This window comes from Romboutsia lituseburensis DSM 797, from assembly GCF_900103615.1.
Classification (GTDB): domain Bacteria; phylum Bacillota; class Clostridia; order Peptostreptococcales; family Peptostreptococcaceae; genus Romboutsia_F; species Romboutsia_F lituseburensis.
Genome location: NZ_FNGW01000003.1, coordinates 115,344 through 346,029, shown reverse-complemented (window position 1 = coordinate 346,029; position 230,686 = coordinate 115,344). Strand labels below are relative to the sequence as shown.

The following is a 230,686-nucleotide window of genomic DNA, read 5'->3' as shown; positions in this document are numbered from 1 at the left end:
TCTAAAAATTTATTATGTTCCCATTTATTTTCTGTATTAAGTGTAGAGTTACCATCTCCAACTATCCACTCATATCCTCCTTGCTCATCTGCTATGTATCCATCTAAGCTCATTGCTAAGTTTAATATTATTTTTCCATTCATATAGTAATCCTCCGTCTGCTATTTTTATATAGTATATGTATTTATTAATTTTAATTCATGATTTATTAAATACATACCCTTGATACATTACAATTAAAACTAAAATAACCCTGAGTCTGTTTTTCAGACGTAGGGTTATTTAAATTTATTCTTAATTTATACTGCTATATAATTCCTAATCTACTTTTTATCATAGGTAAGTCTTTAAAGAATACAGAGTAGAAGTTTTCTCCTTCTCCTACTTTTAGACGATAAAAACTATCTAATAGAACTTCATTAATTTCTTCAAGTTCTTTTTCATCTCTAACAAACTTTAAACGGAAACCTAGTGCCTTAATAAATTTATGCCACTCTAAAATAAATACTTTGTTTTCATCATAGTTTTCAATTCCTACCCACTCTTTTACCTTAACATCTTTTAAGTCTTCTTTAGGACAGTTTCCTACCTGTAAAAAATACTTAAAAGTATCGTCTTGGTATGCTCTTCCTAGAGGGAATAAACGGCAAATATTAGGACGTTTAGAGTGAATCATACATCTACCTTCTTCGTTTAAAAAACTACAGTTTTTATTATCATCCTGCATCTTTAAGTATGGTAATGATATTTTATTATTTTTACGTAATTCAATCTTATTTCCTATTAGTTCATCAAATTTAACACCTAAATAGGTTACCATTTCATATATATCAAAAGGTGTAAGCACCACTAATTCTCCAACATCACAGCAACAATCATTACATCCATTACAACCACATGTATCTGCTTTTACTATATCTTCTATATCATATAATTTTCCATCTGAAATTTCATCTAGTATATTTGTAGATCTCATCTATGTTTATCCTCGCTTCTTATTTATATTTTAGTATAATACTTAATCATATCTTATTATACTAAAAATCATCTCATAGTTTAACATATTTAGAGTTATCATTAAAGTAAAAATTAATTTTACTTAACTCACTTATTAAGTGTTACTATTTATGTAGTTATGCAATATATTTGTTTCTTAAAATATAAAAATACCCCTACGTATGTTTTCAGACACAGGGGTATTTTTGTATAATATTTTTAATTACATATTTTTATAATCAGCTAAAAACTTTTCTATTCCTATATCAGTTAAAGGATGTTTAGCCATTTGCTTTAATACATTAAATGGTATAGTAGCAATATCTGAACCTGCTAATGCACATTCAGATGCATGTATTGGATTTCTAACACTTGCTGATATTATTTCTGTTTTTATATTATGGGCTTTAAATATAGCTGAAACTTCAGTTATTAAATCAATTCCAACCATACCTATATCATCTAATCTTCCTACAAATGGACTTACATAAGTAGCTCCTGATTTTGCTGCAAGTAAAGCTTGTTGAGATGAGAATATTAAAGTTACATTAGTTTTAATTCCCTTTTGAGTTAATATATTAACTGCTTTTAGTCCTTCTATGCACATTGGTATTTTAATTACTATATTTTTGTGTAGCTTTACTAATTCTAAAGCTTCCTCTACCATTTTATCACACTCTAAGCTTATTACTTCTGCACTTATTGGTCCATCTACTATCCCACATATTTCATTTATTACTTCTTTTATATCTCTTCCTTCTTTAGCTATTAATGATGGGTTTGTTGTTACACCATCTAATATCCCCCATGTTGCTGCTTCCTTTATTTCATCTACGTTTGCTGTATCTATAAATATTTTCATAATCTCTCTCCTATGTTATTAATTAATTATTTATTTATTTCTTCCATCACTACATTTTTTATATTTTCTTTAGTTAATCCATAGTGTTGTAATAGTTCTTTAGGTGTACCTGATTGTCCAAAAGTATCTTCTATACCAACTTTTCTTACCTTAACTGGTGATTTTAAACTTGTTACAGAACATACTCTATCACCTAATCCGCCTATTATTGAATGTTCTTCAAACGTAATTATACACTTAGTTTCTTTAGCTGCTTTTATTAATATTTCTTCATCAATAGGTTTTATAGTAGGCATATGTATTACTCTTACATTAACATTATCATTCTCTAATTCTTTTGCTGCTTCTAATGCTATATTTGTAGTAAGGCCTGTTGTAACTATTGTTATATCATTACCTTCTTTTACAGCTATCCCTTTTCCAACTTCAAACTTATAATTTTCATCAAATATGTCCTCTGCTGCAAGTCTTCCTAATCTTATATATACAGGACCATTTATTCTTGCTGCTTCTTTTATTACTTGAACAGTTTCAGCCTCATCTGCTGGAACTATTACTGTCATATTTGGAAGTGATGACATTAAAGCTATATCTTCTATTGATTGATGAGATCCTCCATCTTCTCCAACAGTTATACCTGCATGAGTTGCAGCTATTTTTACATTTAAGTTAGGATAACATATTGAATTTCTTATTATTTCAAATGCCCTACCTGTAGCAAATACTGCAAATGTACTTGCAAAAGGTATTTTTCCATAAGAGGCAAGACCTGCACTTAATCCCATTAGATTTTGTTCTGCTATACCTACATTTATAAATCTCTCTTTATATTCCTTTGCAAAATCTGCTGTTTTAGTAGACTTTGATAAATCCGCATCTAATACTACTATATTTTCATTTTCTTTCCCTAATTGCACTAATGCTTTTCCGTATGCTTCTCTAGTAGCTAATCCCATTACTATACCCCCTTAGACTCTAATTCTTGTATTGCTATGTTTCTTTGTTCTAAACTAGGAGCATTTCCATGCCATCCTGCTTCATTTTCCATAAATGAAACACCTTTACCTTTTACTGTTTTAGCTATTATAACTGTTGGCATTCCTTTTGTGTCTTTTGCAATATCAAATGCTTTTTCTATTTCTTCAAAAGAATGCCCATCTATTTCTAATACATTTAAATTAAATGCTTTTAATTTATCTTTTAAAGAGTATATATTCATTACATCTTCATTTTTACCATCTATTTGTAATCCATTGTTATCTATTATTGCTACTAAGTTATCTAATTTATAGTGTGCAGCTGCCATAAGTGCTTCCCAAACTAATCCTTCTTGTACTTCCCCATCACCAAGTAATGAGTACACTCTAACATTGCTTTTATCTATTTTAGCACCTAAAGCTATACCTACTGCATTTGATATACCTTGACCTAAAGAACCTGTAGATACATCAACACCAACTAATTTCTTGCTATCCGGATGCCCTTGTAGTGGTGAATGTAATTTTCTTAATGTATTTAACATCTCTTTATCAAAATAACCTCTTTGAGCAAGTGTTGCATATAAAACAGGTGCTGCATGACCCTTACTTAGTACAAATCTATCTCTATCTTGCTTTTTAGGATTTTGTGGATCTATATTCATTTCTTTAAAGTATAAATATGTAAGTATCTCAACTGCTGATAAAGATCCACCTGGATGCCCTGATTTTGACGAATAAATCATATCAACGATATTTTTTCTAATGTCGTTTGCATTACGTTCTAAACTTTTCATAATTTTACCTCCCGATTTTATTTCAACTAAATTAAAAAATAATACTTCCGATTTTAATATGTATTATTTTTTAATTTAGATATTATAATTTTTATTAATTGTACTAGAATTTGTAGTTTTCAAGGTCATATAAGTTAGGTATTGAAGTTTGTGCTCCTACCTTAGTAACACATAAAGCCCCTACTTTTGATGCAAAATCCATAGCTTCATCTATGCTCTTGTTTTGAGAAAGTGCTACTGATAATGCTCCTGTGTAACTATCCCCTGCAGCTGTAGTGTCTACTGCATCTACTTTATATGATTTTTTAAATTCCATAGTATCTTTATCTAAGTAAAGACTTCCCTTCGATCCTAATGTAACTATAAGTTGTTTTACACCTTTTTCTATCATTATATTAGCTGCTTTTTTTATATCATCTTCACAGTTTATGCTTACTCCACTTAATATTTCTAATTCAGTTTCATTTGGTGTTAATAAATCTACATTTTTTATAATGTCATCGCTTAACTTAACTGCTGGTGCTGGGTTTAATATTGTAAACTTACCTAGTTCTTTTGATTTTTCTAAAGCATATTTTATTGTATCTACTGGTGTTTCAAGTTGTATTACTACTGTAGCGCTTTCCTTTATTGCATCTATACATTTATCTATATCAGTTTCTGTTAACTTAAAGTTTGCTCCTGGTGAAACTACTATTGCGTTTTCAGCATTTTCATCTACTGTTATAAGAGCTACACCACTTGGTCCTTCTTCAACTTGTACATATTTAGTGTTTACATTATCTGCTTTTAATTGTTTTAATAAGCTTTCTCCAAAGCCATCATTTCCAACTTTACCTATCATACATACATCTCCACCAAGTCTTGATGCTGCAACAGCTTGATTTCCACCTTTTCCACCTGGTATTTCTCTAAATTTACTTCCTATTAAAGTTTGACCTTTCTTTGGCATTTCACACACATTTACAACTAGGTCCATATTAAGACTTCCTATTACACATATCTTTTCCATATTAAATTCCCCTCTCTACTGTCATGTAAATTTAATTTTTTATATATTTTCATATATCAAACATTTTAAACCTTATAAATATCGTTTTCATTAAATATATAATATAATATTTTTTTATTAATTGCAATCACTTTTTCACATTTATTTCATATTTTTTACATATTTTTTACATACACTTCAACTTTCTTTATATAAAAATTGCATTAGTATACTATACTAATGCAATCATTTTCCTAAACTATGCAACTTCACTTATTAATTCATTTGATACTTTTTCATTTTTACTTAATAGCTTAATAGCAATAAATGTAACTAATGTTAATCCTAACATCATGTAAAGTCTATAATCTACTATTCCTTCATATAAAGCATTATGTACTAATCCTGAAGTAGTTGCTCCCATTATAGGTGCTACTACAGGTATCCATGCATATTTAAAATCAGAATTTCCTTTACCTGGTATTGGAAGTAGGAAATGTGCTAAACGCGGACCTAAATCTCTAGCTGGGTTTAATGCAGCCCCTGTTACTCCTCCAAATGATGTCCCTACTAAAAAGATTAAACATCCAACCGCTAAAGGCTTTAATCCTCCTGGGAATGTATTTGTATCAATTCCTAATATACAAAATACTAATCCAAATGTTACTATATATTCACTAAAAAAGTTTGCTACGTTATTTCTTATAGTTGGAGCTGTTGCAAATATTGTTAACTTAACATTTACATCATCTGTTTTTTCCCAATGATCAATGAACTGAAGATAAACTAAAAGTGAACCAAACATTCCACCTGCTATTTGTGCTAATATGTATCCTGGTACTAAACTCCATTCAAAACTTCCCTTTACAGCTTGCATAATAGTTATTGCCGGATTAATATGCGCTCCACTTATATCTCCTAAACAAAATATAACCATAGCAACTGTGCATCCCCAAGCAATATTTATCGCTACATTTCCTGCTTGATATGATCCTGAAGTTTTTAATGCATTTCCTGCTAAAACCCCACATCCAAAGAATATTAACATTGCTACTCCTATAAATTCCGCTAAATATACATTCATTTTGATCTCTCCCTTTTAAATTATTTTTTGTTTTTTATTAATGCTTCCTATAAATTTCCCTTTTACTTTCACATTTGTTCCATGTCTATAATATCGTTTTCCTGTTCTATATTCATATAATATATTATTTTTTTTATTTTTTCAATACTTTTTTTATATATTTTTTCATATTTTTTTCATATTATTTTTCATTTATTACATTTTTGTTTCACATCTTTTATTTGTCACTATTTTAGAATAAAATTTCACTTAGCTTAATTCCTCTATATGAACTAATTATGCACAGATTTTGAGGTATCATAATTACATTAAATAAAAAAATAGAGGTCATTTGACCTCTATTTTTTATTATTTCCTTTTAATTTTTCTGAGCCTCTAATTACAATACTTGGCTTTAATACTATATTTTGAGTAGCACAAGGTTCTTCGTCTATTAGTTTCTTTGATAATACTTCAAAAGCCATTTTCCCCATTTCAGAAGTTGGCCTAGATACAACACTTATATTTAATCCTAAGTATGTAAAAAATTCTAAATCATCAAATCCTAATAAGGATATATCTTGTCCTATTTTTATATTCATCTCATTTAATGCATTTATAGCACCTAGTGTCATCATATTATTACAGATAAATATTGCTGTTACATCTTTATTATTTTTTATTATCTCTTTTGTGAATTTATATCCTGAGTCTACATGAAAATCACCTTCATATATATACTCTTCATTAATTTCTAGTCCATTTATTTTGTGTGCTTGTTTATATCCTTCTAGTCTATGCTGTGCTGTTTCATACTCCAGGGGACCTGTTATTACAGCTATTTCCTTATGTCCTGAAGTTATTAAAGTATCTACTCCATCAAAAGCACCTTTTTGATTGTCAATAAAAACTCCGTCAAAATCACAGAATATCAAATCTCTATCTAATAGTATTACAGGTACACCTAAAGAGTTTAATTTTTGAATATGTTGCTTGGTTGTTTCTCTATTTTTTATAGTTGTAGTAATTATTAACCCACAAATATTAAAATCATTTAAAGCATCTATTATTTTCATTTCTTTTTCTATACTTTCGCCACTATCGAATGAAAATACATTATAATTTAATTTTTCTGCTTCCTCAGTTAATCCTTTAAGTACATCTGTAAAAAACATATTTGATAAGTCTGGAAATACTACTGCAATGTTTTTTTCTCTTACATATGTTTTATCTTGTTCTTTTATTTCTTGTATTGCATTTTTTATAAGTTCTCTTGTTTCTTGTTTTACATATCCTGATTTATTTAAATATCTAGAAACCGTAGCTATAGATACTCCTGATTTAGCCGCTATATCTTTTACTTTTATGTTCATCTAAAAACTATCCCCCTAGGTTATACGTTTATATTATAATTATACTCTATAAAATATTATTTTACAAAATTTCTGTATTTATTCACTTCCAAAATATTGTAATTTATTAGTTACCATTTTATTTTTTGAAGTGCTATAATAATTTTAAAATTACATATTTAATAGGGGGATTTTATGAACTGCTTAAGATGCGATACTGAATTAAAATTTTTAAAGGAATATAGATTTGACAGTCAAGACAACAATAGAGGATTTTTTAGTTTTGTATTTGATATAGAAGATCACTTAGTTTTTGATGTTTATGTATGCCCAAACTGTAGAAAAACTGAATTTATATATAAATCAAATCTAGGTGGATTTGAATCTATGATTGATAGATAATTACATAGACATAATTTAAAACCACTATCTAAATTTTACTTAGATAGTGGTTTATTTTATTTATATAAAAAATGGAATTGTCAGTGAACCAATTGTCATAACTAATAAAAGTGCTATAATTACTTTTCCTTTAACACTTGCTAAGTTAAAAGTCCATCCTGCTCCAAATCTTTTCTCTACAATAAATGATGAGTCATCTTTATTATAATATATAAATCCATAAATCCATTTTTCATCATCTGAATCTAGTGAATTTATATCTTTATTTTTACTTTTTAATGATGAAAGTCTAATAAAGTAATACATAGATGCTATCCCGAAAAACATTGGTAAAATCATACTTGGTATAAATAATATCATAGGTACATTCATTTGATTAACCATGAAAATTGGCATCGTTGTCGTAATTGATTGTATACTTAAAGTTAGTAGTAAAAAACAATATCCTAATCTATTTAGGTATGTTATAGCTTTTTTTCTGTTTTCTTCTAAATTAACAATGTCTATGTATACTCTAGCCCCAATAGTTTCTACGGTCGTAAATGCCATTAATACTACTAATGTTAAATCTATAAAGCTAATAAAGAATACGCTTTGTAAGCTTTTTTGTGAAAATCCATCCGGCTTTCCATCTGGCCCCCAGTGAGTAATTATTGTATCTGGCAAACTATTATAATTAATAGCTAAGTATAGTGCTGAAATTATAGATAATGCTATACATATTCCAAATAATACAGTAAACTTTTTCTTTAATTTAGCCTTTGCATTTAATAATTCTGTATCTATAATTATTTTTTTGCTTTCATTCACATTTTTTAAATCATGATTTTCCTGTAAGTTTAATAGGCTACTTTTTAATGATTTCACTTCTACATAATATGTTTTTAGAAACACAAAGGATACGATTGTATATCCAAGCATTAAGATTACCATAATCATTTCACTACTATATTTTTTTAAGACTATATTAATAATAAATATTAATAGCATTATTAATAATGTTAAATTCATTTTTCTTTTATAGCCTTTATCAATTCGCATTTTGTCTTCTTCATTTAATGTAATATTTTTTACATATACACCATAAAAATAATTTTTTCCACTTAAAAACTGTATGTTATATATAAACAAGTGAAACATTAAAAATATAGGTATAAGTACTGCTAAAAAAACCATATTGTTATTCATATTTCTTCCCCCATACTCCCTATAATAATCACTTCATATGTAATTATATTTTACAACGTAAACTCCATTGGTACATATCTTATTCCATTTTTAATTTGTTCTACATCAATAGCTATAAAGCCTATTTTCTCATAAAATGGTATTGCATACGGCGATGAATTCAGCTTAATTTTATCTACATTTTTCAATTTCAACTTACTAACAATTTCATTGATCAACTTTGTTGCAATACCCCTTCTATGGTACTTCTTATCTACAAAAACAAGCGATATATGATTCCTTATACTAATAGCTAATACTCCAATAATTTTATTGTTATGAAAAGCCCCTATCATTAATTGTTCACCAGTTTTAAATTTATTAATAAACTCTTTATTTTCAATTATTTGATTTATAAATTCATTTACTCCCTCTTGGCTGTAATCTGGAGCATCAAATTCCATAAATACATCTTTTACTAATTTAAACGCTTCTTCTATATCATTGAAATCAACGTTTTTAATACAGTAATTTTCCACCATATCCCCCCCTTATATTTTTCCCTTTTTTATACTTAATTAAGTCATCTAAATAATTCATTCACATAGCCTCACACTAAAAATAAAATCAGATGTACTTAATAAGTTTATAGTAAGTTTTAATTTAATTATAACAGAAATTACATATTTTAACTTATTTATTAAGTATCCACTTAGTTAAAACACCTTTATATAAAAGTATATTTGTGAACACAAAAAAAGAGAGTTAAATTATTACTCTCTCAACTCAAAATACAATAAATTACTTAAACTCATTTAAAATAGTCAATTATATTAGTATTTTTAATATAATTGACTATTTATAATTGATATATTTCAAACTATTTTTGTAATCCTGCTAGTTTTAATGCTATTTCTTGTTTTTTAGCTTCAAATTGCTTTTGTAATTCAGCTTGCTTTAATGCTATTTCTTGCTTTTTGGCATCAAGTTGCTTTTGTAACTCTGCTTGCTTTAGGGCTATTTCTTGTTTTTTAGCTTCAAATTGCTTTTGTAGCTCTGCTTTTCTCTGTTCTTTATTTGCACCTTTTAATTGTGCTATTTTTACTGCTATCTCTTGTTTTTTAGCATCAAGTTGTTTTTGTAGCTCTGCTTGCTTTAATGCTACTTCTTGCTTTTTAGCATTAAGTTGCTTTTGTAACTCTGCTTGTTTTAGTGCTACTTCTTGCTTTTTAGCATCAAGTTGTTTTTGTAGCTCTGCCTTTTTTAATGCTACTTGTTGTTTAACTGCAGTTACTTTTGAAGATATTTCTGTTTTAGATATAGTTCTTGCTTGTGCATTAGATATTATTGGAGTAGTTAAATTTAATGCTATTACTGCTCCCCCTACTAATGCTATTACCCTTGCTCTTGACTTTTTCATATGTGTTTCCTCCCAATAATAGTAGTATTAATCACCATTAAGGTTAATTAATACTACTATTATCGTTGGTAAGAGTTAAATCTTTAGGTAAATATCAAATGTTTAACATCAATTTAATATTAGTTTAAAAGTTTTAACTTAATCACTTTGTATATTAACCAAGTATCTGTTGTAAATAACTTATTTATTTTTTTGCATTACATAATTTATTAATTGAACACCATCTCTATCTACAAATTGTTTTTTTACTACTATATATCCTCGCTTTTCAAAAAATAATTTTGCTGTTATAGAAGCATGCGTTATAATGTGGTCTACATCATATTTATTCTCTAATACATCGCAAATTGATGTTGCTATTCCACGATTTTGATAATTTTTATGTACATATAATCTATCTAAATAACCTACATTATTAACATCACCAAAACCAACTATAGTTCCATTGTCCTCCATAACTACTGTATAGTTATTTAAAAAAGATTTATTCCACTTATCTATATCTATATTTCCTGTAGCCCATACATCTAACTGTTCTTGTGTATAGTCTTTTGAATTAATGTAATGAACTGTATTATAAAATAAATCAGTGATTGCTTTACAATCACTTGTTTTGTATTCTCTTATTTCCATGTCAATTCTCCTATTAAATTATTTCAATAAATTCACTAGCAACTACTCATTGTTTTTTTCTGCTAATATTAGATATACAACTCCTATAACTAGTGAAATTATGCTTAATGTTGTAAGGGTGCCTCCTACATAACTTAACATATTCGAAAACAACTCTTCATCCCATGAAGAAACATTTGATCCAAAAATTGCAGCACTTATATATCTTGTTGAATATAATATTGCCGATATCAAACAAAATATTGCTCCAGTTCCTCTTCTATTCATAGTTTCCTCCCTCTACTTTTTATTTAATTGTATCAGAATTATTACACACAGGACATAGCATTGTTATTCTTACTGTAGATAAATTAATATCTCAGTAATATACACAATAAAAACCCTCTTAATAAAGAGGTTTTTTTATTAACTAAGTCTCATTATTGCTATAATTTAGTTAGCTTCCATATTGACAGTTTTGCAATAAAGTTGTAATATCAATAGGATTATAGCTTTTTATAGTACATAAAAAATTATGTCCATTTTAAAACTGTTAATAAATATAATTTTTTATATTTGGATAATCATAAAATTAAAATAAAGGATGATAAAAAATGACAGAACAAAATTTAAACTTGATTGATGAAGTTAAAAGAAGAAGAACTTTTGCAATCATTTCCCATCCCGATGCAGGAAAAACTACATTAACTGAAAAGTTCCTATTATATGGTGGAGCTATTCGTGAAGCAGGATCTGTTAAATCAAGAAGATCTCAAAAACATGCAGTCTCTGACTGGATGGAAATTGAAAAACAAAGAGGTATATCTGTTGCATCAAGTGTTCTTCAATTTGAATATAATAACTTTTGTATAAACATTCTTGATACTCCTGGGCATCAAGATTTCAGTGAAGATACTTATAGAACTCTTATGGCTGCAGACTGTGCAGTAATGGTTATTGACTCTGCTAAAGGGGTTGAGGAACAAACAAAGAAATTATTCCACGTTTGTAAAATGAGAGGAATTCCAATTTTCACGTTCATAAATAAAATGGACCGTCAAGGAAAAGACCCATTTGAATTACTTGAAGATATTGAAAATGTGTTAGGAATTCGTTCTTGCCCAGTAAACTGGCCAATTGGTTCTGGTAAAGAATTTAGAGGTGTATTTAACCGTCATAAAAATCAAATAGAATTATTTGATGATGGTAACCACGGACAATCTATCGCTAACTCTATAACTGGAGAAGTAACTGATGAAAAATTCAATACTTTATTAGGTGATGCTCTTCATTCAAAATTACTAGAAGATATTGAACTTTTAGATATAGCTGGTGATAATTTTGATTTAGATAAAATATTAAATGGTGAATTATCACCTGTATTCTTCGGAAGTGCCCTTACTAACTTTGGTGTTGAACCATTTTTAGAGTCATTTTTAGAGATAACACCACCACCTATGCCTCGTAGCAGTAACTTAGGTGATATAGACCCTAATTCTGATAACTTCTCAGGATTTATATTTAAAATCCAAGCTAATATGGATAAAGCTCATAGAGATAGAATTGCATTCCTTAGAATTTGCTCTGGTAAATTCGAAAAAGGTATGGCAGTAAATCATGTTCAAAGAAATAAGAAGATAAAACTTTCTCAACCACAACAGTTTGTGGCACAAGACCGTGTTATAATAGATACAGCTTATCCAGGGGATATTATAGGTATACATGACCCAGGTATATTTAATATTGGTGATACTTTAAGTGAAAAACAATCAAAGCTTGAGTACACTGGTATACCACAATTTGCTCCTGAACATTTTGCAAGAGTTTCTACAAAGAATGCTCTTAAGAGAAAGCAATTTGTAAAAGGTATTACACAATTAGCAGAAGAAGGTGCTATACAAGTATTCAAACAACCTAACTTTGGTATGGAAGAACTTATAGTAGGAGTTGTTGGAGTTTTACAATTTGAAGTTTTAGAATATCGTCTAAAGCAAGAGTATGGTGTTGACATGTTAATGAACTCACTACCTTACCGCTATGTACGTTGGATTGAAAATGATATTTCTAAATCTGACAAGATTTCAATGCCAATGGATACACTACTAGTTGAAGATAAAAATAGAAATCCAGTTGTATTATTCCAAAATGAATGGTCTATTAGACACTTTATTGAAAGAAATGAAAATTTAAGTTTAAGAGAAACTTCTTTATAATATATTCAAAAAAGGATGTAGTGATAAAATAAAATATTACTACATCCTTTTACATTCAGTTATAATTTTGTTGCTTTAGTTGCAATAAATGTATCTATATGCTTATCTAAAAGTCCATCCCCTAACTTATCTTCATAAAAGCCACTAATTACAAAACCAGCATCTATTTGACCCCCTATTTGACTTTGTAGAGAGTGACCAAATTCTAATGTATCTTTCGTTTGTATTCTTTCTTCTAACTGATCTTTTGGAAGTTGTTCTATATCCGAATACGGTATGCTATTTCTCACAATTAATTTATTATTTTTTTCCCATTCATATAAATCAAATATGTAGGAAATAGGATTTGAGAACCCTGCTATCAATACCCCACCTGGTCTTAGTACTCTATAACATTGTGACCATACAGTCTCAATATTATCAATAAAACAGTTAGATACTGGGTGAAATATAAAATCAAAAGTTTCATTATCAAACCTTGATAAATCTCTCATATCACCTTGTTGAAGCTTTATATTTAAGTTATCTCTATTAGCTACCATTTCATCTTTTGATAATTGCTCCTTACTATTATCAAAAACTGTTACATTGGCTCCAAGTGCCGAAAATATAGGCCCTTGTTGCCCTCCTCCAGATGCAAGACATAATAAGTCTTTTCCTGCTACGTCTCCTATCCAATTGTTAGGTACAGGCTTTGTTGGAGTTAATAGTATTGTGTAATTTCCCTTCTTAGCCATATCTACATCTACAGAGCTTACTGGTATCGTCCATTTGTTTCCTATCTTAACTTCATTGTCCCAAGCAATTTCATTGTGTTTTCTTATATCCATTATCTTAATACCCCCTATTTATTATCTCTACAACATTCTACTGTATCTTTTTAGTAGTTCAAATTCACTTATTTTGCATCTATTTTTTCAGCTTCATAATTTATAAACTTTTTAACCTCTGGATTTACAACAATACTACATACAATAATAAGTCCAACTATGGTACTTCCCATTATAACAGCCCTAGGATTCATAAATTCACCTAATACCCCACCAACAAAATTTCCAATAGGTGAAATAGCCATTGCTAAAGTACCTATTGTAGCAAATACCTTTCCTCTTTTATCAGCTGGTGTCAGTTCCATTATTGTTGAGTTTGCAACTGTGTTAAATACAAACATAAATCCAAATGCACTAGTAAAGCATATGATGATGATTACAAAATTATTTATAAATGCCCCTAACCCTATAAGCGATACAAACGTTACTATTGAAAAGATATAAACATTATATTTCTGATTTGACTTAATAGTTATAAATGATAATACAAATGTACCTATTAAAAATCCAAAGCTTTGAAATCCATTTAAAACTCCATACTTTGCCATCCCAAGAGAAGGATCAGATACAAACCAAGGTATTATTAGAACTCTTATCATTCCAAATAAAAAATTCACAAAGAAAGCCATAATTAAACTTCTAATTAATCCTTTAAATCGTAGTATAAATTTTATACCTTCCATAAAATCTTCTCTAAAAGTTATATTTATATTTTTTCTTTCTATTTTAGGAATTTTAATAAATCCTTCGGTAAAAGCTGAAAATAGGTATGATACTGAATTGACTAAAAACATTAAAGGTGCTCCTATGACTGTATATAAAAGACCTCCTATAGATTGACCAACTATGTCTGCTCCTGTAGTTGCCATTTGGTATGATGAGTTTGCCTTAATTAATTTATCACTTGGGACTATTTCTGGAAGTACAGACTGTATTGACGGATTGAAAAAAGATGAACATATTCCAAGCACTATTCCCATTAGCATTACCATCCATATTTTCAATGAACCATTTAGTGCTAATATAGCAATAATTAACATTCCTATTCCTCTTATTAAATCCCCAAGTATAATTAACTTTTTCCTATCACATCTATCTACTATAACACCTGCAAAAGGACCTAGTATTATTCTGGGTATTGTAACTAAAGCCATAATACTACCCATAATTGTAGTTGATCCAGTTTCTTGCAATACCCAAAATCCTAAAGCTATTGAGTATAACGCATCTCCAAAAACAGATACTAATTGACCTTGCCATAGTAGAAAAAAGTTTCTATTCCATAACTTCATAGGCATTCCCCCTAAATGTAGTAATTTAAAATACCATCTATAATAGTATATTAATTCCAGTGCTCTAGCTATATAACTTTATTAAATTTAGTCACATCACCAAGTAATTCTATGTGATTATTATTTATAACAATAGCTCCAGTATCCTTAATGGCATAAACTATTCGTTTCTTTTCATCCAACACTCGATTTATAGAAGACTTTTGTATATCTGTTTCATTATAATGAACTTCGATATTAAAACTTTTTATAATGTCTAACCCTATATTGTATGAAAAAGTATCATAATCTTTATCGGGAGAAATATGATATTCTTTAGTTTGTATCATTGCACCAGCACTAGCACCTATTATTATACCTTTAAATGTTTCTATGTATTTTATTAAACCTAATTCCTTTAATCTATCCATTGTTTTATCTGGAAGTCCTCCAGTAAAAAATAAAATATCACTCTTTCCTATCATTTCTATGATATTTTCTTTTTCATCTGTGAAATAATTTATCCAGCTAATATTATCTTCTCTAATCCCATAACTAGCAAATGGAGATACTACTTCCTTATAATATTTTCCATAGTTAGGATTATATGATTTTTGCCAATCTTCATCACTGCTTATTTTCCTATTATCAAATGATAAAGGGACTATTAATACTCTATGATTACTATTAATAATACCTTTTAATCTTTCATAACACCAAGTCTCATCAAAATTATATCTACTAATTAAGATATTTATCATGGTCTCCCCTACCTTATTCTAATGATTTATTTTGTATAAAGTATAACTATTACTACCATATTAACTTTATTCATTTCTTTTTAAATATAAGATTAGTTATAGTACCTAAAATTAAAGCTGGAATTGCAGCTACTGTTAATGTACCTATTACAACGGTTACAGATAATTCAAACAATTGAGCTATAAATAGCCCTGCAATAATTGCATAAAATAATATATAATCTAATTTTCTAAATGATGAAAAGTTCATATTATTACCACCTCTTTAACTCATAATTTATAATGATTGTTAATTTAATTATATCAAAAGTTAGAGTTTAATTGTCTATTATATCCATATACAACGGTATATCTATTTTTAACTGACTGTAGGAGCAATAATATTAATATTATTGCTCCTTTCTTATCACTAGCCCTAACATATTTTTATTCATAATTTTACTGCATAAAATTTTACATATTCGTTAGATCTCCTTTAACAAGTTGTATTAGAAATGATTTCCATAGTCTCCTCCTAACGTTTATAACTTCTCTTCTAAAATCATACTTTTTTTGTAGAAATTATATTTTCTATAAAATTCTAATACCTCTTCATTACCTTCTGCAACTACTATTCTCTTTGTTTTTAAATGCTTACTATTTAGCCACTCTAATGCTCTATTCATTAATTCTTCACCAAAGCCATACTTACGATACTCTGCCTCTATAAAAATCGAATCAATTTCCCCTACTAATTCTTTATTTATGGTGCTAATACAATATCCAATGTATAAGTTTTTATCTATATCTTTAATTAAATCTACTTTGATATCTACATTATTATCATTTATAAACTTGTTTTTTCTGTCTTCAAATTTAAGATTTGAAAATCTATACTCAAAATAGTTTGAACTAGCTTTATGATGTTCATTTAAATTTTCCCATAATGGCTTTACGCAATCTACTAATTCTACGCTTCCAGTTATAAATTGGTACTTCTTCATATAAAACCTCCTTCATTTTTAGTATAATCAACCTTTAATTATAGCTAAAATTAAGATTGCTATTTTTTATATACTTAATTAAATCATCTAAAGAGTTCATATATAAATCTAATGATGTTCCATTTTCCAAATTACTACTACCATCTTTGTTCAAGCCTTTCTCTGCTGTACTTCTAACAGCTAACCCGCTATTCGGTAATTTAAATACTATAGGATCAATACCCACACCATCTCCTCCAGTATTTTCATTCCCTACAACCTTTGCCCAGCCACTATCTTTGCAAAATATAGCAAATCCCTCAGATGATGAAAATACACCTCTATCTACTAATAAATATATATTTCCACTATAACCTTTTTCATCCTGCTTAATTTTATACATATTACCATTATAAATATTTAATTTATATTCAGTATAATATTTATAATCCTCTATATTTTTTACTTTCTCTAGTATATCTTTATCAGGAAATTTATTTATTTCTTTTAAATCTATGCCTCTTTTTGCATAATAATCTTTTGTTATTTTTCCATCCTTATGAAGTGCATATGTGGTGCTCTCATATGTCTTATTTATTATGGGGCTTACAATATGATTAATCCACAGTTGATTATTCCCACCACCATTGCCTCTTATATCTATAATATAATCGTTATACTTATTAATCTCTTTATATAACTTATTTATTTTACTAATATCCTCATCACTAAATTCTGTAAAGTTATTAACTTTAAGATATGCTATCTCATTATCAATTATATTTGTTTGTATATTGTCTTTGTTATTTTCATAAATTTTTTCATTAACTTTTTTATCTAAACTTTGTAAATTATTGTTTTGCGCTAAATAATTTTCCCATTTTTTATTTTTGTCTACTAAATCTTTATCATTTAAAACGTTAAGTTGATAATCGCTTTTATATGTACTTCTACACCAATCTATTTTATCTGGGGGTATTAAATTAGTGTGGCCATCTTGAAGTAAACTTATTGAAGCATTCATTATGTCATAAAATTCCTGATTGTTGTTACTATTTTCTATTTCTTTTTTTAAAACTTCATAAAGATCTAAGTATTCTGTTTTGTATTTATTATAAAAAACATCAAAATTACAGTAATTTTCTTTCATTGTATTTATATAATAGTTAAAATCCTCTACTTTTTCTTCTTTACTTAATTCTTTTAATTTCTCGTCTCTGCTACATCCAATTGATAGGCTTAATAAGAAAATTAATAAAATTAAACTTATTATTCTTCTCAAATAATTACCTCCTAAAAATAAAATTATATTCATTCTCTTAACGTTAATCTTTTATTATTCAATACATGCATAATTTTTCACTCTCAAATAATAAAATTTATGAACAATTAACTTTGTCCTATAACTTATTTTTCATATATCTATTTGCCAAAAGTTATTTAGTTTGCTAATTTATAAATATCATTGTATAGCTACATATAAATAACAATGAATTAAAATATCTGAAAAACTTAGCATACCAAAATACCCTACGTCTATTTTCTAGACGTAGGGTATTTTGCATCAACATATCTTGTATTCACTTTTTATTTAAATATATCTTTTATCTGTATTAATGATATTACAATTTTACTAATCCATTCCGATTATCTTAAAATCTTTACTTCTTAATATATCAACTAATTCATTATCCGAAGTAATTTTTTTATCTGTATATATACCCGTTGCACATAGGTCTTCTTGCTTATGTACATCACTTCCACCTGTAGCTATTAAAGTTGGATTCGCTTTATAAATAGCTTCCGTCAAATCATTATGATTGTTGTGTCTTGGGTTTAGGTTGAATATTTCTAATCCATGTAAATAGTTTATATCTTCTAGTTTACTACCTCTTTCTCTATGAGGATGAGCTTGTATAATAACAGCTTTGTCCTTGAACTTATTATAAAATTCCTTCAATTCCATTTCTATCATCCACTCATTTTCTAAAAAATCATTCTTTTCAAATCCATATACTAAAAAGTCATTAGTATCACTTTTAAAACTAATTTCCATACCTAGACCTATATAAAAATCCTTATCTTTGCAATATTCTTTAGCTCTATCATAGCTATAGAAATATTCATTTGTCTTTTCCTTCCAATCCTCTTTATTACATTTTCTGTAATAGCCCCTTCTCATGTGGTCTGTAATTACTAGCCCAGAATAGCCGTCTTCTATATATTGGTCTATTATTTCTTCTATACTAAGGCGTCCACAAGGACTAACCTCTTTTGTATGTACATGTAAGTCATATTTAAATTTCATATTTTTCTCCTTGATGTAATTTCCCTTTTTATTTTATATTAATTTAAATCTTCTACCCTTTAATATATCATAATAATTACTAATAATAAACTTGATACTAAAAATTTAGCTTTGATTAATATATACCTGATTAAAGTTGAAATAAATTATTTATAAATTAAAAATTTAATTTAATAAAATTCTTAAGATTTAATAAAAGACCCATCATATAATCATTTTAATTATATGATGGGTCTTTACTTATCTAACTACAGGTTTACATTCTGAATTTACACTACTTAACTTATTTTTCTTTAATAATCTATAACATATAAATATAGTCACTACCTCTGCGAAAACTATAGTTCCCCATATTCCATTTATTCCAAATAAATAAGGTAGTACAAGTATACCAACAAATATAAAAATTAGCCCTCTACTTGCAGCTACTATTATTGAAGATTTTGCATCATCAATAGCTGTAAAATAAGAAGATATTAATATATTTAAACCATTAAATAAGAATGCTAATCCATAAATTCTCGCTCCAGTACTTGCCATTTCTAATACATTTTTTCCATCTTTCAAGAAAATATTTATCAATGGCTTAGAGAATACAGACATTATTATAAATATTATAACTCCGATTACTATATTAACGATTACTGATGCTTTTAATAGCTTTTGTACTCTTTCATTATTCTCAGCACCAAAGTTATAGCTTACTATAGGTCTAATACCATCAGCTATACCAAATAGTATCATATATCCAACTTGAGCTATATAATTGATTATAGAGAATGCGGCTATACCACTTTCACCAGCTATTTTCATAAGTGCAGTGTTAAATAAAAACATAGACAATGCATTTGATATTGAAGAAACTCCTTCTGATGAACCATTGTACATCATTGGGAATATTTCAACTTTAGCAAATTTTCCTTTATATATGTTAATAGAAGATTTTTTGCTTAAAAAAGGTATTATATTTATAAAAAATGCAGTAGAATATGAGATTCCAGTTGCTAATGCAGCTCCACTTATTCCCATATTGAATTTTTTAATTAATAAATAATCTAACACTACATTTATTAATACCGCTACTATCATACTTATTAATGATATTGTTGGTTTCCCAATTGATCTTACTACCATTTCAAATAAGAACATTGCAGATACAAATATTACAAATAACGATATAGTCTTTATATAAGTAGAAGCACCTTCTACTAATGCATCATTAGCACCTAACATTAATGCTATATTATCACTAAAAAATAATCCTAATATAGTTACAGCAACTGATGCTAGAACTAATAAAATTAATGCTGTTCTAAATACATTTTGTGCTTTTTCAGTTTCTCCTTTGCCTAGGCTTATACCTATTATACTTTGAGCACCAACACTTATAACTAAAGCATAAGCCATTATAAGTTGCATATAAGGCTGAACTAAATTGACACTAGCTAGAGCATTTTCTCCTATTATATTTCCAACAAATAACCCATCTATTATTCCTTGTATTCCTATAAATATCATTCCTATGATACTTGGTATCGTAAATTTAATAAATAGCTTAGATAGTCTTTCTGTTCCTAAAATTGTTTGATCCATACTTATCACCTCGAAACAAGTATAAACCTTTTTGTAACACAAATGTCAATAGCAATTAATCTAAAGGTATAGTTATTTCTACAAAATTAATTGTTCCTTTTTCATTGTATACTACCCATATCCAATTAATACTAATATCTAAATTTAGATTTTCTTTATTATCGTAAAAGTTACTTAAAATCAATTTTATATATTCTTCTACTTCATCCATCGTTCCTACAAACTTTGTTTTAATAAAATTTCCTTTATATTTTTTCTTATATATCTTTTTATCTTCTTCAATTATTAAATTACTTGTATTGTATTCATATATAGCCATATATTTTTTATCATCTATTAGAGTATTTTTATCTTTAGCTTCATACATTATCATCCATGGCTCTAAGTACAAAGACCTTAAAGAACTATCTTTTTGTTTAATTTTACTATTTATTAGATATTCTATAGGAATAAATACTATTGTATTATCTTCATTCTTGATTTCTAGTTTCTCAAAATCGTAGTTATTTTCAAAATTAAGCATTTCATTTAAAATTGCTTTCTTTTGTTTTGCTTGTTCTTTTATTTTTAGTAAATGTTCAATCTTTTCATCTATAGTTTTTTCTTGTAAATCTATTAAATCTATGTAATTATCAATACTTTCATTTTTTAGTGCTTCTTTAATGTTAGATAAAGGTATTTCTAAGTACTTTGCATCTAATATTAAATCTAGCATTTCTATTTCTTTTAATGAGTAATATCTATACCCATTATCTTCATTAATTATAGGGTTTAATAGACCTATCCTATCATAGTGTCTAAGTGTTTCAGATGTAATATTAAATAACTTACTAATTTGACCTACTGTCATTAACCATTCCATAATCTCTGCTCCTAAGTTTAATCTATATTTAAGTTTTTGTTTATCTATATTATACCAATTTTAATTATATATCATAATCTGTTGATTAAAGTAAACATTTTATAGAGCAATAAAAATAGAGAGTATTAAGTTTATATATACTCTCTAGGTAATTTAAAATATAAGTTTTTAATAGTCTATACTTAACTATGCTAAGTTCTAGTCTTTACTAGTTTTTCTGCATCAATTTATCTAACAGTTTTAAAATTTGAGGATAGAAATCTTCAAATGTTTTATACTTATCTCTATTTGGCTCATACTCTTTTTTTAGTAAATCTATTATATCCTCTACATAAATAAAACTACATTCTTTTTCCATTTTTAGATACTTGTCAACTTCTTCTTTAGTTCCATAAATATCAGTAATCCTTATAACAGCAGCTCTTACAATATGCTCATTTAAGCAAGTCTCCCACGTAGAATATGCTTGCTTTTCCATATCAGCTTTTATTGGTTCATAAAGTTTAGAATATTTATTAACTTCTTTAATATTTTGTGTAGCTAAGTAGTTTACAAAAGAATGACCAAATTCGTGTCTAACAATATATTTAAAATATACATCATCAGAAAATACTGGTACGTCATTTTTTATTCCACTTGATCCTAATATAGAGTATAAATCATAGCTTCCATCTTTATTTTTTATTTTAGGACCATAATTATTTGCATAAAGCATGCCATTTAGTACGATATTATATCCTCTTTGTTCTTTACCATAGTATTTTTCTACTTGAGAAACATAATCTATATCTTCTAAATTATTTACTGTATTGTCTATTATCTTATTATAATAATCTAAATGTTCATTATAAAATTCATAAAAATTTGTTTCAGCACAAAAATCATTTAGTGCTTCAACGAATTTTAGAAACTTCTTTTCTCCTCCAGCTCTTTCCATACACTGAGTATAAACATAATCTTGTTTATCTATATCTTCTCTTAAGGTTAAATTTGGTGTATTGCTTAAAAATAACATAGCTGTAGGTGGTGCATCATAACTAAATCCATTATTATTAAACATTGATCTAAATATATTTACTGCTTTATGGTTTTTAAATTTGTTAAAGCGTTCTTCTACATCTTTCTTATATGATAAATTTTCTGGTGTAATGCTCTTAGTACTTTCGTTATAATCTGGACATAAATAAATAATTACAGATAGCAACTCAATTCTAGGATCTACTATCATATTAATGTTGTTAAACTCTTTTACTATTTGTTTATTTTCTTTTCCATTAGTATCATGTTTATTCTCAACTCTCGTAGAAGTACAACCTGTAACAAACACTAATATTATGCAAAGTACTAATGAAATAGCTTTATTCTTTTTCATTTTATTCATTACTTCCCCCTCATACAATTTTAGTTACAGTAACTATTCTACTAAATCCACTGTTATTCCTCTATTGTAGGATTTTCGTAATTATTCTTTTAAACTAGACTATATTTATTAATTTGTAAACCTTAGTAAGTAACCATCTGGATCTTGTATAAGAAATTCCTTTTGAACTTCTTCATTTCCATCACATAAATATATAGTTTCTTTTAGCTCTCTGTAAATATTTATCTTACTATTTTTAACAATATCATATAGGCGTTCAATGTCATTGCAAGCTATTGAAAAATTTATCCCTCTACCTAATGGATATTCTAAAACATCTGTATTCCATCCATATGAATGAATTTCTTCAAACATAAATTGACTATCTCCATAAGATAAAAACATAAATTTCTCATTCAGTCTTTGATATTCTAGTTTAAAACCTAAAATGGATATGTAAAAATACTTTGTATCTTCAATATTATTTACAGATAGTTCTGGTATTAATGAGTTAAATTTCATGAACCCTCCCCCTAAATGTTTATATCTATCTTATTAATATTATTTACTCACTTATCCCCAAATACCTGCTAAGTTTTTTACACATCCTATAATTTAACTTTTTTCTTACTAATATTAGCTACCTTGACCTCTATTGAAATATTGGTAATTTTATCCTATAATTAAACAATCTATTACTACGTATAAAAATGAAGGTTATGTAAACTTTACTTTAGTTTTTACTGCCATACTACTTGTGTATTTACTTATCGTATTAGTTTTTAAAACTTATTGATATATTTTCTATTCATTTATACTAAATTTAAATTTTACTTATCATGAAAGGATGTGACACACTTGAGTATAAATAAATTTAAACCATTTTCGATATTAATTATTTTATGTCCTCTAGTGACTATTATAGATTACTTACTATTTAACCGAAATAACACCTTTTATATCGTCACATATACTCTTTTGTGTGTTATTTTTGCTTTATATGGACAATACTCGTTATTCTTAGTTTTAAAACCATATAAAAATATGGATTTTAAAACCTATATGATAGCCTTGTTGCTTGGTAGTGTTTCATTATGGGCTATATATTTGTTTGTTGTCTTTAAAGTTATATTATAATATTTTAAATTCTAAACACTCTTGAAGTAGTAGTTTCTATAATTTGTTATTTTATGGTAAATATTATATAATTGTTTTATAAAATTTAAAGAGGTGATTGTTTGAAGTTAACAGAAAAACAACTATCTACAATAACAATTGTATCTACCTTTTGCTTACTTATATTTGATTCACTATTTTTACCTAATGCATCTTTCAATTTATTTAAATTAGTTGCAAATATTTTTATTATAATTTTTTTAATTAGACTTATAAATAGTGCGATATCAGAGATAAAATCTAAGAGCAAAGTAAATGTTGTTGGTTTTATCGTTACTTTTATTCTTGTAGCATTTATGTTTAAAGTGGTTAATTTTTAACCACTTTTTGTGATGTCATAAAAATAGCCCCCTAAAATTAACAGATTTTTAATTTAATCTGCAAACTCTAAGAGGCTTATAACTTACTTATTTAAAAAGATACTATTTAAAGTAACTTAATCAGTCCTTCTAACTCTTCAGATAAAGTTCTTGCAAGTTCAAAGTCAGTGTCTACTAAAGCAAGTGCTATTTTCATTTCAACTTCTTTTTTCTTTTGCTCTATTTGTAAATAGTCTTTATCAAAATGAGTATCATAAATCATCTTTCTAAATTTACGCATATTAACTTTTCTAATTTTCTTATCTTCTATCATTAAAACATAATCCATAGAATTAATTATAAAATGATAATCATGAGAAATCATTAAAACTGCACCATTATAATTTTTTACAGCTTTCTCAAGAGCTATTTGTGAATAAGTATCTAAATGACTTGTAGGTTCATCAAGAAGCAACATATTTGCTTTACTAGCTGATACTTTAGCTAATTGAAGAATATTTTTTTCTCCACCAGATAAAGATTCTATCTTTTGTTCAATAAATTTTTCTCCAAAACCATAATTTGAAAGATATCTTCTAATCTCTCTGTAAGTTTCAAATCCTGCATCGTAAAACTCTTCAAGTATTGTATTAGACTCATTTAGTATCTCACCTTGCATCTGAGATAAATAAGCCACTTCAATGTTGTCATTTATTTCAATAGAATCACTATTATTTTTAAATATTGATCTAAGTAAAGTAGTTTTTCCAACTCCGTTTGTACCAATAATAGCTACTTTATCATTAGATTTAATCTCAAAGTTAACATCTTCTAAAAGTACTTCATCAAAAGCTACACTAAAATCATTAACTTTTAAAGCAACAGTCTCTTCTATTTCATTATCAGTAACTAAATTTATATCAGGTTGTTTAATATCTACAAATGGAGCTTTAATTCTACGTGCTTCTAATCTTTCTTGAATTTTAACTCTAGCTTTTAAAGCTCTTCCGTTAGATGCTTCAGCATTATAAGTTGCTCTTTCTCTTAGCTTTTCTATTAAAGCTTCATTTCTTTCAATTTCTTCATCATCAGCAATAGCTAATTCTTGCATCTCAATCTTAGTTTGAAGTAATGAGAAATTATAATCAATATATCTTCCATCAAATTCTTGAAGTTCCGTATTTTCAAGATGTATAATTTTATTAAAACAATGATTTAATAGATATCTATTATGTGTAATAATTAGCATTGTTTTTTTGTGAGAGTTAATTAGATTTTTAAGAGAATTAAGATTCTCAAAATCTAAAAATACATCTGGTTCATCCATAATCATTAGGTCTGGCTTATTAAGCATTTCCTTAATTACTTGAATAAGTTTAAACTCCCCACCACTAAGTTCAGATATCATTCTATCTTTATGCTTATTTAAGTTTGCAAGATTTAGTTTTTTATTAATATTACTTTCGTAATCATCACCATCAATTGCATCAAATGCATCTAAAGCTTCTTGATACTGCTCTAATAAAGTCTCTATATCTGAAGATGTTTCCATTTCAGTACAAATAGATGCGATTTTTTCTTGCAGTTTAATAAATTCTTCTGCTATATATTCAAAAACAGTAGTTTCTTTTGTTTTTTCTAGTTGTGAGAACTGGCTTACATATCCAATTCTACAGTTTTGATCCATTTCTAATTTACCATCAAACATATATCTTTCTGGATCCATAATTATATCTATCAGTGTACTTTTTCCGCTACCACTGGCTCCTATAAAAGCACAATGTTGACCTTCTTCTAATGTAAATGAAATCTTATTGTATAGATCTTTGTTCGGAAATGAGTAAGACAAGTTGTCAATTTTTATCATATTATTACCTCTCTTTATCATTTAAAAAGAGCTTATAAAAATAAGCTCTTCTATGTATAATAACGACATTCTTTTTTTTAATTTACTTTTGTAAGCATAACATTTTTTGCGACTAATTTCAATCATTTTAATTAAATCTTATTATAACTAAGTGTTATTTTTAAAAAAATATTTACACAAAAATATGTTGCTATGTCTTAATCTTATTGAATAAATTTGAGTCTTTTTTTCTTTACTATAATTACCTCTGCAATAATAAATATAATGAATAGACTTGCTAACAGTACCGCTATCCCTACTGGTACTTCAATAATATATTTATCTAGTGTCATGATTACTCCTAATATAGCTGAAATTGTACCAGTTAAAAAATATGCTTTAGAAAATAAATTTATATATCCATCCGTGTCTTTTATTTTTTTAGAAGTGTCCATTCCATATTTTTTTATATTTTTAGTTTTCTTTAGTTGATATGCTCTGTATATAAACCAAAGGCCTATTAATATATTTAGCATTTATCTCTCCCCTTTTCATAAATGTATCAACATTATTATATCATATTGTTTGAATAAGCATTTTAAGGATACCTAGATTTTACTTTAAAGACTAAGTTATGTATTTAAAATATAATTAATTATTATCAACCTTTTTTAACTTTAGCTTCCCCAAAAGGTACATAGTGCCTCCAAAAAAAGCTCCTCCACAAGCCCATATAACAAATGAAATTAAACCTACTTCAATTTTTTCGCCCTCAAGTGCTGGGAATATATACTCCATCATTATAAGCATCCAAAGACCCCATTGTATCCCAGCCATCATTGATTGTTTTTTTAATCTTTTTAACTGTAATATGTATGTAGCATTATCATAAAATTCTGTTGTATCAACACCGCTTTTTCTTATTTTTATAAAAATATAATATGCATTAAATTGCTGAATAAAAAATAATGCAAATGTCCCAAATGTAAACTGATGATTAATAGAATCAAAGATAAGACTTCCCATCATTAAAATCGAAATTAAATAAAATGAATACATATTTACTTTTGCAAGAGTATTATATATTATACTTTTTTGATACTCATCTCTTTCATCTAAGTAACCTATGTAATGTTTAAAAAGTTTTTCTTCTAGTGTTTTCATGATTTTTAATCCCCCCATGTTAATCTAAAATAATGTATTTAAGTCAGTTCTATGATTTTTATTATATATATTGAAAAAATGCAGAAGGTAAATTATTAATAATTGTATAAATAAATTAACATCTATATTAATTTTATACCTAATCTTGAGATAAATAATTGAAATCATCCTCAGATAAATCATCTATGTTTATCTTCTTTTCAAGAGTATTTAAAAGATATTGTAACGCAGACTTATAATACCTTTGATTGTACCAATCCTTATCCTTAATCTCTAGAAGTTCATCTGAAACAAAGAAATCTACTCTATGGTTTACATTTGGTTTAAACTCTATTAATGTAGAAGCTAATTCTAATAAAGATTCTTTTTCTTCTTGATTAATCTCATCATAAGTATATATACTTACAACAATTAGATTACCATCATCTTCCCATTCAAATGTTCCATCTTCATACACTGGTTTTAAGTATTCAAAATCCTCTAATGTTCCTGGACGTCTATAATCTTCTAAAACTAAAAAACCAATTTCGCAACATCTATCTTGTGAATTTTTTATTATTTTAAATATCATATGATTTGATAAATTTAATTCTAACTGTAATAAAAAATAATATTTTATCAACTCTATCTTACCTCCGTATATTTTATATTAAAATATCGTAAAATTTCTTACCTATGAATTTAAATAAAATATTATTATACTGAGTTTAATTTGTAAATAAGATGTGCACGATAGGTCTTTTTTTATACCTGAATGGTAGGTTTTATAGCTAAATATATCTATAACCCTAAAATCCAAAAACAATCTGATTTATTTAAGTCAGACTTTAACCAATATTCTATGTTTAAGAAAAATTTTTTGATGTCATTATCTTTGACATTTAAACTATTAAATCTAGACCTTACATTATTCCATTGCTCAATATGGATTTTATTAGGTCCATAATAATTGAAGTTTTCTATAGCTGCATCTATAAATTCAGATAAAATCGTAAATTCTTCATCTGAAATATAGATAGATTCACTACTCCAATGCCCATCAGAAGAATCTTCATTATAATTGTTTAAATATGAAAATTCATATACATCATGTCCTTTTAATTCTGCTAATTTCATTAATTTCATAAAATAATCTCCTTAAATTTGATTTTTATATTTTTAAATGGTATGCGTACATATGTAACCCCAGATATTCATTTTTCGCTCTCTTTTACCTAAGTGTTCTATTCAATACAAATCGGAGTATAGACGGATTTAGTTTTGCATAAATCCATCTATACTCCGATTTATAATATAAAAAGTTATTCGTGCTTTTATCATTGATTTATTAAAAGAATCTTTTATAATCACTATAACAATCTAAACAAACTTTTTTCCCCTCTTGAAGTCTTGTAAATTGTTCAGATGATTTTTCTCCACATATTTCACAAACTTCTGATAAGAATATTCTAGCTTTTTCTGGAAGCTCTACATTTGACTCTGAAAAATCAAATAATTCCATTGGATTAGAATTTATTAAGTAATTTTTGTATTCTTCCCTAGATAAATCATTGTTCTTTGGTTTTAAACACATTCTAACTGACTTATTGTTCTTTCTGTTATAAAAATGATATACGCTCTTCCCTCTAAGTCTTATTAATAAGTTACCTTTTCCTACAGTGCATCCAAGCATTACTTGTATTGCATCTAATCCACATGCATCATTTTCTGATACACAAACGATTTCTTCATCTTGTGAAAAATCTAGCTCTAAGTATTCTTTAGCTGCTTTTGATACAGCATATCCTATTGCTAAGCCTGGACATTCATGTCCGTGAAATTTAATTACTTCTTCCCAAGTTTTCATAACTTATACCATTCTACTAAAGCGCTCTAAATAATATTTATCAAACCTAAAGTAGCCTTTCTTTAATATTTAACTTAATAAACTATTAACGCCCCCAAGAATAAATTTTCCACTTTGAGCTTTGATCCTTTGCTAATATATAGTCTATTTCATCCTCTCCATTACCTATAGATGACTTTGATTCATCGTTAAATTTAATATCATATTTAACCTTATATATTTCAATATCTTCTTCATCTATATTATTACTATCTATAAATGATTTATATAAATTTGCATCGTTTACTTTATCTATATTTATGATATTTACTGATTCTATATTATCTATACTGTCTTCTTGTATAGATTCTGGATATTTATAACATTTTTTATATGCCTCAGAATCATGTTTATTTTTAAATTTAAAAGATTTTTGTATAACTTTAATAGGGTTATACTGCCACTCTATTTTATTTTTATAATATGCAATTCCTGATATAACTAAAATTATACTTAAGAAAAATATAGCTATTAGTTTTTTATTTTTCATGTTAAACATAATGTTCCCTTCTCTGTATCTATATTTATAGATAATAATATTCAAATTATTTAAATAAATTTTGAACAAATGATGTGCTAGTAGCCATTTCTCACTATATAGTCTTGATTATTCTCAAATTTTATCAATCCAATTTTGCACTGAACTCTTATCGTAATATATATTTCCATTTATATTTATATGTTTTATGTTTGGATATTCCTTTATTAAATAATCAATTTCATGTTTAGAAACTCCCAGTTTCTTAGCTATATATTTTTTATTAACTAATTTAGGATTAGATATATCTTCATTTTCTTGAAATAGAATATCTCCAAATTTATCTGAAGAGTAATTAGAGTTATTGCTTTTAAAAAATATTAAACCCTTACTTATTCCATTGCCTATGTAATATCCTGATATAGCTATTGATGCCCCTATAATAAGAGCTGATAAATTATCCATATGTATTCTCTCCTTTAACATCTTGCTACACAACCTTAATAGCCGTGCCGTTATACTTATTATATTCAATTTAACCCCCTGTAAATAGTTCGCACTATACGATTTTTGTACTACCATATAGCTTTTATAAAAATTATGATTCTACTTACAATAATTACTTTTTATTTAACATATAAATTGCTAAAAAAATAAAATCTGAAAATAATTGCATTAAAAATTGCTAGATAAGAAAGCCCAGATTTATTTATTATCTTTAAATGCATCATTTATATCACTAAATCCAATATCAATTAGCATTTTGCTAAAACCTGTTTTATCTATTAATCTTACATTATACTCTTTTGCCTTTCTTATTGCTATATCTGAAAAAATGTCAGCAGATGTTATTACCCAAGGTATGTATGTATACTCATCATATAAATTTTCTTTTTGATTTTTATATTCATTAATTTGATCTATTGCCCATTCCGTCGTACATCCTTGATGGTGTTTAACTTGTACATATATAATAACTTTTATAGCTTCAAATGTTGCTATAACATCTGCATCTGCTCCATTTTCTTTTCCTGATTCATTTTTAGATGGTATGTATACATCACTAGCTCCAATTTTATAAAAATACCACTTTACTAGTTGTTCTAATTTATCAGGATCTAACCTTTCAACAATATTCTTCTCTACATTACTTAATATACTTTCTAATAAACTTGAATGAAAAGTAGATAATTTATTATTTTTCCATTCATCTACTATCTTTTCTATGCTAACTTTTAAATCTGTTATATTTGCATTTGTATTTCTTATCTTCATTCTAGATATAAGGGATCTTTCAAATACCTCTTTTCTAGGTATATTTTTTGCTATAGGTCTTACCTTCCATACAAAACCAATATCTCTAAGATTATTATTTTCGTATAGCTTACCGTCTTCTTTAATTTCAAATCCACTTTCTTTTAATTTACTTGGAAGTACATCTTTATTTATCAATTTTACTTCCTCTTCTAATTCATATATAGAGAATTCACCCCAAGATGGAACTAAAACCCAGTCTCCTCTTTTAAATTCATTAATAAATCTCCATAGGTTGTGCCTAGTCTTTTTTAGATCGCTCCACTTTTCTACAAATCGATTATTAAAAAATTTCCAATCACCATCTATAGTCTTTTCTAAAAATTCCTTGTTACAAAAATCAGAAAATCCTATTGATAGATAATTTTCATCTATCAATGGATATGAAATATCCATACAATGAGATATTCTATGTAACCATATATTCATTTTTATCTCTCCCTTTGACTTTAAGTACTCTATTCATTTCTATTTTATATTATACTCTTGGTACCTTCTACACAACCTTAAACAACTCTTTATAGTACTTTCAGATAAATTAGTCTTTTCAAGCTTTGCTTTTACATACTCTTCTCCCTTTGTATAATCAATGTTTCTACTTTTCATTATGTTTATCCTAGACATATCATCCTTAATAGATTTTTCACTTAGTGTACCTAACGATCTTAAATATTCTTCAAATTCATTCATATTATATCTCTCCCATATCTTTTTATTTTAACATGCTCTATAGCTTTATAGCTCCTGCTCCCGTCAAAGCATATCCTCACCCTAGCAAATAATTTGAATTTTCAACTCTAGTGCCTAACATACAAGCTCAGTTGCAACCTTGTCCATTTTGCTACATTGGAGGCTATCACTTTAATCATAATTAAATTATATTACATATTTAATCATTTCTAAACCTATTGTATAATTATATATAAATAACAACGAGGTGAATCTTATGAAAAAAAATTTAAAAGTAGTTGCTGCTATTATAGAAAATGAATATAATGAAGTTTTGTGTGCCCTAAGATCTCCTCAAATGACGCTTCCAAATATGTGGGAGTTCCCTGGTGGTAAGGTTGAAAGTGGAGAATCGCTTAATGATGCTATTGAGCGTGAAATAATGGAAGAACTAGATTGTAAAATTAAAGCTTTAGATGTTTTCCATGATAATACTCATGAATACGAAAATGTTATAGTTAATCTTATCTGTATCAGATGTAAGATTGTTGAAGGACTTCCAACTTCTAATGAGCATTCTGAGCTTATATGGTTTAGACGTGAGAACCTTGAGTCTTTAAGATGGGCTCCTGCTGATATTCCTGCGGTAAATAAGTTAATATCTGAGTAATAAAAAAGTCGCTTCGCTCCTGTCGCCAACGACCTAAAACCAGGTCCGTTGCTCAAGCCTAGGAGTTGGCATTATATAAAAAAGATAGTTGATTTTATATAACATCAACTATCTTTTTATCATTTACTTATTATCTACTTTATGTAAAATTACATTTAAATATTAATACCTATACCTTCTGCTAACTCACGGTTTTAAATATTATTTTCAACTATATCCTTAAGAGTCTCTAATGTCTTTACTTCATCATAAAGACTTACTGCATATACCCTTATCTTTTTATTCTTATTATGCTCTAGATACCAAGACTCTAAATACTCACTACTACTATCACTGCTACTAGGATATAACAAAATAGCACTTTTCACATCTTCATATCTAGTTAAATAAGCATACATCTGATAAAAATCATCTCTCTTTACACCATGCCTATTTAAACTTCCATCAATCTTTTTCCATTTAGTGTCTATAATTAACTTTTCCTTACCTTCAACCTCTATAACGATATCTGGCTGAAGTAAAAATATATCTCTATCAGTTTTTTCATTCTTAAGTAGTTTATACTTATTATGCTGAGAATGAACTTCGTATTTATCTAAATTTAGCCTAAGCAAATTAGTTATATATCTTTCATAAACATCATTCATTTCAAATAATATAGCAAAAGACTTATCATCACCTTTATTTCCAATAGATGAATATCCATTTAAAAGCATCTTAGCTAATAATAAACTTGGCTCAAATCTAGAATTTAGCCTACTAAACTTATAAGCTAATAATTTCTTATTATTTATATCAATATATGATACTTCAGAAAATATAACATTTATATGACTTAGAATCTTTAAAGTTTCCGAGTTTTTTACATTTTTTATAGTCTTTCTTATACAAGTGTTAAATATCTGATTTAATGTATTATCTATAGAAAATTCTTCAAACTTGCAAAATACATCACTACTACATCTAGATATATTTTTAATATGTTCTTTAACTAATAAACTTCCCTTTAGAGCCTTGCTATTTTCTTCTACATTAATATATTCTAAGTACGGTCCTCTTATTAATTGACTTTGAAGAGTTTTAGCAAATATTAGTGCTAGTATTTCATTTAAATCCATTTTATACACACTTAACATTCCTAAATTTGAATAATTAAAATTTATTATCCCACTTTTGCTTAACATATTAAGTAATGATTTTCTACTACCTTCATGATCACTGCTATTTATATTTACTTTAGGTAATATTTCTATGGATACCGTAGATAACTTTATAAATCCAACATAATTTATAAATATTACATCATCTCTTGACCATATAATATTTCTATTATCTAGCTTTTGTCTTTCTATGTATCGATTTAACTCATCAGCTTCTTTAACACTTATGGATCTATTAGATCCTCCATTTGTAATTTTAAGCTTATCATAACACTCATAAATAGTTATATGCCTCATAAAACTATTCTCCATCTAATGTAGTTGTATTATCTAAAGCTTCATCTTTTATATCATCATATATTCTTATGAAAGCTTCTCTACTAGGATTTTCTACCACACTATATTTAACTTGGTCTGGATACATAAAAGTTTGATTGGTTTTAAATAAACTACTTGCCTTGATAGTTGTTTTATTTAGTAAGTAATTATTATTAAAAGCCTTACCGCTACCACCTAAAACCATTTCTATTTTTTCAAAATCATCATAGAAATACTCTTGAAGTAGAGGAATAATCTTATTTTTCATAATAGATACAAGGTCTTCAAAAGTTAAATTATCTTTTATAAAATATGTATGTCCTATTGTATGATCTCTATCAAGTAAAAACTCAATTCTATCATTTATAGTTTTTAATAACTTAGACACATTTACTCCTTCTACATCTTTTGAAAGTAATTCTTCATTAGGCATATACTCTTCAAAATCAAATCTTCTTCTAAGTGCAGTATCAAGTAGTGCTATTGATCTATCCGCTGTATTCATCGTTCCTATTATGTATAAATTATTTGGCACACCAAAAGATTCATTTGAATATGGAAGACTTACTTTTAATTCATTTCTCTCACCGATTCTTTTGTCTTCTTCTATAAGCGTTATAAGCTCTCCAAATATTTTAGATATATTACCTCTATTTATTTCATCTATTATAAGCACGTAATTTTTAGCTTTATTTTCTATGGGCTTTTCTGATATAAGCTCTTTTATATTATCAAACTTTAAATCTTCATTGTAGAATGTATATATTGATTGTTGAGAAAATACTTTATCCTTTAGTATTCTTTTTACATCTATTGCTTCTCCGTTATAAAGCCATTCTACTTTTCTAAAATGATTATATCTAATTTCTGTATTAGAATCGTAGTAATAATCCCCTGTAATTTTACCTATAGCTCTTGCTTTGTGGTTTCCTTGTGATATTATTACTAAATCACCTTCTTGGATTATATGTTTAAATCTATTTATAGCATTTATATCAAAACTATTGTCACTAGATTCTGGAAAGTTTTCTTTAAATATTTGCTTTATAGATTCTCTATCATTACAATTTGAGTAATCTATATTTTCTCCCCATCCTAGAGATATACAATTGTTTTTTATACAGTATTCATATATGTTATCTTCTTTGCTGCTAGTATCCCCTAAAGACATTTTGTGTACTGATATTTGATTTTGGTCAAATTCATATTTTGGTAGTTCTGTTTGAGCTTTTACTGATGTACTTTCACATATTTGTTTAAATATACCATCCTTAGGCTCAAATCCTCCGCTACCATTACTTCTTAGACCTTCTACAAAGTCTTCGTATGAATATGATTGATGGAATGTGCAAAATCCAATAAGTCCATCTTCTTTTAGCTTGTTAAATTCTTTCACTACTTCATCTCTCTTTGAAGGATTATTTATGATATCTTTGTATTTTTCATGGTCTATTATCTCTAAAGCTTTGTTGCAAACATTATAAGTCTTTCCTGTACCTGGAGGACCATATAATATTGTATTTTTTGATATCTGATTATTTCTACTACTCACTTTTGCATCATCCCCCTCTTTTGTATCTACAATATAATCTTCTGGTAGATTATTTGATTTATTAGACCAAGAACAATGAGACATCTCAATAAAATTCTTAAACTTATAATTACCACTCTCAACAAGCCTTTTACACTCATTTGATATATCTATATACTGCTTACCATTTGGAACATGTCCCTTTTCAATATTTGGAAATATTGATTTTACTGTATTTAAATTATTTTTCTCATTACAAATAAATGTTCTGTTTTGTTCATCAAGATTAATATATCTATAAGGCCTTATCCAAAATAATCCCATACTTAATTTCCATTTTACACCCTTTTGTGCTATTGTTTTATCATAGTAATTAATTAAATTTAATTCATCTTCGTCATTTTGATTTTCATCATATTTGATTGCATATTCAAATACTTTCCATAAGTTATCAATATCATCTTCTTTTCTATATCCCTCAAATTTATAAAAAGTTGAAGACATATTATTAAGTAAAGGTATACCCGAAAAATCAGTTGGCACTTCTAAATTTATATTTAGAAGCTTTGCAAATTCAGTTATAATAATAGTTCTATTTTCATCTTTTATGCCTTTATTAAACAATCCAAAAACAGTAAAAGGATCTATGTCTACAATATTATTCTCTTTTTCAAGTGTTGGTAATTTAATATTAATATTGTCATAAACCTTTCTAATAATTGTAATTAAATCTTTTCTATTATTTTTATATTGTAGTATTTTATTTGCAAACTCTTGATAAAAATCTCCCCATATTTTGTAGTCTATGTCCTCCATTACAATATCTCCTCTATAGTTATTTGTTAATCTTCTTTAAGTATAATTATATCATCAAATATTAAATTTCTATATCTCTGATTTCAAATGCTAATAATGATTATAATATTTTCTTTTTATTGTCATTGTACATAAGTAAATTTATTAAATAAATAACTTCTAGGGCTACATTGTTGTCAAATAAATCAAATATATTGTTGTTATCACTACGCTCTGGAGTAGCTGTCATACCTAGTGTAAACTCAGGTGTAAAATAATTAAGCACACTTAAATATGTATTGCTAGCAGGATGGTGAGCTTCATCTATCATTTGGTGTTATTGTTTTTAGATTTTCAAATATAAGGTTGTTAGTTTTGTTTATACTTTTAAGTTGCTTTATAAAATCTTCTTATTTTATCTAGTGCTTTTGGATCTGTAAAGTTTAGGTAGGTTGATGTTATTATTTTACCTGGTACGCACTTTCCTTGTAGTTCTTTTAGTGTGTCTAGTAGTAGTTGTAATCCGCTAAAGTTTATGAATGCTACGCTGAAATAGAATGATTTACATTCCTTTAAGCTTTTTTGTAGTTCGTTTAGCAGGTTTTGGTTTTGTGTGTTTGTTATTAATTTATTTGAATTTATCATTTACTTTCTCCTTGGGTTTTTAAGTAAAAATATTTTACTCCTATTAAGATTTTATATTATTTTTAGGTATTAGAAAAGCCCCCTAAAACTTTTAGAGAGCTCATTAGATGTAGGTTAGAAAATAATTTAAATAAAAGATCTGCGTCTAAATTTTTAGGTATTTCTGAAAAAAATTATAGCCTCTTGGAAGATAGCTTACTTATGAGTATATAAACTTATTCTATAGTTAAATCTAACTTAATAAAATCTAAATTAATTAGCATAATATTTTTTATACATATCTTATTATTCTACGCTATATCTATTTTAGGTTTCCATTTATAATAATACTTCAAATTTTGAAAGAATTTAATTATATTTAATTTGCTTTTTCTAAATCCAAATCACTATTCCATTCTTTCTTATAATTACATTTAAATTTAGATGTTATTTTTCTACCTATAAAATCACACTTACCATTATTTTCATTATACTCATAAGTTATTAATACATATTCCTTAGCTTTAGAAACATACTCTGGTAGCTTTTGTTTAAGAATTATAGAGGCCTCACTTTTATCTTTTTCATTTACTGACCCCAATATCTGTATTAAATGTAATTTTTTTCTTTTCTTATCTTTTTTAACATCTTTATATCTATTTTCTCTCATAACAAAATATAATCTTTTATCATGGATATTATATATAACTATCTGGTTCCAATACCCCCTTTTAACTAATAATGTTTTATAAATCTCCTCTTTAAAACGTTCTTCTATATTAGTATTTATAAAATCCCACCTCATACCTGGGTCACCATTTCTAGTCGTTAAATTATAATGTTTATGAAATTCTATCATATCTTTATCATATACTTTTTTTACACTTTTTGTTATACGCTGTATGTCAAGTTGCATTTTATCCATATTTTAGCCCCCCCTATTAATTTTAGTATATTTATTATATTAAGATTGAGGTAAATATGTTACTTGTACATCTAACTTTAACCAATGTTGTAAGTATTATCCAAAACGCTTCTAATTCTATTGATTTCTATGCCTTTCTAAAATGATATATCTTTTATATCATTAATATTTATAATAAATTCTTTAATCTCAGAGTTGGTTATCAAAATAGATATGTATATTATGACAAAGTTAAATACATTTCTAGCTCCTTTATATTCTTATTTTGAATCACGCATAACTATACACATTGTACACATAACAGCTATAGATATTATAATTATTCCTAACAATAAACGCCTAGTATATGTGTTTATTATAAAAACATGTATGATACTAAACTTAGCCACATCTCTTAATTGTTCTATTCTTAATATTACAATATTACTCTACATATATTCTAAGTAACTATCTAATTACATTTTCTATTACTAATTTTTTCATCAATAAGTTTTAAATTTATCTCTTCCCAATAATTTATATATACAAGTTTAATTCCATATTTATCACTTAATTGTTTTTTTAATTTATCTCTTTCTACATTTTTTCTATAGCCTTCTTCTCCACCAAAAAATTCTACAGCCTCAAAGTGTTGCTTACCTTGATATTCTATAGCTATATTTAACCCTGATATAAATACATCATAAGACATTTGACCTCCAGTAGGACCTTTTAAAAAGAACGGTCTATGCTGATAAATAACATTATAGTCTTTGTATAGTTTTTTAGTTAAATTATATACCAACTCTTCTGAAATCCACTTATTAATAGGTTTTAGATATGTACTTTTTTCTTTATGTGTATATTCATCTTTGTAGGCATTTTCCAGTATCTTATCAGCATACCTCCATACATTATCTTTTTCTCTAAAATGCTTGCTTAAGTAAAAATACCTAAAATGATTTTCTAATCTATATTTTCTAGTTTTCCCTTTCCATGACTCAAATGCTTTTTTTAATTTCAAATTACCTTGGCGAATATCCCCAATGCTATTATAAGTCCCTTGTTTTAGAATTTTTTTACATCTTGAATTTATATAAGTATGAGGATTTTGAGTAGTGTAAGCAACTCCATATTCTATATTTCCATTCACATCTTCTATTTCTAGTACTATGAAATTATACTTTATACCTTCCCATGATTTATATCTCTCTTTCAATTTAGCTTTTGGAACTAATTCATTTATTTTTTCAACAAGTGTTTTCTCCTCTTGACACCAATATGTTCTAGAATATCCTTTAAATTTTGTATAAGTAACATCTAAATCAAGATAACTTATTCCTGTAAATGATTCCATGTCACGAATAAAACCGCTATGATTATATTTAAATCCTAAAGCATTGTAGGTTAACTCCTCTATAAATAAAATATAATAATCTTTACCTTTTTCTGGCATATCCATAAATTCACAATCTTTAGTCCACCCATATTTTTCTTTTACATTTTCACAAACACAAAAGTCTTCTTTTTGTATTCCTATATATAAAGCTAAACTATCTTCCAATATAACTACTTTTTCAAACTCATTAATATTATAAGTTTCAGTAGAATATTTATATAGATTCTTTTCAAATTCATTACGTATATACTTTACGGCTCTTAATGGTAAATGTAACATAGATCCTCCTTAGTTATTATCTGATTTTATCTCTTCTTTAAATATCTTCTTTATATCTACTAAGTCAATATCTATATTTCTATGTATAATACTATGACAATTCGAACACACCATCATAATATCTTCAATCTTAGTTTCATCTCCATCTTTCATTTTACTGACTGGTTTTATATGATGACCTTCTATAAACCCTCTTCCTAACTCTCCATATACCTCTTCAAAATCAAAACCACAAATTTCACAAAACATACTATTATGATGCTCATAAAACAACTCCTTAGCATCCTTTATAAGTTGTTGGTCCCTTTCTCTTTTTCTATGGTTTTCTACTAATATTTGTCTTCCTTCCTCATATCTCTTGTTTAATTTAGATAAATTCACATTTGAGTAGATATATTTTTTATTTATATAAAGTTCCTCTTGTGAATATCTTTTTTTCCATTCACGATTGTCCCTATTAGGGTTATTAGCTATATCTGTTAATTTTCGTTGATATTGATTTATCTATAAAATCAAAGTAATTTCTACCGTTTTGATTAGCAAACATACCTGTTATAGCATAATTATAGCTATTGCTATTTCTTATATCTACTGATCCATTTTTTCTGCATTCATCAAGTATTTGTCCTATTTCATCAACTGTAAATTTCTTTTGTGGATTTACACCTTTTAATTCTATATATTTAGTAAATTCTTTAAATAACTTATCTGGATTTTTCATATTAAGCTCCCTCCAAATTTTATACTATAAAAATATTTTAGTATTCTTTATAATTTAAAGAGAGTAGAATTTTCTACTCCCTTATTACTTTATAATATTTTCTTATAAATTTTCATTGACTTTTTTGTATAAATAAATTAAATAAATCATTTGAATTTATTTAACTAAGTAATATATTATACTTTTAATTGTATGCTTTATAGAAAGCTGTTCTTCTAATATATCATTTTTACCATTTTCCGCTAATAATATTTCTCCTAATATAAAGTCAAACCTTTGATACTCTAACAAATATTTAGGTATACCACATGGTAAATAAGTGTTAAACTTTATAGCAAGTCCATTTTTCAACAACTCATGTCTTATCAGTAGATCACCTTTTTCGTATATACATTTTTCCTCATTGTATCTATATTCATATACTTTTATCCATCGAATAACTTCTGAAGAAGATAAGTAAACCTCTTCACTATTATTATCTCCTAAATTATACTCTTCTACTACCCTTAGGTTTTGTTCTTTATTATTATATGATACATTAATAGATTCTGAAATTATAACCTTCATTTGTTTTATCATAAAGCTTCTACCTGCTATATAAGCTATAAATAAAACTAAAGATATGATTGATGAAGTAAATCCGATAACTTCTACGACTTCTAATTCCGATAAGCTTGATGTAAGAGCTTTAAAAATCGAACTAAAATCTATTTTACCACATATGTATCCTAATATAAAAATCATTAATGCTGTAAATATTTTTTTGAATGTATGTTTCACTCTTTATCTCCTTATTAATACTACTATATATATTATTTTTCATTACTTAGTTGCAATTTCCTTAATGCATAAATCATCATTTATCTTTACAATAATGATTATTACTAACTTCAAAAATATCAAATAATTAGTTTCATGTAATTTCTCATCATTAGTCTGAGTTCCATGTAAATAACTATTACGAAGATCTAATGAATTACTAAACTTTGATTTGTTTAGATGATAGTTAAAATAATCTTGTTCATCATTAGTAAAGAATTTATTATCAAATTTAAGCACATTTTCATTAATCAATATATCAATTTCACACCTTAATACCTTATTATAATTCCAGTAACTTATTACTCCATTTTTATATAAGTCTAAAAATATAGCAATTTTATTTGTATTTACAAATTGTAAGTATCCGTCTGTATCCTCACATATAAAATTATTTTCTATAAGCCACTCTATATTTCTAATTTGATATTCCTTGAAATCTGAAAGCTTAACTTTTACCATCATAATTAATCTATAAAACTCATTATAATTTTCCTCTAAGTTAGGCAAATAACTAATCATACTTTGATCTGAAAATAATAAATTTGAAGCTATAGTAAATACTTTAGAATTTGGATATACATATTTATTACCAACTATACTCATACAATTTTCAAATACTTTGTTCTGAGCTGAAGACATTTGAAGTAACTCTTGGTCTATTTCTCCATCCTCTACATAAAGCATATATTGTTTTAGTATTCTATCCATTTCAGGTAATATCGCTCTACACTTTTCAAAATAAGATGAGCTACTTGTTGGCATTTTTACAACATAATTATCAATTCCAAATTCCTGTAATAAATAATCTTTAAAGAACCATTCTATAACTTCTTCTAGTCTTATCTTATATCTTTCTAAAACTTGCACATAACTATAAATTTGAGATGTAGACATCATATTTTTTCTATTAAATTCAAAAGATTGTTTATATAAGTAGTTTAAGTCATCAAGTACAAGGTGCCTTTCTAAAGCACTAATTTCACTTATTTTACTTACTAATGTTAACCTCATTTGATTATCAAAAAAGTTAAATATATAAATAAAATTATTTAATAATGTATTATAATCTAAATTTTCTTCAATCCATTTAGTACTTATACTACATTTTGATGAATCTCCACTGTATGTATATATAACAGATTCCTCTTGATTTTTATCATATACTATATTTACCGATATAGTTCTACATACACTGCTTTCAAATATCTTTTTAGATTCTTTTTCATATCTACGCTTAGACTTTAATCTAATTTTATCTACTATTTTAAAATCACTATTATTCGGAAAATCTATTATCCTTTCAATGTATCTAGGATTTACATTTTCAGACTCTATATAATTAAGTAATATTTTTTCTTTAAACTCTTGAGATAAAGATTTTGGTAAATACATTTTATCTCTGTCTTGATATTCTTCGTACATATATTTATTAATTAAAATCTCCGCACATTTACTATCTTCTAGCATGGTTTCACATATAATTTTATCAAATTTATCTACTATTTTTCTATATTTGAGTATTATATAACAATGGACATCAGTGTTTTTTAATAAGTCTTTAAAATCTAAATCATTAATATTGTTATAAATGCTATATTGCTCTATTAATTCAAAGAAATCTTCTTTATATTCAAAGTATACATCTCTGTACAAACTTAAAAAACTCTCTTTATTTTCTCCAATAAATTTTCCAATTCTTTTTCCTATTATTTTTAATACTTTATCAAATTCTTTATTTGTTTCATTTATAATTATCTCTTTAAATTCATCATCTTTGCTAAACTTAATAATATTAAAATATTCTAATATATCATTGATATTATATTCTTCTATTTCACTTCTAAAGTGGTTAATAAATTTAATAATATTGTTTATACTAGTACTACTTGTAAGGTCATACTTAGAATAAAATTTAATTCGCTCCATGTCTCTCCCCTTTATGTATAAATATTACTTTTAATGTATTAGTATTTCCATTAACTATAAAGAGAGTAGAACTTTCTACTCTCATATTATTTTACAATATTTTCTTATAATTTTCCATTAAATGCTTTTTGCATAATTATCTTTATCATCCATAGCTTCATGCATTGCTTTATTACCATGAAGTCTCACTATATTAAACCAATCTGGTATGGATTGATATTTACTGTTCTTAGTTTTTTATTTTATCATCTTGAGTTGAAAATCTATCTATTTCTATTTTTAAAGCTACTAATACTAAATCTATTAATTGTTCCCCTAGTATTCTAATCTTTAGCATGGAAGCATTTTGATCTGTGACTATATATGTTTCTGCTTGCATTCCTAGTTTTTTAGATTCGACCATCTATCTAAAAAATAAAAATTTGACATTTTTTAAATTTTCCCCTTTTTATTTTATAATATTTCAATTTATCATATTTACATAAATATTATTATATCATCTATATATACTCTATAGTTAAAATATATTGATTAAAAGTTCTAGTTTATATTTTAATGAGCTTGATTTTCAGATCAAATTTATTAACTTTACTTCCACAAATAAATTATGGATGTAAAAAAGAAATTAGTTATGAACTTTAAAACTATTTTAGTTATAAATTATTCTATTTTTTGCAACTAAAAAAGTTGAAGCATGAATAACATCTTCACACTTCAACTTTTCTTATAACATATATTAAGCTTTTTTATAATTAATAATATTTCTAACTTGCATTTCAGTTATACCAAACCTTCTCGCCAAGTCTTTGTAATTTCCATCAAAGTTTTCCTTAATCAATTTATTTCTAAACGACTTAATAACACTATTTTCACTAGGTATATAAACATTTCCTCCACCAGCTAACTTTATCAATTCTTTCACATTTTCAATACCAATAGTATCTATAATATCACCTAATGATTCTGGCAGATCTTCTTTAGTTAAATACTCTAACATAAAGTACCTCCATATTTAATTCTAAATATCTATATAATAAATACGTTTATAGTGCTTATTAATCCTTCTTATTTCAACATTTAAATTCATCAAAATATGATATATTTTCTTTTTATAAAAACTATAGTTTATAAACTATTTTAATATATTTCTTTAAATTTTTAACCCTAAAATGTAATCACAAATCATTAAAAACTTAAGGAGGAATAAACAATGAAATGGTACTTAGACTTTGGACATGGTGGGAAAGACACTGGAGCATTAGGCTTTAAAAATACAAAAGAAAGTGATGCAGTATTACAAATAGGAATGATAGTTAAAAATAACCTAGAAAAATCTAATGAAAAAGTAATTACAACACGTGAAAGTGACACATACTACTCACTAGATTATAGAAGTACTAAAGCCAACAACAATAGCTGTGACTACTTTGTAAGCCTACACATGAACTCTTCAACTAATAAATCTGCTAAAGGATGTGAAGTATGGGTCTATAGTGAAAATAGCAAAGCATACACATTATCTAAAAACATATGCTCAAATCTATCAAATAAAATCAATACCCCTAATCGTGGTGTTAAAATATCAAAAGAATTTTCAGTACTTAGAAAAACTAAAATGCCTGCACTTTTAATAGAAATAGACTTTATATCTAATAAAGACGTTGAAACTTCTTTAAGCTCTAATCAATATATAAAAGATATAGCAAATAGCATATCATCAAGCTTACTGTCATTTGTAAATAAATCAGTTGTTGATGAAAATTCAAATAATAACTTTATAGTTGATAAAACAAACAGTACTGATTTTTACAGGGTATGTATAGGCGCATTTAAAGATAAATCTAACGCTATTAAGTGTAAAAATGAAGCTATTTCAAAGGGATTTAAAGATACTTATATTTTATAAAGCTTTTTCAAAAACTTTTATAAAGAATTTTAATATATTCTAAAATTCTAAATCCTTATACTTATCTCAAGAAGCAAACAACTTCTAAAAAACTAAGGAGGTATTTATTATGGCAATATCAACTAAAAATCCATCAGGATTAAAATTAAAATTTCAAACAGGTACAGATCCTATAACTCAAAAAGTTATAGTAAAAACTAAGACTTACTCAAATTTAAAACCATCAGCATCTAATGATGATGTGTATGAAGTAGGAGAAATATTAGCTTCACTTCAAGGACATTCTTTATTAGAAATAGCTAAAATTGACAATACAACTCTATCAGCATAAAACTTTACTATATTTTGAGCAACTTGCAGATAACTTTTAATATTCTCAGTTGCTCAAGCTTAAATTATATATTAAAAATTGGAGGTATTTATTATGGATATAAAAAAGAAATTAGTTATGAACTTTAAAACTGTTTTAGGTAAAAAGGTAGCTTTATCAGTAGATAATCCTAGAGAGGATTTAAATGAATCAGAAATAAAAACTGCTATGGAAAATATATTAGCTAAAAATATATTTACATCAAATGGTGATGATTTGGTTGCTTTTGTTGATGCTAAAGTAGTTGAAACTGGAACTACTGATTATGATTTAAAATTATAATCAAATTTAAAGACTATGTTAAGATTCTAATTTTTTAGACTTCTATCATAGTCTTTTTTTAAACCTATATTAATAGAAAGGATGATATTTATGTATTCAGAAATTCAAACTTTAATAGCTTCTGTAGGTTTCCCAATAGCTATTAGCATGTATTTGCTTGTTAGGATTGAAGGAAAGCTTCAGACTCTATCCGATAGTATTAATGAATTATCTAAAAATATATTAAGCATGAAATAATGATACTTTACGATATTTCAAAGAAAGGATTCCTTTTACTAGTTGCTCAAGTTATGTAGATTCAAGTAACTTGTATCTAAGTAATATGAATACGGTACTCTAAAAAAATAACATACACTATACCAATACATTCAGCTGTTTTTGTACTTACTCTACAGCCTTATATCTTATAACTAGTACTGATGAAACTACATTAATTGTTAATAACGAAATAAAACATAAAAAGAGTCCTATGTCTATTGTAAATATAAATCCAACCGTAACACCTATAATCATAGAATAAAGTTGCATAGATAATTCAGTAGGCTTGTATTTAGTTTTACAACATTCGCATGTGTATCCTTCAGATGTATTCTTTTTCCATAACTTAAACTTCTCTATAAAATTTATCTTAGTATTACACTTATCACAAAATTTAAACATTGTCCCACTCTCCCTGTTGACTTATATTAAAGGTTATTTTTTAAATTTTTTCATATCCTTATTTACATTATTAAATAAAGGTAATTGAAGTATGAGTGTTTTTTACTTATACTTCAATTACCCATTCATTATTTCATGTACATAAAAAATTATAGTTTAGTTATTTTTTAATATTTTTTAAAATATCTACACTTAAAAAAATTACTAATATAATTTCTATAATTACAAAAACACTTAAAATCATATCAGAATTATTGATACTTTTACCCCAAAATAAAACAAATGAACTTGTTAATAATGATACAATTAAAGTTGAAACTACTAAAATTCTTCTATTCATTTTCATATATAGATTATCACCTTACCACTTCTATAGACTATTAAATTAAAACCCCTATAATTACTAATACACTTGCTCAATTGCTATATTATGGTAAGCAAATTTAATTGTAAACATTATTTGCTTGAATAGTCATATTTCATACCCAAATGGTTATATAGTTATAATTCAAACTATATATTTCTTTTCTATATACTAATAAAAAATAGCTGAACATTTGGTAATACAAATGTATTCAGCTATTTTTATATTTATTCTACAGCCTTATATCTTACAACTATTGCCGGTGTAACTAAATTAACTGTTACTAACAAAATAAAACATAAAAAGAATCCTATTTTTAAATTTAACTCACTCATAAATACAAACACAAATGTAAGCCATATTACCATAAAATCAAGTAACATAGATAATTTAGTCGGCTTATATTTAGTTCCACAATTTTCGCATGTATATCCTTCATATGTACTCTTATTCCATAATTTAAACTTCTGTCTAAAGCCTATCTTCGTATTACACTTATCACAAAATTTAAACATTATCCCACTCTCCCTATTAGCATCTATTATAAATTACTTGTTAAATTTTTTCATATCCTTATTTTCATTATTAATTATAAAATTTATATATTCATAAACTCAAACTTTAATAGATTCTGTAGGTTTTCCAATAGCTATTAGCATATATTTACTTGTTATTTTACTTATTTTGATAATATTTTGAAAGCTATATAAATATTATATTTTTTATTAAAAATCTTTATTTTCATTTAATCTTAAGCTTAAAAATACAAATAACACAATTATTAATACTGTTGAGATTACTATAGGAAAACTTAAATTTAACATAGCAGGACATGCAGATAAAAGATTAAATGGAGAGTTACTATATAAATCTAATAACTGTTTATTCCCTAATTTTATAAACAAACCTTGTATTAATGTTGGTAAAATTATTATTATTATCATATTCACTATCATTATTTTTGACTTCGATTGATCTAGTAATGCTAAAATCAAATCTATTACTCCTAGGAATACCACTATTAGCGGATATATAGCTAGAATTTGTATTTGATTTATACTTGTACCACTAACTACAAACTTTGAAAATACAAAATTATAAGCAAATATTATTATTATACTATGTATAAATCCTACTACTAAAAATAATATTACTTTATTTATTAAGTATTGATTTCTTGAATATCCACTTGAATATAAAAATTGAATTATTTTGTTTCTAAAATCATATGTTGCTAAATCACTTATGTAGTATATATAGAAGATACTCATCATAAACCAAATTACAAAGAAATAATCCAAAGTAGCTACATCTAGATTTGATGATTTTATAAAAAATAGACTAATACAACCTAATAAGCTTAATATAACTACAGGTAATAAGCTTTTCCATTTTTTTAAGTAATTTCCAATAATAAATTTTGTTACACTGTTATTCATTTTTATTCTCCTTTAATTTCATATATTAGTTGTTATAGTAATTATTTATAGATATAAGATCAATTTCTTTATATTCGCTATTTATAAGAGAAAGGTTTTTTATAAAATCATTATCGTATTCAACAGTTACCATATCATTATCTGAACTTACAATATTGAAGTATTTAGAAATAACTTTTTTATCAGAGTTTGGTATATTCATAGTTATAAGCTTTTTAAAATTATAGTTAGAGTCTTCAATTGTTCCATTACTAATTTTTATAATTCTATCGCATATTTCATTAACATCATTTAAATTATGGCTACTAATTAAGATTCCTATATTTTGACTTTTAAGAAACTTTAAATAATCAAATAGATGTCTTCTACTATCATCATCCATTCCATTAGTTGGTTCATCGATTACATAAAAAGGTCTATTAAATAATAACGTAATTATTAAACCTAGTTTTTGCTTTGTTCCTAATGAATAATTTTTAGCCTTATTATTTAAATGCTTATCTAACCCCCAAGCACTCATTAAGTCTTTAAGATTTGACGATATCTTTCGATTTGCTAATGTTGAAAAATAATCAATGTTTTCTTTACCAGTTAAATTATCTATAAATTTAGGGTACTCTATAAATGATGAAACTGCTAAGTTTTGCTCAACAGGTTTATTATTATAAGTTATACTACCTTTAAAATTTTTCGTTAAACCTGTTATAGCTTTCATAGTCGAGCTTTTTCCTGCTCCATTTTCTCCTACTAGTCCAATAATTTCACCTTTTGATACTTTAAAATTTATATCTTTTAAAATAACTTTATTTTTAATTTTTCTCTCTTTAATATCAACTTGAATCATAAAAAAAACACTCCTCTTTCTATTATATATATCTTAGACCCCACAAATTATAAAATAAACATTATCAAAATTATGAAAACACTTTGATAACATCATATTTAGAACTAATTTATACTATATAAAATATTTTTTTACAATAAAATTTGCATGAATGGTTGTTATTAGACCCCAATTAGCATTTAGATAATGTGTTGTATGCTTATTTGGTAGGAGGATGATATAAATATAAATGTTATAAAAGACAGGAAATTAAACCTGTCTTTTGTATATTCCAATATTTTATTTTCCATACATTCTATAATTTAACCTTTGCCCTTTTAACTCTAATAAATAGTCCTTGCACATTTCAACTAATCTACTACCTATAGCTTCATCAACATTTAACAGTCCATCAATATCCAGCTCACAACTAACAATTACAGGTAACTTATTAAAATATCTGTAATTAATCAGCTCAAATATAATATTAATATCACTATCAGTGACCTTACCCTTAAACAAGTCATCAATCAAAAGTACCCTTGCAACTTTGTACTTCCCTAGTACCCTATGATAATAAACATCATCCATAATATTTTGCTTAAGCTTTGTTATCACTTCTCTATAACTCATATACACTACACCTACACTATTTTCCATAAGTTCATTGGCAATAGCTAGGCTAAGGTGGGTCTTGCCTGACCCAACTTGCCCCATAAACATAATAGAATTACACCTATCATTTTCAATATCCTTAAAATATTTAGAGTAAGTACAAGCTTCTTTATATGCATCTATAATTTGCCTTTGGCTACCATAAACAAAATTACTAAATCTCTTATTCCTAAACTCCTCACTTATACCACTTCTTTTTAGTATCTCCTCAGCTTGCCTTACCCCTCTACATTCACAAGCTATTGCAACTCCATCTTCTATAATAAAAGTTAAATCCCTACACTTAGCACATCTATACTCACTAATGTTTAGTTCTAAATTCTCCAAATTCCCTTTCGACTGCTGCGATTTCATCATATGTTGGCTTTCTATAAAGTTCTTCATCCTCATCTTCGCACCATGAGGTAAATTCATTTTTTCTATACTTGTTGCTATTTGCTCCATATCTATCTCCCCTATTTTGTTTACTTTTTTCATAAGCCATTAGATCACTATAGCTTCTAATGTTATTATCACTCCATTGATTTAAAATTCCATTTATATATCCCTTATTGCATTTACCTCTATCTGTAGCTATTTCTATAGCTTTTTTAAATAATTCATAATCTATATTCTCAGCAAGTTCTATTAACCACTGAGCTACAATTCCATTTATAAGACCTACATTTTCTTCATATAATTTTTTAAACTTACCTACAGACATAGAATACGCCACGTCTTCATTTTCTTTTTCTTCTTCTTTTTCTTTTTTATTTTCTTTTTCTTTTTGCCCACGTATCGTAAGCCTACTATCCAACGAATCGTTATACGTATCGTCTATATACTTTACAAACTCTATTTTTATATCTTCTTTAGATATATCATCAGCTACATAAGCTAGTAATGTTTTATCCTTTACTTCTCTTATCTCTTTTTTTACACAATCTAAAATTGGCTTACCACCTTTAATTAAGTTGTACTTACCCCATTTTTTAATAGCAACTTCACGTGTTGTTGGATTATACCTTATAACTTTATAATAATTTTCAAATCTATCTACAAAAGTATTTACACTTTCTATTGAATAACCTAATTCAAAGGCCATTTGCTTTTTAGGTATTTTATACACTCCTATTTGAGTCGTATTCCCATTTGTTAAAAGATATAAAAAGAATAACTTATCCTCAGGAGTCATCTCTTCTAACACCTTTTCATCTCTCCAAAACTCTGTCCTAACATGTCTAAATAAAGCCATATATATCCCCCTTCTTTTTTGCCCTTAACTTATATTGCCCTACCAAGCGGCAATTCTTACTCACCTATAGATTCAACTAACAACATGTCACTATCAATGCTAGATTTAACACTTTCATCAAAAGCTACAGCCTTTTGCATTTCAATACTAAGTGGTGCATATTTTAAAAGTTTTTTAATAACAGTTTTCTTAGCCATTGAATCAAAATCTTTTTCCCATATACCACCTTCAAAGTCTTTAGAGTACTTTTTACCATGCTTTGCTACTTCATCATAAGTCATAAATTCAAAACTATATCCACTAGGTTCTAGGTGATAAACTGCATAGTATCCAATAACATCTCCTCTATTTCCTTTAAGTAATGGCTTATGAATAAGCTTTTGTTCTAGTCCATAATCTATTTCAAACTCATCATTTTCTTTAACTTCATGAGCATATAAAGTTTTTAGCTTTCCACTTCTATGTGCTAATTGTAAAAGTCCTTTATATCCAACTTGAAATTGTACTTTATCTACTCCATTTAAATTATGTGGTATTAAATAGACTTGTCCTAGAGGTGTGTTTGGCTCTAATCCTAACTGAGCACTTTGCATCATAGCTGCAATAAATGTCGTAGGCTCACAGTTTTGAAGCTTCTCATTATTATTAAATGCTGACATTGATACCTTTTGAAATCTTTCACTACTTAGATTTTTAGGAAGTGCTAAATCTATATCATTTTTCATTTTTATCATTAATTGTTTCATAGCATAAGTTGGATTTACTGTTATACCTTGTCCTTTGTCTTCTTGATTTTTTAATACATTTTTTAAATTACTCATTTTTTATCCCCTTTTATTGAAATTTTAAAGTTTTATAACTACAATTAAATTATCTTTATTATTGGAGGTTCTTATGTTAAAAAAAATTTTGTCTCTTACTAATGAATTCAATATTTTTTCTTTATTAGGTATTGCTTTCGGACTTATAGGTCTTTTTACTCTAAATTCTAAATTAATACTAGTGGGTGGTTCTTTTATATATCTACCTACCGTTTATAGCTCTTTTATTAATTATAGAAGTACTAAGAAATTTACATTTTCATTTGCTATGAATCTTTTCTTCTTTTTAATCTGTACTTTCTTTACTGTTATATATACCTATAAGTTTTTTATCAAATTCTAAATGCTCTACAAGTAGTAGTTTTCATATATTTTTCTACTACTTCTGGCAATTCTTCTTTTAATCTTTTAGTATCCAAACTCTTTCTCTCTTGTATTTTCCAAGTGATCTTCCTCTCCCCAAGATATGCTATTTCATATTCTTTCATTTGCATCTGTATATATTGCTCTATAGTTTTCTTTTCAATATCTAGTTCTTTTATAAGACCACAAACATCATCATATCTATTTAATACATCTTCTTTTTCAAACAATATTAATTCTTCTTGTTTACTATCTTTATAAAAACTTTGAAGTACTTTTGAATAGTCACTACTTCCATCTGGTAAAGGTAAATCTCCACCTAATACGCACTGATGCCAAAACTTTTTTCCAAATCCATTATTTCATTTATGATTTCTTCATCTCTTTTTAGTTCATGTATAATTAATTTTTCATTTCCAATTAGTGCTGCTACATAGCAATGAGTTGCTCCACTTACTGCCATATAGTGATAGCACTGTATTTGATAATGAATAGGGACTTCTTTTTCCCATAGCTTTTTATTATAGCTACTAGTTACTTTACATTCTAAAAATGCTTTTTCACCAACAACTGATCTATCTATATTTGATATAGCAAATGGATATTTATCATTTCTTAAAATGCCATTTACATTTCTAACTTTTTTCCCAGTTTTTAAAGTAAATTCATTAGCTACAAAGTTTTCTAATTTATTACCAAGTTCCATTTTATAATTTGTTTCTTTATCTACTATATTTGAATCATTTTTAGGTAAGCTACTTTGATTGATAAATTCCTTCCCGAAGTTATTTATAATATTATTATCATTAGTTTTTTCTAAATAAACACTCATTGAACTTCTATATGGATTAAGCCCTAGTACACTAGCTGCATCACTTCCTCCAATTCCACATTTTCTAGCTTCCAGCCATGATTTTTTATCTTTATCTTTTGTTTCAAATATTATATTTGCATCTAAATATTTTCTCATTAGATTACTCCCCCCAACATCTATTATTGTAAAAAAGTCGCTTCGCTTAAGCCACTGCGTGGGCGCTACATTTTCTGTCGCCAACGACTTCGTCCGTTGCTTAAAAAATCATTTCTAATGATTCACTGAAATACTTTTGACCTTTACCAGTTATAAGAGTTGTAGCTGATAGAAATTTCCCCTCACTTGTATTTACTATACTTTCACTTACTTCAAATAAACCTTGCTTTATATAAATTTGCTTTGGTATGTTTTTATCTTTACCAGTCTTTATTAAATAACCATTGTCCCTTAAATATCCATATAGCTGATTTCTTCCTATTTTTATATTGTTATTATTAAGAAGCTTTGCAAATTTACCTATAGTTAAGCAGCCTGTAGAATTTACTATAGACTTTCCAAACTCAGTATATGGCTTATCTATTTTAATAGCTGATTCTAAGTTACTTGCTCTTTTCTCAGCTTTTAATCTTTCTTCTTTTTCTGATTTGAGCTTATTTGCCATTTGTATTATAAAATCTGGATTGTTTAGTGTTTGTTCAATTGCCTCATCATTCATGTACATACCATTTTTTCTAATAGAAGGTATCACCTCATCCATTAACCAACTCTCAAACTTCTTGGCACTTGGTAATTTTGATTTAAGTATTAACCTATATACATTTCCTTCATCTATGAACTTTTTACTAACATATTGAATTGCCTGACTCTTATCACATTTTGTTGCGGTGATTACCCCCACGTCGGAAAATACGACCCCCTCTTTTTTACATAATCTAAGTATTGCATCTCTTGGATTTGAGTATCCTAATGCCTTTGCTATAGGTATAGCTTCAAAGTATTCTTTTTTGTTTATTAGTACAACATTTATTTCCCCGAAATTTTCATTTGTAAATAACCCTAAATGATTCATTCATATTCCCCCTTTAACTTTACGTTTTAGCATATTTTATTTTTTATCCAACTTTTTGGTAATTTACTAAAGAAAAAAATATCGTTAGCTTCATCAAATGTCAAATCTAAACGTTCAATTAACTTCAATATTTCATCTACAGTAAATGGTATTTTCCCATTTTCCTTAAAATTATATGTTTTAGAAGATACCCCTATATCTTGTGCTAATTCATATTGATACAAACCTTTAAGTACACGTTTTGATTTAAGTAATCTAAAATTCAAATTTATCCCCCCATAACTTTTCTGTGTTTCTGTAATTTAATATTAACTGGAATTAATATCCAGAGTCAAGACATTTTCTGACCATTTGTATAAATTTACATTTAAATTTACCATTTAGTAACTTTTTTATCCTTTTTGGTAATATTGTATTTTATTTTTTCTATTTTGAAAATTATATTTCTGTTTTATAAATTATTTCTATTTTTTTACCATTTGTTAATTTTTATTTCCTTTTTGGTAAATTCATACTATAATGTTTATAGAGGTGATAATTATGGAGAGTATCGGAGAAAGAATAACAAAAGCTAGACGTTATTTAGGTATGAATCAAAAAGAATTATGTGAAAAAGCCAAAATAAATGAAGCAACTTTATCTAGGTATGAAAATGGACTTAGAGAACCTAAAGCTGCTACACTATCAAAATTAGCTGAGATTTTAGAAGTATCTACTGATTACTTACTTGGTATAACAGATATTAGAAACTATAAAACTTTGCAAAATGATATGAATAAAGATATTGAAAGTATATATGAAAATACTAAAGAAATGCTAAAACAAGATGGTTTGATGCTTTATGGTAAGCCTGCTGATAAAAATGATATAGACAACATACTAAAAGCAATGAAAGTTGGTATGATGATGGCACTACAAAAAGATAATGATTGATTCAAGTAGATATATAAATTCCTGCTTACTCACTTAATTTTTACGATTTTTAGGGGGAGGGACTTATTAATGAAAATAAATTATATAAGGGAAACACTTAGAAGAGTTACATATTGTTATGATTCATCTGATCCAGAAGAACTTATAAATGCAATGGGGATTAAATTAAATTATTTACCTAATTATACTGATATAAATAAACTAAAGGGATGTTATGGCATGATTAAAGGGGAAAAAGTCATACTTATTCATCCTGATTTAGATGATATAGGGCGTCGTGAGGTATGTGCTCATGAGTTAGGTCATGCTGTACTTCACCCTACTACTAACGCTTTATTTTTAGCTACTTATACATATTTTAGATTAGGAACTTTAGAAACAGAAGCTGATACTGGAGCTAGTGAGCTTTTATTATCGGATGAAATTTGTTATAAATACATAGGCAAGGAATATAATGAAATAGCATATTTAGAAAAAGTTCCTGTAAGGTATGTTGAGTTAAAAATGAATAATTTTAAAAAAAGAACGAGTAAAGTTATGAAATGTTAGGAATAATAATATTATATTAAACTTTTTTTCGCCTCAATAAAGAACATACTTTCTTTTTTGAGATATATTTGTTCTTCTAAAAAATATCTCAAACAATTATAAAAAGGTAGGGTGGTATATTTATTTACATACTCCTACCCTTTTGTTTACATTTGTAATACATTTAATATTACTTTAGCACTGTCAAATGCGCCCTGTTCTAAAGCTATTTTTTCCGATAAAGTCTTTGAATTATCAACTATATCTTTATTTAGTGCATAAGCTATTCCATCTGCAAGTTTATCAGCAGTAAGATCTTTTTTATAAATAGGCTTACACCCAACACCTAAATCAAAGGCTCTGTGCGCCCATGCAAACTGATCATTTGAAAATGGTATAATAACACTTGGTACTCCTGCCCTAAACCCTGCCGCTGTAGTTCCTGAACCACCATGATGACAAACTACTGATACTTTTTCAAATAACCATGTATGAGGTATACTTCCTACTGAAATAAGATTATCTGGTAAATTATCTATTTTACCCATACCTGAAATAATTCCACGTTTACCGCATTTTGTAATAGCATCTATGATAATTTTAACTATCTCATCTTTCTCATCACTATCAAACATACTACCAAAACCTATATATACAGGTTTATCACCCTTGTTTATAAAGTCTTCTAATTCCTTAGAAGGTTTGTATTCATTGTTTTCTTCTACAAACCAATATCCACTTTGATGAATATTTTCATTCCAATCCTTTGGTCTAGGAAATACATAATTACTGCATGAAACTATTGCAGGTTGTAATTTTGATACTTTCTCATAAGGATTCTTAAAGTTTATAGGCATTCTTCCAAAACGCTCTTTCCAATGCTCTTTGACAGTATTACTTGAAGCTAACCAAAGCATACTCTGTATCATCTTATAGCTTATCTTCTTATTTATATTTGTAGGTTTAGATTTGCCATACATCACTACAGATAAATACTCATTAGTCTTGTGCATAGGAAATGGTGTAGCAAGTACTGATGGTATGTTCATCTCCTGTGCTGCAAAATATCCTATAGTACATCCTGGATGATAAACAATTAAATCACTTCCTTCAAATGCATCATAGGTTTGTTTTGCTATCTGAGCACCATATTTTTTCATCTTGTTAAAAGTTAAAAGCATTTTAATCGGGTTATCTGCTGAACCTGCTTGTTTTAACATTTTAGGGTCTACGCCTAATGCTTTATAATCCACTTCTATTGGAATATAGTCAATTCCATAACTTTTTACAAAATCTTCAAATTGTGAAAATCCTGTTATCCTTACATCTTTACCTAATTTTTTTATTTGTTGAGCCAGCGCTATATAAGGTTGAAAGTCCCCTCTTGAACCAGAACATATTATTGTAATCATATTAAATCACTCCTCTTGTATAATCAAACAACCTGTTGTATATTTAGATTATAAAAAATTTTATATTTATCATCAACCGACAATGTTTATATTAATGTCGGATTTATAGAGGTGTAAAGTGAAAAATAATACAGAGATTGTATCTAAAACTAAACAAAATTTAATAGATGCCTTTTGGCACTTATACTGTGAAAAAAGAATAGAAAAAATAACTATAAAAGAAATTACAGTTAAGGCTGGTTACAACCGTAGTACGTTTTATGAGTATTTTACTGATATTTATGATGTACTTGAACAAATAGAAAATTCACTCATTCCCAGTTTAGATGAGTTGCCACCTATATCTATACTAAATAAAAACAATGAAATTCCGCTAAATATGTTTTTAAAACTATATGAGCAAAATGAAAAATATTATTCAGTTTTACTTGGAGACAATGGTGATCCTGCTTTTGCAAGTAAATTAAAAAACTCTATTAAACCTCTGCTTAAGGAAGCTTTAGTTAAAGATACAAAACTTAATGATTTAGAATTTGATTTTGTTTTGGAGTATATACTATCATCTATGATTAGTATTATGAGCTATTGGTTTAAAAATGATAAGATATTACCTTCCGATAAGTTGATCTTTATTATGAAAAATATTATGGAAAATGGTATACAGGGTATTTTCAATAAATAAAGTGTATAAATTATATTCGATTCTTAAGAACTTTACATTTTACTTGGGTTATATAATTTAAGGAGAACTGGAAGTTCTAAAAGACATCAATTTTTCCTTAAGCGAAGGACAAATACTTACACTACTTGGACTATCAGGTGGTATGATACAACGTGTGGCTCTTATCAGAACATTAGCTGTTAATCCTGAGTATTACTTCTTTATGAGTTTTTGGACAAGCTTAGTTTTTAGTACATATAATAAAATTAAAGATAATTTACAAAAATATAATTTGTCATAATACAAAATAGAGCTAAACAATTAGCTCTATTTTATATATTTATCTTGCACATGCAAGGGAAATAGGAAATACTGAAGTATATTTTTTATCTAAATGATAGAAATCTTCTATTTTTACATCTACGCCAAAAGCTTTACCTAGACTGTCTTCTACAATAATACTATCAGCATATCCAAACATACTACTACCATCACGATTAAGTATAAGTGACTTATCAGATATAGATATTGCATGATCAGGATAATGAGTATTGACTATACAAGATATACCCTCTTCATCACGAAGACTCTTTATAGTATCTAGTACAATAAGCTGATTTTTAAAATCTAAGTTAGACTCTGGCTCATCTAAAATTAAAAGTTTAGGTTGTGCTGCTAATGCTCTAGCAATCAATACCATCTGAAGCTCTCCACCACTTATTTTACTACAAAGCTTTCCTTTTAAATAATCAATTCCTATACGCTCTATACACTTCTGTGCTATTTCTCTATCTTTCTTACCTGGCTGTTCTAACATTTTTAAATGACTATTTCTCCCAAGTAATACCATTTCATCTACAGTATAAGCAAATGCAGAAAGTTTCGCCTGTGGAACATATCCTATACTACTCCAAAGTTCACGATGACTCATATTTTTTATGTTTTTGCCATCAATTAATGTTTCTCCACTTTTCCAATTTAATAGTCCTAGTGTACACTTTAATAAAGTAGTTTTTCCCACTCCATTTGAACCTAAAATTGAAAGAATTTCTTTTTCATCAACACTAAAATTTATATTATTTAATATTTGCTTACCATTAGAGTATCCAAAACATCCATCTTTAACTGAAAAATTCATTAGTGAATCCCTCCTGTCTTTCTAAGTAAAATAATAAAGAAAGGCGCACCAACAACTGCCGTTAAAATAGAAATTGGTATTTCTGCAGCAGTAGCACTTCTAGCAATTGTATCAATAATTATCATAAAAATTGCTCCAAGTCCAATACTAGCTGGAATTACACTTTTATTATTATTACCAAATATCATTCTAGAAATATGAGGTATTAAAAGTCCTACCCATCCTACATTTCCACAAATAGATACAACAGATGCTGTAATAAGTGCTGCTGACATAATTGTAAATAAACGTACAACTTTTACATTTACCCCAAGAGATTTAGATTCATCTTCATGTAAAGATAACATATTCATTTTCCATCTTAAGAGGAAAATTATTACTATACCTATAATTATAAATGGGCTACCTAGAATTAACTCCTCAAATCCTACACCTGATAAACTTCCCATAAGCCAGAATGTAATCTGCGGTAGTGTATCCTGTGGATCTGCTACATATTTTAGTAAAGATACCATTGCTTGAAACAATGAACTTATAACCATTCCTGCTAGAATAATCATAATCATAGGTCTTTCACCTTTTACTTTACTTATAGCATATACAAGTCCTATACAAGCAATACCTGCTATAAAAGCACAACTTTGTACTCCAATAGAATCAAAACCAAGTATAATACCTAAAGCTGCTCCAAAAGATGCTCCAGTAGCAACCCCTAATGTATCAGGTGTTGCTAATGGATTTGAAAATAAACTTTGGAATGCTGCTCCAGATATAGCTAGTCCACTACCGGCAAGAGCTGCTATAAGAACTCTAGGCAATCTTATATTATAAATAACTTTTTTTACATTTGGGTCTATATTCCCCGATGATAAACTATCTGGAAGTAATACATTAATAATATCACCTATACTGATGCTATATCTACCGATCCCCATAGCAACTAACATAGTAATAATTAATAATGTACTGATACTAATTCCCAAAATACTACTCTTTATATAACTTTTATTCATTTGATTTTCTCCAAATTCTATAGACCCTCTGCACTATCTCTTGAAGGATTATACATACTTTTAATTTGTTCATCTTTCATATCAATATTTTGATAATCTTTATAGTAAGTTTTTGTTACTTCTTCTAAATTTACATCTTCAAAAAGTTCAGGATAAACTGTTTTTGCAAACCATTGTAATGTTACTGGCGTATCTGCACCAGGTGTAAATGTACGATATAAACCTAAAGGCATTTTATATACTTGTCCATTTTTCACTGCATTTACTGTACTCCAGTCATCTCCACTTATAGCATCATTGTATAAGTCTTCTGGCTGATAACTTGTAAAGTTAGTCATGATTATAACATCTGGATTCCATTCATATACTTGTTCCATATTTATATTTATAGCCCCAGTTTCTGTAGAATCTTGTGCCACATTTACTGCATTTACTGCATCACACCAATATTGTCCGAAGAAATTCCCCCCTGAAGTAGCTATAGCTTCATCATCATATTTATATAAGAATAATACTTTCTTCTTATCTTTTTCATCTATAGTAGATACTCTTTCTTCGATAAGCTTAGATACTTCCTTACTATATTCTGATACTTTTTCACTTACTTCACTTTTTCCAAAAATTTGATCAAATAGTGCAATCCACTCATCATAAGTTTCTAATACATCATAATCCCAGTTTGAAACAGATAATGTTACAGCTGGTATTCCTGCTTGTCTTAAAGTTTGTGCTTGCTCTTTAGGTACACCTATTACTATATCTGGATCTAGCTTTAAAAGTTCTTCGATATTAATTTCAGAACCATTTATAAAATCTGTTTCAGCTTGTAATATTTCAGGATATACTTCACTTAAAAGCCCACTCTCTGCTGCTGTCATTGATGCTGGATGAAGACCTACAATTTTCTCCGCTCCACCTAAATAAACACTAAGTATTGATGCTAAAGGCAATGTATTTCCAACTACAACTCTATCAATCTTTGTAGGAACTTCTACCTCTACACCTTCATGGTCAACTACAATTTTAGTAGATGCTTGTTCTACTTGTGCTTCTCCTTTACTACTTTCATTAGCTGTATTATTAGTACTTTGGCAACCTGCTAAACTTAGTACAAGCGACCCACTTAAAATAAGCGATAATATTTTTTTATTTTTTAGTTTCATTTTAATACTCTCTTTCCTTATCTTAAATTTATATTTTTTATTTTATATTCCATCCACTTCCTATATAAACCCATCTTTTTTGATCTGTTAGTTTACTAGAAATCGCATATTTAGGTAAATCTACTAATTTTACTCCATCCTTTTTCTCTCTATATTGAATTAAAAATGGGTCTGCTGCTAAAAGTGTACTTTCTTCTGTATTTATAGCATCCATAATTTCATATTCATTATCTGTATACTTAGCTTCTATATCAGACATACCTAAATCTTTACCAAATATTGATACTACATCTACTTTTTCATAACCTTGTAATAATAATTCCATTCTTATAGAAGAAGCTATTATACCATCTTCTATAACTACTGCATGTCCTTTTTTATCTCCCTTTATTTGAATAGGCTTTTGAGATATTTCCATACTTTTTCCACATTCAAATACTTCTTTAAGGCAATCAAAATAATGATTCGTTCCTAATTCACCAATAGGTAGTCCTGATAAATATGGCATATCATATTTTTTCTCTAAGTCTTTTGATATAAGTGCTCCAGCTTGTGTAATAGCAAGGTTTACATCTGCTTTATAGAAAGATACAAATTCATCTAAATCATTAGACATTGAAAGAACACTCACTACTTCATATCCTCTTGATTTTAATAATTCTCTAAATGTTTCTAAATTTTCTTCACTAATATCTAATGGTGTTGCACCTACAATATTTACTTTTTTACCACTTCTATCTTCATTACGTATAAGTTCTGCTTTCTTTGGTAACACATAGTAATCAAGTAACTTAGTAACCCCCATTACTACACCTTCTTTATGACTACCTGTCATACCAGCTGTATCAAAACCAAATGCAGGTATACCAAGACGTTGCTGTAATATTTTTGCTACTCCATTAAAGTCAAAACCAGTGATTAATGGTACTGGACTTCCCAAAATTGCTATAAACTTAGGATTCATATCTTTAGCTGCACGTACAATTTTATCTATATATACTTCGTCATTACCTAATATTGCATCGTCTCTACGAAGTCCCGTACAATATACTAATTGTTTTGAATCATAAGACCTTGGCTCATCAAAACCTACATAATTTCCTGTACAACCTGAAGCATCATGAATACATAACATTCCTCCTAGCTCATAAAGAGCTGATGCTACTCCTGAATAATCTCCCGCAAAAGGTGGAAGATATCTATATAATCTTTTCATTATACTACCGCTCCATATTCATCTATCATTTTTTTAAGGTCTGCTTTTTCTTCTATAGATTTTTCCAGCATACCCATAAGTTTTCTAACTCCATAATATCCATACATTCCTTCATCACCAGATAAGTCAACTACATAATCACTTTGACGTAAGTATGCACCTTCAAATCCAATTGCAACAATATTAGTATCTTCATTGTCACGTACTGCATTTTTATGATGCTGTGGCTGTATTACTTTAATTTCTGGATGATTTTTACATATATATTCATAAGCCTCTTCATCTATAGTAAGAACTCTTTGAGAAATTACTTCAGTTACATTAAAACCATAGCTAATTAAAGCTTTAGCTAAAGTAAAAGGACGAAGTACCGCAGTGTTGGATATACTTATAGGAATATTTTTTAACTTATTTACTGCTCTATCAATTGCAATCTTAGTTTCATTCTCTTGAGCATCTATATCAAACTTTTGATTATCTATTATGCTATGACTCTCTGAAAGTACTCTTTTCCATTCTTCATAATTCTTACGAATTTCCTCTATATCATAAGTAATCATATATTGCACAGAACTTGTTCCATAATGTTTATCCATATATCCTGCTGCTGATCTTCCTTCTGGACGAAGTATAAGATTATATTTACTTCTTCCCATTTCACAGAATTTTTCATACTCTTCATAATCAGCAAGCTGTCTTACAGATATTCCAAAATCACCAAGGAAATCAAATAAATCACATTCTTCTTCTATCTTCGCAAAGCTACCGCAAAGATTAACTGCATCTTCTGTAGCTTTATTTTCAGTATTTATGGTAGAATACATAGCTTCCATAGTAGTTACTAAATGTGGTTTATTAGTTTCTACTGCAATAGGGTTCATATGACATGCACGAACTACTACATTTGGATATTTCATTTCTACTTCTTTTGCAATAGATTCAATATCTGTACCAATAAAATCATCCATACAAGGTACGAATAAAAATAGTACCTTTATACTTTTATCTCTATCTAGAAGTTCTTGTGCACCTTCTAAAATTAAATCATCATAACCAATTACAACATCTGCAGGTGTAATACATAAATATGATGTCCTATTTTTATATCCATGCTGTACTGCACCTAATGCACCATGTCTGAAACATGCTGAAGGGCAAATAAATAATAGATGACTTTCTGGAATAATTGACGCTATACGTATAAGACCCCATCCACCATGTCCTGGTGAGCAATAATTTAAAGTCTTTTCAAAACAATTGTTTACACACATGCTTCTTCTTTCTCCTTTTCACATATTTCAATAATTTTCTTTGCAAGTTCTCTATAATCATCAGCAATATCTGTATCAGGTGATGATTCAATAACTGTTTGACCAAGTTCCTCTGATTTTTGAACTACTTCACTTCTACGAATTTTTTGAATAACATTATGTCCTTCTTCTCTAGCAAATTGTTCTACTAATTCATCTTCATTCTTTACTTTTCTTTCATTTAGAATAATTCCAGATACTTTTGCATATCCTCTATTTTTAAAGTTACTAACAGCTTTAGAAATATTTGAAGCTGCAAATAAAGCCATCATTTCACCACTAGTTACAATAAATACATTCTCTGCATACCCATCCCTAATAGGCATAGCAAATCCTCCGCATACTACATCTCCAAGAACATCATATAATACAATATCTGGCTTATATACTTCAAAAGCATTTAATTCTTCTAACTTTTGAAAAGCTGCTATAATACCAAGTCCTGCACATCCTATACCTGGTGTAGGTCCGCCTGCTTCTACGCATAGTACTCCATTATAGCCTTCATGAACTATATCTTCTAATGTTACTTCATTTTTCTTTTCTTTAAGCATATCTAAAACCGTATTGATTTCTTTATTATTTAATAAATTTTTAGTAGAATCTGCTTTTGGGTCACATCCTATCTGCATTACTTTATACTTTTCAGAAAGTGCTGCAGCTAAATTAGATGTTGTTGTTGATTTTCCTATTCCACCTTTACCATAAATAGCTATTTTTATCATTATGTTTATTCCTTTCTTATTTTTTTTACAAATTATTGTCAAAATTTTATTTTTGCTTATAATGTAATTATATAAGCTTCTTAAAACCATCATGGTATATAAATAATTTATCATGTTAGTTCATATTATGTCTGTTGCATATGCAACATCATTAAAAATAATTTTCAATAACCGTTGAAAATAATTATCATTATATTTTTAATAGTTTTTTAAATTAATTTTAGTGGGAGGTTCTTAATGACAAAAAATTATATTTTTAATTTAATAAGTAATCATACATTCTTCCAACATATATCAAAAGAAGAAATACATTCTGTTATAAACTCTTCGTCTTGCTGTATAAAAACTTTTGATTCCAAAATAAATATTTATAAAGCTGGGGAAAAAATTCAATCTGTTGGAATTATACTTGATGGAATTGTAGATATAATACATACATCTATAAATGGAGATGAAACTATAGTTAATCGTCTTACTAAAGGTCATACTTTTGGAAATTGTTTTTCATGTGTCTCCAATATTAATAATTTAAATGATATTCGTAGCATTACTTTTTCTACAATCTTATTTATAGACATATATAATCTATTAAAAGATTCTAATTTTAGCTATGAATTTCGTATAAACTTATTCGAAAATATTATGAGTTCACTTGCTCAAACTAATATTGCTCTTAATACTAAGATACAAATTTTATCACAAAAAACATTACGTGATAAACTTATTACATATTTTGAGTTACTATCTATACAAAATGGTTCAAATAAAATAACTATTCCATTTAATAGAGAACAGCTAGCATGCTATCTTGGATCAGAGCGTAGTTCTGTATGTCGTGAACTAAGTAAACTAAAATATGACAATATTATTAATATAAATAAAAATAATATTGTACTTCTTAATCAAAATATCTCATAATAAAAAAATCTTGACAAATTGCCGATATCTATCGATAATAATTATTAATATTATTTGATATTAATTACTATTTTGGTTTTTTAATATTTCTTATAATATAATTAACAAAGTAAATAAGAAAGGAGATAGTTACTGTAAAACCAATAAGGTTTAATATATTTTTCAGTAACGAATTTATAATGGAATTAAAAATTTTAGAACTCAGTGCATCTCACGCTTTTGGAGTAAGAGAAGTTAATAAAACAGATTATATATCATTAATTGATCAATATGAACTTGAATCAACAGATTTATCTAAATACAATGTATTATTAATTACATATTTTGCTGACCAAGAGCATTTATACAAAAACAAAAACATAATTGAAGACTTCTTAAATGAAGGAAAGGTTGTTGTATTCTGTGGTCATTTATTCCGCCAATGGTTACCAGGTTGTTCATTATTTATGCCTAAAAAAATAAACGGATATAAAGACTATTTTGTAAGAACACTTCCTAATTCACCTTTATTTAATGATGTTAAAGTTGAAGATATTGTTTGTAATAAAGGTGTTGTAGGATTTTTTGCGCGTGGATATTATTATGCACCAGAAAAAGCTGAAGTTTGTTTAACTTTTACTGATGGTAAAGTTATATCTTATATAGATAGGCATACAACAAATGGAACAATAATTGTTCATGCTGGTAGAAATCTTTTAGGATATAAAAACGAAAATAAAACAACAGATAAAATTAGTGTTCAGGCATTTAATTTATTAAAAAAAGAAGTATGTGGAGGTAAAAACAATGAGAAAAATAGCAGTAATTTATAGTGGACATGCATCCCATTATCGTACTTTCCATGAGCCTAAATTTGCACAGTATATAGAAAAACTTATATACTTACCAGAACTTGAAAATACAGACCTTGATCCATTTGATGTATTAATTGTTCCATCTCAACTTAATTCAAACTTATTATTAAAATCAGCTAAAAAGATTCATAAATTTGCTGATAATGGAAAAACTGTTGTTGCGCTAGGTCCACAACCTTGGGAGTGGATACCTAATCAAAAGTGGGAACATCGCCCAACAAACTTCTGGTGGTGGCTTGAAGAAAATGCAGATAGTGGCTTAAGAGTTAAAAACGAAAATCATCCATTCTTTGACTATTTCACATTAGAAGATTCTTCATGGCATCAACATGGTGTATTTTGGCCACCAAGTAATGCAACAACATTAATTTCAACAATAGATAATGGATCTGTATTATATATTGATGAAGTATCAACAAATGGGACTTGGATTATTACAACACTAGATCCAGATTATCACTTTGGTTCTTATTTCATGCCATCAGCAGAGCGTTTCCTTGAAGCGTTGTTCCCATGGTTAAGTGTTGGAAATTTTAATTAATAATTACATTATTATATATAAAAGCTGCTTAAATAATTAACTTTATTATTAAGCAGCCTTCTTATTTTATATACATATTAATGGTAAATAACTAATAAATTAGGTATATCTCCTACTATCCATTTATATCTAATTAATACACTTTTTTAATTATATTAAATCTTAACATTTATAAAAAATGGTACAAATCATTCAGCAAATTAATACAATAATATATAGGAACAAACTTCATGGGGGTGGCATATATGAATGAAATTGTAAAAGTTACAGATTTATCTCAGACCTTTTACACTAAGGAAGGAGAACTGGAAGTCCTAAAAGACATCAATTTTTCCTTAAACGAAGGACAAATACTTACACTACTTGGACCATCGGGTTCTGGTAAATCAACTATTCTTAATATATTAACTAAACTTTTAAAACCAACTAGCGGTGACGTTGTTATAAACGGTAATATCGGATATATGTTTCAAAAGGATCATCTGCTAGAATGGCGAAATATCATGGATAATATAACTATCGGTCTAGAAATTCAAAATAATAAAACTAAAGAATCTATTGAACAAGTCGAAAAACTGTTAAAAACTTACGGCCTATGGGAATACCGCTATATGTATCCTAAAGAGCTATCAGGTGGTATGAGACAACGTGTGGCTCTTATCAGAACATTAGCTGTTAATCCTGATATATTACTTCTTGATGAGCCATTCTCTGCTCTTGATTATCAAACAAGGTTACTTGTTAGTGATGATGTTTTTAAGATAATTAAAAATGAAAACAAGTCTGCTATATTGGTTACTCACGATATAAGTGAAGCTATATCAATGTCTGATGTAGTTGTGGCTTTATCTAAGCGTCCTGCTACAGTTAAAAATATTTACAACATAGACCTAAGACAAAATGAAGATCTTACACCACTTCAAACTCGTAAAGTTCCTGAGTTCCAAAATTATTTTGACATACTATGGAAGGAGCTGGATTCAAATGAGACTAAGTAAAGACTCTGAAGGATATCTAAACTATATAAAAACAGTTAAAAAGAATAAAATAAAGATACTAATTTCTCAAATCTTACTTCTTGTAGGATTTATAGCTCTTTGGGAAGTTCTAGCTAATTTCAAAATTATAAATACTTTTTTATTTAGTAAACCTAGTGATATCTATCATTTATTCATGACATATGTACAAAATGGGGAATTAATGACACACATATGGATTTCTGTATATGAAACTGTACTAGGACTTGTAATTGGTACAGTACTTGGTATATTAATAGCTATAGCCCTTTGGTGGTCTGAAAGACTTTCTAAAATTTTAGATCCATTCTTAGTAGTTTTAAATGCTTTGCCTAAAACTGCTCTAGCTCCTATTATAATAGTTTGGGCTGGTGCTGGCATAACAGGTATAGTTGTTACTGCTGTTACTATATCAGTAGTTGTTACTATTTTATCTGCATATAACTATTTCATAAATGTTGACGAAGAAAAAGTCAAAATGTTAAGAAGTTTTGGCGCATCTAAGAGTCAAATTTTATTCAAGCTTATAATTCCATCTAATATAGGTAATTTAATAAACCTTACTAAAATTAATATAGGTATGGCTTGGGTTGGAGTCATAGTTGGCGAGTTCTTAGTATCTCGTGCTGGTATTGGTTATTTGATTGTTTATGGTAGCCAGGTATTTAAACTAGACTTAGTAATGATGGGTGTATTTGTATTAGCATTTTGCGCATGGATCATGTATGAAATTTTAAATATTATAGAAAAAATTTATAACTCTAGAAGATAAAACAAAGGGGGCTATCTCTTAATAGAGATATGCCCCCTTTTAAATTATATAAAAATATTAACATTCTTCTTTTAAAGTATAATTTTCTAATTTATTATCCTTTTGAATAACATTAAATAATAGTATTGATGAGAACACTAGCATAACCATATCTGTTATTGGTTGTGCATAAATAAACCCATTAAATCCAAGTACTTTATTTAATATAACTAAAAGAGGCATATAAAGTATTCCTTGTCTTGATATAGATAAGATAAATGCAACAACAACTTTACCCATTGATTGTGCTGATGTTGTAGCTATCATTTGACCACCTACAAAAGGAAGTGAAATTATTAGTGCTCTAAGTATAATTGCACCTTTATTTATAACTTCAGCATCACTTGTAAATAATCCAATTAATGAATTAGCAAATACTCCAAAGACTAAAGCTAAAGTTATTCCTATTATAGAAGTTATTATTATTCCTTTTTTTATAATCTCTTTTACCCTAGCTGTGTTATTACTTCCATAATTATATCCAACTAAAGGTTGACATCCTGCTGAAAATCCCATAAATACAAAAGTACCTATAGTCATTATCTTCATAGCAACACCCATACCAGCAACTGTCAATGTTCCATATCCTATAGCTATATTATTTGCAACAACTGTAGCTACTCCCATTAACATTTGATTTAAAGATGCAGGAACTCCTATTGTAAATATTTCTTTAAATATATTTTTATCATATTTGAAATTTTTTAAATTTATTTTTAAAGTTGTTTTTGAACTTAAAAATGCATACATAAAGTATAATAGTGTTGATGTTTGACCTATTACAGTAGCTATAGCAGCTCCTGATATTTGAAGGTTAAATCCAAATATCAAAACAGGGTCTAATATTATATTAACAACTGTACCTAATGTAAGACCTATTACTGATTGCATTATGTTTCCTTCTGAACGAAGAAGTTGACCAAGTGCATAACTACACATAACAGGTATTGCACCTATAAACATTATAACTATATATTTGTAAGTATAGTCAAGTGTAGCATCATTTGCACCCAATCCTTTTGCTATCATAGGAGACATAAATATACCGCCTATCATAACTACTATACTCATAATAATTAAAATTCCAACTGCTGTTGATATAGTTTTATTAGCTTCATCATAATCTTTTTGACCAATACATCTTGATATATATGATGATGAACCAGAACCAACTATCCCTGCTATTGCCATTAACATCATAAATACAGGAAGTGATATATTTGCTGCTGCTAATTGATTTGAATCATTTAACATTCCTATAAAATACGTATCTACTAAATTATATAAAACTTGAATCATCATACCCATAACCATAGGTATAGATAGTTTTAGTATAGCTTTTGAAACTTTTTCATCTCTTAAAAGTACTATTTTTTTATCTTCCATTTTCCTACTCCTATTTCTATTTAATATTTTTTTTATTTTTCATACAAAATTTAGCTATTAACTTTAATGCTTCATTTATTTCTTCTCTTTCACTTTCTTCAATATTGTTAAACATATTATTTATACCACTGTATAAATTTTCTTCTAACTTAATTGCCATTTCTGTTCCTTTTTGTGTTAATTCTAGATTTGTTGATCTTTTGTCATTTTCATCTTTAATTTTTAATATATATCCATTCTTAATTAAAGTATCAACAGATGTTGTAAAAGCACCCTTTTGAATCCCTATATAAGAATTAATTTTACTCATTTGCCTATGTTCATGTTTATATACAAATAGTAAAATTTTTGAATGTGTTTCATTAAGATTAGAGTCTATTTCTTTTATTGATGAATACTTAAATATATTTTTTGTAAAGTGATGTATTATCATAAAGTTTTCTATAAAATCTAAATTTTTCATATGATATCCCTTCTAATTGGTTTTATTTAAAACTAATATTTATTTATAATTTACCCCAGAAAAATAGTTTTAAACAAAAGTTTTATTTAAAACTATTTTTTATTACCTTAAATTATAAATTTTTATTTATAAAAAATAAATATAAAACTGAAATCTCTCCTTTAACTGTTTATATGATAAGTCCATAGGGTTTGCTTACTACTCATGAGCTTGGATGAAATGTTGAAAATGGTGAGTTTGACAAGTTTTAGTTCCATTGAAAAAAGGACACCCAAAACGGTGTCCTTTTCTTGGCATTAACTACTATCTACCTTGTTTAACTAAATCCATTAAAAGATATAATTTATCTTCATCAACAGTTCTCTCAATAAAAGAAAGAGGATATCTATGATACATTGTACTTTCATGACAAACAAATATTAAGAAATCATCATCTTTTCTAATAAATTCAGTTGTATTTTTAAGCTTTTCAGCACAAAATAGTGCTGTCTCTTCCAGAAAAGTAAATGTATCATCAGGCAACTCTATTCTATCTAATATTCCATTTTGCACTGGTATTCCAAAGTCATCATAGTAACCCTTTGGTATAGGAATGCTATCGTCATACATATAATAAAGTATTGATCCCCAAAAATCTATTGTGTGATTATTTGTGAAGAAAAATATATTTTCAACTTCATTTAAATATTCAAATTCTTGCACATCATATTTGTGAACTTCCAACCCTTTTTTAAGTTGAACATTAAAACCATCCTTAGTCTGATATCGGACTTTTATCCCATATTCTTCTCCATAAAATATTTCTAATGCTATTGCATATATACTTTTATCACAATTAGAAAGCTGATTTTTTAATAAATTTAGCATCTCTAAGTATACATTTTCTTTAAAAGATTCAAATTTTTTCAAAACACCACTCCTTGTATTAAAGTGCTCCAACAGGGCTAATAAAGAGAATCAATCAATTTCAAGTTGTTTGCAATAAATGTCTTTTCAGGATGTTTAGAAAGGTGTTCCCACGCATAGTCATAAGGACTTAGTTTTGTTTTTTCAATAATAAGAGTAGTAATTGATCTAGCAGGTACGCCCTTAAAGTCAACTCCAGCACCAACAAGAATTTTTATTGTTTCTCTTCTATCACCACGATTATCAATCACTAATGTATCATGATAAATTGATTTCTCAACGCCCTTACAACTTTCGTACATCTTATTTAAATCAGCTCCACACTCTATTAGGCAACGTATTGCATCAAAAGCATTATAAATAATTGCCCAACAAAGTGATTTACTCATATGTATTGGATCTACACCATTTTCTAATAAAAACGATATTGCGTCACAGTTATTAGTCTCTGCTGCATCCTGCAATGTTGATACTTTATCTACTGAAGTTGCACTAACTAAGCATCCATGCCCCACTAAAAATTCTGCAAAATTTTTGTCCCAAGCATGTAATATCAACTGGCTTAGTGCATTCCTATTTTGACATCCCTTTTTATTAACATTAGCACCTTTTTCAATCAAATATTTTGCAACATCTAATTTTTTTTCTTCTATACAAGCAAGTAATGCACTATTTTTCATAAAATTTCCTTGTTCTATATTCGCACCAGCTGATAGTAAAAGATCGATTGCCTCTATATTTCCGTTTTTAGCAGCGGCATGCAAAGGTGTACCTGTTTCTATAGTACTCTTTTTTAATTGAGCTGGTTTTACACCAATTATTCGCTCTTTAATCAAATCCATATCATTTATGTAGCATGCATACAACAAAGAGTTATCCTTTTCCATAATTAAACTCCTTTCTTACTATATAAACTATTTTCTCTTAAACAAGACATCAAGATTTTCGTCTATTTCTTCTCGCGTCATTAAAGCTACATATATGCCATTTTCGTCAAGAGTAAAAAAGCCCTTACACTCATCAGGCATGTCATTATATTGTTTTTCTAATTGATCCAATGCTTCTTTAAAGCAGTCATATCTGTACTGTTCAACTAAATATGGCAATCCAAATTTCGAGCGAAGCATTTCATATTCTTGATAATTATAGGGTGTACGGCTTGGTATTTTAACTAAAATATCTATAAATTTTTTCATAAGGGGAGAAATTTCTTTTTCTGATGCATAGATAGCATATCCACGGATGGCAGTTAAACGCATATCAAGATAGCGCTCTTTTTTAAAAGCACTTAAAAAGAATTCTTTTAAATCATATTTTTGACATTGCAAAACAAACGCTTGTAATATTTGATTTCGACTGAAAATATCCTTTACAGTCTTATAATAATCAATAAAGAAATTTGTATCTTCTATTGTGAAGCTTTCAAACCTCATATTTATCATGGCCTCTCTATAAATAGAGCTGTTTAGATAACCTCTTTTTCCAATCTGACTTTTTACAACTTCAATATTTGTCATAAAGCCCCCTCCTGTCTTTAACTTTATAAGTGCATATTATATAAAAATTTCTTTCATGTTTATAATTTAATGTTAGACTATCATAAATCAATCCAATGTCATCAGAAACATAATTCGAAAGTTCACTCCCAGTATTTTTCAAATTATTTTTATATGCACATATTAGTTTTTAATCTTAATATTAAATCTGAATATTTAATACTAATTAAATTAAATATTTTTTCATCAATAATCTTTAAATGTGATATATCTCCATCTGTTAGTAATTCTATTATTTCTATTGCTGTTATTTCTTTGCAGTTGTCATTATTTAAAACTGTTATTATAGGTAACCACTCATCATCATAATTAAAATCTAATATAAATGCATGTAATATCTCTGGTGAATCTAAATTTTCTATTTTTGAACATATATCATCTATATCCTCATTATATAAAAGCTCTTCTAATATATTTTCTTCATCTGAACTTAATGTTAATCTTATAGATCCTTTTGTCTCTAATAACATATCTGCTATTTTTTTATTTTTTCGAGCAAAAAACCATGGAGAATTTTCTATATTTTCGCTTTGGATATTAACTCCATGTTTAATTAGTAATTCTACTACATCTATCATTTTAAACTTTATAGCTTTTTTAAGTGCAGTATCTCCTAATTTATCTTTTAACTCTAAATTAGCTCCCTCCATTATTATAGACTCTATAATATCTATTGGCTTTCTTTGAACTATTGAATTTATAAGTGTAGTTCTTCCTCTACTATCTTTTTTATCTATATCTTCTGGTAAACCTAATAATTGCCTAAAAGCAATCGCATTATCACACATCATATCAATTCCTATTTTAGGATCTGTTATGAAGGGAGCTGTTCCCCAGGATTCTAAACCACTACAAGCAATTCCAACATAATTTGTGATATAACTTTCAAAATTTAGACCCAATATCCATCCGTGTTCTTCTGCATCATCATGACTTAGATAAACAACATTTGGCTCATCTTTATCACTTAATAAATCAAGGGCTATTACATCACCATTACCAATACACATCAACCCTAATTTATTATGCCAAACCTTATCGTAATCATCTTCTGGATTGAAAAAACATTCATTAACCCAGTTTTCTATACTATCCTGTGCATCAATGATACCAGATAAACTTATGTTTAATTCAAACAATCCAATGTCAAAGAATTTCTTGTTTTTTTGGATTTCTTTAAGTAATGTTTCATCAAGATCTATAAAAAAATTTATATCCTTGGATACAGTAGAGAAAAATTTCTTTAGACTATTTGGAAGTTGCTTTCTTAACTTACGCTCTGTTTCTTCGATTTCCTCTTTTGTTGCGGCAACATCTACATTAAGTATAACTTTACTATTTGATGAATTAAGCGTTTCTTTAAGTAATTCCAATGATTTTATTAGTTTGCTGTAGCTCATTTTGACCTCCCAATATAAATAATGACTTATTCTTTTATATTTACAATTCTATAGCCTCATATTTAAATCCAATAGATTCTATAAATTTAAGCATATCGTCTGTAGATATAAAAATTGTCTTGGTATTATCATTAGGATGAAAACTCATTCTATCTTCCAAAAGAATTTCTTTATCAAAGTAAACTTGGACATCTTTTTCTACATTATTTAGCAACCCAAATATAGATACAGCTCCTGGAAACAGCCCTATTTTGTCCATTAAACGGTTAGCTGAACAAAACTTAATATGGTTTGTTCCTGTTATAGTTCCAAATTTCTTCATATCTAATCGTTTCTGTCCATCCATAATAAGTAAATAATATACGGTTTTCTTTTTATTTGTTAAGAATAATGACTTTGTTCTAGCTCCATCTATCCCCTCAATGTATGAATCAGCTTCTTCTGTAGTTAATACTGGAGGATGTTTTACAATTTCAAAATCAATATTTAATTCTTCTAGTTTATCTTTAACCTTTTCATAAGCTTCCATATGAAATACCCCTTTCATCATTTACATATTTTGTAATTTATTATATCATTTATAACACAAACTGGCTATTTTAAAAGGTATCCACTAAATTCCCATCCACGTTATAATTAGCTTTTTATATTTAGAACTCCTAAGCTAATTTGTAATTTATTCCTATTTAGTTTATAATGAAATCATTCTATATACTATAATTATAATATATAGCAAAATTTAAAATAGCATCGGAGGAAACATATATGTATTCAGCAGAATATTTCATAAAAAATTTAAACTTAGAAAAGCATGTAGAAGGTGGATATTTTAAACAAACTTTTGCTTCAAGTGAAAATATTACATCAAATGATTTAAGAACAAAATTTGAAGGCGAAAGAATACTTTGGACTAGTATTTATTTTTTACTTATGGATGGCGAAGTATCTAACTTCCATAGACTAAAATCTGATGAAATGTGGTATTATCATGCAGGTTCTCCTTTAACAGTTTATATGATAAGTCCAGAGGGAGAGCTTACTACTCATGAGCTTGGATTAAACGTTGAAAATGGTGAGGTTCCACAAGTTTTAGTTCCTAAGAACTATATATTTGGTTCTGCTATGAATCATGAAGGCTTCTCATTAGTTGGATGTATGGTTTCTCCAGGATTTGAATTTAGAGATTTTGAATTATTCAAAAGAGATTATTTACTAGATTTATATCCTCAACACGAAGAAGTTATAGTTAAATTAACTAGAGATTAATATATACATAAAAAAAGGAGCTATTCTCTATTTTGAGATAGCTCTTTTTTATATCATATATTTTTATTATCTATTTAGACAAACACCATTTCCATCAAAAGAATAGTACATACCATCTATATACATACTTGTTCCTGCTATCATGTTTCCACCATACATGTATATTTCATCTCCGTATACATAGTCTAAGTAATACCACTTACCATACTCTTTTATCCATTGACCTGTTTTTATAGTACCATCACCATTTCCATAGTACCATTCATCACCAACTTTTATCCAACCTTTTTTTTCTATCATTGCTCCATTTTGGTCAAATATATAGCATTTTTCATTTACATCAAATACACCATTAGTTACTATATTCCCACCTTGTGATAATCCATCAAAATAAGTTGCAAAATACCATTTATTCCCCTCTTTTATCCATTGATTATACTTCATAGTACCATCGCCATTTCCATAATACCAACTATCCCAAAGTTTAATCCAACCTTTTTTCTCTACCATTGCTCCATTTTGATCAAATATGTATGTCTTATTCCCTATATCTGCTGGTCCTATAGTAAGCTCACCTGCATAATCTTGATACCCATTTCCACCTAAGTAGTACCATTTACCTGCATCTTTTACCCATTCTTGGTCCTTTATAGTTCCATCTCCTTTGCCATAGAACCACATGCCTTGCTGCCCAAGGTTTAATTTAATCCAACCTTTTTTATTAACCATAGCTCCATTACTTCCAAATATATAATCTTTTCCATCTATATATTTCACAGTATTGCTTATCATATTTCCATATTCATCAAAATAATACCAGCTACCTTTATCTTTTACCCATTCATTTTCTACAAATCTTCCATCTTTTATATAATACCATTCTCCAAAATCATTATTAAACCAACCTGTATATGATGGACTTTGGTCATCATACCTGAATATAGTATCATTATTTCTTATTTCTTTTCCATTTGCATGAGTGATAGCAGTTTGCCCCCCTATAAATATAAGCCCTGCCACTACTAAGCTTAAAATACGTTTGTTCATTTTATTCCTCCTATAAACTTTATCCCTCTGTTAATTTATGTCTGATTTTACCCTTAACTTCATATATTTTTCTTAATGAAGATTTTTATATTTACTCATATTTAATTAACGAAGTAATTTTTTTAATTCAATACAAATTATACCTAAATATGGAAATTTTTACAATATAAGCAACAAAAATCCAATTTTATGTTTAAAAAGTTATCTTGACTAGCTATTGTTTTAAGATACTAGTAAAAAAGGAGCTATTCTCTATTTTGAGATAGCTCCTTTTTATTTAAATTATTTCTTTAATATTGATTTTATCTTAGCAAATATTCCTTCATTTCCATTTCCACCAACTTGAGTTAACATTTTAGTTTTCTTAGTTGATAAAACTTGTACTTGCTTTTCATTTAAGTTATCTGAACCTATAACAACTGGTGCATCTACCTTAGCTGCAACTGCTCCTACTGCTAATGCATCTACTAAATCAGTATTGTTTTTGATTCCATTTTTAGCTACATATATATTGTTAAGTTCTTCGTTAGTGTAGAACTTCTCAATTACCATAGCATTAGTTTCATTTCTATCTTTTCCACCAATTCTTTCTGCATTAGGTAATTTAGCTGCTACTTCTTTTGATATTGAAGCTTCTTGACCTATTACATATGATTTAGTTACTTTTTCATCTTTTATATAGCTATCAGATACTTTTGTACCTTCAGTTGGTGAAGAGAATAGTATTGGCATATTTTTACTAGCTGCTACTGGAGCTACACTTACAGCATCTGCTAATCCTTTTTGTCCATTAACTACAGCTACTTCTGATACATCGCCTAATTTCTTAGCTACTTGTAGAGCTGTTTCGTATCTATCTTTACCACTTATTCTTTCAACGTTTAAGTTCATTGATTTAAGTTCTTTAGATACTGATTCTTCTACTCTAGTATCTCCACCTATTATATAAGCATTTTTTGCACCTAATCTAGTTATCTCTGCTTTTGTATTAGCATCTAAAGTTTTGCTACCTGTTAAAAGTATTGGAGCATCTTTAAGTTTTGCAAATGGTGTTGCTGCTAATGCATCTGCATCACCTTGAGAGTTAACTATTATTACATTATCAGCTTTTTTAAATGCGCTTTCACTTATTTTAACTGCTGTTTCGTATCTTGAGCTTCCAACAAGTTTGTTTGTATTTACTGCATATGTATTTATTATATTAGGATTTTTGTTTATATCTATTTTATTTAATCCTAAAGTTCCATTTCCATTTCTATCTTCTTTTGAGAATTTTTCTGTATACTTTTCAAATGCTTCTAAATCACCCATAACAACTTCGTATTTAGATTCTTTGAATGTATCAAATCCATCTCCACCTTGTGCTAAGAATATGTTTACAACAGCATTTATCTTAGTATCAGCTTTTACTTCTGTTTTCTTTTCATCTTTTAAGTTTATGCTATCTACTTTTACTACCCATTTTCCATCTTTCTTTTCAGGATGCCATTTATATGTAAATCCATCTATTTGTAACATTCTTGGTCTATTGTATTTACCTTCTTCTTGTCCTACTATCCAGTCATGTATTTCTTGTTTTTCTAATATCTCTTTTAATTGAGCTCCTGTTAATGTAAGCTTAGTTAAATCATTACTAAATGGTTGTATAGTATAAACATCTTCATAAGTTACATCTCCAGCTTTTAATTCAGATCTAACTCCACCTATGTTCATTAAAGAGATATCTATATTTTCTCCTTTATCTCTTACTGCCCAAAGTTGAGCTTCAGCTATCATTCTTCCAAGTTCAGCTTCTCCATGATCATTATCTATTGTTCTTGGTATTTCTTCTTCTGCATATCCTACTTTTCTTTCAAGCATTGGTTTTACATCTTCAGCTGCTTTTTGAACTATATTTGTAACTTTAGCATCTGCAGTTATTTTCTTAGGATCAACAGATATTATATTAGCTTTACTATTAACTACATCACCTGTTGTTTTATCTATAGTTAAGTCTATTTCACCTATGTTTTGCCCTTTTGAATAAGCTTCTGTTACAACTATATCATCTTTTCCTTCTCTTTTAACAACTGAGTTTGCATAGTCATGATTGTCAGCTGCTATTATAACGTCTACTTCACCATTAACTTTTTGAGATATATCATATATATCACTTTCTTCAGATAAATCTATTAATTTACCTGTGTCTTTGTCTGTTTTTGCTGGAACATGTGATAATACAACTATAGTTTTAACACCTTGAGACTTTAATTCTTCTGTGTATTTATCTATAGCTTGAACTTCATCTATAAAGTCTACATCTTTTATTCCATTTGGAACTACTTTTTTAGCCGTATCTGTTGTTACAACCCCTATAACTCCTACTTTTACTCCATCAAATTCTTTTACTGTATATGGATTTAAAATTGGATCACCTTTTTTTATAGTTTTATTTCCAAATTGTAAATCTTTATTAGCTACAACATTTGAAGTTATCCATCCTAAACCTTCTGACCCTGCCCAGTCAAGTCCTGATGCATGTTTTCCACCTTGTACTAATCTTGCTAACTCAGTTATACCTTCATCATATTCATGGTTTCCAGTTGTAACTATATCTACATTCATTTCTTTTAATATTTCAAGTGTTGGTTGATCTTGTTTTAGAGCGGCTACTGCAGGACTTCCCCCAACTGCATCTCCTGCTGACATTGTAAGCGTATTTTTATTTTCTGATTGTAATTTTTTTAGATATGCTGATAAGTTATCTATTCCTCCACCATATTTAGCATCTGCATCATATTGTCCATGTAAATCATTGAATGATAATAATTTTACATCTACTGTACTCCCTTGTGCATTTGCTATTGCTGGTTGCATTATAGGCACTATTAATCCTGCCGAAAGAGCTATTGTTGCTAATCTTTTAGTTCCTCTTTTGTAACTCATATTTAATTCTCCCCCACGTTTATAATAATTTTTAAAATATAAGGAAGTCTCTCAAATAAAACTTAAGTTTATGAGATTCTTCCTTATACTGGTTTTAATAAAATGTTATAAATTAATTAATTTATTTTTTTAATACATTCTTTAATTTGTTAAATATTCCTTCATTTCCGTTTCCACCAACTTTAGTTAACATTTTTGTTTTCTTAGCTGATAAAACTTCTTCTTGTTTCTTATCTACGTTTTTGCTACCTATTACAACTGGAGCATTTTCTTTAGCTGCAACAGCACCAACTGCTAATGCATCTATTAATTCACTTTCATTTTTCATTCCATCTTTAGCTACATAAACATTGTTTAATTCTTCACCTTTGTAGAATTCATCTATTATCATAGCATTAGTTTCATTTCTATTAGCTCCACCTAATCTTGTTGCATTAGGTAATTCTTTTGCAGTTTCTTCACTTACAGATGATTTTCCACCTATTACGTAAGCTTTATTTACTTTTTCATCTTTTATAAATTGTTCATATTGTTTTACACCGTTATTTGCTGAAGAAAGAAGTATAGCCATGTTTTTGCTACCAGCAACTGGTGCTACACTTACTGCATCTGCTAATCCTTTTTGTCCGCTAACTACTGCTACTTCTGATACATCCCCTAGTTTTTTAGCTATTTGTAAAGAAGTTTGATATCTATCATTTCCAGCTATTCTTTCTACATTTACATTCATAGATTTTAATTCTTTTACTACAGATTCATCTACTGCATTAGTTCCACCTACTATATAAACATTTTTAGCACCTAATCTAGATATTTCTGCTTTAGTTTTAGCATCTAAAGTTTTGCTACCTGTTAAAAGTATTGGAGCATTTTTAAGTTTTGCAAATGGTGTTGCACAAAGACCATCTGTTATAGCTGAAGAGTTTACTATTACTACGTTTTCAGCTTTATCAAATGCACTTTGACTTATCTTAGTAGCTGTTTCATATCTTGTAGTACCTGTTAGTTTTTGCTCTGGTATTGAACTACTTATGTAGTTTAAGTCGTATGAATACTTACTCATTCCGTCTACATCTGCTCTGTCTGCATCTATAGCTTGATTTTCTGATAAGTAATTCTTACCATTTTCATGTGAAGTGAATACTACTTTAGCATCACTATCTACTGATTTTATTTTCCAGTTGTTATCAACACTTGGAGTTATTGCTCCTTGTTCTTTTATATAATCAACTATTGTTTCTCTATTTTCATAAGCACTTTCGTATACTCTTTGTCCATCTCTAACACCTGGGAATGTTCCACTTCCTCTATAGTTATTAGTTGCAACTAAGAATTCTTGTTTTGGATCTAAATCCTTACCTTTGAACTTTAAGTTAGTTATTCTTGAAGTATTTGCATTTACTGTTTTACCATCTTTATCGTATTTAGCTGGTTTTGTTACATCTATTTCATAAGTTAATCCTTCTATACTATCAAAGTTGTATGATCTATAGTTGTGGTTGAATAGTTCTTGCTCTGTTTTAGAGTTTGGATCTATTGTGTTGAACATTCCAGCACACATTTCTAACCATTCTTTGATTTGCTCTCCATTTAATTTTACAACAGTTAAAGTATTGTCATATATATATAAGTTAGATAAATCTTTTATTTTTAAATCTCCAGCTTTGATGTCAACAAAGTTTGTTGGATCATTAAATTCTCTTCCACCTGCTTTAAATGGTGCTGCAGCTGATAATACTTCAAGGTCTTTGTATGGTTGTAATTCTGTTTGACCTTGCTTCATTATTTTTTCTACATATGATTTTTGAGAATTTGCTACTAATTCAACTGAAGCATTATCTGCAACTAATGAGAAGAAACTATTTAAATCTTTAGTAGTTTTTCCAACTCCTGAGTTAACATATTTTACTGTTGCTTCGTGTGCTGCTTTTAATGAAGCACTTTCTGTTATTCTTGTATCGTTTACTGCTGCTTTTCCAACTCTAATTGGATCTTTTGCTGTTCCATAAACTTTACCATCAACATTTCTTCTTTCTACAGAACTTTCTTCGTCTACTACGCCCCACTTACCATCTTTTTGAGTTAATTTTAAGTCAACTACACCTAATTCTTTACCCCAGTTAGATGGTTGTACTAATTGTACTCCATTTTTTTGAGCAATTGCAGTTGAATGAGAATGTCCTGCTACTACTACATCTATTCCATCTACTTTAGTTAATTGATAAGCTGCATTTTCTGAATTTTCAACGTGCTTATCATCATCCCCAGTACCACTATGTGCTAGAGCTACTACTATATCTACGCCTTCTTTTTCTTTTAATGTTTTAGTAACTTTATCTGCTGCAGTTTTTATATCTTCAACTTTAACTTTTCCTTCTAGGTTTTGCTTGTCCCAGTTTAATATTTGAGGTGGAACAAATCCTGTTATACCTACTTTTATAGTTTGTTTATTTCCATTTGAATCTACAACTTCTTCAGTTACTACCTTATATGGGTTAAATGCATTAGTTCCATCTGTGTTTAAAACATTTGCATTTATGATGTCTGTTTTCATAACAGATTTATCTGTTATTTGCTTTAAGAAATCAAGTCCATAGTTAAATTCATGATTTCCTAATGTACCTGCATCATATTCTAAAATATCTAATGCTTCATATGCAGGATATTTTTCACCTGGCTTAGTTTTTGTTTCTGAGTTCATAGCATATACTGTTGCTAGTGGATTTCCTTGTATTGTATCTCCATTGTCAACTAATAATGCGTTATCTATTTTATCGTTCCCATTTCCATTTTTATCTATTTCAGCTTTTGCATCTTTTATAAGAGTTGCAATTTTTGATATACCTAAATTTTGATTTGGTGTGTCTGTATAATAATCATGATCCATTATATTTGCATGTAAATCTGTAGTTGCCATTATTCTAAAGTCAACTGTTGGACTTTGATTTGCTTTTACTTCTGTGTTTTGATTTGTATTTGTTTTCTCAATTGCTAATACAGGCATTGCTGCTTGTCCTGTCATTGCTGCTGCCATAGCTATTGTAGCTATCTTTCTCCCCTTGTTTTTCATAAACATCCTCCAATATTATATTGCTAAATAGTGTACATCATTTATAAATAGTACGCTCATTTATAATATAGTATAATTTTCGAATATTGTAAACATTTTTTTATGTTAGATTCGACTTATTTTTACAGGAATACGTATTCTAAAGTTAATTTTTATTCTTTTATACATATATGCATGAACATTTTCTAATATAATTAGATTTTATATTCAATTTTAATTTTTAATCAAAATTAATTTTTTATTTCATTTTAATCTTCCATTTTTATATATGATACACTATTTATCAACATTATTTTCATATATAAAATATAAAATTCACTTATTTAATATAATTTTATATTTTAAAAAGCCATACAATGATATTTTTTCATTGTACGGCTTTTATTTAATCTAATATATTAATTTTATAGAACTCCCTCTTTTATTTCCTGTTCTACAATTTTCATTTCTTCTGGAGGCAATTTTTCCATTGTTATACCTGTTGCTGCATAGAATAGAGAAACTAATGGATTTATTAAATTTAAAAATGCAAATGGTAAATATGCAAAAGGATGTACTCCAAGAGTTACCCACATATAAGCACCACATGTATTCCATGGAATAAGTGGAGATAAAAGCGTTCCACTATCTTCTAGTGCTCTAGATAAGTTTTTAGGATGTAGACCTCTTTTTCTATATTCATTTTTATACATTCTTCCTGGTAAAACAAGTGATAAGTATTGTTCTCCTGTTGCTAAGTTTACTCCTATACAAGAAACTATTGTTGCAAGTACTAAACCAAAAGTACCTTTTGAGAATTTAAGTAGTGCATTTGCAAGAGCTTCTAACATTCCAGTCTTCTCAAGGATTCCACCTAAAGTAAGTGCACATAATATAAGTGATACAGTCCACATCATACTATCAAGACCTCCACGACTCAATAGCTCATCAACTGCTTTTACTCCAGTTTCAGATACATATCCATAATGAGCTGCACCTATTATTGATCCTAAGTCAGCACCTTGGAATACTGCTGCAAATATAGCACCTAACAATGAACCTATTAAAAGTCCTGGTATTGCTGGCATTTTACATACAACCATTAATATAACCACTACTGGCGGTATTAATAAAATTGGTGATAAAGTATTAAATCCACCTTCTAAAGCACTTCTCATAACTTCTATCTGGCTTATATCTAATTCTTTACCTGCATATCTCATTCCTATTATTCCATATAATACAAGTGCTATTATAAGTGATGGTCCTGTTGTATATATCATATGTTTTATATGATCAAATAAAGTTGCTCCTGCCATTGCTGGTGCTAGATTTGTAGTATCTGAAAGTGGAGACATTTTATCTCCAAAGTATGCTCCTGATATTATAGCCCCTGCTACTAGAGGTAGTGGCATTCCAAGTCCTTGACCTATACCAATAAGAGCTATACCTACAGTTCCTGCTGTAGTCCAAGATGAACCTGTCGCAAGTGAAACTATACAACATATTAATGTTGTTGCTGGTAAAAATATTGCTGGTGATATTATTTTTAGTCCCCAATAAATCATAGATGGTACTGTACCACTTAATATCCAAGTTCCTATTAATGTTCCAACTACCATAAGTATAAGTACTGCTTGCATAGCCATTCTTATAGTGTCTAAAACTCCCTCTTCTAACTCTTTCCATGTAAATCCTAATCTAAATATTCCTATAAGTCCTGCTGCAAAAGCTCCTAGTATAAGTGGTATATGTGGATCGGCGTCTAACTTAACTAGTGAATATGCTAGTACTCCAATTAAAAATAATAGCGGTATTAAGGCTTCCCCTACGGTCGCCTTTCTCTTGGGTTTTGGCTCTGTTTTCAAAATAAATCCTCCTCTTATTCTTTTAATATGTGTTATTTTTTTTTTACACGCATTAAAAATTTTTAATATATTAGATTATATTAAATTTTCTGAAAATTATACCAAGTTTTTTTAACAAAAAAGGAAATTTGCAGCATACTATGCAAATTCCCTTAGCCAAATCCTATATCATATCCTATCTATACATATAAGTTTTTAAATATCTTTCTCAAATTTTCACTTTCTTTAAGTGCATTTAAAGTAACTTCAGCATGGCCTTTAGTGTATCCATTACCAATTATCATAGTTACATCTTTTCCTACACCCTCAGCTCCAAGTGCTGCTTTTGTAAATGCAGTTGCCATTGAGAAGAAATATACACACCCATTATCTTTAACAGGAAGTATTGATGACATTTCTGTATTAGTAACATTTACGCAGTTTATGCATAAATCTACTTCTTTACCTTTATTAACTCTTAAAACTTTTTGTAACACATCATTAGGATTTTTAGCATCTCCAATTATTGCTACATCAACAAGCTTATTTTCTATTAAACATTGTGCTTGATTATCATCTATAACCAGTCCAATTACTCTACCTTTTCTACCAGCTTTTTTTCTAGCTTCATAACAACATAGCATTCCTGATTTTCCTGCAGCTCCTAATACAAGTACACTATCTCCTTCTTTAACAAGCTTTTGAGTTTGAGCTGGTGCTCCAGCAACATCTAGGGCTGCTAAAGCTAAATTTTCTTCCATATCTTTTGGTAATTTTGCATATATTCCACTTTCAAATAATATTGCTTTTCCTTTTATCTCTACTCTATCTATATCAGGTTTTATATCTATTATTTCATCTATTCTTAGAGGTGTTAATGATAGTGATACTAATGTAGCTACTTTATCCCCAACTTTTAAGTCTATTTTATCTACTAATTCACTTCCGATTTCTTCTATAGTTCCTATTAACATTCCACCTGATCCTGTCACAGGATTTTGCATCTTGCCTTTTTCATTTACTATTTCTAATATTTTTGATTTTATTTTTTCTATATCGTGATTACACTCTTCTTCTATTTGAGTAAAACTAGCAGAATCTATATTTAAAGCACTTACATTTATTAATACTTCATTATCATAAATGTTCATGTCATTGTTAACTTTTATAGCGGGTTGTGGTAATACATTTTCATTTATAACTCTGTGAGTTCCATACTTGCATCCTTTCATAAAACATCCCCCTTATTAATATAAATTATACTTGTATTAATTATATTTGAAAGCTTTAAAAAAAATGCACTAAACCTTTTGGCTTTATACTGCCATATAAGCTAAATTATTCGGTATTATAAGTTCAGCCTCTGTCATTGACTTTAACTCTTCAACAGTTATATCTTTACTTATTTCTCTTACTACCAATCCTTCTTTTGTTACTTCCATTACTGCAAGTTCAGTTACTATCATATCTACAACTCCCTTTGCAGTTAGTGGAAGTGTACAATTTTTCAGTATTTTTGATTTTCCTTTTACTGTATGAAGCATAGCTACTATTACCTTTTTAGCTCCAACAACTAAATCCATAGCTCCACCCATTCCTGGTACCATTTTTCCAGGAACTATCCAGTTTGCTAAGTTACCATACTGGTCCACTTCTAATGCTCCAAGAACTGTAACATCAACATGACCTCCCCTTATAAGGCCAAATGACATTGAACTATCAAAGAAAGCTCCATCTTCATTTATAGTTACAAATTGACCTCCAGCATTAGTAATATTTAAATCTATTTCTTCTTCATTTGCAACTTTCCCCATTCCAACCATACCATTTTCAGATTGAAAAGTTACTTTTATATCTGAATCTATATAATTAGAAGTCATTGTTGGTAAACCTATCCCTAGATTTACCAACTGATTATCTTTAAGTTCCATTGCAACTCTTCTCGCTATAATTTCTTTTGGTTTCATTTATCTCTCCTCCATCACTATGTAATCTACTAATACACCAGGAGTCATTATCATGTCTTTATTTAAACTTCCTGCTTCTACTAATGTCTCTGCTTCTACTATTACTAAATCACTAGCCATAGCTATCATAGGGTTAAAGTTTTTAGTAGTTCCTTTATATCTTGTATTTCCAAACGCATCTACAACACTTCCTTTCACAAGCGCTATATCTGCTCTAATTGGCAGTTCTAATAAATATTCAACACCATTAACTATTATTTTTTCTTTTCCTTTTTCTACTAAAGTTCCTACCCCTGTTTCAGTAAGTATTCCTCCTAATCCAAAGCCCCCAGCTCTAACTCTTTCTATTAATGTTCCTTGTGGAGATAATTCTACATCTAGCTTACCTTCACTCATAAGCCTTCCTGTTTCTGGATTTGTTCCTATATGAGATGCTATAACCTTTTTTACTTGATTATTAACTATTAATTTTCCTATACCTTTATCTACAAATGAAGTGTCATTCCCTATTATGGTTAGATTTTTAGCCCCGCTTTCTACAAGAGCATCAATTAATGTTTCTGATGTTCCACAAGCCAAAAATCCACCTATCATAATGGTCATGTTATCTTTGAAAAGTTCCTTTATTTTTTCAACTGATACAACTTTACTCATTCATTTTCCCCCACATCTAAATTTAATTATCTTCTTTGTTTATCCTTAGGTACTACACAAGTTCCACTAGCTTTACAAACAACTATAGGTTCAGCTAAAAATTCTGCTGCTGAATCATTTATATCTGGAAGAGGTATTATTACTTTTCTAGCTTCAAATACCATTTTTCTAGAAGTATTTCCAAATCCTACTATCTCACCAACAGCCTCTATATAATCGCCTGCATATACTGGAGCTAAAAATTCTATATTATCATAAGCCTTAAATAAGCCTTCATCTCCATCATGTTTTATTAAAAGCTCTGTTGCTACATCTCCAAACAATTGAAGCATCTTTGCTCCATCAACTAAATTCCCACCATAGTGAGCATCATTACTTCCCATTCTAACTCTTATCATAGCTTTCATAATAAAATCCCCCTAAACTTAATTTTTAGTTTATTTAACTTTTGAATATCTATTTAATTTAATTTGTTTTATGTTTGTTTGGTTTACTTAAGCAGTGCTAAGCTTAAATGTTAGCTAACTGCTTAAGTAAAATTTATCTTTATTTATTTTTAAATTCATCTATTAAGTTTCTAACTACTTTATTTACATCTCCAACTATTCCAACATCAGCTACTTCAAATATTGGAGCTTCATTGTTTTTATTTATAGCAATTATAAACTCTGATTCTTCCATACCTGCTAAATGTTGTATAGCCCCTGATATACCACAAGCTATATAAAGGTCTGGTCTTACTGTTTTTCCTGTTTGACCTACTTGACGAGCTTTATCTACCCATCCACTATCAACAACAGCACGAGAAGCACTTACCTCTGCGCCTAATAAGTCTGCAAGTTCATACAATTTGTTCATATTTTCTTTAGAACCTATACCACGGCCTGCTGATATTAGTATGTTTGCATCTTCTATATTAACTTTCTTTACATTTTCTTTTACGTATTTTAATACTTCAACACTCTTATCATCTTCAAACTTAACATTGAAATGTTCTATTGTTCCTGCTTTTGAGTTGTCTTTTGGTAATTTTTGCATTACCCCTGGTCTTACTGTACTCATTTGTGGTCTATGATCTGGGCATACAATTGTTGCCATTATATTTCCACCAAATGCAGGTCTAGTCATAAGAAGACCTTTAGTTTCATCATCTATTTCAAGTGACGTACAGTCTGCTGTAAGTCCTGTTTTTAAAGTAGCACTAACTCGTGGAGCTAAGTCTCTACCTATTGTTGTTGCACCTATTAAAACTATTTCAGGTTTTTTCTTTTCTATTACATCACAAAGAGCTTTAGCATAGTTATTAGTTGTATACATTTTTAAGTTTTTATCATCTACACAAATAACTTCATCCGCCCCATAAGCTACTATTTCTTCACATAAATTCTTAACATTATTTCCTAACAAAACAGCTGTTAATTTATCAGATAATTTGCCAGATAGCTCTCTACCTTTTCCTAACAATTCCAAAGAAACATTTTGAATTTCGCTGTCTCTTTGTTCTATAAAAACCATTACACTCATCGTTACCCCTCCTATACAACTTTTGAAATCTCCGTTTTTTCCAATTTTATTATGAACTACTTAGTTATTATGAATTTTTCATAAAGAGAATCCATTATTATAGATGCCCCTTGCTTTTCATCTACTTCATAAAGTTTTCCAGCAGGTTTAACAGCTTTAGTAAATGATTTTTTTACTTTAGTAGGAGAACCTTTTAATCCTATCTCTTCTAAATTTACGTCTATGTCATTTAAATTCCATGTTTCTATTTTACTTTCGTCAAAACATTCATAGATTCCAGATACTCTCATGTGTCTTGGAATATTCATTTCTTTTAAAGTAGTTATAAGAAGTGGCATTTTAGCTTTTATAACTTGATATCCATCCTCAAATGCTCTATTTACAACAACTGAATCATCTTGTATTTCTAATTTTTCTACATAAGTTATTGAAGGTATATCAAGATGTTTTGCAATTTGAGGCCCAACTTGAGCTGTATCTCCATCTATTGCCTGTCTTCCAGCTATTATTAAATCATAATCTAATTTTTTAATAGCTCCAGCTAAAGTGCTTGATGTTGCTAACGTATCTGCACCTGCAAAAGCTCTATCTGTAAGTAATATTGCTTTATCAGCTCCCATAGCTAATGCTTCTCTTAAAGCATTTTTAGCTTGAGGTGGGCCCATTGTCAACACTGTAACATTTGCATCTGTTCTATCTTTTATATTTAAAGCTTCTTCTAGTCCTGCTTTATCATCTGGATTTATAATACTTGGAACTCCATCTCTTATTAATGTACCTGTTTTTGGATCTAATTTAACTTCTGTTGTATCCGGAACTTGTTTAATACAAACTAAAATATTCATAGTTAATCCCCTTCCTCTTTTATCAAACTTCTATCTTAATAAATCTGCACTTATAACCATTCTTTGAACTTCGCTTGTTCCTTCATAGATTTCAGTTATTTTAGCATCTCTCATCATTCTTTCTACATCATATTCACGAGTGTATCCATATCCACCATGAAGTTGAACTGCTTTTGTAGTAACTTCCATAGCAACTTCTGCTGCATATAATTTAGCCATCGCTGCTTCTACACTAAAAGGCTTACCTTCATCTTTTTTATTAGCTGCTTGGTACACTAAAAGTCTTGCAGCTTCTATCTTAGTTTTCATATTAGCAAGTTCAAATTGCGTATTTTGGAAAGCTGATATACTTCTTCCAAACTGCTTTCTCTCTTTTACGTACTCTACTGTTTTATCTAGTGCTCCTTGAGCTATTCCTAAAGCTTGAGCAGCTATTCCTATACGTCCTCCGTCTAGTGTTTTCATCGCTATTTTAAATCCTTGGCCTACTTTACCTAGTAAGTTTTCCTTAGGAATTTTGCAATTTTCAAATACAAGTTCACATGTTGAAGAACCTCTTATTCCTAATTTCTTCTCTTTTTTACCTATGCTAAATCCAGGAGTATCTTTTTCAACTATAAATGCTGTTATACCACGTGTTCCTTTTGATTTATCTGTCATTGCCATAACTATATATATATCTGCAACACCTGCATTAGTTATAAAGATCTTACTTCCATTTAATATGTAGTAATCTCCATCTTCTACTGCTGTAGTTTGTTGCGCTGAAGCATCAGTACCTGCATTAGGTTCTGTAAGTCCAAAAGCACCTAGTTTTTCACCCTTAGCAAGTGGTACTAAGAATTTTTGTTTTTGTTCTTCTGTTCCAAATTCATATATAGGAGAAGCACCTAATGAAGTATGAGCCGATAATATTACTCCAGTAGTACCGCAAGCTTTAGATAACTCTTCAACTGCTAAAGTATATCCAAAATAATCTCCACCTTCTCCACCATATTTTTTAGGGAAAGGTATACCTAGCATACCGCACTCAGCCATTTTATCTACTGTCTCAAATGGAAATTTTTCTTGTTCATCTATTTCATGTGCAATAGGAGCTACTTCACTTACCGTGAACTCTCTATACATTTGTTTTAATAATTCATATTTATCCATAATAATTAACCCCCATACTTTTTTAATTATTGATAATCATAGAAACCTTTTTTAGTTTTTCTTCCTAATAATCCCCCTCTTACCATTTTTCTAAGTAATGGATGAGCTCTATATTTTGAATCTGAAAATTCACTGTATAATACGTCCATTATATTTAAACATACATCTAATCCTATAAGATCACCTAACGCTAATGGCCCTATTGGATGATTCGCACCTAACTTCATAGCATCATCTATATCCTTAGCACTTGCTACACCTTCAGCTAAAATACCTACTGCTTCATTTATCATAGGTATTAATATTCTATTAACTATAAATCCTGGCGCTTCTTTAACACTTACAGGATTTTTTTTCAAGTTTGTTGATAATTCAAAGATAGTATCGTGAGTTTCTTGAGATGTTAACATACCGTCAATTATTTCTATTAACTTCATAATTGGTGCAGGATTGAAGAAATGCATTCCTATTACTTTATCTGGTCTATTAGTAGATAAAGCAATTTCTGTTATTGATAATGATGATGTATTTGTTGCAAGGATTGTTTGTTTTTTACATATATAATCTAATTCTTTAAATAATTTCTTTTTAACTTCCATATTTTCAACTATAGCTTCGATTACTAAATCACAATCCATAGCTTCCTTAATATCGGTTGTTCCTACAAGTCTTTTTAACATTTCGCTTTTTTTATCTTCTTCTAATCTTCCCTTTGCAACTTGTTTTTCTAAGTTTTTTGTAATTCTTAATACACCTTTTTCCATATTTTCTTGATCTATATCTCTAAGTACTACTTGGTGGTTATTAGCTATTAAAACCTCAGCTATTCCACTTCCCATAGTTCCGCTTCCTATTACCATTATTTTCATATCATTTACCCCCTTATTTATTGGTTGTTTACAATCAATAGTCTTTATAATAATTTATTTATTGTTAGATATATCTTTTTGTATATCAAATTTAGCATCTCTTTTTTCTAAAAATGCGCTCATACCTTCTTTTTGATCATAACTTGCAAAACATAATCCAAATAAGTAGCTTTCTAAGTTAATAGCATTATCAAGGTCTATCTCATATCCTTTATTTACTGCGCATTTTGCATATCTTATTGCTAATTGTCCTTTTGATGATATCTTTTTACCTAAATCTATACACTCTTGTAATAAGTTATCAGGTTCAACAACTTTGTTTACTAGTTTTATATTTAATGCTTCATCTGCTTTTATAATGTCTGCTGTATATATAAGTTCTTTTGCTTTACCTATTCCTACTATTCTAGGTAATCTTTGAGTACCTCCAAATCCTGGAAGTATTCCAAGGTTTGTTTCTACTTGACCAAACTTAGCTTTAGTTGATGCTATTCTTAAATCACAACTCATAGCAAGTTCTAATCCTCCACCTAAGCAAAAACCATTTATTCCTGCGATTATTGGCTTATCACAATTTTCTATTTTTCTAAAAAGCTCTGTTCCTAATTTAGAAAATCTTCTAGCTTGTTCAAAATTCATATCTTTCATAGCATCTATATCTGCCCCTGCTACAAACGCCTTACCTTGTCCAATTATTACACCAACATATACCTCTTCATCATCATTTAAAATATCTACTGCCATTTCTAATTCTTTTAAGACTTCTTCACTTAATGAGTTTAAATACTTCTCCCTACTTATTTTTATTACATATATATTGTCATGCTTTTCACAAATCAAATTTTTAAACACTCTAACCATCTCCCTCAAATCTTATTTAATAGTAAATTATATGAAAATTTTTTTTATATATGATAATAAAATATATAATCAATTTTTTTCGTTGCTTATTTGACATTTATTTTTAAAAACTATTCATAGTTTAAATTTAAAATTTATATATTAATAATTAATTTATATATTTAGAAATCTCTTTTTTACTGTACTAACCTTAGTTTTAAGCCTGTTTACCTTTTAATTGCACATAAAAAGACTATGTCAAAAACAAACCTTTGACATAGCCTTTTTAAAAAATTATTTAATATTATTTTGAGAAATTTGCATTATTTGATATTTTCAATTTCATTATTTGAATAATCTTTATTTAATCTATTTATATATATGTATTTTAATTTGTTAAATACATAGTTATAACGTTAGTAAATTCAACTACTTAAACACTATAGATTTAAAATATTTCATAATTTTTAATTATACATGAGATGTATTTTGATAAAAGATTATATAGAAAAAGTACTTAACTTTTTATGATTTTGATTTAAGTATGTCTAAGATTGAATTACCTTCGTTATATGTTGATACCGCTAAAATAAGGGATTGACTATTATTATTTTCAAAAAAATCTCGTATTTTTATTGTTGAAATTTCATAATAGTTTAAAATTGAAAGTAGTGCTAAATAATCTGATTTTTCATTACCTTTTGTGTTTTTAAGAGCAGTTAGTATTTCTTTCCTTTCTCTAATTACTTGTGTTTCTATAAACTTTATATCCTTTTCAGTCTGTTCATAACTATCACCTTTAATTATTGATAAAAAAAGTGTATTTAAACAATTAGACATTAAGTCTATGTCTTTTATGTTATCTTTTGTATTAGCAAATGATATGCTAGTACATAATATAAAAACTCCTATAAAACATACTATTTTTTTATACATAAATACCTCCTATAAACGTAATAATATTTTTATTATTTGACTTTTTTTTGGTATGTATTCTATACAGTATAAAATTTATATAAGAATCAATATTATTAAATTTCTAAATTTTTTATTTTTTAAATAATTAATCTTATTATATTTTTTCTTTTATATATTAGGCATATAGATTAATGATAAAAAAAGGCTATGCAAGAAATAATTGTCCTGCATAGCCTTTTTATATTTATTTAACGTTTTTTACTGCATTGTTTGCAAAATCTGTATTTACTATATCTTTATAAGGAGCTTCTTTATCTAACTCTTTAGCTTCCTTCATTACTTCCATTAATTTATTCAAACTTTCTTCTTTAAGAACAGGGTCTTTGCTCCATGCATCTACTTCTTTATATCTTTTTACAACAGATACTAAATCATCTAAACTCATATCATTGAAAAATGGTTGCATAGCTTTTGCTACTTCTTCATCAGATGCACTTTGTACCCATAATTGGCCTTTATATACTGCATTTGTAAATCTTTGTATTAAGTCTTTATTTTCATTCATAAAAGACTTAGTTGTAGAATAAGCAGTATATGGTATTTCTCCAGAATCTTGACCGATTGATGCTACTATATGTCCTGTACCATCCTTTTCTAATTGTGTTCCAGTTGGTTCAAATGCTGTTGTAAAATCAGCTTCTCCACCAACAAACGCTCCTGTCATTACTCCAAATTGCACGTCTGTTCTTACGTTAACTTCTCCAGCCGCTGTATTTTCACCAATTTTAAGCCCATGTTGTTTTAATACATACTCAAGTGTCATTAAAGGTACTCCACCTTTTCTTCCACCTAATATTTCTTTACCTTTTAAGTCTTCATATTTAAAATCAGGCATTTTATCTCTAGCTATCAAAAAACTTCCATCTCTTTTAGTAAGTTGAGCAAAGTTTATAGCGTAGTTGTCACTACCTTGATTATAAACATAAATCGATGCCTCAGGTCCCATAAGCCCCACTTGTGCTTCTCCTGAAATAAGCGCAGCCATAGTTTTATCTGCACCTTGAGTATTTAGTATATCGATATCAATTCCTTCTTCTTCAAAAAATCCTTTAGTTACAGCTGCATATTGTGGTGCATAAAATACTGAGTGAGTTACCTCTGCTATAGTAACTTTATCTAATTTTTTATCCTCAGTTTTTTGCTGTTCATTTGTTGTTTGTGCACATCCAGTAAAGCATAGCATACTAAGTGCCAATGAACTAGCCAGTGCCACTACTTTTTTGAACATAGAATCCCCCTCTTATATAGTATTTTTTAAGCTAAAACTCTGATTATACTATATAATATTTAATTCTAATTTGATGTGTTACATTCTTTTATTATTTCTTTATATTCGAATTCAATTATACATACTTACTAAGATTTATTTATTCGTTTTGAGTTAATTCTTCCTTTAATTGGTTAATTATTGATTCAAACACAATGGCTTCAGGTTCTACTTGCCCGATTCTAGCAATTACTACATTAGATAACTTTATACACTCTTCTAATTCTTTTTTATTTAGAAATTTTTTCATCAATATATTTAAAATTTCTATATTTGTTCTTAATGTATAAGGGTTTCTTTTTTCATGCCACTCCATCATACATTCAGTTATTTGTAAATTTACTTTTAAAAACTTGATTACTCTATCTGTCTCTGTTATACACATTTTTTCATATAATTCAAATACTACATCTCTTGTAATTTCCATCAATTTTTCTCCCTTGTTTATATAATTATGTATTTCACTATAATTACTCAAAATAAATGTTACATGTAAATAGGAGGAGAGTTTAGGATACCCTCCTCCTATTTATATATTTTACCATAAGCTATCAAAACCGTCATATACCATGCCGTCTAAGTCTATAACCTATCTACATTGATTAATTGTACGGATAATGAAATAATTTCCTTAGTATTTTTTATGTAATATATAGGGTCTAATGAATAAAATCATTGTATTATTTCAATCATAATGAAGTATTAATATTTTTACTATTTTATATTTTTGTAGTATAATAAGCTTTATATAATTTAATTATTATATATAATAACTTGTTTATATATTACTCAAGGAGGAACAAACAATGAAATTAAACAGATTAGAAAAAGTTTTATCTGGAATGAAGGAAAACAATATCCATCAAATGTTAGTAACAGATAAAATATCAATCTTTTACTTAACAGGTAAAATGATAAGCCCTGGCGAAAGGCTTATTGCCCTTTATCTAAATACTAACGGAGATCATAAATTTTTCTTAAATGAATTATTCCCTGTTACTGAAGATTTAGGTGTAGAAAAGGTTTGGTTTAACGATACTCAAAATGCAATAGAAATAGTTTCAAATTACATAGATAAAAATGCTACAATCGGAATCGATAAAAATTGGCCAGCAAGATTCTTATTATCTTTAATGGATGCTTGCCCTAATTGCAAATATGTAAATTCATCATTTATAATAGACTCTTTAAGAATGTGTAAAGATGATGAGGAAAAAGATTTAATGAGAAAAGCTTCTCAAATAAATGATATGGCTATGGTTAAGCTTCAACAAGCTTTACTTGAAGATTTAACAGAAAAAGAAATGGCTTCAAAATTAGCTACTATATATGAAGAACTTGGTGCAGATGGATTCTCATTCTCTCCAATAATAGGATATGGTCCAAATGGTGCTGATCCTCATGCTCATCCATCAGATGCTAAGGTAAAAGTTGGAGACTGTATTATACTTGATATGGGATGTATAAAAGACAACTACTGCTCTGATATGACTAGAACAGTATTTTATAAAGAAGCTCCTCAAAAAGCTAAAGAAGTGTTTGAAATAGTACTTGAAGCAAATAAAAGAGCTATAGCATTAGTTAAGCCAGGAATGAGATTTTGCGATATAGACAATGCCGCAAGAGATTATATAACTGAAAAAGGTTATGGAAAATACTTCACTCATAGAACTGGTCACTCTATAGGACTTGAAACTCATGATATGGGAGATGTTTCTGCTATAAATACTGATGTATTAAAGCCTGGAATGATATTCTCTGTTGAACCTGGTATCTACTTACCTGGAGAATTCGGAGTTAGAATAGAAGATTTAGTATTAGTAACTGAAGACGGACATGAAATACTAAACAAACATACTAAAGAATTAAATATAATAAAATAATTAACAAACTCCAACATGTATTAAACCTTATTTGTATTAATTTAAATAAAGGTTAATATATTTGTTGGAGTTTTTTCTTATAAGATTAATCATAACCATAAACTAATTAATATCATCTTCATCCATATCTAGTTCTTTTTGAATTTTCTCTTCCTTCTTTTTGCTAAGATAATATATAACAGACAACATCACCACATAAACTATGGCGTATGATATATAAAATCCAATAACATCTTCTAGTTTTTGACCAGTCAATATAGGAACAAGAATCATAGTTCCTATCCCTGAAATTGCAGCATTTTTAAAATAGCTTTTATATGATCCTTCATTATTAACAAAAATATTATTACCTAATTTTAAATTACGTATAAGATTATAAAACCCAGCACCTATTAAACATAAAAGTTCTCCTGAATATTGACTCGGTGGAGCTTGAAAAAAAAACATCTGTACTATAATTACTAAAAACAATCCATATATTAATAATTGAAATCCATCACTTTGAATTTTTCTTCTTTGAGCTAAAACTCTTTCGTCTTGATTTTTAATATTATTCATCTCTATTCCTCCCAAAATAAATCATCTAAGGTTTTCCCTAAAGCTTTACATATTGCAATACAAAGATTTAGAGTTGGATTATAGTTTCCTGCCTCTATCAAACCAATCGTCTGCCTTGTTACCCCTACTGCTTTGGCTAGATCGTCTTGCTTCATATCACATTCAATACGAGCTATTTTCATTCTTTTATTTTTCATAAAAACCTCCCTATATTACATATAGTATGATAAGTATAACAAAATGTAAACTATATATTGCATTTTGTTATATAAAATATTCATTATAAAGATATCAATTAGTATACTTACTTTTCTGATATTTAAATTTCAATTAATAGAAATAGCTATTCCATAAAATTATAATCTAACTTTTAGTTTTTTCATTTTTTGTAAATATATGTATTTTATTATATAATTGTATTATACAAAATAATGTCATTTAGGGGGATACATTATGAAGAGAATAGACGAAAGAGACACTATGTTTGCAAGAGCAAGCTATCAAAAGGGAAGTTCAGCTTATCAAGATTATTATTCAAAACATCCAGATAAACAAGAAATTGATGATAGTTTAAGATCTAGACCTAACTTATGTGAGGAAGGTACTATGACTTATAATGAAATAAATTCAAAAATGCCTAGCTGTGCTTTTGAATTTTTAGAAGATATAAGACATCTATGTGAAAAAGAAGTTAATTCACCAAAGGTTGAAACAAATCCTAAAGCAATTACTAAAAAATTAAAAGGATTTGCTAAACAATATGGAGCTTGTGTTGTGGGAATTACTAAATTAAATGAATCACATATATATACTCATAGAGGTCGTCATGAGGAAAACTATGGTGAAGAAGTTAATCTAAATCATAAGTATGCAATTGTATTTGGATGTGAAATGAACAAAGAAATGATAAATAGGTCTCCTATGATTTGTGAAGTCATAGAAACTAGCAAGTGTTACGTAGATGCATCTATTGTAGGTATGATTCTTAGTTATTTTATAAGAAGTCTTGGATATGAAGCTAGAAATCACATGGATGCTAACTATTTAGTTATGCCAGTACTTTTAGCTCGTGATGCAGGTCTTGGAGATATTGGTAGAAATGCTATTTTAACTAACAAAATATATGGTTCTAGACTAAGACTAGGTGTAGTTACTACTGATTTAGAACTTGAGGAAGATGGCTATGAAGACTTTGGATTAGAGGATTTTTGCAATGAGTGTAAAAAATGTTCATTCAACTGCCCTTCTCATTCATTAAGTAATGATAATAAAATCAGTAACTTAGGAGAATATAATTGGGTAATAGATCATGAATCATGCTACACAAAATGGAGATATTTAGGTACAGATTGCGGTATGTGTATTTCAGCTTGTCCATTTAGCCAAGACTTAGAAACCATAAAAAATGCAACTACATTTAAAAATAATAAAGCTCTTATTGATGAGGCTTTAAAAGAATTTAAAAAGAAATTTGGAAATAGAGTTTTTGTCCCAGGTAATCCACCTTGGCTTAGATAATGATTAGCATAAAAATATACTGAGTTAAAATATATTTTTATTTTAACTCAGTATATTTTTAATTTACCATTTTGCATAGTGGTCTTCAAACCAACAGATAACATCGTTAAATTTAATAGTTTCATCATTTACTTTAACTTCTCCATTTATCCTTCCTATATGCTGTTTTAGACTTGATTTGACTAATAATTTATTATTTTTTTTATCATTTATAGACTCTACTTTAAATATCAAATCTATTTGTTCTTCTTCATTTTGATTATTTTTTATAGACCAAGTATTTTCATCTATTTTTTCAAAGTTAACATCACTATATATCTTATGTAAGATACCATTTATTTTTATACCATTTTCATTTACGCCTGTATTGTCAGTCCATTTCCCACCTAAGTTTAGTCCAACTTTCAAATCTTCATTTTTAAATCCACAAGTTAACCAATACCAAGATTTTTCTCTTTCCCATATTCCCCTTCCGTAATCAATAAAACCTATAGAATCTTCTAAATTAAAAGTTTCATTTTCATCTTGACCTATGCATATATATCCCTTTGATTTTAGAGGTAGTTGTTTTGATGTATAGTGATATTTTTTATCACTCCACGGTACTAATACATTTAATGACTCTTTTTGTAATATAAAATTAGCATCTATATCTATTTCATTCCATTTAATCATAACATGTAGCTTTTCATGTACTCTTATTATGTTAAAATACATATCTTTGTTTTGATAATGAGCATAAGACCCTACTGAGTTGTGTATTATCATCCCATTACATAAAGGTATTGTAATATTTTTATGTATCTCCCTTTTTTCCTCTAAGTCATAAAAGTCTATAAAAATTAATCCTGCATAATCAAGTTTTACTATAGCAAATGCACATATGTATTTGTCGCTCATCCACATATAATGATTCCATATTTTTTTCCTAAAATATCCACTATCTATATCACAATTTGAAAATATCTTTCTACTCCACCCTATAGATTCTTTATTTAGAGTTCCATCTTTTGTACATATAAAGTTTTTGTTTTTTAATTCTTTCATTACATTCCCCCATTTAACAACTCATAATAATTCTTTAATAAATATATTTATATGATTTTAACTTTATTTTTATATCTTAAAAATTATTTTCTGAATTTTTCTTTAATTAATATTATTACTTTTTAATATAAAATGCAATTTTAAACTTAATAATCCTTTTATTATAATTGTATATATGAAAAAAAGCTACTTTAAGTTTTACCTTAAAATAGCTAAAAAATTTATTTAAATATTTAATTTACTTAGCTAAGTACTCGTCTATTGCAATTGCTACTCTTTTTCCAAGAGCAGTTGCATAGCAAGCAGTTTTATCTCCTTTTACTATATCACCTGTTGCAAATATATCATCTATATTAGTTTTAAAGTTATTTGTTATAACAATTCCTCTATCATCAGTTTCAACAGGAGCAATTTTTTCAATTCCATCTGACATCTGCCCTACAGCAAATATAACTGTGTCAGCATCTAATATTAATTTAGATCCATCATCTACGCCTTTAAATTCCATAGCACAAACTTTATTATCTTTATCTCCAATTATTTGAACTGAATCAAAGTTATCAAATACAGGTACTTTAACTTTATGTAAATAATTTAACTCTTTCTTACTTGCAGTCATTTCTTCTAATGGACCCCTAACTACAACTCTTACCTTATCATACCCGATAAGCTTTGCTGTCGTACCACAATCCATACCAACATCTCCGCCACCGATTATTATAGCACTTTTACCTGTAGGTATGTTTCCATCTTTACTCTTAGCTTCTGCTAAAAAACTAACCGCATCGTACACACCATTAAGCTCATGTCCTTTTACTTTTAATATTCTTCCTTTATTAAATCCTGTACACACTAGAAATGCATCAAATCCACCTTTTCTTAAATCATCGAATGTTTTGTCATCTCCTATGCTACAGTTAGTTATAAACTCTACTCCCAAACTCTCTATATATTCTACATCTTCTTTTATTATTTCCTTTGGTAATCTATGAGGAGGTATACCATAACTTAACCACCCTCCCACATCTTCTCTAGCTTCAAATACAACTACTTTATGTCCTTTTTTTGCTAAAGATGCTGCAGCAGAAAGACCAGATGGACCAGATCCTATTATAGCAATTTTTTTGCCACTTGATAGTTCTATCGATTCTTTCTTTATTATAGTATTTGTGTCCTTTTCATGTTCAGTTAAAAACTTTTGAATAAATGGTATCATTATTGGCTCTTTAAGAGATGTTTTTTTGCATCCTCCAACACAATATGTTTCATAGGGACAAACTCTTGAGCATATTCCAGCTAACGGATTATTTTCTCTTAAAAGTTCTATAGCATCCTGAATTTTTTCTTTAGCTACAAGTTCTATAAATTCTCTCGGATTACTTCCAATTGGACAACCTTTGCTACAATGTGCCTCTTCACATAATGTGCACCTCTTCGCTTCTTGGATTGCCTCTTCCTTTGTAAAATATTTTGCAGATTCTGTTAAGTATCCTATACTGCTCATCTTTATCCCCCTAATAAATGATTTAGCATTATAACAAATCTACCTTTAGAAGCTAAAATAAATATGACTTTATTAGTTATAATTCTTTAATTTTTATGTAATGTTTTACTTATAAATGTCTTTATTAATTTCTGTCTATTAAAATTATAATACATATCAACTCCATTTGTCACATTTATCAGATAATTCACATATTTTATTTTCACTTTATGTATTTATTTTTTTATATGTATATAAAATGTTAAATTTTTATATTTTTTTATTTATATATTACTAAAATAAGTTTATTTGAATATAATAAATAGTAATGTAGTTTTATACTACTTATTAAATTTATATTCTCGAGGTGCTTAAAATGAATATTTCTTTTAGATCATCAAAAAAATGCAACGGTAAAAGAAGTAAGATTTTGGACTTAATAAATTTTAATGATTTATTATCTGATAGTGATATTTTGTTATATGATGATGATTATGATTACGACAATACTTATGACGAAGATTATGACTCTGATTATGTAATTTCTGAGGATAACTTAAAGATGGAAGATGATGTTTATAAAGATGATACAATATACTATTTATAAATTTTTAATATAGTTTAGAATATATTTATTTTAAGGTGTCTCAATATTTTAGAGGCACTTTTCTTGTTATACAATACTTAAAACTATTTCCTTTCTTTTTTGTATAATCCCTACTCTAATTTATAAAATTTCAATATTTAATAATTATTTATAATAAAATAACCAATACATTAATATCAAAAACTATCCATTCGTACCTAAAATAGTACCATTTATACATAAAATATTGTAAAAAACTATTTTTAGTTTATTCTTAAGTAAAAGCATAAAGTTTTATACAGTTAAGGGGAGAAGTCATGGATAAAGCAATACTTATAAAAGATTTAAAGATGAACTTTGATGGTAAAGAAGTTTTAAAAGGAATAAACCTTGAAATAGATAAGGGAAATATAATAGGATATATAGGTCCAAACGGCGCTGGAAAAAGTACAACTGTAAAAATAATACTAGGTTTAGTTGAAGGTTATACAGGAGTTGTTAAAATATTTGGAGAAGATATATCTGAAGAAGAAGTATATAAAAAAAGAATAGGATATGTACCTGAAGTAGCAGAAACTTACGAAAGCTTAACAGCTAGAGAATATTTAACATTTATAGGACAACTTTACGGATTAGAATATGATGATGCTGATAAAAAAGCTTATAAATTAATGGATATATTAGAAATAAAAGATGTTTATAACTCAAAAATAGAATCCTTTTCAAAAGGAATGAAACAAAAGGTTATTATAATATCTAGCCTAATACATAACCCAGATATACTATTTTTAGATGAACCACTAAGTGGATTAGATGCAAATAGCGTAATGATAATAAAGGAAATCTTACTAAGTTTAAAAGAAGAAGGTAAAACTATTTTTTACTCTTCACATATAATGGAAATTGTAGAAAAGATAAGTGATAGAATCATACTTTTAAATGATGGAGCTATTGTTGCAGATGGAAGCTTTGATGACTTAAAAGAAAGTGTACATCAAAAATCCCTAGAACAAATCTTTAATCAACTTACAGGATTTAGTGAATATAAAAATCTTGCAAAAAAATTTATATCTGTAATAAAAGAGGTGTAAATTATGAATAATTTTATTTCACTAAATATACTTGATAGATTTAGGTTTTTATATGAAAAACTTGGTATTGATTATGATACTATGAAATTAATATTAAGAGTAAAACTAACATTAGACTCAAGAAAAACTTCTAACTTATTAGGACGTCAACAGTTTGATCAATATTTAGATCAATATAAAACAGTTCAAATAATATATACAATTATCGGATTTTTTATGATGTTTATTGTGATAATGAGTAAAAATACTTTAGTCTCAATGGCTACTTATTTTGCAATGTTTATGTTTTTTATATCTACAAATTTCATGTCCGATTTTTCATCTGTGATATTAGATGTTAAAGATAAATCTATATTAGCTACTAGAGGTATAGATTTAAAAACTTTAAATGCATCTAAAATAACACATGTTATGATATACATGTTAAAAATAAGTATAGCTTTAAGTGGATTTTCATTAATTGCATCACTAAAATATGGATTACTTTTTTCTTTAGTATTCTTAATAGAAATATTTCTTATAAATATTTTTATGCTAATGTTTTCTGGACTAATTTATTTACTTTTGCTAAAGTTATTTACTGGATCAAAACTTAAAGATGCAATCACTATTATACAAATAGGAGTTACAGTATCCTTTAGTTTGGCTTATATAATTGTTATGAATTTATCTACAAGCATAAATTTATTTAAAAGCATTCATTTAGGAAAACTTATTTACTTTTTACCACCTTTTTGGTTTGCATCTTTACTTGAAATAATAGCAACAAAAGATATAAATAAAACATTATTAATACTTTCTTTTTTAGCATTAGTAATACCTTTAATATCAGCTTTGATATATATAAAGCTTACACCAGTATTTGAAAAAAATCTTCAAAAACTCAATAATGAAAGCTCAAATAAAAATATAAAAAAATATAAATTTCCAATAAAATTGACTAAGATTATATGTAAAGATAAAGAAGAAAGAATATTTTTTAATTTTTTCTCTAGAATGATAAGAGTTGATAGAGATTTTAAGGCTACAGTATATACAACTATTGGATCCAATTTAATTTGTTTTTTTGTAGTTCTTGATAGATATGTAGAAGATATGGGTGTATATATTTATTTATTTTTATATAGCTATGTAACTATAATTCCTACGATAATAATAGCATTAAAATTTTCTAGAAATTATAATGCATCATACATATATAAAACTATACCTATAAAAAATAAAATGAATGTACATAAAGCAGCTATTAAAGCTTGCTTAGCCAATATAATAATACCTATTTACATAATTTCAAGTATTATCTTTATAAATATTTATGAAGTAAGTAAAGTACAACATCTAATAATTATATTTTTAGTTACTATATTTATAGCTATAAGTACATTTGTTATATTAAATAAAAATCTGCCATTTTCTCAACCACCTAATATATTTAAGAAAAATTATGCAATATTAGATAATTATTTAATGATAGTTTTAACTCTTATTATGGCAGGTGTTCACTTTGTTATTTCGCTATTTGGAACTTTACCACTTAATATTTATATGATAGCTCTTTTAATTATAAATATAATTTTATATAAACTAGCTTTTAGGGTTAAGTAATTTAATTATAACTTTTAAGAGCTTAAGTATTTCAATCAAAATAAAAAGCTAACCTAAATTTATTTTAATTTAGGTTAGCTTTTTATTATATATATCTATGCATTTTCAAAAGTATAAATAGCTTCAACTCTAGCTAGATACACAGAACAATCTGTGCATCCTATATATTTAGCATATTTTTCAACTTTTTCTTTATCAGACTCTATATCATAGCTATTTTCTTTTATTATTTTCTTTATATATGTATCCATTAATACATTTTTATGCTCGCTTATATCATATCCTAAGTAACTTGTCAGTCTTTCTATTTCTTGGCTAAAATCTCCATCTTCTTTTACTAAAAATTCATATACGTCTTTTTTGTAAGGATTTAAGTCTATTATCTGCTTAACTACTTTCCATTCATCTGGTTTAGTTATAAATCCATCTTTATAATTATTAAACAAAGCTTTTGCTTTTTGTTTTCTAGATTTATCTATATAGCAACTTATTGAATCAATATTATTTTCTATAAGTGCATCAACTACTGCGTAATGTATATTAAAACAATCTTCATAAAGATACTGACTTAATTTTTTTACAATAGGTTTAATATCAAAAATTTTATGATTATGTTTTTTACTTTTATTATTTAGTAAAACTTCTTTATTTAAATTATTAAATTGTCTTTCATAGTTTAGATATTTTTCACAATAAGAATTTTTAAAAATTTCAAGATCAATTGTTATTATGTCAAATCCAACAATTGTTTCTATAGCTTTTTTTAATCCGCTCTCAATATATTCAGCCCCTAATTTTAATCCATTTTCTGATAATAATTTCTTACTTTTAAAATTTTCTAAACAATTTTTTTCAAAATCTTCACTAGCTCTCTTTGCATATATCTTAAACGACTTTCTAACAGTGTTATAATTATCTAATTTTTCATCAAACTCTACAATTGCACCATTTATATCAAATGTAACCATTCTAAAATCCCCCTACTATAATCAAATTTCTGTATTTTATAACTATTTATTTATATATTTGATTATTAAAGCGATTTTCCTTCTAAATAAAGAATTTGTCTAAACTTTCTAAGATTTAGCCTTATTTTATTAAGACTTCTTGAACTTTATAATATGTTTTTGTTGTTTTTTGTTTTATATTATACCTAATATTCCAGCTATAATTGGTAAAAATACTGCAGGTAATAGATTAGCAATCTTTATATTTGTTGCTTTAAGTATGTTTAATCCTAACCCTATTATCAAAAGGCTACCCACACATGTCATAGAATTTATTACTGCGTCACTTAAAATATTCGATAAAAATGATGCTCCTAAAGTAATGATTCCTTGATATATAAAAACTGATATGGAAGAAAATATAACACCAATTCCCAATGTAGCAGTAAATATAATCGACGTTATTCCATCTATAACTGATTTGGCTAGAAGTGTTTCATGATTCCCTGTTAATCCACTTTGAAGGCTTCCAACTATACTCATAGCCCCTATGCAAAATATTAAGCTAGCTGATACAAATCCTTGAGATATTGATATATTTTCTTTTTCTTTATCTTTCCCCTTATTAACTTTTAGCTCTATTTTTTCACCTAAATTATTTAACCATTTGTCTATATCTATTAACTCACCTATCAAAGCTCCTAAAGCTACACATATTATCGTTAGTAAAGTATTCTCACCTTTTAATGCACCTGATATCCCTATGTATACAACACATAATGCCAATCCATTCATTATGGTATCACTAATTTTTTGTGATACTCTACCTTTTACCAATAGTCCTATTACGCACCCTAAAACAATAGCTAAACTATTTACTATAGTTCCCAACATATAACCACTCTCCCCTATATACTTTTATGTGAGTTTAATTATATCAATATATTTTTTAGAATTCATTAAATTTTCTAATTTTTGTAATATAAAAGACTGTTTCTTTTTTATTATTGGAAACAGCCTCTTACATTTATATATCAATTTTATATTTATATACAAATTATAGTTTTTACATTTCTGAAGTTAACTTTTAATTATTATTACCTTCTTTACGTTTTTTAGCAAACTCTGCTACAGCAGTAAATAATACATCAGTTGAAGAGTTTAATGCAGTCTCACAAGAATCCTGTATAACTCCTACTATAAATCCAACTCCTACAACTTGCATTGCAACATCATTTGGAATTCCAAATAAACTACAAGCTAATGGTATTAATAATAAAGAACCTCCTGCAACACCTGATGCACCACATGCACTTACAGCTGATAATAAACTTAATATAAGTGCCATCCCAATATCTACTTCTATTCCTAGTGTGTGTACAGCAGCTAATGTTAATACTGATATAGTTACAGCAGCTCCACCCATATTTATAGTTGCTCCTAATGGGATTGACACAGAGTAAGTATCTTTATCTAATTTTAACTCTTCGCAAAGTCCCATATTTACAGGTATATTTGCAGCTGAACTTCTTGTAAAAAATGCTGTAATTCCACTGTTTTTTAAGCACTTAAATACTAATGGGTATGGATTTTTTCTCATTCCTATAAATGCTATTATAGGATTTACAACAAATGCAACAAATGCCATACATCCAACTAATAATACAATCAACTGACCATATCCAAGTAATGATTCAATACCTTGTGTTGCTATACTATCAAATACAAGCCCCATAATACCAAGTGGTGCAAAATTTATTATCCATCTAACTACTTGTGATAGTGCATCAGCTACATTACTTATCATTAACTTTGTTGACTCTGCAGAATTTTTAAGTGCAATCCCTAAAATTAGCGCCCAAGATAATATCCCTATATAATTAGCATTAAAAAGAGCTTTAACTGGATTGTCAACAACATTCATTAATAAAGTCTTAAGTACTTCTACAACACCACCAGGAGGAACAACATCTTCCACTCCTGCTCCAAGAGTTAATGTTATCTTAAACATAAAGCTAGCTACAACAGCTATAAGTCCTGCTAAAAAAGTACCTAAAAGATAAAGACATATAATTGATTTCATGTTAGTTTGTTGACCTTTTTTATGCTGAGAAATAGCAGACATTACTAAAAAGAAAACTAGAATTGGTGCAACTGCCTTTAGTGCCCCTACAAATAAAGAACCTAAAATTACTATTGGCTTTGCAATATCAGGAATTGTTAATGCTAATATAATACCGATTACTAAACCTACTATAATTCTTTTTACCAAACTAATTTGATTCCACTTACTAAGTATTTTTTTCATTTACTACCCCCTATTACTTTAATATAGTTAAAATAGATAAAAATCAGTCTACTAAAGATATGATTTTATCTATTTTAAATTTTATTAAGCAACTATTAAGGATATGTTTCATTTGTCAGAATTTTTAATATATATAAAAAAAATTATTTTTTAATAATCAATCTTATTATATATAATATTAATTTATTTATTTTTTATATATTTTAAAGGATTTTTAGCAAAGTCTTGAAAAGAGCTTCTAGTGTAAATTACATCACTTCCTAAAAACCTTTTATATCGATCTTCTTCTTTTAATAAAGAGTCCTCTTCTTTTCCTTCATGATTATTAAATACTATTATTTTTAATGGTGGCTTTTTTCTACTACTTTGAACTCGTTTTAACATATATTTTATGTGAATATCTGCATCTGGAAAAGAGTATCCACAAAATACTAAAACATCACATTTTCTTAAAGTTCTCTCTACTTCTCTCCATACTGTAGATATAAATACATTAGACATATTTTTAAAAAAAGTTGGAGGTATTATTATTGGTACTGTAACCTCCTTACACTCCAAGCACTTTGCTTCTTTTATATTATCAAGTAATCTCATTACTCCACCTTCATAAGGAGTAAGGGTTAAGCTATTACATATAGGACAGTAAAGCCAATTTAGTGAACCATGTATTTTGTATAATTTCACGCTAGGTTCTGTAGGCTTTTTCCATCCTCCTTCTACATCAAAATTGTTAAAATCAACGCCATAATCCAACATAATAGGCTGTTTTTTGCGACGATATAGAGCTGCTATAGTATTATCTATATGTATATCATAGTTGGCACTTATAAATGTTGTCTTTTCTAATAAATTGCTATCATATAAATTATCAACTAGCATTTTATGATATTCATTTCTTCTACCTTCACTTTTATGTATAGCACGAGCCATAAGTAAAATAAGATACTGTCTTAAAAATCTTATACTGTCACTTCTTCTATTTAAAGTCTCTAAACCAAAATTTTTAAATGATTCTCTTCTTTGCTCTGCTAAGTCAATTAAACCTAATACTTCTTCAAATGTAGGAAAGTTAGCATTTTTCATATCATCTTTCATAACGTCAATCTTAAACATTTGTTTAAAAAATCTATATAATTCTTTGTTCATATCATTTTCAAAATCTTTGGGCTTTAAACTTGCAAAATATTCACTGAATAATTCATTTTGAATAGGTGAATTTTCAGCAGCTGAAGCTCCAGCCCCAAGAAATATACATACGTTCATTATATTTCCCTCCCATATGAAATTATCTCAAAATTCAAAAAAAATAAGTATAGAAATTATTAATTCCTATACTTATTATATGATTTGTATTTAATTTTATTTATATATTACTTTAATAATTCATATACAGAAAGAGCATATATTTCAACAGCCTTTGTAAGGTCTTCTATACTTATATATTCGTTAGCTTGATGCTCTGTTTTAGGTTTCCCTGGAAATACAGATCCAAATGCTACACAGTTATCTAACGCTCTAGCATATGTAGCTCCTCCTGATGAATGAGGTGCTCCATCTAATCCTGTTTCTTCTTCAAATACTTTTCTTAAAGTTTTTACTAAGAAATTATCTTCCGGAACATATATAGCTTTTAAGAAATCAAACTCTTCATAAGTTAATCCATATTCTTTAGCTTTTTCTACTAATTGTTTTACAAACTCTTCCTTATCATATGTAACAGGTATTCTAACATCTACACCTATACTTTCTTTATCTTTATTTATGCTTAATTTACCAATATTAAATGTTAGTTTTCCTGAAACTTCATCTTGGCAATTTTCTATTATATTATTTGCATTAGCATCTTCACCTATAACTTCAGCTATAAACTTAATAGCATTTGAGTTAACACCAATATTGTTTAATGCTATAGCTAATCTTGAAATAGCATTTATACCACTATCACTTACTGCAGAGTGAACACCTTTACCTAATACACATATTTTATCTTCTTCTCTTGTGTATTCAAACTTTAACTTGCTTAATTCTTTTTCAAGCTCTTCTATATATTTACCTTTATAAACAGCTTTATCTGGTACAGAGTTAAATGCATTTCCAAGTTCTAATTCTATATCACTATTTCCTGGGGCATTTAAAAATACTTGTAAAAGTCCTTTTTCTGCATTTATCATAGGGAACTTTGAATCTGGAGTAAATCCATAGTTAGGTATTTCTTCTTTATTTTCAGAGTATTTATTTATACATCTCCAAAGATTTTCTTCATCTGTTCCAAATATAAATCTTACCCTTTTATTAAATTCAACACCTAAATCCATTAATGCTTTTACAGCATAGATAGCTCCTATTGTAGGTCCTTTATCATCCTGAGTACCTCTTCCACAAAGCTTGTCTCCATCTATTACACCTTCATATGGAGGAAACTCCCAACTTTCTAATTCTCCTTCTGGAACTACATCTAAGTGACCTAGTATACCTATTAGTTCTTCACCTTCACCTATTTCTGCATATCCATAGTATCCATCTTTATATACTGTTTTAAATCCTAAAGATTTACATAGTTCTAATGTGTATCTTAATGCTTTATCTATATTTTCCCCAAATGGGCAATTTTCTGTAGCGTCACTTATAACACTTGGTATTTTTACACAATCTACTATAGATGATATCATCTCAGGTTTTAATTGTTGTATTTTTTCTTTTATTTGTTTTTTCATGATTAACCCCCTAAGTTTGTCATTTATTTTTCTATTCTATTATAATATACTATATTTTACCTATTTCTTCTACATTTTATTTTAACGTTTTCCTGGTATTTGTTTTATATTTTAAAAGTTTACTATCAAACAATTTTACTATTTAAATCTATTTGTTTATAAACCTAAAAAAAGTAAGATATTACCTCAGGTAACTACCTTACTTTCTTAATTTTTTATTATTTTATTATTTAGCTAAAGCTGCTTGAACTGATTCTTTTAATATTTCATATGCCTTATCACAATCTGCTTTAGTTAAAATTAATGGAGGTACCATTCTTATTATACTCGTTCCTATTAATGTAACTAATAATTTTCTATCTATACAGTTATGTTTAATATCAAGACCTATTGGTAAATCAAATTCTACTCCAACTAATAATCCTTTACCTCTAACATCTTTTACATGTGGAAGATCTTTTAATTTATTCATAAAATATTCTCCCATTTTTTTAGCATTATCAGCTAACTTTCTATCTAATAATTCATTAATCTGAGCATATGCAGCTGCACAACAAACAGGATTTCCTCCATAAGTACTTCCATGAGATCCCATTGTAAATGCCTTAGAAACTTCTTTACTTGCACATACTGCAGATATTGGCATTCCACCACCCATAGCTTTAGCCATAGATACTATATCTGGCTTAACATTATAATTCATATAAGCCATAACTTCTCCCGTTCTACACCATCCTGTTTGTATCTCATCAAATAATAATAATAGCCTTTTTTCTTCGCAAAGTTCTTTTATTCCATCTATAAATTCTTGTGTAGCAGGCCTAACACCGCCTTCCCCTTGTACTGGTTCTATCATTATAGCTATAGTATCATCTGTAACTAATTTTCTAAAAGAATCTACGTCATTAAAGTCAGCATAACTAAATCCTGGTAACATAGGCTTAAATCCTAATTGGCATCCGTTATCTGGTTGACCTGTTGCAGACATTGCTCCATATGTTCTTCCGTGAAAGCTGCTTTTAGCTGTTATTATATGATATTTGTTAGGTCCGTAATTATCTGTACCATATTTTCTAGCCATTTTTATCATAGCTTCATTAGCTTCTGCACCTGAATTTTGGTAAAATATTTTATCCATCCCTATAGTTTCACATATTAATTTAGCAAGTAATACTTGGGGCACTGTGTATGGATAATTAAAAGTGTGTATAATATCTTTTACCTGATCACAAACTGCTTCTACTACCTTTTCATTGCAACTTCCTGCGCTATTTACAGCTACTCCACCATAAAAGTCTAAATATCCATTTCCTTCTTCATCATATAAATACATATCTTTTGCTGTCTGTGCTATAAAATCAAATCTTTCATAAGTTTCTATCATATACTTTTTAGTTAAATCTTTAAGTTCTTGTTTAGTTAATTTAGCTTCATTTAATTTCATTTAATTACCCCCACTCAAATCCAAAGATTTTAATAAGATACTAGATAGTCCATACTCCCAGTAGATTATTTATATTAATTTACATTATTACTTTTTCTTTTAGCGCTTATAAAGAATATTGCACCCAATACGGTCCATCCTCCTACAATTATCCATTCTGCTTTAATAAGCCCCGGAATATATAATAAAAGCATTAATGATGCTAATATTATAGCCATAGAACCTATAAACTTATAATTTTTAAGTTTGTATGGTCTTGGCATATCTGGTTCTTTCTTTCTTAATACCATAAAAGATATTGATACCAATACATAAGCTATAACTATACCGAAGCTACCTGCATTAGTAATACAAGTAAGCATTACTTTTCCAAAGAAAGGTGCTACACAAGAACATAGACCTATTAATAATATTGCATTAGTTGGAGTTTTGTATTTAGGATGTAATTTAGCTAAAAACGATGGTAACATTTTAGCTTGTGCTAATGAGTATATTGCACGACTACCACCCATTAAAAATGCATTCCAACTTGAAACTATACCTGCTAATCCAGCTATAATTAAAATTTGAGCTGCTATTTGTCTACCTCCAAATGCAAACTTCATAGCATCAGCTGTTACAAGTATTGATGTCTCCATCTCCCATGGTTTCATAGTCATTGATACAGAAAAAATAACTAATGCATACCAAGACACTGCCATTACTATTGACAATATTAATATTTTACCAATTTTATTAAAAGGCATATTTATTTCTTCTGCAGCTTGAGGGATTACATCAAATCCAACATACATAAATGGTGTAGCTATTGCAACTCCCATAATTCCACCAATTCCATCTATAAATAATGGTTTTGTATTTTCAATATTACCTGAAAATGCAGATCCACATATTAGAGCTATTCCAACAGCGGCTATTGCAACTGTTAGTACTGATTGTAAAACTGCTGCAGGTTTTGCTCCAAAGTAGTTTATTGCAGTTATTATAATTGAACTTACAACCCCAACGGCTACCCAACTAGCATATATATCAAATCCTGCTACGCTATACATGTATCCTTTTAGAAATCCTGGTAGTAAATATTCAACAACATTAGGTAGTGCACAAGCCTCAAAGGCGACTACTCCAACATATCCTAAAATTAGTGCCCATGTACATACAAATGATGCATTTTTGCCTAGTGCCCTTCGACTAAATACATTAGCCCCTCCACATTCTGGCATAGCTGCTGTAAGCTCTGCATAAACTAAACCTACAAATATTACCATTATACCGCCTATAATAAAGGCACTCATTGCTCCTAATGTTCCTGCTTTTAAAATCCATCCACCTACTAATATTACCCATCCCCATCCTATCATTGCACCAAAGGCCAGGGCCAGGACGTCTTTTTTACCTAACACTCTATCAAAATTTTTCTCTTCCATACATAACCCCCATTTAATCAAATTAATAAAAAATTCGCTTCGCTCATGTCGCCAACGACTTCGTCCGTTGCTCAAAAATGTCATTTTTTACTTTCACAAACGTGTTGACATGACTATACTTCATGACTTACCCACAGTTTTTGAAGTATCATAAATTCCTTAAGCGTAAAAAATCTATAAATTTGGATTTATGTTATTGAGATTGATCTAGATTTGATTTGTTTTTATTTGCAAAATACCCTAAAAACATTACTAGAATTGAAACTGATACACCTAAAAATAAAGGGTCTATATGAGATGGTAATATGAATTTTCCAATTAATACAAATGTCGGACCTAATATAATAGCACCTAGAGCAAATTTTTTGTGTATCTTTCCTGGCAAGAACAATGCACAACATAATGGTGCAAATGCTACTGCTCCTCTAAGCCCCATTGACATAAAACTCCAACCCAGTATTAATGATCCTAGATTTCCACTTGCAAGTATTGCGACTATAATTAATATTCCAGCTATTATAATCCTTGCTGCTTTTAATAATGTCTTATCACTTGCATTTTTATTAAAATATACCTTATATATATCATTACATATCATTGAACTCAAACCAAGGGCTACACCTGCTCCTGTTCCAACTAATGCGACTAACAATGTAGCCATTACCATTCCAGCAACTAATGGGGGAAGGTTTTGCATTATAAATGTTGGAAGTGCTTCTCCTGCTACCATGTTTGGAGCTGTCATCTTCATATACATACCTACAAATATTCCAGCGGTACCAACTATTGGTATTAAAACTGCACTTACTATAGCTCCTGATTTTGATATTTTTAGGCTTTTAGCTGATATTATAGCCTGAATATACGCTTGAGTTGTTATAACACCTAAGATTAGAGATATTCCTGCTCCCATATCCACCATAGTTCCTCTTGCAAACAAACTAAAATATTGATCACTTGGCAATGCTTCTCTAAATGCAGATAATCCTCCTCCTAAATTTAAGGCCATAAATCCACAGATTATAACAGTAGCATAAAGTAGTATTGTTTTTACTATTCCAACAAGACCTGCTCCCCAAACTCCTCCAAATATAACATAAGCAAGCATTAATAATACTATACATACTGTTGCTGGAAATGAGCCTAGATGACTAACTGTTGTTACTAATGCTATCCCTGATAAAACTTGTGCTACTATACTTAAAAAACTACCTATTGACATTAAAACAGTTGAAACTGTACTGGCTGTTTGACCATACTCTCTTGCAAATACTTGTGGTAGAGTTGTTATTTCACTGTTGTATAAAGGCTTTGCAAATCCTAAACCTAGTATTAGACAACCAATTCCTCCTCCAAGTGTAAACCACCAAGCTGAAAAACCATAATTGAAAGCTAACTGTGCTGTTCCTATAGTTGATGCTCCCCCAACTAATGTCCCTATTATAGAACCTGCTACAATTCCAACACCTGCTTTTCTACCACCAGATGAAAAATCTTTTGCTGAACTTACTTTTCTACCAGAGTAAATTCCTACTGCTGTGATTAATGATAATATTAACACAGCCCCTAAATAATGTAATGACGTCATTTAAAGTTTCCCTCCTTTAATTCTTGGAGTTACTTATTTGGATACATTTGTAATTTTTCTTTATTGTCAAGAACTCTAAGTACACCACATGCTAAAGCTTTCATTTCATGCTCTCCAGGGAATACCTTAACTGGTGCAATAAATTCAACTCTATCTTTTATCCAATCCATAAGTATTGAATCATATGCAAGACCACCTGTTAACAATATTGCATCAACATCACCTTTAAGCACTGCAGAAGATGCTCCTATTTCTTTTGAAATTTGATATGCCATTGCTTCATATATAAGTTTTGAATATTCATCGCCTTCTTTTATTCTTTTTATAACTTCCCTAGCGTCATTTGTTCCTAAATATCCTACTAAACCTCCACATCCAACTAATTTTTTTCTTAATTCTTTTTTAGTGTATTCACCTGAATAGCATAAATCTATAACTCCACCAAATGGTATTGCTCCACATCTTTCTGGAGACATTGGTCCATCACCATCAAGAGCATTATTAACATCTATCATTCTACCTCTTTTATGAGTTCCAACAGATATTCCACCACCTAAATGCGCTATTATAAAATTAAAATCATCATATTTTCCACCCATTTCTTTAGCAGCTTCCCTAGCTACTGCTCTTTGATTCAATGGATGATCTTTAGACTTTCTTGGTATCAAAGGTGTTCCTGATATTCTGGCTAATGGTTCAAATTCATCAACTACAACAGGATCTACTACATATGCCTTTAACCCTAGCTCACTTGCTATTGAGTATGCTAATCCTCCACCTAGATTAGATGCATGCTGACCCATAACGCCTATTTTTAAATCATTTAGCATTTCTTCATTAACTTCATAAGTTCCACCAACTACAGGCTTCATATTTCCACCACGAGCTATAATAGCTGTAAATGTTGATAAATCTATATTTTTGTTTTTTAATACATCCATTATAAGATCTTTACGAAAATCAAATTGATCATAAATCTCTTTGTATGAATTTATTTTTTCACTTGAATGTCGAATAGTTTCCGTCATAGTCTCTATATCATTTTCAAATATTGAAATCTTAGTAGATGTTGATCCTGGATTTATTATTAGAAAAGTATAATTATTCATATTCCTACTCCTTTCCAAGTTGTTGAACAACTAGTGCACCTAGTGCTATTGAATGAAGTTTTGATATATCAGAACTTGCTCTTGAAGTTAAAATTATTGGAGTTTTAGCCCCCATTATTACTCCCGCTTTTTCTGCCTTTGCAAAATATTCCATTGATTTATTTAAAATATTACCTGCTTCTATATCTGGAGCTATTAATATATCTGCCTTACCTGCAACAGGATGATTTATCCCTTTATGTTTTGCCGCCTCCAAACTTACTGCGTTATCTATTGCCAAAGGTCCTTTAATTAGACAGCCTTTAATTATTCCACTTTCATTCATTTTTGTAAGTTCTTGTGCATCTATTGTTGCTGGCATTTTAGGATTTACTTTTTCAACTGCACAAAGGATTGCCACTTTAGGTTCTTTATTACCTAGTGCATGTGAAATTTTAATACTATTTTTAATAATATCTACCTTCTCATCTAAGGTAGGTGCAATAGTCATAGCACTATCACTTAATACAAATAATCTATCAAATCCATTGACTTCAAGTAAGCCAACATGACTGATTAAATTACCTGTTTTAAGACCTGTTTCTTTATTCAACACAGCTTTTAATATAACTGATGTATCTACAAATCCTTTCATAGGTAAATCTGCTTTACCTTCTCTTACTAATTTAACAGCATATATACAAGCCTCTGTCTTATCTTTTATATCTATAATTTCAAAATTATCTAACTTAATGTCTATTTGATTAGCAATTTTTTCTATATCTTCCTTATCCCCTACTAAAATTGCTTTAGCTATCCCCATTTTATAGGCATTATTTACAGCAGACAGTACGTCTTTATCTTGTGCTACCGCTACTGCTATTGTTTTTGTTTCATTTTTGATAACTAGATCCATTAATTCTTTAAAATTTTTTATCATTTTTTATCTCCTTTATTTGAAGATTTAATTCCATATTTCATCGTCTGTAGGAATTTTCTTACTAGGAACTTCATAAGCTATTTTGCTTACATTTATTAAATGATTAAACCATAAATTTTCACTTATACTATTATTTCCCCAAGAACCACAGCCTAATGTTGCGGTAGGATTAAGACCATTTAAGAAAGATCCTCCAAGCCCACTTGACCCAATTTGATTAACTCCAAATCGAGATACTGGAAGTATATTTGCTGCATATTCTATATTCTCTTTTGTATAAGAGTGTATTATTGCACTATGACCTTTACCTTCATATTCTAAATTTTGATTAGCTATATTTACTGCATCCTCCCATTTTTCATACTTGTATGCTGATAATACTGGGCACATCTTTTCTTTAGCAAAATATTCTTCTGTTCCATATTTTTCAACTTTTACAACTAGTAACTTTGTATCTTTTGGTATAGCTATAGATGCCATCTTAGCTATTTCATAAGGAGATGCTCCAACACAGTCCTTACTTATATTACCGTCTGGAAATAATGCTTTTCTTAAAGATTTAACTTCTTCTTCTTTTTCTATATAATACGCTCCACTTTGTACTAATCTATCTATAAATTCATTGTACATTTCATCAGGACATATAGCACTTTGTTCACATGTGCAAAGTATTCCATTATCATATATTCTACCTTTTATAACTTTAGGAACTACTTCCTCAAGATTTGCATCTTTATCTATTAAACACTGTACATTTCCTGCACCTACTCCAAATGCTGGTTTTCCACTACTATATGCAACCTTTACCATTCCAGGTCCACCAGTTGATACACATACATCTGATAATTGCATTACCAAGTTTGATATTTCAACAGTAGGCTCATTTACTATTTGAATTAAATCTTTAGGTGCTCCTACTTTATCTAACGCTTCTCTCATTAAATCTACTGTTTTTACTCCAGTATTTTTAGCTCTTGGATGAGGACATATAATAATCGCATTACCTCCTTTTAATGCAATCATTGCATTGTGCATAGGTGTCATTGTTGGATTAGTTGTAGGAGTTACAGCACCTACTACTCCTATAGGCTTAGCTACTTCGACTAATCCTTCTTCTGCTATATATTTTATTATTCCCCTACTTTTTACACCTTTTAGTTTGTTCCAAACAGCTTTTGACTTTCCTTTATTTTTTACTATTTTATCTTCATAAACTCCCATTTTAGTTTCATCAACTGCCATACGAGCAAGCATTTCACCGTTATCATATATTGATTTTCCTATAGCACGAACTGCTTCATCTACCTGCTCTTGAGAATACTTTTCAAATTCTTTCTGAGCTATACGAGCTTTATTTATTAACTGTAAAACATAATCTCTTGCTTCCATGTAAATACCCCCTCAGAATCATATATAGTTTTTTTTATACATATTGTGTTAATATTTTGCTTTATATTTAAATTGTAGTATATTGGACAAAATTAAGTAAAGTGAATTTTCTGAAAATTTCAAATTATTCTCATTTATTTATTTTTTAACATTTTAACAATTAAATTTCTAAATTGTGCTTTATACTTAAAGTGTTTTACCTATTTAAATTTCAACGTTCTATAATTTTATATTTATTTTTTTGTCAATCAAATTTAATAAAAATCTATTTTAAATATTAATTTTGTGTTAAATATAACAATCCAACTTATAATACAGCTAATTGTAATCTACCATACATAATTAGAGAATAATTTAATTATACTTTTATTGCACGCAGAAATAAGGCTACAGTTTTAAATCTAACCATACCCTTATTTTCACACATATATTTATATTTTTTAGTTACATTGATCATCTAATGATGACAAAAACTCATCTAATATATTTAATAAGTTTTCAAATTCATCTTCTTTTATATCATGACCTGAATTTTCAAAATGCTTTATTCTTATGCTTTTACTTCCTAGATTTTGTATATATTCACTTATATCTTCTAGTGTTAGTAAAGTTTCTTCTTTTTCACCTTTTAAAATCAATGTATTACATGTTATATTCGGTAACTGATCTTTAAAATAAATCTGTTCTGATTCTCTTTCTATAGCTTCTAGTACATTGTACTTTATTGATATAGATTGACAATGGGAATTATAAAATTCCATACTCTCACTTGCCCATCCTTTTGGCATTTTTTTATGTTGTGCTGGATATTCCCCTAATATCAATCCTTTTAAAGCATTTTGATTTAATAATGAATACCCTAGTGCATAAGAAACTCCTCTAGAGTATCCCATTATACAAAATTTATCTAAATTCAAACATTCAACTATTGAATGTATATCTTGTAAATGATGAGTTAATGTATACCCACGTTCTGGTGAATCACTTTTCCCTCTCCCCCTAAAGGATAAAGCTATACACCTTCTATCATTTAATCTTTCTATTATTTTTATATAGTCTTGTGCTGACTCTGATAATCCTGGACATATTAATAATGGCGTTTTTTTACTATTTATTATATGATTATCGATATAATTTATTTTTATGCCTTTGTTATTTACCCAATCTTGTATAAGCTGCATATCATAATCCCCTTTATAGTTTTTGGCCTAAGATCTAATTTTAAAAAAAGTAAAACTCTGCTATACATGTGTATGAATATATTTTTTTATTATTACTATAAGTTATCAGTGAACTACAAATATTATCTTCTATTATATATAATCCTATATAGCTAAATAAAAACCTTTATTTTTTAGTTTTTTATGTGGAATATATACTTGTTAATAAAAATAGAGTGCAGTTTAATTTAATTAAACTGCACTCTATTTTTTATATTTTTAAATTTTTTATTATTTTTATAATAAACTTTAGTCATTATCTTTTACAATAGCTAATATTCTTAATATATCTAAAAGTAGATTTAAGAAACTTATAAATATTGAATATGATAATTGTACAACTTCTGTTTCAGATAAAACACCATATCTACATCTACTTTGAACAGACTTCATTATTACTATTGCATATAATGAATATACTAAAACACCTATAGTAGATAATATTAAATCAAATGTTCCAAATTTAAATAAGAATATATTTAAAAACTCTAATATTAATAAAGAAAATATTAATGGCCATATCATAGATGATATTTTAAACATGCTTTCTTCTGAAGTTTTACTTGCAACTATATAAGCTAGTCCAAACACTAATATTACACCCAACACAGCTGATAAGAATAAATCTGATCCCAACGTTGCAAAATAGTATACATAAGTAGAACCAGTTAATATCCCTAATATAAACGCATACGCATACATGCTTCCTTTAGATTTTATAAATCCACCTTTTCTTGAAAAAATAGAAAATAGAACTAATACAAAAAATGCTATATTTAACATATATCTAACTGATGGTGGTATTATTAATACCCCTATTATACTTCCAATTGCTAAAAATAATAATGCCATAAAAAATGTCTTCATTATAGCTAAATAATTTTTTCTCTCCATGTGCATCTCCTTGTAATATTTTTTTATAAATAATAATTTATATTAATTATTATCAACTATATTTTGTATTATATTACATAATCATCTATTTGTTTTAATTTAAAACAAATTTTTATATGAATTTTTTTTCACTTTACATTTTTATTTAAAATAATTATAATGTGAATTTTTTTAAAATTATAAAAAGTCTATGTTTTAAGTAAGTGTTGAAAATGGATATTTACAAATATATAGATTATAATATAGATATATCAATGTGTCGGAGGTTATATCATACAGACAATCATAAGTAATATATTAAATTCGCTTCAGACCATAAACGAATAAAAACAAGGAGAAAATATAAAATGAAAAAACTAGCAATATTAACCACACTAGCAATTAGCATAAATCTAACAGGGTGTAGTGCTAAAATGGATAATAATAAACCAAATAATAATAAAAAAGTAAAAAATGAAGTAGTCCAAACTGCACCTAAGGAAAATGAAGTAGATTACAGCGATAGTTTTAATGGAATAAATGGATGTGCTGTATTCTTTAGTCCAGAAGAAAATACATACAATATATATAACAAAGAATTAATAGATGAGCAAATACCTCCATACTCTACTTTTAAGATAATTAACTCTTTGATGGGGTTATCTCAGAACATAACAACTTCAGCAGACTCAAAATTAGGATATGATGGTAAAATATATTGGAAAGAAGAATGGAATAAAGATATTACATTTAAAGAGGCTTTCAAAGAATCATGTGTATGGTACTACGAAAAAATCATGGATTCATTAGATAAAGAATACGTACAAAATACACTTAATGATTTAAATTACGGTAATAGAGATATAAGTGCTTGGAATGAAAATGGGCATAATACTTATTGGATATCTTCATCTTTGAAAATATCGCCAATGGAACAAGTAAAAGTATTAGAAACTATATTTGAAGGAAAATCATCATTTGAACCTAATGACATTAATTTAGTCAAGGACTTTATGTTAGTTGAAAGTAATGAAAATTATTCAGTGTATGGCAAAACAGGTAGTGCAAAAGACACAAATGCTTGGTTTACAGGCTTTATTGAAAAAAATGATAAAAAAACTTATTTTGCTGTACGTATAGATGATGAAAATCAAAAACTTGCAGGTTCAGTAGCAAAAAGTATATCTTTAAATATTATAAAACAGCATTATAATATTTAGTAGACTACGCATTTATTTTACAATTTTAATATACTATGAATAAAAATAGGAGTTATATCGATCGGTATACCCCTCCTTTTTTATTATTAAAATTATTCCTAGTATCAACATTGAATTAAAACATAGCCTATAAAAAATCCAAGTTGTAATAAACAACTTGGATTTTAATATTTTTTAATACCTAAGATTCCATTTTCTAATACTTTTGCATTTATACCTATTAACTTTGCATAGGCCCACATAGTAGGGCTTCTTAGCCTTCCTTTTGAACATCCAATAATTAGTGCTTTTGTTTTATTATGCGATACTCTTATAAGATCTTTAGTTATTTCCTTTATATTTTTTATCATGCCATAAATTACAATTACTTCTGCCCAAAATAAGTGTCTATGTAAAAAATCATGTTCTTCCTTTGTCATTATAGGAATGTTATATTTGAATACATTATTTTCTGAGTACTGCTCTTTTGTTCTTACATCTACTGTTATTTCGTCCTTAATGTCTTCATATTTTATTAAATACTTTTTTAATAAAAGCTTCATAAATTTATCTAATGTAAATATAATATCCTCCCCTTAAAAATCACTTATATATGCTCTTTATGGTATTTTAACACAATTAAAATCATTTTTAAATAAAAAAGTCGCTTCGCTCCTGTCGCCAACGACCTAAAAAACAGGTCCGTTGCTCAAGCCTAACAGTGAGAATTATAACTTATCCACAAACCAGATAATTTATAATTCCTTAGTATGTAAAAAAATACTGTGTAAAGATAAAACTTATACACAGTATTTCTTTATTTTTTATTTAAAATCATTTTCAAATTCATCTATACTATCTTTTAATAAAGTAGCACTATAAGCCATAGATGGACCTCCACCAAATCCAACTGCAACCATAGCTGCTTCCATTATTTCTTCTCTAGTAGCACCTGCCTCTAATGACTTATATACATGGTATACTATGCAATATTCACAACGATTATATACTCCTATCGCCACACTCATAAGTTCTTTAGTCTTAGTACTTAAAGCACCTTCCTTGTACCCCGTATTTAAAAGGCGCATAAATGCATTAACATTAGCTTTATTAGTTTCACTTATAGCAGCTAACCCATCTGTAAAATCTTTTAACATTCCTCTAACATCTTTTTTCATGATTTTTCCCCCTTATGATTATCCTTTTTAAATACTTGCTATAGCAATTATTTATATGACAAGTATATCATCATTATAGTACTTTGTAAATCATTATTACGTATTTTTTAGATTATTTACTATTTGATTTAAAACATTTTTAAACGTCTCTAAATCTTTTTCTGATATATTTTTTACACTATCATTTGAAAATTTTTCTCCTATAGGTATTATTTCTTCTCTTTTTTTATTTCCATAATCAGTTAAATATAGTCGGGTAATTCTTCTATCATTTTCATCTTTTTCTCTCTTGACCATATCATCCTTTTCCATTCTATCTACAAGTCTAACAATTGAAGATTCATTTGAATCTAGTATATATGATAATTGTTTTTGTGTTATCCCTTCATTTTGGCCAATATAATAAATTGCTATCCATTGTACTCTTGTTATTCCATGGCTTAATACTCTATTATTAAAAGCTTCTATAATTTCTTTATTATATTTATTTGTTATAACTCCTATACAATCATTTAAATTAAACATATTTTCTCCCTTCACATAATAAAAATTTTGTTATTTTTTATATAAAACAGTTAAAATTTAAATATTAATTATTTTCTGAAATTTCCCAGGCAATTTATAATATATAATTTTAAAAATTAATATAATTCATTAATAACTCTTACTCTACTAAAAATTTTAGATATATCAAGTAATATAATATCTTTTAATTAAGATTAAAGCAACATAGTTTTATAAAAACTATGTTGCTTTAATCTAGTATTAATTGAGGCTTATATTTAATATTTGCAGTTATAGGATAGTGATCTGATAATTTGGACTCTATTATATTATACGTAGATGAATATATCCCTCCCTTTTTTATAAATATATGATCTATTCTAGAATCTATAGGTATAAATGTTTTTGAGTTAACGTATCCATGATACTTCCCTACATCTACTAATTTACTCAATTCTAAGTTAGTTTGATTAAAATCTCCAACTAAAATAACCTCTCCATCTAATCCATTTATATAGTTCATCATTTCATCTATTTGTACTTTTCGTTCATCTGTATTTATTGCTAAATGTGCATTAATTACATTGACATATTTATTATTTATATAAAAAGTTACATGTAAAAGGCCTCTTTGTTCACCATTGCTAGTTAACAGTATTTGATTACTTTCTACTATAGGGTACTTTGAGTATATAGCTAATCCATGAGAAAATAAATTATCTCTTTGATTAACTATAAACTGTGAATTATTTTCAAGATGTTTTTTTATCTTAGCATCTTGAAAACCTAATACTTCTTGTAAGCAAACTATATCTGCATTATTTTCTTTTATAAGCTTTATCGTCGAATCTAATGTATATTTATTCTTCTCATTTCTGCCTTTATGTATATTAAACGACATAATTTTCATGTCTGCTGATTCTTGTATATTTTTAGAATTTAAGCTCGGTACTAAATCATCTTTATATAAATTATATATTTTCATTTGTTTAGTATCTAAATATTTAAACTTCTGATCTTGTTTTATGCATATAAAAATATTTATTAAAACTATACTAAATAGTATAAATACTATTTTTTTCGTTAGCTTCATATTTTCACCCACTATCATAATGTTTTATTTATTGTTTATTATAGTCACTATTTCCAATAAAAATTACAATTATACATTACGATTTTTACTAAATTATTTTATGCGTATTCTAAATAAAAACATAGTAAAAAAGCTATAAAAACATCTACTAATACTAGCGTTTTTATAGCTTTTTATTATGTTTAATATATATTTTATATAATGTACATCCTATTTATATTTAATAGTTATTAATTATCCATATATAAGACAATCTATTTCCATAGCTAAATTAATAGAATTCGGATTCCAAGTTCTATCTTGTAAACCTCTTATTTCATAATTAAATTTAGATTTATTTAAAAACTCATAAAATTTTTTATCTAACCATGGAGCACTCCATGCACCAGATCTACAAATATGTACTATATCAAAAACATCACTCTCTTTTATATCATCGAGTCGTAAATAATTTACATTAAAGTTATCATTAATTTCTTTAAAATATTCAGGCTTTTCCCCTGTATATTTACTATAAACTATATTTGCTTCCTTTATTATGTTATCATCTAATAGTTTTCCTAACCAATTTGCACAGTTAACTTCAAAATAAAGAGAACGTAAACCTCCATATCCTAAGTCTGAGTGTGCATCAAATGAATACACCTTTTCACAACCACTATTTTTTATTATCTCATAAGCATTTGCGTGAGACTCTGTTACAATAAGCTTAGTTTTCTTAGTTAGTTTAAATTTTTCCTTCAATACTTTCCAGAAAAATTTTTCTTGACCGCTAGTACCCATTTTTTTGCTTAAATCAATTCCCTTTGATTTATTTTCTAAATATATTTTATACCAATGCATGATTATATTATTTTTATTTTCTATTTCTGAATCTTGATAGTCCTTTATATAATTCATGAAATAATCCCAATCAATACTTATAAATGATTTCATATTACCACCCCTAGTTTAATTGTTATTGAATGTACATTATATATAAGGTCTATACTTAAATACTATATAAGTGTGATTAAAATGTCAAATTATACCACAATATAATAAAAATGAGCTACCTAAATTTAGGTAACTCATCTTTATTATGCTGCAATTTTTTTATCTATCTCAATATCTTTTGATCTATTTTTATTTTCATAGTAATTATAAACAGGTAATCCTATTAAAGTTGCTATAATTCCTCCTAAAGACATAATAGTACTATTTATGCCTGCAAAGAATAACTGATTTATAACAACAAACAATCCACTTAATATTGCAACCATTGGTATAAAAGGGTACAGAGGTACTTTATAAGGTCTATGTATATTTGGATGACTTTTTCTTAATTTTATTACACCTATAAATGTTAATACATAAAAACTCCAAATAGCAAACATAGATAAATCACTCAATAAATTAAACTGGCCAGATAATGCATATAATGCTGATAACGAAGCCATTATTAGAGTTGCATTTGCTGGAACATCATGTTTATTTAATTTTCCTATAAATTTTGGAACATGTCCTTGTGTCCCTAAAGTATAAGTTATTCTAGGTCCTGTTAATAAATAACCATTTATACATCCAAATACAGATATTAATATACCTACAGTTATAAATTTCCCACCAACTGGTCCAAATATAGATTCTGCAACAGCAGATGCAGGTGATGCATATTGAGCTAATTCATTAGCTGGTAACACCCAAAGGTATGCTAAGTTTATGACTACATATACTGCCATAACTAAAGATAGTCCACCTATTATAGCTTTTGGTAAATCTTTTCCTGGGTCTTTCATTTCTCCTGCTATAGCTCCTACATTTATCCATCCGTCATAAGCAAATAATATTGCAACTAATAGCTGCCCTATTACTCCCGCTGGCTTAAGCCCTTCACTTACTAAAGGTGTCATTATAGCATTTTCACCACTACCTTTTATAAATCCAAATAATATAAGTAATACAAGAGGTATTAATTTACATATTGTAGATACTGTCTGTATAACACCACTTGTTTTTGAACCAAATGAATTTAAAATTCCTATAAATAATATAACTCCAACCGTCATAGGTATAACTAATGATTCATTTCCTAATAAAATTGCTGATTGCTGCCCAAACATAACTGATATTGCAGCTATAGTTGCTGGGAAAAATAATACCGATTGCATCCATCCAGTTAAAAAACCTAGTCTTTTACCATAGATTTCTTCTATGTAAACCATCATTCCACCTGTTTTAGGTATGGCTGCCGATACTTCTGCAGCTGTAAGACCTGCTGTTATTGTCATTATTCCAGCTAAAATCCAAGCTATAATTCCAAGTCCTGGAGCTCCTCCAGTTAGTTCATATACTGCTTGAGGTTTAAAAAATACCCCTCCTCCTATTACCATACCAACAACTGTCGATAAGGCTGCAGATGCTCCTAATGTTTTTTGTAATTGTTTATTTTCCATCTATGACCTCCTATAGATTTCTTATTTCTTTTCGTCACAAATAGCAATTTTACCAACATTTTTCAATTATTACAATGTTTTTTAAAATATTTTTTTATTTTTCATTTTTATTAAATTTTATTCAATTTTAATCATATAATTCAAGCTAATTCATTTTTATAATTTACTTAAATACAAAAAAGGTATTTGTAATATATGAATATTAAAACTAATCATATATTACAAATACCAGTTAACATAATAATATTATTTATAATTCTTTACTTTTTAGATTTATGGCTTCCATGAACTATATTAAATCCATATTTTTTTAATATATTTTCATGCTTTTTATAATTATCACATTCAATCTTTGTACATAAAGCTAAGTGTATATTTTTTACATTTTTATTTTGTAATTGTTTCATTTTATGTTCCCAATCTTCGCCTTCTACTAAAGTATCTTTGCATCCTATGCAGTAAAAAAAGCTTGCTAGTTCCGGCTTTTCTTTGTATATATCAAAAGCATCGTCTAAATTATTATAAGCTTCAAAACATCCACTGCCAGAACACATTCCCATAAGCTTTCTACATGACATTATTGCTATTTTCATCTTTAGTTTCCTATTTAACTTCCCGCTATAGAAAGTTCTTTAATTATAACTGAAGGCGATCCTACATTGCTCATAGGGAATTTTAAATCATTTCCTATTACTTCAATATTTTTTAATAAATCAAAGTAATTACCTGCTACAGTTATTTGTTCAATAGGAAATTCTTTCTTACCATCCTTGATATAAAATCCTTTAGCTGCTAAAGAAAAGTCTCCTGTTATAGAATTAGCTCCTGAATGAAGTCCTGCTAAATCAGTTATAACAACTCCTTCTCCAACTAAGCCCATAAGTTCATCAAAAGATTTTTCACCTTTTTCTATATATAAGTTACTAGGCTCAACTCCAACTTGAGATGAATAAGATGCTTTAAATCCATTTCCTGTAGTTTTTACATTTGCTTTATTAGCAGTTTTTAGATTGTGTAAAAGAGTAGTTAACTTTCCTTGAGATACTATTTCTTTTTTGAAAGTAGCTACTCCTTCATCATCAAATGGAGTAGATGCTAATCCATCTTCTAGTAAAGGATTATCCACTATTGTAACTATTTCATTTGCAATGATCTCCCCTTCTTTATCTTTCAATAGAGAAAGACCTTTTTGCGCTGAGTCTGCACTAAATATGTCTGCAAAAGTTCCAATAAGAGAAACCATCGCTTCATTATATAGTATAGTTTTGTAGTTTCCTGATGGTATAATTTTTCCATTTAATTTTGAGATAGCTTCTTTAACTCCTTGTTTAGCAATTGTTTTAGGGTCTATTTCATCTAAAGATTTTGCAATAGTGTATCCTATTCCATCTTGCTTCTCTCCATTTTCTTCTACTACTGGAACAACATAAGACATTAATATATTGCTTTTATTAGTTAACTCTAGCCCTTTTGTATTGTATATTCCATAATTAGATGAACTATATGATATTTTACATCCATTAATATTTACTACATTTTCATATAGTTTTGTTTCTTTTTCTACATCTAAAACTAATTCTATCATTTTAGCAGCATCTATATTCTCAAGTTTTTCTGAGTAAGAGCTTACTTTTTCATATTTTTTATCACCTTCATAAATAAACTGCATATCATCATTTTCTATATATAATGCACTTTCCTTCGCATTTTTTATTAACATATTTATTGCATCAAAATCCATTATTTCTGTAAATGAATATCCTATTTTGCCATTTAATTTACCTCTAAATGATAAACCAAATGCTTTATCTAAACTATATTTTTCAACTTCTCCCTCATATACACTTATGCTTATACTTTCGCCTTCACTAAAGTATATTTCACACTCTTCAAATCCAGCTTCTATACCTTTTTTTAATAACATTTTTTTAAAACTTTTAAATTCCATAGCTACTCCTCCGATCTTCCACCAACTGTAATTTCTTTTACTCTAACCATTGGCTGACCTACATTAGTTGGTATACTTCCTGATGATGATCCACACATACCTTGTGCTTGTTTTAGGTTATTTCCAACCATGTCTATATTCATTAAAACTTCGCTACCTTTTCCAATTAAGCTAGCACCTCTAACAGGCTCTACAATTTCACCATTTTTAACTAAATATCCTTCTGATACCGCAAAGTTAAATTCTCCTGTAACAGGATTTACAGATCCTCCACCCATTTTTTTAGCATACAATCCATTGTCTATTGACTTTATTATATCTTCTGGTCTATCATCACCTGCTGCTATATATGTATTAGTCATTCTTGATGTAGGAGCATATTTATAGTTTTGTCTACGAGAACTTCCTGTTGGGTTCATGTTCATTCTTCTTCCATTCAATTTATCTATCATATATGATTTTAGTATTCCATCTTCTATAAGCACATTTCTTTGAGTCTTATTTCCTTCATCATCTATATTACTAGATCCCCAGTGATTTTGAAGTGTTCCATCATCTATAGCCGTTACTTTAGTTGATGCGATTTGTTCTCCTAATTTATTTGCAAATACAGAGTTTCCTTTTGCTACAGCAGTTGCCTCTAGTGAATGGCCGCATGCTTCATGGAATATTACTCCTCCAAAGCCATTATCTATAGCTACCATCATTTTACCTGCTGGACAATTTTTAGCATTAAGCATTGTTGTTGCGACCCTTGATGCTTCTTTTGCATGATACTCTGGATCTATATCTTCAAATATTTCAAACCCTTTACATCCACCAGGTGCTTCGAATCCCGTTTGATTTTCATTTCCTTTAGATGCTACTGAACTTATAGCTAATCTAGTTCTTACTCTTCTATCTTCAGTGTATAAACCTTCAGTATTTGCTATTAATACCTTTTGATCTTTATCTATATAAGTTACACTTACTTGTGATATATCTGTACTGTATGATTTTGCACTTTTATATGCAGTTTTCATCACTCCTATTTTTTTATCATATCCAATATCATTTGGATAAAGCTGTATAGGATTTATATCCGTTATGATTTTAGTATCATGAAGCGTAATACTTATATCTTCTTTTAGGCTTCCTAACGCCAATGCTGCTTTATGTGCTGTATCTAATAGAGAGTTTAAACTATTATCATTAGTGTAAGCATATACACTCTTAAATCCTTTAAAAATTCTTATACCCACACCATAGCTTCTACCACCTAGTGCATTTTCTATTTTTTCATCTATTAGACCTATTGAATTTGTAATAGTGTCCTCTTCAAAGATTTCAGCAAAATCTCCACCTGTAATCAAGCATTTTTCTAAAACTCTAGTTGCTATTTCTTTTGAAATCATACTTGACCTCCTATCTTATTTTTTTAATTTTCTTTATATAATTATTATAAGGTAAATTTAACCAAATTAAATCTTTTTTTATCAAACATAGATAAATTTACTTTTTAGTTTATTTTCATTACTATTATTATTAAAGTAACTTAGCTTTTAGTATAAAATTTTTATATTCTTTATAAGCTAATTTCAAACTACTTATCCCCAATTATAATGTAATCTTACGTTTCTTATATGTAAAAAAGTCGCTTCGCTCCTGTCGCCAACGACTTCGTACGTTGCTCAAAATGTTTTTTATGCCTAAAACCAATTTGTTGATATAACTTACTTTCATGAGTTATCCACACAAAATTAAGTATCATAATATCCTTAAGCATAAAAAATAGCTATACTAAGTTTACTTAGTATAGCTATTAAAAAATCTCTACTTTTTATTATTATATTGGCTAAGCAGTATTTCTTCTCCCATTTCAACTAGCCTTTTACTCATTTGGCCTCCTACTTTACCACCTATAACTCCATTTTGATAGGCACTTTTACTTGCACCATTATGATTACTTTCAACACCTAGCTCATTTGAAATTTCTAATTTCATTTGATTTAAAGCTTCTTTAGCATTTTGATTATTAATAGATTTTTTCATACTTAACCCTCCTAAAATTATGCTTTAATTATTAAATGGTCAAGTATATTTTTCTTAAAAAGTATATATATTATACGAGTTATAGATAAAATATCTCAATCTAAATAATTTTAATCTTACATATCTATATTAAATTTTTAAAATTTGTTATCTATTTAGTATTACTATAATACTCAATATTATCAACTATATTTTCTAAATCTTTATTTATATGTTCGTTCAAATTATTTGCTTCTAAATCGGCCAGTAAATTTTTAACATCTAGGGCACATCTTTTTAGTTCTTTTAGAAATTCTCTACTTTCATCTTCCTTTTCAAGTTCTTTGCTCATATTTAAACTTAGATGTTTACCTTCTATCTTAATCTTATTATATTGACTATCTATATTATTTATATTATCATACATATTTTTGGCTTCTTTAAAGTATCCTTCGCTTTCTAATTGTTTACCTTCTATTACATTACTAGCTTGATTCAATAGAGCTTTTGCCTCTTTATTATCTCGCTTTTCAAATGTTGCTAAATTAAACTTTTCCTTAGCAGTTTCATAATCTCCTCTTTCTACAGCTATTTTACCTTCATTCATAATTTGGTTAAAATGTTTCTCAGTACAACCTACAATTAAAATTAAAATACCTATGATTATGATTAATAAAAGTAATATTTTTTTCATAATAATACCTCCGTATTAATAAAAACTTCAAACCACCCTATTATAATTTTTGTTTTTGATATAAAATATTTATTATATAGGATGGTGAAAAAAATGAAGTTAAATAAGATAAGAATTGTATTTAAAAACGATTTTGTAAAAATCGTAGAAAGAGATAATATAAGAAACTTTAACTCTTTAATTGACTGGATGGAACAATTTAATAGTGGTGAAAATGTAGCTTTACTAACTTTATCTAGTAAAGAATTAGGAAGTTCATTTTCCATTGATAAAAATAATATAAAACTTATAGAAATATTAAATGACTAAAGGCTATTGTTATGAAATTTGTTAAAGAATCATTTTTAGCTAACGGGCCATTGTCTGTAGCAGTGGTAGATAAAAGAATAACGCATAATATGCAAAATACTTTACTTGATTTAGGTATTAAAATTATAGAAACTACAGAATGTCCTAACACATATAATGCAATCAAATGTCATCCAGATATAAGCCTTTGTAAATTATATGATAATAATATAGTTGTTGCACCTAATGTTTATGATTATTATTTAAAAACATTAAAAAATTATGGATTTAATGTAATTAAAGGTAGTTCCTTAATACAAAATAAATATCCATATAATATAAGCTACAATGTTGCTTTATTTGGAAATTATGCAATACATAATTTTAAGTACACTGACCCTAAAATTTTAGAATTTATAAACAAAAATAAAATACAAAAGATAGATGTAAAACAAGGTTATAGTAAATGTTCAATTTGTATTGTTGATGAAAAATCTATAATAACTTCTGATGAAGGAATTGTGAAGGCTTGTTCAGAATTTGATATTGATTGCTTGCTTATTACCCAAGGCTTTATAGATTTATTTGATATGAATTATGGCTTTATAGGAGGTTGTAGTGGGAGCATATCTAATGATACTATTGCATTTTTCGGTGACATAAAAAAACATCCAGACTATGAAAAAATATTTAAATTTATAACAAATAAAAATAAAAAAATAGTATGTCTAAGTGAAGAAAATTTATTAGATTTAGGATCACTTATTCCTCTTTTACTATAAGTTTTTGCTTTTATTTCTTAAATATAAAAAGAGATATTGAAATACAATATCTCTTTTTATATTTACATTTACCAATCATACAGATAATTATTTATTATCACCATAAGTACAACCATCATATGGTATATCAGCTTCGCAGCTATATAATTTTTTAAAACTCTCTATAACATTTCCTGTATTTTCTTCTATATCTTTCATGCTAAAAAATATACTACCCTCTACTTCACAATATTTTCTATTAATCTCTATTTGCTTATCTATCTCTTTAGCTATCTCTACATTACTTATGTTTTGCCCGATATATAAATCTACCCCACTATTTTTTACTCTATCAGACCACCATTTTATAGAAGCTTCATATGAACTACTTTTGTTACCTATTGTCCAATATATCTGAGGTGCTATATAGTCTATTATTTTCTCATCTATCCATTTAACACTATCTACGTAAATATCATAATAACTTTCTAAATTGTTAGTATCTGACCCACTTGGATCAGTGGATTTATTTTTCCATACTCCAAAAGGGCTAACCCCAAATTGCATACATTCTCTAGTTGATTTTATTGCTTTATAAACCAATCTAATCATATCATTAACTGCTTCTCTTCTATTGTTTGCTATCTCACCTTCTTTATCTTCTCCTTTTGGTAAAGGGTAGTTGTATGGATAAAAGTAATCATCAAAGTGTATCCCATCAACATAATAATTTTTTACTATTTCAAAAACTGTTGTAGCTATATATCTTATAACTTCAGGATTTTCTGGGTCATAAAACAATGCATCGTCATATTCTATTAACCATTCAGGGTTTAATTTTGCTGGATGAAGTTTATATAGTTTATCTAAATCCGTTCCTTTATTTGTTACTCTATATGGATTTAACCATGCATGAAAATCCATCCCTCTTTTGTGAGTTTCTCTAATCATAAATTTTAATGGATCATATGAAGGCTTTTTCCCTTGTTCTCCTGTAATATACTTTGACCATGGATTTATATATGAATTATAAAATGCATCAGACTCGGGTCTTATTTGGACAAACACGGTATTAAAATTCAAATCTTGTAATGTATCTAATATTTCTATAAATTCTTTTTGCTGAGCTTTTGGATCATTTGTTGTTTTAGGCCAATCTATTCCATACACTGTTGTTATCCATACCCCTCTAAGTTCTTTATAGTCACATAGGCTCAAATTATCACTACCTTTCTTAATATATTAAATTTCAGTTTCAATACTTATATAATATTTTTATGTAAATAGATTTGTTCCTGATTTAATTTATATCGCTACATTTAAGTTACTTATCTTCAATGATAATATAACCATAATTTCCTTATACGTAAAAAAGATATAAGTAAACAATAGTTACCTATATCTTTTTATTTTATTTTTATTATATTTTATATAGAATCTAACTCGTCACTTTGTATATAGTACAAGCTATAAAAATAGCCTTTTAAATTTATTAACGATTCGAAACTTCCTTTTTCTATAACTTTTCCTTCTTTCATAACAATTATTTCATCATACTTTAATAAAATACTCTTTATAAGCTTATGGGTAACTACTATTAAAGTTAAATCTTCCAAGCTTAACAACGAATTTTCTAAGTTATATGCAGTTTCATTATCTAATGCAGATGTAGATTCATCTAGTATAAGTATTTTTGTATCATTTATAAGAGATCTCGCAATTGCAATTCTTTGCTTTTCTCCTCCAGATAACTTATTTCCATTTTCACCTACTAGTGAATCTATTCCATTAGGCAATCTTTCTATTAAATTTATAATTCCTGCTCTTTTACAAGTATCTAAAACTTTTTCATCTGTGTGATTTGAAAATAATCTTATATTTTCTTTAATTGTATCATCAAACATAAATACATTTTGCTGTATCATAGATATATTTTTATATAAATTAGAGCTATAAATAGACTTTATATCTTTATTATCTATTGTTATTTCTCCATCATAGTCATTATAATATCTCATAAGTAACTTTATTAGAGTACTTTTTCCACAACCACTTTCACCCACTATTGCATATTTTTTATCTTTTTCTAACGTAAGATTTATATTTTCTAATGCTCTTCTTTCTTCTGTATACGAAAAACTTAGATTTTTTATTTTTATAGATTGATCAAAATTTTCTAAACTTGTACTTTCATTATTACAATTAGAATTTTCTAATATATTTTCTATTTTATCTGCAATTAAAGATACTGACTTAATTTGATTAATTAACGATATACTTGTTTTTACTGGCCCAACTATATGAGTACTAAGTTGTATTATTATTATTGCAGTTCCCACAGAAATATTTTGTTTATACATTAGGTATCCACCAACTAATAATACACCTAAATATATAGTTACGCTAAAAGATAATGAAAAGCCTCTAATAATTGACTCTAATATAGAGCATTTTTTCTTTGAATTCTCTACATTAATTGATGACTTTTTAAAAACTGAATTTATTTTACTACTAATATTAAAGCCTTTTATTACTTCAAATCCAGAAAATAAATCTTTAGTTACTGAAGTTATTTCTTCTAAAGTTGTTGAGTATTTATTTTTTTCCAATATTAATTTTTTTGAAAGTGAATTTGGTATTATAAATCCAAGAATACCAAATACAGTTATAAATACCACGATTAATGGACTTATAGAAAATAATACTATTAAGGATATAATAAACGATATAAATGATGATATAACTTGAAAAATATTATTGAAAAAACTTTCTTCTATAATCTTTATATCATTGTATAGAATTGATATATATTTCCCACTATTATCAAGGGAAAAATCTCTTATATCTTTATTAATTATTTTAGAAAATATATCTGTTCTTAAATAATTTACAGTATTTTTAATATAATTAGACATAACTAATCCATCTATGTATTCTGTTAAAAACATTATCACTATGAGCGATATACTCATAATTGTTATAGGTAAAAATTTATCTACCTGACCTTGTGAAAATATATCGACTATAAACCCCATTAAAAAGTCAAAGCAAATACTTGCTAGAGCTACTAATGAAATAGTAACTATTCTTGCTATGAATTGAAGTTTATATTTTAATACGTACCTCCACATCATCTTCATTTTTTATCACCCCCCATATACAATATACTATTCATCTTAAAGTATATAAAATAATAATCGATTTTATAAGTACGCACTTAATAGTTACATAGTGAAATCAAGGTAACTATTGCATTTATAAGTTTGTGTCATTTATTTCAGTGTCTATATTTTTATTTAAACAAGCCTTTAAATAATTTATATCATTGATAATAAATCTATGCTTAACTTCCTCACTTTTAAAGTTTAGTAGCTTAAATACAATTTGTATAAAATAACCTAGACCTACAGCTGTTATAACTGTTCCAATTCCAGCAGTTCCCCCTAATAAATATCCTACAAATAATGCAGCTAACTCCATAATTGCTCTTATAGATTTTACCGACTTTCCAGTTCTTTTTTGAAATGCTATCATCATGCCATCTCTCGGACCACTTCCAAGGCCAGTTCCAATATATAATACCATACCGATACCCATAAGAATCATACCTATTAATAACATTAAGACTCCACCTACAAACGAACTAGCTTTAGGTACTATATTTGCAAAAATTATTAAATCTAAAAATATACCAACCAATAGCATATTAAGTACGGTACCCCAACCTACATTTTCCCCTAAGACTACATCAATAATTACAACAACTAAACCTACCACAATAGTAGCTGTTCCCATCGTTATCCCTAGATTATCTGAAATACCTTGATGAAGTACATCCCATGGAGACAAACCTAAGTTAGCATTTATCATGAATGCTATAGCTAATGCACAAAAAATAAACCCTATCAACAACCTTATTAATTTTAAAAAAATATCTTTCACCTTACTCCTCCTTTAATTTTTTATACTAATTTTAATATTAGTCAAAATTTTCATAATACATTTTTTATCATACTATAAACTTTAAATAAAATATAGTTTTTAATATATTATTTTATATTAAAATTAAAAAAAGGATATCTGATTTAAGATATCCTATAATATATATAATAAGATTAGTTAGCAATACAAACATGTATTTCTTCTATTCTTCTGTTATCAATTTTTATTAGTTTAAGTGTTAAATTTTCTAGATTAATTTCTATATTTTCATTATCATCTGGTATCTGACCAAGTTGATCTATTATATATCCACTTAAAGTATCATAATCACCTTGTTCTATATTAGTTCTAAAATTTTTATTAAAGTCACTTACAGTTAAAAAGCCTTTAACTATAAAGTTTTTATCATCAATTTTAGTTATTTTAGAATTTTTAATTTCCTTATCATATGATATTCCCTTAATTTCATACATTAAATCATCTAATGTAACTATTCCTGAAAATCCACCATATTCATCAACTAATATAAATAATTCATCTTTCTTAGAGTTTATTGAATTATATAATTCTTTTACATGTTTGGTTTCAGGTACACAATTAGGTTGATGTAGTATATTTCTTATATCAATATTGTTACATTCTCTTTCTTTTGCACTAATTAATAAATCTTTTACATATAAAATACCTATAATATTATCAATATTTTTTTCATATACAGGAATTTTAGAATGCTTTGTGTTCGCTAAACTGTCTAAAATACTATCTATATCATCTTCAATATCTATAGTGAAAGTATCCTTCCTTGACGTCATTATTTCTCTAACTATTTTTTTGTGTAATTTATTTTGACCATTGAATTTTGCCTCTTCATCTGCTAATGCTTCTTTATTTTTCTTAAAAGCCAATATCTTACCTTCTCTATTTTTATGGCTTAATTCTGAAATTTTGTCAAACGCATCAGCTAATGCTAATGAAATTTTTTGAAAATGTGATTGTGAAAGGGTCCTTTCGGGTTCCGGTTCTAATATGTTCATACTCTTCTCCTTAAAAATAATTTTTAGATGATTTTATCACAGAAAGCTAAATAAATCAATTAATATACATACTTTTATAAAAATTCGATTTCCTTAAGCCACTGCATTGTTGCTACACTTCATGGCTCCAATAACTTCGCATGTTGTAAAATTGATTATATTTACTACATAATATATGCTACATTTTATTAAATGTTAATGCTTATATTATTATATATTATATAAAAGTAGTTATTACAATATTCCTTATTTAATAACTACAGTTGTTCCATCAGGTATATTGTAATATATCCATTTTGCATTATTTGTATCAAGTCTTATACATCCATGACTTATAGCAACCCCTAATCTATCATCAATTACATAGCTACCAGTTGAATCATATAAAATCGAATGATAATAATATCCATCTTTTATCCTTGTAGCATATTTTACCATATACTTATCTGTTCCAAATGCTGTTCTCCTCCCATTTATATTGAATATCCCTGTAATAGTTGGTGTTGAAGGTTTTCCAACTGTGCATCTCCACTTATACATTAAATCCCACTTAGAATTAAGCCTCTGAAATACATAAGTATATTTATTAGTTAAAGATGTAATTAACAAGTACTTTGTTTTACTTTCTATTTTATTCCTGTTTACAAATTCAACCATATCTATATTAAACATAGAATAATCTAATATTTCATCATTTTCCCTTGATAGCTTATTTTTAATCAAAGTGTATGCCTCCTTATAAAATAATTTATAATATATGCTATGAAATTCTATTTTTAAATTTTACTGTATTTTAATCACTATTATTTTAATAATAGATAAATTTAAAATATAAAAACCCCTTGGAACATAATATTTTCCCAAGGGGTTTATCTTAATTGATTTTGTTATTATTTCTTATTTCTTTTTGTATCTTTTTTAAAGCTTTTTTAGATCCTCGTTGTATATCTTTTTCCAGTTTTCTATCTTCATAGGATATAAACAAACTATCAATGTCATATCCAGCAGGATATAAGTCTTCTGCTTTTAAATACAACTCTATTTTTTTATAGTTAACTTTTATAAATTCATCTTTATATAAAACTTCTACGTTATTAAATTTATCTATACTTTTATATACTACTGCATAATTATTTTCATCTAATAATTTAACTTTATCACCAATTTTATAATCAGTGTAAATATTTTTTATTACACTTTTTTCCTTTTCATCATTGGTAGCTATTTTTTTATTCTTAACAGTATCTAAATTATATTCCTTTTCATTTATATAATTTAGAGCCCTTTTTATTACATTTTCTTTAATACCCATCTTCTTGGATATAAACAATGCATTACTTTCTTCAGACTTACCTATAATAAGCTTATATAATGGTTCTAAAGTATCTTTATCAAACATCATACCTGCATTTTCAAATTCTGGATGAAGATTTGCAAACTTTTTAATTTCTCCATAATGAGTAGATGCAACAGTTATACAACCCATTTTGTAAAATTCTTCTAATATTGATATTGCAAGTCCTGCACCTTCATTAGGCTCAGTTCCACTTCCTATTTCATCAAATAAAACTAATGTTGATTTATTGCTTAAATTCATTATTTGAGCAATATTCTTTATGTGGGACGAAAAAGTACTAAGTGCATTTTCTATACTTTGGTTATCTCCAATATCAACAAATACATTTTCAAATATACTCATTTCAGTTTCTTCTTTAGCACATATATCAAAACCGCACTGAACCATTAAAGTTAACAATCCTACAGTTTTAAGAGCAACTGTCTTTCCTCCAGCATTCGGACCAGTTATAATTAAGCTTTTATAATTTTTTCCTACCTCAAAATCAAGTGCAACTACATTACCTTTTAGTAATGGATGTTTGCCTTTTACTATTTTTATATAACCCTTGTTATTTACCTGTGGAGTTATACATTTATTATTTAAACTATATTTTGATTTTGCAAAAACCATATCATACTCTGATATAATTTCTATATTTAACTTAATTTCATATAATTTTTCAAATATCATTTCAGTTAAATATGATAGAATCTTGTATTCTTCTATACTTTCATCTGACTTTAAGCTTATAAGCTCTATACTTAATTTTGATATAGAGTTTGGTTCAATAAAAACTGTACTTCCCTTTGATGAAGTATCCAGAATAACTCCATCTACTTCATTTTTATAAGATGACTTTATTGGAACTACATATCTGTCATCTCTTTTACTTATTATAAATTCCTGGATATACTTTTTGTTACTACTAGATGTTATAAATTTATTTAGTTTATCTTGTATTCTACTTTCACATATATCTATATTTCTTCGAATTTTTTTTAATTCTTTAGAGGCACTTGAGTCAACTTTATTGTTTTTTATCGCATATTTTATTTCATTTTCAATATAATCGCACTCTGTTATATTTAAAGCGTAAGAACTTAATGTTTTGGCATAAAATTCTTTATCTAACATAAAGTTTTTTATTTTTTTACATCCTCTTAAAAAATCCTCTATCTTTATAAGCTCTAAAGGCTCTAAAATCATCCCTTTTTCTACTTTATCAACTATTTCAGTTATATTGAAAAGACCTTCTAAGGGTATGTGGTTACTATTTAATAAAATATTTTTAGCTTCATGATTTTCAGCTAATCTTCTTTTAACTACAGATATATCCTTACTAGGGCTTAGTTTATCTATAAGGTCTTTACCAAGAGAACTCACACAATGTAGCTTTACTAGTTCCTTTAATTCATCTAATTGCAATTTCTCGAATGTATAATTATTCATTTGTAAGACCTCCTAAGCCTAATTGACTACTTTGTTTTTTTATATTTGAAATTATTTTTCTTATGCTAGATTCTGATAAGTTATATATTTTTACTATTTCATGAATTGAATAGCCTTCTTGATATAACTTAAATATGTTTTCATTTCTATCATATATAGCTTGTTTAGTTCCATTTTTTTCACCCCAAGGCATTTTTTTATCTCCTACAATTGGTATATATATAAAATCACCTTGAGTATACTGTTGTATTTCTTCTAATAATTCTTTAGGCAATATATTTTTTGCATTTTTATATTTCAATTTTCTTTGATCTCCTTTGCTATAAGTTGTACTATGTTCAACTTAATAACTAAGGAATTAATTTTACTGTAACTCCTTAGTTATTAAGAAGCACAACTCCCAGCTCATTATAATTAGTTTTTTTCATAAAACTACACTCCTTTACTTGTTTCATTAATTTATATTATTTCATATAATAATATTTGTTTCAATCTAAAAAATCATTATAGTCAAATTTTCCTATTTAAAAACTTAACATAAAAATCAGAAAATCTATTTCATCTAAATTTATTACTTATTATTATCTTTATAACTTTAATTTTCTTATACACAAAAATAACTATAGCTTAAAGATTTAAGCTATAGCCGTTTTTGTTCATTGTAATTTTAAAATTTAATTTTAATTAGTTATTTTTTCCCCTTCATCTTCTTCTAGCAATCCTAATTTTTTAGCAACTAACTTTGTAGTGCTTCCTTGTATTATTAAAGTTATTAATATTGCCATAAATACTATAGATGAAATAATTTCATATCCAGGAATTTTCATGGCTGCTATTATACCACATAGCGCAGCTGGTATTACTCCTGTTTCTCTTACCCACATCATAAATAAAATTTCTTTTTTAGACCATTTTGCATTTCTATCAACTAAAGTACATGCTAACACACATAGTGGTCTTGCTATAAACATTAAACTTAAAACAACTACAAGTGCTGGAACAAAATATTTTCCTAGCATAACTAAATCTACTTGGCTTCCTAATATTACAAATATAGCCATACGACATATAGTTCCTAGTGTTTCTGCAACATAACAGTCAGCATCATAAGAACGTTGTGATAGCCATATTTTAAAGTTTTTCTTATTTCCTGTTATAATACCTACTATAAAGCAAGCCATATACCCACTGCCACCAAACTTTGTAGCTACCTCATAAGCTATTACTACTGAAAGTATTGATATAATAGGTGCAAAATCTTTAAATACACCATATGGCTGATCATTAACTAATTTAAGAAGTACTATACCAGTTACAATACCTACTACAACTCCAACGATAACCATTATAGCTAGCTCATATATGTTTTCTGATAGTGAGAATTTACCAGATAATATTATAGATAATACTGCTGATGTAAGTATCGCACCAGTAGCATCATTAAATGCTGATTCACTTATAACTGTCTGTTTTACTCTATCTTTTATTTTTACCTGATTAAATATAGGTACTAATGTTGCAGGATCTGTTGATGCGATAATTGATCCTATCAACAATGCTGTCATAGCTGACACTTGAAAACTTAATCCAACTACTTTTGCTACCACTACTGCTGATATGACTACCCCTAACGAAGATAATAAAAATACTGTTATTCTTACATTCTTTAATACTTTTAAACTTATTTCTTTTCCACCTAAATAAAGTATAAACGCTGACCCAAATGTTAAAATCAATTGATTTTCAACTTGATATTGGCTTATATCTATAAAGTTTAAGAAAGAAGGTCCTATTAAAATCCCCGCTAATAAAAATAATACTACATCTGGTACTTTTAACATTTCACTCAACTTGCTACAAACAATCCCCGTCATAGCAACTATTGCAAAAATTATTAAAAGTGCATTACTTGCTATTGTTTGTATAGACGATTCCATATAAACATCCCCCTTATTAACTTGTTTTTAACTTATATCTAACATTATATTATATTTACAAACTCGAAATTTGTTATTTTTTATATTGTTAAATTTTTTTAACTTTAGTGAATTAACTAGCTTTAATATTTAAATGAACTATTAGTTAGACTTTAAACTTTAATTCTAATTACTACTTTATATTAAATTTATGTTACAATTAAGTTTGATAATATTAGTTTGTTAGGAGTGATTTTTATAAGTACTCAATGTAAAAGTAGATTATATGCAAAAGAAATACCAATATTTTATTCATTATCTGAAATTGAATTAGAAGAAATTTTAACAAATATAGAACATTTTTGTTTCAAAAAAGATGAAATAATCTTTAATGAGGGAGATTTGATTTCAAATCTAATTATAATAAGCAATGGGACTATAAAATTATCAAAGACAACTCACGATGGAAAGGAACAAATAATTCGTATTTTATCAATCGGTGATTTTTTTGGAGAGCTTAGCTTATTTAATGATGATTACATATCGAATTTTTCCGCAACTGCAGTTAACAATGTAACTATTTGTACAGTTTCTAAAAAAAATATGGACAAAGTTTTATCTAATAATCCTCATATAACTTTAAAAATTTTAAATGAAGTAAGTAAAAAGTTAATGCAAACTGAAAATTTAGCAACATGCCTTGCTTCAAATGATGTTGACCATAGAATAATATGTATGCTTTTAGAGTTTGCTGATAAATATAGTAAAGAAGTTAACGGTCAAATTCAAGTTAATATACCTTTAAATAGAGAGGGAATGGCTAATTATTGTGGTATTACTAGAGAAACTATGAGTAGAAAACTCTCTAAATATGAACAAGATGGCTTATTTGAATTTAAAGGTCTAAAAAAACTAATTATTAAAGATTTAGATAAAATGAAAGAATTAATTAGTTAATTTTATATTATAATTTTTAATACATAAAATAAAAAGGGAATAGTATTCCCTTTTTAAATTTCTAATACAGTATATTTTTCTACAAACTTGATTGGATGATAAGAAAGTTTAGCTTTTCTAAGCCCTTCTATTCCTAAATCTTCTTCTCTGTTTATAAATTTAGTATTTTTAAATTCATTTAATAAAAATTGTTGATTTATATATGGATATAGCCCTCTTATATCAGGATTAGCTTTTTCAATATGTATTACAGCCATATCATTGTTTAACATTTCACCAATTGTAAAAGCTTCTAGTTTAGAATCTATATATATCCCTCCTATTCTTAAATTTTCTTTTAACAATTCATAATTATCAAAAATTCTTTGTATAGCATTAAACTCATCATCATAATCTTTTTGAACTTCTTTTCCTTCAGACCATAGTTGTACAAGATTTATACATTCCTTAAATTGTTTTTCACTTTCTATTTTCTTATATTCAAATCTATTTTCATATTCTTTTAAGAAGTAGTTTAAATGGTTTCTCTTTTTCTGATTTTTACGACCAGCTAAAGTTCTTAAACTTTCTCCATCATAAACATAATCAAAGTAGTCTCTTTCTTCGATGTATTCGAACATTCCTTCATAATTTACTTTCATGAAATCAACTATTTCTTTAGTTATAGCTCTTAAATGAATTTTTTTTCCTTTACCTTTAAATGTATCGATTATAAATTTAATTGCCTTTCCCATATTTTCTTTAGATGCTAGTGGAAGTACTACAAATTCACTTCCATCATATTCTCCAGAAACTATAGCAAAATCATCTTCTACATAATAAACTGTCTTATATAAATCTTTCCACATATATAATGTCACAAAGCAATATTCACATGCTTCATAATCTACTAAATCAAAATATGGTTGCAATACATCTTTTGCATCTATATCTATAGGTTTAAATAATACAACGTCTTCTACTAATTCAAACAAAACAAATCCTCCAATTTTAATATTTTTAATCTCATTAAAAATAATATCACTTTATTTTTATAAAAAATGTGATACTAATCAAATTTTAACTATTATTATAATATTATTAATATTTATCTTTGTTGATTTATTTCTTTATTTGTATATAAAAAATGATTTGTATAAGTAGTATTTAAATAAAGATATAAATAAAATAGGAATAAACGCTTAGAAATATCTATCAAAATAACAAGTTCTTTTATTACTATTTACTTGAGTTTATATATGGTATTTAGATATAATTTAATTATAGACATTGTATTGGGGTGATTTTATGTTTAATAAAACAACGAGTCCGACATTTAAAAACTTTGGGGATTTAATCTATGAAAATATAAGCTTTGATTATGAAAGTAAATTTTTATTTAAAAATAAAAGTATTAAAACTTTATTTTTAGTTGATAGAAATGATCTATTTATAAAAGTAATTAAAGGAGTTGTAATGATATTAGTTTCTTCTGATGGTAATACTTTAGAATCATTTATAATAAATAGAACGTTGAATTTAAAAAAAGGTATTTATTTTAATCTTATTTGTGTATCTGATGACTGCGAAATTAAAATTTCTTGTGATAGCAAAGATTTAAAATCTATAAACTTAAAAGAAAAATATACTTACAAGAATATTTCACCCTCTTTAAATATAAATGAAATATATACTAAATTTTATCAAGAGAAAGGCCTAAACTATAATTTTCCCGGAGAAACACATCCATATTGGGAGCTTACTTATGTTGATAAAGGTTTCTTATCTACTACTGTAGATGATAAGAAATATGAATTAAAACAAGGAGATTTAATTTTTTATGCTCCACTTCAATTTCATACTCAATCAACTCTAGATTCTAGCAGTTCCTATTTAACGATTAATTTTAATATGGACTTTAATCATCATGAGTTATTGTGTAATAAAGTATTTACACTGCAAAGAGACTCGTATTTTATTGTTAGCAAATTAATAGAAGAACTTTCTAGCAATAGTATATACTCTAACGATTTATCACTTTGTTATTTAAAGCAACTTATTATACAAACCCTCAGATTAGAAAATTCTTATTTTCAATCTAAACCAACCACTCATATGCAACAAACTTATGAAAATAATTTGATAAATGAAATAATAAAATTTATAGACAATAATTTATACGAAAAGCTTTCTGTCGATACTTTATGCCGACATTTTTGTATTAGTTCATCTATGTTGCACTCTTTATTTAAAAATAATATGGATAATACTGTGAAAAATTATATTAATGACCTTAAGCTTAACAAAAGCAAGGAACTTATTAAAAACTCTACATATACGCTTAGTGAAATTTCTGAAATGCTCGGATTTTCATCAATTCATTATTTTTCAAAAAAATTTAAATCTAATTTTGGTATTTCACCTACTGAATATTCAAAATCAATTTATGATTAAACAAAAATAACACCTGTAAAATACAGGTGTTATTTTATTTCTACTTATAACTTTCAGGGTAAATTGCTACTGCCATTTCCTTAAGAGCTTTTATAGCATGATGTGATGGACGAGATGATGCATTTTTATCTATTAAAAATACTTTATTATCTTTAACTGCAGTTATATTGTTCCATCCATTACGAGATTTAATTTCATCTAAAGGATTTTTAATATAGCCTACATTAGTTAAGATTACATCTGGATTTTTATCTATTACTGATTCCTCACTTGGACTTATCCATGCTTTTTCATCTTTAAATACATTTTCAGCTCCAACTAATTCTATCATTTCATTTAAGAATGTAGAATTACCAAAACTATATAAATTCGGTGCTGGTCCTATTTCAAAATAAACTTTCTTCTTATCTTTTATAGTTTCACCTATAGCTTTTATTTCATCTACTTCTTTTTTCATATTGTCTACTATTTGTTGACCTTTTTCTTTTTTATCAGTTATATCTGCTAAAAACATAATATCATCATAAATTCCTTGTATACTTTCACTACTTGGTATGTAAACTACACTTATTCCAGCTTCTTTTATAAGTTTAAATGGATCTTCACTCGAACCTGTTTTATTATGTCCTGATGCTATTATGATGTCTGGATTTAGAGCTATTATTGCTTCTGCATCTGGATTTAAGAAATCAATTTTTTCTATGTCTTTGTTTATTCCTTCTATATCTGTTGAATATTTATCCACTGCTACTAATTTATCGGCAAGACCTAAGTCTACTAGTACCTCTGTGTTTGATGGTGCTGTTGATATTATTCTATCCATTTTTTTAGGAAGTGTAACATCATTTCCTTCCCTGTCTTTTATTGTTTTACTTTTTTGGCTACATCCTACAGTAGCTAGCATAAATACTAATACTAATGCTAATATACTCGTTAGTTTCTTTTTCATTTTCTTTCTCCTTACTTATAATTTTCACTTATAAATTTTGTTTTTACTTCTTTATTTAACTTTAATACTAATTCAAAAAACAAAAAAGCATGCTTTGAGAGCATGCTTTTGATTTTATCATTATTATATAGTTAAATATCCAACCCTCAGAAGATATTAACGTTAAAGATATTGGCAGGTATCCCGGCTCAACTTCATCCTACTTTCAAACCTTCCCGATTGCTCAGTGGTATATTTGATTTCGTCAGTTTTACGGTTACTGGGGTAGCTTAGACTTTTAATCTAATTCCCTATTAAGTTGCATAAACACCAATACTTTTATTATTATTTTTTCTCACTTTTATAGTAGCTTATACTTCGCGTATTTGCAACCTTTTATTTCAATAATATTGTTTATACCCTATTTTTCTTTTCATAATCTTTCATTAATTATTTCTTATTATGCTCTTCAAAGCTCTTATAAAAAGTTCTGCTTCTTCTAAAGTATTGTATAAACCTAGACTTAGCCTAACCATTCCATATTGTTTTAAATCTTCATCCATTGCATGTTTATAAGCTTCTTCATCACTTATACCTAACAATCTATTTACATATGGGTGAGCACAGAATTTAGCATATCTCAAAGCTATTCCGAATTCTTCTGCAAATTTATGTGCGACTGTGTCAAACTCTATCCCTTCTATATTAAATGTAATTACACCTAATCTATCTTCCGTATACTCTGTATCACCATAAAGTATTACTCTATCTAACTTTTTCATCTCTTTTATTAAGTAATTTTTAAGTAACATTTCATGACTAGATATATTTCTAAATCCTATATCTCTTAATTGATTTAATGAACTTACCATAGCCATTACACCTAAAAAATTTGATGTTCCAGCTTCATCTTTATGGGCTGGTTCACTCCATACAACATCATAATCACTTACTAAATCAACACACCCTCCACCTCTTAAAAATGGTTCTGCTTGTGAGAGTTCCTCAGTTAATCCTACTACTGCTCCACTTCCATAAGGAGCATATGCTTTATGTGCCGAAAATGCTAAAAAGTCTATTTGCTCTTCTGCTGTTCTACCCTTCATATCTACTTTTTTATGTGCTATAAGCTGAGCCCCATCAACGATTATTTTCGCATTATATTTATGACATATTTTAGCAATTTCATTAATCGGATTTGTATAGCCCGTAACATTTGATGCACCAGTTATACTTACATATTTAATCTCTCCATTGCTTTCTGTCAACTTCTTTTCTATATCATTTATATTGATCCTTCCTAATTCATCTACATCTATATATTCTACAGTAGCTACTTTTCTCCATGGTAAGTCATTAGCATGGTGTTCCATTCTAGTTGTTAATATCTTCTCATTTTTATCTTTTATTAGTATATTAGCTAATAAATTTATTCCTTCTGTTGTGTTTTTTGTGTATATTACAGTGTGTGAATTGCATCCTAATAAGTTAAAGAATGCTAAAATTTGCCCCCTAGCTTCTTCATATTTTTGAGTACATAAATCACCTTTCTGACCTGCTCCTCTAGCTATTGGCCCATATATTAGTGAATTTTCAATAATTGCGTTTGCCGCCATATTTATAGGAGGTGTTGTTGCTCCATTATCAAAATTTATTGGAGTTACAATCTTTCCGTTTTTTATCATTACAGGTGTGTCTATTCCTATAAATAGATTTCTATAACTATTATAATTTCTCATATTTATCCTCCTTAATTAATTACTTCTTTATTTATATATGACTCTAGACTCAATAAAGTTCAAATTTGACAAATTGTAGTATAAAATTAGACTGAATTTGAAACTATATTAGATAATATAAAAAAACTACTTAAAATTAAGTAGTTTTTTATATTGGATTTATTTTTTTGAAAATTTATATACAGTTTTTTGTTTATATACTTCACCTTTATTTAAAGTAGAATATTTTATAAAACACATTTCTCTTCCTATTGGAGGTGCTTGTGTTTCAAAGCATATTCCAAATCTTTTTTGTGCTTTTTTACCATTGTATAATTCAATATCATCTGGAAAATTCATACTATAAACAACTACTGATTTTTGATCTGTTATAATATCTAATACTCTTTTTGATACCCTGTCTTCTAAATGTATTTTTCCATTCTTATTTAATAAAAATGTGTGGTCATAGCCATTTCCTATTTTTATTTGTTCATTATCACAGTCTATATCTTTTCCTATACTCTTTATATCCTTAAAATCAAAAGGTGTATCTTTTACATTAATACTTTTTCCTGTTACTGCACAAGTTTTATCTAATTCTAGTATATAATCAGAGTCTATTTTTAAATATTGTTTTGTTATAGGTAATTTTATATTTCCACTTAGGTTGAAATAGCTATGATTTGTTAAATTAACTAAAGTAGTTTTATCACACTTACATTCATATGTTTGCTCTATTTTAAAGTCTTCATATACTTTAAAGCTAACAATAATATCTAAATTACCTGGATAATTTTCTTCTTTATCTTGGCTAATTGTATACAATCTCAAAGTTATATTATCCTTTTCTTCTATAATATTAACTTCCCATATCTTTTTATTAAACCCAAAGTTTCCTCCATGACCATGATGAGGATTATAGTTTTTGGATAAGCTATATAATCTTCCATCTATAGTTACATTGCCTTCACAAATTCGACCTGATGTTCTGCCTATAATTGCACCTAAATATGATGGGTTTTCTATATAACTTTCTATTTCTTTATATCCAACTACTACATTTTCAAAATTATTATCTTTATCTGGAGTTATTATTTTAGTGATAATTCCTCCTAAATTAAGTATTTCTACCTCAAATTTATTGTCATACTTTATGTTATAAGCTACTATATCTCTATCACTTATTTTGCCAACTATATTTTTAGTACACTTCATCATATCACCAAATCCTAATTTGTTTTTATATACATTTTATTTGTAAAAGCTACAGATTATATATCTGCTCTTTTACGCCCTTCAACGTACAATTTTAAATCTATAACATACCTATTTATGGCATCTAACCCTTCTTTATCCCACTTAAATACTCCACAATGTTCTAATACTTTTTTGAATATATTTCCAACTTCATCTTCAAGTATTTTATCAATATCACTTTCATTAAAATAGATATATTTTTTCTTTAAACTATTAAACCAATCTAAATGCATTTTTAATTTTTCATCTTCCCTGATTAAATTTACTTTAGTTTCATCTAATAAACAAGTTCTTATTACAGCTAATTCTTCTTTTAATCTAGAAGGTAAAACTGCTAAACCTAATACTTCTATAAGACCTATGTTTTCTTTTTTTATATGATGAAGTTCTTTATGTGGATGGAATATGCCATCCGGATAATTTTCATCACATCTATTATTTCTAAGAACTAAATCAAGTTCAAATTTTCCATCTTTACTTCTAGCTATTGGAGTTATTGTATTATGAGGTATATCATTGGTATGTGAATGTATTCCTACGTTTTCATCTGAATAATTTTTCCAATGAGTTAATATTTTTTCTGCTAATTGGCTTATATTATCTCTATTTTCACCACTTATCCTAACTACAGATAGTGGCCATTTTAGTATCGATACTTTTATATCTTCATACCCATTTATACAAAATCTATAAATATCACCTGCTTTTGCCATAGCAAATTCATATCTCCCACCTTGGTAATGATCATGAGTTAGTATAGACCCACCAACTATTGGTAAATCAGCATTCGATCCTATAAAATAATGTGGAAACTTTTCTACAAATTCTAAATTCCGATCAAAAGTATTTTTATTTATACTCATAGGGGTATGTTCACTTGAAAATACTATACAATGCTCATTATAATAAGAATACGGAGAATATTGAAGATTCCATTCTTCGTCTTTTAACTTAAATGGTATTACCCTTAAGTTTTGTCTCGCTGGATGATTTAATCTACCTGCATAGCCTACATTTTCTTTGCACAATAAACACTTTGGATATACTGATTGTTTCATGTTTTTTGCAGCTGCTATAGCCTTTGGATCTTTTTCTGGCTTTGATAAGTTTATAGTTATATCAATTTCACCATACTCAGTATCAACTTTCCATGTTTTATTTTGGGCTACCCTTTGAGTTCTAACATAATTACATGCCTTGCTTAAATCATATAAATAATTTGTAGCACTTACTTTATCCTCTTGATATTTTTTATTAAACTCCTTTATAACCTCTGATGGTCTAGGCATAAGTAAATTCATGATTTTAGTATCCAACAAATCTCTATATATAGGAGAATTAGATTCTAATATTTTATTTTTAAAAGCATAGCTCAATAAGTTATCTAGAATTTCAGTTGGATTTTCTAAATTTTCATCTTCTATATTTTCTATTATATATTCATCGAGTCTAAATAACTCAATTAATGAGTTTCTTATATATATAATATCTTCTTTTTCAAACAATCTTTTTTTTATTCCATAGTTTATAAGCCTCTCAAATTCCCTGTATATATTCATATATCTATCTCTCCCTTAATATCTACATTTCAAAACCATTCGGATGACTTTTATGCCAGTTCCAAGCAGAGGCTATCATCGCCTCAATATTTTCAAATTTAGGTTGCCATCCTAGTTCACGTCTAGCTTTTTCTGATGATGCAACAAGTTTAGCAGGATCTCCAGTTCTTCTTTCACAAACCTTAGCCGGTATAGAATGTCCTGTCACAAGCCTTGCTGCTTCTATCATCTCTTTTACTGTAAATCCATTCCCACTACCTAAATTATATATATTACTATTAAATCCTTCTCTTAATTTATTAACTGCTAATATGTGTGCCTCTGCTAAATCACTTACATGTATATAATCTCTTACACATGTTCCATCATGAGTATCATAATCATCACCAAATATAGATATAAATTCTCTTTTTCCCAATGGCACCTGAAGTATAAGTGGTATTAAATGAGTCTCAGGATTATGATCTTCTCCTATTATTCCACTTACATGAGCACCTGCTACGTTAAAATATCTAAGTGAAATGTACTTAATACCATGTGCTATATCAGCCCACTTCATCATCTTTTCCATAGCTAGTTTTGTTTCCCCATATGCATTTGTGGGTTTTGTTTCATCATTTTCAAGAATTGGAATATTTTTAGGTTCCCCATAGGTTGCCGCTGTTGATGAAAATACAATTTTTTTCACATCATGTTTTGCCATAACATTTAGAAGTACTTCTGTTCCATGTACATTATTGTTATAATACTTTAATGGATTTGTCATACTTTCTCCCACTAATGAATTTGCTGCAAAATGTATTACTTCATCTATTTTATTTTCTTTAAATACAGTTTCTAATGCTTTTTTATCTCTTATATCCACATTATAGAACTTAGCTTTTGGATGTATCGCTTCTTTGTGACCTGTTTCTAAATTATCAACTATAATTACATCTTCTGAATTATCTATAAGTTGTCTTACTGTATGACTACCTATATATCCAGCTCCCCCACAAACTAATATCATATTTACCTCCTACAATTTCTTGACTTATAAATTTGCTTATCAAATAAAATATAGCATAACTTAATTAGGATATATTTTACTTTTATCTGGGCTATTATTTTTTATAATTCTCTAGTTCCATTTCCTATATTTGCAGTATAAAAATCTGCGTCATACCCTATTAGTTCTTTATATCCTTTTCCTACTTTTTTTATAAAATCTTCACTTAATTCTCTTTTGACTATAGATACTGTACATCCTCCAAATCCAGCACCTGTCATTCTAGATCCTATTGTAGCCTCATGTTTTAAAGCAAGTTCTACTAATGTGTCTAGCTCTATTCCAGTTACTTCATAATCATTTTTTAATGATATATGTGAATCATTCATTAACTTTCCAAATTTATATATATCTTTATTTTGTAAAGCTTTAACAGCCTTTAAGGTTCTTTGGTTCTCATAGACAGCATGTCTTGCTCTCTTAACTCTAGTGTCATCCTTAATTAAATATTTATTATTTTCAAATTCATCTTCACTTAATTCTCCTAATGACGTTATATCAAGTTTTGTTTTAAGCTCTTTTAATGCAGTTTCACATTCATTTCTTCTTTCATTGTATTTAGAATCTGCTAAGCCTCTTCTCTTATTAGTATTAGCAATTATAATCACTTCCTTAGTTAAATCAATAGGAGTATATATATAATTCAAAGTATTACAATCTAATAAAATTGCACTATTTTTTCTTCCCATACCTATTGCAAATTGATCCATTATACCGCAATTAACACCTATAAATTTATTTTCAGCTTCTTGAGCTAATTTTACCAAATCTACTCTATCTATATTAAAATTAAATAATTCATCTATCATAACTCCCATTAAAAGCTCTATAGATGCTGATGATGAAAGGCCAGAACCATTTGGTATATTTCCAAATACAACCATATCAAACCCAAAATTTATGTCATAGCCGTGTTTTCTTAGGATATCTATAACACCCTTTGGATAATTCGCCCAATCGTGTTTTTCTTCATTTTTCAAATTATCTATATTAAAATTTATAACACCTAAATCATCAAAATTTTTAGAGTACATTCTAACTAATTTATCATCTCTTAATTTTATCGCTCCATATGTTCCAAAGCTTAATGCACAAGGAAATACATTCCCACCATTATAATCAGTATGCTCACCTATTAAATTTACTCTTCCCGGTGAAAAGAAAACTCTGATATCATTGTTATTTCCATAAACTTTAGTAAACATTTGAATCATTTTTTCTTTCATTTTACTCCCCCATTTTTAATTTTTATCATTATATTTATATATTAGCAGAGTATAACCCCTGCAACAATAACGTTTTCTTAATTATAAGTAAAGCTATGTATTTTTTACTTTTTTTTACTAAATCCACATATAAAAAACACCTTAAAACGTATTTTAAGGTGTTTATGTTCATATATTATTAAGTTCAAATATTTCAACACTTTTTTCTAATATATTAGAAAAATATGCAATAACTAGACCATAATTAGTTATTGGTATATTTTTTGCTTTACATTTTTCTATTTTTTGAATTACACTTTTTCTATTTACCATACAAGCTCCACAGTGTATCACAAAATCATAAGGATCTAAATCTTGTACAAAATCATATCCGACTTTAAAATCAAACTCTAGCTTTCCTTTCGCAATTTTTTCTAATATATTTGGTATTTTAACTCTACCTATGTCTTCATGACTTACATTATGAGTACAACTTTCACAAATAAGAATTTTTTGACCTGGTTTTAAACTATTTAATTTTCTAGCACCATCTAAAAAATCATTTAATTCTCCTTTTTGTCTTGCAAATAATATAGAAAAGCTTGTAAGTTTTAAATCTTTTGGTATTATTTCTTCTACTTGTTTAAATGCTTGAGAATCAGTTATAACTAGATCAATATCTTTTAATTCATCTAAGGCTTGTGTAAGTTCTGTATCTCTTACTACATATGTTTTTATTCCATGATCTAAGCAATCTCTAATAACCTGTACCTGTGGAAGTATTATCCTTCCCTTTGGAGCCTCTGAGTCTATTGGAACTACCAATATCACTTTTGATCCATATTCTAATAAATCCCCTACTATAGGTTTCTCTTCTTCTTCTTTTTCTAAATTTTTTATCAATCTTTCTTTTAAAGATCCTATATTAGTATTTTTTTTAGCAGATATAAATATAGAATCTTTAAATTTATCTTCTAAGTTTTTTATTTCTTCTTTACCTAATTCATCTAATTTATTTATAACCAATAAATGACTTAAATTATATTTTCCAGCTTCTTTTTTCCATGTTTTGTAAGTATCAAAATCTGGATTTTTCCCATCTAATACGTATATAGAAAAATCTAATCTTTTCATATACTCATAGCTTTTTTTAATTCTTATAGATCCTAATTCACTTTTATCTTCAAGCCCTGCTGTATCAATTAAAAGAACTGGACCAAACGGAATTAATTCCATAGCTTTCTGTACTGGATCAGTTGTTGTTCCTTCAACATTTGATACTAAAGAAACTTCTTGTCCCAATATTTTATTCATTAAAGATGACTTTCCACTATTTGTATTTCCATATATACCTATATGCTTTCTATTTCCATTTGGAGTACTATTCATATACGCCTCCTATATATAAAAATCTCTTTTGCCAGATTGCATTTTTTCTAAACTCTCTTTAGTATAATTTTTAATATCTTCTCTTTGAATATTTTCAACCTCAGAATTTATTATTTGCTGTGCTTTTTCATATAATTCTTTATCACCATAATCTAATGTAAATTCTTGTAATGTCATTATAGCATTTGGCTCACAAACATATTTTATATTTCCAGACTTGGCAAGTTGCATAAATCTATCACCAGTTCTACCTTTCCTATAACAAGCTGTACAATAACTAGGTATATATCCGTCTTCTAGTAACTCTTTCAATATTTCAATTGGACTTCTTTCATCATTTGTTTTAAATTGTTTAATATCTCTACCTTCTTCTCTTTCCTTATATCCTCCAACTCCAGTTGAAGAACCAGCAGATATTTGACTTACTCCATATTTTAATAATTCTTTTCTCATGGCTGGTGTTTCTCTAGTTGATAGTATAAGCCCTGTAAAAGGTAGAGCTATTCTAAGTATTGCTACTATTTTTTTAAACATTCTATCATTTAATAAGTATGGATAGCTTTCTAAATTAACACCACTTGCTTCTTGAAGTCTTGGTACTGATATAGTGTGGAATCCAACTCCATATTTTTCTTCTAAATGATTGTTATGCATCATTAAGCTCAATACTTCAAATCTAGGATCTGAAAGTCCAAATAAAACTCCAGCTCCAACATCATCTATCCCTGCTTCCATAGCTCTATCAAAAGATGTTAAATGATAGTTATAGTCACCTTTTATTGATTTTGGATGCATTTTTTCATAAGTAGGTTGATGATAAGTTTCTTGGAATAATATATATGTTCCTATTCCTTTTTCATTTAATAACTTGTAATTCTCTACAGTTGTAGCTGCTATATTTACATTTACTCTTCTTATTTCTCCATTTGCATTTTGAGTCTTATATATAGTATCTAGGCATTCTAAAACATAATCTATGGTAGCATTAACTGGATCTTCTCCAAGTTCTAGTGCTAATCTTTTATGACCCATTTGTTCAAGTATTTTTACTTCTTGTACAACTTCTTCCATTGTAAGTTTTCTTCTTGAAAATTTATTGTCTCTTTTATATCCGCAGTAAACGCAGTTATTTACACAATAATCACTTACATAAAGAGGTGCGAATACAACTATTCTTTTTCCATAAATATCTTTTTTAATTTCACCAGCTAATGAGTATATTTCATTCAAATCTTTTTCATCTTCTGCTTGAAGTAATACTGCTATATCTTCATAAGATAGTCCATCTCTTTTTTTAGCTTTTTCAAGTACACTTTTTATCTCATCATTTGATGGACATTTTGTTTTTTCTAAAATTTCATATATATAATTGTGGTTTATAAACATATAAAAAACTCCTTTTTATTTTATAAAATCTATATTATCTCCTCTATTAACTTCAACCTCAAATCCAGCTTCTTTAACTTTTTCTTCGATTAATTTTCTATACTCTGCATCTTCATCAAGTATATATGCCTTGTCATTGTATAAAGAGTATTTTTTTCTAACGCTCATAGGAGATAAATTAGGCATTATAACATTTCCTCCCGCTTTTAACCCTGCATTTCTTCCATTTTTATCAATACTAGATAATGCTGTTGTAGCTGGTAGTAGTACTTTAGGTAGTAATAGCCTAACTATTGCTAAACAAATAACTGTTTTTTCTAAACTACCATGCTTATATTCCTTAAGTGGTGTATCTTTATGTGGTATAAAAGGTCCAATCCCACACATTGCAGGTGCAAATTTTTTTACAAAAATCAAATCATTTACTAAATCTTCATTAGTTTGATTCGGTATACCAACCATAAATCCTGCTCCAGCTTGATACCCTATCTCTTTTAAATTCTTTAAACAATTAAATCTTTCTTCAAAAGGTTCGCCTGGATGTATAGATTCGTAAAGTTCTTTTGATGCACTTTCATGTCTTAATAAATATCTATCAGCACCTGCCTCAAATAAATTTCTATAAGATTCATAGCTTCTTTCACCTAGAGATAGTGTTATTGCATTTTCAGGAAACTCTTTTTTTATAGCTTTAATGATATTTATCATAATTTCATCACTATAATAAGCATCTTCTCCACCTTGAAGTACAAATGTTTTATATCCTAACTTATCGCCTTTTCTTACACACTCTAAAACATCATCTATATCTAATCTGTATCTTTGAGCATTCTTATTGCTACGTCTAAGACCACAATACAGACAATCTTTTTTACAAAAACTTGTAAGCTCTATAAGTCCTCTTAAATAGACTTTATTTGAGTAATATTTCATTCTAGTATCATGAGCTTTACTTATTAAATAATCTTTTTCTCCTTCATTTATATTATCTAACAAGTAAAGAAGCTCTTTTTTACTAGCACTATTTACTTCATACAACTTATTAATTATATCTTTTACATTCATACATTTCTCCTACTTTAATTTTGTTGATTAACTCTTCATTAAAACTTATATTAAATAGCATCTTGACTCTTACCATTGACTTTGTCAACTTTATCATTACCTCTTCCAAGCATATAATATTTTGACTCAAACTCTGTATGTAAAAGTTCATGAGATTTATGAGATAATGGATTTTCAAAGAATTCTTCATAAGCCTTTATAACATCTGGATTTTCATGGCTACATTTAATTTTAATACCCGCGTCCTTATTATATAATCCATCTATACGCTTTAACCTCATTTCATCTGTAACTCTTTTTTTAGGCTGTTTAGGTTGTCCAGCTCCACCTATGCACCCACCCTTACAAGTCATAACCTCTATAAAGTGATAATTAACTTCTTTTGATTTTAATTTTTCCATTAAAACTTCTGCATTTTTAGTAGTTTGAACAGCTGCAACTTTTATTACTTTTTCATCTATTTGTAATACAGCTTCTTTAACACCTTCAAGTCCTCTAACCGGTTTAAAGTCTAACAATTCCTTCGTTGGTCTTTCTCCAGTTAATATGTTATATGCCGTTCTAACAGCAGCTTCCATAACACCGCCTGTATTACCAAATATAATACCTGCTCCACTACCTAATCCCATAATATTATCAAATTGACTACCATTTAAAGAGTCAAAGTCTATGTTTTCTTCCTTTATCCATTTAGCTAATTCTTTTGTTGTTATTATGTAATCATTATCTCTTAAACCATCTATATTATTAAACCTACTAGAATCATTCATTTCAGGTCTTTTTATTTCATATTTTTTTGATGTACAAGGTGTTATAGTTACATTAACTATTTTAGATGGGTCTATATTTTCTTTTTTAGCAAAGTAAGTTTTTATAGCCGCACCTTGTATACCTATTGGGCTCTTTGTTGTTGATAAATTAGGTATAAATTCCGGATAAAATGTCTCAACATATTTAACCCAAGATGGACAGCAACTTGTAAACTGAGGTAGATTTTCACTTTTATTTAATATTCTATCTATTAGTTCATTAGCTTCTTCCATTATTGTCATATCTGCTCCAAATGTTATGTCAAATACATAATCTCCACCTAGCTTTCTAAGAGATTCTACCATTTTATCTTCAACATATGAACCTACTTCGTATCCAAATTCTTCCCCTAATGCAACTCTTACAGCTGGTGCTGTATTAAATATAACTATCTTTTCAGGATTTTGTATTTCTTCTTTAACTTTTTGATAATCTTCAACTTGTGTAATAGCTTGAGTTGGACATGCAACTGCACATTGTCCACAATGGATACATATCGCTAAATCATTTGTTTCTTCTAAATTAAATCTATTTGCTACTGCTATTTCATTATCACAAGTCCTTTTACACAACCCACATTTTATACATTTATCATAATCAATTTGAATTGCAGGATTATCTAGTTCAACAGGAACAACCTTTTCTGTAAATAAATGTTTCATAAATTTTGTTACCTTGCCTCTCATGTTGTTTTGCATCTTTATGCTTTTAATGTCATTTAATTAAAACAAATTTATCTTTTTACATTTTATTTCTATACCCATTTTTATTTTTAAATAACAAAACCTCACAATTAAAATTAAATTTTAATTGTGAGGTTTAATAATTATTTTACTGAAATGCTATTCTTATAAGTTTTCTACAACTTTAGCTTCATATGGATTTAATTCTGTATTTTGTAGTCTTTGGATCTTTGAAGTATGGTTCATAATAAAATATCTTTCAATATTATTTATTTCTCTCTTAACTACTTCTACCCCTTTTGGAGATTTTAAAGTTTTAATATTAGCTTCTTTTAATATTTTATTTACTAAAGTATCCATTATATTTTCATCTACACCGCTACCTATGTAGTAAACTTTACCACCTTCATATTTATTTAAAGTTATTGCACTTAATCCTTCAAAAAATTCTTCGTTATATCTAAATAAAGTTTTAGCTGTTGTTGTTTTAATTAAATCTCTAAATACTGTTGCTGTTCCTTTTATATTTTCAAATTCACTTAAACCTATAACCTCTATGTTTTGACCATCTTGGAATGATTCTATTTCCTCAACATATCCTCCTATAAAATCAGTAAAGTTAACTGGATTAAACTTACCTAACTCTAAATTATTATAATAGTCTTTAACTCCATTTCTAAAACTTATTACAACAGTTTTTCCTTGACTAGCAAATATTCTCATACGTTCTTGAACTTCTTTTTTATATACAATCATAGCAGGTACTAATAAAATTTCATATTCACTAAAGTCTGAATATGATGGGATGACATCTATAGATAAATTATTTTCATAGAAAGGTCTATATAATCTATATACTTCATTTTTATAATCCATTAAAAAACTTTGTCTTTGTATTCTAAAGGAAGCCATTGATTCAAAATCATAAATTAAAGCTATCTTAGAGTCTATTTTAGAATTTATAATTTCTTCATTTGATTTCATCTCATAAAAAAAATTTTTTACTTCATAAAACTTTCTTCTTTTTATGTTATCTTGGTCTAATATTCCATAGCAATACTGTTCAGCTCCTTTAGTAGCACCTCTATATCTAAAATACATTAAAGAGTTACATCCACGAGCTATTGCCTGATAAGACCACATCTTTGCTTGACCTGGTCTTGGAAGATATCCTATAACATCATGACCTTGAGCCCCCATTATAGCTTCTGTTATCCAAAAATTTTTCTTTTTTGCACCCCTCATAAAATCTAGCCCACAAGCTATTTCATGTGGTGGTATAGGATTTGCTTGCCCTCCCCATACAGGATAATTATTATATGCTACTACATCTATATGTTTTGCTACTTTTGAAAAATCAAAACTCTTATCAAAATATCCACCAGAAAAATCATGAATTACAACTACATCTACTCCAATTATATCTTTTAATATATCAACTTGAAGCTTTGCATACTTTTCAATACTTAAAGATCTGAATCTTTCCCATTCCATCCTAAGACTAGGATTATGAGTTGTTATAGTTTTTGTTGGTAAAGGTATTTCATCAAATTCATTATAAGTTTGAGACCAAAAAATTGTTCCCCAAGTTTCATTTAAATTTTTTATATCATTGTTGTAAGCTTCTTTTAAATACTCTCTAAATTCTTTTTCACAATTGCTACAATAGCAAACATCACTACCTTCATGTCCAAATTCATTATCAATTTGCCATGCAACAATATTTTTTTCATCTTTATAATGAGTCGCAAGCTTTGCTATTATTTTTTTAGAGTATTCTATATACGTTTTACTATTAAAGCAATATTGCCTTCTTCCTCCAAACACTCTTTTTTTATTGTCTTCAAATTCAGATAGAACATCAGGGTGTTTTTTAGCTAGCCATGCAGGCATTGTAGCAGTAGGTGTGCCAAATATTACTTTTAAACTTTTATCTTTTGCTTTTTTTATAATGTTATCAAAGTATGAAAAATCATAATTTCCCTCTATACTCTCCATCATATTCCAAGCAAATTCCCCTATTCTTATTGCATTAGCACCTAATTCTATTATATTTTCTAAATCATTATCTATCATATGTTCATTCCACTGTTCTGGATAATAATCCACCCCTAAATACATTTTACAATTCCCCTTTATATTTTATTTTTTACAATTAAATGTTAGCACACTAATAAACTTGAGCCAATATTTTTTAGTATAATTTTAGTATATTTTAACTAAATTTACTGTATGATTTTTTATTTCAATACTTCTATATAAACACATAAAAAATAGCAACTAAACAAATTTAGTTGCTATTTTTTATTACATTTATATTATACTTTTTGTGCTCTTTCTAATTACTAATTCACTAGGTATTATAACTTTTTTGCAATACTTTCTGCTTTTATTTATTTTTTCAATGATTAAATCAACTGAAGCACTTGCTAAATGTTCTATATGAACCCTAACAGTTGTAAGCGGTACAATAGTATGTTTAGATGCTATTAAATCATTAAACCCAACTATACTAACATCCTCTGGAACCTTTATATTATTTTCATATAAGGCTTTAAGTACTCCAGTTGCTATAGTATCATTTCCAACAAAGAAAGCAGTAGGCATCTTTTCATTACTATTTATAAACTCTATTGTAGATTCATATCCATCCATAGCAGTCATTTCTTTTGTATCTATTATATTTTCCTTTTTATATACGCCTTTAGACTTCATATAATCAGTATAGTATTTTAGTCTATAATCAAGATTTTTTTCTTTTTTATTATCTAAAGTCTTAGCACTTCCAATATATCCAATATCACTATGGCCTAATTCAAACAAATAGTCTAATGCCTTATAAGTACCTAATTTAAAATTAACTTTAACCGAGTCATAACGTTGCTCATCTGGTGAAGAATCTAAAAATACTATATTATCACTAATAGTATTTATCATATTGACTTCTTCATCATTAAATTTACCTATAGCAATTATCCCATTTAGCTTTTCTTCACCTATAAATTTATATTCTTTTTCCGATTTATAAACATTTACAACTTCTATTTCATTATCAAAACATTCTCTGTCTACTACACTTCTAAGAAGTAAGTAATAAGGATCTTGTAGTTGTTCACTATGATTATACATCTCAACTATCCCGACTCTTAATTTATTTATTTTAACTTTACTGCTACTTTTTCTTTGCTTTAAAGTCTTATATTGCATTTCTTCTGCAGTTTCAAATATCTTTATTTTAGTTTCATCAGAAACACTAATTGTTGTATCATGGTTTAATACTCTAGAAACAGTACCTACAGATACACCAACCTCGTTGGCAATCTCCTTTAATGTAACCACTTTTTTACCTCCTTTTTAAAATAAATCAGCTCACTTTGATAATCCCCTCTTAAGCATATGTCAATTATATATATTCATTCCCCACTTTAAAATAAATGATCTAATAAAAACAATTAAGCTCTAATTTAACTTTAAAACTTTAAGAAGGCTGATTAGCTTATCTTATAGTATAAATAATATCTCCGTATAGTAAAAATAGGGGGTACTATTGTGCCCTGACATTTCTTCTTCTATTTTCTATGTATATTTTACCATAACTTACCTATTGAGTAAACTTTGGTTGTATTCTACTATATTTCTTGTATATGTTATACTATTTTAATTTATATAACTATATAGATTAAATTTTTACAATACAAAAAGAGTGCTAAATTTAACACTCTTTCTGTTTATATTATCATTATATTGATATATCTAGATTACCATAGTCGCCATCAATTACTATTTTATTTACTTTAAAGTCTACTTTTTCTTTAAATATTGGACCATCAACCACAAATGTATGATATTCACCATTTTCACCACATGGATCGCATTTTAAATCCTTAATCTCACCAACAATTTCACGAGTTAGTACCTTTCCTAAAAAATCACTAGGTAATTGTGTTAAATTTACTTTTTTAATTACTGTACTAAATCCATTATCTATAAACTCGTTAACTAATTTTTCTCTATCCTCTTGCCATAAAGGTAATATAGCCTCAATTTCTGCTTCCTTGCATCTATCTTCACACCATTTTCTATGATCAGCTATATCTATGTCTCCAAATACACAAGATTGTGCTCCTAGTTCTTTCGCTTTTAGAAGTGTCTCTGTAAATTTGTGTTCATACTCATTCATCTCACATTCAACTAAAAATAAAGGTATTTCTAAACTTTCACTAACTTTATTTAATAATTCTTTTTGTATACTATGAGTCCACGAACCGGTTTCTCCCTTTTTAACTGTTACCAATAATCCTATAGGGATATATCCTTTATTCATCATTCTGTAAAGAGCTAACGTACTATCTTTACCCCCGCTAAATGACATAATAAATTTTTTGCTCATATTTACTTCTCCTTTTAATTTTAAAATTTCTCTTGATTTTATGTACTATATTCTTCTTATTCCCACTTTTTAAGCACTTCTATCATAAACTTCTTAACATCTATATCATAAACTTGCTTAAGTTTTTCACTTCTTAAAACTTCTTTAGGCTTACCCTTTGCCACTATTTCTCCTTTACTTACCATAATTACATTATCAGAAAAATACTGAACTAAATTTAAATCATGTAACACTCCCACAACAATTTTATTATTATCTTTTGCCCAAATTACTAGATGTTGAAGTAACTCTATCTGATGCTTTAAGTCTAGATGATTTGTAGGTTCATCCAGTAATATAATTTCAGGATTCTGAGCGAATGTCCTTGCTAAAAACACTCTTTGTAATTGGCCTCCAGATAATTCACTTATCATTTTATCTTTTATATCATAAAGTCCTACTTTTTCTATACTATCAATAACTATATCTCTATCTTCACCTTTTAAAGATTGAAAGGGACCTTTCATATATGCATATCTTCCCAGTGATACAGTTTCATAAATTGTGTATGGAAAATATATTTGGGATATCTGACTCATTAAGGCTACTTTTGTAGCTAATTCTTTCCTATTAAATGTGTTAACTTCTTTACCGTCTATCTTTATACTTCCTTTATAATCAATTATATTTGCAATAGATTTTAGTAACGTACTCTTTCCACAACCATTTGGTCCTATTATACAAATATTTTCACCTTTTTCAACTTCAAAATTTACATTTTTTATAATATCATTATTATCATATCCGCAATAAAGCTCTTTAACTTCTAGCATTTTCTTACCTATCCTTTTTTATTATTAAAATAAACATATGCAAAGAATGGAGCTCCTATAAGAGCTGTTATAGCACCTACTGGTAACTCTTGTGGTGATACTATTGTTCTTGATATAAGGTCTGTTATGACCATTAAACATCCTCCAAATATAAAAGACATTGGTATAACATATGTATGTTTTGATCCAAATACTTTTCTAACTATATGAGGAGCTATTAAATCAATAAATCCTATAGTTCCACTTAAAGCTACTGCCGAACCTGTTAAAGTCGCTGATAGTATAAATAAGTGTTTCTTTACCTTAGCAGTATCTACACCAACAGCTTTTGCTTGTTCCTCTCCAAATGTTAAAATATCCATTTCTTTAGTATACTTTAATACACCTATCATTCCTATTAATAAAAATGGTACAAGAACTTTTACATATGACCATCCTTTCATCGAAAAGCTTCCCATTTGCCACATTGTAATACTTTTTATATCTTCACTAAACAAAGCTGTCATAGTTGTTAAAAGAGCATTTACAAATAATGAAAGTACCATTCCTGCAAGTATTATAGTATTATTTGACATTGTTTTATCGACTTTTTGACTAAATACTATAACTAAGTAAACTGTTAAAAGCCCAGATAAAAAACCAATCAATGGAAGTGTTAAAGTTCCTAATAATGGTATTGATATTCCAAGTACTATAACCAATCCTGCACCTAATGATGCACCTGAAGATACTCCTAGTGTATAAGGCGATGCTAACTCATTTTTTAATATAGATTGAACTACTGCACCACTTACAGATAAGCACCCTCCAACCATAAATGCTAATAAAACTCTTGGAAACCTTATAGACCATATTATTGATACATCTTTAGGGTTTATATTATCTATTAAAGGAATGTTAAACATTTTATTTAACAATATATTAGCTGTATCTAACAAATTAATATTAGAACTTCCTATAGATATTCCCATGCAAATTATTAAAAACACTATTGGTATGCATATTAGGGATAAACTTTTTCTCCTACTCATATTTTGAATTACCTTTCTAGTTGATAGTTAGGGTGTTTTTATTAAGTTTTTGACATATTCAAAAAGACATACCTAAAGGGTATGCCTGTTCAAATCAATTACTAAATTACAATTAAAAATTGCACTAATCCCCACCCTCAGAAGGTATTAGTTAGATCTTAGGCAGTTCTCCCGGCTTAACTTCATCCTACTTTCAAACCTTCCCGATTAATCAGTGGTATTTTTAGATTTCGTCAGTTTTACGGTTACTGGGGTAGCTTAGAATTTTAATCTAATTCCCTATTAAGTCATATTGACACCTAATATCTTAATATTTACTTATATTATTTATTATATATAATCATTCTACATATATCAACTCTAATAGATTTTATTACACTTTTATTTAACTTTTAAAAGCTAAAAAGACCACCCATAATAAAAATATCCTGGATGGTCTTTTTTTACTAGATGCTATAATTTTTAATAACTACAAACTATTTAAGTACTTTCGCAAGAGCTAAACCGCATACTGCAATTATTGCTGTCCAAGCTACACCCATAAATATCCATGCTGTTGTAGTCACTTTTAACATCTCCTTTTATATAAATTTTATTATTTCTTGTGTTGTAAAAAATAATTAATTTTGTTGTTCATTCTTTATATAAATATATTCTCTCATCGACTAAAATGTATCGTATTTTACCGATAATTAACCTATTTTACAAAATGTTAACAATTTTACTTCCATCTTTCTTTTAGTTAGTTATATCTTTTCCTTTATATGTTTTGTAACTATGTAAAAGCTCTCTGCTGTTAAATATATATTTTCCTCCTATTTGAGTATAATATGATCCTGTTGAATCATAAATTTCTTTTACCTTTTGAGTTAAATTTTTATGATAATATCTAAGTTCTTTAAACTCTTTCTTAAGTTTATCTGCTGTCATCCATACTTTATTAGAAGTTATATCCGCTAATTTAATGTTATCAAATTTAGAATTATTTTTTTGAGAATACACATAAAGTTCAGCTAATAGTTCTTGTAAATTTTCATTTGTAAGGTCATGTTTTAATTTTTTATATAATATAGCCCCCATTGAATCTATACCTTTTTCTTCTAGTTTTTCTTGCTTTATTAGCGCCTCTAGTGGTTGCCTTTTTATGTATACATAAGCATTTTCTTCTAATATATATGTTCCTCTGTGGTATTTAGCTGGCCTATGAATAACAAGAATAGGGCTATACTCACCATTTGTTTCTTCTTCGTTTTTGTCAACTATTTCAGACTTATTCTTAACTTCATAGTCACTAGATATTGCACCATATCTAGATTTTGAGTTTAAAGAATACATTTCATTACTTTCTATATAGTTTATTATATCTTTAACGTATTCTTTATCTATGGTATTATTCAAGTTTTCATTATTATTTACGTAATTTTGAGATAATTCGTCTTTTAAATTATTTATATCATCTATATTTATATTAAAAGCCAAACATATATTTAATAATCTATTTTCTATCTCATTTATATTAGTGTTTATAAATGGTTCTATCTCGGCAAAATATTCTTCATTTTTTATTTGTAAGATTTGATTTAAGATAATCATATGATTTATTGAGCTGTTTCTATCAAATAAATATTTATTCACACTTTCCTTTAATACTTCAATACTTTTATATATTTTTATATATTCTTTTATTAATTTCATACCTTTATTTAGTACTTCTTTTGGTATATTTATGTAAATGTCATTTTCTTTGACACATAGCTTTAGTTCATTTTCTTCAATAATAGCTTTGATGTCTTCTGTCATACTTTTTATCTCCTTCATATTTTAAGCTTAAACTCAGATTTAATTATAACATAAATTATATTTTCAAGTCTAATATTTTACTCTGTTGCAGCTTTTCTTTATATTTCATTATAAAATAAGACACATGAATTTGTATTTAATTCATGTGTCTTATTTTATAATAAATTTAATATTTCTTTTTTTAATTTAACAGTATTTTCTAAGTTATCATCATTTATACAATTTTTATCAATTGCAAATTCTTTTTTTACAATTGAAGGCTTTTTAGATATAACATATATTTTATCAGATAACATTATAGCTTCATCTATATCATGAGTTATTAATAATATAGTTGAATTCACTTTATTCTTTATATTTAATAACCAGTTTTGCATAGATGACTTTGTTATAGAATCTAGTGCTCCAAACGGTTCATCTAATAACATAATATCGTTTGAAGTTACAAAAGTTCTTAAAAAATTAGCTCGTTGTTTCATACCACCAGACAACTCTTTTGGATATTTATTTTCATATCCTTCTAAACCAAATGTTTTAAAATATTCTATAACTTTTTTATGTGCTTCTTTTTTTCTTATAGCTTTATTGTAAAATTTTTTTTCCTTCATAATAGTTAACGGTAAGCTAACATTATCTATTATAGTTTTATGAGGCAATAGCAAATCTTTTTGATACATATAACTCAATTTGCCATTAATTTCAATACTTCCACTATCATATTCTATTAAATTTGTAATCATATTAAATATAGTACTTTTACCACATCCACTAGAACCAAGTATACTTACAAATTCGCCTTCACATACCTTTATACTTATATTATCTAAAACTTTAACATCTTCATATGACTTAGAAATATTTTTAATATCTATTTTAACCTTTTTATTTTGGTAAGAATTCATTAGTATAAGCCTCACTAGGTTTTAAGTCTTTATTTATCAATTTGTATTCTTTTAAGAACCCGGTATAGTTATTCCATACACTATCTTTCATCTCTCCCCATCTGCTTGCATCATCAATATATTTTTTAGCTAAATATTCTTGACTTTTTATTGCTAAATTTTCATCTATTTCAGGTGCATGTTTTACAAGTATTTTAGCAGCTTCTTTAGGATTTTCTATTGCATACTCGTAACCTTTTTTAGTTGCTTCTAAGAATTTTTTAGCAACGTCTGGCTTTTCTTTTAATAATTTTTCATTAGATATTATAAGAGGCGTATAATAATCAAGCCTTTTATCAACTTTACCTATTGGTATATAGTCTAACTCTATCCCACGTTGATTTGCTTCTATACCAGTCCAACCTTCAAATATCCATGCAAAATCTATATTTTTACTTGTTGCCGTAAAGAAATCATCATCTCCTATATTTACTACTTTTAGATTTTTAAAGTCTTTACCTTCTTTTTTCATAACTGCATCTAATATAGCATCTTCAGCTGGTGAACCCCAGCCTCCATAAACCTTGCCTTCAAAGTCTTTTGGTGATTTTATATTTTTATCTTTTGGGGCTGCAAATCCTGAAGTATTATGTTGTATAACTGTTGCTACAGCTTTTATCGGAAGTGGGTCATCACTTGTTTTAGCAAATGTAACTTCCTCTTGATAACTTATACCAAAGTCTGCCTTTTGGGTAGCAACTAAAGTAGATGCTCCTCCTTCTGGCGGTTGTATTATATCAACATCTAATCCTTGTTCTTTATAATACCCATTCTCAAGAGCTACAAATAATCCAGTATGATTTGTATTAGGTGTCCAATCTAGTACCATTGTAACTTTTTCTTCATTAGATTTTTTATCTTCAGACTTTTTATTGTTTGAGCACCCACTTAAAGTACTAATTGTAAGTGCACTTATTAATCCTAGACTAACTAATTTTTTAAGTTTCATAAAACCCTCCCTAGTTGTTGTGCCTTAACACTATTTTTTTTATCAATTGTACTAACAATACGAATAGTAAACTAAAAATTACTACAAGTATTGTTGAAGCAAATACCTTATCAAGAGCATAAGCACTCTTTGCCCTTACCATATATACTCCAAGCCCATTGGTTCCCCCTAACCACTCTGCTACTGTTGCTGCAACTACTGCATATGTTGCTGAAATTTTAAGCCCTGAAAAAAGCTTCTCCATAGCCATGGGAAACTTTAGATGTATAAATGTTGATAATTTTGAACTATTCATTGTTTTAAATAAGTTTAAATAATCTTTGTCTAAATTTTCTATTCCATCTACAAAACTTATAAGTATTGGGAAAAAACAGGTCATAGTTACCATTATAACTTTAGGTAACATATCAAATCCAAACCATATTATCAAAAGAGGCGCTATCGCAATAGTTGGTATCGTTTGAGATACAACCATTATTGGATAAACACATTTTTTAAATATTGGTATGAAGTCCATAAGTATTCCCATAACTAAAGATAATATAATTGCTATCATAAATCCTAGCAATGCTTCATTTAAAGTTGTTAAAGTATTTGTATATAAGTTTAAATAATCTTTGCTAAATACCTTTATTATGTCACTTGGTGCTGGAAGTATATATTGAGGTATATCATTTATTTGTACTACTAATTCCCATAAAAGTAATATGCTTAAAAATGTAATTATTGGATATAAGCTATCTTTTACTTTATCTATGGTTTTTAAGCTTCTCATCTATTGTTATTCCCCCAGCTTTTTCGTCTATTCTAGCTGTCGTTATGACTCTTTCACAGCCAAGGTCAAAAGGTATTTTATGTATTTTCTTTACAAGCTCAAATACTTCATCAAAATCCCCTTCTATAGTTGTACTCATCGCACCTATTTCATATTTTAAACCACTATTTTTTATTTCTTCTATACATGCATCTACAACCTTATACATTTCTTCTTCACCTTTATAAGGTCTTAAAGGTACTACTGCTACATCTGCTATTACCATATAATCCACCATCCTTTATTTTTTATTCATTCAATATTACTAATTTTATTAAATGTAATCTAATTTAACGTAAAAAAGCCAAAATATAATTAATCCCCTATTTTGAAATCGATATCTTGTAATTACAAAAAGGAGAAATTATATTTTGGCTTTAATTGTTGATTATTACAAAACTTACTTTTTAATATAGCCTTTATATAATCTGATTTTTCTCCCTACGCTGGCATTATCCAAACAGGTTTAAAGGGTCGAGATTTGCATCTCCTCTCAGCTTCTCAGCTCCCCTGAAATATATATTTTCAATTTGATTATACTATAATTATCATTTTTTAACAATTATTTTATATTTGTCCTATAATTCTTACTATTTCATATACTATAATAAGTATATAATACTTGTAAGGAGGACATCATGATTAATACCCTAAAAAATAAACTTTCAAACTATAAACCTTATATAAACGGACACAAAAATATGAAAAAAGCTTCTGTACTAATTCCTATTGTAAAAAAGGACGGTAGTTTTTATATATTATTTCAAGTTAGATCCAAAACATTAAGATCTCAACCTAATGAAATATCTTTCCCTGGAGGAAAAATAGAGTTGAATGAGACACCTTATGATGCTTGTATTCGAGAAACTTGTGAAGAGCTTGGTACATTCCCAGATAATATTCAAATAATATCTGAACTAGACTTACTTATAACTCCAGCTAATTTAATTATTCACCCTTATGTGGGTATATTAGATAATATTGAAACTTTAAATATAAATAAAGATGAAGTCGATCATATATTTTTAGTACCAATTTCTTATTTGTTAAAGTATGAGCCTAACTACTATAACAATGAAGTAAAAATTATACCAGATAACAATTTTCCTTATGATATAATTCCAAACAAAGAAAATTATAAATTTGGAAAAGGAAATTATGAAGTTTTATTTTATAAATACAATAATTATATTATTTGGGGTATAACTGCAAAAATACTTCAAAATTTCTTAGAAGTTTTAAACGACTAGTCTAGAATGCTCTATCTAATATAAAAAAGTAGTTTATAAAATACTATATTTTATAAACTACTTTTTTACTATAATTAATTTTCATATTTAAATTCTTCTATGAAAGCTTTAACTATTTCAGGATCAAATTGAGTTCCTGAGCAGCGTTCAATTTCTTTTAAAGCTTGCTCATTAGTCATTTGTTTCTTATATGACCTTTCACTTGTCATTGCATCGTATGCATCAATAACACATATTACTCTGGCTAAAAACGGTATCTCTTTGCCTTTTAACCCCATAGGGTACCCTGTGCCATTCCATTTTTCATGATGTGATAGTATATTATTTGCTACATACGCTATCTCATAATTAGATTTAGCAACCCTATATCCCTTTTCTACATGTGTTTTTATTATATTAAACTCTTCGTCAGTTAGTTTACCATTTTTAGATGCAATTTCATTTTGTATTCCTATTTTACCAATATCATGAAGCATAGCCGAAAGTATAAGCTCTTTTTGATCATCACTATTAAGCTTTAATCTTTTTCCTAATCTTTTAGCATAATATACTACTCTATCTGTATGATTTTTTGCATCTAAACTCTTTTCTTCTAATATTTCCATTAATCCTTTTAAAATTTTTTTCTTAGAATTTATATTTCTCGGTAATTTTTCTTTATATAACTTTTCTTCAGCATCTTTTATAACATCATCTATATTTTGTCCTACGTTTCTTTTTGTTGAGTACCCTAAAGATATACTTAGAGGTATAGACGTATACGGTTCTTTTTTACAAGCACGTGTAATTTTTTTGCATATTTGCTCTGCTTTTTTAGATTCTGTATTTGGAAGTAGTATTATAAATTCATCTCCACCCCAACGAACTATTAACCCCTCATCACAAACTCGTTTTAATACATTTGATACTTGAACTAAAAGCTCATCTCCTTTTAGATGTCCTAATGTATCATTTACTATTTTTAATCCGTCTACATCCCCCATTATTAAACTTAGTGGCAAATATCTTTCATTATCTAAAGTTTTAATTTTTTCATCAAAATAAGCTCTATTGTAAACTTTTGTTAATTTATCATTGTAACCTATTTTCCTTAATTCTTTTTCTACTAGTTTTCTTTCTGTTATATCCCTTGATATACCAACAATTCCCCACATGTTATTTTCTACATCTACTAAAGGAGTTTTTATACACTCCATATATTTTGTTTCTCCATTAACTTTTATATTAATATTCGTAGTTTGAGTAGTCCTATCTTTTATTATTTTTTCATCAGATTTAATAATTTGATTTTTAAAATTTTCATCTTTTATAATATCTAAATCTTTTTTTCCTATAATTTTTTCCTTATCACTTTCATAATAGTTTTGAGCAAAAGATACATTACAATTTATGTATTCACCTTCTAGGTTTTTATAAAATATAGAATCTGGAATTGTATCCATTATAGCTTTTAATAAATTTTTTTGTTTTACTATTTCATCTTCATATTTTTTGCGTTCAGTTTGGTCTTGGAGTATACCTAAATAATTTTCTATTTTTCCATCTTTTTTAATAGGTGCTATATAACATTCTAAAAATATACCTTCTTGGTATCCAGAAAACATTTTAGCTTCTCCTAGACTTTCTACCTCTTCATAGTTTTTTGTGTACTCTTTTCCTAATCTTTCTCCATATATATCATAAACAGTTTTTCCTAATATCTCTTCTTTGGTTTTATTTAAACTATCACATAGACATTTATTTACAAATATAAAATGTCCTTCTTTGCTTCTTAACCAAATAGAGTACGGAATATTATCTAGTAATATCTCTAACATATTGTCAAACATAATCGATTCTCCTATGTTTTATTAATTATTCTTCTTTTATTTTCATGACTATTAAATTTCTCCCCTATTATACTAATAATATATTGAAAGGGACTGCCCCAAAAACAATCTAAACTAAAGGCAACTAACTCCAATACTAATAGTTTAAATATATATGTTTTGAGACAACCCCTTATATTTTCAAATTATTTACTTTCCTTACCTACTAATGAGAAACTATTAGCTCCAGTTATCTCAACCATAACTAACTTTCCTACTAAATCTTCTCCACAAGCTTCAAAGTTTACTAACTTATTTTGTCTTGTTCTTCCTGTAAATTTATCTTCATCAGTCTTACTTTTACCTTCTACTAAGACTTCAACTGTTTTTCCTACATATTCTTTATTGATTTCCCCAGCAATAGTATTTACTCTCTCTAATACTTTATTAAATCTTTCATGTTTTATATCTTCTGGTATTTGATTTTCCATTTCAGCAGCTGGAGTTCCTTTTCTCTTAGAATATATGAATGTAAAAGCAGAACCATATCTAACCTTTTCTACTACATCTATAGTTTCTAATAAATCTTCATCAGTTTCCCCTGGGAATCCTATCATTAAGTCTGTAGAAAAAGCTATATCTGGAACTTCTTTTCTAGCCTTTTCTACTATTTCTAAATAGTATTCCTTAGTATAATGTCTATTCATTTTTTTAAGTAATGGTGTACTACCGCATTGAACTGGTAAATGTAAAAATTCACAAACTTTATCACAATCTCTTATCGCATATATAACTTCATCTGATATATCCTTTGGATGAGATGTCATAAACCTAACTCTTTCTATGCCATCTATATCATTTACTTTTCTTAAAAGTTCTGCAAATGTTATAGGATTTTCTAAAGTTTTTCCATATGAATCAACATTTTGTCCAAGTAATGTAACTTCTTTAGTACCATTTGCAGCTAATTCTTTTATTTCATTTATTATATCTTCTGGTTTTCTACTTCTTTCTCTACCTCTTGTATATGGTACTATACAATAAGTACAGAAATTATTACATCCATACATTATATTAACAAAAGCTTTTAATTCAAATTTTCTAGTACTTTTAAGTCCTTCTACTACTTCTCCGTCAACATCCCACACATCAACTAACATTTTTTTATTATCCATTGATTTTGTTAATAACTCAGGGAATTTATATAAATTATGTGTTCCAAATACTAAATCAACATGATTATATTTAGATTTTAACTCTTTTACAACATGAGGTTGTTGCATCATACATCCACATACAGCTATTTTTAAGTCTGGATTTTTTCTTTTTTGGAATTTTAATTGACCTAAGTTACCATAAACTTTAAGTTCTGCATTTTCTCTTACTGCACAGGTATTGTATATTATTAAATCGCATTCACCTGCAGTCATTCCTCTTTCATATCCCATTTCGTCAAGCATTGCACATAATTTTTCTGAATCATGTTCATTCATTTGACACCCAAATGTTTGTATTAAGTATCTAGGTTTTGCTTTATGTATAGCGTAATATCTTGAATTTTGCTCTGCTATTGCTTCTATAAATATATCTTGTTCTTGTATTTTTTCTATAGGAACTTGTACTTGCTTTCTTTTACTCATTATAATCCTCCCAATTTATTACTTATTTACTCTATAATTTATATAATTTTTATTTTTAAAATAGATAAAAAATTCTCTTCAATTAAGTCACTGCATAGGTTGATAACTTCATGTTGCAATAGCTTAGTACGTCAACTCAAAATTTAATTTTTTATCTATCTAGCTTGTAATTATAATTTTTAGTCATATAAAAACATTTTTATAATTCAATTTAAAGTTAATTATATCAAATTTGTAAAAATTTTAAAAGGTTTTAACATTAGTTTTATGAATCAAAATTATATAAATGGTAATAATAATTTATCATATGACTTTGAAAGGAAAATGAATATGTTAGTAGTTTTAATAAGAAGTATTTTGTTATATATAGTTGTTTTAATATCTCTAAGAGTTATGGGTAAAGGTGAAATAGCTGAAATGAACTCTTTTGATTTAGTTATAACACTTCTAATAGCAGAAGTTGCAGCTGTTCCTATGGAAAACAATAATATCCCTATAATAAATGGTGTTGCAGCTGTTACAGGGCTCGCTGCTATGCAAATAGTTATTTCTTATCTAGCTTTAAAATCTAGAACTGTAAGAGTTCTTTTATCAGGTAAGCCTTCTCTTTTAATCGAAAGAGGAAAAATTAATTACAAAGAATTGCAAAGAGAAAGAGTTACCATAGATGAATTGCTAGAACAGCTTCGTATACAAGGTTATTTCAGAATTATGGATGTTCAATATGCCATACTTGAAACAGATGGAAATCTTAGTGTTTTACCAACACCATCATATAAAAATCCTCCCAATAGTGCCTTTAACCATCTACCTGTATCATTAATAATAGATGGTAAAATCATAAAACATAACTTAAATATAGTAAATAAAGATATAAATTGGTTGGAGGGTATATTAAAATCTAATCACATTGAGAATCTAAAAGATGTACTTTTATGTGTAATAGATGAAAATGAAAAAATATATATTCAAGAAAAGAAAAATTAATTAACATCGAGGTGATTATCTTTGAAATCTTTAGTTTACTCTTTAATCTGGACTATATTATTTGTTATATTTGGACTTTATATTAATAGTGAAATATCTGACTTTACTGATATTTATAATTCTAGAGCAGATATTATAGAAAATTATATAAAAAATGATAATTGGGATGATGCAAAAAACGAGCTAGATGATTATCACAAAGATTTTCATAAGGATAAGGGATCCTGGTATAAGCTATTAAATCATGATTATTTTGATAATGTATGTTTATGCTTAGATATATTAGATGGATCTATAATTTCTAGAGATAAATCAATGGCACTTGAGCAGGTATATAGAATAAAAAGTACTTTAGATAATATATTAGAAAGTGAAAAGTGTGATTTAAACCACATATTTTAAATCAAATGGTCTTAAGAATATTCTTAAGACCATTTTGTTTTTATATAGCCTTATCTACAGCTACTTCTTTGTCTAACTCTAAATCTTTTTGATTATTATTTATTTTTTCATCCTTCATAGATTGTATCTTCAAAGGTAATGTAAATAAATTTATAAATCCTTGTGCATCCTTATGATCATATAAGTCACTTTCCCCAAATGAAGATATAGACTCATCATAAAGTGCGTTTGTTGTAAATATTCCAGCAGGCTTCATAAATCCTTTATAAAGCTTTATTTTAACACTTCCAGATACATTTTGTTGTGTCTGTTCAATAAATGCATCTATTGATTCTCTTAACTTAGAATACCACAATCCATTATATATTAACTCTCCATACTTTAAAGAAACCATTTGTTTAAAATGTAATGCTTCTTTATCTAAAGTAGCACTTTCTAAAATATTGTGTCCTTCATAAAGAATTGTACCTCCTGGAGTCTCGTATATACCTCTTGATTTCATTCCGACTAATCTATTTTCAACTATATCTATCACACCAATACCATGCTTTGCTCCTATGTTATTTAATTCTTTTATGATTTCAACAGGAGATAGTTCTTTTTGATTTACTTTAGTTGGAACGCCCTTTTCAAAATGAATTTCAACATATTCAGCTTCATCACAGGCTTCTTCTACTGGTAAACATTTTTTATACACATGGTTTTGATGTTCATTTTCTAAATGTTCTATATCTCCACCTTCAGTAGATATATGCCAAAGATTTGCATCTACAGAATAAATTTTTTCTTTAGTTACAGTTATAGGAATATTGTGTTTTTGAGCATATTCTATTGCATCCTCTCTAGATTTTATATCCCATATTCTCCATGGCGCTATTATTTTTATACTTGGATCAAGAGCTGCTATAGATGCCTCAAATCTTACTTGATCATTTCCTTTACCTGTACACCCATGGCATATGTATTTTGCACCCTCTATATGAGCTACATCAACTAGCTTTTTAGCTATTATTGGTCTTGCTAAAGATGTTCCTAGTAAATATTTTCCTTCATACTTAGCTTCAGCCTTTATTGCTTTAAATATTGTCTCTGTTACAAATTCTTCACTTACATCATCAACATATGCTTTACTAGCACCACTTTTTAATGCTTTTTCATAAACTTCTTCCATATTTTCTTCTTGCCCTACATTTGCACAAACTGCAATTACTTCAATATCATAGTTTTCCTTTAACCAAGGTATTATTATTGATGTGTCTAATCCTCCTGAATATGCTAAAACAACTTTTTCTTTCATAACCTTTTCCTCCTTAATTTATTTTGTATACAAAACATTGTATTATGTCGTTTTTCCATTTTTATTAAGCCTTTATTTATTTGGACAAATTAAAAAGCCTCTTAGTATTAAATACTAAGAGGCGAATTTTCCGCGGTACCACTCTTATTGATAAATAAAAATTGTTCATTTAGATACTTAGTAACTATATAAAGGAGCTATTATTACTTTTAGTACAAGCTATCTTTATATTAAAAAACGTCTCTTGATTAAAAAATCAAGAGACGAATATTTTCCGCGTTACCACTCTAATTGACAAGTTTTACTTATCCACTCTTTCTCTTAAGGCGAGACAATCCTATTGCAATACTTTTTATATTTCCTGCAATATCCTCCAAAGCTCTATTCACTCAAACTTCAATATTAGGCTTCCACCAACCCTAACTCTCTGTAAAATTCATTTAAGCTACTCTCTTTTTCATTGAATTTATATTATTAAGTTATTATCTTGTAAGTAATATTAGTTTATATTATTTCTAATGTCAACTATATAATTTTATTTTTATAAATTAATAATTTACTTTGTGTAAAATAAGTCCTTTAGATGGAGCTGTATCTGATGCTTTAGATCTATCTTTAAACTCTAGCATTTCCTTTATATCTTGTGGAGTTTTTCTATGTAAACCTACATCAAGTAGTGCTCCTACTATAATTCTTACCATATTATATAAAAATCCATTCCCATGAACATATATTTCAACTAAATTATGATGTTCCTTTATCTCTATAGAGTGTATTTCTCTAATATTTGATTTTTTCTTAGACTTTGATGAAGCAAAACTTGTAAAATCATGCTCTCCTATTAGATATTTACTTGCTTCTCTCATAAGTTCTAAATCTAATTTTTTTTCTACATGAGTAGTGTATTTTCTTAAAAATGGATCATGATATTTATTATTATCTATTTTATATAAATATATTTTAGACTTTGCATTATATCTACTATGGAATCTATCATCTACTTCTTCCATATTTATTATTACAATATCTTCCGGTAAATATTCATATAAATAATCATGCATTTTTTTTATTGATAGTTCAGAATCTGTCTTAAAGTTTGCAACTTGTCCATTAGCATGAACGCCCATATCTGTTCTTCCTGATCCAATTATCTCTATAGATTCATTCGTCATTTTGCTAAGTACATTTTCGATTTTACCTTGTATCGTCATATCATTATCTTTAAGTCTTTGAAATCCTTTGTATCTTGAACCATCATATTTTATTGTCATTTTAATATTTCTCATATTATGCCTCTTTCTTTTAATATATATCCTGTATAAATTTTATTTTATATATTTTATATTAAGTATAACTTGTATTTTATATTATATTAAGTATATTAGCAAATATTATTAATTTTAATCATATATTTATAATCTTAATTATTAATATGGGTATATCAATATATATTTTTTTAATATAAAGTATGTAATGATTTTAAAATAAAAATAGTGCTATATACCTTTACTATATAGCACTATTTTTATTTATATATTATATTGATTCTATTAATTTATTTTTTATAGTAATTGTTATAGCTGTACCTTTACCTTTTTCACTGTTTATATTCATAGTTCCTCCATGAAGTTTTACAATTTCATGGCTTATGGCAAGGCCTAGCCCACTACCAGCTTTATTATAATCTTCTTGGAAGAATTTATCTAGTACTTTATCTAAATTATGAGATTCAATACCACATCCATTATCTATAACTCTAATAGTTGTATATTCTTCACCTTGAGAAACTACTAATTTAACAAATCCATCTTCGCTTGTAAATTTAATAGCATTTTGTATAAGATTTATTAAAACTTGACGTAATCTATTTTTATCTCCTTGTACACTTTCTATTTCTTCATCTTCAAATTCTACACTTAATGTAATATTTTTTTCGCTTGATTTAACTTTTAATTGATTTACAACACCTGTCGCTAAATGTCTTATATCTACCATGTCGATTTGAAGTTTTATTCTGTCCGATGCCAAACGAGAAAAATCTAATAGTTCATTTACAAGTTTTATTAATCTTTCAGTTTCATCTTGTATTATACCTAATCCTAAATCTAATTCATCTTTAGTAATACCTTCATATCCTAGAGTTTCACTCCATCCTTTTATAGACGTAAGTGGTGTTCTTAACTCATGAGATATTGAAGATATAAATTCTTCTTTTAATTTCTCACTTTTATCAATCTCTGCTGCCATATGTTCAAATGTTTGAGCAAGATCTCCAATTTCATCATCAGATATATTTGTATTTTTAAGTTTAATACTATAATTACCATGTGCTAATTCATTTGCAAATTGTTTTAATTCTCTTAACGGCTGAATTAACGACTCTGCAAATCTAAGACTTAGAGATATAGCTATAAGCAATATACATATACCAGCCAGTATAAGTCCAAATGTTAACTTAAAGATTATGTTATCTATTTTGTCTAATGATACAGTATACCTAACTACCCCCTCTATTATATTATTCGTTTTAAGAGGTACTGAGATACTCATAACATGTTCATTTGTTTCAGGTTGCCTATATGTATATGGCGTCAAATCTTTATCTTTGACTCCCCTTAAAGCTCTAGTTACATCTTCATATGATACTTTTTCTTTTACCCTAAATCCATAAGGATCTATTATAATCTCAGAATTTTTATTTATTATCTCAATAGCATACATAGAATTTTTTTCTGTATTTTGTTTTTCAACTATGTTTTTTACCTTACTTTCAAAACTTATACTACCTGTTGTAGGTAAATCATATACTGAATTAGTATAATCTTTTTGATTCATTAAACTTTGTCTAACATAATCATAATAGTAATTTTGAATATAGAATATAAATAAACCTTCAAATAATGCAACTGTTATAATTATTATTGTAAAATAATTTTTAATTATCTTTTTTCTTAACCCTTCAAAGTGTAACACTACTAGTCTTCCTTTCTAAAGCAATATCCATATCCCCAAATAGTTTGTATGTATTTAGGTTTTGATGGGTCATCTTCTATTTTATTTCTTATTCTTCTTATATTTACGTCAACTATTTTAAAATCATACAAATAGTTTGTACCCCATACTTCATCTAATATTTGATCTCTACTTAATGATTGTTTAGCATTTGTCATTAAATATTTAACTATCGAAAATTCAGTTGGAGTAAGTTCTATTTCTTTTGCATTTTTAAATAATTTCCTTTTATCTAAATCAAGTACAAATGGTTCTGATACTATTTCATTAGTTTTTACTACATTATCCTCTTTTTTTATTCTTCTAAGTAAAGCAGATATTCTAACAAGTAGTTCCTTTATACTAAATGGTTTAACCATATAATCATCTGCACCTGATATAAATCCTTCTATTTTGTCGTCCTCTTGACCTTTTGCAGTAAGCATTATTATACCAACTTGATCAAAATTTTGTCTTATAAATTTACACACATCTGTACCACTCATATCAGGAAGCATTACATCTAGTAAAGCTAATTTTATATCACTTTCTGTTGTCATTTTCTCTATAGCTTCACTTCCAGTTCCAGCTTCTATTACTTCATATCCTTCTCTTTTTAAATTTATACTTACGAAACTTCTAATACCTATTTCGTCTTCTAGTACTAATATTTTTTCCTTCATTTTATTTCCTCCCAATTACTATTTCTTTTAATTTTCATCATATATTAGTGAAAAATATTCTTTAATTGTATTTGCATCTATTTTAAACTTTTTAAGTTGTTCTATATCATTTTGATATAATATGAAACTATATTCATTATTATCTGCTAAAATCACACCACTTGATGCAGTAGAATTTTTCTTATCCTCTCTTAAACTCTTATTTACTACAGCTATTGTAAATAAGTTTTTAGGTTCAGAGTTTTGCTTATCATAATAATAGAATTTAAATAAAGCTTCATCCTTAGAGAACTCATGTTCAATATATGAACTTTGGGCTAAATCATTCGGTATATATAATCTGTAATTATATTGATAATTGTAATATATTTGACTTGTAAATACTAATCCTGAATCTGCTCCTTCTTTGCTATTCCATCTAGACCAGTTTACAGTAGTTGAATTCTTTGTAGTATATACATCTCCACTACCTCTAAGTATGACAGGTATATCTATTACCTTATCATTATTTATATCTTCTAATGGTATATAATACGGCTTTACTGTAGGTATATTGTTATCGTCAAATGCTTTTTTAAGTTTGTTATGCTCATCAATATATAATATCTGAGTTGCATAATTATTATCTTGTACAATTGGAATATCTAAAAATATTCCTTTTTTTTCTATAGTTTTATCATTAATTTTTTCTGTAGATACTGTCCCAATTGTAATATAGAAATTGGATAAAGTCTTTACATTTTCAAGTTCAGTATAACCTATTAATTCTAATGAGTCATCAAACTTCGCCAAACTTGCATAAGCTTTAGTTGTTTTAGAATCATGATGTATCATAAGAATTTCTGGTTTATTATCATTATTCATATCACCTATTTTTATTGTCATATCTAAATACTTTTCTCTATCATCTATCCATGTTGGGTCTAGTATATATGTTTTTTGTATCTCATCATTTGCAAAATTATATATGTACATATTAGTTTTTTTATTATTTTTAATTAGTAATATAATTTCTTTGTTTCCATCCCCATTTAGATCATAGAAATTAGCATACTCTATTGAATCTCCAAGTTCTAATCTATTATCGATCTCAGTATATGTTCCATCATTATTTTTACTTAAGATCATAAATCCAACTTGATTTGTTCTTTCTGTTAAATTTTCTTTTTTTTCAAATACAACTAATTCGTCTTTTTTGTCACCATCTAAATCTACTTCGTTTATTTTGCCTACCTCACTTGCATTTGATGGCAAAATCAAACTAGAATTTAGAGGAAGCTTTAATTCAATTGCTTTATATAAAACTTCCTTATTTTCATCATACACAGGCTTATCTTTTAGCAAAGATTCTGGAGATTTTGATAATAGTGATTCACCAGATTTTGAGTCTATACTACATCCAGTTGCTAATAGTGTCACTAAGCTAGCACATGCTATCAACTTACATAATTTCATTAAAAACCTCCTAACTTTTATGAGTTTTACAATACTCCTTAAAACTTTCAATTCTTTTATTTTCTAATTTAATAGTTTCTTCACTTAAATTTCCTCTTCCTAGTCTATCACAATAAGAAATTAATGCAACTTCTTTATAATCTGCATCTTCCAACATATGTTTTGGTTCGAAAAATGGAAGATTCTTGTCATAAAATAATGGTTGCATATGCCATCTTATTAATTTAGATACTTCTTCATTAAATATTTTATCATCACTAACCAAATTTAAAAAGTCTTGTCCTATTTTTTCTCCCTCAATATCATGATTATACGATGTAATTCTTCCTTTTCTAATTCTCGTAGTAGTTAGCTTTCCTATATCATGAAGTAAACAAGCCCACATAAAAACTTTTTCATTTTTTGATAAATGCTTTACTTCACTTCCTTTATCTACTACCATTAATACATGATTTAAGGCGCTTCCTTCTGGATGATATTTTAAATTTTGTTCAATTTTTGCTAAGTTCTTTATTTTATTAAAGGGCTCTTCGTCAAAGCACCCTCTCTTTATTAGACTGTTTATATGTTCAGAAGGTTTCATTTTTTTCAATAAAATTTCATTAACTTCATTAAATACGTCTTTATAATTCATTTTTTTCACCTCAAAATTAGTTTTTGATATTTTTTCACTTATTTTTACTATTATTTTAATAAAATAATACAAAATAAAAGCCTAGCATTTATTACTAAGCCTTTATTTTATATTTTAACACGTATTTAAATTATTTATTTATATTTTTATTTTTTAGGAAACTTATCTTCTGACCAAACTAAATTTTCAAATTTTTGTTTAGTATTTGAATCATCCTTTCCCTCATGTAATTCCACATCTTCTATATCATCTATATATTCAACTTCTTCAGAGCTTCTAAAGTTTACTGAGTCAAAATTATCTTTAACTTCGTAGTCCTCATTGTTTTCTTGAGTATCTATATCTTCTATTATTCTTTTACTATCTTCCTCTACTTGTTTGTTAGAATGTTTAACTCTTTTCTTCTTAGGGCCAATTTGCTTTTTAGTAGCCTTAGTTTCTTCCGGTAATATATCATTAACAATCGGCTCTTGTTCTTGTATATCCTCTATGTCACTTGTCTTAGCATTTGATGATTTACTCTTTTTCTTAGAATTTTTAGGTCTAGATTCACTGTGCTTTGGATTATTTGTTTTTTTACCATTAGGAGCCGAATTATTCTTTTTACTATTTGTTGATTTTTTGCCTTTTGTTGGCTTAGTATTTTCTTCTGCCTGAGTATCACTATTACTATTGTTATTATTTTTATTATGTTTTGTATTTTTTTGTGCATTACCTTTAGAGTTATTCGTTTCCTTTGAAGTATTTGAATTTTTCCCTTTGGAGCTTGTTTTTGAATTTGATTTTGATTTTGACTTTTTAGATCCTAATGCAAAATTTAATTTTAATCCATTAGATTTATTCTCTTTAGGTTGATCTGTACTATTTAATCCAAATTCTTCTCTTTTTTCTTCAGGTACTAAGTCATTTAATATTATTTCATTAAAATCTTCTTGGTATTTTTGTTTACTATCTACTTTTTTTTCTTTAGATGTCTTTTTACGGTTTTTGCCATTCATTCTAAACATTGAGACACCCCCTTAAAATACTCTATATACTATATATATTATCTTAAGAGGGTAAATATAATTAAATTATTAATTTTTTTTAGGAGGTCTTGGTCCTATATATTGGTACAAGTTAGTTTTTAACATACCATTGTATAATTTTCTTCTCTTATCTGCTTCTTTTCCAAATTCTTGTTCAAACTCTTCATAAGAAGTTATTAAATAATAAGACCAATTTTTAAGTTCTCTAAACGTATATCCTAAGTGTTTATATAAACTTTGAACACTTTCCTTGTCTTCAAGTCTTTCACCATAAGGAGGATTTGTAACTATAAATCCATATTCTTCATCACTCTTAAAATCAAGCGCGTTGCCTACATTAAACTCTATATACTCATCTACTCCTGCAATTTCTGCATTTTCTTTAGCTATCTCTATAGCTTCTTCATCTATATCATATCCATATATTTTAAACTGTACATCTTCATCAATTTTATCATATGCATCTTTTCTTACATCCCACCAAATCTTTTTATCCATAGTTCTCCACTTTTCAGATATAAATTCACGATTAAGACCTGGGGCCATGTTTATTCCCATCATAGCAGCCTCTATTAAAATAGTTCCAGACCCACACATAGGATCAACTAATGTTCTTCCTGGTCTCCAAGGATTTAAGTTCATTATACCAGCAGCTAATGTTTCTCTTATTGGCGCCTTATTAGCTTTTTCTCTATATCCTCTTTTATGAAGTGCATCTCCAGTTGTATCTATAGACAATGTTACTTTATCTTTATGTATAAATACGTATATTGGGTACTTTTCTTTATCTTCTTTTAAAAGTCCATCTTCTAAGTAACTTTTCTTTAAGCTTTCAACTATAGCCTTTTTTACTATTGATTGAATATCTGGAGTACTATATAGCTTTGACTTTATTGAAGATGCCTTTGATACTGGAAATTGCGATCCATATGGTATATATTCTGCCCAGTTTATTCTTTTAGTTCCTTCAAATAAGTCATTAAAAGTTTTAGCTTCAAACTCAGCTATTTTAAGATGAACTCTTTCTGCACATCTTAGCCACATATTTGCTTTTGCTATTCCGTCAGCTCCAGTCTTATATGTAATCCTTCCATCTTCCGTTTTTATTATTTCAAAACCTAAATCCTTTATCTCTCTTGCTAACATTTTTTCCATACCGAAAAAACAAGGTGATATTAATGTATAATTTTTCATGATGCCTCCTATTTTTGTATACCTTTATTCATGCTACCCATCTCATATCCTGCCATATCTAAGGTAACATATTCAAACCCTATATCTTTTAATTTTTTATTTGTTTTATTTAGTAAATCTTCATTAAAAAATTTATGTATTTCATCTTTTCCTACTTCTATTCTTGCAATATTTTCATGAATTCTCACTCTAAATTGATTAAACCCTTGTTCTACTAAATATTCTTCACTTTTTTCTATCTTTCTAAGCACTTCTTTTGTAATTTTTGTTCCATAAGGAATTCTCGTTGCAAGACATGCAAAAGCAGGCTTATTAAAAGTTTTTAAATTCATTTCTTTTGATAAAAATCTTATCTCTTCTTTAGTTAACTCACACTCTTTAAGAGGACTAATTATATCTAATTCCTTTAAAGCTTTAAGACCTGGCCTAAAATCACCTAAATCATCTAAGTTAGTTCCATCTAAAACATTCTTAATGTTATGTTGTTTTGCAATCTCTTTTACTGTACCAAATACAGCTTTTTTACAATGATAACATCTATCCACATTATTATTTATAAATTCATCTACATCGAAATTTTCAATATCTACCACAATATGTTCTACACCAAATTGTTTTGCATACTCTTTTGCTTCTTCAATTTCTCTATCTGAATGCATCATAGCATTAAGTGTTACTGCAATAACACGATCTCCTAGCATTTCTTTTGCTACTTTAAGTAAAAAATTACTATCTACACCGCCGGAATATGCCACTGCTACACTTTCTAATTCTAATAGTTTAGATTTAAGGTTATTTAACTTTTCGCTTACTTGCATATAAAAATTACCTCCTTATAAATTTTATTTATCAAATAATAAATATTTATTGTTTGATTCTAAGAGGTTTAAATATAATATCAATCTATATTTATATAGAGTATAATACACTAATTATATAAAATATACATATATAAATCAAACTTAATTTGATATATTGTAGCTTTAAATTTATTTTAATATGTATTTTATATATTAAAATAACTATATATTCTAAAAAAAATAAGATTAAGAGCTTCAAAGACAGAAACTCTTAACCCTATTTTCATTATAGTAAAAACTTATATATACTATTTTTTTATTTATTATTCACTATAGGTGAATTAAAACTCTTTGAAAGTTCATTAATAGATAATGATACTAATACTGTAGCTACAAACTTATCTATATAGTCTGTAAATACCTGTGTAACAAATACACTTAAAACATCATTAGCACCTAAAGCCTTTAGCACTTGAACTATATACGATGATCCAGATGATGTAACACCACCAAATAAATATGCTGCTATTACTGAACTTATTATTGATGTTGGTATTGAAAATGCCATTACTCCCAATATTCTTTTTTTACCATTTAGTAATCCTTTTTTATACATAATTCCTGCAATAAGTCCTGTAGATATCTGAACTGGTGCAAAGTAAAGTGAGTATATATCAAATGTCATCCCACTTAGTAAACTTCCACAAACCCCTGTCATTACTGCATATTTAGGACCTAAAATACAAGCTATCATTATCGTTCCTATAGAATCTAAGTATATTGGAAGCTTTAGCATAAGCGCTACAAAAGCTCCAATTATATTTATAGCAATTCCTAGGCTCATTAAACTTAATTTTCTTATATCTATACTTTTATTTTCCATATTATATAACTCCTTCTATAGAGTCTATAATATCATCGTATCCATTAAACATTCTCTTTAAGAACATACTCATAAATTTATTTTTATCAACATCAGTCAATACAATAGCATTATTTTCTTTTTTATAAAAATTAAAAGAATCTACTATTGATTGCCCCATAGCAATACCATCTTCAACGACCTCTACAAAAGATTCAAAGCCTTTACAAATGTTTCTATCTATAAAATATGCTACTGCTAATGGGTCGTTTATTACGCACCCAATAATTTTTTCTTGATCCCAATGAAAATCAATATAAAATCTTGTTATTTCAGTTATATACTTAGACATATCTTTATCAAGTCTATTTATAAACTCAATTATATTTGGTGTAAGTACAATTTTTCTAGTTACATCTAATCCTACCATATGAATTTTTTTAGGTAAGTTCTTGTAAACATAGTCTGCTCCATGAGGATCAACCCAATAATTAAATTCTGCTACTGGAGAACAATTTCCATGAATTCTAAAAGCTCCTCCCATAGACACAAATTCATCTAAGTTATTAAAAGCTTTTTTATCTTTCATTAATGCTTTAGCTATATTTGTAAGAGGTCCTAAAGCTATAATAGATACATTGTCATTGTTATTTAGAGTATCTATTATAAAATCTACTCCTCCTTCATAAAACTTAGCTTCATTTACATCTTCGTAGAAATTTTCACCTAATCCATCATCTCCATGAGTGTCTTGAGCTGTTACAAGTTCTCGTTTTAGTGGATATTCTTCACCTACATATACGGGAATATGTAAAGAAGAACATATTTGAAGTGTCTTTAGAGCATTTTTTGCTCCTAATTTTGCAGGTACATTACCGCTGCATACAGTAATTCCTAAAACTTCTAGCTCTGGTGAGTTTAAAGCTAAAAGTAGTGCCAAAGAATCATCAATTCCTGGATCACAATCAATTATTACCTTTCTTTTTTGCATAACAAATTCCTCCTAAAAAGTTATTTAAAGGAGAACCTTACAACCTATAAGGTCATAGCTAAGGGTAAAACTTATATACTGCCACTATATAAATACCTTAGTTTTTTATACTTGGAGGTTCTCGAACAAGTTGTAATATTAATCCTTTAGATTCATACTACTTTTGTAAGTATATCATATATTAAATTGATTATCTAGATAAATAGAATCTAAAATTAATCCAGAAATCGATTATCTACATACTTACAAAATAGATTTTTATAGTTTAAATTTGAATTTTATTGGTATTTATTGTATTATATAAATTATTAGGGGTGATGACAATGAATATCAATTATGACATCTTACAAAATTTTCTTAGATGTAATAAAAATATCAAATTAAACTTTAGGGAAAACAGCAGTATTTTAGATGTAGTATCTTATAGTCAAGTTATTTTAACTTTAGAATTAGATAGTTGTGACTTGATTAGCAACAGTAAACTAATTTATGATAGTATCACTAAGCTTAATGGTGTAACTATGTATATTCCTAAAATCTATATAAAAGAAAATTTATAAGTTCACAAAATAAAAAATTCGCTTCGCTCATGTCGCCAACGACTTTGTCCGTTGCTCAAAATGTTTTTTATGACTGAAAACAATTTATTGATATAACTTACTTTTATGAGTTATCCATAAAAAACGAGGTATCATAATATCCTTAAGCATAAAAAATAGGCTATATATTTGTTATAGCCTATTTATATATATCTTTATTTTATTTCTTTATTTTCATATATTTTTATTGATATAGTAGTTGATATAGCTAAAACCACAAAGTTTAAAACAAATGCTATCAAAGAAATTCCAACATTATTTATCATTTCTATTGTTTTCTCCATAGCTTCTGGAGACTCCGCTAGATATCCTATTACTCCAGATGGTATCATCATTAAAACCATCATTATTAATATAACAACTACTCTTCCTTTGTTTATTCCAAATTTAAGCAAAATAGGTATTACGATACACATTGCAATAACACCAACAGTTCCACCTGCAACTAATAAAACATCTAATGAAATTAAATTTTGATTAAGTTTAAGTGCTACAAAGTATTCAATCGATACTATTATGATACTTATAAACAATGCAATTATGCCCATTAAATATCTAGAAAGTACATACTCTTTTTTCTTTACAGGCATTACAGATATTATATTATCTATTCCGTTCATGTCTTCGTATGCCATTACTTGATATACAGTCAACACTATAATCATTCCAAATAGCATATTTAAAAATGTAGGATTAAAAGCAGAAACTACTATCCATATAGCTGCTATAAGCCATATTTGTTTAAATACTGATTTCAAATTTAAAAAACTCATTTTTGTAAGATTTATTATATTATTCATATAGTTTACCCCCTTGTATAGTACATTAAAATATCCTCTAAGTTAGCTTTGTCATATACAACTTCTTCTCCAAACACTTCATAAGCGGATTTTACATTCGATGTTAAACCTTCAAACCCAAACTGATTTTCTTTAAAGCTAACTAGTTCTTTCTTTGTATCATTATCTATTAAATTTTTATTACCTCTTATGATCCTATGATTGTCTAATATAATATCTCTTTCACCTTTAAATATTATTTTCCCATTATATATAAATACTAAATAGTCAGATACTTTATCTAAATCTGAAGTTATATGAGTAGAATAAAATACTGTCGCTTCCTCTTTTTCTATATGTTCTTGTAATATTTCTAAAAATTCATTTCTTACTAAAGGATCTAAATTAGCTGTTGGTTCATCCATTATTATTATTTTAGGGTGATGCGAAAGAGCCATTACAAGTTCAAACTTTTTTTGTTGACCTTTTGATAAGTCTTTATATCTTTTGTTTTCATTTAACTTAAACTTTTCTACATATTTTTGATATACTTTTTCATCCCAATTTTTATAAAACACTGAAATACCTTTTTTTATATCTTTTAATTTCGATTCTGGAATATATCCGGATACATCTCCAACATATCCTATCATCTGTTTTATATCTATATCATCAGATTTATATTCTTTTCCAAATATTTTTATACTACCACTATCTTTAAAAATCATGTTTAAAATCAGCTTTATAGTAGTAGTTTTTCCACTTCCATTAGGACCTATAAATCCTGTTATAAATCCTTTTTCTATGTTTAAATTTTCTATATTTAGCTCAAATTCATTTAAAGTTTTTGTTACATTACTAATCTCTATAGCACTCATATCTCTCCTCCTAAACTTCCTCATATATACTTTTAAATATTTCTATACCTTCTTCTAAACTTACCCCTACAGATTTAGCTTGTTTTATGATTTCTTCTAGCTTACTTTCAATTTCATACATAGCCATTTCTTTTAATCTTTCTGTATTTTGCTGAGCTACAAAAGTCCCTTTACCTGCTACAGTTTGTAAGAATCCTTCTTTTTCTAATTCTTCATAAGCTCTTTTGGTAGTTATTATACTTACTTTAAGTTCTTTAGCCAAGTTTCTTATTGATGGTAATCCTTCTCCTGGTGTTAAGCATCCACTTAATATTTGCGCCTTTATTTGATTTTGAATTTGTTCATATAAAGGTATTGTTGATGAATTACTAACGTTTATATTCAATTTATCACCTCTATCTAATACACTGTGTATATCTGTATATAAAGTGTATATATTATCTATATACATATAATAACACTTAAGTTACACTTAGTCTATATTTTTTTATAAAAAAACTCCTATTGAGTAATATAACGTTACTCAATAGGAGTTTTTATTTATAATAATTTCTCTTTCCATTCATCTTCTTTAAAACCAATAACAACATTTTTACCGTCAAATGCTATAGGTCTTTTTATAAGCATTCCATCACTAGCTAATATTTCTAAAAGCTTTTCATTAGATTCTGTTTTAACAATATCTTTTAAACCTAATTCTCTATATTTTACTCCACTAGTGTTAAAAAATTTTTTTAATTCATATCCACTTATTTCATACATATTTTTTAATTCATCTTTTGTTGGAGGATTTTTAACTATTTCTATATCCTCAAAGTCTATATTATTATCCTTAAGCCAAGCCTTGGCTTTTCTTACAGTCGATCATTTTGAATATCCATAAAATTTTATCATAAGTATCACCCTTTGCTGTTTATTATATTTTATATATACCCAAATAGTTTCTATTAAATCAAATTTAATTCCAAGGAACCACTTCAACCTCTCCAAACCATCTTTCTTTTAAACGATTCGAATATTCTCCCTTATATCCTATAAACGATAAGACTATTAGCTCTACATATCTTGTCCCAATTTGAATTATATTCCACATGTCTTCAACAGTAAGTGTAGCTCTGTTATCTTTTCTCGTTGGATGTACTATCTTATTTCTAAAATAAATTATCAAATCAATTCCATCATCAAATCTAGCTCTTATCCAATCATCGAACAATTCTAGTTCATCACTACTATATGGTATTTTGCATAAATCTAATACCATTTTTATATTTTTAGCAGCACTGTTCGTATCAAACTCTTGATCATTTAATATTTTTTCCTGCTCTACTAAAATCATATACGATAATGTTTCTAGGGCTATTTGTATAGATATTATATTATTTTCTATAGTAATTTCACCTAAAGACTCTATGTACCAATCAATAACTGTTTTTATAACAGGACCACAATATCCATCTTCTAGTTTTTTAGTCATTAAAGACATATACTTTTCTATATTATGATGATTAGCTAATGTATCTGTCCATGTAGGAACAAACTTATAAGGACTTATTATGTTTTCTCTCCATAATCTATATACATTATTATTATTTTGATATCCTTTAACTAAACAAATGCCTACATATCTACCACACATAAAACTTAATGCAAATGAAAGCCTATCTATGAAATTTAGCATATTATTTGTTCTAAATAATTTTTTATCTTTTCTTTCTATTCTACCAATATGAGTTATTATACTCCCCGATTTTGCTTTTAATTCTTCATACAACTCTTTTCTATAATCATACCTTTTATCTATTGTTATGACAAAGTCATTTAATTCAAATTGTATCCTACCCGCAAACAACTTATCCACGTGTTTTATAAGAGTTCCAGGAAACTTATCTAAATTTACTATATGAAAGTCAATATATTCTACATATGAGTTCTTAGATTTTATGTAATTATCATTAGCATATCCTTCTATATTAAAATCATTTATAGTATTTATTGTTATTGATATTGGTTTATATCCATACATTTCTAGTATTGCATCGTCATAGTCTAAATCTAAATCAATATCTTCATCTTCTACCGATAATATTTGAGCTTTAAAATTCATAGATACTGGAGGTGTCATTTTGTAATATATTATTCCACTACATCTGTATTTTTTATCTAAGTAAATACAAAATCTACCTTGATAAATACTTATATCTTCATCTACTTTATACCTTAAATAATCCGAAGATATAGCATTGTTAACTACCTTCATAGCTAGCCCACCTTTACTATTTCTTTAATTCTATATAATTATAACATAATCATTCATATAATATGTAGAATAACTTATAATTAATTGTTTATTCATTATATTGTGTTTACATTTTAACAAAAAAATCACAATATAATTTAAAATTATTTATTATATCAAAATTATAAAATTCTATAATATATTAAAATATAGGCTATAAACTAAATATAAATAAAAGGTGCTATAAATAATATTTTTAGCACCTTTTATCTTAAACTATATATTCTCAAATGCTGTTGATAGCATTAATTTTATTCTATTTAACTGATTTGTTTCACTAGCTGATGGGTCATAATCAATCGGTATTATATTTGCATTTTTATAAATTCTTTTAAGTTCCTTTATTTGACCTTTCCCAGTTATATGATTTGGAAGGCATCCAAAAGGCTGCATGCATATAATATTATTTACTCCATCCTCTATTAATTCTATCATCTCACCTGTTAATAGCCAACCCTCCCCTGTTTGGTTACAAGTTGAAATCACTTTTTGAGTACTTCTAGCAATATTAGTTATTTTTTGTGGGCAATTAAATCGTTTACTTTTTCTTAACTCTTCCTTATAAGTTTTCTGATAGTTTTCCATAAACCATATAACAGATTTACCTATTTCTTTAGTTATCCATTTTCCCTCTAAATACTGATATTTAAAAACGGTATTTAGTGAACAACTATAAAAGAAGTTTATAAGTTCTGGAACAACAGCTTCTCCACCCTCATTTTCTATAATATCAACTAAATAGTTATTAGCAAGCGGGTGGAACTTGACTAAAATTTCTCCAACTAAACCTACCTTTGGTTTCTTTACATCTACTAACTCTAAGTTATCAAAATCATAAATTATTTCTTTAATATTCTTGTTAAAAGTTTTTACATTTGCCTTATTAAGTGAGTCTTTGCATATTTTTACCCATTTATCATAAAGAAGATTACTACTACCACTCACTTTTTCATAAGGTCTTACTCTATACAAAACTTTCATAAGTAAATCTCCATATATAGCACTCATAAATATTCTATTTATAAGTTTCAAATTAACATTTTTTATTAGTCCATTTTTTTCTATTCCATTAACACTTAAAGATATTACAGGCACCTCTTTAAATCCAGCATCATACATTGCTTTTCTTAAAAATCCTATATAATTTGTAGCTCTGCATCCTCCACCTGTCTGAGTTATTACAACAGATGTATTGTTTAAATCATATTTGCCTGATTTTAATGCATTTATTATCTGACCTATTACAATTATAGCTGGATAGCAAGCATCATTATTTACATATCTTAATCCTTCTTCTACAATATTGCTTTCTGTTGAATTTAATATCTCTAATCTAAACCCACTTAAATTAACAGCTTCTTCAAAAAACTGAAAATGTATAGGAGACATTTGTGGAGCTAATATGGTATGCTTCTTAGTTAAAATACCTTTTGTATATTCAATCTTTTTATTTTCTATATAATCATTCTGACAATTTATTTCTCTTTCTGACATTGCGGCTTTTAATGATCTTAATCTTATCTTAGCCGCTCCTAGATTATTTCCTTCATCTATTTTTATAGTCGTATAAATTTTAGAACCTTCATTCAAGATTTCTTGTACTTGATCTATTGTTACAGCATCTATTCCACATCCAAAGGAATTTAATTGAACTAATTCTAAATTTTTTTCATTTTTGACAAAACTTGCCGCTCTATAAAGTCGTGAATGATAAACCCATTGGTCTACAACTCTTAATGGCCTTTTTACAGCTCCTAAGTGACTTACTGAGTCCTCTGTCAGTACTGCCATACCTAATGAGTTTATTACTTCTGGTATTCCATGGTTTATTTCTGGGTCTAGGTGATATGGTCTACCACATAAAACAATAGCTTTTATATCTCTTTCTTTAATTTCTAAAAGTGCTTTTTCTCCTTCACATTCAATATCCCTTTTAAAATTTTCTTGTTCTTCACTTGCTCTTTCTACTGCTTTTTCTATATTTGTTTTTAATATATTGGTAAAAATTTTAGACAATTCTTCATAAAGTCTATCTTTTAATTTTTCCTTATTATTCAAGCTTAAAAATGGATTTATATAAGTTATATTATTTTCTTTAATTTCTTCAACATTATTTTTTATAACTTCAGAATATGATATAACCACTGGACAATTATAATGATTATTTGCACTTATATCCTCTTTTTTCTCATTTGTTATACACGGATAAAATATATACTTTATTCCTTGCTCTATCAATGATTCTATATGACCATGGGCCAATTTTGCAGGATAGCATACAGTTTCTGATGCAATAGAAGTTATACCCTTTTCATAAATATCTTTTGAAGATCTACTAGATAACACTACCCTGAATCCTAGCTCTGTAAAGAACGTATGCCAAAACGGATAATTTTCATACATGTTCAATACTCTAGGTATTCCTATTTCTCCCATAAAAGCTTCTTCTTTTAATAAAGGCTTATATCTAAATACTCTATTGTACTTATATTTAAATAGATTTATAGCTTTATTTACTTTTTTATTTTTATTATAAATAATTTCTCCTTTTTCACATCTATTTCCAGACACAAACACCTCTTGTTCTGAAAACTTGTTTATAGTCAATAAGCAATTATTTGAACATCCTCCACACCTATTTACACTTACATCTAGATTTATATCTTTCAGTTCCTCTTTTTTTAATAAATTGGTCTTATTTCCATATTTGTATTTTTCTTTGGCTATTAAAGCTGCTCCAAAAGCTCCCATAATTCCAGCAATAGATGGTCTTATAACATCTTTACCTGTAAGTTTTTCAAAACTTCTTAAAACTAAGTCATTGTAAAATGTTCCACCTTGAGCTACTATATGTTTTCCTATTTCATTTACATCTCTTATTTTAATTACTTTAAACAATGCATTTTTTATTACTGAGTATGAAAGGCCTGCTGAAATATCAGCTATAGTTGCACCTTCTTTTTGCGCTTGCTTTACTCTAGAATTCATAAATACTGTGCATCTAGATCCCAAGTCAACAGGAAACCTTGAACATATACCTTTTTTAGCAAACTCTTTTATATCCATTGATAAAGATGTTGCAAAAGTTTCTAAAAATGATCCACAACCTGAAGAACAAGCTTCATTTAATATAATACTATCTATAACTCCATTTTTGATTTTTAGGCATTTCATGTCCTGCCCACCTATATCTAGAATAAAATCAACATCTTTATTAAAAAATTTAGCTGATTTATAGTGAGCTATAGTTTCTATTTCTCCATAGTCTATTTTTAAGGCTTTTTTTATCAGCCCCTCTCCATATCCAGTTACAGTAGATGATACTATATTACATTTACTTGGAAGTATATCATATACTTCGTTCATTACATTTATAACTGTTTCTAATGGTCTTCCTTCATTACTACTATAGTGTGTATATAATAAATTGCCCTTATCATCTATCAACGCTACTTTAGTTGTTGTAGAACCTGCATCTATCCCTAAAAAACAGTCACCTTCGAAATCTTGTATACCTTTGATTTTAATTAAATTTTTTTCATGTCTTTTTATAAATTCTTCATATTCTAAATCATCTTTAAATAAAGGCTCTAATTTATTTACATTATCAAAATCTTCAATGTCTAGATTTTGTATTTTTCTTATTAAATCATTTAAGTTTATACTATCTTCTTTTTTAGATAGCAAACTTGCTCCCATGGCTACATAAAGTTGTGCATCTTCTGGAAAAATTATGTCTTTATCATCTAGTTTTAATACTTTTTTAAAACATTCTCTAAGCTGTGATAAAAAATATAGTGGGCCTCCCAAAAAAGCTATTTTACCTTTAATTTTTCTTCCACAAGCTAATACACTTACGGTCTGCATAACAACTGCATTGAAAATACTCATGGCAATGTCACTTTTCTTAGCTCCATCATTTATAAGAGGCTGTATATCTGTTTTAGCAAATACACCACATCTCGATGCTATAGGATAAATTACTTTATAATCTTTTGCCATTTCATTTAGGCCTATAGCATCAGTTTGTAAAAGAGATGCCATTTGGTCTATAAATGCACCTGTTCCTCCTGCACAAATACCATTCATTCTTTGGTCAATTCCTCCGCTTAAATAAGTTATTTTTGCATCTTCTCCTCCAAGTTCTATTACAACATCTGTTTGAGGATAAAAATATTCAATTGCTTTTGTAGATGATATGACCTCTTGAATAAATTTAATATCTAGTTTTGTAGAGATATCTATACCCCCTGAACCAGTTATAGCAATAGTAACTTTTGAGTTTTCTAACTTCTTATAAATATTAACTAAGACTTCTTTTACAGATTTTTTTACATCTGAGTAATGTCTTTTATATTCTTTATATACTATATTATTGTTAGTACCAAGCACTACTGTTTTAACTGTAGTTGAACCAATATCAATACCTATGCGAAATACTTCCTCCATTTCTATCCCCCCAAATGCATAAATATATTTGACTATATTTTTAATAAAAACCTATTTATCTAATATTAAAATTTATGCATTTTAGATATCTTATATGTTGGATAATTTATTTAATGTATTTTTTTATCATTTTTTCTTGTTCGTTATATTTTTTAATAATTTATTAATTTAATATTTTTATATAAAAAATTGATTTTTCCGTAAAAAAATAGGTCATTTAATATGACCTATTTCTAAATAATTTTAATTATATATTCTTTTAGCTATATTTGAACAATGATCTGATATTCTTTCTAAATTTGTTATTAAATCAAGATATAAAATTCCAGAATCTATATTGCACTCATTATTATTTAATCTATATATATGATTTACTCTTATAGACTTTTCTATTTTATTAACTTCTTCTTCTGTTTTTATTATTTTACGTGCAATATCAGAGTCTTTAGTTTCTATTAGTTTTATAATACTTTCGCAGTTTTCTTTTACTTTTTCATACATTTGGTTTATTTCTCTAGTTCCTTCATCAGACATTTCTACCTTTTTATCGATCGATTCTATTGATATCTCAGCAATATTTTCTGAATGTGCACCTATTCTTTCTATATCATTTATAGTATTAAACAAATTATCTATATCATCTATTGATTCTTTTGTAATAGATGTTTTTGATAGTTTTAGTAAATAGTTAGATATGCTTTTCTGTAATTCTTTTACTTTTGTCTCCATTTCTAAAGCATTTTGAGCCTCTTTAGAATCCTTCTTAAAAAAACTATTTAAAGATGTATTTAAACAGTCTTTTGATAAATCAGCCATTTTTAGAGTTTCTTTAATAGTATTACCAAATGCTATAGAAGGTGTTTCTAGAATCCTTTCATCAAGAAACGTTTCATTTTCTTTTTCATCTGCACCTTCTGGTATTATTCTCATTGCTATTTTTACTATATATTTCGCAAATGGAAGTAAAATTATTACTGAAATTATATTAAATAACGTATGAGTATTAGCTAGTTGTCTTGCTACATCATTTGGATTAATTTTTGTTACAATTGATACTACTGGCTTATTTAAAAATAATAAAAATATCATTGTTCCTATTATATTAAATAATAAATGCATTATCGCAGCTCGTTTAGCATTTCTATTTGCACCTATACTTGAAATTAGAGAAGTAACACAAGTACCTATATTTTGACCATATAGTATAGGTAGTGCTGAGCTTAATGGTATTAACCCTTGAGCAGCTAAAGCTATTAGCATCCCCATTGAAGCACTTGAACTTTGAACAATGGCTGTTATAACTAAACCTAAAAGTAGTCCAAGTATTGGTCTTTGTCCAAAACTAATAAGTGCATCTGTAAATCCTTTGTATTCAGCTAAAGGATTTACAGCATCTTTCATAAATTCCATCCCTGTAAATAATATACCGAATCCCAATAATATTTCTGCAATATTTTTCACTTTAGGTTTTGATGAAAAAAGGTATAATACAATACCTATTCCTAATGTTATTGGTGCTAGCCCTTCTAAATTAAAACTAACTAACTGAGCTGTGACAGTAGTACCTATATTAGCACCCATTATAACTCCTATAGCTTGAGAAAGCCCCATAAGTCCTGCATTTACAAATCCTACTACCATTACAGTTGTTGCACTAGAACTTTGAATAATAGCTGTAACGACCGTTCCGACTAAAACTCCCATTATTATATTACTGGTCAAAAGTTCTATTATTCTTTTTAATTTATCTCCTGCTGATTTTTGTAATCCCTCTCCCATAAGGCTCATGCCATATAAAAAAAGTCCTAAACCTCCAATAAGACTTATTGCTATATTCAAAATAATACCTCCTTTAATGCTTAAACTCTCTAGGTATATGATTATCTATTTTAGAATTTATAATACATTAATATAACTATAAAGAGAGCTTTATTTTTTAATTTCCTTATCTTACATAATATAAAATAATTATTTTGGTTAAATTATTACTGCTGAATAATTTTTCACTTAGGAGGACATCATGGCAAAGAATAAAAACATTAAAGACCCTAAACAGTGCAAAAATGTAGCACAATCAAGCTTAGAGATAGCAGAGGAACTTAATATTGAACCTCGCTTAAGACCTTCTAAAACAGGTTCTGTTAGTCAAAATACTGCTAGACCTATAAAGTCTCACAAAAATACATCTAAGTAATTTAAAGCATCTAAAGTTAGATTTAATTGGCACGTTAAATAAACTCCGTACTTAGTAAAAAGTAAAAAAAGTAGACTTAAGAACTCTTAAGTCTACTTTTTTATGCAAATTTAACCTAAAATAACGAATATAAAATGAGCTGCCATACCTGCACAAAGCCCACCAATAGTATGAGAAAGTATCGCTTTACTAGTTAAACCTCTAGCATCTAACGCGTCCATCATACCTACATGAGTACTTAAGTATCCACTCCAGCACATTCCCATAGCAGTAAATACAGCTATATCGTTAGGAGTTATAACATTATCCGCTATAAATTTTGGTACTAAACTCATTGCGGCTCCAACAGCACCTAATGATGTAATAGGAAATGCTATAGCTTGTGACGATGTGAATCCAAACATAGGCTCTAATATAAATCTTAACTTTTCTCCTATAACAGGAAGTAAAGCTATACCCTCATATGCTACACCTTTATAAACTTCTTTTCCTGTTGCTGGATCTACAGAAGGTCCAAAAGTTAGTAACATGACTAATGTACATACTATCAATACTCCTGGAATAATAGCTAATCCTAACTCTACTCCTGACTTTCCACCTTCCAACATCGCATCTAACACTCTTTGAAATATGCTTCCATCTCTAATCTCTCTATATTCTTGTGAATCTTCTAATTGTATATTTTTTTTACAATCTTCATTTATAAGTGAAACTGCAACTTCTTCTATAGAATTACTTTCTTCATTTTTTAAATAGAATTTTTTAGTAAAGTGCAGCATTATCCTAACACTTACTATACTTCCTATTATTGCAGCTATATTTCCTATTATTGCTGGTAATACATATTCTTCACCTTGAGATATCATAAATGTTGTTACAATAAGACCCATTCCAAAAGATGTTCCTAAGTTGCATAATGCAGGAACTTGATATTCTTTAAAATATTTAGTAAAGGCTTTATCTTTGCTAAATGAAATTATTGCAGGATTGTCAGATAAGTAAGTCGTTATAGCTCCAGCTATACTCGCTCCGGGTAGTCCATATAAGGGTTTCATAAAAATGGCAAATAATTTATTTAAAAGTGAAATAACTCCAAATTCTGATAATAATGCACTAAGTGCACCTGCTAATACAGCCATTGCCATTATTAAAAATACTGTGTTTAAAAGTAAATCGTGTGCTGTGCTCATTATAACTTTAAACATTACACCAGCACCCATTATACTAGCTATATATCCAAATCCAGCTAGTAGTAGCGCTAAAAATACGAAAGTCTCAAGCCCAATGGCCTTGACTCTCCTTCTCTCTACGCTCTTATCCATGTAAATCATCCCCTTATTAAATTTTAAAATCTGACTTTGACTTCACTTAAAGCCTAAGTTTCCATTTATTGCATTTGGTATATTATATAATAAAATTCATGCTTATTCTAGTTTTTTTTCATTTTTTAGTATTTTTTGTCATCTTAAACAAAATACCTATACCTCATAATGCATGAAGTATAGGCATTTTGTTTATTTATAACTAATTTTTTATATTAATTATTTGACTGTTTAAACATATTTCTTGCAATATGATTTACTAAATCCACCGTTCTAGTTGAGTATCCCCATTCATTATCATACCAAGAAACAACTTTAATCATTTTATTATCCATAACCATAGTAGACAAACCATCAACTATAGAAGATCTTTCATCTTGTTTATAATCAACTGACACTAACGGCTTTTCACAATATCCTAATATTCCTTTTAATCTAGTTTGAGACGCTTCTTTTAATGCATTATTTACTTGTTCTTTTGTTACATCTGTTTTCAATTCACATACTAAATCAACTAATGAAACTGTAGGTGTTGGAACTCTTACTGAAAATCCATTTAATTTACCTTCTAACTTAGGTAAAACTTTTGACACAGCTTTTGCTGCTCCTGTTGTAGTTGGTATCATAGATTCACCTGCTGCTCTTGCTCTTCTTAAATCCTTATGATTTTTATCTAATATTTGCTGATCATTAGTGTATGAATGTATAGTTGTCATTAATCCTTTTTCTATACCAAATGCCTCATCTATTGCTTTTGCTAGTGGTGCTAGACAATTCGTAGTACAAGATGCATTAGATATTATATTATGAATTTTATCATTGTACTTTTCTTCATTTACACCCATTACTACAGTTAAATCTTCATCACTTCCTGGAGCTGTTATTATTACCTTTTTAGCTCCTGCATCAATATGTTTTTGAGCTTGTTCTCTTTTTGTAAATATACCTGTAGATTCTACAACAATATCTACTCCTAACTCTTTCCAAGGTATATCCTTAGGATCATTGTTTCTTAAAATTTTTATTTCTCTTGAATTTATTAATAAAGTTTCATCGTCCTTAGCTTCAACTTCACCTTTAAATGTTCCATAACAAGAATCATATGTGAATAGATGTGCTAAAGTCTCAGCTGTTCCTCTTGCATTTATTGCTACTATTTCAATATTTTCATCAAGTCTTTCACCAGCTATTCTTAAAACAGCTCTTCCTATTCTTCCAAATCCATTTAGACCTACTTTTATCTTCATAATTATGTCCCCCTAGCTCGTCATTTATTATATACTAATTCATTTATTTTCCTCTTTATTTTAAATATAGTATACACTATATATTTAAAATTGTATACTATATATTTTATTTTTTACAATAAAAAAGGAATAGTATCATTTAAGATATACTATTCCTTATATATTATTGAAATATATACTACATTATTAACTTACTATATATTTTCAGTAATCTTTTGTGAATTATTATTATGATAATATATTAAATCTATAACTTTACCACTTATTGTAACTGCAATTAACGAGTAGAATATATCAAATAATGATAAATACGTAAGTGATAAAATCAATACTACAACATCACCTAATAGATATACAATACCTATATTTAAAGATGTAGTCTTAGCAATCACTAATGCTAAAGCATCGTCTCCTCCTGCTGCTGCTCCTGCCTTTACTATAAGACCCACTCCTAATCCTACACTTATACCTGCTAGTATTGTTGCTAATAGCATACTGTGTATTTGAGGTATTATTGGACCTATATACTCAAAGCATTCATATAAAAATGAGAAACTTACTGATGCTATCACAGAGTAAATAAAGAATTTTTTTCCGAAGAATTTATACCCTATTAATAGAAGTGCTCCATCGATAATGATATTCGCTATAGAAGGCTCTATATTAAATACATTCTTTAACAGTAGTAAAAGTCCTAACACTCCACCTTCAGTTATGTTGTTTAAATAATAAAAATTGTAAAATCCAAAAGCTAATATAAAAGATCCTAATAAAATCTTTCCTAAGCTTTCTAAAAATCGCCGCCTGGCCATAATATCCCTTCCTTTTTCTTGGTTTACTTCATTATATTACACCAATTAGCCTTTGTATACTGGAATTTTTTAATCTTAAATTATACAATTTTTATTTTTAAATTTCAATAGTTTTTTTATATTTTTTTTATGAAAAACTAAAATTTATTTAAAAGCCAGTATTTTCAATAGTTACACATTTTATTATTTTATTAAAGTTTATATTAGCTACTATTTTAATTTAGTATACATAAATCTTTGTTCATATAACTTTTTTATTTGTTTAGAAATACTATCCTATTGTAAATGTTATTTTTTGAAGTTTTGTAATAGTCTGTAAAATATTTCAAATATAAAAAAAGCATTATTTAAAAATAATGCTTTTTTTATATTTACATCTTGGAGTTTTTAGGGGCACTATTTACTATCTATGATAGTTCTAGTTGTATCTATATCTTTCGCCACACATCTTTGGCTGTTAATTCTCTCATTTACTAATATATAACTTGTTATTTCTTTCATTGTTTTTGCTAATTTGTTTAAAAATATCATCTTCTTTTTCTCTCCCTTTTTCTTTTGATAAATATATTGTATACAATATACTGTATGTAGTCAATGTTTTTTATCAACTTTTTATAAGTTTAATTTTTATCAATAATTAAGCTTTATTTACTATCGTTTTCATTGAAAAATAGCCTTTTCTTGACAGAAAATTTCAAATTTAAATTACTAATTTTAAAAAAAATACATCGTATAAACGATGTATTTTTATCTATATGTATTTTTCCATTCTTATATCACTATGCCATGTACCATTATAGTACACAATTTTTTCATGTTCTCCTATTTTTTCATATCCCATTTTTTTATATAATTCAATTGCTTTTTCATTGTATCCAAATACACCTAATTCAATTCGGTTTTGGTTTAAATTCTTACTAATTTCTTCTATATATCCCATAGCTTTTTTTGCTATCCCTCTGCCTCTATATTCGGATTCCCCTATACATATACCAATCCACACACTATTTTTTTCTTTTTTGTATAACCCAAAAAAATCCATATCTATACTAATGTACCCAATCTTTTTATTATCACAAGATATTATATATATTTTTTTATTGCCATTTGATTTAAATCCATTTATTATACTGTCTACTTTTATATCATCCATTTCACCCTTTGTAAAATTTGGTCTAATAAGGTATTTTATATCACTTTGATTATCCCAATGTGCTATTAATTCAAAATCTTCAAAGTCATTTTCATTTATTTCTATAAATTTAATCTCCATTCAAATGCCCTTTCTTCTAAGAATATACTTAACTATTAATTATTTTAATTTTCTAATTATTATATATTATATACTATTTTGTTCTTGTTTTGAAACTAATTCTGTCTTTTGTATTCAATCATATACCTTAGATTTATTTAAATTTTCTAAGTCTTTTTATTAAAATAATGGGTATAATATAAAATGTTATTCTTTACAAAGCATAACCTAAAAGTTAAAATATAATAAGTATATAAAGCAAGGAGTTGATTAGTATGTCATGCCCAAATTGCAAGTGCAATAAATCTAAAGCATCAAATATTGATCCTGAGGAGTATCAAGAATTAAAGGAATATTTCCAAGATGAAATAATCGATTTTAAAATCATAGATTATATAAACGATAATAACGAGCATAGCTCTTATGTCGAAGTCGAATTTGAAGATTACATAGTTGAGTTAGAAAATATTAATACATCAAATTTAACTTTAGATACTGTTATAGATACTATAATAAAAAATAATCTTAAGTAATAATAAAAAGACTTTAGAAGTTGTTTAACTTCTAAAGTCTTTTTATTATTTTACATCATCTTTTTGAGTTTCTATTTTCATCTTAATTATTTCTAGCTGACTTTTATCTTGTAATATTTTCTGATTCAACGCCATTAATTTAGTCTCTAAAGATGTTTTAGCCTTTTCATTGTCTATACTTTCCATATCATTTTCTAACTTTTCTTTCATAGCTTCTAACACTTGAATTTTATCTTCTAACTTTTCACATAATAATTCAGGGTTTTTATATACTTTTATTTGCTTATTTTCTATTGCCCATATTACTTTGAAATAAGCGTAACTCACTACCATATTTACAACTATATCAAATACTGTTTGATTCATATGATTAGATATCATTGATACTATCATAAAACTAAGTATATTAAATAAGAATAAATTATTTAATATTCTCTTATTTTGAGAATAGTGTTCTAGTCCTTTTTCTTTCATAAATGTATATGGTATAGCTAAAGTTATTATAGGGGCTATAAACAATATGTTAGACTCTAAGGCAGCATATACAACACTTAAAGCTGTTAAAAGAGTTATTGTTTTACTCGCAATGTCTATTCTTTTCATTACCACTTAATCTCCTTAATAAAAATTTCTACTTATTAATATGTATTAATATTACCTATAAAAATGATACTCTTATTAAAAAAAATCATTTTATTCTTAAATAGTATTGTTTTATATTATTATAATAAAAAAATACTTTTTTGTATAGTATTTAAAACTTGTTAATTTACTATTTTATTTTGTACTTATATTATAAAAAATACCCTTATAATGATATTCATGTATATAATACCCAAATATATGTTGTTCAATAATAATTCTATATACTTTGTATACAAGGTGAATTCTAATGTTACTTAAAAAGCACCTACTATATTAAGTAGGTGCTTTTAAGAATTATCTCACTAAAATTACTTTGCATCTTTGTACATTTCTTTTAATTGAGCTTGTATATCCTTATTTTCTAAATACTCATCAAGAGTAGTTTTTCTATCCATTATTCCATTTGGAGTTATTTCTATTATTCTATTTGCAAGAGTTTGTATCATCTCGTGGTCATGAGAGTTAAATATTAATACTCCTGGGAACTTTTCTAAACCTTTGTTTACTGATGTTATACTTTCTAAGTCTAAGTGGTTAGTTGGGTCATCTAAAACTAAAACGTTAGCATTTGATAACATTAACTTAGATAACATACATCTAACTTTTTCTCCCCCAGATAAAACTTGAGATTGCTTTAAAGCTTCTTCCCCAGAGAATAACATTCTACCTAGGAATCCTCTTATAAAACTTTCACTCTTTTCTTCTGAGTATTGTCTTAACCAGTCAACTAATGAATATTCTATTCCATCGAAGTATTGGTTATGATTTTTAGGAAGATATGATTGAGATGTAGTTACTCCCCATTTGAAAGTACCTTCATCTGCTGTATCTTCTCCCATTATTATGTTGAATAAAGTAGTTATAGCTATTTCATCACCCATAAACGCTACTTTATCTTCTTTATCTAATCTGAAAGATACATTATCTAAAACTTTAACACCATCTATAGTTTTAGTTAATCCTTCAACTTCTAAAACTTCATTACCGATTTCTCTTTCAGGGGTAAATCCAACATATGGATATCTTCTTCTTGATGGTTGTATTTCATCTAGTTCTATCTTATCTAATTGTTTCTTTCTAGATGTAGCTTGCTTTGCTTTAGATGCATTTGAACTGAATCTTGCAATGAACTCTTTTAATTGAGCTATTTTTTCTTCAGCTTTTTTGTTTTGATCTTTAGCTAATTGTAAAGCTAATTGACTTGATTCATACCAGAAATCGTAGTTACCTACGTACATTTGTATCTTACCAAAGTCAACGTCAACTATATTTGTACATATTTGATTTAAGAAATGTCTATCATGCGATACAACTATTACGATAGAATCTTCTAGACCCATTATAAACTCATTTAACCAGTTTATAGATTGGAAGTCTAAGTGGTTTGTAGGTTCATCCATTATTAGTATTTCAGGCTTACCAAATAATGCTTGAGCTAATAACACTTTTACCTTTTCTCCACCAACTAATTCTTTCATTTGCTTATAATGTAATTCTTTAGGTATTCCAAGACCCATTAATAATCTTTCTGCATTAGTTTCTGCATCCCATCCGTCAAGTTCAGCAAACTCACCTTCAAGTTCAGCAGCTTTTATACCATCTTCTTCTGAGAAATCCTCTTTCATGTATAATGCATCTTTTTCTTTCATTATAGAGTAAAGTCTTTCGTGACCCATTATAACTACATCTAATACAGTATTTTCTTCGTATTTGAAGTGATCCTGTCTAAGAACTGACATTCTTTCCTTTTCTGTTATTGAAACACTTCCTGTATTTGCTTCTATATCACCAGCTAATATTTTTAGGAAAGTAGATTTCCCTGCACCATTAGCTCCTATTATCCCGTAACAATTACCTTTAGTGAATTTTAAGTTAACATCTTTGAATAACTCTTTATCACCAAATCTAAGTCCAACATTTGTAACTTGTAACATTCGTGTATTTTCCTTTCTTCGTATCTAAATTAATTTTCTATTATACAACATTATTTATAATATAACAAATATTTATTTTAGTCAACTAAGTAAACAGTTATTTCTAAGCCTTTTGTATAACTATTTTTAAAGTTTCGTACATTATAATAATTGTTATTTTTTTGCTAATTCTCATTTATAAATAAGTTCTATTTATTTTTATTATATAAATGTTTTTGTTCTATTTTTATATACTTATAATTTATATTTTTGCAAAATTACAAGACGGATAAGTACATACTTCACAACTCATACAAAGTCCACCATGACCATATTTTACTATATCTAGTTTTGTTAATTTCTCATCTATTAATACTCTCGGTAATATGACATCAAAAACTGTTGTTTTATTGTACATTGCACATCCAGGTATACCCATTATTGGTATATCTTTATTATATGCAAGTAAAAACATAGCACCTGGAAGTATTGGTGCTCCATATGTAACTATTTCTGCTCCACTTTCCTTTATAGCAGTTGGAGTAACATCATCTGGATCAACGCTCATTCCACCTGTACAACATATAAGTTCTGCCCCTTGATTTATAAAATCATTTATAGCATTTTTTATCATTGCTTTATCATCAGAACATATTGCTTGCCCTATAACTTGGCATCCAAACTTTTCAACTTTTTCTTTTATAACTGGTCCAAATTTATCTACTATTCTTTTATGATAGATCTCATTGCCAGTTGTTACTATTGCTACTTTTTTTGGTTTGAATTTAATTACATCTACTATTTTTTTATTTTTTACAACTTCTTTAGCTTCTATTAATTTTTGTTCATCAATAAGTAAAGGTATGACTCTTGTTCCTGCAACTTTTAGTCCTTTCTTAACTACGAAATTATTATGTAAAGTAGATAGCACTATATCATCTATTAAATTTAAATTTAATAATGCATCAACATCTACTTTTAATAGTCCATCTGTATTTGCTATGAAGTCTATCTTACCTTCTTTAATTTCACTAAATTCTAAATTTTCTCCAGCTGTTAAGTCTTTTAAAACAACTGCTGCATCATTTTCATGAACAAGGCCATCAATTTTTTCCCATACATATAAGTTATCTTTTCCCATAGATAATAAAACTTCTATATCTTCTTCTTTTACTACATGCCCTTTTTTAAAAGCTCTTCCTTTAAATTTCCCTGGTGCTATTCTTGTAATGTCATGACATAATATATGTCCGATAGCATCTACTGTCTTTATTTTCTTCATTTTACACCTCTAATTTTTTGTAGTCTTCTTTCGTGTCTATATCAAATAACATACTTTCTGGAACTTCTATATATTTTATATTAGAAGTTTTATTTATTATTTTTTTACCCTTCTCATCATTTTTTAATTTTAATAATTCTTCTTTTTTAGAAAAAGGAAATATTACAGGATTTCCAGTTTTGTTTTTACATTTAGGAATTATTATATAATCTAGATTTTTATAGAAATCAAAAATCATATTCTTTATGTATATTTCGTCTATCAAAGGCTGATCTCCAACAAAAAACATGTATCCGTCACAAGGCTTGCTATTTAAAATTCCTAGTTTTATAGATTCACTCTGACCTATATCAGATTTTTTATTATGCACATATTTGAATTTATAATTTTCGCTAATCTTTTTTATTTCATCATATTGACTTATGACAATTACCTCATGAAATAAGCAATTTTTAACAGCTTCAAATACATATTGTATTATAGGTTCATTCTTGTAATTTAACAATAACTTATTAGCGCCCATTCTAGTAGATAATCCAGATGCCATTATAATGGCTGTTATTTTATTATTTATCAATAGATTCTCCTTTATATATCATGCTATTAATAGTCTTTAAAAATTTTAAATACTTCTAATTTTATACTCCCATAACATATTTTTATATCTTTATTTTGTTTTGTTATCTTTTTTGCCAGTTGAATACTTAAATCTTCATAGTATTTATTTTCAACTTTATTTATAAATAATATTTTATCTCCAATAGCATTTTTAAACAATCCATTTTTATTCAAAATCATTTGATATAACATATCTAAATTGATGTATTTATCATTTATGTTTTTAATATCTATTAAATACTTAAATTTTTTTAATCTATGTATATTTTCATCGCTTATTTCCATATTATATGATGTTATATCTAAGATTCCAATAGTCTTAGTAGTTTTATTATAGACTACTGGCTCATTTTCATTCCAGCCTTTAAGCTTTTTTCTTTTAGATCCATCGCCTTCAATAAGTAGTAAATCAAATGTTTGATCTAAACCTTTCAATTCATTAAAATCAAGTCCGATAATTTTATTTTCATTATTTATATATTTTCCGATTACTGTAACTCCATTTTTATTTTCATAAATATCACTATTATTTACATTTTGTAAAAGACAGATTCTATCATACAAATCTTTATTTGGCATGTAAATTTTAGTTGTTGTTGTTAATAATACAGAACATTCATATCTTAACTCTTTAGATATATAATTTATAAAAGATGTTTTACCCCCTGCTCCTATTACAGTTATAATATCTTTCTTTTTTATATTGAAAATTTTCGCTATATCATTATTCATATTTTTCACTCTTTTTTATTATAATTTATTAACTATGTTCATTTTAATTTGTAGTTTTATTTTAACTAATGATATTAAAATAAAGCTAAATACTCAATCTATTCTAAAAAGGTAATAAAAAAACCTTAAAAAAATTATATCATTTTTTTAAGGTTTTTTATATTAGTTACAAACTAATCCTATTTTTATTTTTTCTTGAGACTTCTCTCTGATGTATAATGAGAATATAGTTTCATAAGATTCTTTATTACTGTCTTGAATTTTCATTAATAAGTCATTTAATATTATTAACATCTTTTCTTCTTCACAATAGTTAGAATCCATTTCTACAAGTATTACTTGTTTTTTACCAACAAACTCTTCACCTGATTCTATAGTATTTTCTAATAGTGAATTAACTATTTCATCATTATTTACACTTTTAGCAAATTCTCCACAAGAATATTTTATACCTTTTTCCGCACATAAAGTTTCTTTAAGATCACTTAAATCTATATTTATCATACAAAAATCTGATATAGAATCTAATAGCATATTCATAACATTTAATAATGTATCTGTGTTTTCATCATTTATTTTGAACTCTCTATTTAAATTCACATCATCTTTATTTTCTTTTTTAGCAGAGTCTAGCCCAACACTTAACACTCTTCTTTCATCTGCCATATAACCTATAGCATTAACTATTTGTAATGACTTTTTATCTTCACTATTATATGTTAAAAATAATACATCTACTCCATCTAATAGTTCTCTGACATAGTCCTTATCAACATCTTGATTAACAGTTATCTTTTCTAAATCCATATTATGTACTATTTTATCTGATATAGAATCTAATATTTTTATACCATCTTCACCTATACCTATCATTTTAGCACTTTCTATTTTTTCGATTTCGTTCATTTTTACTCCTTACTAATTACATAAAATATTAAGATATATTTTTTAGCAATTTTAAATATTTATTATTAAATACTTTGAATAAAGGAACGCCTATTATAGTTATTACTACGAATTGACCAAATCCTACTTGTGATATAGAAAGAATTAATGGTAATCCAAAGAATCCATATAGTACAACTCCTCCTATTATTATAGCATTTACTATTGTTGGCCACAATGATGCTATTAATATATATCCAGGCTTATCTTTCATCGTCTTTCCTGTAAAGTATACTAAATATGCACTTATAAGTGTTGCAAGTGTCCCAAACACTATATCAGGCACTCCTAGGCCTCCAAATAAGTTAGCAAGAAAACAACCTATTGTTAAAGCAATTATATATTCACCACCTATTAAAGGAAGCAAGTTCATTACTTCTGCAATTCTAAATTGTATTGGTCCATAACTTATTGCACCTAATGCTATTGTTAGTGATGCATATAAAGCTGCAACAACAGCTAATCTTACCATTTTTTTAGTTTTTTCTCTCATATTTTTCTCCTAATATTGATTATTTTGTAGCCTTTCTAACTAGGAAAATTTATTTTTTATCTTTTAAAGTTATATATTTAATTATGTCCTTATAGTAAGATACAATTCACTTTAAAAGCTACACCTTTAAACAAAATAAAACCGTAGTTTTTATCTACGGTTTTTTGCACAAAAATTATACATTGTTTAAATGCTTTTTTTACCGTAGTTTTATTTATAGACAGGAGGCTTCCGAACTGTCTTATTAAGTTTACCTAAGTATTATATACCATAATATATTTAAATTCAAACTTTTTTATATAAATATTATCTATTTTAAAATCTTTCTTGCTTCAATCATTCTTTGTAGTGCTGTTATAAGTATAATAAATGCAAATATATTAATAACTATACCTAAGTAAGTTTTGCTTAACATCATTATTGAAAACATTATAAATCCTTCACTTCTTTCAGCAACTCCTGCTTGATAGTAAAATGACTTTATTCCACTTTTCTCGCTTACTGCTCCTACAGTTAAAAATATTACCATAGATAATAAAATACAACTTAACAGAATCATTAAATTAAACCTTACATCTACAAATTTTATTCCTGTTACAACTATTATTCCTATTTCAACTATTCTATCACTAGTTATATCAAGTACTGTCCCAAAGCTAGATGATGAGTTAGTTTTTCTTGCTATTGATCCGTCAACAGCATCTAAATATCCTGATAACCAAAGAATTAATACTGCGATTATATTTTGATCAAAATATAATAATATGGATGCAAATATTCCAAGCAATAAAGCTAATATAGTTACACTATCCGCACTTAATTTTAGTTTAATAAAAAAATTTGCTCCTTTTTCTATAAATGGATTAACATATTTTCTTGCATGTGTATCTAACATAATAAATCCTTTCTTAATCGATTTCTTTTAATTTATTATTTAAAAATTTCTTTTTAAGTAATATTGATATTGCAAAAAGTAATATAAGCATAGCTATTGATATATAAAAACTTGTACCACTTATATCCAAAGCACTCGCCCCTATATTAGTAAATACTGCAATTCCAGGTATTGTTCCAAGTAATGTAGCTAATAAAAATTGTTTATAGTCTACACTAGTAAGTCCTGCTCCATAGCTTATTATATCAAATGGAAAAAGCGGAATTAATCTTAATAAAAATATTATATAAAATCCATTTGCGTTTATTAATTTCTCTATCTTTGACAACTTATCATTAGAAATTTTCTTTAGCAAATCATATCCTATATATCTTGCTAGAAAAAATGCAATACTTCCTCCTAACAAAGCACCTATTGTAGTATATATATATCCTTTATAAAATCCGAAAATAAGACCTGATGATATGGCTAATATAGAATCTGGGAAAAATGTTAAAGGAACGATCGCAAACATTACAATATATACTATTGGCGCAAATATTTTAAAAGAGTTTATATAATCTCTAATTGTATATATATCAATATTGTTTTTTATAATTTTAGATGATATAAATATAAAAAATATAACTGTAATTAGTAATAGTGCTTTCTTCAAATTTTTATTCATAATTTCTCCTATTATTTATTTTATATCTATTTTCCCAAGTTTTAAAACTTGATATTTTTTTTTGAGTGAACATTTTTTTATTTATAACCTCTTCATTAAATAATAAGTCTAGTATATGAATAGAATTTTTCCCACCTTCTAACATAGATTTAGCACATGTTTCACAATAAGATATTATATTATCACAATCAGTTTGTTCACATCTTCTTTTTATCTGCTCTAATCTTTTTTTATCATCTACAAATATAGATCCACAGCAGTTTGATTTTGTTTTGTTTTTTTCAAATTCTATATATTTAATTCCTAATTGATCTAATATAAATCTACAACTTTCATATATAGACTCATTACCTCTTATTGCACAAGAATCTTGTATTGTAAAAATTTGCTCTATATCTATATAGTTATTGAGTAATTCTTTATCAATACCTTTTTCTTTTATAACTTCTAATAAAAAGGTTACCTTTATATTTTTAGAATTTTCTTTTATAGTTTTATAACAATTAGGGCAGGCTGTTATAACTTCTTTTATATTATTATCCTTTAGCATATTATCTAAAGTTTTATAATATTTGTTAAAAGAATCATAATCTTTTATCATAATACTTGGCTTGTAACAGCATGATAAACTAATCCCTAAATCATCTATATGTTTTTTTAAATACTCATATATTTTTATAATAATATCTTGTCTGTATCCACTTAAGCTACATCCTGGCATAAATACAACATGGCTATCGTGAGTTAAAAATGTTTTTTTAAAAATTTTATTATTACTATTTACTTGGTGAAACTTAAACGATAATTTTCCCATAATATTCTCCTTTCTAATCTATAATTATTTTTAAAATTAAATATTTATTTAAAATTAAAAATTCCTAATCTTAATCTTGATATTTTAACATATTTTAAATAAAAAACCTAAAAAACACAGTTTTTTGTATTATAGTTTTTATATATATTTACATTTATACGTATAGTTTTTTTCTATTTTATAAAAAAACTTGAGAATATTATTTAGATCTTAAATTTTCTAAATAGTCAAAATTATATAAATATTACTTATTGTATTGAAATAATAAAAATAGTGTGGTACATTCATTTTGAGAAGAACTTTTAAACTTAATTTAATAAAAGTGCAATAGAGAATAGGAGTCAAGCACATAACTAGAAGTAACTTTATATAGTTATTATTTCTAGTATAGGCTTGACTTTTTTGTGCAAAAAAGGGGGGAAATATTAAATGTTTAATTTTCTAAAGCCAGCACCTTCTGTTGAAAGGTTATCTGAAGAAAAAATACCTGCTGCTTATAAAAGGTATCGTATTCAAATGTTTATCAGTATTTATGTTGGTTATCTTATTTATTACTTTGTTAGAAGCAACTTTGCATTGTCTAAAGTTTACCTTCTAGAACAAGGATTTAGCAAAACTCAAATTGGATTTGTTGCATCTGCATTAGGACTTTCATACGGAATTAGTAAATTCGTAATGGGAAACGTTTCTGATAGATCTAATCCAAGATACTTCTTAGCTATTGGTCTTATATTATCAGGAGTAACAAACTTATTCCTACCAAATGCTACGAATATTACCTTTATGTTTATTTTAATGTTACTTAATGGATGGTTCCAAGGAATGGGATGGCCTCCTTGCGGTAGAATAATGACTCACTGGTTCTCTGATAGTGAACGTGGTGTAAAGATGTCAATTTGGAATACTGCTCATAATATAGGTGGAGGTTTCATTGCTACTGTTGTATTAGTAGGTGTATCTTTATTTGGAACTTGGAAAGGTGCTTTTTACCTACCTGGTATTATAGCTATAATTGGTGGTATTATTTACATAGCATTTGCAAGAGATACTCCACAATCAGTTGGATTACCACCTATTGAAGAGTATAAAAATGACTATCCTGAATATGATGTAGAAGTTGAAGATGCTGAATCTGAACTTACAGCAAAAGAAATATTATTTAAGTATGTCTTAAACAATAAGTTCTTATGGTGTATAGCTCTTGCAAACGTTTTTGTATATTTAGTTAGATATGGAGTTATAAACTGGGTTCCTACTTATTTACAAGAAGTTAAAAACTTCAACCCAAAAGATTCATCTGTTGCATTCGCATTGTTTGAATATGCAGCTATACCAGGTACTATACTAGTTGGATGGATAAGTGATCACATATTCCATGGTAGACGTGCTCCTATAGGTATAATTTGTATGATTGGTGTTACTATAGCTACATTCATATACTGGAAAAGTTCAAGTCCAATTGCTATCAACTGTGCTTTAGCATCAATAGGTGCTTTAATTTATGGACCTGTTATGTTAATAGGTGTAAGTGCACTTGATTTAGTGCCTAAGAAAGCTGCTGGAACTGCTGCTGGATTTACTGGTTTATTTGGATATATGGGTGGTCAAGTTTTAGCTGAAATGTTAATGGGTATTATAGTTGATAGATTCAGTTGGGATGGTGGATTTATATTATTAATCATTTCGTCTGTATTAGCTATATTCTTCTTGTCATTTACATGGAACACTCATAATATAAAAGAAAGAGCAAATGCTTAAATAAAAAATGAATTGGCAAAAGCCAATTCATTTTTTATTTTTAATTTATAGTTTTATTATTTTTTTCATTATATATTTTTTTAATCATAAAGGCCAATATGCTTAAAGCAAATAATATCATAATTCCCATCATAACTATCTTTGCAGATCCTGTAAGCATGCCACCAACATATGAGTAAATAATAGTAGCAGGTAGTTGTCCTATTCCTGTTGCTATGAAAAATGACATGAAACTCATAGAAGTAAGTCCAGCTGCATAACTCACAAGGTCAAATGACATGAACGGTAAAAGCCTTGCTATTAATATAGTATGTTTTCCATATCTTTCAAAGAAATTATCCACATTCTCTAAAGCATACTTACTCGTTAGCTTTTCTACAACATCTCTTCCTAAAAACTTAGCAATATAAAAGCAAAGTGCTGCTCCTGCCATTGCACTAGTCCAAGATAAAATTGCTCCATAAACCCATCCAAATAACGCTGCGTTAGCAAATGTTATTAAAAAAGCTGGAAGTGGAGCTGCAACTGATTGAAGTAACATCAGTAAAAATGATATTATAGGAGCCCATATTCCAAATGATAAAATATATTCTTTTATCGCATCTAAATTAACCATACTTAAATAAAATATCATCTGATTTACATTTTGCTTTACTGTTGGAACAAATAAGTATATACCTAATACAATTAGTATTGCTGATAGCTTTATTAATAATTTTTTCTTATTTTCTATTTTCCTCACTCCAAACTTATTTAACTACTTCATTATTTTTATCTGCCGCCCATTCATAATATGAAGAATCATAGTTTCTAACATTATCATATCCTGCATTTTTCAATGCAAGCGCCATATGAGCTGATCTTATTCCTGATGTACAGTACGTAACTATCTTATCAGTTTTTTCAATTTTATTTTCTTTCATTATTTTATCTATCTCGTCATTTGACTTTATAGTGCCATCTTCATTGTATAATTTGTTAAATGCTATATTTATACTTCCTGGTAAATGGCCTCCTCTTGCCTCTCCAAACTTAGTAGCACCTTTATATTCATCTTCTTCTCTAGTATCTATTATTTTTACATCTTTAATTTCTTTTTTAAGTTCATCTGTAGTTATATTAACATTATTATTTATTTTTATATCTTCTAATTTTATATATTCTTTATTTGAATCATTTTCTGAGTTTTGTATTTTTGAATCTTTACTTATTTCTTTATTTTCTTTTTGCCATAAATCGAATCCACCATTTAACATTCTTGCGTCTATGCCAGCTCTTTGTAGACACCAAACAATTCTTCCATCTTCACCCCAGCCACCTTTATTAGCATATACTACTACTTGACTATTCTTCGGTATATCTAGTGGAGCTAAAACTTTATATAAAATTAACTCTTCATCTATTAAATTACCCCAATCTTTATCTCCAGCTTTTCCAACCATATTAGCCAACGCTTGCCACTGTACATTTACTGCTCCTGGTATATGACCATTATTATAATCCTTATCACTTCTTCCGTCTATTATAACTAAATTTTTATTGTCTTTAATATTTTTTTCTAACCAAGATATACTTGTAAAGTAATCATTATTTTCGTATGTATAATCCTCTTTAGTTGTTAATTGTATATTTTGTTCTACTTTTGTACTTTCTGATTTTTTTTCTTGCTCATTTTTTTGATTTGAACATCCTACAAATACACTTCCTATCATCATAACTGATATTATTATTGCTAAACGTTTATTATACTTCATATGTATTATTCCTCCATAATTTTTTTCGATCTTAACCTGGATATTTTAACATATTTTTATTGTAAAATTTATTAATATTAATTATTATAGTTTTTTTATATATAAATGCAACGAATTATAGATTTAATCTATTGTATTTTTTTAAAGTAACTATGTAACGTTTATTTAGTTAGTTCATATAATAAAATAGTACTACTTTTTTATGGAGGTATTATGCCTAAAACTAATTATACTTATAGAGATTTCGATATTAATAATCACTGTAATAATTTAGCTAATCAATATCTTATACTCGTTACTATATTTGCGGCTATAATTTCTCAAGAAATTGAAAATGATGAAGATTTAGGTATATTAGGTTCCTTTTTAATTTCTTTAGGAGAAGAAATTTCTTTAGCTTCTGAAACTAGAATTGCTTGTAAAGCTAAATTTGAAGATGAAGGATACTTATCAGGGCAAATTGAGGATGTGTTCGATAGAGGATTTAAAGACAATGATAATAAAAATTTACGTAAAGTTAAAAAAAAATACATAAAAAAAATCAAGAAAAATTGTAAAAAATAAAGGCTATAGTTTTTAAATTTAAACTACAGCCTTTATTTTATTTATTCTTTAGCATTCTTTTGATCATTTTTTAAATTTCTATGCTTAGTCATAGTTTTATTACTAAACTTTGGATCTCCTTGAGATGCTATCTCTGCATTGACTTCAGTATTGTTGCATCCATTTATTCCTAATTCTTCAGCAACTTCTAATTTTTCTTTTTTATAATGATCCATCTTTTGATTATTAGGTACTTTTTTATGAGTCATGTTGCCACATCCTTTTGGTTTTATTTCTATATTTATTATTTCACTAATGCAGTTTAAAATTCTTGTAAAAATTTTCATATGAATTTTTTATAAAGTAAATAAAAAAAAGCTATGATTATTCTTTCATAGCCTTTTTTAATCTATCTATTTACTGAGCTTATTTTTGATGTTGGATAAATTAATATACAAGAATCTTTATTATCTACTATCATTATCCCATTGCCTACATATTCTATATTTCCTTTTATATTTTCTTTAGATACACTATCATCATCTTCAAATGCATTTTCAATATCTTTTCTTAAACATGCACTTGGCTTATCTAAACTAGCATCTTCTATTACATTATAAAAATCATTTTCTACACTTAATGAATGTATTGCTGAACCAATACTTATATGATTTATTTGTTTAATTGACTCATTTTTTGTATTTACTATATTACTTATTTCTTCTAAGGTTTCTTTACTTACAACATTTACTATATCCCCTACATTTGTAATATTATTTACTTGTTCATTTTTTATATCTATTATATCCTTTATATTTTTTATATTTTCAGATCTACACTCTACCAAATTATTTGCATATTCTAAATCTAATGTTTTTATAGATGTTTCTTTAGATGTATTTATGTCTTTTACAACTTTACTTATATTATTTTCAACTTGTATATTACCTAATAAATTTTCAACTTCACTATCTAATATTTTTAATGTTTTTTTAGATATTTGCAATGGTTCAAATGTTCCATCATCTAATACAACACCTATATATAGTTCTCCTGTAGGGTCTAATCTTAATGGTTTTGAATTTATATCTTCTTTATCAACATGTTTATTTATAGGCTCTATACAGAATATATCAATACTTTTGGGATTAATTATTTGATCATTATAGTTTACATTTCCTATTACATCATGTGCATATGTTGTATCTACATCCGAAATCACATCACATTCATTTGCCGTAATATTTTTTACTGCCTTTGTACTATATTTATTTATCAAGATCTCTTGATCCTCTATATTTATATTAGTAACCACATTTAACGGTTTTGTTTCAATAGGCCCTGCTACCTCAACCTCTTTCGCTTTATCTGTTAAAACATTTACCTTTTCAAGGCTAATTCCTGTTACTACATCTTGATCATATGTGTCAATTGAGTTAACCACCTTACTATTTTTTGTTGATACTTTTAAATCTTTTAAAACTTCAGTTTTATGTATATTTAAAGATAGGTCACTATTTTCAATCAAAATATTGTTTTTTTCATTATTTTCATGTCGATTTAATCTTATACATTCTATATTTTCTATATTTTCATAAATATAATCTTCAATAGCTTTATCCCTTGATCGTTTTCCACTTCTTCTTTGGTAACTAGGAGTATACAAGTGTTTAGAGTTATATATATCTATGTTTATTAATTCAGACATGATTTTATCTCTTATTGGTTCATCTGCTATTATGTTTATTTTAACTATATCATTTAAAGATATTGCTATATTTTTATACATTATAATATTATTGCTAATATCTATTTCATTTTTTTCATTACTTAACAATTCTATAGTCGTTACAGATCCATCTGCTGTACTAATCTCTATATATACAGAAAAGCAATACCTATTTGATAATTTTGTAATAATATCATCTATTTTTATAAATATATCTACTATAGACTTATTTTCATATTTTTCCAAGTTTTAATACCTCCTTATTAATTAAATAAATATAAACATAATGATAAGTATTTATTTATATTTATGTTCTAAAATATTACCTTATTACATAAATATTTATTTAAATATTTTATTTTTGCTAATATACAGTTTCAATTAAAAATATATAAGACCTATTTTGTTAAACAGGTCTTATATATTTTAATGTTTAATTAAGCTATTAGCATCCGCTTGGTTTTATAGTTTCATCATTACATGGTATTCTTCCTGGAGCTGTATATACAACTAATTCTTCTTTAACTATAGCATAAACTTTTTCTGTTACTAAAAGTGAAGAAAATACGTCTGCTTTAAATTCTCTATTTGGGTTAGTTTCTTTATCTGGGTTAAATTTTTCTTGAGGAGATACACAGTCAACACCTATACATCCATCAAAGTTCAATTTCATATTTACACATTTTTGATTTGATGGTAAGCATACTTTACCTATAAAATCTAATGGTGTTGTTTCTGCATTCGATATGTTTAATATTGGTCCACTATAATGTGTACAGGCTTCAAAGTCTTCGCATCCTATTTTTCCAGTTACAGTTATTACTAAATTACATACATAAAACTCTACTCCTATTTGAGCTATTCTTATTTTTTTACCATCCATGCAACAACTAGGATTAGTTGCTATAAATTTTTTATTTTTATAAGAATTATACAGTGTTTTTCCGTAGCATTCACACTCAGGGGCACACTCATCTGGTACAAAATTTATTTCTTGATTGTCTATATATGATTTTAAATGAGGTTTCTTATCACTATTTATTAAGCCTATAAAATCATATTCAACTAATATATCTTTTACACATATTTCATTTGCCCCATATTTTGCGCAAGGTTTATTTTTAATTTCAAATACTAAATCTTTTATTAATTTCATTGTACCTGATTTTAGGCATACATAATCATATATTCTTTCTGTTAATACAGGTATACATCTAGCATTTGATATATCCACTGGACATCTAAGTTCAATTGGTTCACAGCATTGGCCTGCGCACTTATTTGGCTTTGGTGTTGGTGGTGTTGGCTTACATTCTTCACAACAATTATTTACTTGATTAGTTTTATTTTCTTCCATGTCAAATATCCACTCCTGTTAATAAATTTTAAAAAGAGTATTTCTCTTCTTAATTAAAATATATGGATATTTGTAACTACGTGTTACTATTTATTGGTATTATTTTATTATTTTTATTTAATTAAGGTATAAAGTCTCCTGTTCTAAAATATAAATATTAGTATAAGTACTTTTTGGAGGGATGCTATGTCTTTTTTTAATGATACGTATATATTTATTAGAAAATCAGATAAAACACTAAGTATCTTTGATTTTAATAAACATATTTTTTATAATAGGTTAGATTCCAACCTTAATATTTTACATTCTGATATCATAATTAAGGGAGATTTTTCTTTTGCTGATGCATGGTTTGATGTAGACTTTGATGATAATATATATGGAATAGTTAATGATAAAAAAGGTAAATTAATTAATATAGATATAACTAATGATAACATTATTAATACTCTAATACTTAAATATGACTATTATAATTATTTTATTAAATTTCCATATATAAAAAATTTAATAGACTCAAATCATATTATTTATTATGTAATTTCTAATAATAAATCAACGAGGTTAATTCATATTTATAAACAAAATAATGTATATAAAAAAAATATTATTGATTACATTGACCATAATATACTTACTAACTTTATAACGACTTGGAATTATGATATACCTACTATATTCTACTTTAAGGTTGTAAATAACTCTGAAGAAATATTTACATCTACATTTGATTTAACAAGTCTTAAATGGTCTAATCCTATTCAGATAACAAATTCAAAAAAAAATAAGATTTACTTATCTGTTATTCAATCTAAAGAAGGAGTTTATCATATTTCATATTCGGAAGATAATAGTGGAAAATATATATATAAATATTTTTCTTTAAATCTGAGTAATTGTTCTTTTGAAACTTATAATCATAACTACCTAAGTTCTAACATTATGTGTTTATTTCCCAGTTTGGTTGAATTTGATTCCGTATTATATGCTTACTGGGTAGAATATTATAACTTATACACTTGTAAGTCGCATGATTTTGGTACAACATGGGATAAACCTACGCTAATAAACTACGCATCTTCTAATCCACTTTTAATATATGCCTTCCACTCTAACTTAAAAAATGATAAAAAATATAATCTTTCTTCGTTATTCACTTTTAAAGATTATTTTGATATAGACACAATTTTACCTAAACATGAAGTATATTAATTTAATGAAAAATACTAAAAATTTAAATTAAACTATAAGAAAGCTAAGATTTTATATATAAAACCTTAGCTTTCTTATAGTATTATTTACAAGAGTTTTTACCTCTACCTTTTCCTTGACTATTTCCTTTGTTGAAATTATTTTGCATTTCTTCTCTATGCAGCTTTCTTTGTTCTCTTCTTTCTTTAACTTGTGATTTAAAATCTTCATCCATATACTTATAAACTTTATCAACTATTTGATAATATTTGTTTAATTCCTCTTCACTCAAATCTTTTTTATGATTTTGATGATATTTATCATACATATCTTTTTCTTCTTGAGTTAACTCATTGTATCCCTTTTCTATAAGCTTTTGTTGTTCTTCTGTCAAATTTTTACACATATTATTTTTTTGTTTTTGAGACCCATTACCTCTATTAGAGTTGTCTGTAATTTCTTTTATGCTATTGTTTGACGGCGCATTTTGGTCGCTTGCATTAGCTTGTACAGTAAATGCTCCTAGTCCTAATAATGATACTACACTTAAAGCTATTAATGATTTTTTCATTTTTATTACCTCCAATAATATTTTATTTAACTTTATTATAGGAGGCAAATGTCACACTAATGTCACAAATTAAATTTTTTTAATTTTATCCAAAATACTACTCCATCATCTGTGTTTTTAGCTCCACATTCTCCATCATGTAGCTCCATTATTTCTTTTACTATAGCTAGCCCTAAACCTATTCGATTACTATTATAAGTTCTTGCTTTATCTAATCTTACAAATGAATACCATATTTTCTGTAAATCTTCTTCTTTTATCTTATTGCCACTATTATAAATATATATATATACATCCTCATCTATTAATTCTGTATATACTTTTATTTTATTTTCATTTGTAACATAATTTATTGCATTATCAATTAAATTATTTAAAACTTGCTCTATCCTTATTTTGTCTCCAATAGCATAAGGTGCATTTTTTAATTCTTCATCTATATCAACCATTATCTCTATTTCTTTTTCTTTTAATACAAACTCTTGTTTTTTAACTACTTTTTTTATTAGCTCATTTATATTTAGCTTTTCTTTTTTTAAATTAAAAGTTTTTGACTCTAACTTATATAAATCTAGTAAATCATTTACCATTAATCCCATTTTTTCACTTTCTTCACAAATAACATCAACATAAAAATTTCTATCCTCTTCATTGTCTACTATATTACTTTTTAGACCTTGAGCATATCCACCTATAACTGTTATTGGTGTTTTAAGCTCATGAGATACACTTGATACAAATTCTCTCTTAAGTTTCTCTTGTTTAATTTTATTTTCTATCATAATCTCTAGTTCTTCATTTTTAAATTTTAAATCAGCCATAGTAGTTTTTATTTTATAAGATAGATAATTTATACTGTTTCCAAGTTCCTCGATTTCATCTTTTGTATGTATTTCTGCTTTTTCACTAAAATCTAAATTTGACATATTATTACTTATTTTAGTTAATTTAATTATTGGTTTTGTAAATTTATTTGAAAAATATATTGCCATAAATATACTTAATATAATTATAGGTATAAATATCATCAATAAAAAATTTGATGCGATATCGACACTGTTTTTTATAGCACTTATTGGTGTTTTACATATTATTGAATAAAGACCATCATCACTTGTGACTATTGTAGCTAAAAATTCAATCCCTTGTGACTTATCTTTCATTATATATGATGATAGATTTTTTCCTATTTTATATTCATGAGTTATTGAGCATCGATTCTTCTTTGAAACTATTGGTTTATTTTGAGAATTTGGCCCTCTATGACCATGCATTGAACTATATTTATTTGTAAAAGTCAACGAATCATATTGATCATATATATCAATACTTATGTTTTTACTTTCACCGTATTTATTTATATAGTCATTTAATTGTTCCTCATTGCTTTCGCTTGCCAAAACTTTGATTTCATTTCCAAATTCATTTAATAGTTTGCTTGTATGTTTTATATAAAAATCTTCAAATCCAAATTTAAATATAAAAATTCCTATTAACAATATTGAATTTATTAATAGAATTCCAGCTAGAAGCTTGTTTTTGATAGATTTCAATTTATTCTCCTCCAAATTTGTATCCGAATCCTCTTACTGTTTTTAATAAATAAGATTTTTCACCTAACTTATTTCTTAGTCTGTTTATATGTGTATCTAAAGTTCTAGGGTCTCCCAAATAGTCATAACCCCAAACAATATCTAATAAGTTCTCCCTTTCAAAAAGTCTACCTTTATTTTTTATAAATAAAACTATTAAGTCATATTCTTTAGGCTTTAATTCTATAGTTTCATTATTAATAATCATTAATTTATTATCCACATCTAGTGAGATATCTTCATAATTTAATAAGTTTGTTTTTTGTTTCTCATCTGAGTTTTTTTTAATTTGTTTTTGAACTTCTATTCTTTTTAATAAATTTTTAACTCTAGCTAATAAAAGTACAGGATTAAATGGCTTAGATATGTACTCATCTGCACCAGAATCAAATCCAAATAGTTCATCTGAGTCACTATCTTTTGCTGTTAGTATCAATATAGGTATATCTGACTCTTTTCTTATCTCTTTACATACATGCCATCCATCATATATAGGCATCATTATATCTAAAATCACCAATGAAATTTTTTCTTTTTTAAATATATCTAGAGCTTCCTTCCCATTGGTAGCTTGGTATACATTATAATTATCATTTTTTAAAAAATCAGATATTAATCGTAATATTCTTAAATCATCTTCTGCAACTAATATATTTAACATAATAGTACTCCTTTTAATATAATTTAATTATATTAACAATATTTTTTTATTCAAATTTAAATACATATTGTGTAGTATATATAATTTATTTAATTATACACAAAATACCCCATAAATGTATATTTAATTATAGTTCATTCATGTTTTACTTGACAATGATTTTAGTATATAATAGTATTATGTTTTATTGTGATTGAAGTATTTTTACAATTTTGTTTTATATAAAAAATTGTACATATGGAAGGAGATTTAGTATGGGTATAAAAATTGTTACAGATAGTACATCTTATATACCACAAGAATACATTGACAAATATGATATTTCTATCGTTTCATTAAATGTATTTATGAACAATAAAAGTACTAGAGAGTTAGATATTGATAATCAATGTTTCTATAAAGAAATGGAAAAAATAGATGAAATACCAAAATCATCTCAGCCTATTCCAGATGAAATGTTACGTACTTTTGAATCTATAGTTAAAAATGGAGATTCTATAATAGGTATATTTTTATCATCTAGTATGAGTGGTACTTTTTCTAGCGCTAATTTAATAAAAGAAATGGTTTTAGAAAATCATCCAAATGCAGATATAACTTTAATAGACTCTAAGACGAATTGTATGCAAATGGGGTTTGCAGCTATAAAAGGTGCTCAAGCTGCTTCTGATGGGAAATCTAAAAATGATATAGTTGATACAGTTAACTATGTATTAAATAATAGTAGATTTTTATTTTCACCGGAAACACTAGATTATTTAAAAAAGGGGGGAAGAATAGGTTCTGCATCTGCTCTTTTAGGAACTATACTTCAAATTAAACCTATTCTTACTGTTAAGGATGGTGAGACATCTATTTTTACTAAGGTTAGAACTAGAAAGAAAGCTATAGATACAATAGTTAATGCTGTATTTGAAGATATTGAAAAAAATGGCCTTGGAGATGTAATAGTTCATCATATAAATTGTGAAGAAGAAGGATTAGCTCTTGCTAAAAGACTTGAAGAAAAGCTAAATATACCTGTAAAAATACAATCTATAGGTCCTGTTATTGGACTTCATGTAGGTCCTGGAAGTATAGGTATTGCATATTATACTAAATAAAAGAGCTACCTATCATTAGGTAGCTTTTTTATTATTTATTCATCTCTATAAATATTTTTTCTGGAGTTATAGGCAAAGTGTTTATTCTAACACCAGTTCCATTAAACACAGATTCCTGTATTGCTGGAAGTGGTGTATTTAAAACTACCTCTCCAACTGACTTTGCACCAAATGGGCCTGTTGGCTCATGAGTTTCAACAAAATCTACTATTATATTACCTACATCACATCTAGCCGGCATTTTATATTGCATAAATGTATTTGTGTCCATTTGCCCAGAGTCTGTATATCTTACCTCTTCAAACATAGCCATACCTATTCCCTGAACTATTCCACCTTCAACTTGTATCCTAGCTAAATTTTTATTTATAACAGTGCCACAATCTACTACTGCTACATAATCTATTATTTCTACTTTTCCAGTTTCTTCATCTATTTCAGTTTCAACAAATCCTGCTATAAATGGTGGTGGTGAAACTGGGCTTCCGTGTGAAGCATATCCTATTAATTGGTTTTTCTGAGGCCCTACTGTAAAATCTACTGCAATTTCAAATAAAGATATATCCTCACTGTCTGTAAATACTCTTTCTCCATCGAATTCAACATACTCTTTATCTATATTAAGTCTCTCAGCACCAACCTTAATTATTTTTTCTCTTAGTTCTGTAGCAGCTTTTACTACTGCCATACCTGTAACATATGTTGTTGAAGAAGCATATGATCCTGGGTCATATGGTACTACGTCCGTATCAGCAGCTATTACAGTTATTTTATCCATAGTAGTCTCAAGTATTTCACATGCCATTTGAGCAAGTATAGTATCACTTCCTGTTCCCATGTCAGTTGATCCTACTAATAATGTGTAGTTTCCATCATCATTTAATTTAATTTCTGCACTAGCAGTATCTATGCCTGCTATTCCTGATCCTTGCATTGTAAGTGACATTCCAACACTTCTTACTTTGCCATTTTCTAATTTTTTGCAAGGATATTTTTCATCCCATTTAATTAATTCTTTACCCTTTTGAATACATCTCTCTAAATCTACTGAGTTTAAAGTTTTATCATATGCAAATGAAGTTTCACCTTCTTTTACTATATTTTTAAGTCTTATCTCAGTTGGATCTATATTTAATTTACTAGCTAATACATTTATTGTTGATTCTACAGCAAAACATCCTTGACTTGCTCCATATCCCCTAAATGCTCCTGCTGGCATTTTATTTGTATAGACTACATGACCTTTAAACCTAGATGCTTCTAGTTTATTATACATTGGCATAGTTTTTTCCCCAACTAATCCAAATGTAGTTGAAGCATGTTCACCATATGCACCTGTATCTGATATTGCATCTATATCTATAACTTTTATTATACCTTCTTTAGTAGCTCCTATTTTTACATTTAATTTCATAGCATGTCTACTAGTTGAGCAGTTTAATGTCTCTCTTCTATCATATATTATTTTTGCTGGTTTGCCTGTTTTTAAAGTTACAATAGCCGAGAATATTTCAACACAAGCAGTTTGTTTACCACCAAATCCTCCACCTATTCTTGGTTTTATTACCCTTATTTTACTTGATGGTATATTTAATGCTCTACTTAAATGACGCCTTACATGAAATGGTATTTGAGTTGAACTCACAACAACTAATCTTCCCATATGGTCTAAGTAGTTGTATGATCTATATGTTTCCATCATTCCATGAAGTTGAGGCTGTGTATAATAACTTTCTTCAACTACTATATCACAGTCATTCATAACTTTATCAACATCACCCTTTGTATAGTTATGAGTAGAAACTATATTCTTTTCTCTATTCATTCCTATATCAAAGTTGGTATGTCTATGATTATCATGTACTAAAACGTTAGATTCTGTTGCTTTTTCAAAATCAAGTACAGGTTCTAGAACTTCATATTCAACTTTTATCATTCTCATTGCTTTAACGGCTGTTTTTTCATCTATAGCAGCAATTATTGCTACTTCATCTCCAACATATCTTACTGTATCTTCAAGTATTAATCTATCATATGGTGATGGTTCTGGATAACTTTGTCCTGCAAGTGTAAACCTTGTATCTGGCACATCTTTATAAGTAAGTACACACTCCACACCCTCTATCATTAAAGCTCTTTTTATATCTATATTTTTTATTTTAGCATGTGCATGAGGACTTCTAAGTATTTTTACTATCAAAGCATCCTTTGATGCTAAGTCATCAGTATATACTGGTTTTCCTGTAGCAATTGCCATTCCATCTATTTTTGCTATACTTTTTCCTACTATGTTCATACTATTTTACCCCCAGATAAGTTTTAATAGCTCTTAGCTGTCCCATATATCCTGTACATCTACATAGATTTCCAGTTAAGTAATGTTTTATTTCTTCTTCTGTTGGATTTTCAAGTTCTTCTTTCATTGCAATTACGGTCATTATAAAACCAGGAGAACAGAATCCGCATTGTTCAGCACCTTCACTTACTAATATTCTAGCAAACTCACTAGCTTCTTTTTCTATTCCCTCTATTGTAGTTATTTCTTTATTTAATGCTCTAACTGTTAACATTGCGCATGATAATACTGGTTTTTTATCTATCCATATAGAACATAGTCCACAACATCCAGTATCACATCCTCTTTTAACACTTAGATTTCCTAATTTTCTTAATGTATCCACTAAATATTCTTCACAATCTATCTCAACTTTTCTTTTTTTACCATTTACTTTAAGTTCTACTAGCATTATATGACCTCCATTATAGCTCTTTTTATGAGTACCTTAGTCATAGCATATCGATACTCTTTAGTTGCTCTCATATTAGTTCCAAAAACTAATTCATCAGCTGCTATTTGAGCTGCTTTATCTATGTTTTCTTCATTTATACTATTTTTAGATATAAATTCACTAGACTTTAAAGCAACTGTAGCTCTTTGAGGTCTTGCTCCAACACATATTTTAAATACATCGTCATTCCTTGAAACCGATACGTTTATTAATGGATAGTCACTCTTAGCATTTCTAAGTGATTTATATGATGATTTTTTCTTATTTTTCTTTATATAAATCTTTGTTAAAAAGTCTTTTTCATACTTTCTATTTAAAAACTCATCTAAAGAAATTCTTCCACCTTTACATAGTTGTACCTCAGTGTCTAAACATAATAGTGCTACTATTAAATCTGAGAACCCATATCTAGAAAACACTGTAGCTCCTATTGTTACAATACTTCTAAATTGTACGCCTATTATGTCTTTTACTGAATTTTTTATTATGCTTCCAAAGTTTTCTTCAAGTACTTTACTAATTTCTAAATCTCTAAATGTAGTCATAGCACCTATTTCTACATAATTATCATCTTCTTTTATATAATCTAGGTTTAGGTTAGATAATTCTATTCCAGTTCCTATTCTTTTTTTCCCCATTCTTAAAAAAGCACTACCACCGATTAATTGATTGTTTCTTCTTTTAGTTAAAACTTCGTATGCTTCTTCTACTGTAGTTGGCTGAACAATATCTATTAGCGTAAACATACTTCCTCCTAATATTTATTTATTTTCTTGATTATAACATAATCATATATTTTAATTCAATAAAATACGCAATATATGTAAACATTTTATATTTTTTATCATTTTATGTACGTATTTTTTTATTATTTTTTAATATTAACACATTTTACTCCTATTAAATATTCGTTTTTCTAATCTTTTATTTAATAAAAAATTTTATTTATCTATAAAAATAGCCTTGGAAATAATTAATCAAAATAATTATTTTCAAGGCATTTTAACTTATAATACTCTATTTTATTTATAACCTACTAGCATTAAATGTTCTTCTTTTATTTGGCTTAACAAGTTTTTATCACAATATAATTCCAGCGCAGTTGTTGCCATAGATTTAATTGCCTTATGTAATAATTCATACGATTCATTGGAATTTGCAAATTTTAAAAATTCTTTTTCATGAACATATACCATAGGATTAATATTTAAACTTAACTCAGTATACATGGTAGGACATACTTGACTTACATTTCCAATATCAGTTGATCCAGTAGGAGGATTATTACCTTCATAAAAATCTATTACTCCAATATCTTGTAAATTTGATTTCATAATACTTTGAAAACTACTTATATTTATTATATTATCAAAAGGATTTTCAAAATTTCTATAACTTAATTTAGCTCCTGTCATAAGTTCTGCACCTTTGGCACAATTAATAACCTTCTGAGTAACCTCTTCTAGATAGCTTCTTTCACTTGCTCTTATATAAAATTGACAAATACTTTTTTCTGGTACTATATTTGCAGCTTGGCCTCCATTAGTTATAATTCCATGTATTCTAACATCACTTTTTACATGTTGCCTTAGAGCATTTATTCCTGCAAACATTAAGTTAACTGCATCTAATGCATTTACACCTTTATGCGGATGTGATGCGGCATGTGCTGCTAATCCTTCAAATTCAAATTCTAGAGAATCCATAGCTAGAGATTTACAATTCACATTATTACATGACTCTATATGCATTTGAAATGCAGCATCTATATCATCAAATGCCCCTGATTTTACTAAGTTGTATTTATACCCAATTGTTTCTTCTGCTGGAGTTCCAATTAAAATAATTTTACCTTTAAAGTACTTCTTTAACTTACTAAGAACAACGCATGCACCTAAAGTTGATGCCGCTATCCAATTATGACCGCATGCATGTCCTGGTTCATCATTATTTTCCCCATAACCAGGTAGTGCATCATATTCTGAAATAAATGCTATTGTTGGCCCTTCTTCATCTCCAAGTTCAGCTCTAAAAGCTGTATCTATATTGCAATATGGAAAAGTTGTTTTAAATCCATATTCATTCATTTTATCAACTATATATTTAGAAGACTTATATTCTTGTCCACCAAGTTCTGGATTTTTAAATATATAATCATTTACTTCTTCAAATTCCTTACATAATTTGTTTTCTATCTCATATGCCCTTAACTTTAAATTTTGTAAATTCATACTCTCTCCCCTTGTATTTTAATTTAAATATCTCTAGCTTATATTTTTAATATTATAATATATTTAAATAAAAAAGCATCTTGTAAAGATTTTAATTTCTCTAAAGATGCTTTTTATATCTATTTATCTAAACATGCTAACCCAAATACACTTGGTCCAGAATGACAAGCAACACAAGACCCAATACGGAATGTATGTACATTTTTAGGTGATAATTCTTTTTTAACTATTTCAATAAATTTATCACGTAATTCTAAATCATCTCCATATCCAACATAAACGTCTTTGCCTGAAAAATCTTCACCAATTTGTAATTTCAATTCTTCAATTAACTTTGGAATTATTTTTTTAGTTCCTCTAACTTGACTTACTTGATTTACTAAACCACCTTCAATTTTTAATATTGGTTTTATATTAAGTAATGTTCCTATAGCCGCTTTAGTTCCTGATATTCTTCCACCCTTGTGTAAATAATCTAGTGAATCTACTGAAAAATAAACATTTACTTTATTTTTATACTCTTCTAACTTATTTATTATATATTCTATATCATGTCCTTGTTCTACCATTTTAGCAGCTTCGTATATAAGCATACCTCCACCTACAGATAAACTATATGTATCAAATATATGAACGTCTCCATCTATATCATTTTTTGCTATTGTAGCTGATTGATATATTCCAGATGCAGTTGATGACCCAGCCATATATAGTATTGTCTTACCTTCATTTACATATTTTTCAAATATTTCTTTATATGTAATGTATGTTATTTGTGAAGTAGATGGAATACTTTCTGAATTTCTTAATAATTTGTAAAAATCATCTGTGTCTATATCTACACCAGCTTTATATTCTTTACCTTCAAATATTATTGTTGCTGGCAGTATATCTACATCATATTTGTCCATAATTTTTTCTGGTAAATCATTCATTGTATCGCATATTATCTTAATATTACTCATGTTTATAACTCCCTTTTACTATTGTTATACTAAATCATCTTTTATCATAAGACTGTTTTAATGTAAATTTCAACTATTTATTATTAAATTTATATTTATAATTGCTATTATATTAATTATACCATAAGTTCTATTTTATACTAAAATATTTTTCAGCACATCTTTTATATCTTTTAACCTTTATCAATAATTAAGGAAATTACATACAGTTATCTAATTATTTCATGTCTTCTCTATATACATATACCTGTAGTCAGACTATTTACGGTAGCCTTGTAGAAACATTTAGTCCATATTACTAAATATATACAGGTTATATTAAGCAATGTTTAGCTTTAAATTATAAGAATATAAATTTACATATAAATAAGATACTTAAAACTACAAGAGATATATTGACTTTTTCTCTTTGCCCACATAAAAATTTAAGAATCGTATAAGAAATTATACCAAATACTATACCTTCCGCTATACTATATGCAAGTGGCATCATGACAAATGTTAAAAATGCTGGAATAGCATCTGTTGGATCTTTAAAGTTAATTTCAAGAACCGAACTTGCCATTAAAACTCCAACTAATATCAATACTGGCCCT

The 230,686-nt window shown here is 27.5% G+C and carries 230 protein-coding genes, 1 pseudogene, 4 riboswitches and 1 other annotated feature (2 of these 236 only partly in view); of the genes and pseudogenes, 37 read left to right on the top strand and 194 right to left on the bottom strand.

The features are described from left to right. The 8 genes from BLP75_RS07490 to BLP75_RS07455 form a co-directional block, all read right to left on the bottom strand. Window positions 1–143: the 5' portion of a dihydrofolate reductase family protein gene (locus tag BLP75_RS07490; RefSeq protein WP_092725030.1), read on the bottom strand. It extends 385 nt beyond the left edge of the window; only the first 143 of its 528 coding nucleotides appear in the window; its start codon is at window positions 141–143; its stop codon lies beyond the left edge, outside the window. Window positions 144–307: 164 nt separating this feature from the next. Continuing rightward, on the bottom strand, window positions 308–976 hold the full coding sequence (locus BLP75_RS07485; RefSeq protein ID WP_092725029.1) for a YkgJ family cysteine cluster protein: 669 nt from the start codon (window positions 974–976) through the stop codon (window positions 308–310). Between the two features lie 243 nt (window positions 977–1,219). Beyond that, window positions 1,220–1,858 carry a fructose-6-phosphate aldolase gene (gene fsa, locus BLP75_RS07480; protein ID WP_092725028.1) on the bottom strand — a complete coding sequence of 213 codons (639 nt, stop codon included), beginning with the start codon at window positions 1,856–1,858 and terminating at the stop codon, window positions 1,220–1,222. Window positions 1,859–1,884: 26 nt separating this feature from the next. Continuing rightward, entirely contained in the window at window positions 1,885–2,814 is a 930-nt protein-coding gene (locus BLP75_RS07475) for a transketolase family protein (protein ID WP_092725027.1), read from the bottom strand. Window positions 2,815–2,816: 2 nt separating this feature from the next. After that, entirely contained in the window at window positions 2,817–3,632 is an 816-nt protein-coding gene (locus tag BLP75_RS07470) for a transketolase (protein ID WP_092725026.1), read from the bottom strand. A gap of 103 nt (window positions 3,633–3,735) precedes the next feature. Continuing rightward, window positions 3,736–4,644, bottom strand: a complete 909-nt coding sequence (gene rbsK, locus BLP75_RS07465) for a ribokinase (protein WP_092725025.1) — start codon at window positions 4,642–4,644, stop codon at window positions 3,736–3,738. A gap of 238 nt (window positions 4,645–4,882) precedes the next feature. Continuing rightward, window positions 4,883–5,707 (bottom strand): MIP/aquaporin family protein, encoded by an 825-nt coding sequence (locus tag BLP75_RS07460; RefSeq protein WP_092725024.1) that lies wholly within the window; start codon window positions 5,705–5,707, stop codon window positions 4,883–4,885. Between the two features lie 338 nt (window positions 5,708–6,045). Continuing rightward, a complete protein-coding gene (locus BLP75_RS07455; protein ID WP_092725023.1) occupies window positions 6,046–7,059 on the bottom strand; it encodes a LacI family DNA-binding transcriptional regulator in 1,014 nt (337 codons plus the stop codon). A 174-nt stretch (window positions 7,060–7,233) separates the two neighbouring features. On the opposite strand from BLP75_RS07455, the gene BLP75_RS07450 reads away from it, so the two are divergent. Then, on the top strand, window positions 7,234–7,440 hold the full coding sequence (locus BLP75_RS07450) for a hypothetical protein (protein WP_092725022.1): 207 nt from the start codon (window positions 7,234–7,236) through the stop codon (window positions 7,438–7,440). 60 nt (window positions 7,441–7,500) lie between these two features. Here the strand turns inward: BLP75_RS07450 and BLP75_RS07445 are convergent, their stop codons facing one another. From BLP75_RS07445 to BLP75_RS07425, 5 genes are all read right to left on the bottom strand, one after another. Beyond that, entirely contained in the window at window positions 7,501–8,628 is a 1,128-nt protein-coding gene (locus BLP75_RS07445; protein WP_092725021.1) for a DUF1648 domain-containing protein, read from the bottom strand. 50 nt (window positions 8,629–8,678) lie between these two features. Then, window positions 8,679–9,146 carry a GNAT family N-acetyltransferase gene (locus tag BLP75_RS07440; RefSeq protein ID WP_170139112.1) on the bottom strand — a complete coding sequence of 156 codons (468 nt, stop codon included), beginning with the start codon at window positions 9,144–9,146 and terminating at the stop codon, window positions 8,679–8,681. Window positions 9,147–9,487: 341 nt separating this feature from the next. Next, complete coding sequence (locus BLP75_RS07435) at window positions 9,488–10,027, bottom strand: hypothetical protein (RefSeq protein ID WP_092725019.1); 540 nt, start codon at window positions 10,025–10,027, stop codon at window positions 9,488–9,490. A gap of 180 nt (window positions 10,028–10,207) precedes the next feature. After that, window positions 10,208–10,660 (bottom strand): GNAT family N-acetyltransferase, encoded by a 453-nt coding sequence (locus BLP75_RS07430; RefSeq protein ID WP_092725018.1) that lies wholly within the window; start codon window positions 10,658–10,660, stop codon window positions 10,208–10,210. A gap of 42 nt (window positions 10,661–10,702) precedes the next feature. Then, window positions 10,703–10,927: a hypothetical protein gene (locus tag BLP75_RS07425; RefSeq protein ID WP_092725017.1), complete on the bottom strand. Its 225-nt coding sequence runs from the start codon at window positions 10,925–10,927 to the stop codon at window positions 10,703–10,705. A gap of 326 nt (window positions 10,928–11,253) precedes the next feature. Between BLP75_RS07425 and BLP75_RS07420 the strand changes: the two genes are divergently transcribed. Then, window positions 11,254–12,852 (top strand): peptide chain release factor 3, encoded by a 1,599-nt coding sequence (locus tag BLP75_RS07420; RefSeq protein ID WP_092725016.1) that lies wholly within the window; start codon window positions 11,254–11,256, stop codon window positions 12,850–12,852. Between the two features lie 59 nt (window positions 12,853–12,911). On the opposite strand, the gene BLP75_RS07415 is transcribed toward BLP75_RS07420, so the two are convergent. The 11 genes from BLP75_RS07415 to BLP75_RS07365 all read right to left on the bottom strand — a co-directional run bounded on the left by BLP75_RS07415 (window position 12,912) and on the right by BLP75_RS07365 (window position 23,321). Beyond that, window positions 12,912–13,682 carry a class I SAM-dependent methyltransferase gene (locus tag BLP75_RS07415; RefSeq protein ID WP_092725015.1) on the bottom strand — a complete coding sequence of 257 codons (771 nt, stop codon included), beginning with the start codon at window positions 13,680–13,682 and terminating at the stop codon, window positions 12,912–12,914. 68 nt (window positions 13,683–13,750) lie between these two features. Beyond that, window positions 13,751–14,974, bottom strand: coding sequence for an MFS transporter (locus BLP75_RS07410; RefSeq protein ID WP_170139113.1), 1,224 nt, complete (start codon window positions 14,972–14,974; stop codon window positions 13,751–13,753). 68 nt (window positions 14,975–15,042) lie between these two features. Further along, entirely contained in the window at window positions 15,043–15,714 is a 672-nt protein-coding gene (locus tag BLP75_RS07405; RefSeq protein ID WP_092725013.1) for a Type 1 glutamine amidotransferase-like domain-containing protein, read from the bottom strand. 70 nt (window positions 15,715–15,784) lie between these two features. Continuing rightward, a complete protein-coding gene (locus BLP75_RS07400) occupies window positions 15,785–15,964 on the bottom strand; it encodes a hypothetical protein (protein ID WP_092725012.1) in 180 nt (59 codons plus the stop codon). Window positions 15,965–16,235: 271 nt separating this feature from the next. Further along, window positions 16,236–16,697 (bottom strand): GNAT family N-acetyltransferase, encoded by a 462-nt coding sequence (locus BLP75_RS07395; RefSeq protein WP_092725011.1) that lies wholly within the window; start codon window positions 16,695–16,697, stop codon window positions 16,236–16,238. Between the two features lie 34 nt (window positions 16,698–16,731). Further along, window positions 16,732–17,958: a S41 family peptidase gene (locus BLP75_RS07390; protein WP_170139114.1), complete on the bottom strand. Its 1,227-nt coding sequence runs from the start codon at window positions 17,956–17,958 to the stop codon at window positions 16,732–16,734. Window positions 17,959–18,309: 351 nt separating this feature from the next. Continuing rightward, window positions 18,310–18,984: a PHP domain-containing protein gene (locus BLP75_RS07385; RefSeq protein WP_092725009.1), complete on the bottom strand. Its 675-nt coding sequence runs from the start codon at window positions 18,982–18,984 to the stop codon at window positions 18,310–18,312. A 240-nt stretch (window positions 18,985–19,224) separates the two neighbouring features. Continuing rightward, window positions 19,225–20,577 carry an MATE family efflux transporter gene (locus BLP75_RS07380; RefSeq protein WP_092725008.1) on the bottom strand — a complete coding sequence of 451 codons (1,353 nt, stop codon included), beginning with the start codon at window positions 20,575–20,577 and terminating at the stop codon, window positions 19,225–19,227. 55 nt (window positions 20,578–20,632) lie between these two features. Further along, on the bottom strand, window positions 20,633–21,439 hold the full coding sequence (locus tag BLP75_RS07375; protein ID WP_092725007.1) for a MerR family transcriptional regulator: 807 nt from the start codon (window positions 21,437–21,439) through the stop codon (window positions 20,633–20,635). Window positions 21,440–21,647: 208 nt separating this feature from the next. After that, a complete protein-coding gene (locus BLP75_RS07370; RefSeq protein ID WP_092725006.1) occupies window positions 21,648–22,820 on the bottom strand; it encodes a DUF4932 domain-containing protein in 1,173 nt (390 codons plus the stop codon). A gap of 108 nt (window positions 22,821–22,928) precedes the next feature. Continuing rightward, window positions 22,929–23,321 (bottom strand): bleomycin resistance protein, encoded by a 393-nt coding sequence (locus BLP75_RS07365; RefSeq protein ID WP_092725005.1) that lies wholly within the window; start codon window positions 23,319–23,321, stop codon window positions 22,929–22,931. A gap of 716 nt (window positions 23,322–24,037) precedes the next feature. Here BLP75_RS07365 and BLP75_RS07360 point away from each other — a divergent pair. Beyond that, on the top strand, window positions 24,038–24,295 hold the full coding sequence (locus BLP75_RS07360) for a hypothetical protein (RefSeq protein WP_092725004.1): 258 nt from the start codon (window positions 24,038–24,040) through the stop codon (window positions 24,293–24,295). A gap of 106 nt (window positions 24,296–24,401) precedes the next feature. Here BLP75_RS07360 and BLP75_RS07355 read toward each other — a convergent pair whose 3' ends face one another. The 10 genes from BLP75_RS07355 to BLP75_RS07310 form a co-directional block, all read right to left on the bottom strand. After that, the gene (locus tag BLP75_RS07355; protein WP_092725003.1) at window positions 24,402–26,141 is read right to left on the bottom strand and encodes an ABC-F family ATP-binding cassette domain-containing protein; all 1,740 of its coding nucleotides are present in this window, start codon (window positions 26,139–26,141) and stop codon (window positions 24,402–24,404) included. 203 nt (window positions 26,142–26,344) lie between these two features. Next, window positions 26,345–26,656, bottom strand: coding sequence for a hypothetical protein (locus tag BLP75_RS07350; RefSeq protein ID WP_092725002.1), 312 nt, complete (start codon window positions 26,654–26,656; stop codon window positions 26,345–26,347). A 115-nt stretch (window positions 26,657–26,771) separates the two neighbouring features. Continuing rightward, window positions 26,772–27,284 (bottom strand): hypothetical protein, encoded by a 513-nt coding sequence (locus tag BLP75_RS07345; protein ID WP_092725001.1) that lies wholly within the window; start codon window positions 27,282–27,284, stop codon window positions 26,772–26,774. A gap of 139 nt (window positions 27,285–27,423) precedes the next feature. After that, the gene (locus BLP75_RS07340; protein ID WP_092725000.1) at window positions 27,424–27,906 is read right to left on the bottom strand and encodes a hypothetical protein; all 483 of its coding nucleotides are present in this window, start codon (window positions 27,904–27,906) and stop codon (window positions 27,424–27,426) included. Between the two features lie 158 nt (window positions 27,907–28,064). Further along, complete coding sequence (locus BLP75_RS07335; RefSeq protein ID WP_092724999.1) at window positions 28,065–28,409, bottom strand: hypothetical protein; 345 nt, start codon at window positions 28,407–28,409, stop codon at window positions 28,065–28,067. A gap of 202 nt (window positions 28,410–28,611) precedes the next feature. Then, on the bottom strand, window positions 28,612–29,130 hold the full coding sequence (locus tag BLP75_RS07330) for an FmdE family protein (protein WP_170827938.1): 519 nt from the start codon (window positions 29,128–29,130) through the stop codon (window positions 28,612–28,614). An 85-nt stretch (window positions 29,131–29,215) separates the two neighbouring features. Continuing rightward, complete coding sequence (locus tag BLP75_RS07325) at window positions 29,216–29,668, bottom strand: DUF4829 domain-containing protein (protein ID WP_092724998.1); 453 nt, start codon at window positions 29,666–29,668, stop codon at window positions 29,216–29,218. 114 nt (window positions 29,669–29,782) lie between these two features. Continuing rightward, window positions 29,783–30,112, bottom strand: coding sequence for a DNA-binding protein (locus BLP75_RS07320; protein WP_092724997.1), 330 nt, complete (start codon window positions 30,110–30,112; stop codon window positions 29,783–29,785). A 240-nt stretch (window positions 30,113–30,352) separates the two neighbouring features. Continuing rightward, window positions 30,353–31,390 carry a restriction endonuclease gene (locus BLP75_RS07315; protein ID WP_092724996.1) on the bottom strand — a complete coding sequence of 346 codons (1,038 nt, stop codon included), beginning with the start codon at window positions 31,388–31,390 and terminating at the stop codon, window positions 30,353–30,355. Window positions 31,391–31,429: 39 nt separating this feature from the next. Continuing rightward, on the bottom strand, window positions 31,430–31,651 hold the full coding sequence (locus BLP75_RS07310) for a hypothetical protein (RefSeq protein ID WP_092724995.1): 222 nt from the start codon (window positions 31,649–31,651) through the stop codon (window positions 31,430–31,432). Between the two features lie 256 nt (window positions 31,652–31,907). Between BLP75_RS07310 and BLP75_RS07305 the strand changes: the two genes are divergently transcribed. After that, window positions 31,908–32,300, top strand: coding sequence for a (deoxy)nucleoside triphosphate pyrophosphohydrolase (locus BLP75_RS07305; protein ID WP_092724994.1), 393 nt, complete (start codon window positions 31,908–31,910; stop codon window positions 32,298–32,300). 194 nt (window positions 32,301–32,494) lie between these two features. On the opposite strand, the gene BLP75_RS07300 is transcribed toward BLP75_RS07305, so the two are convergent. From BLP75_RS07300 to BLP75_RS07255, 12 genes are all read right to left on the bottom strand, one after another. Next, the gene (locus tag BLP75_RS07300) at window positions 32,495–33,757 is read right to left on the bottom strand and encodes an McrC family protein (RefSeq protein WP_092724993.1); all 1,263 of its coding nucleotides are present in this window, start codon (window positions 33,755–33,757) and stop codon (window positions 32,495–32,497) included. A 4-nt stretch (window positions 33,758–33,761) separates the two neighbouring features. Further along, the gene (locus BLP75_RS07295; RefSeq protein ID WP_242872402.1) at window positions 33,762–36,125 is read right to left on the bottom strand and encodes an AAA family ATPase; all 2,364 of its coding nucleotides are present in this window, start codon (window positions 36,123–36,125) and stop codon (window positions 33,762–33,764) included. Window positions 36,126–36,225: 100 nt separating this feature from the next. After that, the gene (locus tag BLP75_RS18375; RefSeq protein WP_242872401.1) at window positions 36,226–36,435 is read right to left on the bottom strand and encodes a DEAD/DEAH box helicase family protein; all 210 of its coding nucleotides are present in this window, start codon (window positions 36,433–36,435) and stop codon (window positions 36,226–36,228) included. Window positions 36,436–36,491: 56 nt separating this feature from the next. Continuing rightward, window positions 36,492–36,749 (bottom strand): phospholipase D-like domain-containing protein, encoded by a 258-nt coding sequence (locus tag BLP75_RS18370; RefSeq protein ID WP_242872400.1) that lies wholly within the window; start codon window positions 36,747–36,749, stop codon window positions 36,492–36,494. 358 nt (window positions 36,750–37,107) lie between these two features. Then, entirely contained in the window at window positions 37,108–37,653 is a 546-nt protein-coding gene (locus BLP75_RS07285; protein ID WP_092724992.1) for a DUF5986 family protein, read from the bottom strand. Window positions 37,654–38,104: 451 nt separating this feature from the next. After that, complete coding sequence (locus tag BLP75_RS07280) at window positions 38,105–39,310, bottom strand: hypothetical protein (protein ID WP_092724991.1); 1,206 nt, start codon at window positions 39,308–39,310, stop codon at window positions 38,105–38,107. 9 nt (window positions 39,311–39,319) lie between these two features. Beyond that, the gene (locus tag BLP75_RS07275) at window positions 39,320–39,691 is read right to left on the bottom strand and encodes an HNH endonuclease (RefSeq protein WP_207645425.1); all 372 of its coding nucleotides are present in this window, start codon (window positions 39,689–39,691) and stop codon (window positions 39,320–39,322) included. A gap of 85 nt (window positions 39,692–39,776) precedes the next feature. Further along, window positions 39,777–40,031: a hypothetical protein gene (locus BLP75_RS07270; RefSeq protein ID WP_092724989.1), complete on the bottom strand. Its 255-nt coding sequence runs from the start codon at window positions 40,029–40,031 to the stop codon at window positions 39,777–39,779. A gap of 156 nt (window positions 40,032–40,187) precedes the next feature. Beyond that, entirely contained in the window at window positions 40,188–40,811 is a 624-nt protein-coding gene (locus tag BLP75_RS07265) for a hypothetical protein (protein WP_092724988.1), read from the bottom strand. Window positions 40,812–40,853: 42 nt separating this feature from the next. Continuing rightward, window positions 40,854–42,779: a hypothetical protein gene (locus tag BLP75_RS07260; RefSeq protein WP_092724987.1), complete on the bottom strand. Its 1,926-nt coding sequence runs from the start codon at window positions 42,777–42,779 to the stop codon at window positions 40,854–40,856. Window positions 42,780–43,008: 229 nt separating this feature from the next. Beyond that, on the bottom strand, window positions 43,009–43,182 hold the full coding sequence (locus tag BLP75_RS18125; protein ID WP_170139115.1) for a hypothetical protein: 174 nt from the start codon (window positions 43,180–43,182) through the stop codon (window positions 43,009–43,011). 333 nt (window positions 43,183–43,515) lie between these two features. Further along, entirely contained in the window at window positions 43,516–43,776 is a 261-nt protein-coding gene (locus BLP75_RS07255; protein ID WP_092724986.1) for a Mor transcription activator family protein, read from the bottom strand. Between the two features lie 213 nt (window positions 43,777–43,989). On the opposite strand from BLP75_RS07255, the gene BLP75_RS07250 reads away from it, so the two are divergent. The 4 genes from BLP75_RS07250 (at window position 43,990) to BLP75_RS07235 (ending at window position 45,574) form a co-directional block, all read left to right on the top strand. Continuing rightward, a complete protein-coding gene (locus BLP75_RS07250) occupies window positions 43,990–44,685 on the top strand; it encodes an N-acetylmuramoyl-L-alanine amidase family protein (protein ID WP_092724985.1) in 696 nt (231 codons plus the stop codon). 109 nt (window positions 44,686–44,794) lie between these two features. Continuing rightward, entirely contained in the window at window positions 44,795–45,016 is a 222-nt protein-coding gene (locus BLP75_RS07245) for a DUF1659 domain-containing protein (RefSeq protein ID WP_092724984.1), read from the top strand. 93 nt (window positions 45,017–45,109) lie between these two features. Then, the gene (locus BLP75_RS07240) at window positions 45,110–45,337 is read left to right on the top strand and encodes a DUF2922 domain-containing protein (RefSeq protein ID WP_092724983.1); all 228 of its coding nucleotides are present in this window, start codon (window positions 45,110–45,112) and stop codon (window positions 45,335–45,337) included. A gap of 90 nt (window positions 45,338–45,427) precedes the next feature. After that, entirely contained in the window at window positions 45,428–45,574 is a 147-nt protein-coding gene (locus tag BLP75_RS07235) for a YvrJ family protein (protein ID WP_092724982.1), read from the top strand. A gap of 147 nt (window positions 45,575–45,721) precedes the next feature. Here BLP75_RS07235 and BLP75_RS07230 read toward each other — a convergent pair whose 3' ends face one another. From BLP75_RS07230 to BLP75_RS07175, 12 genes are all read right to left on the bottom strand, one after another. Next, a complete protein-coding gene (locus BLP75_RS07230) occupies window positions 45,722–45,997 on the bottom strand; it encodes a hypothetical protein (protein WP_092724981.1) in 276 nt (91 codons plus the stop codon). Between the two features lie 160 nt (window positions 45,998–46,157). Next, window positions 46,158–46,343, bottom strand: coding sequence for a hypothetical protein (locus BLP75_RS07225; RefSeq protein ID WP_092724980.1), 186 nt, complete (start codon window positions 46,341–46,343; stop codon window positions 46,158–46,160). Window positions 46,344–46,588: 245 nt separating this feature from the next. Next, window positions 46,589–46,876, bottom strand: a complete 288-nt coding sequence (locus BLP75_RS07220) for a hypothetical protein (protein WP_092724979.1) — start codon at window positions 46,874–46,876, stop codon at window positions 46,589–46,591. Window positions 46,877–47,086: 210 nt separating this feature from the next. Beyond that, entirely contained in the window at window positions 47,087–47,800 is a 714-nt protein-coding gene (locus tag BLP75_RS07215; protein ID WP_092724978.1) for a hypothetical protein, read from the bottom strand. A gap of 25 nt (window positions 47,801–47,825) precedes the next feature. Further along, a complete protein-coding gene (locus tag BLP75_RS07210) occupies window positions 47,826–48,644 on the bottom strand; it encodes an ABC transporter ATP-binding protein (RefSeq protein WP_092724977.1) in 819 nt (272 codons plus the stop codon). A 279-nt stretch (window positions 48,645–48,923) separates the two neighbouring features. Next, window positions 48,924–49,625 (bottom strand): DnaA ATPase domain-containing protein, encoded by a 702-nt coding sequence (locus tag BLP75_RS07205; RefSeq protein ID WP_242872399.1) that lies wholly within the window; start codon window positions 49,623–49,625, stop codon window positions 48,924–48,926. After that, a complete protein-coding gene (locus BLP75_RS07200) occupies window positions 49,600–50,532 on the bottom strand; it encodes a DnaD domain protein (RefSeq protein ID WP_092724976.1) in 933 nt (310 codons plus the stop codon). Before BLP75_RS07200 ends, BLP75_RS07205 begins: the two co-directional genes overlap by 26 nt. A 56-nt stretch (window positions 50,533–50,588) precedes the next feature. Then, complete coding sequence (locus BLP75_RS07195) at window positions 50,589–51,353, bottom strand: recombinase RecT (RefSeq protein ID WP_092724975.1); 765 nt, start codon at window positions 51,351–51,353, stop codon at window positions 50,589–50,591. Window positions 51,354–51,685: 332 nt separating this feature from the next. Further along, window positions 51,686–51,946 carry a hypothetical protein gene (locus BLP75_RS18365; protein ID WP_242872398.1) on the bottom strand — a complete coding sequence of 87 codons (261 nt, stop codon included), beginning with the start codon at window positions 51,944–51,946 and terminating at the stop codon, window positions 51,686–51,688. A gap of 89 nt (window positions 51,947–52,035) precedes the next feature. Next, window positions 52,036–52,686, bottom strand: coding sequence for a YqaJ viral recombinase family nuclease (locus BLP75_RS07185; protein ID WP_242872397.1), 651 nt, complete (start codon window positions 52,684–52,686; stop codon window positions 52,036–52,038). 100 nt (window positions 52,687–52,786) lie between these two features. Then, window positions 52,787–53,599: a phage antirepressor KilAC domain-containing protein gene (locus tag BLP75_RS07180; protein WP_092724973.1), complete on the bottom strand. Its 813-nt coding sequence runs from the start codon at window positions 53,597–53,599 to the stop codon at window positions 52,787–52,789. A gap of 26 nt (window positions 53,600–53,625) precedes the next feature. Next, window positions 53,626–53,865 carry a helix-turn-helix transcriptional regulator gene (locus BLP75_RS07175; protein ID WP_092724972.1) on the bottom strand — a complete coding sequence of 80 codons (240 nt, stop codon included), beginning with the start codon at window positions 53,863–53,865 and terminating at the stop codon, window positions 53,626–53,628. Window positions 53,866–54,139: 274 nt separating this feature from the next. Between BLP75_RS07175 and BLP75_RS07170 the strand changes: the two genes are divergently transcribed. Both BLP75_RS07170 and BLP75_RS07165 read left to right on the top strand, forming a co-directional pair. Next, window positions 54,140–54,532: a helix-turn-helix domain-containing protein gene (locus tag BLP75_RS07170; RefSeq protein WP_170139116.1), complete on the top strand. Its 393-nt coding sequence runs from the start codon at window positions 54,140–54,142 to the stop codon at window positions 54,530–54,532. A 69-nt stretch (window positions 54,533–54,601) separates the two neighbouring features. Then, window positions 54,602–55,081 carry an ImmA/IrrE family metallo-endopeptidase gene (locus BLP75_RS07165; RefSeq protein ID WP_092724970.1) on the top strand — a complete coding sequence of 160 codons (480 nt, stop codon included), beginning with the start codon at window positions 54,602–54,604 and terminating at the stop codon, window positions 55,079–55,081. Window positions 55,082–55,227: 146 nt separating this feature from the next. On the opposite strand, the gene BLP75_RS07160 is transcribed toward BLP75_RS07165, so the two are convergent. Then, the gene (locus BLP75_RS07160; RefSeq protein ID WP_092724969.1) at window positions 55,228–56,472 is read right to left on the bottom strand and encodes a glycosyltransferase; all 1,245 of its coding nucleotides are present in this window, start codon (window positions 56,470–56,472) and stop codon (window positions 55,228–55,230) included. Window positions 56,473–56,590: 118 nt separating this feature from the next. Here BLP75_RS07160 and BLP75_RS07155 point away from each other — a divergent pair, with 118 nt between their 5' ends. Beyond that, complete coding sequence (locus BLP75_RS07155; protein ID WP_092724968.1) at window positions 56,591–57,154, top strand: TetR/AcrR family transcriptional regulator; 564 nt, start codon at window positions 56,591–56,593, stop codon at window positions 57,152–57,154. A gap of 319 nt (window positions 57,155–57,473) precedes the next feature. Here the strand turns inward: BLP75_RS07155 and BLP75_RS07150 are convergent, their stop codons facing one another. The 6 genes from BLP75_RS07150 to BLP75_RS07125 are packed head-to-tail and all read right to left on the bottom strand — an operon-like array spanning window position 57,474 to window position 63,698. Further along, window positions 57,474–58,271, bottom strand: coding sequence for an ABC transporter ATP-binding protein (locus tag BLP75_RS07150; protein ID WP_092724967.1), 798 nt, complete (start codon window positions 58,269–58,271; stop codon window positions 57,474–57,476). Then, complete coding sequence (locus BLP75_RS07145) at window positions 58,271–59,284, bottom strand: FecCD family ABC transporter permease (RefSeq protein ID WP_092724966.1); 1,014 nt, start codon at window positions 59,282–59,284, stop codon at window positions 58,271–58,273. The genes BLP75_RS07150 and BLP75_RS07145 overlap by 1 nt, the downstream gene beginning before the upstream one ends. 17 nt (window positions 59,285–59,301) lie before the next feature. Further along, window positions 59,302–60,447 (bottom strand): ABC transporter substrate-binding protein, encoded by a 1,146-nt coding sequence (locus BLP75_RS07140; RefSeq protein WP_092724965.1) that lies wholly within the window; start codon window positions 60,445–60,447, stop codon window positions 59,302–59,304. Window positions 60,448–60,484: 37 nt separating this feature from the next. Then, window positions 60,485–61,663 (bottom strand): nitrogenase component 1, encoded by a 1,179-nt coding sequence (locus BLP75_RS07135; RefSeq protein ID WP_092724964.1) that lies wholly within the window; start codon window positions 61,661–61,663, stop codon window positions 60,485–60,487. Further along, window positions 61,663–62,934, bottom strand: coding sequence for a nitrogenase component 1 (locus tag BLP75_RS07130; protein WP_092724963.1), 1,272 nt, complete (start codon window positions 62,932–62,934; stop codon window positions 61,663–61,665). The genes BLP75_RS07135 and BLP75_RS07130 overlap by 1 nt, the downstream gene beginning before the upstream one ends. Next, window positions 62,925–63,698, bottom strand: coding sequence for a nucleotide-binding protein (locus BLP75_RS07125; protein ID WP_092724962.1), 774 nt, complete (start codon window positions 63,696–63,698; stop codon window positions 62,925–62,927). Before BLP75_RS07125 ends, BLP75_RS07130 begins: the two co-directional genes overlap by 10 nt. A gap of 237 nt (window positions 63,699–63,935) precedes the next feature. Here BLP75_RS07125 and BLP75_RS07120 point away from each other — a divergent pair, with 237 nt between their 5' ends. The 5 genes from BLP75_RS07120 (at window position 63,936) to BLP75_RS07100 (ending at window position 67,799) form a co-directional block, all read left to right on the top strand. Beyond that, window positions 63,936–64,616 carry a Crp/Fnr family transcriptional regulator gene (locus BLP75_RS07120; RefSeq protein ID WP_092724961.1) on the top strand — a complete coding sequence of 227 codons (681 nt, stop codon included), beginning with the start codon at window positions 63,936–63,938 and terminating at the stop codon, window positions 64,614–64,616. Between the two features lie 179 nt (window positions 64,617–64,795). After that, window positions 64,796–65,428, top strand: a complete 633-nt coding sequence (locus BLP75_RS07115; protein WP_092724960.1) for a phosphate starvation-inducible protein PhoH — start codon at window positions 64,796–64,798, stop codon at window positions 65,426–65,428. Continuing rightward, entirely contained in the window at window positions 65,403–66,011 is a 609-nt protein-coding gene (locus BLP75_RS07110) for a hypothetical protein (protein WP_092724959.1), read from the top strand. The genes BLP75_RS07115 and BLP75_RS07110 overlap by 26 nt, the downstream gene beginning before the upstream one ends. A gap of 245 nt (window positions 66,012–66,256) precedes the next feature. After that, on the top strand, window positions 66,257–67,009 hold the full coding sequence (locus tag BLP75_RS07105; RefSeq protein ID WP_092724958.1) for an ABC transporter ATP-binding protein: 753 nt from the start codon (window positions 66,257–66,259) through the stop codon (window positions 67,007–67,009). Then, window positions 66,996–67,799, top strand: a complete 804-nt coding sequence (locus tag BLP75_RS07100; RefSeq protein WP_092724957.1) for an ABC transporter permease — start codon at window positions 66,996–66,998, stop codon at window positions 67,797–67,799. The genes BLP75_RS07105 and BLP75_RS07100 overlap by 14 nt, the downstream gene beginning before the upstream one ends. Window positions 67,800–67,856: 57 nt before the next feature. Here BLP75_RS07100 and BLP75_RS07095 read toward each other — a convergent pair whose 3' ends face one another. From BLP75_RS07095 to BLP75_RS07065, 7 genes are all read right to left on the bottom strand, one after another. After that, window positions 67,857–69,224 (bottom strand): MATE family efflux transporter, encoded by a 1,368-nt coding sequence (locus tag BLP75_RS07095; RefSeq protein ID WP_092724956.1) that lies wholly within the window; start codon window positions 69,222–69,224, stop codon window positions 67,857–67,859. 16 nt (window positions 69,225–69,240) lie between these two features. Continuing rightward, window positions 69,241–69,687 (bottom strand): MarR family winged helix-turn-helix transcriptional regulator, encoded by a 447-nt coding sequence (locus BLP75_RS07090; RefSeq protein WP_092724955.1) that lies wholly within the window; start codon window positions 69,685–69,687, stop codon window positions 69,241–69,243. A gap of 303 nt (window positions 69,688–69,990) precedes the next feature. Beyond that, a complete protein-coding gene (locus tag BLP75_RS07085) occupies window positions 69,991–70,596 on the bottom strand; it encodes a hypothetical protein (protein WP_092724954.1) in 606 nt (201 codons plus the stop codon). Window positions 70,597–70,631: 35 nt separating this feature from the next. Then, on the bottom strand, window positions 70,632–71,480 hold the full coding sequence (locus BLP75_RS07080) for an ankyrin repeat domain-containing protein (protein ID WP_092724953.1): 849 nt from the start codon (window positions 71,478–71,480) through the stop codon (window positions 70,632–70,634). Window positions 71,481–71,507: 27 nt separating this feature from the next. Further along, a complete protein-coding gene (locus BLP75_RS07075; protein ID WP_092724952.1) occupies window positions 71,508–72,110 on the bottom strand; it encodes a hypothetical protein in 603 nt (200 codons plus the stop codon). A 149-nt stretch (window positions 72,111–72,259) separates the two neighbouring features. Next, complete coding sequence (locus BLP75_RS07070) at window positions 72,260–73,549, bottom strand: ankyrin repeat domain-containing protein (protein WP_092724951.1); 1,290 nt, start codon at window positions 73,547–73,549, stop codon at window positions 72,260–72,262. A 40-nt stretch (window positions 73,550–73,589) separates the two neighbouring features. Beyond that, the gene (locus BLP75_RS07065) at window positions 73,590–74,078 is read right to left on the bottom strand and encodes a prolyl-tRNA synthetase associated domain-containing protein (protein ID WP_092724950.1); all 489 of its coding nucleotides are present in this window, start codon (window positions 74,076–74,078) and stop codon (window positions 73,590–73,592) included. Between the two features lie 236 nt (window positions 74,079–74,314). Between BLP75_RS07065 and BLP75_RS07060 the strand changes: the two genes are divergently transcribed. Next, window positions 74,315–74,815, top strand: coding sequence for a cupin domain-containing protein (locus tag BLP75_RS07060; RefSeq protein WP_092724949.1), 501 nt, complete (start codon window positions 74,315–74,317; stop codon window positions 74,813–74,815). Window positions 74,816–74,881: 66 nt separating this feature from the next. Here the strand turns inward: BLP75_RS07060 and BLP75_RS07055 are convergent, their stop codons facing one another. The 16 genes from BLP75_RS07055 to BLP75_RS06980 all read right to left on the bottom strand — a co-directional run bounded on the left by BLP75_RS07055 (window position 74,882) and on the right by BLP75_RS06980 (window position 94,209). Then, window positions 74,882–75,862: a hypothetical protein gene (locus tag BLP75_RS07055; RefSeq protein ID WP_092724948.1), complete on the bottom strand. Its 981-nt coding sequence runs from the start codon at window positions 75,860–75,862 to the stop codon at window positions 74,882–74,884. A gap of 282 nt (window positions 75,863–76,144) precedes the next feature. Beyond that, complete coding sequence (locus tag BLP75_RS07050; protein ID WP_092724947.1) at window positions 76,145–78,787, bottom strand: cell wall-binding repeat-containing protein; 2,643 nt, start codon at window positions 78,785–78,787, stop codon at window positions 76,145–76,147. A 121-nt stretch (window positions 78,788–78,908) separates the two neighbouring features. Continuing rightward, a complete protein-coding gene (locus BLP75_RS07045) occupies window positions 78,909–81,857 on the bottom strand; it encodes a bifunctional 2',3'-cyclic-nucleotide 2'-phosphodiesterase/3'-nucleotidase (protein ID WP_170827937.1) in 2,949 nt (982 codons plus the stop codon). A 404-nt stretch (window positions 81,858–82,261) separates the two neighbouring features. Further along, complete coding sequence (gene nhaC, locus BLP75_RS07040) at window positions 82,262–83,704, bottom strand: Na+/H+ antiporter NhaC (protein WP_092724945.1); 1,443 nt, start codon at window positions 83,702–83,704, stop codon at window positions 82,262–82,264. A gap of 179 nt (window positions 83,705–83,883) precedes the next feature. Next, a complete protein-coding gene (gene kdd / locus BLP75_RS07035) occupies window positions 83,884–84,915 on the bottom strand; it encodes an L-erythro-3,5-diaminohexanoate dehydrogenase (RefSeq protein ID WP_092724944.1) in 1,032 nt (343 codons plus the stop codon). A gap of 84 nt (window positions 84,916–84,999) precedes the next feature. Further along, a complete protein-coding gene (locus BLP75_RS07030; protein ID WP_092724943.1) occupies window positions 85,000–85,650 on the bottom strand; it encodes a 3-oxoacid CoA-transferase subunit B in 651 nt (216 codons plus the stop codon). Continuing rightward, window positions 85,651–86,304 carry a 3-oxoacid CoA-transferase subunit A gene (locus BLP75_RS07025; RefSeq protein WP_092724942.1) on the bottom strand — a complete coding sequence of 218 codons (654 nt, stop codon included), beginning with the start codon at window positions 86,302–86,304 and terminating at the stop codon, window positions 85,651–85,653. It lies immediately after the preceding gene. 26 nt (window positions 86,305–86,330) lie between these two features. Continuing rightward, entirely contained in the window at window positions 86,331–86,711 is a 381-nt protein-coding gene (gene kal / locus BLP75_RS07020) for a 3-aminobutyryl-CoA ammonia lyase (RefSeq protein WP_092724941.1), read from the bottom strand. 139 nt (window positions 86,712–86,850) lie between these two features. Continuing rightward, a complete protein-coding gene (locus BLP75_RS07015; protein WP_092724940.1) occupies window positions 86,851–87,828 on the bottom strand; it encodes an electron transfer flavoprotein subunit alpha/FixB family protein in 978 nt (325 codons plus the stop codon). Between the two features lie 56 nt (window positions 87,829–87,884). Then, window positions 87,885–88,673: an electron transfer flavoprotein subunit beta/FixA family protein gene (locus BLP75_RS07010; protein ID WP_092724939.1), complete on the bottom strand. Its 789-nt coding sequence runs from the start codon at window positions 88,671–88,673 to the stop codon at window positions 87,885–87,887. A 30-nt stretch (window positions 88,674–88,703) separates the two neighbouring features. Further along, window positions 88,704–89,828, bottom strand: coding sequence for an acyl-CoA dehydrogenase (locus BLP75_RS07005; protein ID WP_092724938.1), 1,125 nt, complete (start codon window positions 89,826–89,828; stop codon window positions 88,704–88,706). Between the two features lie 26 nt (window positions 89,829–89,854). Next, window positions 89,855–90,697, bottom strand: a complete 843-nt coding sequence (locus BLP75_RS07000) for a 3-hydroxybutyryl-CoA dehydrogenase (RefSeq protein WP_092724937.1) — start codon at window positions 90,695–90,697, stop codon at window positions 89,855–89,857. Between the two features lie 54 nt (window positions 90,698–90,751). Beyond that, entirely contained in the window at window positions 90,752–91,558 is an 807-nt protein-coding gene (locus BLP75_RS06995; RefSeq protein ID WP_092724936.1) for an enoyl-CoA hydratase-related protein, read from the bottom strand. 504 nt (window positions 91,559–92,062) lie between these two features. Then, window positions 92,063–92,473: a hypothetical protein gene (locus BLP75_RS06990; RefSeq protein WP_092724935.1), complete on the bottom strand. Its 411-nt coding sequence runs from the start codon at window positions 92,471–92,473 to the stop codon at window positions 92,063–92,065. Between the two features lie 226 nt (window positions 92,474–92,699). After that, window positions 92,700–93,743, bottom strand: coding sequence for an ABC transporter substrate-binding protein (locus BLP75_RS06985; protein WP_092724934.1), 1,044 nt, complete (start codon window positions 93,741–93,743; stop codon window positions 92,700–92,702). A gap of 139 nt (window positions 93,744–93,882) precedes the next feature. Further along, on the bottom strand, window positions 93,883–94,209 hold the full coding sequence (locus tag BLP75_RS06980) for a hypothetical protein (protein WP_092724933.1): 327 nt from the start codon (window positions 94,207–94,209) through the stop codon (window positions 93,883–93,885). A gap of 379 nt (window positions 94,210–94,588) precedes the next feature. Here BLP75_RS06980 and BLP75_RS06975 point away from each other — a divergent pair, with 379 nt between their 5' ends. Next, entirely contained in the window at window positions 94,589–95,665 is a 1,077-nt protein-coding gene (locus BLP75_RS06975) for a M24 family metallopeptidase (protein ID WP_092724932.1), read from the top strand. 102 nt (window positions 95,666–95,767) lie between these two features. Here the strand turns inward: BLP75_RS06975 and BLP75_RS06970 are convergent, their stop codons facing one another. Together BLP75_RS06970 and BLP75_RS06965 are read right to left on the bottom strand one after the other, a co-directional pair. Further along, the gene (locus tag BLP75_RS06970) at window positions 95,768–96,223 is read right to left on the bottom strand and encodes a DUF6773 family protein (RefSeq protein ID WP_092724931.1); all 456 of its coding nucleotides are present in this window, start codon (window positions 96,221–96,223) and stop codon (window positions 95,768–95,770) included. Between the two features lie 2 nt (window positions 96,224–96,225). Further along, complete coding sequence (locus BLP75_RS06965; RefSeq protein WP_092724930.1) at window positions 96,226–96,420, bottom strand: helix-turn-helix transcriptional regulator; 195 nt, start codon at window positions 96,418–96,420, stop codon at window positions 96,226–96,228. A 256-nt stretch (window positions 96,421–96,676) separates the two neighbouring features. Here BLP75_RS06965 and BLP75_RS06960 point away from each other — a divergent pair, with 256 nt between their 5' ends. Next, window positions 96,677–97,741: a 4Fe-4S dicluster domain-containing protein gene (locus tag BLP75_RS06960; protein WP_170139119.1), complete on the top strand. Its 1,065-nt coding sequence runs from the start codon at window positions 96,677–96,679 to the stop codon at window positions 97,739–97,741. Window positions 97,742–97,804: 63 nt separating this feature from the next. Here BLP75_RS06960 and BLP75_RS06955 read toward each other — a convergent pair whose 3' ends face one another. Beyond that, window positions 97,805–98,788, bottom strand: a complete 984-nt coding sequence (locus tag BLP75_RS06955) for a DUF2804 domain-containing protein (RefSeq protein ID WP_092724929.1) — start codon at window positions 98,786–98,788, stop codon at window positions 97,805–97,807. A 238-nt stretch (window positions 98,789–99,026) separates the two neighbouring features. Continuing rightward, window positions 99,027–100,292 (bottom strand): FAD-dependent oxidoreductase, encoded by a 1,266-nt coding sequence (locus BLP75_RS06950; RefSeq protein ID WP_092724928.1) that lies wholly within the window; start codon window positions 100,290–100,292, stop codon window positions 99,027–99,029. A 355-nt stretch (window positions 100,293–100,647) separates the two neighbouring features. Between BLP75_RS06950 and BLP75_RS06945 the strand changes: the two genes are divergently transcribed. From BLP75_RS06945 to BLP75_RS06935, 3 genes are all read left to right on the top strand, one after another. Further along, complete coding sequence (locus tag BLP75_RS06945; RefSeq protein WP_092724927.1) at window positions 100,648–100,878, top strand: hypothetical protein; 231 nt, start codon at window positions 100,648–100,650, stop codon at window positions 100,876–100,878. Between the two features lie 296 nt (window positions 100,879–101,174). After that, on the top strand, window positions 101,175–101,948 hold the full coding sequence (locus BLP75_RS06940; protein ID WP_092724926.1) for an ABC transporter ATP-binding protein: 774 nt from the start codon (window positions 101,175–101,177) through the stop codon (window positions 101,946–101,948). Window positions 101,949–101,951: 3 nt separating this feature from the next. Then, window positions 101,952–103,553 carry a hypothetical protein gene (locus BLP75_RS06935; protein WP_092724925.1) on the top strand — a complete coding sequence of 534 codons (1,602 nt, stop codon included), beginning with the start codon at window positions 101,952–101,954 and terminating at the stop codon, window positions 103,551–103,553. Between the two features lie 95 nt (window positions 103,554–103,648). On the opposite strand, the gene BLP75_RS06930 is transcribed toward BLP75_RS06935, so the two are convergent. From BLP75_RS06930 to BLP75_RS06870, 13 genes are all read right to left on the bottom strand, one after another. Further along, a complete protein-coding gene (locus BLP75_RS06930; protein ID WP_092724924.1) occupies window positions 103,649–104,521 on the bottom strand; it encodes a kinase in 873 nt (290 codons plus the stop codon). A 174-nt stretch (window positions 104,522–104,695) separates the two neighbouring features. After that, on the bottom strand, window positions 104,696–105,394 hold the full coding sequence (locus BLP75_RS06925) for a DUF554 domain-containing protein (protein ID WP_092724923.1): 699 nt from the start codon (window positions 105,392–105,394) through the stop codon (window positions 104,696–104,698). A gap of 193 nt (window positions 105,395–105,587) precedes the next feature. Further along, window positions 105,588–106,808 (bottom strand): serine/threonine transporter SstT, encoded by a 1,221-nt coding sequence (gene sstT / locus BLP75_RS06920; protein ID WP_092724922.1) that lies wholly within the window; start codon window positions 106,806–106,808, stop codon window positions 105,588–105,590. Window positions 106,809–106,991: 183 nt separating this feature from the next. After that, the gene (locus BLP75_RS06915; protein WP_092724921.1) at window positions 106,992–108,071 is read right to left on the bottom strand and encodes an SIR2 family protein; all 1,080 of its coding nucleotides are present in this window, start codon (window positions 108,069–108,071) and stop codon (window positions 106,992–106,994) included. Window positions 108,072–108,178: 107 nt separating this feature from the next. Continuing rightward, window positions 108,179–109,522, bottom strand: a complete 1,344-nt coding sequence (locus tag BLP75_RS06910; RefSeq protein WP_092724920.1) for a M20 family metallopeptidase — start codon at window positions 109,520–109,522, stop codon at window positions 108,179–108,181. A 226-nt stretch (window positions 109,523–109,748) separates the two neighbouring features. After that, complete coding sequence (locus tag BLP75_RS06905; RefSeq protein ID WP_092724919.1) at window positions 109,749–110,966, bottom strand: aspartate aminotransferase family protein; 1,218 nt, start codon at window positions 110,964–110,966, stop codon at window positions 109,749–109,751. A gap of 74 nt (window positions 110,967–111,040) precedes the next feature. Then, the gene (locus BLP75_RS06900) at window positions 111,041–112,393 is read right to left on the bottom strand and encodes an APC family permease (RefSeq protein WP_092724918.1); all 1,353 of its coding nucleotides are present in this window, start codon (window positions 112,391–112,393) and stop codon (window positions 111,041–111,043) included. A 193-nt stretch (window positions 112,394–112,586) separates the two neighbouring features. Beyond that, window positions 112,587–113,981 carry a sodium:solute symporter family protein gene (locus BLP75_RS06895; protein WP_092724917.1) on the bottom strand — a complete coding sequence of 465 codons (1,395 nt, stop codon included), beginning with the start codon at window positions 113,979–113,981 and terminating at the stop codon, window positions 112,587–112,589. 29 nt (window positions 113,982–114,010) lie between these two features. Continuing rightward, a complete protein-coding gene (buk, locus tag BLP75_RS06890; RefSeq protein WP_092724916.1) occupies window positions 114,011–115,090 on the bottom strand; it encodes a butyrate kinase in 1,080 nt (359 codons plus the stop codon). 4 nt (window positions 115,091–115,094) lie between these two features. Continuing rightward, window positions 115,095–116,009: a phosphate butyryltransferase gene (locus BLP75_RS06885; protein WP_092724915.1), complete on the bottom strand. Its 915-nt coding sequence runs from the start codon at window positions 116,007–116,009 to the stop codon at window positions 115,095–115,097. Window positions 116,010–116,033: 24 nt separating this feature from the next. After that, on the bottom strand, window positions 116,034–117,398 hold the full coding sequence (locus BLP75_RS06880) for an aldehyde dehydrogenase family protein (protein WP_092724914.1): 1,365 nt from the start codon (window positions 117,396–117,398) through the stop codon (window positions 116,034–116,036). A gap of 440 nt (window positions 117,399–117,838) precedes the next feature. Next, entirely contained in the window at window positions 117,839–118,579 is a 741-nt protein-coding gene (locus tag BLP75_RS06875) for an alpha/beta fold hydrolase (protein WP_092724913.1), read from the bottom strand. A gap of 288 nt (window positions 118,580–118,867) precedes the next feature. Then, window positions 118,868–119,512: a Bax inhibitor-1 family protein gene (locus BLP75_RS06870; RefSeq protein ID WP_242872395.1), complete on the bottom strand. Its 645-nt coding sequence runs from the start codon at window positions 119,510–119,512 to the stop codon at window positions 118,868–118,870. Window positions 119,513–119,859: 347 nt separating this feature from the next. Between BLP75_RS06870 and BLP75_RS06865 the strand changes: the two genes are divergently transcribed. Then, window positions 119,860–120,711 (top strand): penicillin-binding transpeptidase domain-containing protein, encoded by an 852-nt coding sequence (locus tag BLP75_RS06865; protein ID WP_092724911.1) that lies wholly within the window; start codon window positions 119,860–119,862, stop codon window positions 120,709–120,711. Between the two features lie 164 nt (window positions 120,712–120,875). Here BLP75_RS06865 and BLP75_RS06860 read toward each other — a convergent pair whose 3' ends face one another. The 11 genes from BLP75_RS06860 to BLP75_RS06810 all read right to left on the bottom strand — a co-directional run bounded on the left by BLP75_RS06860 (window position 120,876) and on the right by BLP75_RS06810 (window position 130,552). Continuing rightward, the gene (locus tag BLP75_RS06860) at window positions 120,876–121,253 is read right to left on the bottom strand and encodes a rhodanese-like domain-containing protein (RefSeq protein ID WP_092724910.1); all 378 of its coding nucleotides are present in this window, start codon (window positions 121,251–121,253) and stop codon (window positions 120,876–120,878) included. A gap of 261 nt (window positions 121,254–121,514) precedes the next feature. After that, a complete protein-coding gene (locus BLP75_RS06855) occupies window positions 121,515–121,868 on the bottom strand; it encodes a carboxymuconolactone decarboxylase family protein (RefSeq protein ID WP_092724909.1) in 354 nt (117 codons plus the stop codon). A 96-nt stretch (window positions 121,869–121,964) separates the two neighbouring features. Further along, window positions 121,965–122,393, bottom strand: a complete 429-nt coding sequence (locus BLP75_RS06850; RefSeq protein WP_092724908.1) for a MarR family winged helix-turn-helix transcriptional regulator — start codon at window positions 122,391–122,393, stop codon at window positions 121,965–121,967. Window positions 122,394–122,622: 229 nt separating this feature from the next. Then, complete coding sequence (locus BLP75_RS06845) at window positions 122,623–123,465, bottom strand: endonuclease/exonuclease/phosphatase family protein (protein ID WP_170139121.1); 843 nt, start codon at window positions 123,463–123,465, stop codon at window positions 122,623–122,625. 234 nt (window positions 123,466–123,699) lie between these two features. Beyond that, complete coding sequence (locus BLP75_RS06840; protein ID WP_092724906.1) at window positions 123,700–124,401, bottom strand: hypothetical protein; 702 nt, start codon at window positions 124,399–124,401, stop codon at window positions 123,700–123,702. A 143-nt stretch (window positions 124,402–124,544) separates the two neighbouring features. Continuing rightward, window positions 124,545–125,900 (bottom strand): APC family permease, encoded by a 1,356-nt coding sequence (locus BLP75_RS06835; RefSeq protein WP_092724905.1) that lies wholly within the window; start codon window positions 125,898–125,900, stop codon window positions 124,545–124,547. Between the two features lie 260 nt (window positions 125,901–126,160). Then, entirely contained in the window at window positions 126,161–126,493 is a 333-nt protein-coding gene (locus BLP75_RS06830) for a CGGC domain-containing protein (RefSeq protein WP_092724904.1), read from the bottom strand. A gap of 14 nt (window positions 126,494–126,507) precedes the next feature. After that, window positions 126,508–127,848, bottom strand: a complete 1,341-nt coding sequence (locus BLP75_RS06825) for a TldD/PmbA family protein (protein WP_092724903.1) — start codon at window positions 127,846–127,848, stop codon at window positions 126,508–126,510. Window positions 127,849–127,850: 2 nt separating this feature from the next. Next, window positions 127,851–129,242, bottom strand: coding sequence for a TldD/PmbA family protein (locus BLP75_RS06820; RefSeq protein WP_092724902.1), 1,392 nt, complete (start codon window positions 129,240–129,242; stop codon window positions 127,851–127,853). A 418-nt stretch (window positions 129,243–129,660) separates the two neighbouring features. After that, a complete protein-coding gene (locus BLP75_RS06815; protein WP_092724901.1) occupies window positions 129,661–129,879 on the bottom strand; it encodes an alpha/beta-type small acid-soluble spore protein in 219 nt (72 codons plus the stop codon). 151 nt (window positions 129,880–130,030) lie between these two features. Further along, window positions 130,031–130,552, bottom strand: a complete 522-nt coding sequence (locus BLP75_RS06810; protein ID WP_092724900.1) for a hypothetical protein — start codon at window positions 130,550–130,552, stop codon at window positions 130,031–130,033. 93 nt (window positions 130,553–130,645) lie between these two features. Between BLP75_RS06810 and BLP75_RS06805 the strand changes: the two genes are divergently transcribed. Together BLP75_RS06805 and BLP75_RS06800 are read left to right on the top strand one after the other, a co-directional pair. Further along, entirely contained in the window at window positions 130,646–130,861 is a 216-nt protein-coding gene (locus BLP75_RS06805) for a hypothetical protein (protein ID WP_092724899.1), read from the top strand. Window positions 130,862–130,872: 11 nt separating this feature from the next. After that, window positions 130,873–131,622 (top strand): DUF6873 family GME fold protein, encoded by a 750-nt coding sequence (locus BLP75_RS06800; RefSeq protein WP_092724898.1) that lies wholly within the window; start codon window positions 130,873–130,875, stop codon window positions 131,620–131,622. 87 nt (window positions 131,623–131,709) lie between these two features. Here BLP75_RS06800 and BLP75_RS06795 read toward each other — a convergent pair whose 3' ends face one another. The 8 genes from BLP75_RS06795 to BLP75_RS06760 all read right to left on the bottom strand — a co-directional run bounded on the left by BLP75_RS06795 (window position 131,710) and on the right by BLP75_RS06760 (window position 141,302). Continuing rightward, a complete protein-coding gene (locus BLP75_RS06795; protein WP_170139122.1) occupies window positions 131,710–132,819 on the bottom strand; it encodes a glycoside hydrolase family 10-like protein in 1,110 nt (369 codons plus the stop codon). A gap of 209 nt (window positions 132,820–133,028) precedes the next feature. Further along, entirely contained in the window at window positions 133,029–134,741 is a 1,713-nt protein-coding gene (locus tag BLP75_RS06790; protein WP_092724896.1) for an ABC transporter ATP-binding protein, read from the bottom strand. Window positions 134,742–134,856: 115 nt separating this feature from the next. Further along, window positions 134,857–135,543, bottom strand: a complete 687-nt coding sequence (locus BLP75_RS06785; protein WP_092724895.1) for a YczE/YyaS/YitT family protein — start codon at window positions 135,541–135,543, stop codon at window positions 134,857–134,859. 173 nt (window positions 135,544–135,716) lie between these two features. Further along, window positions 135,717–136,577, bottom strand: coding sequence for a transporter associated domain-containing protein (locus BLP75_RS06780; RefSeq protein ID WP_092724894.1), 861 nt, complete (start codon window positions 136,575–136,577; stop codon window positions 135,717–135,719). Between the two features lie 246 nt (window positions 136,578–136,823). Further along, window positions 136,824–137,300, bottom strand: a complete 477-nt coding sequence (locus BLP75_RS06775; RefSeq protein ID WP_242872394.1) for a L,D-transpeptidase — start codon at window positions 137,298–137,300, stop codon at window positions 136,824–136,826. 151 nt (window positions 137,301–137,451) lie between these two features. Beyond that, window positions 137,452–139,365, bottom strand: a complete 1,914-nt coding sequence (locus BLP75_RS06770) for an endonuclease MutS2 (protein WP_092724893.1) — start codon at window positions 139,363–139,365, stop codon at window positions 137,452–137,454. Continuing rightward, window positions 139,358–139,666 carry a helix-turn-helix domain-containing protein gene (locus BLP75_RS06765; RefSeq protein WP_092724892.1) on the bottom strand — a complete coding sequence of 103 codons (309 nt, stop codon included), beginning with the start codon at window positions 139,664–139,666 and terminating at the stop codon, window positions 139,358–139,360. The genes BLP75_RS06770 and BLP75_RS06765 overlap by 8 nt, the downstream gene beginning before the upstream one ends. Window positions 139,667–140,045: 379 nt before the next feature. Further along, entirely contained in the window at window positions 140,046–141,302 is a 1,257-nt protein-coding gene (locus BLP75_RS06760) for a cation:proton antiporter (RefSeq protein ID WP_092724891.1), read from the bottom strand. Window positions 141,303–141,530: 228 nt separating this feature from the next. Between BLP75_RS06760 and BLP75_RS06755 the strand changes: the two genes are divergently transcribed. Further along, on the top strand, window positions 141,531–142,238 hold the full coding sequence (locus BLP75_RS06755) for a Crp/Fnr family transcriptional regulator (RefSeq protein WP_092725249.1): 708 nt from the start codon (window positions 141,531–141,533) through the stop codon (window positions 142,236–142,238). A 53-nt stretch (window positions 142,239–142,291) separates the two neighbouring features. Here BLP75_RS06755 and BLP75_RS06750 read toward each other — a convergent pair whose 3' ends face one another. Continuing rightward, window positions 142,292–143,212: a DUF2156 domain-containing protein gene (locus BLP75_RS06750; protein ID WP_092724890.1), complete on the bottom strand. Its 921-nt coding sequence runs from the start codon at window positions 143,210–143,212 to the stop codon at window positions 142,292–142,294. A gap of 313 nt (window positions 143,213–143,525) precedes the next feature. On the opposite strand from BLP75_RS06750, the gene BLP75_RS06745 reads away from it, so the two are divergent. Next, window positions 143,526–144,671 carry an AraC family transcriptional regulator gene (locus BLP75_RS06745; RefSeq protein ID WP_092724889.1) on the top strand — a complete coding sequence of 382 codons (1,146 nt, stop codon included), beginning with the start codon at window positions 143,526–143,528 and terminating at the stop codon, window positions 144,669–144,671. 40 nt (window positions 144,672–144,711) lie between these two features. Here BLP75_RS06745 and BLP75_RS06740 read toward each other — a convergent pair whose 3' ends face one another. The 20 genes from BLP75_RS06740 to BLP75_RS06645 all read right to left on the bottom strand — a co-directional run bounded on the left by BLP75_RS06740 (window position 144,712) and on the right by BLP75_RS06645 (window position 168,685). After that, entirely contained in the window at window positions 144,712–145,620 is a 909-nt protein-coding gene (locus BLP75_RS06740) for an ABC transporter substrate-binding protein (RefSeq protein WP_092724888.1), read from the bottom strand. Window positions 145,621–145,776: 156 nt separating this feature from the next. After that, window positions 145,777–145,949, bottom strand: a riboswitch (cobalamin riboswitch). Window positions 145,950–146,045: 96 nt separating this feature from the next. Then, window positions 146,046–147,338 (bottom strand): aminotransferase class V-fold PLP-dependent enzyme, encoded by a 1,293-nt coding sequence (locus tag BLP75_RS06735; RefSeq protein WP_092724887.1) that lies wholly within the window; start codon window positions 147,336–147,338, stop codon window positions 146,046–146,048. A 159-nt stretch (window positions 147,339–147,497) separates the two neighbouring features. Beyond that, window positions 147,498–148,538 carry an aldose epimerase family protein gene (locus tag BLP75_RS06730; protein ID WP_092724886.1) on the bottom strand — a complete coding sequence of 347 codons (1,041 nt, stop codon included), beginning with the start codon at window positions 148,536–148,538 and terminating at the stop codon, window positions 147,498–147,500. A gap of 53 nt (window positions 148,539–148,591) precedes the next feature. Continuing rightward, the gene (gene galT / locus BLP75_RS06725) at window positions 148,592–150,136 is read right to left on the bottom strand and encodes a UDP-glucose--hexose-1-phosphate uridylyltransferase (RefSeq protein ID WP_092724885.1); all 1,545 of its coding nucleotides are present in this window, start codon (window positions 150,134–150,136) and stop codon (window positions 148,592–148,594) included. A gap of 22 nt (window positions 150,137–150,158) precedes the next feature. Then, complete coding sequence (gene galE, locus BLP75_RS06720; protein WP_092724884.1) at window positions 150,159–151,145, bottom strand: UDP-glucose 4-epimerase GalE; 987 nt, start codon at window positions 151,143–151,145, stop codon at window positions 150,159–150,161. A gap of 101 nt (window positions 151,146–151,246) precedes the next feature. After that, window positions 151,247–152,410, bottom strand: coding sequence for a galactokinase (locus tag BLP75_RS06715; protein WP_092724883.1), 1,164 nt, complete (start codon window positions 152,408–152,410; stop codon window positions 151,247–151,249). A gap of 168 nt (window positions 152,411–152,578) precedes the next feature. Next, complete coding sequence (hydF, locus tag BLP75_RS06710; protein ID WP_092724882.1) at window positions 152,579–153,778, bottom strand: [FeFe] hydrogenase H-cluster maturation GTPase HydF; 1,200 nt, start codon at window positions 153,776–153,778, stop codon at window positions 152,579–152,581. A gap of 9 nt (window positions 153,779–153,787) precedes the next feature. After that, window positions 153,788–155,164, bottom strand: a complete 1,377-nt coding sequence (gene hydG / locus BLP75_RS06705) for a [FeFe] hydrogenase H-cluster radical SAM maturase HydG (RefSeq protein ID WP_092724881.1) — start codon at window positions 155,162–155,164, stop codon at window positions 153,788–153,790. A 15-nt stretch (window positions 155,165–155,179) separates the two neighbouring features. After that, window positions 155,180–156,229, bottom strand: a complete 1,050-nt coding sequence (gene hydE / locus BLP75_RS06700) for a [FeFe] hydrogenase H-cluster radical SAM maturase HydE (RefSeq protein WP_092724880.1) — start codon at window positions 156,227–156,229, stop codon at window positions 155,180–155,182. Between the two features lie 50 nt (window positions 156,230–156,279). Beyond that, window positions 156,280–157,725 carry a [FeFe] hydrogenase, group A gene (locus BLP75_RS06695; protein ID WP_242872393.1) on the bottom strand — a complete coding sequence of 482 codons (1,446 nt, stop codon included), beginning with the start codon at window positions 157,723–157,725 and terminating at the stop codon, window positions 156,280–156,282. A gap of 162 nt (window positions 157,726–157,887) precedes the next feature. After that, the gene (locus tag BLP75_RS06690) at window positions 157,888–159,843 is read right to left on the bottom strand and encodes a beta-galactosidase (RefSeq protein WP_092724879.1); all 1,956 of its coding nucleotides are present in this window, start codon (window positions 159,841–159,843) and stop codon (window positions 157,888–157,890) included. A 192-nt stretch (window positions 159,844–160,035) separates the two neighbouring features. After that, window positions 160,036–161,061 carry a LacI family DNA-binding transcriptional regulator gene (locus BLP75_RS06685; RefSeq protein ID WP_092724878.1) on the bottom strand — a complete coding sequence of 342 codons (1,026 nt, stop codon included), beginning with the start codon at window positions 161,059–161,061 and terminating at the stop codon, window positions 160,036–160,038. Between the two features lie 400 nt (window positions 161,062–161,461). Beyond that, on the bottom strand, window positions 161,462–162,112 hold the full coding sequence (locus tag BLP75_RS06680) for a Dph6-related ATP pyrophosphatase (RefSeq protein ID WP_092724877.1): 651 nt from the start codon (window positions 162,110–162,112) through the stop codon (window positions 161,462–161,464). A 56-nt stretch (window positions 162,113–162,168) separates the two neighbouring features. Next, complete coding sequence (locus BLP75_RS06675) at window positions 162,169–162,924, bottom strand: ABC transporter ATP-binding protein (RefSeq protein ID WP_092724876.1); 756 nt, start codon at window positions 162,922–162,924, stop codon at window positions 162,169–162,171. Window positions 162,925–162,932: 8 nt separating this feature from the next. Beyond that, entirely contained in the window at window positions 162,933–163,955 is a 1,023-nt protein-coding gene (locus BLP75_RS06670) for a FecCD family ABC transporter permease (RefSeq protein WP_092724875.1), read from the bottom strand. Window positions 163,956–164,099: 144 nt separating this feature from the next. Then, window positions 164,100–164,273, bottom strand: a riboswitch (cobalamin riboswitch). 420 nt (window positions 164,274–164,693) lie between these two features. Further along, the gene (locus BLP75_RS06665) at window positions 164,694–165,755 is read right to left on the bottom strand and encodes a hypothetical protein (RefSeq protein WP_092724874.1); all 1,062 of its coding nucleotides are present in this window, start codon (window positions 165,753–165,755) and stop codon (window positions 164,694–164,696) included. Window positions 165,756–165,910: 155 nt separating this feature from the next. Continuing rightward, window positions 165,911–166,657: an ABC transporter ATP-binding protein gene (locus BLP75_RS06660; protein WP_092724873.1), complete on the bottom strand. Its 747-nt coding sequence runs from the start codon at window positions 166,655–166,657 to the stop codon at window positions 165,911–165,913. Then, window positions 166,638–167,645, bottom strand: coding sequence for an ABC transporter substrate-binding protein (locus tag BLP75_RS06655; RefSeq protein ID WP_092724872.1), 1,008 nt, complete (start codon window positions 167,643–167,645; stop codon window positions 166,638–166,640). Before BLP75_RS06655 ends, BLP75_RS06660 begins: the two co-directional genes overlap by 20 nt. Window positions 167,646–167,655: 10 nt before the next feature. Next, complete coding sequence (locus BLP75_RS06650; protein WP_092724871.1) at window positions 167,656–168,420, bottom strand: ABC transporter permease; 765 nt, start codon at window positions 168,418–168,420, stop codon at window positions 167,656–167,658. Continuing rightward, complete coding sequence (locus BLP75_RS06645) at window positions 168,395–168,685, bottom strand: MTH1187 family thiamine-binding protein (protein WP_092724870.1); 291 nt, start codon at window positions 168,683–168,685, stop codon at window positions 168,395–168,397. Before BLP75_RS06645 ends, BLP75_RS06650 begins: the two co-directional genes overlap by 26 nt. Window positions 168,686–168,880: 195 nt before the next feature. After that, a riboswitch (TPP riboswitch) is annotated at window positions 168,881–168,981 on the bottom strand. Window positions 168,982–169,097: 116 nt separating this feature from the next. On the opposite strand from BLP75_RS06645, the gene BLP75_RS06640 reads away from it, so the two are divergent. Next, entirely contained in the window at window positions 169,098–169,709 is a 612-nt protein-coding gene (locus BLP75_RS06640; RefSeq protein ID WP_092724869.1) for an NUDIX hydrolase, read from the top strand. Between the two features lie 74 nt (window positions 169,710–169,783). Here the strand turns inward: BLP75_RS06640 and BLP75_RS06635 are convergent, their stop codons facing one another. Both BLP75_RS06635 and miaB read right to left on the bottom strand, forming a co-directional pair. Beyond that, window positions 169,784–171,538 carry a sensor domain-containing diguanylate cyclase/phosphohydrolase gene (locus BLP75_RS06635; protein WP_092724868.1) on the bottom strand — a complete coding sequence of 585 codons (1,755 nt, stop codon included), beginning with the start codon at window positions 171,536–171,538 and terminating at the stop codon, window positions 169,784–169,786. Between the two features lie 185 nt (window positions 171,539–171,723). Continuing rightward, window positions 171,724–173,157 carry a tRNA (N6-isopentenyl adenosine(37)-C2)-methylthiotransferase MiaB gene (gene miaB / locus BLP75_RS06630; RefSeq protein WP_092724867.1) on the bottom strand — a complete coding sequence of 478 codons (1,434 nt, stop codon included), beginning with the start codon at window positions 173,155–173,157 and terminating at the stop codon, window positions 171,724–171,726. Between the two features lie 330 nt (window positions 173,158–173,487). On the opposite strand from miaB, the gene BLP75_RS06625 reads away from it, so the two are divergent. Both BLP75_RS06625 and BLP75_RS06620 read left to right on the top strand, forming a co-directional pair. Beyond that, the gene (locus tag BLP75_RS06625) at window positions 173,488–174,144 is read left to right on the top strand and encodes a DUF421 domain-containing protein (protein ID WP_092724866.1); all 657 of its coding nucleotides are present in this window, start codon (window positions 173,488–173,490) and stop codon (window positions 174,142–174,144) included. A gap of 21 nt (window positions 174,145–174,165) precedes the next feature. Further along, complete coding sequence (locus tag BLP75_RS06620) at window positions 174,166–174,546, top strand: DUF4363 family protein (RefSeq protein ID WP_092724865.1); 381 nt, start codon at window positions 174,166–174,168, stop codon at window positions 174,544–174,546. Window positions 174,547–174,586: 40 nt separating this feature from the next. Here BLP75_RS06620 and BLP75_RS06615 read toward each other — a convergent pair whose 3' ends face one another. The 11 genes from BLP75_RS06615 to BLP75_RS06565 all read right to left on the bottom strand — a co-directional run bounded on the left by BLP75_RS06615 (window position 174,587) and on the right by BLP75_RS06565 (window position 186,481). Beyond that, entirely contained in the window at window positions 174,587–175,843 is a 1,257-nt protein-coding gene (locus BLP75_RS06615; RefSeq protein ID WP_092724864.1) for an argininosuccinate synthase, read from the bottom strand. A 256-nt stretch (window positions 175,844–176,099) separates the two neighbouring features. Further along, window positions 176,100–176,313, bottom strand: a binding site (T-box leader). Between the two features lie 78 nt (window positions 176,314–176,391). After that, entirely contained in the window at window positions 176,392–177,129 is a 738-nt protein-coding gene (gene truA / locus BLP75_RS06610) for a tRNA pseudouridine(38-40) synthase TruA (RefSeq protein ID WP_092724863.1), read from the bottom strand. Between the two features lie 250 nt (window positions 177,130–177,379). After that, a complete protein-coding gene (locus tag BLP75_RS06605) occupies window positions 177,380–178,816 on the bottom strand; it encodes a sensor histidine kinase (protein ID WP_092724862.1) in 1,437 nt (478 codons plus the stop codon). A gap of 2 nt (window positions 178,817–178,818) precedes the next feature. Then, window positions 178,819–179,517, bottom strand: coding sequence for a cell wall metabolism DNA-binding response regulator WalR (gene walR / locus BLP75_RS06600; RefSeq protein ID WP_092724861.1), 699 nt, complete (start codon window positions 179,515–179,517; stop codon window positions 178,819–178,821). Window positions 179,518–179,544: 27 nt separating this feature from the next. Then, window positions 179,545–180,972 carry an FG-GAP repeat domain-containing protein gene (locus tag BLP75_RS06595; RefSeq protein WP_092724860.1) on the bottom strand — a complete coding sequence of 476 codons (1,428 nt, stop codon included), beginning with the start codon at window positions 180,970–180,972 and terminating at the stop codon, window positions 179,545–179,547. Between the two features lie 10 nt (window positions 180,973–180,982). Continuing rightward, window positions 180,983–181,606 (bottom strand): HD domain-containing protein, encoded by a 624-nt coding sequence (locus tag BLP75_RS06590; RefSeq protein WP_092724859.1) that lies wholly within the window; start codon window positions 181,604–181,606, stop codon window positions 180,983–180,985. Window positions 181,607–181,752: 146 nt separating this feature from the next. Continuing rightward, window positions 181,753–182,613, bottom strand: coding sequence for a hypothetical protein (locus BLP75_RS06585; protein WP_092724858.1), 861 nt, complete (start codon window positions 182,611–182,613; stop codon window positions 181,753–181,755). Window positions 182,614–182,682: 69 nt separating this feature from the next. Then, window positions 182,683–183,828 (bottom strand): THUMP domain-containing class I SAM-dependent RNA methyltransferase, encoded by a 1,146-nt coding sequence (locus tag BLP75_RS06580; protein WP_092724857.1) that lies wholly within the window; start codon window positions 183,826–183,828, stop codon window positions 182,683–182,685. 8 nt (window positions 183,829–183,836) lie between these two features. Further along, window positions 183,837–184,646 (bottom strand): ATP-dependent sacrificial sulfur transferase LarE, encoded by an 810-nt coding sequence (gene larE, locus BLP75_RS06575; RefSeq protein ID WP_092724856.1) that lies wholly within the window; start codon window positions 184,644–184,646, stop codon window positions 183,837–183,839. Between the two features lie 298 nt (window positions 184,647–184,944). Then, window positions 184,945–185,511, bottom strand: coding sequence for an ECF transporter S component (locus tag BLP75_RS06570; protein WP_092724855.1), 567 nt, complete (start codon window positions 185,509–185,511; stop codon window positions 184,945–184,947). A gap of 1 nt (window position 185,512) precedes the next feature. Beyond that, entirely contained in the window at window positions 185,513–186,481 is a 969-nt protein-coding gene (locus BLP75_RS06565) for a nucleoside hydrolase (RefSeq protein ID WP_092724854.1), read from the bottom strand. Between the two features lie 323 nt (window positions 186,482–186,804). Here BLP75_RS06565 and BLP75_RS06560 point away from each other — a divergent pair, with 323 nt between their 5' ends. After that, window positions 186,805–187,041 (top strand): hypothetical protein, encoded by a 237-nt coding sequence (locus BLP75_RS06560; protein WP_092724853.1) that lies wholly within the window; start codon window positions 186,805–186,807, stop codon window positions 187,039–187,041. Between the two features lie 194 nt (window positions 187,042–187,235). On the opposite strand, the gene BLP75_RS06555 is transcribed toward BLP75_RS06560, so the two are convergent. The 7 genes and pseudogenes from BLP75_RS06555 to BLP75_RS06525 form a co-directional block, all read right to left on the bottom strand. Next, entirely contained in the window at window positions 187,236–187,880 is a 645-nt protein-coding gene (locus tag BLP75_RS06555; RefSeq protein ID WP_092724852.1) for an ABC-2 transporter permease, read from the bottom strand. 5 nt (window positions 187,881–187,885) lie between these two features. Next, the gene (locus BLP75_RS06550; RefSeq protein WP_092724851.1) at window positions 187,886–188,737 is read right to left on the bottom strand and encodes an ABC transporter ATP-binding protein; all 852 of its coding nucleotides are present in this window, start codon (window positions 188,735–188,737) and stop codon (window positions 187,886–187,888) included. 10 nt (window positions 188,738–188,747) lie between these two features. Continuing rightward, entirely contained in the window at window positions 188,748–189,122 is a 375-nt protein-coding gene (locus BLP75_RS06545) for a GntR family transcriptional regulator (protein WP_092725245.1), read from the bottom strand. Between the two features lie 155 nt (window positions 189,123–189,277). Beyond that, window positions 189,278–189,589: pseudogene (locus tag BLP75_RS06540) on the bottom strand (Spx/MgsR family RNA polymerase-binding regulatory protein); the annotation flags it as partial. A gap of 106 nt (window positions 189,590–189,695) precedes the next feature. Further along, a complete protein-coding gene (locus tag BLP75_RS06535) occupies window positions 189,696–190,994 on the bottom strand; it encodes a YopA family protein (protein ID WP_092724850.1) in 1,299 nt (432 codons plus the stop codon). Window positions 190,995–191,249: 255 nt separating this feature from the next. Next, window positions 191,250–195,482, bottom strand: a complete 4,233-nt coding sequence (locus BLP75_RS06530; RefSeq protein ID WP_092724849.1) for a 2-hydroxyacyl-CoA dehydratase — start codon at window positions 195,480–195,482, stop codon at window positions 191,250–191,252. A 243-nt stretch (window positions 195,483–195,725) separates the two neighbouring features. Further along, window positions 195,726–197,321, bottom strand: a complete 1,596-nt coding sequence (locus tag BLP75_RS06525; protein ID WP_092724848.1) for a Na/Pi cotransporter family protein — start codon at window positions 197,319–197,321, stop codon at window positions 195,726–195,728. 181 nt (window positions 197,322–197,502) lie between these two features. Here BLP75_RS06525 and BLP75_RS18120 point away from each other — a divergent pair, with 181 nt between their 5' ends. Continuing rightward, window positions 197,503–197,676, top strand: a complete 174-nt coding sequence (locus tag BLP75_RS18120; RefSeq protein ID WP_170139124.1) for a hypothetical protein — start codon at window positions 197,503–197,505, stop codon at window positions 197,674–197,676. Window positions 197,677–197,786: 110 nt separating this feature from the next. Here the strand turns inward: BLP75_RS18120 and BLP75_RS06520 are convergent, their stop codons facing one another. From BLP75_RS06520 to BLP75_RS06505, 5 genes are all read right to left on the bottom strand, one after another. Continuing rightward, a complete protein-coding gene (locus BLP75_RS06520) occupies window positions 197,787–198,998 on the bottom strand; it encodes a CD0519/CD1768 family membrane protein (protein WP_092724847.1) in 1,212 nt (403 codons plus the stop codon). Window positions 198,999–199,213: 215 nt separating this feature from the next. Further along, window positions 199,214–200,245 (bottom strand): type I glyceraldehyde-3-phosphate dehydrogenase, encoded by a 1,032-nt coding sequence (gene gap / locus BLP75_RS06515; RefSeq protein ID WP_092724846.1) that lies wholly within the window; start codon window positions 200,243–200,245, stop codon window positions 199,214–199,216. Between the two features lie 194 nt (window positions 200,246–200,439). After that, on the bottom strand, window positions 200,440–201,057 hold the full coding sequence (locus BLP75_RS06510) for a YitT family protein (protein ID WP_092724845.1): 618 nt from the start codon (window positions 201,055–201,057) through the stop codon (window positions 200,440–200,442). Between the two features lie 396 nt (window positions 201,058–201,453). Next, window positions 201,454–201,588 carry a hypothetical protein gene (locus tag BLP75_RS18495; protein ID WP_258241980.1) on the bottom strand — a complete coding sequence of 45 codons (135 nt, stop codon included), beginning with the start codon at window positions 201,586–201,588 and terminating at the stop codon, window positions 201,454–201,456. A 220-nt stretch (window positions 201,589–201,808) separates the two neighbouring features. Further along, window positions 201,809–202,330 carry a GNAT family N-acetyltransferase gene (locus BLP75_RS06505; protein ID WP_092724844.1) on the bottom strand — a complete coding sequence of 174 codons (522 nt, stop codon included), beginning with the start codon at window positions 202,328–202,330 and terminating at the stop codon, window positions 201,809–201,811. Window positions 202,331–202,584: 254 nt separating this feature from the next. Here BLP75_RS06505 and BLP75_RS06500 point away from each other — a divergent pair, with 254 nt between their 5' ends. After that, window positions 202,585–202,842 (top strand): hypothetical protein, encoded by a 258-nt coding sequence (locus BLP75_RS06500; protein WP_092724843.1) that lies wholly within the window; start codon window positions 202,585–202,587, stop codon window positions 202,840–202,842. Between the two features lie 45 nt (window positions 202,843–202,887). Here the strand turns inward: BLP75_RS06500 and BLP75_RS06495 are convergent, their stop codons facing one another. From BLP75_RS06495 to BLP75_RS06450, 10 genes are all read right to left on the bottom strand, one after another. Continuing rightward, window positions 202,888–203,445 (bottom strand): hypothetical protein, encoded by a 558-nt coding sequence (locus BLP75_RS06495; protein WP_092724842.1) that lies wholly within the window; start codon window positions 203,443–203,445, stop codon window positions 202,888–202,890. Between the two features lie 350 nt (window positions 203,446–203,795). Beyond that, the gene (locus BLP75_RS06490) at window positions 203,796–205,421 is read right to left on the bottom strand and encodes an ABC-F family ATP-binding cassette domain-containing protein (RefSeq protein WP_092724841.1); all 1,626 of its coding nucleotides are present in this window, start codon (window positions 205,419–205,421) and stop codon (window positions 203,796–203,798) included. Window positions 205,422–205,662: 241 nt separating this feature from the next. Next, window positions 205,663–206,682 carry a molybdopterin-binding protein gene (locus BLP75_RS06485; protein ID WP_092724840.1) on the bottom strand — a complete coding sequence of 340 codons (1,020 nt, stop codon included), beginning with the start codon at window positions 206,680–206,682 and terminating at the stop codon, window positions 205,663–205,665. Window position 206,683: 1 nt separating this feature from the next. Beyond that, complete coding sequence (gene mocA, locus BLP75_RS06480) at window positions 206,684–207,259, bottom strand: molybdenum cofactor cytidylyltransferase (RefSeq protein ID WP_242872392.1); 576 nt, start codon at window positions 207,257–207,259, stop codon at window positions 206,684–206,686. Between the two features lie 26 nt (window positions 207,260–207,285). Then, window positions 207,286–208,032, bottom strand: a complete 747-nt coding sequence (gene yqeC, locus BLP75_RS06475; RefSeq protein ID WP_092724839.1) for a selenium cofactor biosynthesis protein YqeC — start codon at window positions 208,030–208,032, stop codon at window positions 207,286–207,288. Between the two features lie 162 nt (window positions 208,033–208,194). Next, window positions 208,195–208,938 carry a hypothetical protein gene (locus BLP75_RS06470; RefSeq protein WP_092724838.1) on the bottom strand — a complete coding sequence of 248 codons (744 nt, stop codon included), beginning with the start codon at window positions 208,936–208,938 and terminating at the stop codon, window positions 208,195–208,197. A 28-nt stretch (window positions 208,939–208,966) separates the two neighbouring features. Beyond that, on the bottom strand, window positions 208,967–209,470 hold the full coding sequence (locus BLP75_RS06465; RefSeq protein WP_092724837.1) for a QueT transporter family protein: 504 nt from the start codon (window positions 209,468–209,470) through the stop codon (window positions 208,967–208,969). A gap of 310 nt (window positions 209,471–209,780) precedes the next feature. Further along, a complete protein-coding gene (locus BLP75_RS06460) occupies window positions 209,781–210,365 on the bottom strand; it encodes a CDP-alcohol phosphatidyltransferase family protein (protein WP_092724836.1) in 585 nt (194 codons plus the stop codon). A 13-nt stretch (window positions 210,366–210,378) separates the two neighbouring features. Continuing rightward, window positions 210,379–211,032 (bottom strand): TVP38/TMEM64 family protein, encoded by a 654-nt coding sequence (locus BLP75_RS06455; protein WP_092724835.1) that lies wholly within the window; start codon window positions 211,030–211,032, stop codon window positions 210,379–210,381. Next, window positions 211,025–211,846: a heterodisulfide reductase-related iron-sulfur binding cluster gene (locus tag BLP75_RS06450; protein WP_092724834.1), complete on the bottom strand. Its 822-nt coding sequence runs from the start codon at window positions 211,844–211,846 to the stop codon at window positions 211,025–211,027. The genes BLP75_RS06455 and BLP75_RS06450 overlap by 8 nt, the downstream gene beginning before the upstream one ends. 429 nt (window positions 211,847–212,275) lie before the next feature. Here BLP75_RS06450 and glpT point away from each other — a divergent pair, with 429 nt between their 5' ends. Continuing rightward, window positions 212,276–213,604: a glycerol-3-phosphate transporter gene (gene glpT, locus BLP75_RS06445; protein WP_092724833.1), complete on the top strand. Its 1,329-nt coding sequence runs from the start codon at window positions 212,276–212,278 to the stop codon at window positions 213,602–213,604. A 40-nt stretch (window positions 213,605–213,644) separates the two neighbouring features. Here the strand turns inward: glpT and BLP75_RS06440 are convergent, their stop codons facing one another. Together BLP75_RS06440 and BLP75_RS06435 are read right to left on the bottom strand one after the other, a co-directional pair. After that, window positions 213,645–214,346, bottom strand: coding sequence for a TVP38/TMEM64 family protein (locus BLP75_RS06440; RefSeq protein WP_242872391.1), 702 nt, complete (start codon window positions 214,344–214,346; stop codon window positions 213,645–213,647). 7 nt (window positions 214,347–214,353) lie between these two features. Continuing rightward, the gene (locus tag BLP75_RS06435) at window positions 214,354–215,358 is read right to left on the bottom strand and encodes a sulfurtransferase (protein WP_092724832.1); all 1,005 of its coding nucleotides are present in this window, start codon (window positions 215,356–215,358) and stop codon (window positions 214,354–214,356) included. Window positions 215,359–215,571: 213 nt separating this feature from the next. Between BLP75_RS06435 and BLP75_RS06430 the strand changes: the two genes are divergently transcribed. Further along, window positions 215,572–215,922 carry a hypothetical protein gene (locus BLP75_RS06430; protein ID WP_092724831.1) on the top strand — a complete coding sequence of 117 codons (351 nt, stop codon included), beginning with the start codon at window positions 215,572–215,574 and terminating at the stop codon, window positions 215,920–215,922. Between the two features lie 41 nt (window positions 215,923–215,963). On the opposite strand, the gene BLP75_RS06425 is transcribed toward BLP75_RS06430, so the two are convergent. The 3 genes from BLP75_RS06425 to BLP75_RS06415 form a co-directional block, all read right to left on the bottom strand. Further along, window positions 215,964–216,170: a hypothetical protein gene (locus tag BLP75_RS06425; RefSeq protein WP_092724830.1), complete on the bottom strand. Its 207-nt coding sequence runs from the start codon at window positions 216,168–216,170 to the stop codon at window positions 215,964–215,966. Window positions 216,171–216,310: 140 nt separating this feature from the next. Continuing rightward, entirely contained in the window at window positions 216,311–217,876 is a 1,566-nt protein-coding gene (locus BLP75_RS06420) for a hypothetical protein (RefSeq protein ID WP_092724829.1), read from the bottom strand. A 199-nt stretch (window positions 217,877–218,075) separates the two neighbouring features. Next, on the bottom strand, window positions 218,076–218,987 hold the full coding sequence (locus BLP75_RS06415) for a hypothetical protein (protein WP_092724828.1): 912 nt from the start codon (window positions 218,985–218,987) through the stop codon (window positions 218,076–218,078). Window positions 218,988–219,173: 186 nt separating this feature from the next. On the opposite strand from BLP75_RS06415, the gene BLP75_RS06410 reads away from it, so the two are divergent. Continuing rightward, window positions 219,174–220,199 (top strand): transcriptional regulator, encoded by a 1,026-nt coding sequence (locus tag BLP75_RS06410; protein ID WP_092724827.1) that lies wholly within the window; start codon window positions 219,174–219,176, stop codon window positions 220,197–220,199. Between the two features lie 82 nt (window positions 220,200–220,281). On the opposite strand, the gene BLP75_RS06405 is transcribed toward BLP75_RS06410, so the two are convergent. From BLP75_RS06405 to BLP75_RS06395, 3 genes are all read right to left on the bottom strand, one after another. After that, entirely contained in the window at window positions 220,282–220,749 is a 468-nt protein-coding gene (locus BLP75_RS06405) for a DUF2059 domain-containing protein (RefSeq protein ID WP_092724826.1), read from the bottom strand. Between the two features lie 62 nt (window positions 220,750–220,811). Next, complete coding sequence (locus tag BLP75_RS06400; RefSeq protein WP_092724825.1) at window positions 220,812–222,302, bottom strand: sensor histidine kinase; 1,491 nt, start codon at window positions 222,300–222,302, stop codon at window positions 220,812–220,814. 1 nt (window position 222,303) lies between these two features. Further along, window positions 222,304–223,002: a response regulator transcription factor gene (locus tag BLP75_RS06395; RefSeq protein WP_092724824.1), complete on the bottom strand. Its 699-nt coding sequence runs from the start codon at window positions 223,000–223,002 to the stop codon at window positions 222,304–222,306. 254 nt (window positions 223,003–223,256) lie between these two features. On the opposite strand from BLP75_RS06395, the gene BLP75_RS06390 reads away from it, so the two are divergent. After that, window positions 223,257–224,105 carry a DegV family protein gene (locus tag BLP75_RS06390; protein ID WP_092724823.1) on the top strand — a complete coding sequence of 283 codons (849 nt, stop codon included), beginning with the start codon at window positions 223,257–223,259 and terminating at the stop codon, window positions 224,103–224,105. 31 nt (window positions 224,106–224,136) lie between these two features. Here the strand turns inward: BLP75_RS06390 and BLP75_RS06385 are convergent, their stop codons facing one another. The 6 genes from BLP75_RS06385 to BLP75_RS06360 form a co-directional block, all read right to left on the bottom strand. Next, window positions 224,137–226,401, bottom strand: a complete 2,265-nt coding sequence (locus BLP75_RS06385; RefSeq protein ID WP_092724822.1) for a xanthine dehydrogenase family protein molybdopterin-binding subunit — start codon at window positions 226,399–226,401, stop codon at window positions 224,137–224,139. Between the two features lies 1 nt (window position 226,402). Continuing rightward, window positions 226,403–226,852, bottom strand: a complete 450-nt coding sequence (locus BLP75_RS06380; protein WP_092724821.1) for a (2Fe-2S)-binding protein — start codon at window positions 226,850–226,852, stop codon at window positions 226,403–226,405. Then, entirely contained in the window at window positions 226,852–227,640 is a 789-nt protein-coding gene (locus BLP75_RS06375; RefSeq protein WP_092724820.1) for an FAD binding domain-containing protein, read from the bottom strand. Before BLP75_RS06375 ends, BLP75_RS06380 begins: the two co-directional genes overlap by 1 nt. Window positions 227,641–227,916: 276 nt before the next feature. Next, the gene (locus BLP75_RS06370) at window positions 227,917–229,125 is read right to left on the bottom strand and encodes a M20 family metallopeptidase (protein ID WP_092724819.1); all 1,209 of its coding nucleotides are present in this window, start codon (window positions 229,123–229,125) and stop codon (window positions 227,917–227,919) included. Window positions 229,126–229,244: 119 nt separating this feature from the next. Next, complete coding sequence (locus BLP75_RS06365; RefSeq protein ID WP_092724818.1) at window positions 229,245–230,090, bottom strand: DegV family protein; 846 nt, start codon at window positions 230,088–230,090, stop codon at window positions 229,245–229,247. A gap of 230 nt (window positions 230,091–230,320) precedes the next feature. Continuing rightward, window positions 230,321–230,422: riboswitch (purine riboswitch) on the bottom strand. 8 nt (window positions 230,423–230,430) lie between these two features. Then, window positions 230,431–230,686, bottom strand: the final stretch of a protein-coding gene (locus tag BLP75_RS06360; protein ID WP_092724817.1) for an NCS2 family permease. 1,049 nt of this gene lie beyond the right edge of the window; the window shows 256 of its 1,305 coding nt (coding positions 1,050–1,305); the start codon falls outside the window, past its right edge; it ends in the stop codon at window positions 230,431–230,433.

Bases quoted from the DNA above. Each gene is read 5' to 3' on its own strand.
- BLP75_RS06450 (WP_092724834.1), bottom strand. From the start codon at position 211,846: ATGGGAAAATTATCGTTTAAGTTTCACCAAGTAAATAGTAATAATAAA.
- BLP75_RS06530 (WP_092724849.1), bottom strand. From the start codon at position 195,482: ATGGAGGAAGTATTTCGCATAGGTATTGATATTGGTTCAACTACAGTT.
- BLP75_RS06910 (WP_092724920.1), bottom strand. From the start codon at position 109,522: ATGAAAAAACAAATAAAAGAAAAAATACAACAATTAAAACCTGAGATG.
- BLP75_RS06520 (WP_092724847.1), bottom strand. From the start codon at position 198,998: ATGGATAAGAGCGTAGAGAGAAGGAGAGTCAAGGCCATTGGGCTTGAG.
- BLP75_RS06585 (WP_092724858.1), bottom strand. From the start codon at position 182,613: ATGTTTAGAATGAATGGCAAAAACCGTAAAAAGACATCTAAAGAAAAA.
- BLP75_RS07300 (WP_092724993.1), bottom strand. From the start codon at position 33,757: ATGAGGCATATAACTATTTATGAGTGTTATGATAAGCTTAAAATTACA.
- BLP75_RS06960 (WP_170139119.1), top strand. From the start codon at position 96,677: ATGAAGAGAATAGACGAAAGAGACACTATGTTTGCAAGAGCAAGCTAT.
- glpT (WP_092724833.1), top strand. From the start codon at position 212,276: ATGTTTAATTTTCTAAAGCCAGCACCTTCTGTTGAAAGGTTATCTGAA.
- BLP75_RS06935 (WP_092724925.1), top strand. From the start codon at position 101,952: ATGAATAATTTTATTTCACTAAATATACTTGATAGATTTAGGTTTTTA.
- BLP75_RS06870 (WP_242872395.1), bottom strand. From the start codon at position 119,512: ATGGAGAGAAAAAATTATTTAGCTATAATGAAGACATTTTTTATGGCA.
- BLP75_RS06645 (WP_092724870.1), bottom strand. From the start codon at position 168,685: ATGGTAATAGCAGATGTAGCAGTAGTACCTTTAAGACCTTATAAAGGT.
- BLP75_RS07350 (WP_092725002.1), bottom strand. From the start codon at position 26,656: ATGCTAAATATATTAATAGGCCTTTGGTTTATATACAGAGCATATCAA.
- BLP75_RS06845 (WP_170139121.1), bottom strand. From the start codon at position 123,465: ATGAAGCTAACGAAAAAAATAGTATTTATACTATTTAGTATAGTTTTA.
- BLP75_RS06745 (WP_092724889.1), top strand. From the start codon at position 143,526: ATGTTTAATAAAACAACGAGTCCGACATTTAAAAACTTTGGGGATTTA.
- BLP75_RS06810 (WP_092724900.1), bottom strand. From the start codon at position 130,552: ATGAAAAAAATATTACTTTTATTAATCATAATCATAGGTATTTTAATT.
- BLP75_RS18495 (WP_258241980.1), bottom strand. From the start codon at position 201,588: ATGATATTTTTAAACAAATTAGCAAAAACAATGAAAGAAATAACAAGT.
- BLP75_RS07225 (WP_092724980.1), bottom strand. From the start codon at position 46,343: ATGAAAATGAATAGAAGAATTTTAGTAGTTTCAACTTTAATTGTATCA.
- BLP75_RS06680 (WP_092724877.1), bottom strand. From the start codon at position 162,112: ATGAGCAAAAAATTTATTATGTCATTTAGCGGGGGTAAAGATAGTACG.
- BLP75_RS07320 (WP_092724997.1), bottom strand. From the start codon at position 30,112: ATGGATAATTTATCAGCTCTTATTATAGGGGCATCAATAGCTATATCA.
- BLP75_RS07030 (WP_092724943.1), bottom strand. From the start codon at position 85,650: ATGAAACCAAAAGAAATTATAGCGAGAAGAGTTGCAATGGAACTTAAA.
- miaB (WP_092724867.1), bottom strand. From the start codon at position 173,157: ATGAGTAAAAGAAAGCAAGTACAAGTTCCTATAGAAAAAATACAAGAA.
- BLP75_RS07215 (WP_092724978.1), bottom strand. From the start codon at position 47,800: ATGAATAACAGTGTAACAAAATTTATTATTGGAAATTACTTAAAAAAA.
- BLP75_RS06835 (WP_092724905.1), bottom strand. From the start codon at position 125,900: ATGGAAAATAAACAATTACAAAAAACATTAGGAGCATCTGCAGCCTTA.
- BLP75_RS06510 (WP_092724845.1), bottom strand. From the start codon at position 201,057: ATGGCCAGGCGGCGATTTTTAGAAAGCTTAGGAAAGATTTTATTAGGA.
- BLP75_RS07410 (WP_170139113.1), bottom strand. From the start codon at position 14,974: ATGAAGTTATGGAATAGAAACTTTTTTCTACTATGGCAAGGTCAATTA.
- BLP75_RS07370 (WP_092725006.1), bottom strand. From the start codon at position 22,820: ATGAATAAAATGAAAAAGAATAAAGCTATTTCATTAGTACTTTGCATA.
- BLP75_RS06790 (WP_092724896.1), bottom strand. From the start codon at position 134,741: ATGAAGATGATGTGGAGGTACGTATTAAAATATAAACTTCAATTCATA.
- BLP75_RS07335 (WP_092724999.1), bottom strand. From the start codon at position 28,409: ATGAAATTAATGAAATTAGCAGAATTAAAAGGACATGATGTATATGAA.
- BLP75_RS06770 (WP_092724893.1), bottom strand. From the start codon at position 139,365: ATGAATAATTATACATTCGAGAAATTGCAATTAGATGAATTAAAGGAA.
- BLP75_RS07105 (WP_092724958.1), top strand. From the start codon at position 66,257: ATGAATGAAATTGTAAAAGTTACAGATTTATCTCAGACCTTTTACACT.
- BLP75_RS07065 (WP_092724950.1), bottom strand. From the start codon at position 74,078: ATGGAAGCTTATGAAAAGGTTAAAGATAAACTAGAAGAATTAAATATT.
- BLP75_RS07470 (WP_092725026.1), bottom strand. From the start codon at position 3,632: ATGAAAAGTTTAGAACGTAATGCAAACGACATTAGAAAAAATATCGTT.
- BLP75_RS06950 (WP_092724928.1), bottom strand. From the start codon at position 100,292: ATGAGCAGTATAGGATACTTAACAGAATCTGCAAAATATTTTACAAAG.
- BLP75_RS06560 (WP_092724853.1), top strand. From the start codon at position 186,805: ATGAATATCAATTATGACATCTTACAAAATTTTCTTAGATGTAATAAA.
- BLP75_RS06430 (WP_092724831.1), top strand. From the start codon at position 215,572: ATGCCTAAAACTAATTATACTTATAGAGATTTCGATATTAATAATCAC.
- BLP75_RS06395 (WP_092724824.1), bottom strand. From the start codon at position 223,002: ATGTTAAATATATTAGTTGCAGAAGATGATTTAAGAATATTACGATTA.
- BLP75_RS07130 (WP_092724963.1), bottom strand. From the start codon at position 62,934: ATGTGTGTAAACAATTGTTTTGAAAAGACTTTAAATTATTGCTCACCA.
- BLP75_RS07000 (WP_092724937.1), bottom strand. From the start codon at position 90,697: ATGAAAATAATGGTAATAGGAAGCGGAACTATGGGAAGTGGAATAGCT.
- BLP75_RS07435 (WP_092725019.1), bottom strand. From the start codon at position 10,027: ATGAAAAAGTCAAGAGCAAGGGTAATAGCATTAGTAGGGGGAGCAGTA.
- BLP75_RS06405 (WP_092724826.1), bottom strand. From the start codon at position 220,749: ATGAAAAAATCATTAATAGCTTTAAGTGTAGTATCATTATTAGGACTA.
- BLP75_RS07375 (WP_092725007.1), bottom strand. From the start codon at position 21,439: ATGGAATGGTTAATGACAGTAGGTCAAATTAGTAAGTTATTTAATATT.
- BLP75_RS06820 (WP_092724902.1), bottom strand. From the start codon at position 129,242: ATGATTTCAAAAGAAATAGCAACTAGAGTTTTAGAAAAATGCTTGATT.
- BLP75_RS07100 (WP_092724957.1), top strand. From the start codon at position 66,996: ATGAGACTAAGTAAAGACTCTGAAGGATATCTAAACTATATAAAAACA.
- BLP75_RS06990 (WP_092724935.1), bottom strand. From the start codon at position 92,473: ATGTATAAAAAAATAGTATGTTTTATAGGAGTTTTTATATTATGTACT.
- BLP75_RS06640 (WP_092724869.1), top strand. From the start codon at position 169,098: ATGATTAATACCCTAAAAAATAAACTTTCAAACTATAAACCTTATATA.
- BLP75_RS06875 (WP_092724913.1), bottom strand. From the start codon at position 118,579: ATGCAGCTTATACAAGATTGGGTAAATAACAAAGGCATAAAAATAAAT.
- BLP75_RS07170 (WP_170139116.1), top strand. From the start codon at position 54,140: ATGGAGAGTATCGGAGAAAGAATAACAAAAGCTAGACGTTATTTAGGT.
- BLP75_RS06980 (WP_092724933.1), bottom strand. From the start codon at position 94,209: ATGGAAATTACAAGAGATGTAGTATTTGAATTATATGAAAAAATGTGT.
- BLP75_RS06865 (WP_092724911.1), top strand. From the start codon at position 119,860: ATGAAAAAACTAGCAATATTAACCACACTAGCAATTAGCATAAATCTA.
- buk (WP_092724916.1), bottom strand. From the start codon at position 115,090: ATGAATAATTATACTTTTCTAATAATAAATCCAGGATCAACATCTACT.
- BLP75_RS07240 (WP_092724983.1), top strand. From the start codon at position 45,110: ATGGATATAAAAAAGAAATTAGTTATGAACTTTAAAACTGTTTTAGGT.
- kdd (WP_092724944.1), bottom strand. From the start codon at position 84,915: ATGAAAGGATGCAAGTATGGAACTCACAGAGTTATAAATGAAAATGTA.
- BLP75_RS06425 (WP_092724830.1), bottom strand. From the start codon at position 216,170: ATGACTCATAAAAAAGTACCTAATAATCAAAAGATGGATCATTATAAA.
- BLP75_RS06675 (WP_092724876.1), bottom strand. From the start codon at position 162,924: ATGCTAGAAGTTAAAGAGCTTTATTGCGGATATGATAATAATGATATT.
- BLP75_RS06665 (WP_092724874.1), bottom strand. From the start codon at position 165,755: ATGACAGAAGACATCAAAGCTATTATTGAAGAAAATGAACTAAAGCTA.
- BLP75_RS06635 (WP_092724868.1), bottom strand. From the start codon at position 171,538: ATGTTTGACAATATGTTAGAGATATTACTAGATAATATTCCGTACTCT.
- BLP75_RS07280 (WP_092724991.1), bottom strand. From the start codon at position 39,310: ATGTTACATTTACCATTAAGAGCCGTAAAGTATATACGTAATGAATTT.
- BLP75_RS07230 (WP_092724981.1), bottom strand. From the start codon at position 45,997: ATGTTTAAATTTTGTGATAAGTGTAATACTAAGATAAATTTTATAGAG.
- BLP75_RS06740 (WP_092724888.1), bottom strand. From the start codon at position 145,620: ATGAAAAAGAAACTAACGAGTATATTAGCATTAGTATTAGTATTTATG.
- kal (WP_092724941.1), bottom strand. From the start codon at position 86,711: ATGAAAGCTATGATAAGAGTTAGAATGGGAAGTAATGATGCTCACTAT.
- BLP75_RS06615 (WP_092724864.1), bottom strand. From the start codon at position 175,843: ATGAAAGAAAAAGTTGTTTTAGCATATTCAGGAGGATTAGACACATCA.
- BLP75_RS06900 (WP_092724918.1), bottom strand. From the start codon at position 112,393: ATGGAAGAGAAAAATTTTGATAGAGTGTTAGGTAAAAAAGACGTCCTG.
- BLP75_RS06385 (WP_092724822.1), bottom strand. From the start codon at position 226,401: ATGAACATAGTAGGAAAAAGTATAGCAAAAATAGATGGAATGGCAATT.
- BLP75_RS07385 (WP_092725009.1), bottom strand. From the start codon at position 18,984: ATGAAATTTAAATATGACTTACATGTACATACAAAAGAGGTTAGTCCT.
- BLP75_RS06925 (WP_092724923.1), bottom strand. From the start codon at position 105,394: ATGTTGGGAACTATAGTAAATAGTTTAGCTATTGTTTTAGGGTGCGTA.
- BLP75_RS06915 (WP_092724921.1), bottom strand. From the start codon at position 108,071: ATGAACGTATGTATATTTCTTGGGGCTGGAGCTTCAGCTGCTGAAAAT.
- BLP75_RS06860 (WP_092724910.1), bottom strand. From the start codon at position 121,253: ATGAAGCTTTTATTAAAAAAGTATTTAATAAAATATGAAGACATTAAG.
- BLP75_RS06485 (WP_092724840.1), bottom strand. From the start codon at position 206,682: ATGAAGAAAATAAAGACAGTAGATGCTATCGGACATATATTATGTCAT.
- BLP75_RS06850 (WP_092724908.1), bottom strand. From the start codon at position 122,393: ATGTTTAATTTAAATGATTGTATAGGAGTTATAACAAATAAATATAAT.
- hydF (WP_092724882.1), bottom strand. From the start codon at position 153,778: ATGAATAGTACTCCAAATGGAAATAGAAAGCATATAGGTATATATGGA.
- BLP75_RS06880 (WP_092724914.1), bottom strand. From the start codon at position 117,398: ATGGAAGCAAGAGATTATGTTTTACAGTTAATAAATAAAGCTCGTATA.
- BLP75_RS06885 (WP_092724915.1), bottom strand. From the start codon at position 116,009: ATGATAAAAAATTTTAAAGAATTAATGGATCTAGTTATCAAAAATGAA.
- BLP75_RS06955 (WP_092724929.1), bottom strand. From the start codon at position 98,788: ATGAAAGAATTAAAAAACAAAAACTTTATATGTACAAAAGATGGAACT.
- BLP75_RS06565 (WP_092724854.1), bottom strand. From the start codon at position 186,481: ATGCAAAAAAGAAAGGTAATAATTGATTGTGATCCAGGAATTGATGAT.
- BLP75_RS06435 (WP_092724832.1), bottom strand. From the start codon at position 215,358: ATGAAGTATAATAAACGTTTAGCAATAATAATATCAGTTATGATGATA.
- BLP75_RS07220 (WP_092724979.1), bottom strand. From the start codon at position 46,876: ATGTTTAAATTTTGTGATAAGTGTAATACGAAGATAGGCTTTAGACAG.
- BLP75_RS06660 (WP_092724873.1), bottom strand. From the start codon at position 166,657: ATGAATTCTTACCAAAATAAAAAGGTTAAAATAGATATTAAAAATATT.
- BLP75_RS06855 (WP_092724909.1), bottom strand. From the start codon at position 121,868: ATGAAAAAAGATGTTAGAGGAATGTTAAAAGATTTTACAGATGGGTTA.
- BLP75_RS18125 (WP_170139115.1), bottom strand. From the start codon at position 43,182: ATGGTCGAATCTAAAAAACTAGGAATGCAAGCAGAAACATATATAGTC.
- BLP75_RS06840 (WP_092724906.1), bottom strand. From the start codon at position 124,401: ATGAAATCATTTATAAGTATTGATTGGGATTATTTCATGAATTATATA.
- rbsK (WP_092725025.1), bottom strand. From the start codon at position 4,644: ATGGAAAAGATATGTGTAATAGGAAGTCTTAATATGGACCTAGTTGTA.
- BLP75_RS06375 (WP_092724820.1), bottom strand. From the start codon at position 227,640: ATGTTTACGCTAATAGATATTGTTCAGCCAACTACAGTAGAAGAAGCA.
- truA (WP_092724863.1), bottom strand. From the start codon at position 177,129: ATGAGAAATATTAAAATGACAATAAAATATGATGGTTCAAGATACAAA.
- BLP75_RS07430 (WP_092725018.1), bottom strand. From the start codon at position 10,660: ATGGAAATAAGAGAATACAAAACAAGTGATTGTAAAGCAATCACTGAT.
- BLP75_RS06930 (WP_092724924.1), bottom strand. From the start codon at position 104,521: ATGGTTACATTTGATATAAATGGTGCAATTGTAGAGTTTGATGAAAAA.
- BLP75_RS06625 (WP_092724866.1), top strand. From the start codon at position 173,488: ATGTTAGTAGTTTTAATAAGAAGTATTTTGTTATATATAGTTGTTTTA.
- BLP75_RS06985 (WP_092724934.1), bottom strand. From the start codon at position 93,743: ATGTTCAAAAAAGTAGTGGCACTGGCTAGTTCATTGGCACTTAGTATG.
- BLP75_RS07485 (WP_092725029.1), bottom strand. From the start codon at position 976: ATGAGATCTACAAATATACTAGATGAAATTTCAGATGGAAAATTATAT.
- BLP75_RS06455 (WP_092724835.1), bottom strand. From the start codon at position 211,032: ATGAATAAAAATTTGAAGAAAGCACTATTACTAATTACAGTTATATTT.
- BLP75_RS06800 (WP_092724898.1), top strand. From the start codon at position 130,873: ATGAAATTTGTTAAAGAATCATTTTTAGCTAACGGGCCATTGTCTGTA.
- BLP75_RS07475 (WP_092725027.1), bottom strand. From the start codon at position 2,814: ATGGGATTAGCTACTAGAGAAGCATACGGAAAAGCATTAGTGCAATTA.
- BLP75_RS07245 (WP_092724984.1), top strand. From the start codon at position 44,795: ATGGCAATATCAACTAAAAATCCATCAGGATTAAAATTAAAATTTCAA.
- BLP75_RS06370 (WP_092724819.1), bottom strand. From the start codon at position 229,125: ATGAATTTACAAAATTTAAAGTTAAGGGCATATGAGATAGAAAACAAA.
- BLP75_RS07305 (WP_092724994.1), top strand. From the start codon at position 31,908: ATGAAAAAAAATTTAAAAGTAGTTGCTGCTATTATAGAAAATGAATAT.
- BLP75_RS06505 (WP_092724844.1), bottom strand. From the start codon at position 202,330: ATGGAGATTAAATTTATAGAAATAAATGAAAATGACTTTGAAGATTTT.
- BLP75_RS06970 (WP_092724931.1), bottom strand. From the start codon at position 96,223: ATGAATAATATTAAAAATCAAGACGAAAGAGTTTTAGCTCAAAGAAGA.
- BLP75_RS07250 (WP_092724985.1), top strand. From the start codon at position 43,990: ATGAAATGGTACTTAGACTTTGGACATGGTGGGAAAGACACTGGAGCA.
- BLP75_RS06905 (WP_092724919.1), bottom strand. From the start codon at position 110,966: ATGAAATTAAATGAAGCTAAATTAACTAAACAAGAACTTAAAGATTTA.
- BLP75_RS07210 (WP_092724977.1), bottom strand. From the start codon at position 48,644: ATGATTCAAGTTGATATTAAAGAGAGAAAAATTAAAAATAAAGTTATT.
- yqeC (WP_092724839.1), bottom strand. From the start codon at position 208,032: ATGAATAATGATATAGCGAAAATTTTCAATATAAAAAAGAAAGATATT.
- BLP75_RS06825 (WP_092724903.1), bottom strand. From the start codon at position 127,848: ATGGAATTTAAAAGTTTTAAAAAAATGTTATTAAAAAAAGGTATAGAA.
- hydG (WP_092724881.1), bottom strand. From the start codon at position 155,164: ATGTTTATAAACCACAATTATATATATGAAATTTTAGAAAAAACAAAA.
- larE (WP_092724856.1), bottom strand. From the start codon at position 184,646: ATGCAAGTAAGCGAAAAGTTAAATAACCTTAAATCTAAACTATTAGAA.
- BLP75_RS07025 (WP_092724942.1), bottom strand. From the start codon at position 86,304: ATGAGTAAAGTTGTATCAGTTGAAAAAATAAAGGAACTTTTCAAAGAT.
- BLP75_RS06940 (WP_092724926.1), top strand. From the start codon at position 101,175: ATGGATAAAGCAATACTTATAAAAGATTTAAAGATGAACTTTGATGGT.
- BLP75_RS06650 (WP_092724871.1), bottom strand. From the start codon at position 168,420: ATGAGAAGCTTAAAAACCATAGATAAAGTAAAAGATAGCTTATATCCA.
- BLP75_RS06690 (WP_092724879.1), bottom strand. From the start codon at position 159,843: ATGTATTTAGGGGTGGATTATTATCCAGAACAGTGGAATGAACATATG.
- BLP75_RS07330 (WP_170827938.1), bottom strand. From the start codon at position 29,130: ATGAAAACTTGGGAAGAAGTAATTAAATTTCACGGACATGAATGTCCA.
- BLP75_RS06895 (WP_092724917.1), bottom strand. From the start codon at position 113,981: ATGACGTCATTACATTATTTAGGGGCTGTGTTAATATTATCATTAATC.
- BLP75_RS07420 (WP_092725016.1), top strand. From the start codon at position 11,254: ATGACAGAACAAAATTTAAACTTGATTGATGAAGTTAAAAGAAGAAGA.
- BLP75_RS06580 (WP_092724857.1), bottom strand. From the start codon at position 183,828: ATGAAAAATTATACATTAATATCACCTTGTTTTTTCGGTATGGAAAAA.
- galE (WP_092724884.1), bottom strand. From the start codon at position 151,145: ATGATATTAGTTTGTGGGGGAGCTGGATATATAGGTAGTCATACAGTA.
- BLP75_RS07195 (WP_092724975.1), bottom strand. From the start codon at position 51,353: ATGAGTAATTTAAAAAATGTATTAAAAAATCAAGAAGACAAAGGACAA.
- BLP75_RS18375 (WP_242872401.1), bottom strand. From the start codon at position 36,435: ATGATAGATGAAGCTCACCATCCTGCTAGCAATACATATTTAAGTGTG.
- BLP75_RS07255 (WP_092724986.1), bottom strand. From the start codon at position 43,776: ATGTTAGAGTATTTAACTAAAGAAGATCTGCCAGAATCATTAGGTGAT.
- BLP75_RS06465 (WP_092724837.1), bottom strand. From the start codon at position 209,470: ATGAGAGAAAAAACTAAAAAAATGGTAAGATTAGCTGTTGTTGCAGCT.
- BLP75_RS07425 (WP_092725017.1), bottom strand. From the start codon at position 10,927: ATGAATAGAAGAGGAACTGGAGCAATATTTTGTTTGATATCGGCAATA.
- BLP75_RS07270 (WP_092724989.1), bottom strand. From the start codon at position 40,031: ATGAAAAATCCAGATAAGTTATTTAAAGAATTTACTAAATATATAGAA.
- BLP75_RS06380 (WP_092724821.1), bottom strand. From the start codon at position 226,852: ATGCTAGTAGAACTTAAAGTAAATGGTAAAAAAAGAAAAGTTGAGATA.
- BLP75_RS07315 (WP_092724996.1), bottom strand. From the start codon at position 31,390: ATGAATATATGGTTACATAGAATATCTCATTGTATGGATATTTCATAT.
- BLP75_RS07045 (WP_170827937.1), bottom strand. From the start codon at position 81,857: ATGAAAAACAAGGGGAGAAAGATAGCTACAATAGCTATGGCAGCAGCA.
- BLP75_RS07445 (WP_092725021.1), bottom strand. From the start codon at position 8,628: ATGAATAACAATATGGTTTTTTTAGCAGTACTTATACCTATATTTTTA.
- BLP75_RS06490 (WP_092724841.1), bottom strand. From the start codon at position 205,421: ATGTTACAAGTTACAAATGTTGGACTTAGATTTGGTGATAAAGAGTTA.
- BLP75_RS06805 (WP_092724899.1), top strand. From the start codon at position 130,646: ATGAAGTTAAATAAGATAAGAATTGTATTTAAAAACGATTTTGTAAAA.
- BLP75_RS07115 (WP_092724960.1), top strand. From the start codon at position 64,796: ATGGAATTAAAAATTTTAGAACTCAGTGCATCTCACGCTTTTGGAGTA.
- BLP75_RS07110 (WP_092724959.1), top strand. From the start codon at position 65,403: ATGAGAAAAATAGCAGTAATTTATAGTGGACATGCATCCCATTATCGT.
- BLP75_RS06410 (WP_092724827.1), top strand. From the start codon at position 219,174: ATGTCTTTTTTTAATGATACGTATATATTTATTAGAAAATCAGATAAA.
- BLP75_RS06470 (WP_092724838.1), bottom strand. From the start codon at position 208,938: ATGAACGAAATCGAAAAAATAGAAAGTGCTAAAATGATAGGTATAGGT.
- BLP75_RS07055 (WP_092724948.1), bottom strand. From the start codon at position 75,862: ATGAACAAACGTATTTTAAGCTTAGTAGTGGCAGGGCTTATATTTATA.
- BLP75_RS07400 (WP_092725012.1), bottom strand. From the start codon at position 15,964: ATGAACTTTTCATCATTTAGAAAATTAGATTATATATTATTTTATGCA.
- BLP75_RS06780 (WP_092724894.1), bottom strand. From the start codon at position 136,577: ATGAACATATTAGAACCGGAACCCGAAAGGACCCTTTCACAATCACAT.
- BLP75_RS06590 (WP_092724859.1), bottom strand. From the start codon at position 181,606: ATGAATTATAAAGACGTATTTAATGAAGTTAATGAAATTTTATTGAAA.
- BLP75_RS07415 (WP_092725015.1), bottom strand. From the start codon at position 13,682: ATGGATATAAGAAAACACAATGAAATTGCTTGGGACAATGAAGTTAAG.
- BLP75_RS07310 (WP_092724995.1), bottom strand. From the start codon at position 31,651: ATGAATGAATTTGAAGAATATTTAAGATCGTTAGGTACACTAAGTGAA.
- BLP75_RS07180 (WP_092724973.1), bottom strand. From the start codon at position 53,599: ATGAATCATTTAGGGTTATTTACAAATGAAAATTTCGGGGAAATAAAT.
- BLP75_RS06715 (WP_092724883.1), bottom strand. From the start codon at position 152,410: ATGAAAGAAAAAATGATTCAAATGTTTACTAAAGTTTATGGAAATAAC.
- BLP75_RS06555 (WP_092724852.1), bottom strand. From the start codon at position 187,880: ATGAATAATATAATAAATCTTACAAAAATGAGTTTTTTAAATTTGAAA.
- BLP75_RS06595 (WP_092724860.1), bottom strand. From the start codon at position 180,972: ATGAAATTATGTAAGTTGATAGCATGTGCTAGCTTAGTGACACTATTA.
- BLP75_RS07075 (WP_092724952.1), bottom strand. From the start codon at position 72,110: ATGACAAATATTGAAGTTGTAAAAAGTCAGATTGGAAAAAGAGGTTAT.
- BLP75_RS07005 (WP_092724938.1), bottom strand. From the start codon at position 89,828: ATGGATAAATATGAATTATTAAAACAAATGTATAGAGAGTTCACGGTA.
- sstT (WP_092724922.1), bottom strand. From the start codon at position 106,808: ATGAAAAAAATACTTAGTAAGTGGAATCAAATTAGTTTGGTAAAAAGA.
- BLP75_RS06415 (WP_092724828.1), bottom strand. From the start codon at position 218,987: ATGGAAGAAAATAAAACTAATCAAGTAAATAATTGTTGTGAAGAATGT.
- BLP75_RS06830 (WP_092724904.1), bottom strand. From the start codon at position 126,493: ATGAAAATAGCAATAATGTCATGTAGAAAGCTTATGGGAATGTGTTCT.
- BLP75_RS07345 (WP_092725001.1), bottom strand. From the start codon at position 27,284: ATGAAAACACTAGAAGAAAAACTTTTTAAACATTACATAGGTTACTTA.
- BLP75_RS07120 (WP_092724961.1), top strand. From the start codon at position 63,936: ATGACAAAAAATTATATTTTTAATTTAATAAGTAATCATACATTCTTC.
- BLP75_RS07050 (WP_092724947.1), bottom strand. From the start codon at position 78,787: ATGAGTTACAAAAGAGGAACTAAAAGATTAGCAACAATAGCTCTTTCG.
- BLP75_RS06390 (WP_092724823.1), top strand. From the start codon at position 223,257: ATGGGTATAAAAATTGTTACAGATAGTACATCTTATATACCACAAGAA.
- fsa (WP_092725028.1), bottom strand. From the start codon at position 1,858: ATGAAAATATTTATAGATACAGCAAACGTAGATGAAATAAAGGAAGCA.
- BLP75_RS07355 (WP_092725003.1), bottom strand. From the start codon at position 26,141: ATGATAAAAATTGACAACTTGTCTTACTCATTTCCGAACAAAGATCTA.
- BLP75_RS07200 (WP_092724976.1), bottom strand. From the start codon at position 50,532: ATGGCTTTATTTAGACATGTTAGGACAGAGTTTTGGAGAGATGAAAAG.
- BLP75_RS07080 (WP_092724953.1), bottom strand. From the start codon at position 71,480: ATGGAAAAGGATAACTCTTTGTTGTATGCATGCTACATAAATGATATG.
- BLP75_RS06735 (WP_092724887.1), bottom strand. From the start codon at position 147,338: ATGAGAAATTATAATAGTTATAGAAATCTATTTATAGGAATAGACACA.
- BLP75_RS06670 (WP_092724875.1), bottom strand. From the start codon at position 163,955: ATGAGTAGGAGAAAAAGTTTATCCCTAATATGCATACCAATAGTGTTT.
- BLP75_RS07450 (WP_092725022.1), top strand. From the start codon at position 7,234: ATGAACTGCTTAAGATGCGATACTGAATTAAAATTTTTAAAGGAATAT.
- BLP75_RS06730 (WP_092724886.1), bottom strand. From the start codon at position 148,538: ATGATGAAGTGTACTAAAAATATAGTTGGCAAAATAAGTGATAGAGAT.
- BLP75_RS06460 (WP_092724836.1), bottom strand. From the start codon at position 210,365: ATGTTAGATACACATGCAAGAAAATATGTTAATCCATTTATAGAAAAA.
- galT (WP_092724885.1), bottom strand. From the start codon at position 150,136: ATGAATATATACAGGGAATTTGAGAGGCTTATAAACTATGGAATAAAA.
- BLP75_RS06995 (WP_092724936.1), bottom strand. From the start codon at position 91,558: ATGGTTAGAGTGTTTAAAAATTTGATTTGTGAAAAGCATGACAATATA.
- BLP75_RS07070 (WP_092724951.1), bottom strand. From the start codon at position 73,549: ATGAGCTACAGCAAACTAATAAAATCATTGGAATTACTTAAAGAAACG.
- BLP75_RS06965 (WP_092724930.1), bottom strand. From the start codon at position 96,420: ATGAAAAATAAAAGAATGAAAATAGCTCGTATTGAATGTGATATGAAG.
- BLP75_RS07010 (WP_092724939.1), bottom strand. From the start codon at position 88,673: ATGAATATTTTAGTTTGTATTAAACAAGTTCCGGATACAACAGAAGTT.
- BLP75_RS06570 (WP_092724855.1), bottom strand. From the start codon at position 185,511: ATGGAAAATAAAAGTATAGATATAAGAAAATTAAGTTTAATGAGCCTA.
- BLP75_RS07235 (WP_092724982.1), top strand. From the start codon at position 45,428: ATGTATTCAGAAATTCAAACTTTAATAGCTTCTGTAGGTTTCCCAATA.
- BLP75_RS06815 (WP_092724901.1), bottom strand. From the start codon at position 129,879: ATGAAAAAATCTATTAATAATCAAAATGCTAAAGAAGCTTTAAATCAA.
- BLP75_RS07135 (WP_092724964.1), bottom strand. From the start codon at position 61,663: ATGAAAAGATTATATAGATATCTTCCACCTTTTGCGGGAGATTATTCA.
- BLP75_RS18120 (WP_170139124.1), top strand. From the start codon at position 197,503: ATGGCAAAGAATAAAAACATTAAAGACCCTAAACAGTGCAAAAATGTA.
- hydE (WP_092724880.1), bottom strand. From the start codon at position 156,229: ATGAATGTAAAAGATATAATTAATAAGTTGTATGAAGTAAATAGTGCT.
- BLP75_RS07125 (WP_092724962.1), bottom strand. From the start codon at position 63,698: ATGATAAAAATAGCTATTTATGGTAAAGGTGGAATAGGAAAATCAACA.
- BLP75_RS07260 (WP_092724987.1), bottom strand. From the start codon at position 42,779: ATGGAGCGAATTAAATTTTATTCTAAGTATGACCTTACAAGTAGTACT.
- BLP75_RS07380 (WP_092725008.1), bottom strand. From the start codon at position 20,577: ATGGATCAAACAATTTTAGGAACAGAAAGACTATCTAAGCTATTTATT.
- BLP75_RS06695 (WP_242872393.1), bottom strand. From the start codon at position 157,725: ATGAGAGGCAAGGTAACAAAATTTATGAAACATTTATTTACAGAAAAG.
- BLP75_RS07185 (WP_242872397.1), bottom strand. From the start codon at position 52,686: ATGAGAAAATATTTAGATGCAAATATAATATTTGAAACAAAAGATAAA.
- BLP75_RS07295 (WP_242872402.1), bottom strand. From the start codon at position 36,125: ATGGAGGACATAGACTACAAAATATGGGGAGATTTTTATCAAGAGTTT.
- BLP75_RS07365 (WP_092725005.1), bottom strand. From the start codon at position 23,321: ATGAAATTTAACTCATTAATACCAGAACTATCTGTAAATAATATTGAA.
- BLP75_RS06500 (WP_092724843.1), top strand. From the start codon at position 202,585: ATGTCATGCCCAAATTGCAAGTGCAATAAATCTAAAGCATCAAATATT.
- BLP75_RS07060 (WP_092724949.1), top strand. From the start codon at position 74,315: ATGTATTCAGCAGAATATTTCATAAAAAATTTAAACTTAGAAAAGCAT.
- BLP75_RS07140 (WP_092724965.1), bottom strand. From the start codon at position 60,447: ATGAAACTAAAAAATAAAAAAATATTATCGCTTATTTTAAGTGGGTCG.
- BLP75_RS07165 (WP_092724970.1), top strand. From the start codon at position 54,602: ATGAAAATAAATTATATAAGGGAAACACTTAGAAGAGTTACATATTGT.
- BLP75_RS07460 (WP_092725024.1), bottom strand. From the start codon at position 5,707: ATGAATGTATATTTAGCGGAATTTATAGGAGTAGCAATGTTAATATTC.
- BLP75_RS18370 (WP_242872400.1), bottom strand. From the start codon at position 36,749: ATGATAAATTCAAATAAATTAATAACAAACACACAAAACCAAAACCTG.
- BLP75_RS07405 (WP_092725013.1), bottom strand. From the start codon at position 15,714: ATGATAAATATCTTAATTAGTAGATATAATTTTGATGAGACTTGGTGT.
- BLP75_RS07160 (WP_092724969.1), bottom strand. From the start codon at position 56,472: ATGATTACAATAATATGTTCTGGTTCAAGAGGGGACTTTCAACCTTAT.
- walR (WP_092724861.1), bottom strand. From the start codon at position 179,517: ATGAAGGAAAAAATATTAGTACTAGAAGACGAAATAGGTATTAGAAGT.
- BLP75_RS07395 (WP_092725011.1), bottom strand. From the start codon at position 16,697: ATGAAGAAGTACCAATTTATAACTGGAAGCGTAGAATTAGTAGATTGC.
- gap (WP_092724846.1), bottom strand. From the start codon at position 200,245: ATGAAGATAAAAGTAGGTCTAAATGGATTTGGAAGAATAGGAAGAGCT.
- BLP75_RS06495 (WP_092724842.1), bottom strand. From the start codon at position 203,445: ATGAAAAGAATAGACATTGCGAGTAAAACAATAACTCTTTTAACAGCT.
- BLP75_RS07455 (WP_092725023.1), bottom strand. From the start codon at position 7,059: ATGAACATAAAAGTAAAAGATATAGCGGCTAAATCAGGAGTATCTATA.
- BLP75_RS06365 (WP_092724818.1), bottom strand. From the start codon at position 230,090: ATGAGTAATATTAAGATAATATGCGATACAATGAATGATTTACCAGAA.
- BLP75_RS07145 (WP_092724966.1), bottom strand. From the start codon at position 59,284: ATGAATAAAAGTTATATAAAGAGTAGTATTTTGGGAATTAGTATCAGT.
- BLP75_RS06655 (WP_092724872.1), bottom strand. From the start codon at position 167,645: ATGAAACTTAAAAAATTAGTTAGTCTAGGATTAATAAGTGCACTTACA.
- BLP75_RS07325 (WP_092724998.1), bottom strand. From the start codon at position 29,668: ATGTTTAACATGAAAAATAAAAAACTAATAGCTATATTTTTCTTAAGT.
- BLP75_RS07015 (WP_092724940.1), bottom strand. From the start codon at position 87,828: ATGAGTGTAATGGTTTTTATAGAACAAAGAGACAGCGAAATTCAAAAT.
- BLP75_RS06945 (WP_092724927.1), top strand. From the start codon at position 100,648: ATGAATATTTCTTTTAGATCATCAAAAAAATGCAACGGTAAAAGAAGT.
- BLP75_RS07095 (WP_092724956.1), bottom strand. From the start codon at position 69,224: ATGGAAGATAAAAAAATAGTACTTTTAAGAGATGAAAAAGTTTCAAAA.
- BLP75_RS07150 (WP_092724967.1), bottom strand. From the start codon at position 58,271: ATGAATTTTTCAGTTAAAGATGGATGTTTTGGATACTCTAATGGTAAG.
- BLP75_RS07285 (WP_092724992.1), bottom strand. From the start codon at position 37,653: ATGGATAAAATGCAACTTGACATACAGCGTATAACAAAAAGTGTAAAA.
- BLP75_RS06535 (WP_092724850.1), bottom strand. From the start codon at position 190,994: ATGAAGGTAGTTAACAATGCTATATCTTCGGATTATTTAAGGTATAAA.
- BLP75_RS06550 (WP_092724851.1), bottom strand. From the start codon at position 188,737: ATGAGTGCTATAGAGATTAGTAATGTAACAAAAACTTTAAATGAATTT.
- BLP75_RS07090 (WP_092724955.1), bottom strand. From the start codon at position 69,687: ATGAAAAATTTAGATTTTATAGAAAACTTTATGATAATACATCACTTT.
- BLP75_RS06975 (WP_092724932.1), top strand. From the start codon at position 94,589: ATGAAATTAAACAGATTAGAAAAAGTTTTATCTGGAATGAAGGAAAAC.
- BLP75_RS06760 (WP_092724891.1), bottom strand. From the start codon at position 141,302: ATGGAATCGTCTATACAAACAATAGCAAGTAATGCACTTTTAATAATT.